This window comes from Pseudomonas gingeri (assembly GCF_013386165.1).
Classification (GTDB): domain Bacteria; phylum Pseudomonadota; class Gammaproteobacteria; order Pseudomonadales; family Pseudomonadaceae; genus Aquipseudomonas; species Aquipseudomonas gingeri_C.
On record NZ_JACAOS010000003.1, the window covers coordinates 1 to 230,686 of the forward strand.

At 61.6% G+C, this 230,686-nt stretch carries 184 protein-coding genes, 1 tRNA gene and 2 pseudogenes (1 of these 187 cut by a window edge); 82 read left to right on the top strand and 105 right to left on the bottom strand.

What is annotated here, in order from left to right; all coding sequences use genetic code 11:
• The coding region (locus HX866_RS04685) for a hypothetical protein (RefSeq protein WP_177138274.1) at nucleotides 1–302 on the top strand (302 nt) is incomplete at its 5' end.
• Nucleotides 303–410: 108 nt separating this feature from the next.
• Nucleotides 411–605 carry a hypothetical protein gene (locus HX866_RS04690; RefSeq protein WP_177091407.1) on the top strand — a complete coding sequence of 65 codons (195 nt, stop codon included), beginning with the start codon at nucleotides 411–413 and terminating at the stop codon, nucleotides 603–605.
• Between the two features lie 92 nt (nucleotides 606–697).
• Here the strand turns inward: HX866_RS04690 and HX866_RS34195 are convergent, their stop codons facing one another.
• Nucleotides 698–829, bottom strand: coding sequence for a hypothetical protein (locus HX866_RS34195; RefSeq protein ID WP_256344821.1), 132 nt, complete (start codon nucleotides 827–829; stop codon nucleotides 698–700).
• Between the two features lie 207 nt (nucleotides 830–1,036).
• Here HX866_RS34195 and HX866_RS04695 point away from each other — a divergent pair, with 207 nt between their 5' ends.
• Complete coding sequence (locus HX866_RS04695) at nucleotides 1,037–2,044, top strand: Ldh family oxidoreductase (RefSeq protein WP_177138275.1); 1,008 nt, start codon at nucleotides 1,037–1,039, stop codon at nucleotides 2,042–2,044.
• Between the two features lie 42 nt (nucleotides 2,045–2,086).
• Here HX866_RS04695 and HX866_RS04700 read toward each other — a convergent pair whose 3' ends face one another.
• From HX866_RS04700 to pdxR, 15 genes are all read right to left on the bottom strand, one after another.
• Nucleotides 2,087–3,667: an aldehyde dehydrogenase (NADP(+)) gene (locus HX866_RS04700; protein ID WP_177138276.1), complete on the bottom strand. Its 1,581-nt coding sequence runs from the start codon at nucleotides 3,665–3,667 to the stop codon at nucleotides 2,087–2,089.
• A gap of 371 nt (nucleotides 3,668–4,038) precedes the next feature.
• On the bottom strand, nucleotides 4,039–4,956 hold the full coding sequence (locus tag HX866_RS04705; protein ID WP_177091413.1) for a dihydrodipicolinate synthase family protein: 918 nt from the start codon (nucleotides 4,954–4,956) through the stop codon (nucleotides 4,039–4,041).
• A 134-nt stretch (nucleotides 4,957–5,090) separates the two neighbouring features.
• A complete protein-coding gene (locus tag HX866_RS04710) occupies nucleotides 5,091–6,119 on the bottom strand; it encodes a trans-3-hydroxy-L-proline dehydratase (protein ID WP_177138278.1) in 1,029 nt (342 codons plus the stop codon).
• A gap of 151 nt (nucleotides 6,120–6,270) precedes the next feature.
• Nucleotides 6,271–6,993 carry an amino acid ABC transporter ATP-binding protein gene (locus tag HX866_RS04715; RefSeq protein ID WP_121132201.1) on the bottom strand — a complete coding sequence of 241 codons (723 nt, stop codon included), beginning with the start codon at nucleotides 6,991–6,993 and terminating at the stop codon, nucleotides 6,271–6,273.
• Complete coding sequence (locus HX866_RS04720) at nucleotides 6,986–7,636, bottom strand: amino acid ABC transporter permease (protein WP_177138279.1); 651 nt, start codon at nucleotides 7,634–7,636, stop codon at nucleotides 6,986–6,988. The genes HX866_RS04715 and HX866_RS04720 overlap by 8 nt, the downstream gene beginning before the upstream one ends.
• 10 nt (nucleotides 7,637–7,646) lie before the next feature.
• A complete protein-coding gene (locus HX866_RS04725) occupies nucleotides 7,647–8,312 on the bottom strand; it encodes an amino acid ABC transporter permease (protein WP_177138281.1) in 666 nt (221 codons plus the stop codon).
• Nucleotides 8,305–10,086 (bottom strand): cis-3-hydroxy-L-proline dehydratase, encoded by a 1,782-nt coding sequence (gene lhpI / locus HX866_RS04730; protein WP_177138283.1) that lies wholly within the window; start codon nucleotides 10,084–10,086, stop codon nucleotides 8,305–8,307. The genes HX866_RS04725 and lhpI overlap by 8 nt, the downstream gene beginning before the upstream one ends.
• A gap of 10 nt (nucleotides 10,087–10,096) precedes the next feature.
• Complete coding sequence (locus tag HX866_RS04735; protein WP_177100670.1) at nucleotides 10,097–10,915, bottom strand: ABC transporter substrate-binding protein; 819 nt, start codon at nucleotides 10,913–10,915, stop codon at nucleotides 10,097–10,099.
• A 241-nt stretch (nucleotides 10,916–11,156) separates the two neighbouring features.
• Entirely contained in the window at nucleotides 11,157–11,906 is a 750-nt protein-coding gene (locus HX866_RS04740) for an AraC family transcriptional regulator (protein ID WP_177139234.1), read from the bottom strand.
• 74 nt (nucleotides 11,907–11,980) lie between these two features.
• The gene (locus HX866_RS04745; RefSeq protein ID WP_177138285.1) at nucleotides 11,981–13,237 is read right to left on the bottom strand and encodes an NAD(P)/FAD-dependent oxidoreductase; all 1,257 of its coding nucleotides are present in this window, start codon (nucleotides 13,235–13,237) and stop codon (nucleotides 11,981–11,983) included.
• Nucleotides 13,234–13,470 carry a (2Fe-2S)-binding protein gene (locus HX866_RS04750; RefSeq protein ID WP_177124246.1) on the bottom strand — a complete coding sequence of 79 codons (237 nt, stop codon included), beginning with the start codon at nucleotides 13,468–13,470 and terminating at the stop codon, nucleotides 13,234–13,236. The genes HX866_RS04745 and HX866_RS04750 overlap by 4 nt, the downstream gene beginning before the upstream one ends.
• Nucleotides 13,463–14,578 (bottom strand): NAD(P)/FAD-dependent oxidoreductase, encoded by a 1,116-nt coding sequence (locus tag HX866_RS04755; protein ID WP_177124247.1) that lies wholly within the window; start codon nucleotides 14,576–14,578, stop codon nucleotides 13,463–13,465. Before HX866_RS04755 ends, HX866_RS04750 begins: the two co-directional genes overlap by 8 nt.
• Nucleotides 14,575–15,507 carry a 4-hydroxyproline epimerase gene (locus HX866_RS04760; protein WP_177124248.1) on the bottom strand — a complete coding sequence of 311 codons (933 nt, stop codon included), beginning with the start codon at nucleotides 15,505–15,507 and terminating at the stop codon, nucleotides 14,575–14,577. The genes HX866_RS04755 and HX866_RS04760 overlap by 4 nt, the downstream gene beginning before the upstream one ends.
• A 114-nt stretch (nucleotides 15,508–15,621) precedes the next feature.
• Complete coding sequence (locus tag HX866_RS04765; RefSeq protein ID WP_177124249.1) at nucleotides 15,622–16,293, bottom strand: GntR family transcriptional regulator; 672 nt, start codon at nucleotides 16,291–16,293, stop codon at nucleotides 15,622–15,624.
• Nucleotides 16,294–16,394: 101 nt separating this feature from the next.
• Nucleotides 16,395–17,882 carry a MocR-like pyridoxine biosynthesis transcription factor PdxR gene (pdxR, locus tag HX866_RS04770; protein WP_177138287.1) on the bottom strand — a complete coding sequence of 496 codons (1,488 nt, stop codon included), beginning with the start codon at nucleotides 17,880–17,882 and terminating at the stop codon, nucleotides 16,395–16,397.
• Nucleotides 17,883–17,959: 77 nt separating this feature from the next.
• Here pdxR and HX866_RS04775 point away from each other — a divergent pair, with 77 nt between their 5' ends.
• Complete coding sequence (locus HX866_RS04775; protein ID WP_177138289.1) at nucleotides 17,960–19,630, top strand: M24 family metallopeptidase; 1,671 nt, start codon at nucleotides 17,960–17,962, stop codon at nucleotides 19,628–19,630.
• A gap of 40 nt (nucleotides 19,631–19,670) precedes the next feature.
• Here HX866_RS04775 and HX866_RS04780 read toward each other — a convergent pair whose 3' ends face one another.
• The gene (locus tag HX866_RS04780) at nucleotides 19,671–20,306 is read right to left on the bottom strand and encodes a LysE family translocator (protein ID WP_177091440.1); all 636 of its coding nucleotides are present in this window, start codon (nucleotides 20,304–20,306) and stop codon (nucleotides 19,671–19,673) included.
• A 186-nt stretch (nucleotides 20,307–20,492) separates the two neighbouring features.
• Here HX866_RS04780 and HX866_RS04785 point away from each other — a divergent pair.
• Nucleotides 20,493–20,597: pseudogene (locus HX866_RS04785) on the top strand (RidA family protein); the annotation flags it as partial.
• On the opposite strand, the gene HX866_RS04790 reads toward HX866_RS04785, so the two are convergent.
• The 3 genes from HX866_RS04790 to HX866_RS04800 form a co-directional block, all read right to left on the bottom strand.
• Nucleotides 20,594–21,988 (bottom strand): PepSY-associated TM helix domain-containing protein, encoded by a 1,395-nt coding sequence (locus HX866_RS04790; RefSeq protein ID WP_177138290.1) that lies wholly within the window; start codon nucleotides 21,986–21,988, stop codon nucleotides 20,594–20,596. The pseudogene HX866_RS04785 and the gene HX866_RS04790 sit on opposite strands and share 4 nt — an antisense overlap.
• 33 nt (nucleotides 21,989–22,021) lie before the next feature.
• Nucleotides 22,022–24,439, bottom strand: coding sequence for a TonB-dependent receptor (locus tag HX866_RS04795; protein ID WP_177138291.1), 2,418 nt, complete (start codon nucleotides 24,437–24,439; stop codon nucleotides 22,022–22,024).
• A 105-nt stretch (nucleotides 24,440–24,544) separates the two neighbouring features.
• Entirely contained in the window at nucleotides 24,545–24,919 is a 375-nt protein-coding gene (locus tag HX866_RS04800) for a DUF2946 domain-containing protein (RefSeq protein ID WP_177091447.1), read from the bottom strand.
• Nucleotides 24,920–25,232: 313 nt separating this feature from the next.
• Here HX866_RS04800 and HX866_RS04805 point away from each other — a divergent pair, with 313 nt between their 5' ends.
• On the top strand, nucleotides 25,233–25,868 hold the full coding sequence (locus HX866_RS04805; RefSeq protein ID WP_177091448.1) for an HD-GYP domain-containing protein: 636 nt from the start codon (nucleotides 25,233–25,235) through the stop codon (nucleotides 25,866–25,868).
• Here the strand turns inward: HX866_RS04805 and HX866_RS04810 are convergent.
• From HX866_RS04810 to HX866_RS04855, 10 genes are all read right to left on the bottom strand, one after another.
• The gene (locus tag HX866_RS04810) at nucleotides 25,821–26,726 is read right to left on the bottom strand and encodes a hypothetical protein (protein ID WP_177091449.1); all 906 of its coding nucleotides are present in this window, start codon (nucleotides 26,724–26,726) and stop codon (nucleotides 25,821–25,823) included. The genes HX866_RS04805 and HX866_RS04810 overlap by 48 nt on opposite strands.
• On the bottom strand, nucleotides 26,719–27,297 hold the full coding sequence (locus tag HX866_RS04815; RefSeq protein WP_177091450.1) for a DUF6932 family protein: 579 nt from the start codon (nucleotides 27,295–27,297) through the stop codon (nucleotides 26,719–26,721). The genes HX866_RS04810 and HX866_RS04815 overlap by 8 nt, the downstream gene beginning before the upstream one ends.
• 221 nt (nucleotides 27,298–27,518) lie before the next feature.
• On the bottom strand, nucleotides 27,519–27,812 hold the full coding sequence (locus tag HX866_RS04820; protein ID WP_371319218.1) for a cyd operon YbgE family protein: 294 nt from the start codon (nucleotides 27,810–27,812) through the stop codon (nucleotides 27,519–27,521).
• Entirely contained in the window at nucleotides 27,802–27,918 is a 117-nt protein-coding gene (gene cydX, locus HX866_RS04825) for a cytochrome bd-I oxidase subunit CydX (protein ID WP_177100688.1), read from the bottom strand. The genes HX866_RS04820 and cydX overlap by 11 nt, the downstream gene beginning before the upstream one ends.
• A 12-nt stretch (nucleotides 27,919–27,930) precedes the next feature.
• On the bottom strand, nucleotides 27,931–29,073 hold the full coding sequence (gene cydB / locus HX866_RS04830; protein WP_177138292.1) for a cytochrome d ubiquinol oxidase subunit II: 1,143 nt from the start codon (nucleotides 29,071–29,073) through the stop codon (nucleotides 27,931–27,933).
• 11 nt (nucleotides 29,074–29,084) lie between these two features.
• A complete protein-coding gene (locus HX866_RS04835) occupies nucleotides 29,085–30,671 on the bottom strand; it encodes a cytochrome ubiquinol oxidase subunit I (protein WP_177138293.1) in 1,587 nt (528 codons plus the stop codon).
• Nucleotides 30,668–30,865 carry a hypothetical protein gene (locus HX866_RS04840; protein ID WP_177091454.1) on the bottom strand — a complete coding sequence of 66 codons (198 nt, stop codon included), beginning with the start codon at nucleotides 30,863–30,865 and terminating at the stop codon, nucleotides 30,668–30,670. Before HX866_RS04840 ends, HX866_RS04835 begins: the two co-directional genes overlap by 4 nt.
• A gap of 209 nt (nucleotides 30,866–31,074) precedes the next feature.
• Complete coding sequence (locus HX866_RS04845; RefSeq protein ID WP_177138294.1) at nucleotides 31,075–32,127, bottom strand: L-idonate 5-dehydrogenase; 1,053 nt, start codon at nucleotides 32,125–32,127, stop codon at nucleotides 31,075–31,077.
• A 15-nt stretch (nucleotides 32,128–32,142) separates the two neighbouring features.
• Nucleotides 32,143–32,916 (bottom strand): glucose 1-dehydrogenase, encoded by a 774-nt coding sequence (locus tag HX866_RS04850; protein ID WP_177138295.1) that lies wholly within the window; start codon nucleotides 32,914–32,916, stop codon nucleotides 32,143–32,145.
• A gap of 26 nt (nucleotides 32,917–32,942) precedes the next feature.
• Entirely contained in the window at nucleotides 32,943–34,295 is a 1,353-nt protein-coding gene (locus HX866_RS04855) for a GntP family permease (protein WP_177138297.1), read from the bottom strand.
• A 141-nt stretch (nucleotides 34,296–34,436) separates the two neighbouring features.
• Here HX866_RS04855 and HX866_RS04860 point away from each other — a divergent pair, with 141 nt between their 5' ends.
• A complete protein-coding gene (locus tag HX866_RS04860) occupies nucleotides 34,437–35,318 on the top strand; it encodes a LysR family transcriptional regulator (protein ID WP_177138299.1) in 882 nt (293 codons plus the stop codon).
• A 45-nt stretch (nucleotides 35,319–35,363) separates the two neighbouring features.
• Here the strand turns inward: HX866_RS04860 and HX866_RS04865 are convergent, their stop codons facing one another.
• Genes HX866_RS04865 through HX866_RS04875 form a run of 3 tightly spaced genes read right to left on the bottom strand, consistent with a single transcriptional unit; the run spans nucleotide 35,364 to nucleotide 37,816 of the window.
• Entirely contained in the window at nucleotides 35,364–36,434 is a 1,071-nt protein-coding gene (locus HX866_RS04865) for an FUSC family protein (protein ID WP_177138301.1), read from the bottom strand.
• A complete protein-coding gene (gene mdtN / locus HX866_RS04870) occupies nucleotides 36,431–37,498 on the bottom strand; it encodes a multidrug transporter subunit MdtN (protein WP_177138303.1) in 1,068 nt (355 codons plus the stop codon). Before mdtN ends, HX866_RS04865 begins: the two co-directional genes overlap by 4 nt.
• A 15-nt stretch (nucleotides 37,499–37,513) precedes the next feature.
• The gene (locus tag HX866_RS04875) at nucleotides 37,514–37,816 is read right to left on the bottom strand and encodes a YtcA family lipoprotein (protein WP_177091460.1); all 303 of its coding nucleotides are present in this window, start codon (nucleotides 37,814–37,816) and stop codon (nucleotides 37,514–37,516) included.
• A gap of 206 nt (nucleotides 37,817–38,022) precedes the next feature.
• On the opposite strand from HX866_RS04875, the gene HX866_RS04880 reads away from it, so the two are divergent.
• Both HX866_RS04880 and HX866_RS04885 read left to right on the top strand, forming a co-directional pair.
• Entirely contained in the window at nucleotides 38,023–39,033 is a 1,011-nt protein-coding gene (locus HX866_RS04880) for an AraC family transcriptional regulator (RefSeq protein ID WP_177138311.1), read from the top strand.
• Between the two features lie 197 nt (nucleotides 39,034–39,230).
• Nucleotides 39,231–39,581 (top strand): BON domain-containing protein, encoded by a 351-nt coding sequence (locus tag HX866_RS04885; RefSeq protein WP_177091462.1) that lies wholly within the window; start codon nucleotides 39,231–39,233, stop codon nucleotides 39,579–39,581.
• Between the two features lie 99 nt (nucleotides 39,582–39,680).
• On the opposite strand, the gene HX866_RS04890 is transcribed toward HX866_RS04885, so the two are convergent.
• The 19 genes from HX866_RS04890 to HX866_RS04980 all read right to left on the bottom strand — a co-directional run bounded on the left by HX866_RS04890 (nucleotide 39,681) and on the right by HX866_RS04980 (nucleotide 73,050).
• Complete coding sequence (locus tag HX866_RS04890) at nucleotides 39,681–40,070, bottom strand: hypothetical protein (RefSeq protein ID WP_177091463.1); 390 nt, start codon at nucleotides 40,068–40,070, stop codon at nucleotides 39,681–39,683.
• Nucleotides 40,071–40,168: 98 nt separating this feature from the next.
• Nucleotides 40,169–41,107, bottom strand: coding sequence for a helix-turn-helix domain-containing protein (locus HX866_RS04895; RefSeq protein ID WP_177138312.1), 939 nt, complete (start codon nucleotides 41,105–41,107; stop codon nucleotides 40,169–40,171).
• Nucleotides 41,104–42,123, bottom strand: a complete 1,020-nt coding sequence (locus HX866_RS04900) for a hypothetical protein (protein ID WP_177138314.1) — start codon at nucleotides 42,121–42,123, stop codon at nucleotides 41,104–41,106. The genes HX866_RS04895 and HX866_RS04900 overlap by 4 nt, the downstream gene beginning before the upstream one ends.
• On the bottom strand, nucleotides 42,120–43,109 hold the full coding sequence (locus tag HX866_RS04905) for a DUF2157 domain-containing protein (protein ID WP_177138316.1): 990 nt from the start codon (nucleotides 43,107–43,109) through the stop codon (nucleotides 42,120–42,122). The genes HX866_RS04900 and HX866_RS04905 overlap by 4 nt, the downstream gene beginning before the upstream one ends.
• Before the next feature lie 95 nt (nucleotides 43,110–43,204).
• Nucleotides 43,205–44,176: an oligopeptide/dipeptide ABC transporter ATP-binding protein gene (locus tag HX866_RS04910; RefSeq protein WP_177091468.1), complete on the bottom strand. Its 972-nt coding sequence runs from the start codon at nucleotides 44,174–44,176 to the stop codon at nucleotides 43,205–43,207.
• A complete protein-coding gene (locus HX866_RS04915; RefSeq protein WP_256344822.1) occupies nucleotides 44,176–45,165 on the bottom strand; it encodes an ABC transporter ATP-binding protein in 990 nt (329 codons plus the stop codon). Before HX866_RS04915 ends, HX866_RS04910 begins: the two co-directional genes overlap by 1 nt.
• Nucleotides 45,166–45,167: 2 nt before the next feature.
• Entirely contained in the window at nucleotides 45,168–46,049 is an 882-nt protein-coding gene (ddpC, locus tag HX866_RS04920) for a D,D-dipeptide ABC transporter permease (RefSeq protein ID WP_177091471.1), read from the bottom strand.
• 1 nt (nucleotide 46,050) lies between these two features.
• Nucleotides 46,051–47,067 (bottom strand): ABC transporter permease, encoded by a 1,017-nt coding sequence (locus HX866_RS04925; protein ID WP_177091473.1) that lies wholly within the window; start codon nucleotides 47,065–47,067, stop codon nucleotides 46,051–46,053.
• A 75-nt stretch (nucleotides 47,068–47,142) separates the two neighbouring features.
• Complete coding sequence (locus HX866_RS04930; protein ID WP_177138320.1) at nucleotides 47,143–48,711, bottom strand: ABC transporter substrate-binding protein; 1,569 nt, start codon at nucleotides 48,709–48,711, stop codon at nucleotides 47,143–47,145.
• 207 nt (nucleotides 48,712–48,918) lie between these two features.
• Entirely contained in the window at nucleotides 48,919–49,458 is a 540-nt protein-coding gene (ddpX, locus tag HX866_RS04935) for a D-alanyl-D-alanine dipeptidase (RefSeq protein ID WP_177138322.1), read from the bottom strand.
• Nucleotides 49,459–49,494: 36 nt separating this feature from the next.
• Entirely contained in the window at nucleotides 49,495–50,355 is an 861-nt protein-coding gene (locus HX866_RS04940) for a MurR/RpiR family transcriptional regulator (RefSeq protein WP_177091479.1), read from the bottom strand.
• Between the two features lie 162 nt (nucleotides 50,356–50,517).
• Entirely contained in the window at nucleotides 50,518–51,327 is an 810-nt protein-coding gene (locus tag HX866_RS04945) for an isocitrate lyase/PEP mutase family protein (RefSeq protein ID WP_177100721.1), read from the bottom strand.
• Nucleotides 51,328–51,472: 145 nt separating this feature from the next.
• On the bottom strand, nucleotides 51,473–51,958 hold the full coding sequence (locus HX866_RS04950) for an Lrp/AsnC family transcriptional regulator (RefSeq protein ID WP_177091483.1): 486 nt from the start codon (nucleotides 51,956–51,958) through the stop codon (nucleotides 51,473–51,475).
• Between the two features lie 317 nt (nucleotides 51,959–52,275).
• Nucleotides 52,276–53,559, bottom strand: a complete 1,284-nt coding sequence (locus HX866_RS04955; protein ID WP_177138324.1) for an MFS transporter — start codon at nucleotides 53,557–53,559, stop codon at nucleotides 52,276–52,278.
• Between the two features lie 153 nt (nucleotides 53,560–53,712).
• A complete protein-coding gene (locus HX866_RS04960; RefSeq protein ID WP_177091487.1) occupies nucleotides 53,713–53,919 on the bottom strand; it encodes an MbtH family protein in 207 nt (68 codons plus the stop codon).
• A 51-nt stretch (nucleotides 53,920–53,970) separates the two neighbouring features.
• The gene (locus HX866_RS04965) at nucleotides 53,971–56,322 is read right to left on the bottom strand and encodes a methyltransferase domain-containing protein (RefSeq protein WP_177138326.1); all 2,352 of its coding nucleotides are present in this window, start codon (nucleotides 56,320–56,322) and stop codon (nucleotides 53,971–53,973) included.
• 38 nt (nucleotides 56,323–56,360) lie between these two features.
• Complete coding sequence (locus HX866_RS04970; RefSeq protein WP_177138329.1) at nucleotides 56,361–66,602, bottom strand: non-ribosomal peptide synthetase; 10,242 nt, start codon at nucleotides 66,600–66,602, stop codon at nucleotides 56,361–56,363.
• A 165-nt stretch (nucleotides 66,603–66,767) separates the two neighbouring features.
• Entirely contained in the window at nucleotides 66,768–72,035 is a 5,268-nt protein-coding gene (locus HX866_RS04975; protein ID WP_177138331.1) for a non-ribosomal peptide synthetase, read from the bottom strand.
• Between the two features lie 64 nt (nucleotides 72,036–72,099).
• A complete protein-coding gene (locus HX866_RS04980; protein ID WP_177138333.1) occupies nucleotides 72,100–73,050 on the bottom strand; it encodes a fatty acid desaturase in 951 nt (316 codons plus the stop codon).
• A 311-nt stretch (nucleotides 73,051–73,361) separates the two neighbouring features.
• On the opposite strand from HX866_RS04980, the gene HX866_RS04985 reads away from it, so the two are divergent.
• The 7 genes from HX866_RS04985 to HX866_RS05015 all read left to right on the top strand — a co-directional run bounded on the left by HX866_RS04985 (nucleotide 73,362) and on the right by HX866_RS05015 (nucleotide 88,353).
• Nucleotides 73,362–74,924, top strand: coding sequence for an amidase (locus HX866_RS04985; protein WP_371319219.1), 1,563 nt, complete (start codon nucleotides 73,362–73,364; stop codon nucleotides 74,922–74,924).
• 606 nt (nucleotides 74,925–75,530) lie between these two features.
• Nucleotides 75,531–77,708 (top strand): type I secretion system permease/ATPase, encoded by a 2,178-nt coding sequence (locus tag HX866_RS04990; RefSeq protein ID WP_177138334.1) that lies wholly within the window; start codon nucleotides 75,531–75,533, stop codon nucleotides 77,706–77,708.
• The gene (locus HX866_RS04995; protein ID WP_177138336.1) at nucleotides 77,695–79,116 is read left to right on the top strand and encodes an HlyD family type I secretion periplasmic adaptor subunit; all 1,422 of its coding nucleotides are present in this window, start codon (nucleotides 77,695–77,697) and stop codon (nucleotides 79,114–79,116) included. Before HX866_RS04990 ends, HX866_RS04995 begins: the two co-directional genes overlap by 14 nt.
• A 276-nt stretch (nucleotides 79,117–79,392) precedes the next feature.
• Nucleotides 79,393–80,022, top strand: coding sequence for a hypothetical protein (locus HX866_RS05000; protein WP_177138338.1), 630 nt, complete (start codon nucleotides 79,393–79,395; stop codon nucleotides 80,020–80,022).
• 89 nt (nucleotides 80,023–80,111) lie between these two features.
• The gene (locus tag HX866_RS05005; RefSeq protein ID WP_177138339.1) at nucleotides 80,112–85,898 is read left to right on the top strand and encodes a matrixin family metalloprotease; all 5,787 of its coding nucleotides are present in this window, start codon (nucleotides 80,112–80,114) and stop codon (nucleotides 85,896–85,898) included.
• A 134-nt stretch (nucleotides 85,899–86,032) separates the two neighbouring features.
• Nucleotides 86,033–86,860, top strand: coding sequence for a sulfotransferase family protein (locus tag HX866_RS05010; RefSeq protein ID WP_177138341.1), 828 nt, complete (start codon nucleotides 86,033–86,035; stop codon nucleotides 86,858–86,860).
• Between the two features lie 167 nt (nucleotides 86,861–87,027).
• A complete protein-coding gene (locus HX866_RS05015; RefSeq protein WP_177138343.1) occupies nucleotides 87,028–88,353 on the top strand; it encodes a TolC family protein in 1,326 nt (441 codons plus the stop codon).
• Nucleotides 88,354–88,543: 190 nt separating this feature from the next.
• On the opposite strand, the gene HX866_RS05020 is transcribed toward HX866_RS05015, so the two are convergent.
• Nucleotides 88,544–88,939, bottom strand: coding sequence for a hypothetical protein (locus HX866_RS05020; protein WP_177138345.1), 396 nt, complete (start codon nucleotides 88,937–88,939; stop codon nucleotides 88,544–88,546).
• A 129-nt stretch (nucleotides 88,940–89,068) separates the two neighbouring features.
• Complete coding sequence (locus HX866_RS05025; protein WP_177138347.1) at nucleotides 89,069–90,034, bottom strand: Dyp-type peroxidase; 966 nt, start codon at nucleotides 90,032–90,034, stop codon at nucleotides 89,069–89,071.
• A 157-nt stretch (nucleotides 90,035–90,191) separates the two neighbouring features.
• Here HX866_RS05025 and HX866_RS05030 point away from each other — a divergent pair, with 157 nt between their 5' ends.
• Nucleotides 90,192–90,392: a DUF7740 domain-containing protein gene (locus HX866_RS05030; RefSeq protein WP_177091512.1), complete on the top strand. Its 201-nt coding sequence runs from the start codon at nucleotides 90,192–90,194 to the stop codon at nucleotides 90,390–90,392.
• 20 nt (nucleotides 90,393–90,412) lie between these two features.
• Here HX866_RS05030 and HX866_RS05035 read toward each other — a convergent pair whose 3' ends face one another.
• Nucleotides 90,413–91,333, bottom strand: a complete 921-nt coding sequence (locus HX866_RS05035) for a MurR/RpiR family transcriptional regulator (protein ID WP_177091514.1) — start codon at nucleotides 91,331–91,333, stop codon at nucleotides 90,413–90,415.
• Between the two features lie 279 nt (nucleotides 91,334–91,612).
• Here HX866_RS05035 and HX866_RS05040 point away from each other — a divergent pair, with 279 nt between their 5' ends.
• The 11 genes from HX866_RS05040 to HX866_RS05090 all read left to right on the top strand — a co-directional run bounded on the left by HX866_RS05040 (nucleotide 91,613) and on the right by HX866_RS05090 (nucleotide 105,435).
• Nucleotides 91,613–93,550 carry a bifunctional 5-dehydro-2-deoxygluconokinase/5-dehydro-2-deoxyphosphogluconate aldolase gene (locus HX866_RS05040; RefSeq protein WP_177138349.1) on the top strand — a complete coding sequence of 646 codons (1,938 nt, stop codon included), beginning with the start codon at nucleotides 91,613–91,615 and terminating at the stop codon, nucleotides 93,548–93,550.
• A 52-nt stretch (nucleotides 93,551–93,602) separates the two neighbouring features.
• Nucleotides 93,603–94,496, top strand: coding sequence for a myo-inosose-2 dehydratase (iolE, locus tag HX866_RS05045; RefSeq protein ID WP_177091518.1), 894 nt, complete (start codon nucleotides 93,603–93,605; stop codon nucleotides 94,494–94,496).
• Nucleotides 94,493–95,302 (top strand): 5-deoxy-glucuronate isomerase, encoded by an 810-nt coding sequence (iolB, locus tag HX866_RS05050; RefSeq protein WP_177091520.1) that lies wholly within the window; start codon nucleotides 94,493–94,495, stop codon nucleotides 95,300–95,302. Before iolE ends, iolB begins: the two co-directional genes overlap by 4 nt.
• A 40-nt stretch (nucleotides 95,303–95,342) precedes the next feature.
• Nucleotides 95,343–96,845 carry a CoA-acylating methylmalonate-semialdehyde dehydrogenase gene (locus tag HX866_RS05055; protein ID WP_177091522.1) on the top strand — a complete coding sequence of 501 codons (1,503 nt, stop codon included), beginning with the start codon at nucleotides 95,343–95,345 and terminating at the stop codon, nucleotides 96,843–96,845.
• Nucleotides 96,846–96,880: 35 nt separating this feature from the next.
• Nucleotides 96,881–97,711, top strand: a complete 831-nt coding sequence (locus tag HX866_RS05060) for a TIM barrel protein (protein WP_177091524.1) — start codon at nucleotides 96,881–96,883, stop codon at nucleotides 97,709–97,711.
• Complete coding sequence (gene iolD, locus HX866_RS05065) at nucleotides 97,708–99,639, top strand: 3D-(3,5/4)-trihydroxycyclohexane-1,2-dione acylhydrolase (decyclizing) (protein ID WP_177138351.1); 1,932 nt, start codon at nucleotides 97,708–97,710, stop codon at nucleotides 99,637–99,639. The genes HX866_RS05060 and iolD overlap by 4 nt, the downstream gene beginning before the upstream one ends.
• A 42-nt stretch (nucleotides 99,640–99,681) precedes the next feature.
• Complete coding sequence (locus HX866_RS05070) at nucleotides 99,682–100,692, top strand: Gfo/Idh/MocA family oxidoreductase (protein WP_177138353.1); 1,011 nt, start codon at nucleotides 99,682–99,684, stop codon at nucleotides 100,690–100,692.
• Nucleotides 100,693–100,747: 55 nt separating this feature from the next.
• Nucleotides 100,748–101,608 (top strand): sugar phosphate isomerase/epimerase family protein, encoded by an 861-nt coding sequence (locus HX866_RS05075; protein ID WP_177100753.1) that lies wholly within the window; start codon nucleotides 100,748–100,750, stop codon nucleotides 101,606–101,608.
• A 169-nt stretch (nucleotides 101,609–101,777) separates the two neighbouring features.
• Nucleotides 101,778–102,704, top strand: coding sequence for a sugar ABC transporter substrate-binding protein (locus HX866_RS05080; RefSeq protein WP_177091532.1), 927 nt, complete (start codon nucleotides 101,778–101,780; stop codon nucleotides 102,702–102,704).
• Nucleotides 102,705–102,774: 70 nt separating this feature from the next.
• Nucleotides 102,775–104,343 carry a sugar ABC transporter ATP-binding protein gene (locus HX866_RS05085; protein WP_177138355.1) on the top strand — a complete coding sequence of 523 codons (1,569 nt, stop codon included), beginning with the start codon at nucleotides 102,775–102,777 and terminating at the stop codon, nucleotides 104,341–104,343.
• A gap of 66 nt (nucleotides 104,344–104,409) precedes the next feature.
• Nucleotides 104,410–105,435 (top strand): ABC transporter permease, encoded by a 1,026-nt coding sequence (locus HX866_RS05090; RefSeq protein ID WP_177138357.1) that lies wholly within the window; start codon nucleotides 104,410–104,412, stop codon nucleotides 105,433–105,435.
• Nucleotides 105,436–105,509: 74 nt separating this feature from the next.
• On the opposite strand, the gene HX866_RS05095 is transcribed toward HX866_RS05090, so the two are convergent.
• Entirely contained in the window at nucleotides 105,510–106,532 is a 1,023-nt protein-coding gene (locus tag HX866_RS05095; protein ID WP_177091538.1) for a glycosyltransferase family 9 protein, read from the bottom strand.
• Nucleotides 106,533–106,768: 236 nt separating this feature from the next.
• On the opposite strand from HX866_RS05095, the gene HX866_RS35020 reads away from it, so the two are divergent.
• Complete coding sequence (locus HX866_RS35020; protein ID WP_177091540.1) at nucleotides 106,769–108,391, top strand: methyl-accepting chemotaxis protein; 1,623 nt, start codon at nucleotides 106,769–106,771, stop codon at nucleotides 108,389–108,391.
• 67 nt (nucleotides 108,392–108,458) lie between these two features.
• Here the strand turns inward: HX866_RS35020 and HX866_RS05105 are convergent, their stop codons facing one another.
• Nucleotides 108,459–109,268, bottom strand: a complete 810-nt coding sequence (locus tag HX866_RS05105) for a DUF1460 domain-containing protein (RefSeq protein WP_177091542.1) — start codon at nucleotides 109,266–109,268, stop codon at nucleotides 108,459–108,461.
• A gap of 228 nt (nucleotides 109,269–109,496) precedes the next feature.
• Between HX866_RS05105 and HX866_RS05110 the strand changes: the two genes are divergently transcribed.
• Entirely contained in the window at nucleotides 109,497–109,712 is a 216-nt protein-coding gene (locus HX866_RS05110; RefSeq protein ID WP_100941607.1) for a TOBE domain-containing protein, read from the top strand.
• A gap of 124 nt (nucleotides 109,713–109,836) precedes the next feature.
• On the opposite strand, the gene HX866_RS05115 is transcribed toward HX866_RS05110, so the two are convergent.
• Together HX866_RS05115 and HX866_RS05120 are read right to left on the bottom strand one after the other, a co-directional pair.
• Entirely contained in the window at nucleotides 109,837–111,195 is a 1,359-nt protein-coding gene (locus HX866_RS05115) for a sensor histidine kinase (RefSeq protein WP_177100759.1), read from the bottom strand.
• Entirely contained in the window at nucleotides 111,173–111,862 is a 690-nt protein-coding gene (locus HX866_RS05120) for a response regulator transcription factor (RefSeq protein WP_177091546.1), read from the bottom strand. Before HX866_RS05120 ends, HX866_RS05115 begins: the two co-directional genes overlap by 23 nt.
• A gap of 171 nt (nucleotides 111,863–112,033) precedes the next feature.
• Between HX866_RS05120 and HX866_RS05125 the strand changes: the two genes are divergently transcribed.
• The 5 genes from HX866_RS05125 (at nucleotide 112,034) to HX866_RS05145 (ending at nucleotide 118,987) form a co-directional block, all read left to right on the top strand.
• Nucleotides 112,034–112,726 carry a response regulator transcription factor gene (locus HX866_RS05125; protein ID WP_177100763.1) on the top strand — a complete coding sequence of 231 codons (693 nt, stop codon included), beginning with the start codon at nucleotides 112,034–112,036 and terminating at the stop codon, nucleotides 112,724–112,726.
• 122 nt (nucleotides 112,727–112,848) lie between these two features.
• Nucleotides 112,849–114,291, top strand: a complete 1,443-nt coding sequence (locus tag HX866_RS05130; RefSeq protein WP_177138359.1) for an efflux transporter outer membrane subunit — start codon at nucleotides 112,849–112,851, stop codon at nucleotides 114,289–114,291.
• Complete coding sequence (locus HX866_RS05135) at nucleotides 114,288–115,493, top strand: efflux RND transporter periplasmic adaptor subunit (RefSeq protein WP_177091552.1); 1,206 nt, start codon at nucleotides 114,288–114,290, stop codon at nucleotides 115,491–115,493. Before HX866_RS05130 ends, HX866_RS05135 begins: the two co-directional genes overlap by 4 nt.
• Nucleotides 115,490–118,609 carry an efflux RND transporter permease subunit gene (locus HX866_RS05140; RefSeq protein ID WP_177138360.1) on the top strand — a complete coding sequence of 1,040 codons (3,120 nt, stop codon included), beginning with the start codon at nucleotides 115,490–115,492 and terminating at the stop codon, nucleotides 118,607–118,609. The genes HX866_RS05135 and HX866_RS05140 overlap by 4 nt, the downstream gene beginning before the upstream one ends.
• A gap of 168 nt (nucleotides 118,610–118,777) precedes the next feature.
• Nucleotides 118,778–118,987 (top strand): hypothetical protein, encoded by a 210-nt coding sequence (locus tag HX866_RS05145; protein ID WP_177091556.1) that lies wholly within the window; start codon nucleotides 118,778–118,780, stop codon nucleotides 118,985–118,987.
• 236 nt (nucleotides 118,988–119,223) lie between these two features.
• On the opposite strand, the gene HX866_RS05150 is transcribed toward HX866_RS05145, so the two are convergent.
• The 4 genes from HX866_RS05150 to HX866_RS05165 all read right to left on the bottom strand — a co-directional run bounded on the left by HX866_RS05150 (nucleotide 119,224) and on the right by HX866_RS05165 (nucleotide 124,112).
• Nucleotides 119,224–120,381 carry a MalY/PatB family protein gene (locus HX866_RS05150; RefSeq protein ID WP_177100770.1) on the bottom strand — a complete coding sequence of 386 codons (1,158 nt, stop codon included), beginning with the start codon at nucleotides 120,379–120,381 and terminating at the stop codon, nucleotides 119,224–119,226.
• Nucleotides 120,382–120,477: 96 nt separating this feature from the next.
• Complete coding sequence (locus HX866_RS05155; RefSeq protein ID WP_177138362.1) at nucleotides 120,478–122,058, bottom strand: sensor domain-containing diguanylate cyclase; 1,581 nt, start codon at nucleotides 122,056–122,058, stop codon at nucleotides 120,478–120,480.
• Nucleotides 122,059–122,332: 274 nt separating this feature from the next.
• Nucleotides 122,333–123,958 (bottom strand): NADP-dependent glyceraldehyde-3-phosphate dehydrogenase, encoded by a 1,626-nt coding sequence (locus HX866_RS05160; protein WP_177091562.1) that lies wholly within the window; start codon nucleotides 123,956–123,958, stop codon nucleotides 122,333–122,335.
• Nucleotides 123,959–123,965: 7 nt separating this feature from the next.
• Nucleotides 123,966–124,112: a hypothetical protein gene (locus HX866_RS05165; RefSeq protein WP_177100773.1), complete on the bottom strand. Its 147-nt coding sequence runs from the start codon at nucleotides 124,110–124,112 to the stop codon at nucleotides 123,966–123,968.
• A 24-nt stretch (nucleotides 124,113–124,136) separates the two neighbouring features.
• Here HX866_RS05165 and HX866_RS05170 point away from each other — a divergent pair, with 24 nt between their 5' ends.
• Nucleotides 124,137–124,766, top strand: coding sequence for a LysE family translocator (locus HX866_RS05170; RefSeq protein ID WP_177138364.1), 630 nt, complete (start codon nucleotides 124,137–124,139; stop codon nucleotides 124,764–124,766).
• Here HX866_RS05170 and HX866_RS34055 read toward each other — a convergent pair.
• The 4 genes from HX866_RS34055 to HX866_RS05185 all read right to left on the bottom strand — a co-directional run bounded on the left by HX866_RS34055 (nucleotide 124,742) and on the right by HX866_RS05185 (nucleotide 130,356).
• Entirely contained in the window at nucleotides 124,742–125,035 is a 294-nt protein-coding gene (locus HX866_RS34055) for a hypothetical protein (protein WP_218179646.1), read from the bottom strand. The two genes, HX866_RS05170 and HX866_RS34055, sit on opposite strands and share 25 nt — an antisense overlap.
• Before the next feature lie 896 nt (nucleotides 125,036–125,931).
• Entirely contained in the window at nucleotides 125,932–127,821 is a 1,890-nt protein-coding gene (mrdA, locus tag HX866_RS05175; RefSeq protein WP_177138366.1) for a penicillin-binding protein 2, read from the bottom strand.
• A 369-nt stretch (nucleotides 127,822–128,190) separates the two neighbouring features.
• Complete coding sequence (locus HX866_RS05180) at nucleotides 128,191–128,664, bottom strand: hypothetical protein (RefSeq protein ID WP_177091568.1); 474 nt, start codon at nucleotides 128,662–128,664, stop codon at nucleotides 128,191–128,193.
• Between the two features lie 201 nt (nucleotides 128,665–128,865).
• Nucleotides 128,866–130,356, bottom strand: coding sequence for a trypsin-like serine peptidase (locus tag HX866_RS05185; protein ID WP_177138368.1), 1,491 nt, complete (start codon nucleotides 130,354–130,356; stop codon nucleotides 128,866–128,868).
• 288 nt (nucleotides 130,357–130,644) lie between these two features.
• On the opposite strand from HX866_RS05185, the gene HX866_RS05190 reads away from it, so the two are divergent.
• The 9 genes from HX866_RS05190 to HX866_RS05230 all read left to right on the top strand — a co-directional run bounded on the left by HX866_RS05190 (nucleotide 130,645) and on the right by HX866_RS05230 (nucleotide 142,257).
• On the top strand, nucleotides 130,645–131,769 hold the full coding sequence (locus HX866_RS05190) for an MFS transporter (RefSeq protein WP_177138370.1): 1,125 nt from the start codon (nucleotides 130,645–130,647) through the stop codon (nucleotides 131,767–131,769).
• Between the two features lie 370 nt (nucleotides 131,770–132,139).
• Entirely contained in the window at nucleotides 132,140–135,028 is a 2,889-nt protein-coding gene (locus tag HX866_RS05195) for an acyltransferase domain-containing protein (protein ID WP_177138372.1), read from the top strand.
• Between the two features lie 103 nt (nucleotides 135,029–135,131).
• Entirely contained in the window at nucleotides 135,132–136,037 is a 906-nt protein-coding gene (locus HX866_RS05200; protein ID WP_177138373.1) for a LysR family transcriptional regulator, read from the top strand.
• A 151-nt stretch (nucleotides 136,038–136,188) separates the two neighbouring features.
• The gene (locus HX866_RS05205; RefSeq protein ID WP_177138374.1) at nucleotides 136,189–137,730 is read left to right on the top strand and encodes an MFS transporter; all 1,542 of its coding nucleotides are present in this window, start codon (nucleotides 136,189–136,191) and stop codon (nucleotides 137,728–137,730) included.
• A 20-nt stretch (nucleotides 137,731–137,750) separates the two neighbouring features.
• Entirely contained in the window at nucleotides 137,751–138,812 is a 1,062-nt protein-coding gene (locus tag HX866_RS05210; protein ID WP_177138375.1) for an HlyD family secretion protein, read from the top strand.
• Nucleotides 138,809–140,254 carry an efflux transporter outer membrane subunit gene (locus HX866_RS05215; RefSeq protein WP_177138376.1) on the top strand — a complete coding sequence of 482 codons (1,446 nt, stop codon included), beginning with the start codon at nucleotides 138,809–138,811 and terminating at the stop codon, nucleotides 140,252–140,254. The genes HX866_RS05210 and HX866_RS05215 overlap by 4 nt, the downstream gene beginning before the upstream one ends.
• A 113-nt stretch (nucleotides 140,255–140,367) precedes the next feature.
• The gene (locus HX866_RS05220; RefSeq protein ID WP_177100799.1) at nucleotides 140,368–140,721 is read left to right on the top strand and encodes a gamma-glutamylcyclotransferase family protein; all 354 of its coding nucleotides are present in this window, start codon (nucleotides 140,368–140,370) and stop codon (nucleotides 140,719–140,721) included.
• 93 nt (nucleotides 140,722–140,814) lie between these two features.
• Complete coding sequence (locus HX866_RS05225) at nucleotides 140,815–141,561, top strand: SDR family oxidoreductase (protein ID WP_177138377.1); 747 nt, start codon at nucleotides 140,815–140,817, stop codon at nucleotides 141,559–141,561.
• Between the two features lie 120 nt (nucleotides 141,562–141,681).
• Nucleotides 141,682–142,257: a GNAT family N-acetyltransferase gene (locus tag HX866_RS05230; protein WP_177138378.1), complete on the top strand. Its 576-nt coding sequence runs from the start codon at nucleotides 141,682–141,684 to the stop codon at nucleotides 142,255–142,257.
• A 126-nt stretch (nucleotides 142,258–142,383) separates the two neighbouring features.
• Here the strand turns inward: HX866_RS05230 and mapR are convergent, their stop codons facing one another.
• From mapR to HX866_RS05250, 4 genes are all read right to left on the bottom strand, one after another.
• The gene (gene mapR, locus HX866_RS05235; RefSeq protein WP_177091588.1) at nucleotides 142,384–143,802 is read right to left on the bottom strand and encodes a GntR family transcriptional regulator MpaR; all 1,419 of its coding nucleotides are present in this window, start codon (nucleotides 143,800–143,802) and stop codon (nucleotides 142,384–142,386) included.
• Nucleotides 143,803–144,059: 257 nt separating this feature from the next.
• Nucleotides 144,060–145,472 carry a cytochrome c oxidase accessory protein CcoG gene (gene ccoG / locus HX866_RS05240; RefSeq protein WP_177138379.1) on the bottom strand — a complete coding sequence of 471 codons (1,413 nt, stop codon included), beginning with the start codon at nucleotides 145,470–145,472 and terminating at the stop codon, nucleotides 144,060–144,062.
• A 206-nt stretch (nucleotides 145,473–145,678) separates the two neighbouring features.
• The gene (locus HX866_RS05245; protein ID WP_177091592.1) at nucleotides 145,679–145,918 is read right to left on the bottom strand and encodes a DUF3203 family protein; all 240 of its coding nucleotides are present in this window, start codon (nucleotides 145,916–145,918) and stop codon (nucleotides 145,679–145,681) included.
• Between the two features lie 70 nt (nucleotides 145,919–145,988).
• On the bottom strand, nucleotides 145,989–146,147 hold the full coding sequence (locus HX866_RS05250; protein ID WP_177091593.1) for a hypothetical protein: 159 nt from the start codon (nucleotides 146,145–146,147) through the stop codon (nucleotides 145,989–145,991).
• Nucleotides 146,148–146,398: 251 nt separating this feature from the next.
• On the opposite strand from HX866_RS05250, the gene HX866_RS05255 reads away from it, so the two are divergent.
• From HX866_RS05255 to glgB, 3 genes are all read left to right on the top strand, one after another.
• Entirely contained in the window at nucleotides 146,399–148,396 is a 1,998-nt protein-coding gene (locus tag HX866_RS05255; RefSeq protein WP_177138380.1) for an alpha-1,4-glucan--maltose-1-phosphate maltosyltransferase, read from the top strand.
• Between the two features lie 66 nt (nucleotides 148,397–148,462).
• Entirely contained in the window at nucleotides 148,463–151,795 is a 3,333-nt protein-coding gene (gene treS / locus HX866_RS05260; RefSeq protein WP_177138381.1) for a maltose alpha-D-glucosyltransferase, read from the top strand.
• Entirely contained in the window at nucleotides 151,795–154,023 is a 2,229-nt protein-coding gene (glgB, locus tag HX866_RS05265) for a 1,4-alpha-glucan branching protein GlgB (protein WP_177138383.1), read from the top strand. The genes treS and glgB overlap by 1 nt, the downstream gene beginning before the upstream one ends.
• A gap of 37 nt (nucleotides 154,024–154,060) precedes the next feature.
• Here glgB and HX866_RS05270 read toward each other — a convergent pair whose 3' ends face one another.
• The 12 genes from HX866_RS05270 to HX866_RS05325 all read right to left on the bottom strand — a co-directional run bounded on the left by HX866_RS05270 (nucleotide 154,061) and on the right by HX866_RS05325 (nucleotide 172,247).
• Complete coding sequence (locus HX866_RS05270; protein ID WP_177091601.1) at nucleotides 154,061–155,104, bottom strand: autotransporter domain-containing protein; 1,044 nt, start codon at nucleotides 155,102–155,104, stop codon at nucleotides 154,061–154,063.
• A gap of 306 nt (nucleotides 155,105–155,410) precedes the next feature.
• Nucleotides 155,411–156,163, bottom strand: a complete 753-nt coding sequence (locus HX866_RS05275) for a PIG-L deacetylase family protein (RefSeq protein ID WP_177091603.1) — start codon at nucleotides 156,161–156,163, stop codon at nucleotides 155,411–155,413.
• Nucleotides 156,164–156,303: 140 nt separating this feature from the next.
• Nucleotides 156,304–158,463, bottom strand: a complete 2,160-nt coding sequence (gene glgX / locus HX866_RS05280; protein ID WP_177138385.1) for a glycogen debranching protein GlgX — start codon at nucleotides 158,461–158,463, stop codon at nucleotides 156,304–156,306.
• A gap of 181 nt (nucleotides 158,464–158,644) precedes the next feature.
• Nucleotides 158,645–158,926: a DUF2934 domain-containing protein gene (locus HX866_RS05285; protein ID WP_177138387.1), complete on the bottom strand. Its 282-nt coding sequence runs from the start codon at nucleotides 158,924–158,926 to the stop codon at nucleotides 158,645–158,647.
• A gap of 16 nt (nucleotides 158,927–158,942) precedes the next feature.
• Nucleotides 158,943–161,684, bottom strand: coding sequence for a malto-oligosyltrehalose synthase (locus HX866_RS05290; protein ID WP_177138388.1), 2,742 nt, complete (start codon nucleotides 161,682–161,684; stop codon nucleotides 158,943–158,945).
• The gene (gene malQ, locus HX866_RS05295; protein WP_177138389.1) at nucleotides 161,681–163,762 is read right to left on the bottom strand and encodes a 4-alpha-glucanotransferase; all 2,082 of its coding nucleotides are present in this window, start codon (nucleotides 163,760–163,762) and stop codon (nucleotides 161,681–161,683) included. Before malQ ends, HX866_RS05290 begins: the two co-directional genes overlap by 4 nt.
• A complete protein-coding gene (treZ, locus tag HX866_RS05300; RefSeq protein WP_177100825.1) occupies nucleotides 163,759–165,567 on the bottom strand; it encodes a malto-oligosyltrehalose trehalohydrolase in 1,809 nt (602 codons plus the stop codon). Before treZ ends, malQ begins: the two co-directional genes overlap by 4 nt.
• Before the next feature lie 14 nt (nucleotides 165,568–165,581).
• Nucleotides 165,582–167,147: a glycogen synthase GlgA gene (gene glgA, locus HX866_RS05305; RefSeq protein WP_177138390.1), complete on the bottom strand. Its 1,566-nt coding sequence runs from the start codon at nucleotides 167,145–167,147 to the stop codon at nucleotides 165,582–165,584.
• Nucleotides 167,148–167,582: 435 nt separating this feature from the next.
• Nucleotides 167,583–168,536 carry a D-2-hydroxyacid dehydrogenase family protein gene (locus tag HX866_RS05310; RefSeq protein WP_177138391.1) on the bottom strand — a complete coding sequence of 318 codons (954 nt, stop codon included), beginning with the start codon at nucleotides 168,534–168,536 and terminating at the stop codon, nucleotides 167,583–167,585.
• Between the two features lie 14 nt (nucleotides 168,537–168,550).
• Nucleotides 168,551–169,570: an alpha/beta fold hydrolase gene (locus HX866_RS05315; RefSeq protein WP_177091616.1), complete on the bottom strand. Its 1,020-nt coding sequence runs from the start codon at nucleotides 169,568–169,570 to the stop codon at nucleotides 168,551–168,553.
• Nucleotides 169,571–169,647: 77 nt separating this feature from the next.
• Complete coding sequence (locus HX866_RS05320) at nucleotides 169,648–170,112, bottom strand: SRPBCC family protein (protein WP_177091617.1); 465 nt, start codon at nucleotides 170,110–170,112, stop codon at nucleotides 169,648–169,650.
• A gap of 140 nt (nucleotides 170,113–170,252) precedes the next feature.
• Nucleotides 170,253–172,247 (bottom strand): methyl-accepting chemotaxis protein, encoded by a 1,995-nt coding sequence (locus tag HX866_RS05325; RefSeq protein ID WP_177091618.1) that lies wholly within the window; start codon nucleotides 172,245–172,247, stop codon nucleotides 170,253–170,255.
• 476 nt (nucleotides 172,248–172,723) lie between these two features.
• On the opposite strand from HX866_RS05325, the gene HX866_RS05330 reads away from it, so the two are divergent.
• The 6 genes from HX866_RS05330 (at nucleotide 172,724) to leuD (ending at nucleotide 177,541) form a co-directional block, all read left to right on the top strand.
• Nucleotides 172,724–173,407, top strand: coding sequence for a CsgG/HfaB family protein (locus HX866_RS05330; protein WP_177091619.1), 684 nt, complete (start codon nucleotides 172,724–172,726; stop codon nucleotides 173,405–173,407).
• 35 nt (nucleotides 173,408–173,442) lie between these two features.
• Nucleotides 173,443–173,814 (top strand): DUF4810 domain-containing protein, encoded by a 372-nt coding sequence (locus HX866_RS05335; RefSeq protein ID WP_177091620.1) that lies wholly within the window; start codon nucleotides 173,443–173,445, stop codon nucleotides 173,812–173,814.
• Entirely contained in the window at nucleotides 173,811–174,470 is a 660-nt protein-coding gene (locus tag HX866_RS05340; protein ID WP_177091621.1) for a DUF799 domain-containing protein, read from the top strand. The genes HX866_RS05335 and HX866_RS05340 overlap by 4 nt, the downstream gene beginning before the upstream one ends.
• Before the next feature lie 337 nt (nucleotides 174,471–174,807).
• Complete coding sequence (locus HX866_RS05345) at nucleotides 174,808–175,308, top strand: hypothetical protein (RefSeq protein WP_177091622.1); 501 nt, start codon at nucleotides 174,808–174,810, stop codon at nucleotides 175,306–175,308.
• A 200-nt stretch (nucleotides 175,309–175,508) separates the two neighbouring features.
• The gene (gene leuC / locus HX866_RS05350) at nucleotides 175,509–176,930 is read left to right on the top strand and encodes a 3-isopropylmalate dehydratase large subunit (protein WP_177138392.1); all 1,422 of its coding nucleotides are present in this window, start codon (nucleotides 175,509–175,511) and stop codon (nucleotides 176,928–176,930) included.
• Nucleotides 176,927–177,541: a 3-isopropylmalate dehydratase small subunit gene (gene leuD / locus HX866_RS05355; RefSeq protein WP_177138393.1), complete on the top strand. Its 615-nt coding sequence runs from the start codon at nucleotides 176,927–176,929 to the stop codon at nucleotides 177,539–177,541. Before leuC ends, leuD begins: the two co-directional genes overlap by 4 nt.
• A gap of 164 nt (nucleotides 177,542–177,705) precedes the next feature.
• Here leuD and HX866_RS05360 read toward each other — a convergent pair whose 3' ends face one another.
• From HX866_RS05360 to HX866_RS05375, 4 genes are all read right to left on the bottom strand, one after another.
• Entirely contained in the window at nucleotides 177,706–178,902 is a 1,197-nt protein-coding gene (locus tag HX866_RS05360; RefSeq protein WP_177092113.1) for a DUF2599 domain-containing protein, read from the bottom strand.
• A 176-nt stretch (nucleotides 178,903–179,078) separates the two neighbouring features.
• Nucleotides 179,079–179,993 carry a LysR substrate-binding domain-containing protein gene (locus HX866_RS05365; RefSeq protein WP_177138395.1) on the bottom strand — a complete coding sequence of 305 codons (915 nt, stop codon included), beginning with the start codon at nucleotides 179,991–179,993 and terminating at the stop codon, nucleotides 179,079–179,081.
• Between the two features lie 162 nt (nucleotides 179,994–180,155).
• Nucleotides 180,156–181,454 (bottom strand): dicarboxylate/amino acid:cation symporter, encoded by a 1,299-nt coding sequence (locus HX866_RS05370; protein WP_177100837.1) that lies wholly within the window; start codon nucleotides 181,452–181,454, stop codon nucleotides 180,156–180,158.
• 113 nt (nucleotides 181,455–181,567) lie between these two features.
• Nucleotides 181,568–182,443, bottom strand: coding sequence for an alpha/beta fold hydrolase (locus tag HX866_RS05375; RefSeq protein ID WP_177125314.1), 876 nt, complete (start codon nucleotides 182,441–182,443; stop codon nucleotides 181,568–181,570).
• A gap of 176 nt (nucleotides 182,444–182,619) precedes the next feature.
• Between HX866_RS05375 and HX866_RS05380 the strand changes: the two genes are divergently transcribed.
• From HX866_RS05380 to HX866_RS05410, 7 genes are all read left to right on the top strand, one after another.
• On the top strand, nucleotides 182,620–183,636 hold the full coding sequence (locus tag HX866_RS05380) for an AraC family transcriptional regulator (protein WP_177125313.1): 1,017 nt from the start codon (nucleotides 182,620–182,622) through the stop codon (nucleotides 183,634–183,636).
• Between the two features lie 260 nt (nucleotides 183,637–183,896).
• Nucleotides 183,897–185,543: an AMP-binding protein gene (locus tag HX866_RS05385; RefSeq protein WP_177138397.1), complete on the top strand. Its 1,647-nt coding sequence runs from the start codon at nucleotides 183,897–183,899 to the stop codon at nucleotides 185,541–185,543.
• A 157-nt stretch (nucleotides 185,544–185,700) separates the two neighbouring features.
• Nucleotides 185,701–186,468, top strand: a complete 768-nt coding sequence (locus HX866_RS05390; protein WP_177091630.1) for an SDR family NAD(P)-dependent oxidoreductase — start codon at nucleotides 185,701–185,703, stop codon at nucleotides 186,466–186,468.
• Nucleotides 186,469–186,479: 11 nt separating this feature from the next.
• Nucleotides 186,480–187,670 (top strand): acetyl-CoA C-acyltransferase, encoded by a 1,191-nt coding sequence (locus HX866_RS05395; protein WP_177100848.1) that lies wholly within the window; start codon nucleotides 186,480–186,482, stop codon nucleotides 187,668–187,670.
• 8 nt (nucleotides 187,671–187,678) lie between these two features.
• Nucleotides 187,679–188,806, top strand: coding sequence for an acyl-CoA dehydrogenase (locus HX866_RS05400; protein ID WP_177091632.1), 1,128 nt, complete (start codon nucleotides 187,679–187,681; stop codon nucleotides 188,804–188,806).
• A 15-nt stretch (nucleotides 188,807–188,821) separates the two neighbouring features.
• Nucleotides 188,822–189,595, top strand: a complete 774-nt coding sequence (locus HX866_RS05405) for an enoyl-CoA hydratase (RefSeq protein WP_177138399.1) — start codon at nucleotides 188,822–188,824, stop codon at nucleotides 189,593–189,595.
• Nucleotides 189,596–189,769: 174 nt separating this feature from the next.
• Complete coding sequence (locus tag HX866_RS05410) at nucleotides 189,770–190,954, top strand: transporter substrate-binding domain-containing protein (RefSeq protein ID WP_177138401.1); 1,185 nt, start codon at nucleotides 189,770–189,772, stop codon at nucleotides 190,952–190,954.
• A gap of 78 nt (nucleotides 190,955–191,032) precedes the next feature.
• On the opposite strand, the gene HX866_RS05415 is transcribed toward HX866_RS05410, so the two are convergent.
• Both HX866_RS05415 and HX866_RS05420 read right to left on the bottom strand, forming a co-directional pair.
• A complete protein-coding gene (locus tag HX866_RS05415) occupies nucleotides 191,033–192,184 on the bottom strand; it encodes an acyl-CoA dehydrogenase family protein (RefSeq protein ID WP_177138403.1) in 1,152 nt (383 codons plus the stop codon).
• Between the two features lie 3 nt (nucleotides 192,185–192,187).
• Nucleotides 192,188–193,294, bottom strand: coding sequence for an enoyl-CoA hydratase/isomerase family protein (locus HX866_RS05420; RefSeq protein ID WP_177138405.1), 1,107 nt, complete (start codon nucleotides 193,292–193,294; stop codon nucleotides 192,188–192,190).
• A 496-nt stretch (nucleotides 193,295–193,790) separates the two neighbouring features.
• Here HX866_RS05420 and HX866_RS05425 point away from each other — a divergent pair, with 496 nt between their 5' ends.
• The 10 genes from HX866_RS05425 (at nucleotide 193,791) to HX866_RS05470 (ending at nucleotide 203,196) form a co-directional block, all read left to right on the top strand.
• The gene (locus HX866_RS05425; protein ID WP_177091637.1) at nucleotides 193,791–194,570 is read left to right on the top strand and encodes a transporter substrate-binding domain-containing protein; all 780 of its coding nucleotides are present in this window, start codon (nucleotides 193,791–193,793) and stop codon (nucleotides 194,568–194,570) included.
• 76 nt (nucleotides 194,571–194,646) lie between these two features.
• Nucleotides 194,647–195,372 carry an ABC transporter permease gene (locus HX866_RS05430; protein WP_177092114.1) on the top strand — a complete coding sequence of 242 codons (726 nt, stop codon included), beginning with the start codon at nucleotides 194,647–194,649 and terminating at the stop codon, nucleotides 195,370–195,372.
• Nucleotides 195,369–196,079: an ABC transporter permease gene (locus tag HX866_RS05435; RefSeq protein ID WP_177091638.1), complete on the top strand. Its 711-nt coding sequence runs from the start codon at nucleotides 195,369–195,371 to the stop codon at nucleotides 196,077–196,079. Before HX866_RS05430 ends, HX866_RS05435 begins: the two co-directional genes overlap by 4 nt.
• A gap of 40 nt (nucleotides 196,080–196,119) precedes the next feature.
• A complete protein-coding gene (locus HX866_RS05440; RefSeq protein ID WP_177138412.1) occupies nucleotides 196,120–196,881 on the top strand; it encodes an ABC transporter ATP-binding protein in 762 nt (253 codons plus the stop codon).
• A gap of 12 nt (nucleotides 196,882–196,893) precedes the next feature.
• Nucleotides 196,894–197,373 carry an Lrp/AsnC family transcriptional regulator gene (locus HX866_RS05445; protein ID WP_177091640.1) on the top strand — a complete coding sequence of 160 codons (480 nt, stop codon included), beginning with the start codon at nucleotides 196,894–196,896 and terminating at the stop codon, nucleotides 197,371–197,373.
• A gap of 184 nt (nucleotides 197,374–197,557) precedes the next feature.
• A complete protein-coding gene (gene ctlX, locus HX866_RS05450) occupies nucleotides 197,558–198,496 on the top strand; it encodes a citrulline utilization hydrolase CtlX (RefSeq protein ID WP_177100858.1) in 939 nt (312 codons plus the stop codon).
• The gene (astA, locus tag HX866_RS05455) at nucleotides 198,493–199,527 is read left to right on the top strand and encodes an arginine N-succinyltransferase (RefSeq protein WP_177138413.1); all 1,035 of its coding nucleotides are present in this window, start codon (nucleotides 198,493–198,495) and stop codon (nucleotides 199,525–199,527) included. Before ctlX ends, astA begins: the two co-directional genes overlap by 4 nt.
• Nucleotides 199,528–199,718: 191 nt before the next feature.
• Complete coding sequence (locus HX866_RS05460; RefSeq protein ID WP_177138414.1) at nucleotides 199,719–201,002, top strand: hypothetical protein; 1,284 nt, start codon at nucleotides 199,719–199,721, stop codon at nucleotides 201,000–201,002.
• A gap of 74 nt (nucleotides 201,003–201,076) precedes the next feature.
• Nucleotides 201,077–201,583: a hypothetical protein gene (locus tag HX866_RS05465; RefSeq protein WP_177138415.1), complete on the top strand. Its 507-nt coding sequence runs from the start codon at nucleotides 201,077–201,079 to the stop codon at nucleotides 201,581–201,583.
• A 98-nt stretch (nucleotides 201,584–201,681) separates the two neighbouring features.
• A complete protein-coding gene (locus tag HX866_RS05470; protein WP_177138416.1) occupies nucleotides 201,682–203,196 on the top strand; it encodes a tyrosinase family protein in 1,515 nt (504 codons plus the stop codon).
• A gap of 114 nt (nucleotides 203,197–203,310) precedes the next feature.
• Here the strand turns inward: HX866_RS05470 and HX866_RS05475 are convergent, their stop codons facing one another.
• From HX866_RS05475 to HX866_RS05520, 10 genes are all read right to left on the bottom strand, one after another.
• Nucleotides 203,311–205,266 (bottom strand): acetoacetate--CoA ligase, encoded by a 1,956-nt coding sequence (locus HX866_RS05475; RefSeq protein ID WP_177138417.1) that lies wholly within the window; start codon nucleotides 205,264–205,266, stop codon nucleotides 203,311–203,313.
• A gap of 197 nt (nucleotides 205,267–205,463) precedes the next feature.
• A complete protein-coding gene (gene hbdH / locus HX866_RS05480) occupies nucleotides 205,464–206,234 on the bottom strand; it encodes a 3-hydroxybutyrate dehydrogenase (RefSeq protein ID WP_177138418.1) in 771 nt (256 codons plus the stop codon).
• A gap of 10 nt (nucleotides 206,235–206,244) precedes the next feature.
• Nucleotides 206,245–207,636, bottom strand: coding sequence for a GntP family permease (locus HX866_RS05485; RefSeq protein ID WP_177091648.1), 1,392 nt, complete (start codon nucleotides 207,634–207,636; stop codon nucleotides 206,245–206,247).
• A gap of 297 nt (nucleotides 207,637–207,933) precedes the next feature.
• The gene (locus HX866_RS05490; protein ID WP_177125304.1) at nucleotides 207,934–209,349 is read right to left on the bottom strand and encodes a sigma-54 interaction domain-containing protein; all 1,416 of its coding nucleotides are present in this window, start codon (nucleotides 209,347–209,349) and stop codon (nucleotides 207,934–207,936) included.
• A 35-nt stretch (nucleotides 209,350–209,384) separates the two neighbouring features.
• Nucleotides 209,385–210,965, bottom strand: a complete 1,581-nt coding sequence (locus HX866_RS05495) for an ABC transporter ATP-binding protein (protein ID WP_177091650.1) — start codon at nucleotides 210,963–210,965, stop codon at nucleotides 209,385–209,387.
• Nucleotides 210,966–210,979: 14 nt separating this feature from the next.
• Nucleotides 210,980–212,002 (bottom strand): ABC transporter permease, encoded by a 1,023-nt coding sequence (locus tag HX866_RS05500; protein ID WP_177091651.1) that lies wholly within the window; start codon nucleotides 212,000–212,002, stop codon nucleotides 210,980–210,982.
• Nucleotides 212,002–213,075 carry a microcin C ABC transporter permease YejB gene (locus HX866_RS05505; protein ID WP_177138419.1) on the bottom strand — a complete coding sequence of 358 codons (1,074 nt, stop codon included), beginning with the start codon at nucleotides 213,073–213,075 and terminating at the stop codon, nucleotides 212,002–212,004. Before HX866_RS05505 ends, HX866_RS05500 begins: the two co-directional genes overlap by 1 nt.
• On the bottom strand, nucleotides 213,075–214,940 hold the full coding sequence (locus tag HX866_RS05510; protein WP_177092115.1) for an extracellular solute-binding protein: 1,866 nt from the start codon (nucleotides 214,938–214,940) through the stop codon (nucleotides 213,075–213,077). Before HX866_RS05510 ends, HX866_RS05505 begins: the two co-directional genes overlap by 1 nt.
• 136 nt (nucleotides 214,941–215,076) lie before the next feature.
• The gene (locus HX866_RS05515; RefSeq protein ID WP_177091653.1) at nucleotides 215,077–215,358 is read right to left on the bottom strand and encodes a peptidylprolyl isomerase; all 282 of its coding nucleotides are present in this window, start codon (nucleotides 215,356–215,358) and stop codon (nucleotides 215,077–215,079) included.
• A gap of 113 nt (nucleotides 215,359–215,471) precedes the next feature.
• The gene (locus HX866_RS05520) at nucleotides 215,472–217,025 is read right to left on the bottom strand and encodes an MFS transporter (protein ID WP_177125302.1); all 1,554 of its coding nucleotides are present in this window, start codon (nucleotides 217,023–217,025) and stop codon (nucleotides 215,472–215,474) included.
• Nucleotides 217,026–217,183: 158 nt separating this feature from the next.
• On the opposite strand from HX866_RS05520, the gene HX866_RS05525 reads away from it, so the two are divergent.
• A complete protein-coding gene (locus HX866_RS05525; protein WP_177091655.1) occupies nucleotides 217,184–218,035 on the top strand; it encodes a LysR family transcriptional regulator in 852 nt (283 codons plus the stop codon).
• Nucleotides 218,036–218,085: 50 nt separating this feature from the next.
• On the opposite strand, the gene HX866_RS05530 is transcribed toward HX866_RS05525, so the two are convergent.
• Complete coding sequence (locus HX866_RS05530) at nucleotides 218,086–219,177, bottom strand: 3-deoxy-7-phosphoheptulonate synthase (protein ID WP_177125301.1); 1,092 nt, start codon at nucleotides 219,175–219,177, stop codon at nucleotides 218,086–218,088.
• Nucleotides 219,178–219,803: 626 nt separating this feature from the next.
• On the opposite strand from HX866_RS05530, the gene HX866_RS05535 reads away from it, so the two are divergent.
• Both HX866_RS05535 and HX866_RS05540 read left to right on the top strand, forming a co-directional pair.
• Nucleotides 219,804–220,562: a carbon-nitrogen hydrolase family protein gene (locus HX866_RS05535; protein WP_177138421.1), complete on the top strand. Its 759-nt coding sequence runs from the start codon at nucleotides 219,804–219,806 to the stop codon at nucleotides 220,560–220,562.
• Complete coding sequence (locus tag HX866_RS05540; RefSeq protein ID WP_177124234.1) at nucleotides 220,559–220,993, top strand: GNAT family N-acetyltransferase; 435 nt, start codon at nucleotides 220,559–220,561, stop codon at nucleotides 220,991–220,993. The genes HX866_RS05535 and HX866_RS05540 overlap by 4 nt, the downstream gene beginning before the upstream one ends.
• Nucleotides 220,994–221,082: 89 nt before the next feature.
• On the opposite strand, the gene HX866_RS05545 is transcribed toward HX866_RS05540, so the two are convergent.
• Nucleotides 221,083–221,304: a DNA-binding protein gene (locus HX866_RS05545; protein ID WP_177124233.1), complete on the bottom strand. Its 222-nt coding sequence runs from the start codon at nucleotides 221,302–221,304 to the stop codon at nucleotides 221,083–221,085.
• Between the two features lie 81 nt (nucleotides 221,305–221,385).
• Between HX866_RS05545 and HX866_RS05550 the strand changes: the two genes are divergently transcribed.
• From HX866_RS05550 to HX866_RS05570, 5 genes are all read left to right on the top strand, one after another.
• Nucleotides 221,386–221,751 carry a helix-turn-helix domain-containing protein gene (locus tag HX866_RS05550; RefSeq protein WP_177092116.1) on the top strand — a complete coding sequence of 122 codons (366 nt, stop codon included), beginning with the start codon at nucleotides 221,386–221,388 and terminating at the stop codon, nucleotides 221,749–221,751.
• Between the two features lie 151 nt (nucleotides 221,752–221,902).
• Nucleotides 221,903–222,541 carry a response regulator transcription factor GacA gene (gene gacA, locus HX866_RS05555; protein ID WP_177091660.1) on the top strand — a complete coding sequence of 213 codons (639 nt, stop codon included), beginning with the start codon at nucleotides 221,903–221,905 and terminating at the stop codon, nucleotides 222,539–222,541.
• Between the two features lie 2 nt (nucleotides 222,542–222,543).
• Nucleotides 222,544–224,367, top strand: coding sequence for an excinuclease ABC subunit UvrC (gene uvrC, locus HX866_RS05560; protein WP_177100886.1), 1,824 nt, complete (start codon nucleotides 222,544–222,546; stop codon nucleotides 224,365–224,367).
• 32 nt (nucleotides 224,368–224,399) lie between these two features.
• Entirely contained in the window at nucleotides 224,400–224,969 is a 570-nt protein-coding gene (pgsA, locus tag HX866_RS05565; protein WP_177091662.1) for a CDP-diacylglycerol--glycerol-3-phosphate 3-phosphatidyltransferase, read from the top strand.
• A 63-nt stretch (nucleotides 224,970–225,032) separates the two neighbouring features.
• Nucleotides 225,033–225,108 (top strand) — tRNA-Gly (locus HX866_RS05570).
• 269 nt (nucleotides 225,109–225,377) lie between these two features.
• On the opposite strand, the gene HX866_RS05575 is transcribed toward HX866_RS05570, so the two are convergent.
• Nucleotides 225,378–226,340 carry a LysR family transcriptional regulator gene (locus HX866_RS05575; protein WP_218179647.1) on the bottom strand — a complete coding sequence of 321 codons (963 nt, stop codon included), beginning with the start codon at nucleotides 226,338–226,340 and terminating at the stop codon, nucleotides 225,378–225,380.
• Nucleotides 226,341–226,392: 52 nt separating this feature from the next.
• Here HX866_RS05575 and HX866_RS05580 point away from each other — a divergent pair, with 52 nt between their 5' ends.
• A complete protein-coding gene (locus tag HX866_RS05580; RefSeq protein ID WP_177138423.1) occupies nucleotides 226,393–227,139 on the top strand; it encodes an SDR family NAD(P)-dependent oxidoreductase in 747 nt (248 codons plus the stop codon).
• A gap of 97 nt (nucleotides 227,140–227,236) precedes the next feature.
• Complete coding sequence (locus tag HX866_RS05585; protein WP_177138425.1) at nucleotides 227,237–227,908, top strand: glutathione S-transferase family protein; 672 nt, start codon at nucleotides 227,237–227,239, stop codon at nucleotides 227,906–227,908.
• Here the strand turns inward: HX866_RS05585 and HX866_RS05590 are convergent.
• Together HX866_RS05590 and HX866_RS05595 are read right to left on the bottom strand one after the other, a co-directional pair.
• Nucleotides 227,905–228,018 (bottom strand): annotated as a pseudogene (locus HX866_RS05590) (SDR family NAD(P)-dependent oxidoreductase); the annotation flags it as partial. The gene HX866_RS05585 and the pseudogene HX866_RS05590 sit on opposite strands and share 4 nt — an antisense overlap.
• An 89-nt stretch (nucleotides 228,019–228,107) precedes the next feature.
• On the bottom strand, nucleotides 228,108–228,986 hold the full coding sequence (locus tag HX866_RS05595) for a LysR family transcriptional regulator (protein WP_177138426.1): 879 nt from the start codon (nucleotides 228,984–228,986) through the stop codon (nucleotides 228,108–228,110).
• Nucleotides 228,987–229,346: 360 nt separating this feature from the next.
• Between HX866_RS05595 and HX866_RS05600 the strand changes: the two genes are divergently transcribed.
• Entirely contained in the window at nucleotides 229,347–229,973 is a 627-nt protein-coding gene (locus HX866_RS05600) for a glutathione S-transferase N-terminal domain-containing protein (protein WP_177138427.1), read from the top strand.
• 444 nt (nucleotides 229,974–230,417) lie between these two features.
• On the opposite strand, the gene HX866_RS05605 is transcribed toward HX866_RS05600, so the two are convergent.
• On the bottom strand, nucleotides 230,418–230,686 hold the 3' end of the coding sequence (locus tag HX866_RS05605; RefSeq protein WP_177138428.1) for an amino acid permease. 1,147 nt of this gene lie beyond the right edge of the window; the window shows 269 of its 1,416 coding nt (coding positions 1,148–1,416); its start codon lies off the right edge, out of view — the gene reads right to left on this strand; the stop codon is at nucleotides 230,418–230,420.

Genomic DNA, 230,686 nt, shown 5'->3' on the forward strand with positions numbered 1-230,686 from the left:
ATACCCTGGCGTTCACTTGCGCAAAACCCGTCATCCCCGAAGCCCCCTACAAACCCACGCTATTCGCGATCCAGCCCGGAGTAACCGCCCAGGACGCCCTGGTCTACGTTTCCAATCTGCTCGAAACCGCAGAACTCAATGGCGACGAAATCAGCCTGCACACCAACCCGGTCGAACGGGCGTTGTTCTGGGGCATGCTGCATTCGGTGGAGGTGGCGCGTGCGGTGGTGGATGCCTTGCTGGAGGGCGCGTCTCCCTCCCATCAGCTATCGTCAGCATTGGGCAACCCTGCAAAGGGTTGAGGTCGTCAGCCAATACAGCGGCCCCTGTCTCCAAGGCGTTGAGTATGGAATCTTGGGAACAACAGGAGTAAAAAATACCTTACCTGCCTCAACCCAGAGGATGTGCCAATGGTCATTACGGTCAAAGAACGCGATGAGGATCACATGTCCCACGACGCCCATAGCGCGAGCGTCAGGATGTGGGATGTCTACCAGGGCGATGTGTTGGTCGGCGTTTATCACAGTGAAGCGGATGCGTTGAAGTACAAGGCTTTGCTGGAGAGCGGTCGTTTGGACAGCCTCAAGCCGCCTCCAAAAGGCTGAGGCCAACACCTTGAACAAGCCCAGCCTGGTGCTGGGCTTTGTTTTTCGTGGCACAAAGGCGAGGGCGGCCGGACAAGGCCCGGCTCAACCGATTACACCCTGCTGTCGCCCTGGGTTTGCCGCGTGGCCTTTTCCTTCTTGTGGTTCTTCATGTCCTGCCTGATACCCCAGGCAATGACGACGATGCCAAAAATGGCCATCAACACTATTTGTTCGGTAGGCATAGCCTGCTCCTTGCAGAAAACGCTCATTGAACGGGCTGGCGCCGCGCCTGCCAAATCGAGGGGGTTACAGAATGTTTCGATGGCTGGGCAATATGGCCCCTGTCGAGCCGCCAGGGTGTGCCGAATTCGTCATCGTCTCGGCCTAAAGCGATCAAGCCGCGAGCCTTGCAATGGACCAGTCTGGACAGTCTGTTCAAGGAGCTGATTATGATCCGACTGTCCCTGGCTGAAGCTCGCGAGCTGGCCGAATCGATTCTGCTGCACAACGGTTTTAACCTCGCCCACGCCCAGGCGGTGACCGACACGGTGATTGCCGGCGAGCGCGATGGTTGCACCTCCCATGGTCTGTACCGGGTATTGGGCTGCGTGAATTCCCTGAGAAACGGTAAGGTGGCCGCCGACGCCGAGCCGCAGGTCATCGATCAGGCGCCGTCCATTGTGCGTGTCGATGCGGGGGGTGGTTTTTCCCAGTTGGCGTTCCAGGCAGGTCTGCCCTTGTTGCAGGAGAAAACCCGCGCCAATGGGATCGCGGCCCTGGCGATCAATCGTTGTGTGCATTTCTCCGCGCTGTGGGTCGAGATCGAGCAACTGACCGCCGCCGGCCTCGTCGCGTTGGCCTGCACGCCCAGCCATGCCTGGGTCGCGCCCGCCGGGGGGAATCAGCCGGTGTTCGGGACCAATCCCATCGCCTTCGGCTGGCCGCGCCCAGGTAACGACCCCTTTGTCTTCGACTTCGCCACCAGTGCCATTGCCCGTGGCGAGATAGAGCTGCATCGGCGGGCCGGCAAAGCCATTCCCGAAGGCTGGGGCGTGGACGCCCAAGGTCAGCCGAGTACCGATGCCAATGTGGTGCTTGATAGCGGCGCGATGTTGACGTTCGGTGGGCACAAGGGCTCGGCGTTGGCAGCCATGGTGGAGCTGATTGCCGGGCCGTTGATCGGTGACCTGACCAGTGCCGAATCCCTGGCCTACGACGCTGGCAGCAAGTCGTCGCCGTACCATGGCGAACTGCTTGTCGCCTTCGATCCGCAGCGTTTTCTCGGGGCGGCCACCGAGCAGCATCTGGCCCGTGCCGAAGCCGTGTTCGACAGCATTGAGGGGCAGGGCGCACGCTTGCCGTCGCAACGGCGTTATGAGGCGCGAGCGCGCAGTCTGGTGGAGGGTGTGCAGATTCCCGAGGCGCTGTACAACGACCTGAAAGCGTTGCTGGCCTGAGAGAGGAAGGGCGCCATCGGTCTGGCCGATGGCGCCCGTTTTTTACAGCGGAGCGCGCTGGCTGATGCCGTCGACCAAACGATTGATGCCCAGCGGGTTGGCGTTTTGCAAGGCTTCGGGCAACAAGGCATCCGGGCAATTCTGGTAGCACACCGGGCGCAGAAAGCGCTCGATGGCCAAGCTGCCGACCGAAGTGCCGCGTGCGTCGGAGGTGGCCGGGTAAGGGCCGCCATGGACCATGGCATCACCGACTTCGACACCGGTCGGATAGCCGTTGAACAAGACTCGCCCGACCTTTTGTTCCAGCAGGGGCAGCAGCTCGGCGTGGCTCTGTAGATCGGCGGCCTCGGCAATCAGCGTGGCCGTGAGTTGACCGTGCAAACCCCGGAGCGCTTGTTGCAGTTCGGCGTTGTCGGCCACTTCAACGACGACGGTGGTCGGGCCGAAGACTTCTTCCTGCAACAGCGGATCGCCGTTGAGCAACAGACGGACGTCGGCCTTGAACAGTTGCGGCTGTGCCTGGTGGCCTTGCTGGGGCTTGCCGGCCAGATGGCTGATGCCTGAATGGTCGAGTAGGGCCTGCACGCCGTTGGTGTAACTGCGCAGTGTGCCGGCATTGAGCATGGTCTGCGCCGGCTGTTCGTTCATCAAGACCGCGAGCAGTGCTGTGAATGCGGTGAAGCGGGGCGAACCGATACCGATCACCAGACCCGGATTGGTACAGAACTGACCGCAACCCTGGACCACTGAGGCCATCAGTTCACTGGCGATCTTTTCGCCGCGCAGTTGCAAGGCTTCGGGCAGGATCACCACCGGATTGATGCTGCTCATTTCGGCGAATACCGGAATCGGTTGTGGCCGTGCGGCGGCCATGTCGCAGAGCGCGCGTCCCCCGGTCAGCGAGCCGGTGAAACCGACGGCCTGGATCGATGGGTGCTTGACCAGCGCTTCACCGACACCCGCGCCGTAGATCATGTTGAACACGCCTTTGGGCATGTCGGTTTGCTCGGCGGCGCGGATGATCGCATTGGCCACCTGTTCGGCTGTTGCCATATGTCCACTGTGGGCCTTGAACACCACCGGGCAACCGGCGGCCAGGGCAGCCGCGGTATCGCCGCCGGCGGTGGAGAACGCCAGGGGGAAATTGCTCGCGCCGAACACCGCCACCGGGCCGACGCCGATTCGGTATTGACGCAGGTCGATCCTGGGGAGCGGTTGGCGCTCGGGCAAGGCGCGGTCGATCCGTGCGCCGTAGAAATCACCACGGCGCAGCACTTGCGCGAACAGGCGCATCTGGCCGCTGGTGCGTGCGCGTTCACCCTGGATTCGGCCGGTGGGTAGGGCCGTCTCCTGGGTGACCAGGGCGATGAAGTTGTCATCCAGGGCATCCAGTTGCGCAGCGATGGCCTCGAGAAACTCCGCACGCCGACTGGCCGGCAGTGTGCGAAACGCCGGGTAGGCCGACGCGGCAGCTTGGGCGGCGGCGTCTACTTCGTCGCTGGTCGCCTGGGTGAAAACGAAGGGCAGGGCGTCACCGGTGCTGGCGTCATGGCTGTGCAAGGTGATAGTGCCGGCGGCGCTGCGCGCACCGCCGATGTAGTTGTGGCCGATGATCTCGGACATGGAAAACTCCTGTCAGAAGAAAGGCATCCTGGTGCCAGTCGGTTAAGAGCGATCTCAAATCTGACCGCGACTTGTGGCGAGCGGGCTTGCCCGCGCTCGGCTGCGAAGCAGTCGTAAAATCGATCACCGTGTTCTACCTGATACACCGCAATCACTGGTTTTTAGGGCCGCTTCGCGGCCCAGCGCGGGCAAGCCCGCTCGCCACAAGACTGCGTTCGGCTGCGAAGCAGTCGTAAACCTGCGACTGCGTTCCGCCTGACACAATCGAGTCTCTGGTTTTAGGGCCGCTTCGCAGCCCAGCGAGGGCAAGCCCCCTCGCCACAAGTGTGCATCCCGCTGGCTTTGATTGAGTTCAAGCTAGAGGCGCAGTCTCAGAGACCCACGTCCGGCAAGTGCGGACGATTGGCCAGGGCCTTGGCCATGATCTGTTCGACAAACACCCGATCGGCTTCCGGCAAGGCCAGGCGTGGCGGACGGGTCAAAGCACTGCCGCGACCGGCAATGGCTTCGCACAGCTTGATGCATTGCACCAGGTCAGCACGGGCGTCGAGGTGCAGGATCGGCATCAGCCATTCGTAGATCGGCATGGCCTCGGCAAAACGCCCAGCCTTGGCCAGGCGGAAGATGGTTTCGCCTTCTTTCGGGAACACGTTGGACATCCCCGAAACCCAGCCTTCAGCCCCCACGGCGATGCTTTCCAGCACCACATCGTCCAAGCCCGCGAACAGCACAAAACGGTCGCCGACTTCATTGCGCACGTCGATGAACCGCCGGGTGTCGCCGGAGGAATCCTTGAAGCACACCACGTTGTCGCAGTCGGCCAGGGAAATCAGGATGTCCGGGGTTACGTCGTTTTTGTAGATCGGCGGGTTGTTGTAGACCATCAACGGCACATCGGCGTTTTTTGCCACGTAGCGGTAGTGCTCGGCGGTCTCGAAGGGCTTGGAGCCATAGACCAGCGCCGGCATCAGCATCACGCCGTCGACCCCGGCCTTGCGCACGGCGTTAGCCACCTTGGCTGCCTGCACGCTGGTGAACTCGGCGACGCCGCAGATCACCGGCACCCGGCCACGGGAGGCATCCACCGCGACTTCGGTCACGGCGATTTTCTCTTCAGCGCTCAGGGAGGTGTTTTCCCCCACCGAACCGCACACCACCAGGCCGGAAACGCCGTCGCGGATCACGTTGGAAATCACCTGGTGGGTCTTTTCCAGGTTGATGCTGAAGTCGTCGTTGAATTGAGTGGTGACCGCCGGGAAGACGCCGCTCCAGTTGATGCGTTTGCTCATGATGCTCTCCAGTGGTTTAGCGTATTTCGTATACGATATTTTAAGTGAAAAAATTAGACCAGTGTTTTTTCGCCGGGCGCCGTCAGGGCGCCCCCGGTTTGTTTCGATCAGCCGTCTAGCGCTGGCGTTGCGGTTCAGGCACCGGGCCAGGTGTCCGACAACCGGTAGCCTTGTGGCCAGGGATCGGCGGGGTCGAGCAGCAATTGATGGGTGCCGGTGATCCAGGCCCGGCCGGACAGGCACGGGTAGATCGCCGCACGCCCGGCCAGTTCAGTCATGGAGTCGATGCGGCAATGGAACTCCGAACCGATGATCGAGCGGCCGATAAAGCGCTCACCGACCTTCAGCACACCCTTGGTCTGCAACACCGCCATGCGCGCCGAGCAACCGGTGCCACAGGGCGAGCGGTCGATCTTGCCGGGTCGGATCACCACGGCGTTGGCGCCGGTGGCGACGCCGTTTTCGTAGACCACCGGGGCGGCGATCTGGCAGAAGGAGATATGCGCCCAGTCAGGGTTCAACGGGTGGACAAAACCCAATTGCCCGTTGGCGGCGCGGGTGATCTTCAGGCCGATCTCAACCATGTCCTTGGCTTCGTCGGGACGGATGGCAAACCCCAGGCGCTGGGCATCGACAATGGCGAAGCTGTCGCCGCCATAGGCGGTGTCGACCTGGATCGAACCCAGGCCTTCGACTTCGATCCAGGCGTCGAGGCGGTCGGCGAACGACGGCACGTTCTTGATTTCCACCCGCTGGACCTTGCCGTCCTTGCACTCGGCCACGGCTTCGATCAGCCCGCCGGGGGCCTCAAGCACCAGGCGGGTCTGGGGCTCGGTCATCGGCAGGATGCCGCTGTCGAGCAGCACGGTGGCCACGCACAACGAGTTGGACCCTGACATCGGCGGGGTATCCGCCGGCTCCATGATGATCCAGGCCATCTGCGCCCGTGGGTCCTTGGCCGGCACCAGCAGGTTGACGTGGCGGAACACGCCGCCACGGGGTTCGTTGAGGACGAAGTTGCGCAGGGTTTCATCCTCGGCGATCCAGCGCGACTGTTCCCACACCGTGGCGCCAGGCGGCGGGGCGACGCCGCCGACAATCACATCGCCGACCTCACCTTCGGCGTGGCAGCTGACCACGTGGACGATTTTCGAAGAACGCATTGCCTACTCCTCTTGTGATGGTTCACCGACCTTGTAGGCGCCGGCTTGCTGGCGAATCGTAAGAACACTGCGGTGGATCAGGCACACCGCGTTATCGTTCTTCGCCAGCAAGCCGGCTCCCACAGGACCGCGTTTGCTTTCAGTGTCGTGGTTATTTCACGGACTTGAGGAACGCCGCCGTTTCCGGCTGCACGGGATTGCCGATGACCTGGTCGGGCGCGCCGATCTCATGCACCAGGCCGTTACGAAAGAACGCTACGCGATCGGAAACGTCGCGGGCAAAGCGGATCTCATGGGTCACCAGGACCATGGTCATGCCGTCTTCGGCGAGCATGCGCATGGTGTCCAGCACCTCTCCCACCAGTTGCGGGTCGAGGGCCGAAGTGGCTTCGTCGAAGAGCATGTAGTCCGGCGACATGGCCAGGGCCCGGGCAATCGCCATGCGCTGCTGCTGGCCGCCGGAGAGCTTGCCGGGAAAGGCCTTGAGCTTGTCGCCCAGGCCCACGTGGGTCAGTTGCCGGACCGCCAGTTCCTCGGCGTCCTGCTGGCTTTTGCCGAGCACCTTGCGCGGCGCCAGCATCACGTTTTCCAGCACGGTCAGGTGCGGGAAGGCGTTCCACTGCTGGAACACGATGCCGATCTTCTGCCGCAGGCGGTTGAGGTCGGTGGCCTTGTCATGGACCTCGACGCCGTCGACGCGGATGTTGCCCTGGTGAATCGATTCCAGGCCGTTGATGCACATCAGCAGGGTCGATTTACCCGAGCCGGAGCCGCCGATGATCGACACCACCTCGCCCTTGTTCACGGTCAGGCTGACGCCCTTGATCACTTCGAGCTCGCCGAAGGATTTGTGTACGTTGTCGATCTCAATCATTTTCTTGCCACCTTCTTTCCAGACGAGCGCCAAGGCGGGCGACCACCAGGCTCATGACGTAATAGATGAGGCCCGCGATGCACAGCACCAGCAACGGTTCCTGAATGCGCGTGACGATGGTTTGCGAGGCGCGCAGCAGTTCGACGATGCCGATCCACATCACCAGCGCGGTGTCTTTCATCACACTGAGCACCAGGTTCAGCCAGCCGGGGAAGGCCACCCGCGTGGCCATCGGCAGGACGATCCAGCGCAGGTCCTGGAAAAAGCTCAGGCCCAGGGAACGACTGGCCCGACGCAGGGTGAGCGGCACCGACAATACGCCGCTGCGCACGATCTCGGTGAAGTACGCGGCGGCGTAGACCCCGAGCACGATGCAGCCGACGCTGAAGGCGCTGATGTTCAGGCCGACGATGCTTTTCAGCGAGTTGAACAGCACGAACTGGATCAGCAACGGCACGCTGCGAAACACGTCCAGCACCCAGGCCAGGGGCAGGCTGGCGCGCGGCCAGAGGGCGCGCAACACGCCGAACAGCAGCCCGGCAACAGAACCGATGAGGATCGACCAGGCGGTCAGTTGCAGCGTGATCCAGGCCCCGTTGAGCAGGAACAGCAGGTCATTCCAGGAGAAACTGGTGAAAAACATAGTCACCTCCTCAGTAGCGGAACAGTCGCCAGGCCATCAGCCGGGCTACCGCGACGATCGCCTTGGCAATCAGGTAATACAGCACCGCTGCAATGGCGAAGTACTCGAAGGTGCGGAACGTCTTGACGTTGTAGTCCTGGGTCACGCCGGTGAGGTCATTGTTCAGCCCGACAATCACCCCCAGCGACGTCATCAGCACCGCCCAGACCATCTGGTTGCTCAGCGGATAAAAGACGATGCGCAGCAGTTGCGGGACGATGATCAAGCGGTACGCCTGGAAGGCGCTCATGCCCAGGGAACGGGCGGCGCGCACTTGCGTATCGGGCACGGCCTTGAGGCCACCGCGAAAGTTTTCCGCGAGATAACCGGCGTTGTTGAAGGTGATCCCGGCGAGCAGGGCGAACCATGAGCTGACATGCAGATCCAGCGAGCCGAGGCCGAAGTAGAGGATGTAGATCTGGAACAGCGACGGGGTGTTGCGGGCAATCGACACCCAGCCGTTACCGATGCCACGCAGCAGCGGATTGCTGGTTTCGCGCATCACCGTCAGGGCCAGGGCGATCAGCACCCCGAAGATCATCGACAATGCCGCAGTCTCGAAGGTGACGACGGCGCCGGCGAGCATGTCCGGCAAGGCGCGCAGCGCGGCGTGCCATTGGAAGGTGTAGTCAAACATGCGCGGGATTCTCCAGCGGAGCGGCGGCCATTAACCAGTCGGGTAAACGCCCGCTGGCGCTGGCACAGCAGGCGGCGTCGACACATTCGGCGAGGCTGGCGAAGTGCACTTTGCGGCCCACCAGCCCGGGCGCGTAGTGGGCGTACTTGCCCGAGTTGGTCATCAAGGTGGTGGCGGCCGGCGGGATCACCGGCTCGCCGAGCATGCACCAGCAGGTGTCGGTCACCAGGGTCGCGCCGAAGGCTTCGATCACCGCGCCGTGCCCGGCGGCTCGCGCCTGTTCCAGCACCGCGCGGCCGCAGGTGATGGCGAGGACCACGTCGGGGTGTTTGTGCCGACCCCGGCAGAGACGGGCCAAGTGGGCAAATTCACTGAGGGAGAAATGCGGGTTGCCCAGGGACACCACATCCACCCGAGGGTCGCGGGCGCTGTTGAGTTCACGCCAGCTGAGCAGCAGGTCCTGCAGGCGGATTTTTTCCACCGGTAGTTCAACGTCCGGCGCCAGCACATAGGCCGGGTCGAGTGCCTCCGGGGTGACCCCGGCGATATGAAACAGTGGCGCCGCGGAGGTGGTGGCGAAGGCCGCGCCGAAGGCTTTCAGGTCGTCCAGGCTCGGTTGGCGTTGTTCCAGGCCGAGCACCAGGGGAATCCGACTGCCGGCCAGGGCGCCGATGTGATAGCCGAGCAGTGGGTAGAACGAGTCGTCCACCTCGCTCAGGGCGGGCAGCTCGATTTGCAGTTGGGCCTTGCGCTGGGCGTCCAGATGGCAACCAATCAACGGCGCGCGCCCGGTCAGGGCAATGCAGATATCCAGGTAGTCCGGGTACTTCAGGGTGCGGGCGCCGAGCACGCTGTTGGCGTAGACCACGGCATTGGATTCGGCCCAGACGATCTGTTCGCCGACCTTCGGCGCGCTGTCGAGCAAGTAGGGCGCACAGGTGAAACTGAGCTGCGCGCCCATGGCCATATAGGCATCGCCCAGGGCACTGGCCGGGACACCCAGGGCCGGGTCGATGCCCAACTCGCGCCAGCGACGCTGGTCGACCGAGATGGAGTTGAGGGTGGTCGGCACCCGTACCTTGGCGCCCCACTGCACCAACTGTTGAGCAAACTTCAGGCTCGCCGGTCCCGTGTAGATGCAGCCATCGATATGGGCTTGGGTCACATCCAGCAGGCTGCGGGCACCTTGTAATTGCGCCATGCGCAAGACGATCTGCATGGCGACCTGGGCGGCTTTGCCGTATTGGCCATCGAGCAGCGCCAGGTCATGTTCGGTCAGTTCAATCGCGGGGTGTTTTTCTTCGCCGGGCAACGGCGTGTCGGGTGCCGGCCCGATAGGGTCGGGTAACTGTTCAAACAGCGTCACAGTTTCGCCTTCGAGCCGCGCGAAGGCCTTGCCGCGCAAGGCGGCGAAGGCCTCCCGGCCGATGCACAGCACCGGCAGGGAACGCTCGAAAATGGTCTGTGCCACCAGCACGCCCAGGGTCAGGATTTCATCCGGCTCGGCCAGCACCAGTGCGGCGGGGGCATGGCCGTTGCTGATCAACTCCATCATCACGCTGCTGCCGGTACAGGACCCGCGACCGCTGGGCAACGCCAGCACGCGGCCGGCCAGGTGTTCGCCGCTGAGGGGGTGATGGCGGTCGATCACCTCGCCACTGAACGGGTCGACACCGCCCCAGAAACTCAGGCCAACATCGGCGAACAGCAAGGGACCTTGAGCGGCCCCTAAGACCAGGCTGCGTCCGGTCAGGGAAATGGGCGTGCTGGGCATTCAGCGTTCCTCAGTAGTAGACGTGGGGCACGGTCAGGTCGGCCGGCGGAATCTCGGTCCCGACCCATTTGACGAACAGCTCCTTGTAACGTCCGGTACGCACCTGCTGGTTGATGAACAGGTTGAGGTAGTTGATCAGGCCGTACTCGTTACGCTTGGCCCCCAGCGAGACGTAGTCGATGACGTACGGCGCATTGCCGGCGACCTTCAGGTTCTTGTATTTGCCTGATTTGAGCGTAGCGGCTGCCACGGTGTTGGTGACGACGGTGGCGTCGATATGGCCCTGGGCGACGGCGAGGATGGTGTCGTTCTGGGATTGGTAGGCGCGGAAGCTACCGGTGCCCCAGCTCTTCTGGTCTTTTTCCAGGGCGATGGCTTCATAGGTGCCGCTGGTGTTGCCGACCGGCTTGCCCTTGAGGTCTTCGTACTTGCTGATGCCGGTGTCGGTGCGGGTCAGCACCACCATCTGGAAGGCGAAGTAGGGCAGGGACAGGCCAACGGTCTTGGCCCGTTCGAGGGTGTCGGAGGTGGAGGCGACGATCACGTCGGCGCGGCCCGAAACCAGCGCCGGAATACGATCCGGGAAGGGTGTCTCGACGATCTCGGCATCGACCCCGAGGACCTTCGCCAGGTCGTTGCAGTAGTCGACATCGAAGCCCACCGGCTTGTTGCTTTCATCGCGCGAACCCATGGGCGGGAAGTCCAGGGTCACGGCGCAGCGCAGTTTGCCCGAGCCGATGATGTCGTCGAGTTTGTCGGCATGGGCGGTGGCGATAAAGGAGGTACTGAGAACAGCGCTGAGGGCTACGGCAAATGCGGGGTTTTTCATAGAGGCCTCGTGGTCGGTTGAGTGCTGTTGGCGATCGTATTGAGAATTTCGTATACGATATTTACTTTGCAATGAGCGTGCCCGTTTCTCGGCGACCACCCGAATCACTGATAAGCCATTGAGTTAGGGCGGTTGCCAGGTGGACGTGAGTGACAACGCGGGAAGGGCGGGTAGGGAATCGGTGTTACAGAAGGGAGCAGCCCCGCCCCGCACGCCCCTTAAAGGAACACTCGCGGCACGCTCAGCGACGGCTGTCGCGGTATTGGCTGGGGGCGAGGCTGGTCAGGGCGCGGAACTGCCGGCTGAAGGCGCTGTGGTCGGTGTAACCGCAGCGCAGGGCGATTTCGGTGATCGGCAGGTCGGTGTGCAGCAACAGTCGCGAGGACTCTTCAAGGCGGGCCTTGTGAATCATCTGTCGCGGGGTCAGTTGGAACACCCGCTTGCAGTGGCGCTCCAGTTGCGCCACGGAAAACCCGGCAATCGCCGTCAGTTCGGCGAGGCTGATGGGCCGGGCGAAGTGGTCGCGGATATGGGCGTCGACTGCGGCGAGTTTCGGGAAGGCCGGGTGGCTGGATTGCGGCAGTTGCAAATCGCGGGAGATCCCGGCGAGGCCGACGATATGACCTTGCAGGTCGCGCAACGCCAGTTTGTGGGTCAGGCACCAGATCGGCTGGTTGCCGTAATAGAGGTGCAGTTCGAGTTGGTCGGCCAGCTCGCGACCGCTCGACAGCACCCGGCGATCCTGGGCGGTGTACAGCGGGCCGAAGCGTTCCGGGAAGACCGTGTCGGCGGTGCGCCCGAGCAGTTCGGCGCTCTCCTTGAAGCCGCAGCGCCGGGCCAGGGTCTGGTTGACGAAGGCGTAACGGGCTTCGTTGTCCTTGATGAAAAATACCACGTCCGCGAGGGTATCGAGCAGCGGCGCAAGCGGCTGCAGACTGCTCAGCAGCGTGGGCAGGTCGCAGGGTTTGAAGTGACTGAGGGCGGCATACATGGTGCTGGGAGCCTGGAGGCGATCGTCCCGATCATAGAGACTCGGCGCCGGGGCCGGAAGCCCCGGGCCGAGATTCAGGCCGGTGGCGAGTCGTCGAGGCACAACAAGGTCTCGATCCGCGCGGGGCTGAAGGGCGGGCGCGGTGCCGACGGCTGCCAGCCGAACAGGTGCTGCACGGCACCGCCGCAGACCCGGCCCTGGCAGGCGCCCATGCCGCAACGACTGGCCAGTTTGGCGTCGCGCCAGTCGCTGTGGCTGGCCAGTGCACCGTAGGGCACATCTTCGCAGCGGCACACCAGGGTGTCGGGTTTGGCCAGCGACTTGAGCGGCGGGTTGAGGCGGAAGCTGTGGTTCAGGACCTTGGCAAAACCCTGCCAGCGCGCCCGCAGCGGCCACAATGCCTGGGCCTGTGGCCGTTCGCCGACCGCCGCGTGGCCGGCAATCGCGCCTTCGACCAGGGCCAGTTCACTGCCGCCGAAACCGGTGCATTCGCCCGCCGCGTAGTGATCGACGTGCTGGCTGGTCTGCCAGGCATCCACCGCCAGTGCCTGGCCATCGAGTGCATAGCCCAGGGCCTGGCCGAGTTGGGTGTTGGGAATCAGGCCGAAGCCACAGGCCAGGCGGTCGCACTCCAGCTCGAGGATTTTTCCCTGCTGTTGCAGGCGTACGCCTTCCAGCCGATTGCTGCCGAGGGCGGCGAGGACATGGCTGCCGGTTCGATAATGGTGGTCGAACAGGCTGAACGACTGCAGCAGTTTGTCCGGCCAGCGCGGCAGTTGCGCGGCGAAACCGGCAATGGCGCGGCGGCTCGCCTGCTCGGCGATGCGCAGCACCTGGGCGCCGTTGTGTCTGGCGGTGGCGGCGCTGGCCAGCAGCAAGGGGCCGCTGCCGGCGATCACCAGGCGTTCATCGCGCACGGGCAGCCCGCCCTTGATCAGCGCCTGGAGCCCGCCGACACCGGTCACACCGGGCAAGGTCCAGCCCGGGAAGGGCAGCAGCAATTCACGGGCGCCGGTACACAGGATCAGTTTGTCGTAACCGATGACCCAGCCACGCTCGTCATTTTCGACCAGCAGTTGCTTGGGACCGGCACAGGCGATGACCCGGGTGCTGGCATGGCGCTGGATATTGCTGCAGTTCTCCAACTGCTCACGCAGACGCCGGGCCTGGTTCGGCAGTTGGGCCTGGGGCCCGTCGCGCCAGATTTGCCCGCCCGGCAACGGGTTGTCGTCGAGGATCACGATGCGTGCGCCGCTGGCGGCGGCGGCGAGTGCCGCCGCCATGCCCGCGGGGCCGGCACCGATGATCAGCAGGTCGGCGTATTCGCTCATGCTTGAGTCTCCACGCGCATGCCGTCACGGCAGAGTGTCTGGCAGGCCAGGCGCCGCCGGCCATCGATGGTCACCCGGCATTCCTGGCAAATGCCCATGCCGCACAGGGGCGCGCGGCGCTGGCCGCTGACCGAGGTGCGGCTGCAACCGTCGCCACCGAGGGCCAACGCGGCGGCAACGCTGGTGCCTTCGGCGACCCTCAGGGCGTGGCCGTCCAGCAGCAACTCAAGCATAGGTCGGCTCCCCGAGGAAACGTTGTGGCAGATAAGGTTGCGCGGCCAGCGGTGGCGTTTCATCGAGCAGTTGCGCCACCAGCAGGTCGGCGGTGCCGGGGGCCGTGGTGACCCCCAGGCCTTCGTGGCCGACGGCGAGCCACAAGCCCTTGCGTTGCGGGTGTTGGCCCACCAGCGGCAAGCCATCGGGGCTGGCGGCGCGAAAGCCGGTCCAGGCACGAATGCCATTGAGTTGTGCCAGGCCGGGCATGTATTCGGTGGCGCGCCTGAGCATCTTGGCGAGCATCCAGCCTTCGACCTGCGGGTCCGTGGTGCCGAATTGGCGTGATGCACCGATAAACAGCTGCCCGGTCGGGCGCGGCTGGATATTGCACGCCGCCGACGGGCCGCTGGCATTGTGGGCGCTGGTGACATAACCGAGTTCCACCAGCGTGTGGGTGACCTTGCCGGGGTAGCGGTCGGTGATCAGCAAGTGGCCCTTTTTCGGCACGATCGGCAACTCCGGGCACAGCTCGCTGGCCTGGACGCCGTTGGCCAGGATCACCGCCTCGGCCTTCAGCCATTGACCGTCGTCGAGGCGCACGCGGTTGCCTTCGATTTCACTGACCCGCGCCTGGCGCTGGGTGATATTGGCGGTTTCGAGCATCCAGCGGGCGGTTGCCGGGGCATAGAGAATGCCGTCGTCATTGATCAGCAGGCCGCCCTCCAGACCCTCGCGCAATGCCGGTTCGCGCAGGCGCAAGGCACTGCTGCCGAGCAACTCGCAGGCGACGCCCCGGGCCTGCAAGTTCAGGTATTTGCTCTGGGCGACGGCCATTTCTTCGGCATTGGCCGCCAGCCAGAGGGTGCCGTTGCTGCGGTAGGCGCAGCCGTCGGGTAGTGTTGGCGCCGTTTCGCGCCAGCGTTGCAGGGAATATTGGCTGAGGGCCAGTTCGGCCGGGTTGTCGTCGAGGACCAGCAAATGCCCCATGCCCGCCGCCGTCGCCCCGGGCAGGCCGGCATCCAGCACCAGGACCTGCAAGCCGCGCCGGGCCAGCGCCTGGGCACAGGCGGCGCCGATGATACCGGCGCCGATCACGATCACATCGGCCACCCGGCCCGGGTTCATGGGCGAATGCCCCAGGCGAACGGGTCGTCCTGCTCGATGATCAGGCTGGTTTCGGCGCTGATAAAGGCCCGGCCACGAATGGTCGGCACGATGCGTTCGTCCTGGCGTTCGTAGGAACCTTCGAATTCGCTGCCGATCACGCTGGCCTGGCGCCAGATCTGCCCCGGCTGCAATTTGTCGTCGGCCGCCAGGCATGCCAGTTTGGCGCTGGTGCCGGTGCCGCAAGGGGAGCGGTCGTAGGCCTTGCCGGGGCACAGGACGAAGTTGCGGCTGTCGGCGTGCAGGTCATCGGCGAACAGCTCGATATGATCGATCAGGCCACCGTCCTCGCCACGAATCCCCTGGGCCTCGAGGGCTTGCTGGACGGCGAAGGTATAGGCGGTCAGCGCTTCGAGATTGTCGCCGGCGATGTCCAGGCCATGTTCGGCGATCAGGAAAAACCAGTTGCCGCCCCAGGCGATATCGCCAACGACCTCGCCGATACCCGGCACCTCCAGTGCCAGGGCTTTCTGGTAACGGTAGGACGGGACGTTGCGCACGCTGACCGAATGGTCTTCGTGCAAGGTCGCCTGCACCGTGCCCACGGGGGTCTCGATGCTGTGGGTGCCCGGGCCGATCTTGCCCAGGTGTGCCAGGGACGCCACCAGGCCGATGGTGCCGTGGCCGCACATGCCGAGGTAACCGGTGTTGTTGAAGAAAATCACCCCGGCACAGGCGCTCGGGTCCACTGGTTCACAGAGCAGGGCGCCGACCAGCACGTCGCTGCCCCGGGGTTCGAGCACGCAGGCCGCGCGCCACTGATCATGTTCCTGGGCCAGACGCTGGCGGCGCTCGGCCATGCTGCCGTGGCCCAGGTCAGGAAAACCGGCGATCACCAGGCGGGTGGGTTCGCCGCCGGTGTGGGAGTCGATCACGCTGATGCGTTTCATGGAGGGGCCACGTCCGTTCCGATAAGTGACGGACAGAGTGGCCCGGAGGAGGGGCTGTCGGCTTGAGGGTTTTAGCCTGTGCCGATGACGAAATCAGCACAGTGCACGACGCCGTCAGTGGCTGTGGGGCAGGTGTTCGAACAAGGTCTTGCAGACGCCGGCGATATGCTCGTCGAGCAGCTTCACCGCCAGATCAACATCCCCGGCGCGGCAGGCCGCGAGAATCTCCCGGTGTTCGTGGTCGGCGCGCTCCTTGCCGGCGGAAAGGCTCATTTGCATGCGCAGGTAGCGCTCGAGCTTGTCGTTGACCGAACGGATCAGGCTGACCAGGAACGGTCGTTGCGCCGGTTCGTAGAGGCAGGCGTGCAGTTCCCAGTTGAGTTCGGCCCAGCGGCCCACGTCATCTTCGCCGATGAACTCCTGGCAGATGCGTTCGGCCCGCTCGAAGGTCTCGTCGGTCATGTTCGGGATGGCCAGGCGCAGGACCTTGTCTTCCAGCAGCATGCGCACTTCGAACATCTGCGCCAACTCCGCATCCGAGACCCGCGTGACCATCGCCCCGCGATTGCGCAGGAACATCACCAGGCCTTCGGCTTCCAGGCGCTTGAGGGCTTCGCGCACGGGAATCTTGCTGACGTTGAACTGGCGGGCGATGTCGTCCTGACGAATCGGCTCATCCTCGGCGAAATGTCCGGCGACGATGGCGTCGCGCAGATGGCGGGTGATGATTTCCGAGGTCGAAGGCGAATTGCCAAGGTCGGGGGCGTTGAGTTTGGGTAGGGCCACGGTTCTGATCGTTCGAGAGAAAAGTTGTGTAGATGGTATACGAAATTTTCTTGCTGTTCCTGGCTGATGCTCCCGACGGTCCGGTCCATGGGCCGTGGTTGCTACCGGGTGAGGGCGCTCGCCGCCTGCGCCAGGCGGTGGGTGGCCTGACGGATTTCCTCCCGGTTGAGGGAGGCGAAGCCCAGGCGCAGCGCATTCTCCGGTTGATCCATGGGCGAGAACTGGCGGCTGTTACGCACCACCAGGTCGTACTCGAGGGTCTTTGCCACCAGTTGGCCGACGTTTATGTCGTCGCTGAAACGGACCCACAGGGCCAGGCCGCCTTCGGGTTCCTGAACACAAATACGCTCGCCAAAGGCCGCCACCAGGCAACTGTGCAAGGTTTCTCGTCGCCGCCGATATTCCTTCGAGACCCGGCGCAGATGTTTTTTCAGTTCGCCGTCATTGATCAGGTCCGCGAGCATCTGCTGCGAGACCGCGTCCCCCTGGCCCAGGGTCAGCGCGGCGTTTCGGTTCAGGGTCTCGATCACGTTGGCGGGCGCCACCACATAACTGCAGCGAAACGTCGAGCCCAGCGACTTGGACAGCGAGCCGACATAAATCACATGCCGCTGGCTGCTGTCGCTGGCGAGGGGCAGGTAGGGCCGGCCATCAAAGTGATACTCGTAGTCGTAGTCTTCCTCTATCACGCAGAAGTCATGCTGCTTGGCCAACGCCAGCAGTTGTTGTCGGCGCCCGGCGTGGAGGCTGACGGTGGTGGGAAACTGGTGGTGGGGCGTGAGGTAGATCATCCGCACCTTGTGCTGCCGGCACAGCGCGTCGATCTGGTCGACCCGGCAGCCTTCGCTGTCCAGGTCCACGGTCACCAACTGTGCGCCCAAACGGCGGAATATCTCCCACGCCGGCGGATAGCTGAGGCGCTCCACCAGCACCACATCGCCGGGCTCGAGCAATGCGCTGGCCGTCAGGTACAGCGACATCTGCACGCCCTGGGTCAGGCAGATATGCTCGGCCTCAACGGCCAGGCCGCGGTTGTTGCGCAGCATTTCGGCCAGGGCCCTGCGTAATTCATGGCTGGTACCGTCACAGCCGTGGCGCACGGTGTTGGAGACGAAACTCTTGCGCAGCGCGTTGCGATAGTAACGATGCAAGACCGCCTGGGGCAGCAAGCGGTGGTCGCAGGCACCGTTATCGAAGAACAGCGCGCCGGGGTGTGCTTGCAGTGCCGTTGTCTGCTGGCCCGGGGTGAAATACGGCACGACCGGTTGCGCCCGCAGTTCCAGCGCGAAAGAGGGCGGGGCGCTGCGGGCCTTGATCATGGGTGCCAGTTGCGCGTTGACGAAGGTGCCCCGTCGCGGTTCGCTGACCAGCCAGCCCTTGGTCATGGCTTCCTCATAGGCGAGGATCACCGTCTTGCGGTTGACGTCGAGCAACCGCGCCATCTCACGGGTTCCGGGCAGCAAGGTTCCGGGCGTGAGGCGCCCGTCGACAATGGCGGTGACCAGGCCTTCGACGATCTTGCGATAGGACGCCTGGGTCTCGCTGTCATCGAGCTTGAGCAGGGGCCGCCATTTGCGTAACTGGACCATCTGAATTATCCAAAACTGGAGGTTCTCATGGTCCTAGTCTACCGCAACAATTGGACCTCATTCACCCCGAGGTCTTTATGAACACACGCCATGTCATTGAATTGTCGCCCTCGGGCAAAACCTTCGAGGCCGGTGACGAGTTGCTGCTCGACGCCATGCTCGCCAGCGGCCTCTCGGTGCCGTTCTCCTGCCGTCGGGGGGCCTGTGGTTCGTGCAAGGTCAAGGTGGTGGCGGGGGAGTATCGCGACAAGCTTCTGGCACCCGGCGCTCCGGCACCGTCTTATCCCCTTGCGGCCGATGAAATGCTGTTGTGCCAGAGCCATGCCTGCGCCGATATGCGCCTGGAGATCCCCGGCTGGTCGCTGGACACCCCTTCGTTGGAAATCAGTGCACGGGTCCTGGGCAAACGCGCCCTGAGCGGGGATATCACCGAGTTGGTGCTGATGCCGGAAACTCAGGAGCCTCTTCAGGTCCGTGCCGGGCAGTACGTCAGGTTTCGCCTCGACGATGGCGACAGCCGCTGTTTCTCCATTGCCAATCTTCCTGCCGAGGATGACGGCCAGCTGGTCTTTCAGATTCGCCAGGTCCGTGGCGGACGTTTTTCCGAGCAGATCCTGGCGACCCTGGAGGTGGGGCACCGGCTGACGTTGGAAGGTCCATTGGGTGCGTGCACCTGGCAACACGATGACACGCGCCCCGTGGTGCTGTTCGCCACGGGCACCGGCTATGCCGGGGTCAAGCCGCTGCTGCTGAGCGCACTGGCCCGGGGCGCCGAGGTAAGCCTGTATTGGGGCGGCTCTCAGCCCGCCGATTTTTACGACCGCGCGTTCCTGGACCAGGCCAGCACCGAATACCCCGGTTTTTCCTGGTACCCGGTGCTGTCGGCGGAGGCCCGGGTGCAGCAGGTGGCTTTCCAGCAGGCACATGACTGGGCACAGGCTCAGGTCTATGCCTGCGGTAACAGCTCGATGATTCGCGATGTCCGCGAACACAGCCTTGCGGCGGGTGTGCCGGCCCATCGTTTTGTCGCGGAAGCTTTCGTGCCCAGCGGCCTGTCGATACCCGAGTCGGCGCCCAAGCCACTGGACCCGGTCTGGGAAAAAGTCGGCCCGCGTTATTCCCTGGACGGCATGTTGGCGGCCCGCGAGCAATCGGTGCGTGCCCTGGCGTCCATCGCCAGTCAGTTGCGAGTCGGGATGACCACCGCCGAGGCCCTCGAGATGGCTGGCCAGCAGTTGCAGGCCATGGGCGCGTCTCACACCTGGCATCCGACCTATATCCGTTTTGGCGACGACACCGTGCGTACGCCACGGGAGGGCATCGACCCCCTGCGCAAGCTACGCGCGACCGATATCGCCGTGGTCGATCTCGGCCCGGTCTGGGACGGTTATGAAGGGGACTATGGCGACACCTTCGTGTTCGGCGAGGACCCGCTGCACCAGGCCTGCGTCAAGGCCTTGCACGAGGTCTTCGATGAGACCCGCGAGGCGTGGTACCAGGGGCTGACCGGTCGTGAGCTGTATGACTTCGCCGAACGCAGCGCAGTCTCGAAAGGCTGGCGGCTGGAACGAAACCTGGCGGGCCATCGCATTGCCGATTTCCCCCACGCCTTGTTCGGCCAGGAGAAACTGGCGGAGCTGGAGATTGTCCCGAGCGAGATGGTCTGGGTCCTGGAAATCCAGCTGTGCCATCCCACCGAGGCCGTCGGTGGGTTCTTCGAGGATATCCTGATCGGCGAGGGGGGCTGATGGCTGTCGCTCTTTTGCGTTCAAGCGCAAACAGCCGGCTTTAGCTCTGCCCCTCGATGGCCATGCGCACGGCCAAGCCTGTGAGCACCGAGCTCATCAGCCAGCGTTGCACGATCTGCCACACCGGCCGGCTGGCGAGAAATGCCGCGATGGAGCCCGCCATGACGGCAATCACTGCGTTGACACTGATGCTGATGGCGATCTGGGTAAAGCCGAGTACGAGGGATTGCGCCAGTACGCTGCCGTGGCCGACGGGATCGATGAATTGGGGCAGCAGGGACAGATACATGACCGCGATTTTCGGATTCAACAGGTTGGTGACAAAGCCCATCGTGAACAGTTTGCGCGGGCTGTCCTTGGGCAGGTCGCGCACCTGGAACGGCGAGCGGCCGCCGGGCTTGACCGCCTGCCAGGCCAGGTAGAGCAGGTAGAGCGCGCCGCCGATACGCAGGACGTCATAGGCGTAGGGAACCGTCAGGAGCAGGGCGGTGATGCCCAATGCGGCGCAGAACATGTAGACGACGAAACCCAAGGCCACGCCGCCCAGGGAAATCAGCCCGGCCATGCGCCCCTGGCAGATCGAGCGCGAGATGAGATAGATCATGTTCGGCCCGGGCGTCAGCACCATGCCGAGTGAGATCAGGCCGTAGGCAAGCAGGTTGGACAGTTCGGGCATGGTGTAGCTCCTTGAGGCAGATGGGAGGCATCTGTATGCAGCACAGGATGATAGAGGGGTCGATGCGAGCCTGTTAGATACAGATTGACTGACAAAACGTCATACAGCGGTCCCCGTTTTGATTCGGCCCAATCGGTCACGATTGGGCTTTCTCATCCTCGGGAAAAGCGTTTGGCCTGATCCTTGACCGGCCCGGTGATCTCAGGGCTTGGCCAGCCGCAATGGTTGATGGAGATCGACGTGATTGCGGTGATCCCCGACAGCTGGCAAGCCCCCAGGCATAAGCCTTAGCCGACGGCCAGGCCGAGGAAGTGACGCAACGGCCTGATCCGTGACAGCAGGCAACGTTCCAGCAGCCAGAGCGCCAACATGGAGGCACCCAACAGTGGCAGGTACAGACCGAGCAACACCAGCACACCCAGCATGACCGCCGGATAACGGCTCTCGGCCAGGGCCGGCGGCGCGCCAAGGGCGCCTTGCGGACGCCGGCGCCACCAGAGCACCAGGGCGCTGAGGGACAGGGTCATCAGGCCGAGGGTGGTGAGCAGGCCGAGCAACTGGTTGGCCAGGCCGAACAGTTGACCTTCATGGACGGCCACTCCGTAGCCGACGATACGGTCCAGCAGCGCCCGCTGGTTGAAGTCGACACGCTTGAGCACCGTGCCGTTGGCCGGGTCGAGGGTCAGGTTGACTCGCTGCGGACGGTTCGCCGTGTCGGAGCGGGCGGTCCAGTTCGGCGCCCGGGCCGAGGGCGGCGAGATCAGCACCGGCGACGGCAGGTGCAACGCCTGGACCATCGGTGCCAGGCGTTCCAGCGCGCTGTAGTCCGGGGCGGCGGCGTTCATCGGCATCGACATCGGCATGTCGTGGTGCATGCCCGGCATATTTGCGTGTTCGTCGGCCATGGGCATGTTCATCGCCCGCCGCTGGGCCATTTCCGAGGCGCGGCCGGTGGTCCAGTCCTGTTCCACGGCGTGGCTCGCTGCCCACTGCCGCACTTCCTTGAGTGCGCCGCCCCAGACGGTCGCCCAGGGCAGGCCGCTGAGAATCAGCAGGACGGCGAACAGCGAGATCCAGAACCCGACCACGGCGTGCAGATCACGCCAGAACAACCGACCTTGCTGGTTCAACCGCGGATAGACGACCCCGGCCAGGCGACCGCCTTTCGGCCACCAGAGATAAAGCCCCGAGAGCAACATCACCAGGGTCCAGCCGGCGGCCAGTTCCACCAGCGCCGAACCCAGGGTGCCCATCAGCAACTCGCCGTGCAGGTGGAACAACAGGCGGGTGAAGCGCTCGTCGTCGGCGACCTGGTGCAGGACCTGGGTCGTCACCGGATCGATATAGACCCGCTGCAGCGCATCGCCTTTGCCCACCAGTATCTGGGCCGCCTCGGTCGGCCCGTCCGGCAGTTGATAGGCGTTGAGCACACTGCCCGGCACCTGCGCCAGGGCGGCCTGGACCTGCTCGCTGATCGGACGCCTCGGCGCCTCGGCCTGGACCTGGTTGTAGGGGCTGTCGAGCAGCGCGTCGATCTGCGGGTGGAACAGGTAGATCGAACCGCTCAGCGACAGGGCGAGGACAAAGGGAATGCAGAACAGGCCGGCATAGAAATGCCAGCGCCAGATCAGCCGGTAGAGCCCGGCGCGGCGGTTGGCCCGGGTGGTGGTGAAAGTGTTCATGGGGCGAGGCTCCCGCTGCGGTGAGTGGCCAGGTCAGTAGTCATAGTTGAGCCCCAGGAAGGCGGTGCGCTGCTGATAGGGGTGGGGGCTGACGAAGTACTTCTCGTTGCCGAGGTTGTCGATGCCGGCCGATGCGGTGAGGTGGGCGTCGATCTTGTAGCTGGCCTTGACGTCGAACACGCTGTAGCTGCTGATCCCGCCGTAGGTGTCACGGTTGCTGTCGGTGTTCAGCAGGGTGCTGTAGGCGCCGCTGGAGTAGCGGTAGCCGAGGGCGTAGGTCAGTTGCGCATTCTGGTGATAGACCGCCGAAATGCGGCTGCGCCAGCGCGGGATACGCGGGAACTCCTTGCCTTCGGCGGCCGGCGCCAGGCTGTCCTGCAGGATCGCGGACTCGGCATAGGTGATGCTGCCCGACAGATCCAGGCCCGACAGGCCGACGTCCTGGGCATCGAGCGCGGTTTCCACGCCACGAATGCGCGCCTGGTCGATGTTCTCGATCTGGGTCAGGTTGGGGCTGACCGTGGTGTCGGTCTGCGAGAACAGGGCGTTGCGGCGATTTTCCTGGAACAGCGAGACCCGCAGTTGCTCCTGGCTCCAGCTGTATTGCGTGGTCCAGTCGTAGGAGCGCACGTCCTCGGGCTTGAGGTTGGGGTTGTTCTGCACCAGTTGGTTGCCACTGGTGACTTGCTGGAACAGCTCGGTCACTGTCGGGTAACGCACTGCGCGGCCGTAGGAAAAGCGCGTTTGCAGATCCGGGGTGATGTCGAAGGCCAGCGCCGCCTTGGGCGAGAAGTTGTGGCGGCGCTGGTCGGGGTAGCTGACCTGGGCCGGGGTGGTCGAGGTGTTGAGGTTGAAGCCGTCGAAGGCTTCCCAGTATTCCTCTCGGCCACCGAGGGTCAGGGTCCAGCGCGGCGCCAGTTTCCAGACGTCCTGCAGGTACAGCGCCTGGGTGCGGGTCTCGCCGCCGGACGCCGCGCTCTTCGGTCCGCCGTTGCCGTTTTGCCAGTCGCTGACCTGGTAGGTGTCCTGCTTCAGCAGGTAGTCATCGATGTGATAACCAAACGTGACTTCATGGGTTTGTCCGAGCAACGGCTGCGGACGCCAGATGCCGCGCAGTTCTCCGGTCTGCCAACCGGTGCCGTCCTGCACCTGGCGGGTGCCGGCCGAGGTCTGGCCATAGTTGGACGCCGAGCGCGATTCTTCGTTGAGGTACTGGTAGTTGCTGTAGGCGGCATGCCAGTCGAACGGGCCTTTGGTATCGCTGCCCAGGGACAGGGCGTTGAGGATATGCAGTTCGTCGGTGCTGCCGGGGTTGAGGCCGGACACCGTGTAGGCCTTGCCGCCGATATTCACCGGGCCGTTGTAGAAGGTCTGGCCGGCGCTGTTCTTCAGGTAGCTGTCGACGCTGGTGTGGGACTCGTCTGACCACAGGCCCAGGGTGTAGATGGCGGTGACGTCCGGGTTGATGTCCCAGCCGAGCTTGAGCTTGCCCTGGTCCTGGACGCTGTGGTCGATGGCGTAGCCGCCGAACACCAGGCGTTGGTTGCCGTTCTGGTCGGTGTCCTGCTGCGCGCCGCTGACTTGGGTGGCCGAGCCCGCAGCGGTCCTGTTGGACAGGTTGGCGGTGGCGAAGCTCATCGGCTGGCCCTGGGCGTCGAGGTGGTCGTAGGAGACCCAGGCTGAAAACGGCCCGACGCGGTTGCCGCCGGCCAGGCTGACGTTGCCGCTGTTGTAGTTTTCGTGGGTGCCGTAGAGCTTGAAGTCCTGCTGCGCGCCGGTGATTGCCGCGTGGAATTCCGGGCGGGTCGGCATGCGGGTTTCCAGGGTCACCACGCCGCCCAGGGAGTTGCCCGGGTAGAGCGCGCTGAACGGGCCATACATGACGTCGACCCGGGAAATCTCGCTGGGCGACACCAGGCCCCAGCGCGGTGGGAAGCTGTAGCTGTTGCCCAGCAGGTTGGAGAGCAACAGGTCGTCGGCATAGACCAGCGACTGGGCGCTGGACACGGTCCCGGTGGTGCGGGTGGAGACGATGCCGTTGCGGTCGCCGATATAACGTTCGCGCACTTCGATGCTCGGCAGGTATTTCAGGGCTTCGGCCGAGGTCATCAGGTTGACGCTGTCGTTGATCTGCTCGGCCGTGCGGCTTTCCACCACTGCGGGTGCGCTGGCGACAGCATGGGGCAGTGGCTGTACCTGATCGTCGGCGGTCACCGTGACATTGCCGAGGACGACGGGGCCGGCAGCGCTTTTCTGTTCGGCGTTGCTGTTCGAGGCAAGGCTGTCGGCGTGTACCGGCAAGGCGGCGGGCAGCAGCACCAGGCTGCTGGCCAGGGCGGACAGCAGGGCGTGATTCAGGTTCGACAGACGCGGTGTCTGGGGGCTCGCCGGCAAAAGGACGGCAGGGCGCTTCAACGCGGCGAGGGCGCGTTGCTGGAAGGTGATGGGCATCGGTACAAGTCCGTGATTCAGGGCGACAAAACACGCGGAAAAACCACGGGCGCCAATGCGCTCGTGGTGTTCAGCGGGTGGTGTGTATTTTGGAAAACGCCTGGATCAGGCCTGGGGCGGCCCACGGGGGCAGAGGTTCAGCGGCCACTGATACGCCGGGGTGGCGGTCTTGCAGAAGATGGCGGTGGAGGTGGCTGGCACCAACGGTGGCAGTACGGCGATGGCCCAGGGCAGGGCCGGGCTGTCGTGAAACAGCGAGCAGTAGGCGCAGGCATCGAGCATGTCGTGCGTGCCGGCATGGCCGGACTCGCCCGATGGCTGATGGCTGCTGTCCATGGCGTGCATGGGGCACCAGGCGCCACCGGGTTGCTGCTCCAGGGCCTGGACGGTGCGGGAAATCGTCGGCACGAACAGCAGCAAACCCAGGGCCAGCATGGCCAGCCAGGTTCCGAATCGCCGCTGAGTTCGAGTGCGAGGCACGTAGGGTTCCCGGTCAAGGGCAGGAAGAGGGAGGTGATCTTGCCACGCCGCGTGCGGTCCGTAAAAGACCAGCGGCAATGTGCCGCAGTTCACGCTTTGAACTGAGTGATATCAAAGTGATATTGGGCTCGTCGCAATTGTGCTAGAAGATCAGCTTTCTGACGCCCGATTTCTGTCGCTTTGCATTTTTGACGAATGCCTACCCAGGTAGAAATGCTTCCATGAACCTCGATGCTCCTACAGCCGGCTCAATCCTCATCCCCATTCATCCAGGTCAGGTGGTACTCAACAAACCCTTGCCGAGTACGGTGACTTGCTGACGACGCTCGAGGCGGTCCTGGACGCGGTCACTCGCCAGCAGTCGGATGCCGAGCGTCAGGTGCTGGGGCTGGCGAGGGTCATCGACCGTCTCTGTGCCAGCGACGCCGATGCCTGCCTGGCGCTGATCTATATCTATTCCCAGCATCCTTCGGCCCATGAGCAGACGCTGTTTCACAGCATTCTCTGCAACCTGATCGCGCGTCAGATGAAGCTCGATCCGCCAAGGCTTATCGCCTTGATGGCCGCCTCGCTGACCGCGAACATTGCGGTGCTGCGCCATCAGGATCGCCTGAATAACACGCCGATGGTCCTGACCCCTGAGCAACGGGCGGTGATACGACGCCATCCGCATCTGAGTGCCCAGGCCATCCGTGACTGTGGCGTGAGCAATGCGCAGTGGATTCAGATCATCGAACAGCATCATGAACGTGGCGCGGGCGACGGTTATCCGCAGGGTCTGGCGGAAGCCCAGATTGTGACCGAGGCGCTGATCCTCTCATTGGCGGAACGCTACACGGCGATGATTACCAAGCGCGCCTATCGTGACCGTTTCAGCCCGGCGCAGCGTCGGGCTTGTGGTTCATTCAGACCAGGGGAAAGAATGGAGTATGTAGCGGGGTCTACTTGAGCCGATTCTCTTGGCGCTCAGTGTTATTTTGAAATTTTGATAAAGATGCTGATTAACCGCATTTGGATTCGGTATATCTCTGGGTATTCCACCGTAGATCACGACCCCGTCGCTAGTCCGAAACTCAAAAGCTCGTTTGTCTGGGAGCGCCCCTATGAATTCGCCATCGAAGGTCTCTACGGTTTCTTTGATATTGTCCACGCTAAGGCGATCCTTACTACGTCGGACCTGTTCTGTATCGACGAACTGAAATTTCCTGGTGCGTGTTGTAACAGAACAGGACGCTTCGAAGCTTGACAGCTTTCCAAGAAAATCAGAGACGCTTGCTATGGCGCGGTCCGCCAGTCTCGAAACGGGTTCGGACAGTTCCTCGTCGCTTTTTGTTGTCGCTTCTAGCAGCTCTGTCATAAGGTCGATTGCCTGAGAGACAGACGTCGTTCCCTCGATTTCCAGCTGCTTTTGCGCAGGCACCTCCTCCAACTCAAAACCAAAAGACCCCAATGCTGTGCCGGTAATGAGCAGTTGATTGTTTGATCTGTTCGGTATGGGACCTTTATCTGCAAGGGCCCCAGATAGCGATGCGGCAATCGTTGCAATGGCCTCACTGAAGGCTTGGGTCGCCGCTGTGCCGAACTCTGCAAGAACACCATGGGTTCCCCATACCGGTGCACCGCGATACGTTAGGGTCACCTTGGCTGGCTGATAGGCATTTTCGCCATGTTCTTCCAGATAGGCCTGCGTCTCTTCGATCCTTGATCGAATGGACATGGCGGAGAGCTTGCTTAGCCCTGTCTTGGACAATTGCTTTTGAAGGAAGTGTAGTTCTGCCGATCGATGCAGGTATTCATTCCTATTCATGAGCGAACTCCTGCTTTCGAGCCACGAGGGCATCTTGGGCTGCCTGATCGTGCTGAGGATCAAGGTCTACCCGCAAAAATCCTTTCCATTGCTTTGAGCGGCGGTGCGACCACATGCTGTACCAGTAAGATGTCATTCCAACCAGAATCTCTGGGGCATCGCATAAGGACTGTACATAAAAATCAACCTTGAATTGTTGCTTTACATAAGCTTTGTCGGCTCTGGTTGCACCCAGCAATCGAATATCGTCTGGCGTCAGGTCGTCGTAGAAGTCGTCGCCTTCCGACGTGAATGTCACCACGTCAATATCTCTCGGGGGGCGGCGATCAATCAGCTCTATGTTCTCCGTGAAGCTCCCATCCAACCATTGAAATCCGCTAGCCATGCCCATTCGGTGCAGCTCTGCGCGATGAGATAGGTATCCTTCCAAAATAGCACATCGGTCGAAGCTGGTCGCAAAATGCTGGACGAGTAGTGGAAGCTCAACCTCATACGGAGATCTATCGTGCCCCGCTGGATTCTGCTCATTAATGGGGGGAATTAACCCCTCCACATTCCAATCTGGAATCACTTCATGCCTCCTTGCTTAAGTGGTAAATCACTGATGAGCACTGATGAATCGAAGCCTAGCCGCGAGGTCAGGTGCAAACAAGCGCCCAGGAATTTCTAGGAAATTTCAGTCAATGAAAAGAGAGTTCTCTTGATGGCCCTGTAAGTGCGGGCTATCCAGGGGCGCCGTATTGCCAGGAGGAACCCTCTCAAAAGCGTGGCGCTTGCTTTCCCGCAGATCATTCAGGCCGTCCACCACAACCCGTAACCCAAGCCCATCAAGCCCCAGGCCAGCAACGGATGGAACAGCACCTGCCAGACCCTGGCCTGCAGGTCGAAACCCACGCCATGCACAAAGCCCGCGGCGACGCCCCACATGATCAGCATCAACAGGTTATGGCTGTAGCGGCCCTGGGCATCGAGCATCGAGGCGGGGTGGATCAGCAGGATCAAGCTCAAGGGCATGGCCAGCAGCAGGGACAGCGCCCGGCTGCCGCCCCAGCGCAGCCAGGTGGGGGAGAGGGCTTCAGTCCTCACCCGTCGGCTCCTTGTCCAGGCTATTGGACGCTTCAAGCCAGAGGGCGTTGATGATGCCGAAGCTGCAGGCCAGCAACACGCCGAGGATCCAGGCGAAATACCACATAGTGTCCGTTCCTCAGTAAAGGCTGTGGGTATGGGAGTCGATGTGTTGCGTCGTGACCTTGCCCCACATCTTGGCGTAGCACCAAAGCGTGTAGCAGAGGATCAGCGGCACGAAGATCGTGGCCGCGACCAGCATGATGCCCAGGGTCATGCGACTGGACACCGCGTCCCAGAGCGTCAGGCTTGAAGCGGGGTCGAGGCTCGACGGCATGATGAACGGGAACAGCGCAAAACCGGCGGTGCACAGGGTGCCGACGATCGCCAGGCTGCTGCCGAGAAAGGCCCAGCGGCCCTGCCGAGCGATTGCCGCGAGCAGCGCCATGACGCCGCCGCCGATCCCCAGCAACGGGGCAATCATGGTCAGGGGAGAGTGCCGATAGTTGGCCATCCAGCCCGGATTGTTGCCGGCCACGGTCTTGTCCAGCGGGTTGAGCGCGAGATTGGGGTCGAAGCTTGAGGTGATCGTCATGCCGTGGATGTTCCCCAGCCACAACCAGAGCCCGGCGCCGATAAAGGCCAGCAGGTAAACCAGCGCCATCAGTTGCGCCGCCGTGCGTGAGCGCCGGGCAATCGCGCCCTCGGTGCGCATCATCAGCCAGGTGCCGCCGTGCAGGCACAGCATGCTCAGGCTGACGACCCCGGCCAGCAGGCCGAAGGGGCCGAGCAGTTGCCAGAAGCTGCCGTGGTAGCTGGAGCGCAGGCTGTCGTCGAACTGGAAGGGCACTCCCAGCAGCAAATTGCCGAACGCCACGCCGAAGACCAGGGCCGGCACCGCGCCACCGACAAACAGGCCCCAGTCCCAGCTCTGCCGCCAGCGGGTGTTGCTCAGCTTGCTGCGGTAGTCAAAGCCTACCGGGCGCACGAACAGGGCGAACAGCACCAGCAGCAGCGCCCAGTAGAAACCCGAGAAAGCCGCCGCATAAGCCAGCGGCCAGGCGGCGAAGAGGGCGCCGCCGGCGGTGATCAGCCAGACCTGATTGCCGTCCCAGTGGGGCGCGATGGTGTTGATCACCACCCGCCGCTCCGTGTCGCTGCGGCCGACAAAGGGCATCAGCGCCGCGGCACCGAGGTCGAAGCCATCGGTCAGGGCGAAGCCGATCAGCAGCACGCCGACCAGCACCCACCAAATCAGTTTGAGGCTTTCATAGTCAAACATCGTCATGTTCCTCAGGCCAGGGCCGGCTGTGCGGCGTGAGCCGGGGTGCTGTCGCGTTCGAAATGGTAGCGGCCGGTGTGCAGGCTGCTCGGGCCGAGGCGGGCGAACTTGATCATCAGGTACATCTCGATGACCAGCAGCACGCTGTAGAACGCCACGAGCGCCAGCAGCGAACCCCAGATATCACTGGAGGAGACGCTGGAGGCCGACAAGTAGGTCGGCAACACTTCGCCCACCGACCACGGCTGGCGGCCGTGTTCGGCCACGAACCAGCCGGTTTGAGTGGCGACCCAGGGCAGTGGCAGGCTGAACAAGGCCCATTTCAGCAGCCAGGGTTTACGCGCTTCGTTCTTGCGGGCAGAGGCCCAGAACGCGCAGACGAACAGCGCCAGCATGAGGAAACCACTGAGCACCATCAGGCGGAAGGTCCAGAAAATCGAGGCCACGCTGGGAATCGAATCCAGGGCGGCTTGCTTGATCTGCGCCTCGTTGGCGTCGACCACCTGGTCGGTGTATTTCTTCAGCAGCAGGCCGTAGCCCAGATCCTTTTTCACCTGGTTGAACGCGGCGACGGTCGGTTCGCTCTTGTCGCCGGAGCGCAGTTGTTTCAGCAGGCCGTAGGCAACCATGCCGTTACGGATCCGCCCTTCATGCTCGGTCACCAGGTCCTTGATGCCGGTGACCGGCGTATCCAGCGAGCGGGTGGCGATGATGCCCATGACGTAGGGGATCTTCACCGCATAGTCGGTATGTTGTGTCGCCTGGTTGGGCAGTCCGAACAGGGTAAAGGCTGCGGGGGCCGCTTCGGTGTCCCATTCCGCTTCGATGGCGGCCAGCTTGGTTTTTTGCACGTCACCGATTTCATAACCGGATTCGTCGCCGAGAATGATCACCGACAGGATCGATGCCATGCCGAACGCGGAGGCAATGGCAAAGGAGCGTCGGGCAAATTCCTTGTCACGGCCCTTGAGCAGGTACCAGCTGGAAATGGCCAGCACGAAAATCGCCCCGGTCACATAGCCGCCGGCCACGGTGTGGACGAACTTGACCTGGGCCACCGGGTTGAACAGCAGTGCGCTGAAACTGGTCAGCTCCATGCGCATGGTGGTGAAGTTGAACTCCGCGCCGACCGGGTTCTGCATCCAGCCGTTGGCGATCAGAATCCACAACGCCGACATGTTCGAGCCAATCGCCACCAGCCAGGTCACGCCCAGGTGCTGCACGCGGGACAGGCGATCCCAGCCGAAGAAAAACAGGCCGATGAAGGTCGACTCGAGAAAGAACGCCATCAAGCCTTCAATGGCCAGCGGCGCGCCGAAGATGTCGCCCACGTAGTGGCTGTAGTAGGACCAGTTGGTGCCGAACTGGAACTCCATGGTCAGGCCGGTGGTGACGCCCAGGGCGAAGTTGATCCCGAAGAGCTTGCCCCAGAATTGGGTCATGTCCTTGTAGACCTGCTTGCCGGTCATGACATACACCGACTCCATGATGGCCAGCAGGAAGGTCATGCCCAATGTCAGGGGGACGAAGAGGAAGTGGTACAGCGCGGTCATGGCAAATTGCAGTCGAGATAAGTCGACGACTGATTCAGAGATCATTTCGGGATCTTCTCTGGAGGGACAAGTGAGGGGCCAAGCAAGTGCTGGCCAGCCTTTACACCGTCATCCATGACCTCGACCGGAGCGTTGAACCAGATGCTGCGGATCCCCATGAGCAGGACGAATTTGACCAGCAGGATCAGACCGATTTTTCTCGCAAAGGGGTTTTTCAGAAAATCGAAAGGGCCTGTCACATTCGCACCTCGTGAGGATGGCGAATTGTCACAACGTATTACGGTGTTGAATTTGATCCAGATCAATAAATGGGGAGTCAGGGGGCAGGGCGTGAATAGCGCCCTGCACCAGCAGGTGCCTGTGCATCAGTCGAGCCGTTCGGCGAAGATCAAGTCACCGATCAGCGGGATGGTGGTGCACTCGGCCATGAGGGATAGCGGAGAGGCGGCTATGGCTTGTCCACTACCCCGAAGTCCAGCAACACCTTCATGGCCTGGCTCTTGTCCGCCGCCAACTCGAACGCCTGGGCCGCCTCGTTGAATGGCACCGTGTGGGAAATCACCGGGCGCACATCGATGACCCGGCGATTCAGCAAGTCCACGGCCTGGGCGAATTCCGAGTGAAAACGAAAGGTGCCCCGCAGATCGATTTCCCGACTGACCAGCAGGTTCAGCGGCAATGACACATCGCCGCCCAGGCCGACGGTGACCAGTACGCCTCGCGGGGCGATGCATTCCAGGCCGTTGCGCAAGGCCTGGGCGCTGCCCGATACCTCGAACATCACATCAAAATAGCCTTTTTCCAGGGTGTAGCGCTGCAATGCACTGGCGTCTTCGGCCAGGTTGTGGGTGCGGCTGGCGCCCATTTTTTCGGCACACTGCAGGGGCCCGCTGGCCAGGTCCACGGCGACAATTTCCGCCGCACCGGCAGCCCGCAGGCTGCCGATCAGCAGATTGCCGATGGGCCCGCAGCCGGTCACCAGCACGCGTTTACCGAAGACTGCACCCGCCCGCTGGATCGCATGCAGGCCGACCGACAGCGGTTCCGCCATGGCGCCTTCGGCCAGGCTGACCTGATCGGCCAGCAAATGGGCTTGGCTGGTATCGATCACCAGGGTCTGCCGAAACGCCCCCTGGATATGTGGGAACGGCATGGCGCTGCCGTAAAAACGCATATTCAGGCAATGATTCGGCAGGCCCTGATGGCAGAGGCGGCAACCTCCGCAAGGGCGCGAAGGGGAAACCGAAATGCGTTGGCCGATTTTGAACGGTCCGCTGGCGTTGCCGACCGCGTCGATCACTGCGGAAACTTCATGGCCAAGCACCATGGGCTCGCGCAGGCGAACCGTGCCAAAGCCGCCGTGCTGGTAATAGTGCAGGTCCGAACCGCAGATCCCACCCCGGGCGACGCGTACCCGCAGTTGGTCGGGGGCGAGGTCTTCGAGCTGAGCTTGCGGTTCGACCCGCAGGTCCTTGGGGGCATGACAGACAATGGCGTGCATAAAAAATCTCCAGGACTACAGCGACGAGGTGATGCCACCGTCGACATACAGGATATGACCGTTGACGAAACTGGCGGCGTCGCTGGCGAGGAAAACGGCTGCGCCGGCCAGTTCGGCGACTTCACCCCAACGCCGGCTGGGGGTGCGCTGGACCAGCCAGTCGCTGAATTCGGGGTTGGCTACCAGATTGGCGTTGAGTTCTGTCTTGAAATAGCCAGGGCCGATGCCATTGACGGTCAACCCGTGGGGAGCCCAATCAATCGCCATGCCTTTGGTGAGCATCTTCAAGGCACCTTTGCTGGCGGCGTAGGGCGCGATTCCCGGACGACCGAGTTCGCTTTGTACCGAGCAGATGTTGATGATACGTCCGCGTTTGCGGGGAATCATGACACGGGCGACGGCCTGGCCGACCAGGAAAGCGCTGTCCAGGTTGGTGCTCATCAACTCGCGCCAATGGGCCTCGCTGTAATCCGCCAGCGGCCCGCGGCGTTGCATGCCGGCATTGTTGACCAGAATCTCCAGTGGGCCAAGACGTTCTTCGATGTCCGCCACGGCGGCCAGGATGGCGGCGCTGTCGGTGACGTCGAAGGCCTGGGTGTGAACCTTCAGGCCTTCTGCCGCCAGTAGCGCCGCGCTGTCGCGCAGGGTGGCGAGGTTGCGTCCGTTCAGGACCACCCTGGCGCCCGCCTGGGCCAGGCCGCGAGCGATGGCCAGGCCGATGCCGGCACTGGAGCCGGTGATCAGTGCCAGACGACCGTCGAGGCTAAAGCTGTCTAAAACCTGTTGCATGGGTGTGTCTCCTATTGCGTAAAACCTCACACCACCAATGACAGCAGCATGATGAGGGCCAGGGCGACGAAAGAAAGGAGGGTTTCCATCAGCGTCCACGTCTTGAAGGTTTCGACGACGCTCATGTTGAAGTACTGCTTGACCAGCCAGAAACCGGCGTCATTGACATGGGAAAGCACCAGCGAACCGGCGCCGGTAGCCAGCACCAGCAGTTCGCGATTGACGCCCGGTATCAGGTCGATCACCGGCGCGACAATGCCCGCGCCAGTGATGGTGGCCACCGTCGCCGAGCCGGTGGCCACGCGGATCACCGCCGCCACCAGCCAGGCCAGGAGAAGGGGCGAGATGTCGGCCCGCACGGCCAGGTGCCCGATCACATCGCCCACGCCGCCGGCCACCAGCATCTGTTTGAAACCACCCCCGGCCCCGACGATCAGCACGATGGCGGCAGTCGGCGCGAGGCTGGCGTCGAGCATCTTGCTCACTTGCTGGCGGGAGAAGCCTCGTGCGGCGCCGAAGGTGTAGAAGGCCAGGAGCAAGGCGGCCAGGAGAGCGCTGATGGGGTGGCCGATCAGGTCCATCCATACCCGGAAATGGCTGTCGGCCGCACACACCACGTCGGCGAAGCTCTTGAGCAACATCAACGCCACCGGCAGCAGAAGGGTGATCACGGTGATGCCGAAACCCGGCAGGTTGTCATCGGATGGCTCCTTGGTCAGCTGGGCCATCAACTCGGGTGACGGTGTGCCTGGCACGTAGCGCGAGATCAGGTTGCCAAACAACGGCCCGGCAATGACGGCGGTCGGCAGGCCGATCACCAGGCCGTAGAAGATCGTCTTGCCGATGTCTGCCCCGAAGACGCCGATGGCCAGCAGCGGCCCCGGGTGCGGCGGTACCAGGCCGTGGACCACCGACAGTCCGGCGAGCAGCGGCATGCCGATCTTGATCAGCGACAAACCCGTGCGGCGGGCTACGATCAACACCAGCGGGATCAGCAGCACAAAGCCGATCTCGAAGAACAGCGGGATGCCCACCAGGAACGCGGAAAACATCATTGCCCAATGCACCCGTCGTTGGCCGAAGGCGCGAATCAGGGTGCGGGCGATCTGGTCGGCGCCGCCGGAGTCGGCCATCAGTTTGCCGAGCATGGTGCCCAGGCCGAGGATGATCCCGACAAAACCGAGCACCCCGCCAAAGCCATCCTGGAATGCCTTCATGACCTGGCTCACCGGCATGCCGGAGGTCAGGCCCAGAAAGCCTGCGGCAAGGGTCAGGGCAACGAAGGGGTGGACCTTGAGGTGGGTGATCAATAATATCAATCCGATAATCGTGATCAGTGCATCAAGCAGCAAATAGGTATCGTTGGCCATGCTGAGCATGGAGCCTCCTTATTCTCGTTGTTATAGGCTAAGCCCTGTCATAGGCTGTGTGGCGGGCGTCACTTCACCTCAGGGTGCAATCAACGTCCAATTTTTATTTATGATCTGGTGATCAATGTTTTTGATGAGTCTGGGGTTTTGATGGAACTCAAACACCTGCGCGCCTTTGTTGTGCTCGCCCAGGAGCTGCATTTCGGCCGGGCGGCCTCGCAGTTGTCGATTGTGCAACCGGCGCTGAGCATGCAAATCAAATCACTGGAGAGTGAGCTGGGGGTGCGCTTGCTTGACCGCAACCGGCATTCGGTGACGCTGACCGAGGCCGGTCGGGTGTTTCTCCCCGAGGCCCAGGCGACCCTGCATCAGTGCGCCCGGGCAGCCGATGCCGCCCGCGCCACCAGCCGCGGGGAAATTGGCCGGGTGCGCCTGGGCTTTGTCTCGTCGGTCTTGCCGGAATTGCTGCCGGATCTGATTCGCGCGGTGCATCAGCGCTACCCACGCATCGAATTGGAACTCAAGGACATGTCTGCCCCGGACCAGGCCGCGGCGTTGAAAGGTGGTTTGCTGGACTTCGGTCTTATGCGCTTGCCTGCGGTCTATACGGGCATTCATACCCGTGCGGTGCTGCAAGAAAGCTTTTGCGTGGCCTTGCCCAAGGATCATCCCCTGGCGTCCCGGGACCTGATCCAGCCCAGTGACATCGCCAGGTTGCCCATCTATGTCCTGGCGCGCCGTTATGCCCCGGGCTTCTACGATGAGTGGGTGCAGGCGTTGGGGCGCTACGGGGTGACCCTTGAAATCGCCTCCGAGCTGGGTGAGTTCACCACGATGCTGGCGCTGGTTTCGGCAGGACTGGGGATTGGCATCCTGCCCTACCAGGCGGCACGGGCGCTGCCTGGCAATTGTGTGTCCAGGCCTCTGGACCTGGGGGAGTACCGCACTCGGATCGGAGTGGCCTGGATCGACCTGGACAGCGCGGTCAAGACCACGCTGTTCAATCTGATCGGCGAGTTGTTTGTTGTCTGACCGTCCTTGTCCGTCAGTAGCGCAGCTCAACCGGCTGCCTGGGCCTCAAGCCCCGGCGGGTTCCGGCCACAGCCCGACATGGATCAAGGCGGTGACGCTGACGCCCAGCAGGATGCCCACCAGGCGATCACGAATTTCGCTCAGCTCGGTCATTGGCGCAAAATCTGCCAGCAGCGCCAGGGCAAAGCCGAAGACGATCTGGATCCCGGCATAACTGCTGCGCGGCGAGCCGGCGCTGACCCACGCAGCCAGGCCCAACACCGGCAGGCTCATCAGCAACAGGCCGACGATGCTGTCGATCTGCGGCACCACCCAGACCATGCACACCAGCGCCAGGGCGCTGCCGACCAGGCAGCCGAGGATGCGCAGCAGGCCTTTGTGCAGGGTTTTTTCCAGACTCGGCATGGCCGTGATCAGGCAGGTGAGCATGGCCGTGTGGATGCCGGGCCAGTCGACCGCGGTGTACAGCAGGTAGCACAGCAGCGCGGCGAGCAGGGTCTTGAAGGCGAATTGCAGATAGACCGGGTTTTCGAAGGCATCGGCCACCAATAACGGTGGCTTGGGCGCCCGTGACGTTGCGTCGGGTGGCGGTGCCGGCAGCAGCAGGGTGTTGACCGCCACGGTCACCAGCGTCGGATAGACAATCGCCACCCAGGCCCAGAGGCAGGCACGGGTCAGGGCTTCAGGATCGTTATTGAGGTCCACCTGGCTCTGGATATAAATGGTCACCAGGGCCACCACGAAGAACAGCGGACCGAGCCTGCAGGTGCGCATGAAAAACACGCTGACGAAAAACACCAGGCTGGCGCCGGTTATGCGCAGCAGCGGATAGTCGAAGGTGAATTTCAGCAGCAGGATCGCCAGGCCCACGGCCAAGGTGGCACTGACGATAAACAGCGTGCCGAGCATCTTGGTCAGGGCCACGCTCGATTGGGTCACGAAGAACACCAGCACCAGGGAGATCGACAGCAACGGCACCTGCAAGCTCATGGCGAGCAGGATCACGAGGGTGCAGGAGAGCAGATGCCGAAGCACCGCGTTCACCCGGCCGGGGCGCTCGCTCAGTTCCTCCTTGAGGATGTCCAGCAGCGACTGTCCCCCGGTTTCTCCGCTCATGGGGTTGTGGCCGTCGGCGTTTGTGTCGCGTCGCTGGCGGTGTTGATGACGGCGACGGCCGACGCCCCGAGGCGAAACGGCTGCAGGTCCGTGCCATTGACCCGGATGCGTACCGGAAAGCGTTGCGAAACCCGGACCCAGTTGATGGACCGTGCAACCTTGGGCAAGCCGTTGACATCACTGCCGCCATCGTCCGGGAACACACCGAAGCCGATGGAGTCGACGTTGCCGCTGAAGGTCCGGCGGGTATCGCTCATCAGGTAGACGGTGGCGGCGTCGCCAGGGTGCATATTTTTCAGCTCGGTTTCGCGGAAGTTCGCCACCACATACCAATGCCCGGTATCGATCAGGCTGAACACCGACTGGCCCGCCGAGGCGAACTGGCCGGCGGTGGTCTTGAGGCCCACCACACGGCCGTCGAACGGCGCGCGAACAGTGCTGTACTCGACGTTCAGTGCCGCACGGGCGATCTGCGCTTCAATCACCGCCCGATGGGCGACCTGGGCGTCAACGCCGCTGACCGCAGTGCTGGCCTGGCGCGCTTGCAGTTGGCTGACATTGAGTTGCGACAAGGCGCTGCGCCTGGAGGTGCGGGACTGGTCGATGGCTTCGGCGGAGATATAACCATGTGACAACAGGGCTTCCTGGCGCCTGAGGGTGTCGCCGCTTTGCTTGGCCTGGGCCTGGACCCGCTCGATTTCGGCATGGGCGGCCTCGGCGTTCAAGCGTTGGGCGGCTATCTGCCGTTCGTTCAGGCCGATCTGCCGATCCAGTTCCACCAGCGACGCCTTGGCCTCGTCCAGCGCCGTCTGGTAGGGGCGCGGATCGATGCGCATCAGCACATCTCCCTGATGGACCTGCTGGTTTTCCCGCACCGGCAACTCGACGATACGTCCGCTGACCTGTGGGGTGACATTGACCGTATCGGCATAGGCGTAGGCGTCGTCGGTGCGCGGTTGCGCATCCAGCCGGGCGATGACCCAGAGCAACAGTCCCAGGGCCGCGATGCAGAGCGCGCCAATGAGCAGTCGACGAGGAGAGTGGGGTGAGGAGTGTGTTTGCATGGGGAAACGCCCGGGTTAGAAAAAGATCAGCCAGCTCAACAGCGAAAAAACCAGGGCCAGCAGTGGGTAGCTCAGCACCCATGGCTGCAGCCATGGGGTACGCTGTGTCCTGAGCAGCACGGCCCTGACCAGAAAGGTCAGCAGGACGCCGCCGATCGCGCAAAACAGCCAGTCCGGGAAGTAGGCGCCGATCACGCTGATCGACGGTGGTTGTGTACAGCCGGCCAGGGTCAGGCAGGCCAGTGCGCCTGCCAGCGCTTTTGCGCAGCAGGGCGAGCGTCTGTCTGTATAGCGGACGCAGGGAGGGCGGGTATTCATCACGGTCGAGGCTCGGTCAGATGGGCAAAATGGAGAGCGCCGCCGACGGCTGGTGCCCGGATCGAAGCGGGCGAGTGTTGCGCGGTCTTTCGTTGGCGATAGTTTAGAGAGGGCGCCAGGGGTGAACATGATCTGTTCGGCCATATTATTGATAGGGAGTGCACTGTGATCGACCTTGGGTTCCTTTCGGTGGAGTCGACGCGCGAGTGAATAATCAACAGCGCAGTATCAGCGGTGCGCTGATCATGGCGAGGGTCGGACTCGAGCGTGGACTGTCGAGCGTGGACTTTCTCGCAGGCTCGGGACTTGAGTCCGCTGACCTGGAAAGCCCGACCCGCATTATTTCTTTCGAGCAGGAATTTCGCCTGATCCGCAACCTGCTCAAGCACTGTGGGCGCGTCACCGGCCTGGGCCTGGAAGTGGGCTCGCGCTATCGCTTCACTTCATTGGCCGCACTGGGTTTTGCCTTGGTCAGCAGTTCCACGTTGCGCGATGCTTTTTCACTGATTCCGTATTACTCGGAGTTGAATGCCAGCCTGGTGCGCGTGGTGATCGAGGCCAAGGCGACGGACCTGCGGATCGAATGCGAGGAAAGCGATATCCCCCTGGATTTACGCCCGTTCATCGTCGAACGCTCCTTTGTCGCCGGGTTGAGGATTGCCGGCGATCTGCTCGGCCGCACGGCGATACCCCGGGCCATCGAGTTCAGCTTTGCCGAACCGGCCGATGTGGCGCTCTATCAGCAATTCACCGGCGTGCACCCGCGCTTCAATGCGCCGAAAAGCGCCCTGGTCTTCAGCCAGGTCGACGCCGATATCCTGCTGGCGTTGGCCGATCCCCTGGCGCTGCATATCGCCCATGATCAGTGTCGACGGGGGTTGCCGGTCGGGCCGAAGAGCGGCGGGTTGGCCGGGCGGGTGCGCGAGTTGCTGGCCGCGCAACCGGCCGCCATGCCGGCCATGGGGCCGCTGGCTGCAACCCTGTGCATGTCGGTGCGGACCTTGCGGCGCCGCTTGCAGGAGGAGGGCGCGACCTATCTCGGCTTGTGCGACGAAGTGCGCGAGGCCATGGCCGAACGTTTGCTGACGGGCTCGCGGCTGCAGATCGAGCAGATTGCCGAGGCCTTGGGGTATTCGGAGTCCGCCAGCTTTATCCATGCGTTCAAGCGCTGGACGGGCGAATCACCCCATGCGTTTCGCCAGGCCCGCGCCCGGTAGGCAGCCCAATCGGCTGGGTTGCCCAGCGGCCGATCAGACGGTCTGTCGCGATGATTCGGCGCCCGCTGGGCGCCTGCCGCCGTCTTTGCGGGGCGGCGCACTATAATTAATCCGTGTCAGTGTGGCGGTGGCGCGTACTCCATCACCGCGCCCAAGGAGTGAACAGTACGTCTGAAGGCTCGACAGAGGGTTCTGCCATGAAAAACCATTCCTTGCAGCATTACTCCCACGACCTGGGTATGGCCGTGCACGACACGTGGACCACCGCCCGGGTCAAATCCGCCCTGGCCATGGCGGACTCCGCGCAAAGCGTGCATATCCATGTGAAAACCCATGCCGGTACGGTGGCGTTGAGCGGTCGGGTGCTGACCCATCGCCAATGCGAACGGGTGATTGAGTTGGTTCGCGCGGTGCCTGGCGTGGTTGAAGTGGATGCCCATGGGCTGCTGACCCATGTGTTTATGCCCGCCAGCTCGATGCAGGCGCCCGATGCCGAAGAGGCCAACGAGTACCGGCCGCCGTTGCCGCGTCGCGAGGATGACCAATAGCGCCGTTGATGCATCCATGGCAGGGTCGGTGCTGGTCAGTTGATCCTGCTTCGCTGTTCCCAGTGTCAGCCCTGGCGTGACACCGGCTACGTTGCGGCTTCAGATCGCAGGGGCAGGCCTGTGTCGAACGCTGGACACGAGCGCCCAAGCGGTGAAGATCTCCACCACTGCCGCCGACAAGATGCCCGGCCCTGCGTGACCCGCCCACATTTCGCCCAGGCCCAGCGCCGCCAGCACAGCGCAGGTCAGGGCGAAGCCATCGGCTACCGCTGTTCGGGTGGCGGAGGGTGGGGCGCTGCGCAACCGCGCCAGCATCAGGGCGATGCCTAGAAATAGCGCGGCCGAGCGCCGCGCCAGCAAACCGGTTGATTCGCTGTAGCCGACACTCCAGCTTTGCAGCAGAAGCTCTGGGACCCACATCCAGATCAGGGTCAGCGCCAGGCACAATGCACCAACCCAGGTACAAACGGTATGAAATCGAAGTGTCATTTCAGGGGGCGGCCGATCCGCCTAGGAGTGGAGTAGATCCCGAAGATATCCGGGCAATCCGGCGCCGTATTGAATGTTTCGGACAAACTGGAGAGGCCCTAGGTCCAGATGCGATAGACCCAGAAGCTTTCATGATTCAGGTTGCGCTTCAATTCGTCCGGACTGAATCCGGTGAAGCGGCGCAGCTCCCGGCACAGGTGGGGTTGGTCGGAGAAGCCGTTGTCAGCCGCCAGTGTCGACCATGCTGGAGCCGCACCCAATGCACCTGGATTCGCCGCCAGTAGCACTTCTTCGAGCCGACCGATGCCACGCAGTTGCCGCAATGTCTGCCCGGTCCAGGTCTTGATTCGCCTGTCGACCTGTCGTTCGCTCTGGCCTCTGCCCTGCACGGTGGCGCGCAAGGCCACATCGCTGGACCAGGCGGCCAGGCGGTAGGCACGGGCCATTGCCGTCGAATAGGGGCGCGTGATCAGCGCCGAGGGCTCTTTTGCTGTGGCTGATTGGGCTGCCGCCCAGCGCGGCCCGAGAAAGGCCTCGATCAAGCGGATCCGCGCCCCATCGTCCGGGGCCGTCAGTACCGCGTGTGCCATGTCCTGCCAGTTTGAGTCGAACAGCGAGGCGAACGGGCTGTAACCGTTGATGTGCGGCATGACCTCCAGGCCGCTGAGCGCTCGCAGGGCATCGGGATAGATCAGCAGCGTGAAGAACTGGACCTCGCCGCTGTTGTGGCTGACCGAAGGGCGTGTGTGGGGGCCTGAAAACACCACGGGCAAGGACCTGTGGTCAGTGGGCTGGGTATCGTCTGGCGCTGGCACACGAGAGTCCTGACCGCGAATGAGCCAGACGATGACGCAGGTGGAGGTGGGCGGGAAGTGATTGCGCCGCTCCTCCGGGGTCAGGGCGGCGGCCTCTTCGGTGCTGCGCGAGAGATAGGCGCGGATGCAGCCAGCCAGGGCGGGTTGGGGGGCATACAAGGCGCTGTGAGTCGCGCCGGATACGCCGTGTATTTCTTTGACCAGCCGATGTTCGTCCGTCATCGGCTCAGGCGGCGTTTCTGCCGCTCGGACTCCAGCCAGATCACCAGCGCCAGCAGGCTGCCACCCGCTATCAGCAAACTCATCAGCCAACCCAGGGTCTCGGCGATCCGGGTGAAGAACAGCGTGTAGAACTGGATGATGAAAAAGGTCGAGCCATAGCCCACCAACATGCCGAAACGCAAACGAATACCCAGTGCCAGAAGCCCCAGGCTGACCAGCGCCCAGATCACGTTGTACATCACCAGTTCGCCGGCATCGGCCAAGTGCCAGGGACCATCAATCAGCTCATAGCTGCCAAACAGCGACAGCAGCCACAGGGCCATTTCGGCGACAAACAAGCCGCAGGAAATCCACACCTTGGCAAAGCCGCCATAACGCCCCAGCCAACCGGCCTCGGCGCGTAAGTGCAGCACGCCTGCGGCGATCAACGCGACCGCGGCACCGAGAAAACGTAGCGGGTAATTCATCCCGAACCAGTAGGCACCCCAACCGGATTCATAGCCGCTGCGACCCCCAAACCAGGCAAAGAACAGCACGCTGCAAAGGGTCAACAGCAAGACGTTGTTCAGGGCGTAACTGAGGACCAGCAGTATCAGCAGATCAACCAGCAGCAGCGCCGGCCAGTTGCCCGAGCCGTCCGAATAGATCATGCCCAGCACCACACTGGTGCCGATCAGGGCGAAGCCGCCGAGCAACTCAAGGGTGCCGCCGAACAGTTTCAGCTGTTTGCCGATCAGCCAGCGCCCGGCGATAAACAAGCCCAGGGTGACCAGCGTCAGGCTGACGGCCAGTTTCGGCAAGGTGAACGCCAGGTGTTCGCGCAGAAACAGCAGCAAGCCCGCCGCCAGGCTGATCGCGCCAAAGATCAGGAACCAGCGGCCCAGGGATCGCCAGTCCCAGCGCGTCAGCACATAACGCTCGCCTATGCGGGCGTGTTCGTCGAGGTCGATCTGGCCGTCTCGCAGCCATTGATCCAGGGCGTTGTGCACTTGCTGATTACGCTGATCCGGGTTCATTGTGAGGCTCCCTTGGCGCGCAGGGCCAGGCGTTCAAACGACCAGCCCAGTAACAGCCCGATGATCCCGCCTACCGCGAAAAACATGGCAACGCTTAAACGATCCCATGAGTACTCATAAAAACGGGTATACAGGTCGATGCCGAGGAACACCACGGCGAAACCGGTGAAACTCGGATGTTTGAAGCGCGCGCCGACCACCAGTTGTGCGATGGCCACCAGGGTAAACAGCAAGGTCCAGGTGCGTGTGTCGCTGCCCAAGTCGTCGAGGCTGAGAAACCAGAGGGAGCAATTGAGATAGAGCAGCCCGAAGATCACATACAGCCGGCCGAACCCGCAGAAACGGCGCAACTCACGCGCCTCGGCCAATTGGTGACATAAACCCAGTACCGCCGCCAGCGCGGCAATGACCGCCATCGAACGCGGGTCCTGGATATCGAAAAAATAGCCGCCGTGCCCGCCATACCGTCCCCAGGCTCCCAGCCCATGGAACGCACACAGCAGGCCGAGGAGAAGCGGCCAGCGCAGACGATAACGGTAGGCGGTGAAGACGCTCAGGACCGCCGTGACCAGCAGCGCCAGCGGCACATTGCCAAGCTCTCCCAGGTCATTGTCCGAAGAGCCCAGCAACAGGCTTGCGCCAATAAGCATCAGGCCGATGGTCAGGATCGCCACCCCGGTGACGGGCGTTCGTTGAGCCGGATCGCGGGCCATCCGCACGCCCACCCACCACAAGCCGACACCGGCGCAGAAGAACAGCATGGCCCCGACCATCACCGACTGGCTGAACAGGCTCAAGCCTCCCAGCACCGCCATGCCGATCAGCAGGACTGCGCCGATTCCCAGCCATTGCAGTACGCTGGACAACAGCTGGCCAGGCTGCTCGTAGGGTGTGCTCAGGCGCTTGCGGGTTTCGGCATCGATCAGGCCACGGTGATGCCAGTTGGCAATTTCGTGAACCAGCAGCTGCTTTGTTGTTTTTCTCATGGTGTCAGGGATCCGTGACGTGAAAATCCAATGGCCTGCAGAACATTAGTGTCATTCTCAGCACAGGACGTCACATTTTGAAAACCGAATCCGGGTCAACCTTGCACATGGCACCTGACCCGCTGCGGCTCCTCTCCCAGCAATGCTTGCGGTTTTTCACAGCCGGCGCTGCACACACTGCATCGCTCACGAAAGAAACAGCCCTGCGGAAGGCGGCGGTTGCCCGGCAATTCGGTCGGCGCCGCCACCTGTTCCGCCTGCAAGGGCACGCCGAGTCGCGGCACCGCTTCCAGCAGCAGACGGGTGTAAGGATGGCGTGGCTGTTCCAGCACCTGGGTGGCGCTGCCCAACTCGACGATCTGCCCCAGGTACATCACCGCGACCCGATCCGCCATGTGCCGCACGACCGAGACGTTGTGGGAAATCAGAATGTAGGTCAGGTTGCGGGCCCGTTGCAGTTGCGCCAGCAGATTGAGGATTTGCGCCTGCACCGAGATGTCCAGCGCCGAGGTCGGTTCGTCCAGGACAATGATGTCCGGGTCTGACGAGAGGGCGCGGGCAATGGCGATCCGTTGGCGCTGGCCGCCGGAAAACTGGTGGGGGAAACGGTCCAGGTATTCCGGGCGTATGCCGACCTGGGACGCGACCCTGGCGGCGATATCGCGCATGTGTGCACGCGGTGCATGACCCCGGGCGTATAACGGCTCGGTGATGATTTTCCAGATCGGCAGGCGTGGATCAAGTGAGGATTGCGGGTCCTGGAACACGATCTGTACGTTGCTGTTGCCCTTGCCGTCGGTACGAGCGGCCCAGTTCAGTTGGCCGCTGCTCGGCGCCACCAGGCCCATCAACAACTGGGCCAGGGTGCTTTTGCCGCAGCCCGACTCACCGACGATGCCCAGGGTTTCGCCGGCCCTGACCTGAAGGTCGATGCCATTCAGCGCGTGGGCGTAACCCCGTGGTCGGCCGAGCCAGTCGTTGCTTACGGGGAAACGTACACGCACATCGTCGAGCCGGAGAATCTCGGGGGCTCCTTCGGTAACGGCGTGAATCACGGCACTGTTCATCACGAAAGCTCCTTGACCGGTAACCAGCACGCGCTTTTACGGTGCTCATTGCCGTTGATGGGGTTGAGGCGCGGACGCTGGGCGCAGACCGGCATGCTATGCGGGCAGCGTTCCTCGAAGGTGCAGCCTGTGGGCAGGGAGGCCAGGTTCGGCACTTGTCCGGGGATGGTCATCAGCGGTTGCCCCGGCTCGACCATCTCGGGCAGACCGCTCAGCAACCCCTGGGTATAAGGGTGCTGCGGATTGCCCATCACTTCGGCGGTACGACCCTGCTCGACCACGGCCCCGGTGTACATCACATAAACCCGGTCGCAGAACTGCGACACCAGGGCCATGTCGTGGGTGATCAGCAAAATGGCGGTGCCTTTCTGCCGGGCCTTCTCCCTGAGCAGCAAGAGCACTTGGCGTTGCACGGTCACGTCGAGGGCGGTGGTCGGTTCATCGGCGATCAGCAGTTGCGGTTCGCAGGAGAACGCCAGCGCGATCATCACCCGTTGGCGCATGCCGCCGGACAGCTCGAACGGATAGCTTTCCAGCACTTGTTCGGGGCTGGCGATATGCATGTCCCGCAGCAGTGCGATGGCCTTGAGACGAGCTTGGGCCGCGCTGATCTTCTGGTGATGGATGATCACGTCGAGCATTTGCCGACCGATGCGCCGGGTCGGATTAAGGGCCGTCATCGGCTCCTGGAAAATCATCGCCGCATCGCGGCCACGGATTTGCAGCAGTTCCTTTTCAGAAGCCGCCAGCATGTCGCGATCCAGCATGCTCAGGCTGCCGGCGGTGATGCGATAACTGCGTTCGGGCAGCAGGCGCATGCTGAGCATCGCCGTGACCGACTTGCCCGAGCCGGACTCGCCGACCACGCCGACGATCTCGCCGGGATTGATGTGCAGCGAGACGCCGTTCAACGCCTTGACGTTGTTCTTGTAGGCCGGGAATTCCAGGCTCAGGTTATCGATGGCCAATACGGGAGTGGTGGTGGGCATGGTCATTTCCCCTGTTGCCGTGGGTCGAGCAGATCGCGCACGCCATCGCCCAGCAGGTTGAAGCCGGTGGCGGTGATCAGAATCGCCAGGCCGGGAAAGGTGGAATACCACCAGTTATCCAGGATGTAGTTGCGCCCGGTGGCAACCATCGCGCCCCATTCGGCGGTCGGCTGTTGCGCCCCCAGGCCGATAAAACCCAGTGCCGAAGCCATGAGAATGGCGCTGCCGATATCCAGGCTCAGTTGCACCAGCAGCGGCGGCATGGCGTTGCGCGCCACGTGCCAGTGCACCAGGTGCCAGCGACTGGCGCCGAAGGTCTGGGCGGCCTTGACGTAGCCCATCTGGCGGATGCTCAAGGCCTGGCCGCGGGCCAGCCGGACATAGGAGGGAATCCGCACCAGGGTGATCGCCAGCATGGCGTTGAACAGGCTGGCACCCAAGGCCGCGGCCAGGGCCATGATCAGCACCAGGGATGGCACCGACAGCATGATGTCCATCAGGCGCATGATCAGCGCGTCGAAACGTCCGCCGATTACCCCGGAAAAACAGCCGAGCAAACCACCGATCAAGCAAGACGCAAAGGCCACGAACAGGCCGACCCCCACCGACTGTTGGCTACCGAACAACACGCGGCTGTACAGGTCGCGGCCGACTTCATCGGTACCGAACCAATGCTCGGCGGACGGCGGCATCAGGCGCGCGGCGAGGTCCAGTGCGTTGGGGTCGTGGCTGGCCAGCCATGGGGCGAAGATCATGCACAGCAAGACGATAAAGGTGATCGCCAGGCCGGCCATGGTCAGCGGGCTGCGGCGGATCTGGTAGGCCAGGTAGGCGAGCTTTTCGCGCCAGCGGGGGCGTTGTGCGGTTGTCAGGGTCAAGGACATTTCAATTCACCTCGCCGATGCGTGGGTCGATCACGCGGTACAACAGATCGATGGCCATGTTCAGCAGCACATAGATGAACGAAACCAGAATCGCGAAGCCCATCACCGCCGGGAAGTCCAGGGACTGGATCGACTTGACCACATAGGCACCCATGCCGGGCCAGGCAAAGACGGTTTCGGTCAGGACGGCGCCGTACAGCAAGTCACCCAGGGTCAGCCCGAGTACGGTCACCGAAGGGATCAGGGCGTTGGGCAGGGCATGACGCAGCACGACGCTCCAGCGCGACAGGCCATAGGCGCGAGCGGTACGGATGTAGTCTTCGGCCAGTTGATCGAGCATGGCGGAGCGGATCTGTCGGGCGACCACGCCCAGGGTCACGAAGCCCAGGGTTGCGGCGGGAAGAATCAGGTGTTGCAGCACATCGAGAAACAGGCTGCTGTCGCCGGCAATCAGCGAATCGATCAGGTAAAAACCGGTAAAGGTCGGCGGTGGCGCGAGCCCTTCGGATAATCGGCCACCTCCGGGCAACCAGCCCAGTTGACCGTAGAACAGCACAATCGCGCCCAGCCCGAGCCAGAAGGCCGGGGTGGAAATGCCGGTGACCGCGAGCGTGCGGGCGATCTGGTCAACGGCCCGGTTGTGATAGACCGCCGACAGGACCCCCAGCGGCACGCCCACCAGGATCGCCAGGAGCAGCGCCACCAGAGCCAGCTCCAGGGTGGCCGGGAAGAATGCCTGCAGGTCTTCGAGCACCGGACGGTTGGTGCGGATCGAGGTGCCCAGGTCGCCATGCAGCAGGTCCAGCAGGTAACGGCCGTATTGTTGATACAACGGCAGGTCCAGTCCCAGTTGGTGACGGATGCCGGCCACCAGTGCATCGCTGGCACGATCGCCGGCGATCAGTCGGGCCGGATCGCCGGGAATCAGATGGGAAATTGCAAATGTAATCAGCGAAACACCGAACACGACCAATACCAGGCCGAACAGGCGCTTGCGCAACAGAGTCAGGAAGGCCATTTGGCACCTCAGTTACGGCAACGACGAGAATCAGACGCCGCGCCGACCCTGAATGGCCGACGCGGGGGAGCAGGTTTACTTGCTCATGCTGCCCAGGTTGAAGACCTGTTCGAGCATCGGGTTGAACACGTAGCCTTTGACCGAATCACGCATCGGCAAGGTGTAGCTCTTCTGATAGAGGTAGGCGTAGACGCTGTCCTTGAGCACCATTTTCTGTGCGCTCTGGTACAGCTCGACGCGCTTGGCGGTGTCGCTGGTGGCAGCGGCTTCGCGGATCAGCTTGTCGACTTCGGGGTTGCTGTAGAACGAGCGGTTGCCTTGCAGGCCCTGCATCTTGGAGTCGAACCAGAAGTTCATGAACATGTAGGGGTCGGCAAAGTCGGGGCTCCAGGCGCCCGAGGCAATGTCGTAATCGGCCTGGCCGACGCGCTCACGCAGGGTCGCGTTGGCGAGCTTTTCCATCTTGAGGTTGATTCCCAGTGGGGCCAGTGCGGCTTGCAGCGTCAGGCCGATCGGTTCCCAGTTGGGATCCTTGTCCGAGTACATGTAGCTGAGGGTGGTGATTTTCTGCGGGTCCTTGGCCAGGCTGTCCTTGGCGGCGGCGAGGTCCTGTTTCATCGGCGGCAACGAACTGTCGTAGGCCCACATGCCGTCCGGGATCGGCCCGTTCATCAATTTGGCCTTGTCCTTGAGGATGCCTTTGACGATGCCGTTGTAGTCGACGGCCTGGGTTATCGCCCGACGGGCATCGACGCTGGCCAGCGGACCTTTCTTGTTGTTCAGGTACAGGTAGGTCACCCGCAACGACGGGAATTCCCTGACCACCACGCCGGACTTCTTGGCGAGCGCGCCGAGCTGGTCTTCGGGCATGTCTTCGATGATGTCCAGGTCACCGTGTTCCAGTTGCAGACGACGCACGGAAGGCTCGGCGATGATCTTGACGACCACGCTTTTCAGCGCGGGCTTGGGGCCGGCGAAGTAGGTGTTCGGCTCCAGGGTCAAGGACTGGCCTTTCTGCCAGTTGCTCAGGCGGAAGGGACCGGAGCCCGCGGTGTGGCTGGACAGCCAGGCATTGACGTCGGCTGTCTTGGTCACCACGTCCGGGTTGATGATCGAGGCGCCGTTGTGGGCCAGGGTAAACAGGAACGGTGCAAACGGCGTTTTCAGGGTGAAACGGATGGTCTGCGGATCGACCACCGCCACGACCATGTCCTCGGGGAAGGCACCGGACGGCCCTTGCTTGAGGGTCATCAGGCGATCAAAGGAAAACTTCACCGCAGCGGCATCCACCGGGGCGCCGTCATCGAACTTGTTGCCCGGCTTGATCTTGAACTCCCAGACCAGGTTGTCCGGGGAAACGGTCCAGCTTTCGGCCAGGTCGCCCTGGACTTCGGTGCTGCTTTTATCGCCCTCGACCTTGTAACCCACCAGACGCTGGTACGACGGATAGGTAATGGTCCAGTCGTTATTGTCAAAGGTCACGGCGGGATCGAGGGTCTGCGGGTCGGCGGGTTTGCCGATCACCAGCGTGTCTTTGGGGATGGCCGCCGTTGCGGCCTGCCAAGCCCCCAGGCTCAAGGCGCTGCAGAGGACGCTCAGCAGCAGTTTGCCGGGCTTGCGGGTCACGGTGTTCGTTGGGTTCATGCCGGTTTCCTTGATCATTCGATGTATGGAAGTTCGTCAGGTTTTTTATAAAAGCTATAACCGGGCAGTTGCAGGTGAAGCATAAATAACGCTGTTTTATTGTTGTTTTCAGCCACACCCAAGGTGGCTGTGCTGTGTCGCTTGCGAGACTCTGTGGTTTCGTCAGTGCTGGCGTTGCGCTTCGATTGGGTTTTTCAGGGCCGTGGTTTACGCCTCCTCCAACAGTGGGTAATCGTCGGCATTCGGTAGTTCGTAATGCCACCATTCCGTATCGATCGCCTGGAACCCGGCGCCGAGCATGATCCCCAGCAACAGCAGGCGATTGCGTTGCACATTGGCGGGCAGGTCGGGGTAGAACTGATGGGAGCGTTCTTCCATGGCGTCGAAGGCGGTGCCCATATCCAGCGGCTCGCCATCAGCGTCCACCAGGGTCAGGTCCACGGCCACGCCACGGCTGTGGTGGGAACCCAGGTGCGGATCGCGCACGTAGTCGTTGTTGGGCAGCACCTCCCACAACAGATACTGGGCGTAGGGCGGGCGATAGGCGTCATAGATGCGCAGGGTCAATCCGGCCAGGCGCGCTCGTTGGCTGGCCTTGTTCAGGCAATCGGCGGCTTGGCGATGCAGCAGGCAACGGGCCGTCGGGTAGATCACCTTTCCAGCCAGGTTGTCTGCGCTGGCGTAGATCAGGTCGATTTGTACCTGGTAACGCTGGGCATCAATCTCTACAAGGGGGCTGTTGTTCACACAAACACTCCAGTTGGGATGTGCAGAGGCAGTGGGTCAGCCTTCGAATTGACCGAAGGCTTTTTGCAATTGACGGTTCTTGGCCAGGCGTTCATCGAGACCCTCGCCGTATTTTTCCGCGACGGCCGAAACCACCAGGTTCAACAGGCAGGCCAGCGGGGCAGGGGAGTCCCAGAACTGCCCGACATCGGTTTTCAGCTGCAGGAGATCCAGCGGATAGTCCCGGGCCCACGGGCATTGCAGGTCGGTGATCAGGGCCAGCGGCAGGTTGTTGTCCGTCGCTGCGTCGCAGAAAGTCTGGGTCACGCTGGAGTAAGCGCGGAAGTCGGCAATGATCGCGTAGGGATTGGCGAAGCCGGAATTCAGGGTTTCCGCGTAGATACCCGACAGGCCATCGACGTAGTAGACCTTGGGGCGAATGTATTCGAGGTGGCTGTGGAATGCGGTGAGAATCCCGCGGGTCGATTGAATCCCGAGAATGAACACGGCATCGGCTTCATGGATGCGTTGCACGATCCTGGCAAAGGCCTCGCTGCGTGCCAGGCCGTAGGCGTGCTGGATGGCTTCGATTTCGCGCGTCATGGAGCGGTCGAGGGCATCGTCCTGGTTGCTCTCGGCGCGAAAGGCGGCAATCCGGTCGGTGATCAGCCAGGAGCTCGGCGCTTCACCGCGCAGGCTTTTTTTCACCTCATCGAGATTACGGTAACCCAGGGAGCGTAAAAAGCGCCCCACGGAAATCCCGGTGGTGGAGGCTTGTTGCGCAATGCTGTCGGCCGACTCGAAGGGCAGCTGTTCCGGGTTGCCCAGCAGGTAGCTGGCAATGCGTTTGCCGGTGGGGGTCAGGCTGGAAAACTGTTGCTCCAGTCGCTGAAGAAAGCTGTTCTTTTCCGTGGACATAGCGGTAAGCCGGAGTTGTTATGTTTATGTCATTTATCTGTCTGTTGTTATAAACATAACATCGGCGTTCGAAGCAACACAACGTCTTTTTCAGACGATCTCACTGGGGGCCGTCAGGTTTTGTGTGCAGACGGGGTCGATGACCCCGTCCGGGAACCGCGATTACTCGGTTTTTGCCGCCATCAAGGCGTTCAGTTCGCCGTAGGTATGGGCTTTCAAGGCGTGGGTATCGAGTTGGCCGTTGTCCAGGAAGCTACGGACCAATGTGCCCATGGCGCCGTGCAGGAACTCGGCGATGCTCGATCCCGCGCTGAGGCGCCTGACGCCCAGGCGCTTCAGTTCATCGGGGGAGGCCAGGCCGTCCCGGGACAACAGGTTGACCGGCAGTGGGGTGGCCCGGCAGATCGCGGCAATTTCGTTCGAGTCGACCACGCCGGCGGCAAACAGCCCATCCGCCCCGGCGCCGGCATACAGTGCGGCGCGTTTCAGCAGTTCTTCAAGACGCTGCTCGGCGGGGAACAGGTTCTTCAGATAGACGTCGGTCCGTACGTTGATGAACAGCTTGACGCCCGTCTGATTGGCCACCTTTCTCGCCACATCGATCTTGCGCACGAGCAGTTCTGGAGAGCCCAGGCCGTCTTCGATATTGACCCCGACCGCTCCGGCGGCGATCACGGCGTTGATCACCTGGCCGACCTGTTCCAGGTCATCCGAGTAGCCGCCTTCGATATCCACCGTGAGCGGTACGCTAAGTACTCGTGCCATCGACTTGACGGTGGTGCTCAGCAGGTCGAGCGGCAACTGGTTGCCATCCTGATAACCGTGGGACCAGGCCATGGCGGCGCTGCTGGTGGCCACCGCCTTGCCGCCCAGGCGTTCGACGATGCGTGCACCGCCGGCATCGGCGACATTGGCCAATACCAGCAGTCCATTCTGATGCAGGCTGTGAAAAGCGTTATCCAGTGCGGTCATGACCATTCAACTCCTTTGAAAATGATGGTTTGAATAACAAGGGGCGGCGCCGTGGGGCCGGTTATTACAAGGTTGGATTGGCTAGGCAGTCGTTGCCAATGATGCACGATGTCCTGGCAAGGCAGGCCGGGAGGGGCGAGCTGTTTCAGGTATAGGCAGACAAGGGGATGATCTTTGAGTCATACACTTCGCGAAGTGTGATCGATGTTCTGATTTGCGTAATGCAGGGAATCTTGCGCAGCGTCTTTTCAATAAAGACTGTATATAAGGCAATACTTTTACATACTATCTTTACCAGGAAATCATAGTCGCCCGTCACGTTGTAAAGGGCCACGACCTCCGGGCACAAGGTGATTTTTTCTTCCAGCTTGCGGGTGACTTCTTCGGTGTGCGAGTCAACAGAAAGATGAACGAAGGCGGTGACTTCGAAGCCCAATGCTTCCTTGTTGAGCATGGCTTGATAGCCCTGGATGAAACCCTCTTCTTCAAGGCGTTTCAGACGGCGCCAACACGGTGTTTCACTCATGGAAAGCACTTCCGCAAGTTTCGATGTGGTGGTCAGACAATTAGCCTGCATGATACTCAAGATCTTTAAATCTATTGCATCAAGCGCCATAGAGTTCTTTTTCAAAAACAGAATCCTTTCTAGGTTGCATCGGCAAGTACAGCGTCCATCTTCATTACGATGCCATTGATTTTTAGGTGATGCAATTTTTTTTCAGGAGGGTGGGCAGGCGATGACCGAAAGGGGTCTTGTATGTCACTTGGAGGTTACAAAATGTCGCCCAAACAACCGTTGAAGTCATGGGGGACTAGAGGGGGAGAACGTTAACGCGAGTTATTGATACAAAGTGCTAATACTGGGGACACACAGGTGGCCCCAGGGGCTCGATTATTGACCCGGAGCGATGGGCCCGGTCCGGGCCTTTGTCAGGAGCATGGGCCCTCTCAGGCCTGTGCGCCATTGGTGCTCATCTCTCCGGCTGCGGGAGTCGCGCCCTGACGGCTCGCGGCTCGGGCGAGAAGCGGGGTGGCAATACCGGCCAGGGCAAAGACGATTGCCAGCCCGACCCATCCGGTGGAGCCGTTTTCCACGACGGCGATGGGCAATATCCCCGGGAAAATGACCGTCATCAGATTGGCCCCCAAGGCATAGACGCTCAAGTAGTAGGCGCGATTCTCGGCCGGCGACAGGTAATACGAAATGCCCCAGGCGCCCGCGCATTGCCAGAGCTCGCCGAACGTCATCACCACACAGGCGAACAACAGGATGCCGGCCACCAGGTAGGAAGGTTGCTCTGCCGTGGTGAAGGCCACCAGTGCACAGGAAAGTGCCAGCGTGATCCCCGCGTACAGGTGCTTGCGGGCCGCATAGAGCACCTCATTGCCGCGCCTGCTGAAAGCCAGTTGCAGGGTAATGGCCATGATGCCGTTGATCACCAGAATGATGCCGATCAAGGCCTTGGGGGCCTGGGTCTTGGTCAGCAACCACAGGGGAATGGCGATGGTCATGACCGCCTGATGCAACGACAGGATGCCATTGCACAGCGAGAGCGACAGGAAGTTCAGGTTCTTCAACGGATGGGCGGGCGCCGTCACGCGCTCGGTTTCTGCCGGTTCCTTGGGGGCGGAGTGAGGCAGCTTGGCGGTGATCAGCACGACGGCGGAAATCAGGAACGCCAGTGCGTTGGCGATCAGCAGGCCAATCACCGGGCCCGAGCCGCTGGTGAAACTGACCACGATGGAAAACACCCCGGCGGCAAGCATATAGGCGACGTTTCTGACGATCGCCACCTTGGACATTGTCTTCACATAGGCGTCGGCTTTGACCGCGGAACCCACCAGGGTCTGGATGATGGGCCAGACGGCTTGCTCGACGCAGCCGATAAAGCAGGCAATCAGCAGGAAGGTGTAGAACTCGTTGACGAAGGGATAGATTAAAAACCCCGCCATGCGCCAGAGCTGCAAAAAAGCCAGGACACGGGCGGCGCCGAGGCGATCCGCCAGGCGGCCGATGGGCACCGCACAGACCAGGCCGCACAGACCGGCCAAGGCCAGGCCGATGCCGACTTCGACGTTACTCAGGCCAACGACCTGGGTATAAAAAAAGGTGGCGCCGGCGAGAAAAAGCCCGCGGCCGGCGGCATCGACGAAGGCGATAAGCAGGAGCAGAAGGGAGGCTCGGTCGTCTGAAACGGGGGCCTTTTCAGAGACGTGGTTGCGCACGGACATCCGGCTATTCCTTTAGATAAAAACGTGTGCCCTTCCTCCAGATCCCGGCAGATGACGGGATCGGGGCAGGAGGGCAGACCACGGGATTGAACATTGCCTTGCCTGGCAGAGGGGCGTGATTGTCGATGACAACCCCTCTGCGCGGCAACCGACTCAAGCCTGCAGGCGTTGCTGCAGACTCAGGGGGCGCATGTCGGTCCAGACTTCCTTGATGTGTTCGAGGCACTCGGACTTGCTGCCGCGTTTTCCCGCCAGGCGCCATCCGCCCGGCAGCGGGCGGTCGGCGGCCCAGATGGAGTACTGTTCTTCAGCGTTGGCGACGACCAGATAAACGTCGTGGTCTTTTTCTTCAGTGGTCATGGTTGAACTGCCTTGGAATTGAAGGTGACGGGTTTTGATAAGGCCTGATCGTCAAACTTTTCTGATGATCAGCATGTACATCTGGCCGTGCAGGTTTGGAAATTTGGCTTTGAAGGCAAGGTCCATATCCAGCAGGTTCCGAATTCTGTCAGGGCCGTCCTGCTGCAGGTCGAGTTCATAGCCCAGGGATTCCGGGAGCAGGCCCACACCCCTGATTTCTTCGACGACGAAGCCTTGCGCGGTGGCAATCTTGCGGACGTCGGCGCGGCTGATCGCGTTCTGGCGCATCAACTCTTTCTGTTCGTGAGAGTAGATGGAGAGGTAGGTCAGGTGCGGGCATTCGATGTCCCAGGTCGAGATGACGCAGAACCCGCCGGGCACCAGGCAGCGATGAATTTCCGACATGACGGTGGGGAAGTCTTCCCGGGGGAAGTGTGCCGCCGTGCCCATCATGCAGGTGATGAGATCGAACTGGGTGCTCTCGAACGGCAATGCCCTGGCGTCGCCCTGATGGAAGTTCGGGTTGAGTGCGCCGTTGCTCTTCTGCCGGGCGTATTCCACCGCCATGGGTTCCAGGTCGACGCCAAAGGCCTGGATGCCTTGTTGGGCCAGCAAGGTCGGGTAGCGGCCGGTGGCTGCACCGATATCCAGGCTTTTGCTGAACGGGCCGTAATGCTTGATGCAATCGAGCATGTTGACCAGTTCCAGGGACTTCTTCGCTTCGTCTTCAGGAACCGAGCAGTCGTAGCGCATATACGCGGCGACGTCGTAGTCGAGCTTGGCATCGGCAACCTTGTCGACGCTGTCCAGGGCGAACTCGGAGATGACCGAGAGCAAGCGCTGGCGGTGTTCGGCCACCGAGGTCAGTTCCGTGGTCCGCGGGTGCGCGGCACTGTCTTCGGCCGCCAGGTCGAAACCCCGTTGCGAGACCGGGCTGAGCAGTTCGAGAATCAGGCTGCCATACCAGTCCTTGTCTTCGCCGCCGGATTGGGTCGTGAGCGACGCAAGCGGGTTGTTCAGGCTCTGCAGCCGGGCGCAGACATCGAGATAATTGGGGTTGAGGGTAAACACCACCTCGTAGTATTTCTGCGCTTCAGTGACGGAGCCTTGTTCCTCATGGATGCGGCCCAGGGTGTAGAGGGTTTTTTTCGCCTCTTCGGTAACGGTCAGCTCCCGTGCCCGACGGAACGCCGATTTGGCCGCAAAAGGCAGGCCCGCCTTGAGAAAGCTTTCGCCGGCGAGGGTGAAGCTTTTCAGTTTCATCCGTTCATCCTGGCCGGCCCAGGTGAAGTGCCGTGCGGCTTGATGCCACTCCTGGCGTTTCTGGTGGGCCTGGGCCAGGAGGAAATGGCTGGTGTAGTGCTTGGGGAAGAGCTGCACGTCTTCGCTGAGCAGTTTGATGGCGAGTTCTTCCAGGGTGTCCTTGCCCAGCTTCAGCGGTCCTTCATCCAGCCAGTTCACGGCATATTCGCTCAGGCCGGTCTGACCGAGGCTGGCGAGGATTTCGTTGACCGCGAAAAGCTGTTCCGCGACGCTGTCCAGGCGTTCGGCACCGGTCTGCAAGAGGCTGATGTGGTCGTTGTGGGCATCATGGGCATGGTTGGCGAGCAGTTTGACGGTGCCGTCGGTGCAGCCTGAAACAATGATCGAACCGTTTTCCGAAATGGCCAGCGCCCAGACCTCGCCATCCACTTGGCGGGACCAGAGGGGTTTCCCCAGGCGGTTGAACAGATGGATCTTGCCGTCCAGCGAGCCGACGGCTGCCGTACCACCCTGGGAGATCGCAACGCTGGCAGTGCGGGCATCTTGATCCAGCACGCCGAGCACCCGGTCCTGGGTCGCCAGGAAGGTGTCGGTAGGGCGCGAATCTTCCAGGTGCTGGTCCAGGGGCTGGCTGAGCTGGTAAGTATTGTCCGCCCGCGTGACGAGGTGGTGCGTCTGGTTTTTGCAGAGGATCGTCAGGCGGCTGCCATCCGCCGAGAGCGCAAGGCCGTAGACTGGCGATTCCAGCTCGGCGCTGAACAGTTCCTTGCCGTGGGCATCGAAGAGATAGGCGGTGCCGGTTCCATCCGACGTGCGCTGGGTGCCCACCGCGACTTGATGAGTGGCGCAGATCGCCGTGGCGGTGACTTCATCGGCAAACCGATGGGACCAGCGCAACTCGCAGTCACGGGACAGTACTGTCAGGTTGCGGTTTTTACAGGCGACGGCGAGCAAGGCGACGTCCGCCGTGGTCGAGAGGCTGACGACTGCGGAACCGAAGTTTCGGCTCCAGAGTTCGTTGTAGGGGGTTTCCAGAAAAAGCGGGCTCGGATGCGCGGCTTCGCTCAAGCCATGGGCCACGATTGCGGACGTTCTTTGCGCTCTTGCCGGGGTGTAGACATCAGTGTTGAAGTTGGTCATGGAATTTCCTTATCAAACCATCTTGTTTGTTCGGTTTTTTAATTGAAAAACTTGCAGATATAGGGCGTGCCGGCTTCCAGAATGCTGTAGTGATCGGCCTTCAGTGCCTGGGTGATAAACGACTGTTTGCACCAGGGCTGCCATTGCTCTTGGAGTTCGGTGCTTTCTTCCGTGTGCAGTAATGTCAGGTTGCTGTTGATCCCGGTTTCAGGAAGATAGGTATCCAGGGCCTGTTGGTTGGCCTGGAAGACCTTCAGTCGGCGCATGAGTTGGTTGTCGTCCATGCTCTCCGGGATCAGGCCGATCCGCCGTGCCGCGGCGATGGCCAGACGGTCCCGGTCTGGATGCTCGACCAGTTGGTTCATCTCGCTGGCCGAGAACGGCAGGTTGACCGCGAGCGAACGGGCCATGTCCACCAGGTAGGCACCCAGCGGCCAGGCCTGCGCCGCGGTCTGGCGGCCCGGTGCAGGTGCGTCGACCAGCAGCAGCCGGTGTACTGGCAGGTCACGCATTTCAAGTTGGCGGGCCATCTCAAAGGCAATCACCCCACCCATCGACCAGCCACCCAGCAAGTAGGGGCCCGTGGGCTGAACCTGGAGCATTTCCTCGATGTAGGTCGCGGCCAGTTCTTGCAGGGTTTCGATGGCCCGGCCCCCGTCGTCAAGGCCTTTGGCCTGGAAGGCATGCACGCTCAGGTCGTCGGGCAACAACTGTGAAAGCTTGATATAGGGCGAGACCACCCCGCCGACGGCATGCACCAGGAACAGATGTTTGTGGGTGCCTTCCTTGAGCCGGATACGGGTCGAGTTACGCTCGCCCATCCCCAGGCTGATTTTCTCGATGAAGGTACTCAGGTCCGCCGACTCGAAGACGTCGCGCACGGAGGCCGCGAGCCCCAGTTCCCGATTGACCTGGTCGATCATTTTCATCGCCAGCAGCGAGTGCCCGCCTTTGTGGAAGAAGTTGTCGTCCAGGCCGATCACCTCGAGCTTCAGCGTTCGCGCCCAGATGGCGGCCACGCTTTTTTCAAGCGGCGTGCCTGGGGTGCGTTGTTGAGCAGGGGCGGGCTGAGCGCTGGTGACAGGCTGCGGGAGCGCGCGTCGGTCGACCTTGCCGTTCGACGTCAATGGCAGTTGCTCAAGGAACTGGAATGAGAGATCCGCCATATGGCTGGGCAGCGTCAGGGCCAGAAACGCTCTCAGTTGGGCGACATCCGGTTGTGCACCGGCAACGCCGACCAGGTAAGCCGTGAGGGTCGGGTTGTCCGGTTCACTGGCGTGCACACTGACCACCGCCTGGCTGATCTGCGGATGGGCGCACAGCTGCATTTCAATCTCGCCCAGTTCGACCCGGAACCCGCGCAGCTTGATCTGTTGGTCGTTGCGGCCCAGGTATTCGATATCGCCGCTGGGGCGGTAACGGGCGGTATCACCGGTCATGTACATGCGGCTGCCCGGTGTTCCATGGGGATCGGGCAGGAAGCGCTCGGCGGTCAGGTCCGCACGCTTCAGGTAACCCCGGGATAGTTGCACGCCGGCCAGGTAGAGATGTCCGGTTACGCCGACAGGAACGGGCTGCAGCGCATCGTCAAGAATGTAGGTCCGGGTGTTCGCCACCGGCCGGCCTATCGGTACGGCATGGTGGGTGTCATCGGGTTGGCAATGCCAATGGGTGACGTCGATCGCGGCCTCGGTCGGGCCATACAGGTTGTGCAGTTGCGTCGCCGGGTAGCGTTTGAAGAAATCATTCTGCACCGAGGTGGAAAGCGCCTCGCCGCTGCTGAAGAGGCGACGCAGGGAGTGGCTATGGCTGGCCCGGGTGCAGGCCATGTAGACGCTGAGCATCGAGGGCACGAAGTGCGCGGTGGTCACGCCTTCGCGTTCGATAAGGGCTTCCAGATAGGCGGGGTCCTTGTGCCCTTCGGGCTTGGCCATCAGCAGGCGAGCGCCCACGGACAGTGGCCAGAAGAATTCCCAGACCGACACGTCGAACGAAAACGGGGTCTTTTGCAGCACCCGGTCCGTGGCGTCCAGCGGGTAGGTGTCCTGCATCCAGAGGATTCGGTTGATGATCGCCTGGTGGCTGTTCAATGAGCCTTTCGGTTTGCCCGTCGAGCCCGAGGTGTAGATGCAGTAGGCCAGGCAAGCCGGGTCTGACGAGCGCTGGGGGTTGGTTTTCGGCTGGCGAGCAAACAGCGCGGCGTCCGCGTCCAGGCACAGGTTGTTGCTCTGTTGAAGCACGCTCCGGTCGATCAGGCTGCGTTGCGTCAGGGTCATGACCGGCGCGGCATCTTCGAGCATGTAGGCGATACGCTCGTCGGGGTAGTGCGGATCGATCGGGACATAGGCGCCGCCGGCTTTCAGGATCGCCAGCAGGCCGATGGTCATCTCCAGGCTGCGCTCGATGCAGATCGCAATGAGGTCGTCCGGCCTGACGCCGTGTTGAATCAGGTGATGGGCCAGCTGGTTGGCTTTTTCGTTGAGTTGCCGATAGCTGAGGTGTTGCCCTTCAAAGGTGACGGCGATGGCATTCGGGGTTTGCTCGACCTGTTCCTCGAACAGGTGGTGAAGCGCCGCCACGGGACGGAACGTCACCTCGGTGGCATTCCACTGCTCGAGAATCCGGGTTTTTTCCGACGCGCACAGCAGGTCCAGGGTCGCGACCGGCTTCTCGGTGTCGAGGACGGCCGATTCCGCCAGGGTTTGAAACTGTGTGGCCATGCGTTCGAGGGTGTCGGCGTCGAAGAGGTCGCAGTTGTATTCCCAGCGCAACTGGTAGCCCTGGGCCGACGGTGTCAGCTCCAGGCTCAGGTCGAACTTGGCCGTCGTGGCGCCAATGTCGAAACCGCGAATATCCACGCCAGGCAGCTGCAACGCTTCGGGCGCGGTGTTCTGCAGGATGAACATCACCTGGAACAGCGGCGAGCGGCTCATGTCCCGGGGAACCGCCAGGGCCTCGACGACTTTCTCGAACGGCAGCTCCTGCTGGGCGTAGGCGCTGAGGGTGGTGTTCCGGACCTGTTCCAGCAACTGGCGGAAGGTCGGGTTGCCCTCAAGCCGCGTGCGCAGGGCCAGGGTGTTGACGAACAGGCCGATCAAGGGCTCGACTTCGGTGCGGGTCCGATTGGCGATGGGCGTGCCGACGACGATGTCGTGTTGGCCGCTGTGGCGGCTCAGCAGCAGGTTGAACAGGGCCAGCAGGGTCATGAACGGCGTCGCGCCCAGGCGCTGGCTCAAGTTGTCGATCTGTCGGGACAGGCTTGGGTCCAGCGTCCGGCTGATCACCTGACCGCGATAGGTCTGGATCGCCGGGCGTGGCCGGTCGGTTGGCAGTTCAAGGCTGCTGGGGGCCTGCGCCAGTTGGCGGCGCCAGTAATCGGCCTGGGCCTTGAATACACTCGGGGCCTGGGACGCTCGTTGCCAGAGGGCATAGTCGCTGTACTGGATTTCCAAGGGCGGCAGGGGCGATGGCTGGCCCGTCGAGAAGGCTTGGTAGAGAGCCATGACCTCACGGCTGAGTACCGCGATCGACCAGCCATCGGCAATGATGTGATGCAGGGTAAACAGCAGGACGTGCTGCTGTTCGGCTACCCGCAGCAGTGATACCCGCAGCAGTGGTCCGTCTTCCAGGGAGAACAGTTGCTGCGCGTCCCTGCGTGCCTGATCCCGGGCCAGCGAAAGCGGCTGCGGGGCATGACGCAGATCGGTATAGGTCAGGGTGTCGGCGGCCTGAGGCTGAACGAAGCACTGCACCTGGCCGTCTTCGCCCAGGGCAAAGGTCGTGCGCAGAGGCTCGTGGCGGCGGATCAGTTCGTCCAGGCAGTGCTGCAGCACCGCCACGTCCAGCGGGCCGTTCAGTTCCAGGGCCAGTGGAATGTTGTAGGCCGTACTTGAGTGATCAAGGCGGTCGAGGAAGAACAGGCGTTCCTGGGCGAAGGACGCGGCTTTCACACCCGTGCCGCTGTCGGCGGCGGCGATTGCCGGCAGGGCCGCTGCCGGGTTTCTGTTCAGGCGCGGCAGCAGTTGCTCGATCGTCGGTGCTTCAAACAGGGTGCGCAGCGCCAGGTCGACGTTCAGTTGCTTGCGAATGCGCGAGACCACCTGGGTGGCGAGCAGGGAATGCCCGCCGAGTTCGAAGAAGTCATCGGTGATACCGACCCGGGGCAGGTTCAGGACATTGGCCCAGATAGTGGCGAGTTGCTGTTCACTGTCGTTGCGGGGGGCGACGTAGTGGTCTTCGAGGGCGTCGGCCTGCGGCTGTGGCAAGGAGCGCTTGTCGACTTTGCCGCTGGGGGTCAGGGGCAGGGAGTCGAGGATGACGAAGGCGGTCGGGACCATATAGTCCGGCAGCGTCCGTTTCAGATCCTCCTTGATGTCCGCGATCACCAGGGCACAAGCGCCTTTGGCAACCAGGTAGCCCACCAGCTTTTTCAGCCCCGGACGATCTTCCCTGACCACTGCGGCCGCAGCGGCTACCGTATCGATGGCCATCAGTGCCTGTTCGACCTCGGCCAACTCGATACGGAATCCGCGAATCTTGACCTGGTGGTCCGAGCGCCCCAGGTACTCGATATTGCCGTCGGTGAGGTAGCGCGCGACGTCACCGGTTTTGTACATCCGCGCCCCCGGCGTGTGGCCGTGGGGGTTGGGAATGAAGCGCTCGGCGGTAATGTCGGGGCGTTCCCAGTAGCAGCGGGCCAGGTGAATGCCGGCAATGTAGAGGTCGCCTCGCACGCCGACGGGCACCGGTTCCAGGCTGGCGTCGAGAACGTACATCTGCGAGTTGAACAGCGGTTTGCCAATCGGCGGCAGGGCCGGCCATTGCGCGGCGTCGCCACTGAGCCGGTAGCCGGTGACGAAGTGCGATTCCGTCGGGCCGTACTGGTTGTGCAGCAAGGCCCCGGGCAATTTCTGGAACAGCTCGACGACTTCCTGGGTGACTTGCAGTTGCTCTCCGCCGCAGACGATTTCCTTCAGGCAGGCCAACTGATCGAGATCCCTGGCCGCATCGGCAATGCCTTGCAGGGCGACGAAGGGGATGAACAGGCGGGCGATGTCCTGTTGCTGGATGAGTTCCAGCAGCAACACGGGGTCCCGGCGGGTTTCTTCGCTGACCATGACCAATGTGCCGCCGCTGGCCCAGGTGGAGAAGAACTCGTCGAAACTGACGTCGAAACTCAACGGCGAGAACTGCAAGGTGTTGTCGCCCTGGCCCAGGCGCGATTCGGTGAGTTGCCACTGGACCAGGTTGGTCAGCATTTCGTGGGTCAGGGCCGCGCCCTTGGGTTGGCCCGTCGACCCCGAGGTGTAGATGACATAACACAGGTCCAGCAGGTTCTGCGGCTGGGCCGGGTTTGACGAGGCTTCATCCCAGGCACTTGCGCACTGGTCCATGCAGACAATGGTGTTGCTGCAGCCGTCGACACGGGGAAGCAGCTCGGTCAGGGTGACGATCAGGTCGGCCCGGGCATCCTGGGCCATGAAGCGCAGGCGTTCGGTCGGATAGCTCGGGTCCATCGGCACGCACACGGCGCCGGCCTTGAGAATACCGAGAATCGCCACTGGCACGTGCATCGAGCGCTCCAGGCAGATCCCCACCAGGGTGCCCGGCCGGACGCCCGAGCGCTGCAAGTAGTGGGCGAACTGGTTGGAGCGTGCTTCCAGTTGCAGGTAGGTCATCGACTCGGTGCCGAACACCACGGCGGGCAAGCTGGCGCATTGCTCGCTCATTTCGCTGAACAACTGATGCACCGTCAGTGGCCGATAGGCGCGATGCGTTGCGTTCCAGTCGTGGACGATCCGTTGCTTTTCCTGCGCGGTGATCATCGGCAACAGCTGGATCGCTTGTTGCGCATTGCCCATGGCCGAGCGGGCGAGTGTTTCGAAGTGGCTGGCCATGCGCTCGAGGGTGTCGGCGTCGAACAGGTCGCAGTTGTATTCCCAGCGCATCTGGTAGCCCTGGGCCGATGGGGTCAGCTCCAGGCTCAGATCGAACTTGGCGGTGCTCGACTCGACCGCAAAGCTGCCGATCTCCAGGCCTGGCAGGGCCAATGCCTCGAGTGGGGTGTTCTGCAGGATGAACAGCACCTGGAACAGTGGCGAACGACTCATGTCCCGGGGGATGGCCAGGGCCTCGACGACCTTCTCGAACGGCAGTTCCTGATGGGCGTAGGCGCTCAGGGTGGTGTCGCGAACCTGCTCCAGCAGTTCGCTGAAGCTCGGGTTGCCCTCCAGGCGGGTGCGCAAGGCCAGGGTGTTGACGAACAGGCCGATCAGCGGCTCGACTTCGGGACGGGTCCGATTGGCGATCGGGGTGCCGATCACGATGTCCTGTTGGCCGCTGTAGCGGTTCAGGAGGACGTTGAACAGCGCCAGCAGGGTCATGAACGGTGTGGCGCCGAGGGTTTGGCTCAACGCGTCGATCTGTTCGGACAACGCTTTGTCCAGCGACCGGTTGATGACCTGGCCTCGGTAGGTCTGGATGGCCGGGCGCGGCCGATCGGTCGGCAGCTCCAGGGTGGTCGGCGCCTGGGCCAGGTGCTCGAGCCAATAGCTGATCTGCGTGTCGAACTCGAAGGGGGCCTGCCATTGGCGCTGCCAGAAGGCATAGTCGCTGTACTGGATTTCCAGTGGCGGCAGAGGCGATGCGTGGCCCTGGGCGAAGGCCTGGTAGAGGGCCATGAGTTCACGGGCGAGCACGGCGATCGACCAGCCGTCAGCGATGATGTGATGCAGGGTCAGCAGCAGGACCTGTTGCTGCTCGGCGATGTGCAGCAGCGACGCCCGCAACAACGGCCCTTCTTCCAGGGAAAACAGCTGTTGTGCTTCAGCCTGGGCCCAGGTCCTGGCGGTCAACAGTGGCGTGGCGTGATGACGCAGATCGCTGTAGACCAGATGACCGAGCGCCTCGGGGTGAACCCGGGCCAGGGGTTTTCCGTCCTCGTCCAGGGCGAACGTGGTGCGCAGTGACTCGTGGCGCCGGATAAGTTCATCCAGGCTCTTGTGCAGCAGCGCCACTTCCAGCGGGCCGTTCAGCTCAAGGGCGAGCGGGATGTTGTAGGCCGCGCTGGCGGGCTCGAAGTGATTCAGGAAGTACAGGCGCTCCTGGGCAAACGACAGCGGTTGGGGTTTGTCCGGCAGCGAATACGGGACGATCGGCGGGGCCTGGCGAACCGTCTCCGAGCCGAGGCTGTCGATCAGTTGGGCAATGGTCGGTGCTTCGAACAGTGCCCGTACCGAGAGATCGACCTGCAGGGTCTTGCGCAGCCGGGAGACCACCTGGGTGGCAAGTATCGAGTGCCCACCCAGCTCAAAGAAGTTATCGGTAATGCCGATGTTTTCCAGTTTGAGCACTTGCTGCCAGATGTCGGCAATAGCCTTTTCCATGGCCGTGCCGGGAAGCACGGCTTGTTCGCCTTGTGGCGTTACGCTGGGCGCCGGCAAGCGCTTGCGATCGATCTTTCCGTTGGGGGTCAGGGGCAATTGTTCGAGGACCACGAAGTGGTTCGGGATCATATAGCCGGGCAGGGTCTGCGCCAGGTGTTGGCGCAGTTGTGCCGGATCGGCCGAGTAGCGCTCGCCGACCAGCAGGTAAGCCACGATCTGCTGCTCGCCGGGCTGGTCTTCCCGGACAATCACCAGCCCTTGGCGAACCTCGGGGTAGCTGACCAGTTGTGTTTCGATTTCGCCCAGTTCGATGCGGAACCCACGGACCTTGACCTGATGGTCGATGCGTCCGAGGAATTCGATCTCGCCGCCAGGCAGCCACCTGGCCAGGTCGCCGGTTTTATACAGGCGTTCTCCCGACGCCGATCCATAGGGATCGGGCACGAACTTCTGTGCGGTCAGGTCGGCACGGTTGAGGTAACCACGGGTGACGCCTTCGCCGCCGATATGCAGCTCGCCCGGACTGCCCGTGGCACACAAGTGGGAACCTTCATCGAGGATCCGAAGCACGGTATTGGCGATCGGGTGGCCAATGGAACTGGTATCGGCCGTCACACGGCTGATGGCCGACCAGATGGTGGTTTCGGTCGGCCCATACATGTTCCAGAGCGAGTCGGTGCGTTGCAGCAGTTGGTGCGCCAGCGCCGGTGCCAGGGCCTCGCCACCACAGAGCACCTTGAGTGCCAGGGTGCTGGGCCAACCGGCTTCAAGCATCAACCAATAGGTCGAGGGTGTGGCCTGGATGAGGGTGACATTCTGGTGGAGGGCCAGCTTGATCAACGCCTGGCCATCGGCTGCGGCTTCACGCTCGGCCAGGACCAGGCTGGCGCCGTTGATTAGCGGCAGGAAAAGCTCGAGGACGCTGATATCGAACGAGATGGAAGTCACCGCCAGCAGCCGGTCCTGGGCGCTGATGCCGGGTTGTGCGGTCATCGAGAGCAGGAAGTTGACGACTGCCCGATGAGGCACCTGGACACCCTTCGGCAAACCGGTGGAACCCGAGGTGTAAATCACGTAGGCGGTGTTCAGGGCGGCGACGGGATAGCGGACGGCGGAGGCGATAGTGTCGGGCTCAGCGTCATCGAGCAGGACAATGTGCAGCGCTTCGTCGCTGAACGCTTCGGCGTAGGGGCGTTCGCTGAGCAGTACCTGGGCGCGGGAATCCTGGAGCATATGCAGCAGCCGGGCATGGGGGTAGGCGGGGTCCATCGGCACATAGGTTGCGCCGGCCATCCAGGTTCCGAGCAACGCCGCGACCATGCCGATCGAGCGGTCGAGGCAGACCGCCACGCAGGTCTCGGGACCGGCGCCCAACGCCACCAACCGCGCCGCGATGCTCCGTGCCTGTTGCTCAAGCTGGCGGTAGCTGACCTGTTGCCCGGCGCAGAGAATCGCGGTGGCGTCAGGGGTCAGTTGTACCTGGGCGAGGAACAGGTCGTGCACGCATTGATCGGCGTTGAGCGGGGCCGCCAATGTCGGGGCGGGCATCAGTCGCGACAGCCGCTCTTCCTGGGGCAATAGCTCAAGTTCGCCGATACGGGTGCCGGCGTCGGCGACGATGGACTCCAGCAACACGCGGTAGTAGCCGCTCAGACGCTCGATGGTGTCCTGGTCATAGAGCGCGGTCCGGTATTCGAAGAAGCCTTCCAGCAGGCCCTGGCGGGTGTTCATTTCGAGCGACAGGTCGAACTTGGCAAAACGACTGTTCTGCGCCAGCGCACTGGCGGTCGTTCCGCTGAGCGTCAAGGCCTCGGCGACGTCCTGGCTGAAGAAGGAAAACAGGACCTGGAAGATCGGCGAGTGGTTGAGCTCCCGGGCCGGACGCAGCGCCTCCACCAGTCGTTCGAAAGGGATGTCCTGGTTCAGGTCTGAATCGAGCAGTGTCGCCTGGGCCTGTTGCAGGTAGTCGGCAAACGGCTGTTCTGCGCGCATCTGGCTGCGCAGTACCAGGGTGTTGACGAAGAAGCCGATCAGCGGCTGGATTTCCGCGCGATTGCGATTGGCGACCGGGTAACCGATGCTGATATCGGGCTGATTGCCCAGGCGGAACAGCAGCGTATTGAAAGCACAGATCAACGTCGTGAACAGGGTCGTGTGGTGACGTTGGCTGAGTTGCTGGAGTTGTGTGCCCAACTCGGCGGGAAGGCTGAAATGGACACGGTTGCCGCGGTAGTCGAGTCGCGGCGGGCGAGGGCGGTCGGTCGGCAGTTCGAGGACGCTCGGGGCATCCTTGAGCTGGGTTTCCCAGTAGTCCAGTTGTGGTTGCAGCACCTCGCCTTGCAACCATTCCCGTTGCCAGACGGCGTAGTCGGCGTAGTGCACCTCAAGTGCTTGCAAGGCCGGCGCGATGGCGTGCACTTCGGCGTTGTAGAGGCTGCTCAGCTCCTTCAGCAACACCGCCATGGACCAACCATCGGCCACGATATGGTGCAGGGTCAGCAGCAGAATGTGCTCGTCGCAGGCTACGTTGATTGCCGTGGCGCGAATCAGCGGCGCGTGGGTCAGATCGAAGGGTTTGGCCGCCTCTTCATCCATGAAGTGTTGCAGCGTGGTGTTCTGTTCGAGGAGTGCCGCCAGCTCGACCGTCTGGATCTGCAAGGGCGCCTTGCGGGCGATCACTTGTACGGGCAGGTCGTTATCCACGGAGAAAGTGGTGCGCAGCGCTTCATGTCGCTGGACGATGGCGTTGAGGCTGCGTTCCAGGACATCGAGCCGTAGCACGCCCTTGATCCGGCAGGCCGCCGGAATGTTGTACAGGCCCGTGCCGGGTTCATATTGCTCAAGGAACCACAGGCGTTGTTGAGCAAAGGAGGTGCTGAATTGATCGGCTGACATGACTCGAACTCTCTTCTGATTCCTTGTTCAGGGTTTTTCGGGTCTTGATCCGGCGCTTCGCGCGGCGACATGCATCAAGAACAATCGAACCTGAACCAGGGGCACTAGGGCATGCTTTTTAAGGGGTGGTGCCGACCGGTGATCGGCACTACGCGGGTCGGGCATTCACTCAACCGTCTGGTTTCGCGCCAGCCGCTTTATCGGGGGGAGCGAGGCCCGTGGCATTCGGCTCGCCTGGTCCACATACACCGCCATGGCCGCGATCGTTGGCGACTCGAACAACAATTTCAGCGGTGGGCTGACCGAAAAGATCTCCTGGGTCCTGGCGAGAATCTGGGTGGCCAGCAAGGAGTGCCCACCCAGTTCGAAGAAGCTGCTGTTGATGCCGATTCGCGGGACCTTCAGCGTCTCTTGCCAGAGGGCGACGAGGGTTTTTTCGGTGGCGGTGGTCGGCGCCAGGTAGTCCTCGGTCGGCGTAATGGCGTGGTGCACGTGGGGCGGCAACGCCTGCCGATCGATCTTGCCGTTGGCACTTAGCGGTAATGCCTCGAGGCCGACGAAAAAGCTCGGCAGCATGTAGTCGGGCAGCACTTTGCCGAGCTGTTGGCGCAGCTGCGCGTGATTGATTTTACCGGTATGGGAGGCAATGAAGGCCACCAGGCACAGGCCGCCAAAGGCATCGTCCCTTGGCACGACAACGGCTTCGCGCACCCCCGGGCACTGCAGCAAGGCGTTTTCGATCTCACCCAGCTCGATGCGGAAACCGCGGATCTTGATTTGATGATCGATGCGTCCCAGGTACTGGATATCGCCCGACGGCAGGTAACGGCCGCGATCCCCGGTGAGGTACATCCGCCGCCCGTTGCTGTCGTATGGGTCCGGGATAAAGCGTTCCGCGGTCAGGTCGGGCCGCCCGAGATAACCACGGGCAAGCTGGACACCGGCAATGTAGAGATCGCCGATGACCCCGACGGGGACGGGCTGCAGGGCCTCATCCAGAATGTACAGCCGCGTATTGGCCACCGGACGGCCGATGGGCACGAGGGGGTGACGGTAGCCAGGCTGGCATTCCCAGTAGGTGACGTCCACGGCCGCTTCGGTCGGACCGTACAGGTTGTGTAGCCGGGTCTGCGGAAAACGCTCGAGGAATTGATTGGCCACGGCGACCGGCAGGGCTTCACCACTGCTGAACACCTGGCGCAGCGAGTCGCTGGACGGCGCTGTCCCGGACTGGAGGAAGGCTTGCAGCATCGAAGGCACGAAGTGCGCGGTGGTCACCCCCTGCTGGCGGATGATGTCCTGCAGATAGGTCGGGTCCTTGTGCCCTTCGGGTTTGCAGATGACCAGTCGGGCACCCTGGAGCAGGGGCCAGAAGAACTCCCAGACCGACACGTCGAAGGAGAAGGGGGTCTTTTGCAATACGCGGTCATCGCTCGATAACCCGTACTGCTCTTGCATCCACTGCAAGCGGTTGACCACGGCTCCATGGGCGTTCATCACGCCTTTCGGACGGCCTGTGGAACCGGAGGTGTAAATGCAGTAGGCCAGGCAGTCGGTATCGCCGATATCCAGGTTGTGCGACGGATGCCGGGCGATCTCGGGCTGTTCGGTATCGAGCCAGAGGGTCGGCACCGCGTGTTCAGGCAGGCAGTGGCGCATGTTCTCCTGGGAGACCAGTACGTCAGGTTTCGAGTCTTCGAGCATGTACGCCAGGCGTTCGACCGGGTAGCTGGGATCCAGGGGGACGTAGGCGCCTCCCGCCTTGAGGATGGCCAGGAGCGCAATAACCATCTGCGGGCTGCGTTCGATGCACAGGGCAACCCGCGAGTCGGGTTTGACGCCATGGCCGTGCAGGTGACGGGCCAGTTGGTTGGCTTGGGCATTGAGTTGCGCGTAACTCAGTGGCTGCTCCTCGAAGACCAGCGCGATGGCCTCGGGAGTGCGCTCAACCTGTTGTTGGAACAGTCCGTGCAGCGTCTGCCCGGTGGGAAAATCCCGCTCGGTGTCGTTCCACTGGGTGGTCAGCTGTTGGCGCTCGGCGTCTTGCAGCAGGGGCAGGGTCCTGACCGGCAGCTGTGGCTGGGCCGTCGCCCCGTCGAGCAACATGAGGAAGTGATTCATCATCCGGTCAATGGTCGAGGCGGCGTACAGCGCCTTGTTGTACTCGAACGCAATGGCCAGGTTTGCCGTCGCCGCGTGCACTTCCACTTTCAACTCGAAAGCTGCGTGGTGGACGCTGTTCGGATGATGGCCGGCAAGGCTGATACCGCTGTTTGACGGTAATCCAGGACGCTGTTTGGGCTCGGCTATTTCATTGTGGAAATTCATCACGAGCTGGGCGTAAGGCGTGCCGCTGGTCTGCCTTGGCGGGGCCAGGTGCTTGAGGATCAACTCGAAAGGAATCTGCCGGTCATAGGTCGTCAGCAACTGCTGGGCCGTGGTTTTCAGCAGGTTGCTGAAAGCCTCGTCACCCTGGATATGGCTGTGCAACGGCACCACGTTGATGAAGTTGCCGACCAGACCTTCGGTCCCCTCCGGGCGGTTCGCTGACATCACGCCGATGCACAGGTCCTCCTGGCCGGTCATGCGCTGCAGGAGGACATTCATGGCCGTCACCATGACCATGAACAGCGTGGCGTCATGGGCGCGGGCGAATGTTTCGAGCTGCCTGGCCAGGGGCTGCGGCACCACCATTTTGCGCACGTCGCCTTCCTGGCCGGTGCTCGCATGGCGTGGAAAGTCGGTCTGCAGGTCCAGTGACGTCGGGGCGTTGGCCAGGTGTGCCTGCCAGAACGCCAGTTGCTCCTCAAGCCACGGGCCCGTGAGGTGCTGTTGCTCCCACCGGGTGTAATCGGCGTATTCGATGGGCAGTGCCGGCAGCGGGGAGGGGCGACCCTGTACCAGGGCGTCATAGAGGGCTGAAAAGTCGCGTTGCAGCACATTGCTCGACCAGCCATCGCAAATAATATGGTGCAGGGTCAGCAGCAGGACATGGCGCTGTGGGGCGCTTTGCAGCAAGCGGGCGCGAATCAGTGGCCCTTGTGCCAGGTTGAACGGCTGATAGGCCTCTTGCCGTATGGCCTGGGCGATTTCAATGGTTGCGTGGTCGCCCAGCGGGCTGAAGTCGACCCGGGTCACCGGGATTTCCAGGGTCGCCAGGATCGTCTGTTGAAGCACGCCGCCTTCGCTGTTGAAGCGGGTACGTAAAGGCGCGTGGCGCGCGACCATCAGGTTCAGGACCTGCTGGACAATCTCCACGTCCAGCGGCCCGTCGATGGTCAGTGCCAGGGGCAACGAATAGAACGGATTGTCCGGTTGGTACTGGTCGAGAAACCAGAAGCGTTGTTGCGCATAAGACAGTGGTAACGGGCCCTGGCTTGTCGAGCGGGCAATGGCCGGCAGGGCTTGGCCCGATGGGGCTTTCGCGTTGGCGATTTCACCTGCCAGGGTGCGCAGGGTCGGCGAGTGGAAGAGGCTGCTCAGCGCGAGTTCGACGTTGAAGCGCTTGCGCACCTCCATCATCATCTGCGTGGCCAGCAGTGAATGCCCGCCCAGCAGGAAAAAACTGTCGGTACTGGAAATGTCCTCTCGATCCAGCGTGGACTGCCAGATCGACAACAGCTGCGCCTCTATTTCCCCGTGGCGCGGATTGTCCTGGAGGTCCGGCTGATGCGTTTCGTCGTCCCGGCTCCAGGACCAGATGGTCTTCAACTCTGCGGCTTCGAACAGCTGCCGGCAGCGGGTGCGCTGGAGCTTGCCGCTGGAGGTCCTGGGGATCGCCCCGGTCTTGACCAGCAGCACGGCGGACAGGTCGAAGATTTCATGGCGATCGGCCAATTCGGCCCTCAGGCGGGGAAGCAGGCTGTCGGTGTCGACCTGTTGTCGCGACTCCAGCTCCTGCACGATCACCAGGTGACTGATCTCGCCGTCCTCGATGGAGAAGGCGGCACAGCCGTTGGCGCGAAATGCCGGGTCGAGGGCTTCGACCGTCATCTCGACATCCTGGGGGTAGATATTGCGGCCGCTGAAGATCATGACTTCCTTGAGCCGGCCGGTGATATAGAGGTCGCCGTCGCTGATGAAGCCCAGGTCGCCGGTACGGAACCAGCGGCTTTCCTCGCCCTCGGCCTGGGTATGGAACACGCGACTCTCTTCTTCCCGTTGCCAATAACTCATGGCAGTCGATGGTCCGCTTATCCAGACTTCACCCACCTGCTCCGCAGCGAGCCGCAGCGCTTGCTGCGGATGGAAAATTCCGACCTGATGATCGCCGGTGAACTCGGTGCCCGTGGCCACGATTTCTACCGCGTCAGCGGCATGCAGTTGCGGTTTGACCTGGCCACCCTCCAGCGCACTTTTGCTCAGGCTGCGGACACGAGGCAGCTGTCCGACAGGGGTCTGCATATTGGCGGTCACCAACAACACCGACTCCGCCATGCCGTAAGCCGGGACCATGGCGTGAGGCTGCAAGCCACAGCCGGAAAATGCCTCGACGAACGACTTCAGGGTGGCCGGGCGGATACGCTCCGCGCCATTGACGGCGATCTCCAGCGAGCTGAGGTCGAGGGATTGTTTCTGTTCTTCGGTGATGCGCTGCACGCAGAGCTGAAAGGCGAAATTGGGGCCGCCGGTGATCCGCGCGCGGTAGTCGGAGATCAATTTCAACCAGCGGTAAGGGCGCATGACAAACGCCGCCGGAGGGAATTGCACGCAATGGCTGGCCATGTAGACCGGCAGGATGATCGCGCCGATCAGGCCGAAATCGTGATGGGAGGGCAGCCAGGAGACAAAGACGTCCTGCTCGCGTATCCGGTAGGTCTGTTTCGACAGCTCGACATTCGCCAGCAGGTTGGCGTGGCTGACCATCACCCCTTTCGGTGCGCCGGTCGATCCCGAGGTGTACTGCAGGAACACGATATCGCTGGCAACGGTTGCCGGACAGTGCCACTGGGCGCTGGCATCCTCCAGGGTGTCGCTGGCCAGCCAGGTGAGATTGTTCAGCGGGTTGTCCGTCTCACTGGCCGCGGCCATGCGTTCGAGCCCGGTCAATACGCTATCGACCGTCAAGGCTACGGCCGGCTGAGAGTCCAATGCCAGCAGATGCAGTCGAGGCAATGTCTTGGCGTTGGCCGGTGACAGGGCCGGCACGGCAATGACCCCGGCATAGACACAGGCGTAGAAGGCGATGGTGTATTCCATGCACGGTGGGTACACCAGCAGCACCCGGTCACCGGGCTGGGTATGGCGTTGCAGGTGGGCCGCCAGGCTACGGGCTTTCTGATCCAGTTGAGCGAAGGTCAGGCTATCGCTGACCGACTCGCCGTCAGCCAGGTAAGTGAAGGCCAGGCGTCCAGCGCTTTCCGAGCGTTGCGCCGCTCTATACCGGACAACTTCCAGGAACGTATTAAAGTGTTGCGTGGTGGGCTTATTCATTTGACGGCTCTAAAGAATTCGCGGTGTTGTTGGCGGCAGCGGGTTCCTGCTGAACGGCAATGCTTCAGGACGAAGCATCGGCCGTACTTTCCTTGCTGAGCTGGACTGCGCGCTCTGGAAACATCAAGGGCGAATTGAAGTAGTGCGAATAAGGCACGGTGTGACGGTCGCTGGGTAACTCTTTGGTCAATGCTGGAAGTTTCAGCCAATGCAGGCCGGGTTTGTAGTGATGCTCCTGGTGATAACCCAGGTTGAAGGTCAGCAAGTTGTAGAGTGTTCCATAACAACTGACGGAGTCGCGTTTCGGGTCATAGGGGTCTGTTGCGCCCCAGTGTTGAAAATAGTTTTCCCCTTGTCTGAGGCTGTCGATGAGGTAAGTGACCGGGATGAAGTAAAAGAAGAAAAATTGCCAGTCAATCAGGCACAGGATCAGGCGGAACAGAAACCACGCGGCCAGGTCGTATTTCGCCGCCTTCAGCTTCGAGGGTTCCAGCAGTTTCTTTAACGCACGGGTCGCCAACTCCGGATCATCCGGTGAGGCCAGGGCCGCGACGCGTTCGATGGGCCAGTATTTAAGCAGCACCAACAAGGTGAAGTACTTCAGTCCCAGGGATTCGAAGATGAACAGGCCGAAGCTGATGAGCTGTTTGGTGAAGGGGCGCTTCAGGCCGAGGATTGCCAGAATGGACTTGTCATTCCATGACTGATGCGTGGCGTGGTGGATACCGTGGCCGATGTTATAGGGGGTTTTAGGCGCTTCGGTCATGGAGAAGCCCATGCGCACCAGCGTATTCATCCAGCGGATACGAAAGAACGGCGTGTGGTAATGATTGTGGTTGGCTCCGGCGTTCTGTAATGACAGGGCAAACAGGACCGGGATCATGCCGAGCAGGGCAAGCAACGACAGGCTTTGATAGTTATAGGCCAGTATGGAGTAAACACTGATCTGGAAAGGAATCACCAGGCAACATGCAATATCCCAGCGGGAATACCTGAATACTTTACTTTGAAGCATGTCCACTCCTTGTGTGACGTTCTTCTGCAGGATGACGCTCTCCCGGATAAACCAGGTTGAGGGAAGGCGGTATTTTGCGAAGGTGTGTTCCAGCCAGGTACCGTTGCAGCTTCGGTTTGCCGAGCCTTTGATTTTTATGGGTGCATCGATAAGAGGGGCGTGTCGATGACGAATTTTGTGGAACTATTATCTGTTTCTCCGTGAGAGGTTTTTTGCTTTTTTCGAGGTCTGCAGTGGCGTTTTAGAAGGTTTTTTTCTTTTTTGTGCGGTTAATCGGAGAAAAAATTCTCAGTGCTCACCGGGCCCTTTCTGTGCAGCGGTTCCGCGGTGTTGATCGCGGTGATGGCACTGCCGGGGCATTCGATTTCCAGGCTACGAATCGAAAGCGTTTTCCCTTAGTCTGCAGGCCGTTCAATGGAAGGGTTTTAATAATGGATTTTGACTCGCTGAGCATTCCCGGTATGGCCCAGGCCATTGCTTCGGGGAAAACAACCAGTCGACAACTTGTCGCGTTTTATCTGGGCCGAATTGCTGAAAACAATCAAAGGATCAATGCCATTGTCCAGCAGCCGGAGGTGGCTCAACTGCTCGAACAGGCGGATGAGGCCGATCGCCGGGTAGCGGCGAAGCTTGCGCTGGGGCCTTTGCATGGTGTGCCGATCACCATCAAGGATGTCTGTCATGTCGAGGGCTTCAAGATGTCCTGCGGCATGCCCGAGTGGCATGGGCCGGCCAGCGTGAGCGATGCCACGGTTGTTCAGCGCTTGCGTCAGGCCGGTGCGCTGATCCTGGGGATTACCAATGTGCCCGAGCTGTGCATGTCCTTTGAAACGGAAAACTTCCTGTATGGGCGCACGCGTAATCCCTTCGATCTTTCCAGGACGCCCGGGGGCAGTAGCGGAGGGGAAGCGGCGGCCATCGCCGCTGGTTGCAGCCCCGGCGGCCTGGGTTCGGATGCTGGCGGAAGCTTGCGCATACCGGCGCATTTCAACGGGATTTGCGGGCTCAAGCTGACCCAGGGGCGCGTGCCGTTGACCGGCCAGTATCCGGTGGAGCGCGCGGGGCTTATCCACATGACCTCGGCCTACGGTGTCATGGGCCGCTACGTCGATGACATCAAGACCCTGGGCTACCTGATCGCAGGGTCCGATGGTCATGATCCGGACACCGTCGATGTGCCGTTCGGGGATGATCTGGCTATCGGCCAGCTCAGGGTCGCGATGTTTCATGAACTGCCGGGCGTGGCGGTCAGGCCCTCTGTGCTCGACGCGATGCACAAGGTCGCGGGGTTGCTGGAACCGGTTGTCCGCAGTGTGAGCCAGGCTTGCCCGGAAGGCATGGAACTGGCCTGTGACAGCTTGTGGAATATTTTCCTGTCCGGCGGTGATGCGGGCAGGGCGTGGGACAAGTTCCTTCCCGGTCTGGGGCGCGATCAGCTGTCACCTTGCCTGGAGGGGCTGGTGCAAGCGAGCCGGGCGACGGAGTTGAGTGTCGATCAGTTCAAAGGTGACCTGGCTTATATCAATACCTTTCGCCGTGGTCTGAGCGGGTTCTTCAGGAAGCATGATGTATTGATCTGCCCTGTTTTCCCTGATGTGGCGTTTAAGCCGGGCGAGTCGCTAGATGGGCGCGCACGTTATTCCTACGTGTTTCCCTTCAGCCTTTCCGGTTCGCCGGCGGTGGTGTTGCCAGTGGGTTTTGATCCGGACCTTGGGTTACCGATCGGCATTCAGATTGTCGGGCCGCACTGGAAAGAGGAGCGTCTTCTGGCGCTGGCCAAGGTGCTTGAGAGCAGGCTGGCGGGGTGGCAGCGGGCGATTCCTGATGAGGAGCCTGCGGATCATGAGGATCACGCGTGCATGAGCCGAGCCTGATAGTTACTTGAGGCGCAGGCCTGTTCCGTTTGGAGCGGGTCTTCGCTTGTTCGGCTGACCCTTCCTGATGCGTACTGATACGGATTTGTGAGTGGGCGATGAGCAATGCTGAACGAATGCTGAACGGGTTTGAGGTTGCCGAATCCGGGTTGGGTAAAGCGAGAGGCGTTTCCTGCTTTTTGGGAGAGCTTTACAGGCATGTAAGGTAGAGGTGTTTGGCTTGATTGTGTCGGTATAGATACCAATTGATTCAATCCAGACAAGAGCTGCAGCCACTGAGGTGTATAGCTTGTTTAGCCAGCTGAGCCAGCTCAGTGCATCGATTTGTATTTTTTTATTTGTTTTTTGGTACAAATATAGACCCCGAAATTTTTGACTTCTAGTTAAGTTTTTCAAACGAAAACAATGCTTCTTCTTGGCGATGAGAGGTGCTAGTCTTTTGATGGCTTTTTGATATCCGTCTTAGTTGGTATCAAGTTGAAGTTCTTATTAAGTCTGGCTTATTGATCGCAGCGCTTTTTAATGTATTAACCTTCTCAAGGTTGGTTCGTCGTGCCTGTCATTGCACGGTGTACTTCCATCTTTCGTTAATGCCGTTGAGTTGACATGTCTGATCGTAACGCAAGGAGCAGCGTTTCGCCCGAAACGCGAGCACACACAGGAAGTGAAGACAGTGGCATTGCCTCACTCGTCGTCATCGCCCAACTTTCGGGTGTCGCCGTCAGCGCGGAACGCCTCAGGCATCTTTCAGGGCTGTCCCGGCCTATTGATGCACTGACGCTGGTGCGCCTGGCCCGGCAGGTCACGCTCAAGGCCCGCTCGACCACGAGCCAGATCAGTCGCTTGGCACAGACACCACTCCCCGCAATCGCCGAACTTCGCGACGGACGCTTTCTGGTCCTGGCCAAGTGCGCGAATGACAATGTCTTGCTGCACGATGAAGTGCAGCAACGGACCTTTCAAATCACCCTGGCTGAATTTGAACAAGTCTGGTCCGGTCGTTTGATTCTGGTCACTTCGCGTGCCGTTCTCGCCCAAGGCGGCGGCAAGTTTGATATGTCGTGGTTTATTCCTTCGATTGTCAAATACCGCAAGCAGTTTATGGAAGTGTTGGCCGGCTCGTTTTTCCTGCAGCTATTTGGCCTGGTCTCGCCCTTATTCATGCAGGTCGTGATTGATAAAGTGCTGGTGCACAAATCAATGTCGACTCTGGATGTGTTGGCGTTCGGCCTGATTACCATTTCAGTGTTCGAAGCCTTGTTGGGTGGGCTGCGCACCTACGTCTTCAGTCATACGACCAACCGGGTCGATGTCGAACTGGGCGCGCGTTTGTTCAACCATTTGCTGGGGTTGCCGCTGGCGTACTTCCAGGCCCGGCGAGTGGGCGACAGCGTGGCACGGGTCCGTGAGCTGGAAAATATCCGCAACTTCCTCACCGGTAACGCGTTGACGGTGGCCATGGATATGTTTTTCACCCTGGTGTTCTTCGCGGTGATGTTGACCTATTCGCCCTTGTTGACCTTGATCGTCTTTATCTCGCTGCCGTGCTACATCGCCTTGTCGGTTCTCGTCACACCGGTGCTTAAAGCCCGGCTCGATGAAAAATTCCGTCGTAGTTCGGAAAACCAGTCGTTCCTGGTGGAGTCCGTGACGGGCATCGAGACCATCAAGTCGATGGCGGTCGAGCCCTTGATGCAGCGGCGTTGGGAAGAACAGCTGGCGGCCTATGTTTCCAGCGCCTTCAAGGCCTCCAACCTTTCCAGCTCAGCCAATCAGGTGGCCTCCCTGATCAGCAAACTCACCACGGCGGCCTTGCTGTGGTTCGGCGCCCGGTTGGTGATTGGGGGCGATCTCTCGGTCGGCGAGTTGATTGCCTTCAATATGTTGTCAGGACGCGTGAGTGGCCCGGTCCTTCGCCTGGCGCAACTGTGGCAAGACTTCCAACAGGTGCGGCTGTCGATGGACCGCCTGGGCGATATCCTCGATAACCGAGCCGAATCCGGTGTTTCCGCCGGGCAAGCTTCGATGCCGCCGGTCAAGGGTGAAGTGGTGTTCGACCGGGTGGTGTTCCGTTACCGTGCCGACGGCCCCGAGATCCTGCGCGGTCTGTCGTTGACGGCCGAAGCGGGGAGTGTCATCGGCATTGTCGGTCCCTCCGGGTCCGGTAAAAGTACCCTGACCAAGCTCATCCAGCGCCTCTATTCGCCCGAGCGCGGGCGGGTGCTGATTGACGGTATGGATTTGTCGGTGCTCGATCCTGCTTCGCTACGGCGCCAAATCGGTGTGGTCCTGCAAGAGAACATGCTGTTCAAAGGCACGGTGCGCGACAACATCGCCTTTGCCTCACCTGGGATGCACTTTGATCAGGTGGTTGAAGCCGCGGAGTTGGCCGGCGCCCATGAGTTCATCCTGGAGCTGCCACAGGGTTACGACACGGAACTGGGGGAGCGCGGGAATGGTTTGTCGGGTGGTCAGCGGCAACGCATCGCCATTGCCCGGGCCCTGGTGACCAATCCGAAGATCCTGATTTTCGACGAGGCTACTTCGGCGCTGGATGCGGAGTCGGAGTCCATCATCCACGGCAACATGCACAAGATCTGCAAGGATCGCACGGTGTTCATCATTGCCCACCGCTTGTCCGCGGTCAGAATCGCCCAGCGGATTATCACGGTCGAGAAAGGCACCATCGTCGAAGAAGGCAGCCACGACGAACTGCTGCAGCAGGACGGGCGTTATGCCTCGCTGTGGCGTCATCAGACGGGGCATCTGCATGTCGCTGCTTGATCGCTGGTTCCCCCGACTGCGGCATTACCGCGACATTGCCCGCGCTGCGCTCGATGCTGAAAAAGCCCAGGGCAATCCGCTGCAACGGCAGCGCGACGAGGTTGAGTTCTTGCCGGCGGCGCTGGAGGTACTGGAAACCCCCGCGTCCCCGGTGGGGCGTGGCCTGATGTGGGCGTTGATGCTGTTGTTCGCGATTGCCTTGGTTTGGTCGACCATCGGCAAGCTCGATGTGGTCGCGGTGGCGGAGGGCAAGGTCGTCCCTAACGGCAAGAGCAAAACCATCCAGCCGCTGGAGGCCGGTATCGTCAAGGCGATCCTGGTGGATAACGGCCAGCATGTGACTCAAGGCCAGGCGTTGATTGAGCTGGACCCGACCGAGGTGACTGCGGATGTCGGCAAGTCGAGGACCGCGCGGGTCGACGCAATGCTGACGATCAACCGTGCCCAGGCCTTGCTGGATGCACAAACCGCCAATCGGGCACCCACCGTCAAAGCGGTTCCGGACGCTACGGAGGATCGGCAGCGGGATACCCAACGTTTCGCTGAAAGTGCGTTTTACGAACACCGCAGCAAAGTCACCAGCTTGCGTTCGGAGCTGCAGAAGCGCGTGCAGGAGCTGCAAACCACCCAGCACAAAATCAGCAGCCTGCAGCAGACCTTACCGATGACCCGCGCCGAAGAGGAGGACTACCAGACCTTGCTCCAGCAAAGCTATGTGCCGCGCCATGCCTACCTGGAAAAGGAGCAGGCACGGATTCAGCAAGAGCAGGAGCTGGCCGGGCAGCAGAGTTATGCCAAGGAATTGCAGGCCACGATTCAGGAGCAGCGCGACGATATCGACACCGCTATTGCGCAATTTCGTCGTGAACAACTCGACGCGCTCAATCAGGCGCAACAGCAGTTGGCCCAGGATCAGGGCGATGAAACCAAGTTCCAACAACGGCAGTGGCAAACCCATTTGACCGCACCGGTGGGCGGTACTGTGCAGGAACTGGCGGTGCATACGATTGGCGGGGTGGTCACTCCGGCGCAGGCGTTGTTGGTGATTGTGCCGGACGACGTCGGGCTGGAAATTGAAGCGCAGATTCTCAACCGGGATATCGGTTTTGTTCGGCCCGGGCAGGATGCGGAAATCAAGCTGGATGCGTTTCCGTATACCCACTACGGCACGATCGCGGGCAAGGTCATGTCGATTTCGCAGGATGCGGTTAAGGATGACAAGTTAGGGTTGGTTTATCCGGCAAGAATTCAGCTCGGCGCGCATGTGATTGTGGCGGATGGTAAGGATGTTCAGTTGGAGCCGGGCATGTCGAGTTCAGTGGAGATCAAGACTGAGCAGCGGCGGATTATTGAGTATTTGTTGACGCCGTTGTTGAAGTATCAGAGTGAGGCGTTGAGGGAGCGGTGAATTTTTAATGGCGGGGAATGCAGCTCCTAGTGTAGTGGTATGGGTTTGGTAAGTTTTAGGTTGGAGGTGTTTATAAGGGAGGAGTATGGTTGTGAAGTGTTATTTTTCAAGAATTTTCTTGTTGGTAGTTTTACAATCTGCGTTGTGAGGTTTGGGGGGGCTGCCTGTTCTATGCTGGACAAGATTTTGGTGAATTCGGAGTACTCGGAATAGCACTCGGAGGTCTTAGGTTCTCGAAGAATTTCCGTACACTACTGAAACTGGAGATATGTTTTCATGAAACTTAGCCTGCCCGAAGATTCCCCGCGTGAGAAGTGGTTTAATGCTACCCCAATATATGTTTTTTTTCCTATGCTTATCGTGATCTATGCATTCTCAAGATTTTACTTTCAACACTTCAATGAGACTCTGGCAGAGTATCTCACCCCTATAGTAAACGGGTTGGGATTTGTTGGTATAGAGATTGCCCCTATATTGCAAGGGCCGCTCGATACTACTTTTTATAAAAATCTAAGTGGGATATCTTTCATTGGGGCTTTTACGTATAACCTTGTGTCGATATTGTATATGGTTAAGCACAGAAGGACTGCGGGTTTAAGTTGTGTTGATGCCCATGCGCTATTGATGAAGCGAAAGCAGTGGGGAGCGAAAAAAACTTGGATAGTACTACATTTCTATATATATGTTGGCATAAGCGCTCTTGGGGGGTTCATGACACTAGGTCTCTTAAATAGCATATTCCATTGGCAGGTATTTTCGATTGGTCATGGTGATATATTGAAAACTTGCTTGGTGTCTGTGTATTTTTGCTTTTTAGGTATGACTCCGCTATATCTTTATTCCGTGGTCTTAAAGTATATAGCGTTTGATGTCTCTTGCATTTTAAAAAAACAGATAAATCAATAGCAAGGAAGTGAATTATGGCAGGCTCGGATTCTACCCCTAGTTGGTATCATGCTAGTGCTGCAGACTGGATTGGATTAGGTGCTGCGGTGATGGCCGCAATCATAACCAAAGGTGCATCTTTAGGGGAAACAGCGGCGTTAAGTCAAGATGCTAAAGCAGCAGAAAATGCCGGAAATTATTTTTTTGGAATAGTGGGCTCGGTACCAGGTGTGGTCGAAAACACTGCAACAGCAACATCGAAAGACAGCAAGGTATCCCCGGGTCAAGCGTTTACGCGTGAGGTGTTTGCGGGGTGGGCCGGCTATATAGCGACCGGAGCAACTGACGTCTTAGTCACAGGTCTTTTATCTGCTGCTGGTCTTACATTTGGGGCGCCGGTGATAGTAGGCGCTACAGCGATAGCTGCTGGTTATGCAGTTACTAAATATCTATCCAGCGAAATCGAAAAAAGTGATGCGATTGCAAATGCGGCTGAAAAAGCAGCGGCAGCGGCTGCAAGTAGCACTGCAGACTCTGATCCTATATCAAATAGGCAATACGCGTTGGATGACGGATCTCTCGTTACGGTTCAAACGGACGGGACGTTAAATATACAAACGGCGCTAGGTACATATCAATATGATGCTGGGGGAAACCCATTTTCTTACACTGATACTGCCGGGGTATCTCTTAGCTATGACAGTGTTACTGGCCAAATAACTGGGGTCAACACTGCTAGCCCACTGGAAGGGCTGCTGACAATTGGGCCCGATGGCATCCAGATTACAGATCAAAGTACGGGTGTCGATGTCGGGACGCTTTCCGTGGATAGCTCAGGGTCGTTTCAACTTTCCCAGACTGGGGTGGGGACGTTAACTGTGCCCAATACTCAGAGCAATCAAGATATAAGCTTTGCAAAAGATAATGGTGACGGGACAACGACAACTACCACGCTGGCAGCAGATGGTAATTCAGTTGCTACCACTGAGGTCGATGCTAATGGAAATGTTCTTCTTACATCCTTAACTGATATTTCAAATGGTACGAATCAATCCACTACAAGCTTTATGGATGCTGATGGCAACTTTTTAGGATCTCTGCAGACAACGAGTACAGTGGGCACGGATTCAACGACGACTGTGAGTTCCCAGTTGGACGCGAGCGGGCTTTTGATTGGGACTACGTCAACTATAACAAGTAATGATGGTAGCAGCGAGGTCAACAGCAAAGACAGTCAGGGTAATACGCTCTCTGAACAAATTATTGCGTCGGATGGTTCGGCAGTTGTCACAACATTTAATAGTTTGACAGACCCCAATCTGAATAGCACTGTTTCGAAAGATTCAAATGGCGACATTTTTGAGACCAGCACGACCGTTGCTGGCGATACCCCAGGCTCTTATGTAAGCACTACGCTTGACGCAAATGGCGCCTTGATTGAGAAGGAGACCCGGACGACTGATGACAGTGGCACCACTGACTCTCAGGCGTATTATGAGGGCGGCAGGCTCAGCTCTACGAGTGATATAGCAGCTGACGGCTCACGTATCGATACCCAATATGAAGACTCCAGTGATCCTAAAATCACCCAATCCAGTCATTTTGATGACAACGGTGATCTGGTCTCGCAATCATCGACGCAAAAAAATGAAAGCGATGGCAGCTACCTGACGACTTCGACCAATCCCAGCGGACAAACGCTATCGACGCTTGTAGAACAAGCGGACGGAAGCATGACTCAAACGATTTTTAATAATCCCAACGATGCAAATCTCAAAACTGTCATCGAGAACGATGCACAAGGCGATCTTGTCGGTGTTTCCACGACAACAGCGGGCACGGACAGTGATTACCTTACCGTTAGACAAAATGGCGATGGAGAAACCACGGGTACGGATAAGACAAACATCACTTATGATGACCAAGGTCAGAAAAACGAGCACATCCAAAGCTACGACGCCAATGGGGTGCCGACTGGCAGTAGTGATGAAGTGACGTCACCGAACGGTCACGTTAGCGACACCATAAATGGCACGGGTGTTGGCGCGGATCTGAACAACTCCACGATCACCCTCGCCCCCGATGCTCAGGCAAATCTCGTGGGCACCGGAAATGACGTCACGATTGATAATGGTGCAAGCCTGGTGTCCCAGGCATCTGACGGTACTTCGGGTTCTCAACAAGGCAATCAATTCACCTTGTCGAGCGGCGCCATTCTTATTGATTACGAAGGCAACAGCACGGTCGCGGACATCATCACGCAAACATTCGGTTCTACAGGTGCCAATGTTACGTTGGACGGCGGTGTTGCGACCACGGAACTCAGTGGTGCCACCATCACCACCAAAGATGGCACCACCCTGATGGTCGTGGGTGACAACAACTGCGTTGATGGCAACTGCACTGTTGCGATTGATGGGGACGGCAATCAATTCACGTTGCACGCTGGCGATATCGCCAGCATCAATGGTAACGACAATACAGCTAACGCCGTAGGGGACGGCGCACAGCTGAGTGTGGCTGGAGCGAATAATAGCGTTGATGCCACCAATGGCATCATTACTTTGGCCGACGGCACAAGTACAACCCTGACCGGTGATGACAATCAGCTCTCGGTGGGAAGTGATGTGGCCGCTACCATTGTGGGCACTGACAACACCGGTACCCTCAATGGTTCGGGCAGCACAATCACTGCCGGTGATGATTTTACGTTGAGCATGGCTGGCGCCAGTAACAATGACACTATCTCCGTAGGTGCCAACGGCACTGTCAGTATCGCCAGTGGTGATCAGGGTGAGGTGATCAACCTCATGAATGGCATCCTTAATTTGGGCTCGAATGTTGGTGTGACGAGTGATGGAGTTGGTGGGAACACGATCAGTGCAGGCGCAGACGACAGTCTAGTGGCGAATAATGACACGATCAGTTTTTCGGGTGGTGGAGACTCCATCAGTGGTGCAGGTGACACGATCTCAGCCAGTGATGACAGTCTATTGATTTCGAATGGCGGTGGTGGTGCGAGTGATGTTGTTATCGGAGACAGCAACACAATCTCCGCCGTTAGTAGCGCAATAACGCTAGATAGTATGAATGAGGTCGTATCTGGTAACGCTGATACGATAAACCTTTTGGCTGGTAGTTCCGCGACATTAACCAGTTACGGTGACTCGATTAGTTTGGAGGCGGGCGCCAGTCTGATCAGTGACGGATATGGTTACAATACAATCAATGCGGGTGTCGACGACACCGTAGTTATCGGTGCGACGGCTGGCTCTCAGTCATTTTTCACTGACACTTTAAATGCGATAGGTGATCAGAGCGTCACCTTGGACAGTGGCGTCGCAATCAATGTGGTGGGTGGCGGAGATACCATTACGGCAGGCGGTGGCGACAGCGTTACAGCCAGTGATGACACACTCAATTTGTCTGCGGGCGACTATGGCATTACTGGTGCGGGCGATACGATTTCAGCCAGTGGTGACAGCCTATATATCTCGAACGGTGGAGGTGGCGCGAGTGATGTCATTACGGGCGACAACAACTCGATTTCAGCTAACAGCAGCGCTATTACACTCAATGGCGCGGGCGAAACGGTAACAGGGGCCTTCGACACACTGGCGCTGACAGGGGCGGGAGAAAGCATCTCCGGTAATTATGACTCGGTCAGTTTTGGGGCCGATACCACCGCATCGATGACCAGCTACGGTGATTCCATTAGTCTGGGCGCGGGCTCAAGTTTGACGAGCGTCGGGGACGGCTTTAACACGATCTATGCCACCTCTGACGACGCAGTGACAATTGGTGGAACTGTCAATTCCGGCTACTACTTTACCGATAACTTGCACGTCACAGATGACCAGAATATCACCCTGGAAAGTGGTTCCTCAGTCGATGTAGTGGGCAGCGGAGATACCATTGCGGCGGGCGGTGGCGACAGCGTGACAGCCAGCGATGACACACTCAATTTGTCGGCGGGCGGCTATGGCATTACTGGTGCGGACGATACGATTTCAGCCAGTGGTGACAGCCTATATATCTCGAACGGTGGAGGCGGCGCGAGTGATGTCATTACGGGCGACAACGACTCGATTTCAGCTAACAGCAGCGCTATTACACTCAATGGCGCGGGCGAAACGGTAACAGGGGCCTTCGACACACTGGCGCTGACAGGAGCGGGAGAAAGTATCTCCGGTAATTATGATTCGGTCAGTTTCGGGGCCGATACCACCGCATCGATGACCAGCTACGGTGACTCCATCAGCCTGGGCGCGGGCTCAAGTTTGACGAGCGTCGGGGACGGCTTTAACACGATCTATGCCACCTCTGACGACGCAGTGACAATTGGTGGAACTGTCAATTCCGGCTACTACTTTACCGATAACTTGCACGTCACAGATGACCAGAACATCACTCTGGAAAGTGGCTCCTCAGTCGATGTGGTGGGCAGCGGAGATACCATTGCGGCAGGCGGTGGCGACAGCGTGACAGCCAGCAATGACACGCTCAATTTATCGGGCAGCGGGGATGCGATTGGCGGTGCCGGCGATACGATTGCAGCGAGCGGCGAAAGCCTGTCGATTTCGAACGGTGGAGGCGGCGCGAGTGATGTCATTATCGGCGATAACAACACTGTCTCTGCAAGCAACAGCGCGATTACATTCGGTGGCTCAGGCGAGAGCCTGTCTGGTAGCAATAATGCCATTTCCGTAACGGCTGGAAATAGCCTGACGGTCAGTGGCGCACAGAACGTCGTCAGTGGTTCATCGGATCAGATCACTTTATCAGGTGATGGCAGCAGTCTTGTCGTTCAAGGCAACAAAGACAACTTCGCAGTGACAGGCACTAACGACCGTATTATTGACGATCGCACCGATGGCACGTCGGTTCTCTATAACTGGAATAACAGCGGTTTCGAAACTGAAACGGTCTATTCCGGGTCCGATGATTCGGGTGACATCATTGGTGGTTACGGGTATTCGGGCACTGGTTCTGGCGTTGATGTACCTGGCGGATACGGCGGTGGTGACGGCGGCGGATATGGCTTTGCCGGTAGTCCTTCTGTCGTGTCATCAGCGTTGAGCCGCGACATAGGTTCCATCGCTCAATACGATCTGACTCACGGAAACCTTTCTGCCGCCGATGCTGCGCAGTCTGCATTGCATCAGGCCGTCGACACTGCAAACTCGACACCGACCGTAAGTGCTGGATCATCGGTACTTGAGAGCGCCAAATGGGATCAGCAGGTGATTACCTGGAGCCTTGCCGATACTCAAGGGGCTCAAGTTGCACCGTTCAGTGGCTTTATGGGGAGTGAAGACGAGTCGGTTGTGCAGGCTGCCTTTAATGCTTGGGGCGCCGCCGATCCCGGTCTGGTCTTCAAGGAAGTCAGCGATTCAGCGCAGTCAGATATTCGTGTGGGGTTTGGTGATTTCAACACCGCGACCACTGGTGTCGTTGGTTACACCAGTTTCCAGACTGATGACGGCCAGATGGAATCCGGTGTCGTTGTTCGAGTTGAGGATCCGACGCAGGATTCGCTGACTACAGGCCCCGACGGGCAACAAACCTACGCCGGTACTGATGCCACGCTTTCCCAAGTGCTGCAGCATGAGATTGGTCATGCGCTAGGTCTGGGAGACAACGCCGATCAAAACTCGGTGATGAACTACCAGCTCACGGCCAGCAATCGGACGTTGGACCGAACGGACCTGGCCGGTATCGGTTCGCTTTATGGTTCTGGACCGAGTACCGCGTCAGTCGGCAGCAGTGGCGTGAGCCAGTTGATTCAGGCCATGTCCACGTTCAATGCGGATGCCGGCGTCGCCGATACCACCTTGTTGCCACCCGCTTCGTTAAATAACAACGTGATATTGAGCGCTTCCGCACACGCAGCCTGATTTCGCGAACTCACGCCATTTCCATCAAAACGATAGATGCTCTTCGCTGCGAGTAGCAGCCAAGAGCATCGAGTATCAGTGCACGGCACTTGCGGTTTGTGATATTTGCGGTCGCTAGTGCCTAAGGAGACGCCTTGGCTACTCAGTTTCATGCCATATCAGGTTTACCGCGTTCGGGATCGACACTGTTGTCGGCGCTGTTACGCCAGAACCCGCGATTTTCAGCAGCGATGACCAGTCCGGTCGCTGCATTGGTCGGTTCGGTGCACGGGAAAATGTGCGGCGGCGAATTCGGTGGTTTTTTCGATGACAGCAAGCGCGCAACGATACTGCGCGCAGTCGTCGAGTCCTACTACGCCGATAAAATCGACACGTTGCCTGACAACCCCGTTGTATTCGATACCAACCGCACATGGACCGGGCGGGCGGCGTTGTGGGGGGCGATGTATCCCCAGTCACGCATTATCTGTTGTGTCCGCGACGTCGGCTGGATCATCGACAGCGTCGAGCGAATGCTCGCCAAGAATCCCTTGCAGCTATCACGCATGTTCAACTTCCAGCCGGGGGCTTCGGTCTATGCCCGGGCGGAAATCCTCATGAATTCGGATACCGGCCTGATTGGATTGGCCTGGAGCAATCTACGCGAAGCCTGGTTTGGCGAGCAGGCGAAGCGCTTGATCCTGGTGCCTTACGATCATCTGGTCAAAGAACCGCAACGTACCCTGAGCCGGCTTTATACCGAATTGGGTGAACCCTTGTTTGAGCACGATTTGCAAAACGTGGTGTATGACGAGCCGGATTATGACGCCCACCTGGGCATGCCCGGCTTGCATGCAGTGCGCAAGAATGTCGAGTTCCAGGCGCGCAAACTCTGCATCCCGCCGGATATTTTTGCTCGATATTCAACGACCGGCTTTTGGAACAATGCCGAACTCAACACGCATGGCGTGACGATTCTGTGAGTGTGATGGGTTCAGAAAACATGCTGAAAGTTCGTACAGCTCTGTCGTTCAATACGACTGTGTGCATCACTTTTCTTATGGGCACGGGCTCGGTGTTGGCCGCTGGATTCGGCCCCGCTGATCCGCTGCGTCAATTTGATAGCGTTCCTGCAACGGCGGCCAACCATATGTTCGATTCGTCGCCGGCAGTCGATGGCTGCGTGGACAATTCGCAGGTGGACCTGGCCTTGCTGGACATCGTCTCCAGTGCTTTGTGCCACAACCCGAAAACCAGGGAGGCCTGGGCGAACGTCAAGGTCCAAACCGCCCAGGTCGGTGTCGCCAAGGCAGCTTACCTGCCCACCTTGAACGGCACGTTGCAAGAGGCGAAAGACAGCTCGACCAGCCATGGCACCACGGCCAATCCCTTTGTCGTCCAGTCCGACAGTCGCTACCAGAACGCCGCGCTGACCTTGAATTGGGTGCTCTACGATTTCGGTGCCCGCTCGGCGAGTGTCGACTATGCCCAGAGCAAGCTGGCCTCTGCGTTGGCCGGGCAGGACAGCGCCCTGCAGACGGTCTTTGCCAGTACGGTCAAGGACTACTACGCCGCCTTCGTAGCCCAGAAAAACCGGCAGGCCACACAACATATCGAAGCCGATGCGAAACAGGTGCTGGATGCGGCCACGCTCCGGGTGCGCCATGGTGTGGCGGCGGTCAGTGATCAGTTGCAGGCCCAGACGTCTTATTTCCAGGCCACCTTCAACCGTAACAAAGCGGAGGGGGACTGGAAGACCGCATTGGGGCAGGTGGCTATCGATATGGGACGTCGCCCCAATCTGCCTTTACACCTGCTGGGAGAGGATGACGTGGCTCCGCCTGGCACAGCGTTCGAGCAGTCGGTCGACGAGTTGCTGCAAACAGCCCAGCAGCGCCATCCCTCTTTGATTGCTGCCCGTGCGGAACTGGCGGCGGCGCAGGCGAACGAGGACATGATCAGTGCGCAAGGACGGCCAACCATCAGCTTTGTCGGCAAGTACAGCTACGACAATCAACCGCAGAGCTCCGGTGTCGGCCAGCAGTTTTTGGGGGAGACGGTCCGCGACCGTTCGGTGGCGATTCAAGTCAGTATCCCGCTCTTCGAGGGTTTTACCCGGACTTATCAGGTCCGCGGTGCGCAGGCGCAAGTTGAAGGCAAGGAGGCCAGCCTGAACGATGCCGAGTTACAAGTGGCGTCCAGTGTCTGGTCGGACTATCAGACTTTGAAAGTCGGTACGCAGAACGTGCGGACCAGCCAGGAAATTCTCGACAGTGCCAAGCAGGCCTTCGAAGCGGCGCAGGCGCGTTATGCGAAGGGCGTGACGGGAATCCTCGAGGTCATCACCACCCAGACCGCCTTGGCCAACGCCGAACAGCAACAGATCAGCGCTCTGGCCGGGTGGCAGAACGCACGAATCCAACTCGCATCGAGCTTAGGTAGTCTGGATTTGAGGAGCCTGTACCCGACGTTATGAGGCTGCATGGTGTGTTTGCAAGTTGAACCCCGTGCTCGTCTTGAGGCATGAGTTAGAGAAGAAAGAAGACTGGAAAGGGGGCGGTGATGGCTGAGTCAGCAGCCCCTTTTTGTGCCCCTTTCATCAACAGGGCGCTGCTGGTCGAGCACCAGCAGCAGCTATTATGTGGGAGTGCTATGACATCGACGGTTTAAGTCAGAGGCGCGGGAGCTGGCGGCGGCGGTGTCGATTTCTTATGATGATCATCGGCATTGGACCAGCCTAAGCCTGTGCCAAAATCGACTTTCTGTTCGCTGAACGAATAACCGATATTCGCATCGCCAAAGTAGCCGTCGCCCTGGTAGGCCACGCCGATATTAGGTCGAATGGATTGATTGGAAAAGACGTAATCCACCCCGATGGCTCCTACGCCACGGTTCTCTTGATTATCCGAAAATGCCTTGATTCCGACGGCTGGCCCTTCCCCGAATATATAGCTGACTCCGATCCCGAAACCCACGTCGTGTGCTTCGGCGCCCATGGAAAAAGCCATCAAAGTCGCTAGAAACAATAGTTTTGGGGGGGAGGCGCGTAGTTTTCCTTTCATGATCTCTCCGTGAACTGCTTGGTTTGAGATGCCCTGCGTCGTGATTGTCGTGGCGCTTTTCAAACCATAGCAGAGAAAATTTCAGTCGGAGTTTGGTGGTGGCATGTGCTTATGGCGCGCAGTAGAAGCCTAAGGCTTGCGCTCCGCCAGCTCTTCCAGCAAGTCGGCCGAAGGCACGAAGAACAGCCCCCCCGTGACCGCCGTGCTGAAGTCGAGCAATCGATCATAGTTGCCCGCCGGCTTGCCGATAAACATGTTCTCGAGCATCTGCTCGACGGGGGCCGGCGAGCGCGCATAACCGATGAAGTAGGTGCCGAACTCGCCGGCGCCTGGTCGGCCGAAGGGCATGTTGTCCCGCAGGATCTTCACTTCCCGGCCGTCCTCGGTGAGGGTGGTCAGGGAACTGTGGGAGCAGCTCGGTTTGACCGAGTCAGCGAGTTCGATATCGGACAGCTTGGTGCGGCCGATAATGCGCTCCTGGGTCTCGACGCTCAGCTTGTTCCAGCCGGTCATGTCGTGCAGGTACTTTTGCACCAGCACATAACTGCCGTTGGTAAACGCCGGGTCTTCATCGCCGACCATGGTGAAGTCGACCGCCGCGTGGCCAACCGGGTTTTCGGTGCCATCGACAAAGCCGACCATGCTGCGCATGTCGAAGTAACGAAACCCCTGGACTTCATCGACCACCGTGATCGCGTCACCCAGCGGTGCGAGCAATTGCGTCGCCAATTCGAAACACAGGTCCATCTGGTCGGCCCGGATGTGCAGCAGGATATCGCCCGGTGTCGCCGGCGCTTGGCGGCCTTCCACACCCACTTCACGAAAGCCGTGCAGCGAGGCGGGGCGCGGGCCGCCGAACAGGTGGTCCCAGGCACCGGAACCAAAACCGCAGACACAGGACAGATTACCGGCAGGCACGCGCTTGCCGACGGAGCGCGTCAGCGCGGCGACATCTTCGCACCAGCCGCGCACGGTCTCGGCCGCTTCGCTACCGGGTGCCAAGGTGGCCACGATGAAAATCGCGCTGCTGGTGATCGGGCTATAGACCGCTTGCGGGTCAGGCTTGCGCTCGGTCGAGGGCGAAAGGGTTGTCATTCAGAACTCCACAGGCGGCGGATCAGATTTGAAAGACTGGAAAATAGCAGATTGCAACTCTGAAGCTACAATCGAGTGAAGAGAGCGCGCAGATGCAGTGGAGAAAACCCAGGCGCAGCCGATACACTGCTGTCCTGAATGTTCGAGTGCGTGTGCGATGACCCTCACCGACGCTGTTCTCATCCTCCTGCTGGCGGCCCGCATCCATGGCACGGACGAAGCCGTGCGCGCGTCGGCCAAGAGCTGTGTGAAGAAATTGCCCCGTGGCAAACGCGAGCTGATCTACAACGTGATCAACAGCCGCAGTCCCATGGACATGGTGGCGCTGATGGCCGATAACCTGCAGTTGGACGACTAGGCAGGCGGGTCGCCGCGGGCTCAGTCGTCGAAGCCGACCTTCTCGTGAATCCCGTCCACCTTCAATTCCAGTCGATAGGCCACGGCGATAAACAGCGCCTGGCACAGGCACAGGCTCGCACTCAACGAACGAAAGGCGAACGAGCTGCCCTCATTCACCAGCAGCGCCGTGCTGGCGCGCTTGACCAGCGGTGACAGGTTGCTGTCGGTGATGGTCAGGGTTTTCGCCTGGTGCAATTGGGCGATACGCAGGCACTGCTGGGTTTCCTTGGCGTACGGCGAGAAGCTGATGGCAATCACCAGGTCGTTGGCGCGCACGCTGCGCATCTGTTCGCGATAGCTGCCGCCCAGGCCCGACACCAGGTGAATACGCTTGTTGGTGTGCTGCAGGTTGTAGACCAGGTAGTCGGCCACCGCGAATGAGCGACGCACCCCCACCACATAGATGTTGTCGGCATTCACCACCAGGTCCACGGCGTCGTCGAACGCCTGGTCATCCAGTTCCAGACCCAGGCGCTCAATGCCCGAAAGCGTGGCATTGATGCATTCGCGCGCCAGGTCGCCGGCGCTGGCTTTCTGGGTCTTGTTGTCGATCAGGCTGCGAATCCGCTGCTGGTAGTTCTGCGCCGGCGTGGTCTTGTGGGTATAGGCCTGGCGAAACAACGCCTGCATTTCACTGAAACCGCTGAAACCGAAGCGCTGGGAAAAGCGCACGATGGCCGACGGATGCACTTCGCATTCCTGGGCGATATCGCTGATCCGGTCGACCATGATCCGGTCGCTCTGCTGGCTCATATAGGTGGCGATGCGCTTGAGCTGGCGCGGCAGGCTTTCATATTCCTCGGTGATCAGTTGCAGCAGACGCTCGGCATTGATCGGAGGGCTGGCGATATCGCCCTCGGGTGCGCTTTCGGTCATGGCGGGCTGATCGGTGGGGGACATGGGCAATCCTTCTGGTTGTGCTTGTGGCTGGGTCGCTGCACCTAGTCTACAGGGGCGACACCAATAAAATCTTGAGTGCGGAGTCAGGTGGCGCGATGCTGAAACGATCCACCCGCTAGATGCCATCACCTTCAAGTGTAATGGAAAATATATTCCATATAAAAAATAATAGAAAATATATTGAATGTCGTCAGCAGACGTTCTAGTCTGGCCTCACACCAAAAGTGTTCGTGGCTACCTCGCGGCGAACGCAGGCTGATAAAAATAACAGGAGCCAGCATGGGCCAGACTCGTTTTGCCAGTGGGCGTCAATTGGATCTGATCTGCCTCGGGCGCCTTGGCGTCGATCTCTACGCGCAGCAAGTCGGTGCGCGCCTGGAGGATGTCTCGAGCTTTGCCAAATACCTCGGCGGGTCCTCCGCCAACATTGCCTTCGGCACTGCCCGACTGGGGGTGAAATCGGCGATGTTGAGCCGGGTCGGGGACGATCATATGGGTCGCTTCCTGGTCGAGTCCCTGGCCAGCGAAGGTTGCGATACCCGCGGTATCAAGGTCGACCCGGAACGCCTTACCGCCATGGTGCTGCTCGGTCTCAAGGACCGCGAAACCTTCCCGCTGGTGTTCTACCGCGAGAACTGCGCCGACATGGCCCTGCGCGCCGAAGACATCTCTGAGGATTTCGTCGCCTCCAGCAAGGCCTTGTTGATCACCGGCACGCATTTCTCCACCGCCGGCGTCTACCAGGCCAGCATCCAGGCCCTGGATTACGCCGAAAAACATAACGTCCGTCGTGTGCTCGATATCGACTACCGCCCGGTGCTCTGGGGGCTGGCCGGCAAGGCCGACGGTGAAACCCGTTTTGTCGCCGACCAGCAGGTCAGCCAGCACGTGCAAAGTATCCTTCCACGCTTCGACCTGATCGTCGGCACTGAAGAAGAGTTCCTGATCGCCGGTGGCGGCGAGGACTTGCTTGGCGCGCTGCGCACCGTACGTTCGCTGACCGCCGCGACCCTGGTGGTCAAGCTCGGTGCCCAAGGTTGCACGGTGATTCACGGAGCGATTCCGGCGCGCCTCGAAGACGGCGCCATTTACCCGGGCGTACGGGTCGAAGTGCTCAACGTGCTGGGGGCCGGCGATGCCTTTATGTCAGGTTTCCTCTGCGGTTGGCTGGAGGAGGCCAGCGATGAGCGCTGCTGCCAGCTGGCCAATGCCTGCGGTGGTCTGGTGGTCTCCCGCCATGCCTGCGCCCCGGCGATGCCGACCCGCGCCGAACTCGATTACCTGTTCAACAGCCCGGTGCCGATCACCCGGCCCGACCAGGATATGAAGCTGCAACGCCTGCATCAGGTCAGCGTGCCGCGCAAAGCCTGGCGACAACTGTTCATCTTTGCCTTCGACCATCGCGGGCAACTGGTGGAACTGGCCCATAAAGGCGGTCGTGACCTCAACAGCATCGGTGAACTCAAGCTGCTGTTCATCAAGGCCGTGGAGCGGGTCGAGGCCGACCTGCGCAAACAGGGGATCGAGGCGGATGTCGGTCTGCTGGCCGATCAACGCTTTGGCCAGGACTCATTGAACGCCGCCACCGGCCGTGGCTGGTGGGTTGCGCGCCCGGTGGAGGTCCAGGGTTCCCGGCCGCTGGCCTTCGAGCAGGGCCGCTCCATCGGCAGTAACCTGATTGCCTGGCCGCAAGAGCAGATCATCAAGTGCCTGGTGCAATTCCACCCGGACGACGAGCCTCTGCTGCGTCTGGAACAGGAAGCGCAGATCAAGGCCTTGTACCTGGCGTCGCAAATCAGCGGTCATGAGTTGCTGCTGGAAATCATCCCGCCCAAGGATCACCCATCGACTTATCCCGATGTGCTGTACCGCGCCCTCAAGCGCCTCTACAACCTGGATATCTACCCGGCCTGGTGGAAGATCGAAGCGCAAAGCGCCGCTGAATGGGAGCAACTCGACGCCCTGATTCAAGAACGCGATCCGTATTGCCGAGGCGTGGTGCTGCTGGGCCTGAACGCACCGGCTGCGACCCTGGCGCACGGTTTCCAGCAGGCCAGTCAAAGCCGGACCTGCCGCGGCTTTGCTGTCGGCCGGACGATTTTCCAGGAACCCAGCCGGGCCTGGATGGCCGGTGAAATTGATGATGAGGCGTTGATCCGGCAGGTGCAGGCGACGTTTGTGGGTCTGATCGACGCGTGGCGTGCGGCGCGTAGCTGATGCCACAGGTGATCGGTTGAATATTTTAGAAAAAACAATAAAAGGTGCAGCCATGCCCGCTATCCGAATTGGCATCAACCCGATCTCCTGGAGTAACGACGACCTGCCGTCCCTGGGCGGCGAGACACCGCTGAGCACCGCCTTGAGCGAAGGCAAGGACATCGGCTACGAAGGTTTCGAACTCAACGGCAAGTTTCCCAAGGACGCCAAGGGGGTCGGCGATGTGCTGCGCCCCTACGACCTGGCCCTGGTCTCCGGCTGGTATTCCAGCCGCCTGGCCCGGCGTTCGGCGGCCGAGGAGATCGACGCCATCGCCAGTCATGTCGAGTTGCTTGCGCAGAACGGCGCCAAGGTGCTGGTCTACGGCGAAGTCGCCGATTCCATCCAGGGTCAGCGCATTGCGCTGGTGGAACGCCCGCGTTTTCACAGCGAACAGGCCTGGCAGGAATACGCCGACAAACTCACCGAGCTGGCGCGTTTTACCCTGTCGCAAGGGGTGCGCCTGGCTTATCACCACCATATGGGCGCCTACGTCGAATCGCCGGCCGACATCGATAAATTGATGGCGCTGACCGGCAGCGAAGTGGGGCTGCTGTTTGATTCGGGCCATTGCTACATGGGCGGTGGCGAGCCCCTCGAGGTGCTGCGCAAACATATCGGGCGCATCTGCCACGTGCATTTCAAGGACGTGCGCAAACCGGTGGTGCAACTGGCGCGCAACAATCTCTGGAGTTTCCCGGACTGTATCGTCAACGGCACCTTCACCGTGCCCGGTGATGGCGATATCGACTTTGCCGCGTTGCTGGATGTCTTGCTGGCCGCCGATTATCACGGCTGGCTGGTGGTCGAGGCCGAGCAGGACCCGGCCGTTGCGCCAAGCTACATCTACGCCAAGAAAGGCTTCGACACCTTGCGTGGGTTGCTCGATCAGAGGACCGGACAATGAGCCTGCTGGTCAAGAGTCACAGCAAGGGTCGGACCCTGGTCGAGTTGGCGCCCGGCACCCTGGAGTATGTCGGTTTCGCCGCCTATCGCCTGAGCCTCGGCGAAAACCTGCCAGTCAGCGCCGGTGACCAGGAACTGTGCCTGGTGCTGCTCGGCGGCCGGGTCAGCATCAAGGGCGAAGCCCCGGGGCAGGGCGCCTTCGACTGGGACAATATCGGCGATCGCCAATCGGTGTTCGAAGACAAATCGCCCTATGCCGTTTACCTGCCACCCGGCAGCCAGGCCCAGGTGGTGGCCTTGAGCGATGTGCAGATTGCTGTCTGTGCCGCGCCCGGTTCGACCGCGGCAGGCCACGGTCCACGGCTGATCACCCCGCAAAGCATGAAGCGCAGTGTGCGCGGCAAGGGCGCCAACACCCGGTATGTCTGCGACATCCTGCCGGACACCGAACCTGCACACTCGCTGCTGGTGGTGGAGGTGCGCACGCCCTCCGGGCATTCATCGAGCTATCCGCCGCACAAGCACGACACCGACGACCTGCCGCACCAGAGCTTTCTTGAGGAGACCTACTACCACCAGGTCAACCCGCCCCAGGGTTTCGTCTTTCAGCGGGTCTACACCGATGACCGCTCCATCGACCAGGCCATGGCCGTGGAAAACAGCGACCTGGTGGTGGTACCCAAGGGCTATCACCCGGTCAGCGTGCCCTACGGCTACGAGTCCTATTACCTGAACGTGATGGCCGGACCCAAGCGTGTCTGGCAGTTCCACAACGACCCACGGCACAGCTGGCTGCTGGATCTGTAGGTCCGCCGCGATTTCAATTTCTGGATGGAGAATAAAAACAATGAGTGAGGCTCCGGTTTTAGGCCACTACATCAACGGCCAGGTGCGCGACAGCGGTAGCGAGCGCTTCAGCAATGTCTTCAACCCGGCCACCGGCAGCGTGCAGGCGCGGGTCGGGCTGGCCAGCCAGCAGACCGTCGATGAGGCCGTCGCCAGTGCCTTGAAGGCCTTCCCGGCCTGGTCCGAGCAGTCGTCCCTGCGGCGTTCGCGGGTGATGTTCAAGTTCAAGGAGCTGCTGGATAAACACCACGATGAACTCGCCGAAATCATCTGCCGGGAACATGGCAAGGTGTTTTCCGATGCCAAGGGCGAAGTCACCCGTGGTATCGAGATCGTCGAATACGCCTGTGGCGCGCCGAACCTGCTGAAAACCGATTTCAGCGACAACATCGGCGGCGGCATCGATAACTGGAACCTGCGCCAGCCCCTGGGCGTCTGCGCCGGGGTCACTCCGTTCAACTTCCCGGTGATGGTGCCGCTGTGGATGATCCCGCTGGCGCTGGTCACCGGTAACTGCTTCATCCTCAAGCCCTCCGAGCGCGACCCGTCGGCCAGTCTGTTGATGGCCCGCCTGTTGAGCGAAGCCGGCCTGCCGGACGGCGTGTTCAACGTGGTGCAGGGCGACAAGCTGGCGGTCGATGCCTTGCTCCAGCACCCGGACATCGAGGCCATTTCCTTTGTCGGCTCGACACCGATTGCCGAGTACATCCACCAGCAGGCCACGGCGCGGGGCAAGCGGGTCCAAGCCCTGGGCGGGGCGAAGAACCATATGATCGTCATGCCCGACGCCGATCTGGACCAGGCCGCCGATGCCTTGATCGGCGCCGCCTACGGCTCGGCCGGCGAGCGCTGCATGGCGATCTCGATTGCCGTGGCGGTGGGCGAGGTCGGCGATGAGCTGATTGCCCGACTGCTGCCGCGCATCGATCAACTGAAGATCGGCAACGGCATGCAGGGCGACAGCGACATGGGTCCGCTGGTGACCGCTGAACACAAGGCCAAGGTCGAAGGTTTTATCGGCGAGGGCGTGGCCCAGGGCGCCCGGCTGATTGTCGACGGTCGTGGCTTCAAGGTGCCAGGTGCGGAAAACGGCTTTTTCGTCGGTGCCACCCTGTTCGATAACGTCACCCCCGAGATGAGCATCTACCAGCAGGAAATTTTCGGCCCGGTGCTGGGGATCGTGCGGGTGGCGGATTTTGCCAGCGCCGTGGCGCTGATCAACGCCCATGAGTTCGGTAACGGTGTGTCCTGTTTCACCAGCGATGGCGGGATTGCCCGGTCCTTTGCCCGCAGCATCAAGGTCGGCATGGTCGGTATCAACGTGCCGATCCCGGTGCCCATGGCCTGGCACTCGTTCGGCGGCTGGAAGCGTTCGTTGTTTGGCGACCACCACGCCTACGGTGATGAAGGCCTGCGTTTCTACAGTCGTTACAAGAGCGTTATGCAACGCTGGCCGGACAGCATTGCCAAAGGCCCTGAGTTCAGTATGCCCACCGCCAAATAGGCGATCTTCATCTTTGTCTGCGGAGAACAAGAATAATGAACCAGCCCCTGCGTTTCGCCCTGAACCGTATGGTTGCTCCACGTTTGTCACTGCCGCAATTCATTGAGCTGGCGGTGGCCCTGAAGGCCGATGCCATCGAGATCCGCAACGATCTCATGGGGGTCGAGATCGAAGACGGCACGCCGGCCGTGCGGGTCCGCGAGCTGTGTGCGGCCCAGGGCATCAAGGTGCTGTCGATCAACGCCCTGTACCCCTTTGATGTCTGGAATGCCGAGCGCCGCGCGCAAACCCTGGCGCTGGCGGCCTATGCCCGTGATTGCGGGGCCGAGGGCCTGGTGATGTGCCCGTTCAACGATCGTGACGATCCGCGTTCCGAAGCACAACGCAACGCCGGGTTGCGCACGGCCTTGAGCGAACTGGCGCCGATTCTGCGTGAATACGGGATTCTCGGTTTCATCGAACCGCTGGGATTCGAGGAATGCGCCCTGCGCCGCAAGCGCACGGCGGTGGACGCGATCAAGGCGATCGGCGGGCTGGATGTATTCCGTCTGGTGCACGACACCTTTCATCATCATCTGGCCGGCGAACAGGAATACTTCCCTGAACTGACGGGCCTGGTGCACATCTCCGGGGTCGAAGACGGCAAAGCGCCGTTGGCGACCATCCGTGACGGCCACCGGGTGCTGGTGGGCGAGGCCGATATCCTCGGCAATACGGCGCAGATCGAGACCTTGCTCGGCGGCGGCTACAGCGGCTACCTGTCGTTCGAACCCTTTGCCGAAAGCGTGCATGGGCGGGCGGACATCCAGCAGGCGCTGGGCGCGAGCATGGCCCATCTTCAACAGGCAATGGCGGTGCAAGCATGACCACGACACGACTGACCATGGCCCAGGCGCTGGTGAAGTTCCTCGACAACCAGTACGTCGAGGTCGATGGCGTGCAAAGCAAGTTCGTCGCCGGGGTCTTCACCATCTTCGGCCACGGCAACGTGCTCGGCCTCGGCCAGGCACTGGAGCAGGACAGCGGCGACCTGGTGGTCCACCAGGGTCGCAATGAGCAGGGCATGGCCCACGCCGCCATCGGTTTTGCCAAGCAGCACCTGCGGCGCAAAATCTACGCCTGCAGTTCATCGGTCGGGCCCGGTGCGGCGAATATGCTCACCGCCGCCGCGACGGCCACCGCCAACCGCATTCCCTTGCTGTTGCTGCCCGGCGATGTCTATGCCAGCCGCCAGCCGGACCCGGTGCTGCAACAGATCGAGCAGTTCCACGACCTGAGCATCAGCACCAACGATGCGTTCAAGGCCGTCAGCAAATACTGGGACCGCATCAACCGTCCGGAACAGTTGATGAGCGCGGCGATCCACGCCATGCGGGTGCTCACTGACCCTGCTGAAACCGGCGCGGTGACCCTGGCCTTGCCGCAGGATGTCCAGGCTGAAGCTTACGATTACCCCGATTACTTCCTGCAGAAACGTGTGCACCGTATCGACCGCCGCCCGGCCACCGAGGCCATGCTCGGCGACGCCGTGGCGCTGCTCAAGGGCAAGCGCAAGCCGCTGATCATCTGTGGCGGCGGGGTTCGCTACTCAGGGGCGAATGCGGCGTTGCAGGCGTTTGCCGAACGTTTCGACATTCCTTTTGCCGAAACCCAGGCCGGCAAGAGCGCCATCGTCTCCAGCCATCCGTTGAACGTCGGTGGCATCGGCGAAACCGGCTGCCTGGCGGCCAACCTGCTGGCCAAGGAAGCCGACCTGATCATCGGCATCGGCACCCGTTATTCGGACTTCACCACTGCCTCGAAATGGCTGTTCCAGCACCCCGAGGTGCAGTTCCTCAACCTCAATATCAGCCCCTGCGATGCCCTGAAGCTCGATGGTGTGCAGTTGCTGGCCGATGCCCGCTCCGGGTTGCAGGCATTGTCCGCAGAGCTGGGGGATTACCGCGCCAGTTGGGGCGAGCAAACACGCGAGGCCAAGGCACGCTTGGACGAGGAGGTCGACCGGGTCTACCAGGTCGAGTACCAGACCCAGGATTTTGTCCCGGAAATCAACGACCACATGGACCCGGCGGTGCTGCGCGAATTTATCGAGCTGACCGGTTCCTGCCTGACCCAGAGCCGGGTGCTCGGCGTGTTGAACGAAACCCTCGCCGAGGACGCGGTGATCGTCGCGGCGGCCGGCAGCTTGCCCGGTGACCTGCAACGCAGTTGGCGCAGCAAGGGCGTGAACACCTACCACGTCGAGTACGGCTATTCCTGCATGGGTTATGAGGTCAATGCCGCCCTCGGGGTGAAACTCGCGGAACCGGCGCGGGAGGTCTATGCGCTGGTCGGGGACGGCTCCTACATGATGCTGCACTCGGAGCTGGTCACCTCGATCCAGGAGCGGCGCAAGATCAACGTGGTCCTGCTCGACAACATGACCTTCGGCTGTATCAACAACCTGCAAATGGAACACGGTATGGACAGCTTCGGCACCGAGTTCCGGTTCCGTGATCCGGCCAGCGGCAAGCTCGATGGCAACTTTGTCCCGGTGGACTTTGCCATGAGCGCGGCGGCCTACGGTTGCAAGACCTACAAGGTCAACACCGTCGAGCAATTGCAGGCGGCCTTGGTCGATGCGCGGTTGCAGACGGTGTCGACGCTGATCGATATCAAAGTCCTGCCCAAGACCATGATTCACAAATACCTGTCCTGGTGGCGGGTCGGCGTGGCGCAAGTGTCCACCAGCGCGCGCACCGATGCCGTGGCCAAGACCCTCAATGAACGACTGGCCAAGGCGCGTCAGTACTGACCCCTTGCAACGAACAACAACTACGCCAACAGGAGTTTTCCCATGTCTTTAAAGCTAGGTGTCATCGGCACCGGTGCCATCGGTCAGGATCACATTCGTCGTTGCAGCAAGACCCTGCTCAACAGCCAGGTGGTGGCGGTCACCGACATCAACCTGCAACAGGCGGCCAAGGTGATCGCCGACCTGCAACTGACCGCCGAGGTCTACCCGGACGGTCATGCACTGATCAATGCGCCGGAAGTCGAGGCGATCCTGGTCACCTCCTGGGGCCCCAGCCACGAGGAGTTCGTGCTGGCGGCGATTGCGGCCGGCAAGCCAGTGTTCTGCGAGAAGCCGCTGGCGGTCACGGCCGAGGGTTGCCGCAAGATCGTCGCTGCCGAAGTGGCCCACGGCAAGCGCCTGGTGCAGGTCGGTTTCATGCGCCCCTACGATGAAGGTTATCGCGCCCTCAAGGCGGTGATCGACAGCGGCCAGATCGGCGAGCCGTTGATGCTGCATTGCGCCCACCGCAACCCGACCGTGGGTGAGAACTACAAGACCGACATGGCCATCACCGACACCTTGATCCATGAACTGGACGTGCTGCGCTGGCTATTGGCCGACGACTACGTGTCGGTGCAGGTGGTGTTCCCGCGCAAGACCAGCAAGGCCCTCGCGCACCTGAAGGACCCGCAGATCGTCCTGCTGGAAACCGCCCGGGGCACGCGTATCGACGTCGAGGTCTTCGTCAACTGCCAGTACGGCTATGACATCCAGTGCGAAGTGGTCGGTGAAACCGGCATCGCCAAGTTGCCGGAGCCTTCGCAGGTGCAACTGCGCAGCGGCGCCAAGTTGTCCAACGCGATCCTGATGGACTGGAAAGACCGCTTTATCGCCGCCTATGACGTCGAGTTGCAGGCCTTTATCGATGGCGTGCGTGCCGGCCAGGTCGGCGGCCCGTCGGCCTGGGATGGCCTGGCGGCGGCGGTGGCGGCGGATGCCTGCATCGAAGCCCAGGGCAGTGGGGCGATTGTCCGGATCGGGCTGCCGGAACGCCCGCACTTCTACGGCTGAGGAATCACTATTGGGTGTTCCCACCATGGAGGTGGGAGCGCGAGGAGAGGCCACCATGCGTATTGCGCTAGACCCTTACATGTACCGCAATTTGCCCCTGGGCAAGATGGTCGACAAGGTGGCCGAGCTCGGTTACCAGCATATCGAACTGTCGCCCCGGGAAGACTTCCTGCCGTTCTACAAGGCTGCACGCGTCGACAAGGCGCGGATCAAGGAGTTTCGCAAAGCCTTGAGCGACACCGGCGTGCAGCTTTCGTCGCTGTTACCGATGTACCACTGGGCCGCCGCCGACGAAGGTCTGCGGGTGGCGGCGGTGCGCAACTGGAAGCGGGCGATCCAGATCGCCGTGGAAATGGATTGCGAGCTGGTCAACACGGAGTTCACCGGACAGTCGGACAACCCGCTGGTCTGTGAAAACCAGTTCATGCGCTCGATGGATGAGTTGATGCCCGAGTTCGAACGCGAAGGCGTCAAGCTGGATATCCAGGCGCATCCCTATGACTTCTGCGAACGCAACAATGAGTCGGTCGACATCATTCGTGGCCTGGACCGCGACTGGATCAACTACCTCTATGCGGCACCGCACACCTTCTTCTATGACGACGGCAAAGGCGACATCGCCTCGATGCTCAAGTACGCCGGCTCCAAGCTCAGCCACTTGATCATTGCCGACACCTACAACCACAAAGCTTCTTCGAGCCTGCGTTATATCGTCAACCCGCCGGGGGTGACCGCCACCGTGCACCAGCACCTGGACATCGGCCAGGGCGAGGTCGACTGGGAGGCGTTTTTCGGTACGTTGCGCGAGATCAAGTTCGATGGCATCGCCACTGTGTCGGTGTTCGCCTGGGAGGATCGTCCGGACGAATCGAACCGGATGATGCTTGAGCGCGTCACCCGTGAGCTTTGCCAGTAAGGCCCAAAACGAAAAAAGAAAATAAATTTCTAAAACAGATTGATATGGAAATTATTTTCCAATAAAGTCGATTTCAGGTTGTCGAGTACCGACGATCGTTCGCCTGCCGGTCACTGAAAGAGTCACGTTTGATCCATAAAACCAACAAGAATGTGGAGAAAGACTTTTCATGAAAACCAAGATCCGTTTCACCTCCCTTGCCCTGTCTCTGATGCTTGCCAGCGGTGCCGCCTTCGCCGATATGAAGATCGGTGTGAGCATGTCGCAGTTCGATGACACCTGGCTGACCTACCTGCGTGAATCCATGGACCAGAAAGCCAAGTCCATGCCCGACGGTGTGAAACTGCAGTTCGAAGACGCCCGTGGCGACGTGGTCAAGCAACTCAGCCAGGTGGAAAGCTTCGTCAGCCAGAAAGTCGACGCGATCATCGTCAACCCGGTGGACACTGCCGCCACCAAGAAAATCACCGATGCGGCGGTCAAGGCCGGGATTCCCCTGGTCTACGTCAACCGCCGGCCGGATGACCTGAACCTGCCCAAGGGCGTGACCACCGTCGCCTCCAATGACCTGGAAGCCGGCCAGATGCAGATGCAGTACCTCGCCGACAAAATGAACGGCAAGGGCGACATCGTGATCCTCCTCGGCGATCTCGCCAACAACTCCACCACCAACCGCACCAAGGGCGTCAAGGAAGTCCTGGCCAAGTACCCGAACATCAAGATCGAGCAGGAGCAGACCGGTACCTGGTCGCGCGACAAAGGTATGACGCTGGTCAACGACTGGCTGACCCAGGGCCGCAAATTCGATGCCGTGGTCGCCAACAACGACGAAATGGCCATTGGTGCCGCGATGGCGCTGGAGCAGGCCGGGGTGAAAAAGGGTAGTGTGCTGATTGCCGGTGTCGACGGCACGCCTGATGGCCTGCGTGCGGTGAAAAAAGGCGATATGGCGGTCTCGGTGTTCCAGGATGCCAAGGGTCAGGCAGTCGGTTCCATCGACTCGGCGGTGAAGATGGCCAAGCACGAGCCGGTTGATCAGGCGGTGTGGGTGCCGTATCGCCTGATCACCCCGCAAAACGTTGCCGAGTTCAAATAGTCAGTCCGTTCAATAACAACAATAAACAAGCAAGGTCGCACTGCTCGCCTTGCTGATGGAGTACCTGATCATGTTCGCTTCAGCGACTGCTTCGAGCAACCCGCTGGTGGGTATCCAGCCCACTGCCCTACCTGTCGATGAGCCGTACCTGCTGGAGGTTGTCAACGTCAGCAAGGGTTTCCCCGGGGTCGTGGCGTTGTCCAATGTCCAACTGCGGGTCCGCCCGGGATCGGTGCTGGCCCTGATGGGCGAGAACGGTGCCGGCAAATCCACCCTGATGAAAATCGTCGCCGGTATCTACCAGCCGGATGCCGGCGAGCTGCGTCTGCGTGGCAAGCCGGTGGTCTTCGACACGCCGTTGGCGGCCTTGCAGTCCGGGATCGCGATGATCCACCAGGAACTCAACCTGATGCCGCACATGAGCGTCGCCGAGAACATCTGGATCGGCCGCGAGCAGCTCAACGGCTTCCACATGATCGATCACCGGGAAATGCACCGCTGCACGGCAAAACTGCTGGAGCGGCTGCGCATTGACCTCGACCCGGAGGAACAGGTCGGCAACCTGAGCATCGCCGAACGGCAGATGGTCGAGATCGCCAAGGCGGTGTCCTACGACTCCGACATCCTGATCATGGATGAGCCGACCTCGGCCATCACCGACAAGGAGGTCGCCCATCTGTTCTCGATCATTGCCGACCTCAAGTCCCAGGGGAAGGGGATCATCTACATCACCCACAAAATGAACGAAGTGTTTGCCATCGCCGACGAAGTGGCGGTGTTCCGTGACGGCGCCTACATCGGCCTGCAACGGGCTGACAGCATGGACGGCGACAGCCTGATCTCGATGATGGTCGGGCGCGAGCTGAGCCAGTTGTTCCCGGTGCGTGAAAAGCCCATCGGCGACCTGCTGCTGTCGGTGCGCGACCTGCGCCTGGACGGCATCTTCAAGGGCGTTTCATTCGACCTGCATGCCGGCGAGATCCTCGGCATCGCCGGCTTGATGGGCTCGGGAAGGACCAATGTCGCCGAAACGATTTTCGGCATCACCCCGAGCGATGGCGGGGAAATCCGCCTCGATGGCCAGCCGGTGCGGATCAGTGACCCGCACCTGGCCATCGAGAAGGGTTTTGCGCTGCTGACCGAAGACCGCAAGCTCAGTGGCCTGTTCCCGTGCCTCTCGGTCATGGAAAACATGGAGATGGCCGTGCTGCCGCACTACGTCGGCGGCAACGGTTTTATCCAGCAGAAGGCCTTGCGTGCCCTCTGTGAAGAGATGTGCAAGAAGCTGCGGGTGAAAACCCCGTCCCTGGAGCAGTGCATCGACACCTTGTCCGGTGGCAACCAGCAAAAGGCCTTGCTCGCCCGTTGGTTGATGACCAACCCGCGCATCCTGATTCTCGACGAGCCAACCCGTGGCATCGATGTCGGCGCCAAGGCCGAGATCTATCGGCTGATCGCCTACCTCGCCAGCGAGGGCATGGCGGTGATCATGATTTCCTCGGAGCTGCCGGAAGTGCTGGGCATGAGCGACCGGGTGATGGTCATGCACGAGGGCGACCTGATGGGCACCCTTGACCGCAATGAGGCGACCCAGGAGCGGGTCATGCAGTTGGCCTCCGGGATGACCGCGGTTCACTAGTTGTTCAACGAACAGAGGCCGGTGGCGGTGGTCCGCGCCGGTAACGCGATAGAAGGGTGAGTGGTTATGAACGTGATACTGGAAAACAAACCTGCAACGGTGGCGGTCAAGAAGAGTCGCCGGCGCCTTCCCACCGAATTGAGCATCTTCCTGGTGCTGATCGGCATCGGTCTGGTTTTTGAAGTGTTCGGCTGGATCGTGCGCGACCAGAGTTTCCTGATGAACTCCCAGCGGCTGGTGCTGATGATCCTGCAGGTGTCGATCATCGGCTTGCTGGCGATCGGCGTCACCCAGGTCATTATCACCACCGGTATCGACCTGTCGTCGGGCTCGGTGCTGGCGCTTTCGGCGATGATCGCCGCGAGCCTGGCGCAAACCTCGGACTTCGCCCGGGCGGTGTTTCCGTCGCTGACCGACCTGCCGGTGTGGATTCCGGTGATTGTCGGGCTCGGGGTGGGGCTGCTGGCGGGAGCGATCAATGGCAGCATCATTGCCCTGACCGGTATTCCGCCCTTCATTGCGACCCTGGGCATGATGGTTTCGGCCCGTGGCCTGGCGCGCTACTACACCGAAGGCCAGCCGGTGAGCATGCTTTCGGATTCCTATACGGCCATCGGCCACGGCGCGATGCCGGTGATCATTTTCCTGGTGGTGGCGGTGATCTTCCACATTGCCCTGCGCTACACCAAGTATGGCAAGTACACCTATGCCATCGGCGGCAACATGCAGGCGGCGCGCACCTCGGGGATCAACGTCAAGCGTCATCTGGTGATCGTCTATAGCATCGCCGGGCTCTTGTCGGGCTTGGCCGGGGTGGTCGCTTCGGCGCGGGCGGCCACCGGGCAGGCGGGCATGGGCATGTCCTACGAACTGGACGCGATTGCCGCTGCGGTGATCGGTGGTACCAGCCTGGCGGGTGGGGTAGGGCGTATTACCGGTACGGTGATTGGCGCGCTGATCCTCGGGGTCATGGCCAGCGGCTTCACCTTTGTCGGTGTCGACGCCTACATCCAGGACATCATCAAGGGCCTGATCATCGTGATCGCGGTGGTCATCGACCAATACCGCAACAAGCGCAAGCTCAAGCGCTGAGTTCGCTGTAAACCACAAGGGCCTTTTCAGGCCCTTGTTGTGTTCTGGGTGTCAGGTTTTTCTAGTCGCGAGCTTCAGACCCTTGCCGGGGTGATGGGCGCTGAATCCCGTTGGGTTACCGCAGCAGACGGATATTGCCTGATGGCCTGATAAACCTCATCCACCGAAATATTGTCCATTCCGTCTTTTTTGATAATGGTGTGATGGGCGTGCAGGGGATAAGGCCCGGTATGCGCCGGATCGGTTTTCCCGCAGAGCAAGACCATGGGCAGGTCCATCGCACAGGCGACGTGCATGGGGCCGGTATCGCCGGTCAGGAGCAAGTCACAACGTTTGAACACGGCCGCCAGTTGGCCGACATTGGTTTTGCCGATGAGATTCACAATGTGCGGGTGAGCCGTCAACGCGTCGGCGGCAAAGGCTTCACTGGGCGAGCCGGTGAGCACGATATAGGCCGATGGATGCTGTTGCACCAGGCGCTGTATCAGATGATCGAAACGCTTGAAAGACCAGCTGCGGGTATCTTTTGTCATCAAGGATGGGAACAGCCTGGACAGGAAGTTCCGGCCTTTTTTCGAAATCTGATGACAGCCCATGTGCAGGGCAAGAACGAAAGGCGCGGGGGCAGCGGGGATTTTTTTCAGCAGCTCATCGGCCTGTGACACATCCTCTGCGGTCACATTCAGTTCATAAGGCCCCAATGGATCTTGAACCGCCTGCGGCAGGTGTTGGAGCACAAAACGATAAAAGTCTTCCGAGTAATGAAACGCCCCGGCATAGCGCGGCAGCATCAAAACCTTTGGAATGTCTTTCAAGTAGGTGGCGGTATTCTTGATGTTCTGCAAAGGCAGGATCACGTCATACCCTGCGGCCAATTGCTCAATCGGCTGATCGCCTTCGCGATAGAGTGCATTGATGCACGAATTTCGCGACAGCAGTTCATGGGCCAGCTCTGACAAGGTAACGGCATCTATTTGAGCATTGGGTTTGGCCAGACGCAGTGCGCGGATACCAGGCGTAGCAAACAAGGTGTCGCCCAGGCGGTGCGGAGCAACCAATAGAATTTTTTCTGCGGCCTGTAGCGGACTGGTTGTCATGCAATGGATCCGATTCGGGTTTCGAGGGCGACGGTTCGCGGGGTGACAGACTATCGTAAAAGGGTGACGTTTTTCCAATTGACGGGTCTTCCCGTCGGTTTTCCCGGTTTTGAACGCCCAGCCACCATGGGGCGCTGAAGAAAACTGTGAGCAGGCCGATAGCTTTTGGCCAGGATCGCTTGCGATACTGCTGTGGCCCGCTGTCTTTCGTCCCCGTTCAATGCGAGATCCCGCCCATGTTGTTGAGAAATATTCGGATTGCACCCCGAGCGTTCATCGGTTTTGCCGCCATCGCCTTGCTCAGTGTGTTCCTGGGGCTGTTCGCGTTGAAGCAGATCCGCGATGTCCAGGCCCAGGCCGCCGATATCCAGAACAACTGGTTGCAGCGGGTGCGGGTGCTGGCGTCGGCGAATGCTTCGCTGGACCGTTATCGCCTGGGCTCCATGGCCCACATCCTTTCCTCCAGCGCGGCGGACATGAAGGTCTACGAGGACAAATCGGCCGGGCGCCTGCAGAGCGTGCATGAGCAGATGTCGATTTACGCGGGCTTGCTGACCAACGGCGACGACAAAGGCCGGCTGGACGCCTTCAACCGCAGCCTGGAGGCCTACTCGAAGAATCACCTCGAGTTGCTCAGGGTCTCGCGACTGGGGGACAAGGCTGCCGCCAATACCTACCTGTCGACTATCCGCGAATCCTACGAGCAGATGACCAAGAACCTCGACGACCTGATCGAGCGTGCGAACCAGGGCGCGGAGCAGGCCGGCAAACAGTCGGCCAGCACCTATGACGGCGCGGTGGCGGGCATCGGCCTGGTGATTCTGCTGGTGGGCGTCGGCACCGTGCTGGTGGCCTGGTTGCTGACCCGCAGTATTACCGTACCGATCATCGAGGCGGTGCAGGTTGCGGAAACCATCGCCAAGGGTGATCTGACGCAACCGATCAACCCGGCTGGGAATGACGAGGCCAGTCGTTTGCTCGCGGCCCTGGCGGTGATGCAGGGCAGCTTGCTCACCACCCTCAAGCAGATCACCCATTCGTCGACCCAACTGGCGTCGGCGGCCGAAGAGTTGAACGCGGTGACGGCCGAGGGCAGCCGCGACCTGCAACAGCAGCATGGTGAAATCGAACAGGCCGCCACCGCGGTGACCGAGATGACCAGCGCCATTGAAGAAGTGGCCCGCAATGCCTCGTCGACTTCGGACCTTTCCCAGGAGTCGCGGACCATTGCGCTGAAAGGGCAGCAGCGGATGATCGAAGCGGTGGCGGCGATTGCCGCGCTGACTCGTGGCGTCGAGGTCAGCTCCGAGCAGATCGGCGGTCTGGCGGCGCAGGCGCAGGGTATCGGCAAAGTGCTGGATGTGATTCGCACCATCGCCGAGCAGACCAACCTGCTGGCACTCAATGCCGCCATCGAAGCCGCGCGCGCCGGTGAAGCCGGTCGTGGTTTTGCGGTGGTTGCGGATGAAGTGCGGGCCCTGGCCCACCGCACTGCGCAGTCGACCCGGGAAATCGAAGAGATGATCGGCAGCATCCAGGCCGGCACCACCGGCGCCGTGAGCAGCATGCACAACAGCAGCAACATGACCCGCCAGACCCTCGAACTCGCCGAAGCGGCCAAGACCGCGCTGGCGGAAATCGTCGAGGCGAATGACGAGATCAATAACCGCAACCTGGTCATCACCACAGCCGCCGACGAGCAGGCCCATGTCGCCCGCTCGGTGGATCGCAACCTGCTGAATATCCGTGAGTTGTCGATCCAGTCTTCCGAAGGCTCGCACCAGACCACCGTCGCGTCGCAGTCCCTGGCCCACCTGGCCACCGAACTGAACACCCTGGTCAAGCACTTCCAGATCTAGCGACGCGAGCCGTACCTGGGGGCCTCGGTCCGAGCCCCCGGTTATACCGCTGCAAGGCTGACGCCTATCAGATCGCCCTGAGGACCACGATGCCCGGGGTCTTCTTGACGTAGTCCATGAACGGCGAATCCACCACTTTGTGGTTGGCTTCACGGGCGGAGGCGTTGCGCAGTACCGGACCCTTGTCGGTCATGATGAAGATGCCGGTGTGGGTCACATCCAGCCCTTCGGCCGGGGTGTAGATGCCGATGTAGTCACCGGTTTTCAGGCGGCTGACCACCGCGTCGTCGATCCACTCGCTGGGGATATAGGTGATGGCGCGCTCGACCGTGCCCACCGACGGGATCAGCGTAGCGCCTGTGCCGTCCCCTTGGGCGTTGAGGATCTTGGTGACGGTGGTGGCCCTGGGGCTGGCCTGGGTCGTCACGTCCCGGGCATTGAGCGGCTGGGTGTGGGCCCAGTCAGTGAAGAAGTGCTTGCGCTCGGCGTAGCTGACCTTGCCCTCTGCGTAGCGCGTGCGCACCAGGTTTTCGACGAAGCGCGGCAGGTTGTCGGATTTGCGCAGGGCCTCGACGTAATCCAGGTAGGTAAAGCAATCCAGGCCACGGAAGTCGATCACCAACTGTTCCGGGGCGGTCGCGGAGCCGACCAGCATGTGCGCCACATAGGGCGTGCCGAGGAAGTTGGCGGAGATGTTCTTGATCCGCTCGCCTTGCTCATGGCCGGCATGCTTGAGGACCCGGGTTTCGATGAACTCGATCTTGTGGCGTGTGTAGTCGTCCAGCTTGACCGGGTCGCCTGGGTACTGCCGGGTGGTGAAACCACTCAGCGCCAGCATCAGGGGCAAGCCCGATACCAACGCGATAACCTTCTTCATTGGCGCTCCGCAAGGGCGAGGGGGCCTTTATCGGCAACCGCGCTGGGTGATCGATTTTACATCACTGTCGCGATGACTCAATGAAACCTGACGGATCACTCCTTTATATATCTAAATCGAATAAAATCATGATTATTAATTCCTTTTATAAGTCGTGACGCTGGCGCATTTTAGCCTCCTGCACTTGCATTGGCAGGTGCACCTCCCACCACGAAAGGAAACAACCCCATGACGATCAAAGCGATCAACGTTCGTAACCAGTTCCGCGGCGTCATCAAGGAAATCCTCATTGGCGAGGTGCTGTCCGAGATTGATGTGCAAACCGCGTCGGGCATTGTCACCTCGGTGATTACCACCCGTTCGGTGCGCGACCTCGAGTTGGCGGTAGGCAGTGAAGTGATTGCCTTCGTCAAATCCACCGAAGTCTCGATCGCCAAGCTCTGACAAGGTGGACGACCGGAGCCACTCCCTTGTAGGAGCAGTCGGTCGACGCTCGATTGCTCGCGATGACGATGGTGAGGCGGGTATCGCTATCGCGAGCAAGCTCGCTCCTACAGGGTGGGGCAGTTCAGGTACTGGCGATCAACTCGATCCGGCAACCCGGCCGCGCATCCTGCACCTCAAGGCGCATGTCATGCAGTCGGGCCACCGCGGCCACCATGCTCAACCCCAGGCCATTGCCCGCCGTATGCCGGCTTGACTCGGAACGGTACAGTCGGCGGAACACCGCCTCGCGCTCGGCCTCGGGAATCCCCGGACCATTATCGACCACGCACAATCCGCGTCTGTCCGGGGCATCCAGCACCGCCACCTGCACCCGGCTGTGGTCGGGGGAAAACTTGATGGCGTTGTCCAGCAGATTGCAGGTGGCATCGAACAGCAACTGCGCATCGCCGAAGATCAGGCAGGGCGTCGGCGCGCTGAGCAGGGTCAACTCGATACCCCGCTCCTCGGCCAGCGGCTCGAAGAATTCGGCGGCGTCGTCGGCGATGCGGTTCAGGTCGACTTCGGCAAAGCTGCTGCGTCGGGCACTGGCCTCGATCTCGGAAATCCGCAGCAGCGCACGGAAGGTCGACAGCAAACCCTGGGCGTCCTCGATGGCGTTGTCGATGGCCGCCTGGTATTCCTCCTCGCGCAGGTGCCGGCGCTGGGCCCGCTCCAGGCCCGCGAGCAAGCGGGTGAGGGGCGTGCGCAAGTCGTGGGCGATGTCGTCGCAGACGCCCTTGACCTCGCTCATCAGCCGTTCCAGCTCGTCGAGCATCTGGTTGACCACCGTGGCGATACGATCGATATCGTCGCGGTTGCCACGGGTCGGCAGGCGTTCGTTGAGGTCGCCCTTGACGATGCGCTCGATGGACCGGGTCAGCACATCCAGCCGGCGTCTTGCCGCGTAGCCCAGGCCGACCGCCCCGAGCAACCCGACCACCAGCAGCAGCGAGCCGCCGGAGATCATTGCGTTGACCAGCAACTCGTCGAACTCGCTGAGGTCATGGATATCCTGGGCGACCATCAGGGTCTGGCCATTGTCCAGCCGATGCATGATGAAGCGGATCGGCCGACGGTTTTTTCCCGGCTGCTTCCAGGAGAATTCGGCGGGTTTGTCATAGCCCTTGAAGGCCGGCATGTACCTGACCGCCCCGGCAATCAGCTGGCCCTGGGCGTCGTAGAGACCATGGGGCAGGCGTCCCTCGATATCCAGTTCGGAATGCTTGCGCAGTTCCGCCAGGCGCAGGTCTTCGGGCTGCACACTGCGGTTGTCGATTTGCCGGTAGAGGGCCGTATCGACCTCGGCCATCAGGTAACCGGCAGTCTGCCAATAGAGGTAGCCGAACAGCGCGAGGAACGAACAACTGAACAGCGCCAGGGACATCAGCGCCGTGCGGAAGCTGATGGTACGGGGGATTTCACGCAGGTGAACGGAGAACATAGCCGGCCCCGCGAATGGTATGGATCATCGGTTCCTCGCCGTCGCCATCGACCTTGCGACGCAAGCGGCCCATGTGCACTTCGATGACATTGGTGCGTTCGTCATAGGCGTAGTTCCACACGGCTTCGAACAACATGGTCCGTGTCACCACCTGTTCGGCGTGCTGCACCAGGTATTCGAGCAGCGCGTATTCCCGTGGCAGCAATTCGACAGGACGCTCGCCACGCTTGACGCTGCGCCTGAGCAGGTCAAGCTCCAGGTTGCCGACGCGCAGGCGGTTGACCCGCTCCTCGCTGGGGGCGATTCGACGCCGGCTCAGGGCATCGAGGCGGGCGGTCAGTTCGATGAACTCGAAGGGCTTGGTCAGGTAGTCGTCGCCCCCGGCCCGCAGGCCGCGAACCCGCTCGTCCAAGGCGCTGAGGGCACTGAGGATCAGCACCGGCGTGGCGATGCCCGAGGCGCGCAGCGCGGTGAGCATGCCCAGGCCGTCGAGGGCACCGGGCAGCATGCGGTCGAGCACGATAACGTCGTAGTGGTCGCTGATGGCGCGCACCAGACCTTCGCGACCGTTATCGACGCGGGTGACGTCGAAACCGTGGTCTTGCAGGGCGGCTTCGATCTCCCTGGCAGTGGCGGGGTCGTCCTCGACGACCAGAACATGGGTCATGGGCACTTCGCAGAATGAGAGAGGGTGGTAGTCTTGCACAGCACCGCAGGCACTGGGCTTGCCAGCGAGTCGGGGTCGGTTTGTCGACCGGCATAGTGTGCCAAACCGGGTTTATCTGAAAGGTCGCGTCAATATGAAAAAAAGTTTAGCTGAGTCACCACGGAGCCGGTCTTGAGAATTCTGGTCATCGAGGATGACGCCCGGGCGGCCAGCTACCTGGTGCGCGGGCTCAATGAAAGCGGGCATGTCGCCGATACCGTCGACGATGGTCGCAGCGGCCTGAACATGGCCCTGGAAGGGATCTACGACGCTTTGATCGTCGACCGCAAGCTGCCAGGGCTGGACGGTATCGCGCTGGTCCAGGAACTGCGGCGCCAGGGCCTGCGTATTCCGGTGTTGATGCTCAGCGCCCTGGACTCCACCACCCAGCGGGTCGAAGGCTTGCGCGCCGGGTGTGACGACTACCTGGCCAAGCCCTATGCCTTCGTCGAGGTGCTCGCCCGGTTGGAGGCCTTGCAGCGTGGTCGTGATCCGGTGGTCGGGTTGTCACGCACCTTGCGGGTCGGCAACCTGCAACTGGACTGCGCCGCGCGCACCGCCACCCGGGGAGGGCAGGTCATCGCCCTGCAGCAACGCGAGTCGCTGATCCTGGAAAAGCTCATGCGTCACTGCGATGAGGTGGTGACCCGCGCCATGTTGCTGGAAAGCGCCTGGGACTATGATTTCGACCCTATCGACAACGTGATCGATAAACACATCTATCGGTTGCGCCGCAAACTCGATGCCGGCTTCAGCCAGTCGTTGATCCAGACGGTGCCGGGGGTGGGTTACCGCTTGATCCAGGACGGCGAAGATCCGGCGTAAGGTAAAGATGAATTTACCTAAACTAAAATTTAGCTTTGGAGGAACGGGACGCGGGCCTCTGCCTGATAGCTTCGGAATCTGATCGATGGCTCTGCCACACAGGTTCTGGAGATACCCCGTAGATGCTGCCCACGCCGAGATTCAAGGCTTTTCATCCACCCCATGCCCCAAGCCGATTGTTCCGCGCCTTGGCCCTTGCCGGCCTGACGCTGCTGGACGGTTGCTCGCTGGTGCCGGGCTACCAGCAGCCGGCCTTGCCGCTGGCTCCGCAGTGGTCGGCCAAGGCCCCGTCCGCCACTGCGGCCGACGCGGTGGGCGGTCCCTGGTGGCGTGAGTTCCACAGCAGCGAACTCGATGGCCTGATTGCCCGTGGCCTGAACGACAACTACAGCCTCAAGGCCGCCGTCAGCCGGGTCGATCAGGCCCGGGCCATCGCCCAGGTGGCCGGTGCCGGGCAATACCCCAACCTGTCCCTGGGCGGCAGTTATCAGCGCCAGAACAACTACGGCAGCACGAAAAAATCCAGCGTCTTCGCCGAGGCCACTTATGAAGTGGACTTCTGGGGCAAGCAGCGCGCCACGGCCGACTCGTCCCAGGCCCTGGCCAATGCCAGCCAGTTCGATGCCCAGACCCTGCGCATGACCCTCGGCGCGAGCATCGCCGACACCTATTTCCAGGTGCTCTCGCTGCAAGACCGTGTGCGCCTGGCCCAGTCCATCGCCGCCGACGCCAGCCAGGTCCTCGATCTGGTGCAGGTACAGGCGAGCCAGGGCGCGGTGTCGAGCCTGGAAGTCGAACAGCAGCGCAATGCCCAGCAAACCTTCCAGGCCGCGGTGCCACTGTTGCAACAGCAACTCGACGCGGCCAAGTATCAACTGGCAACGCTGGTGGGCGTGCCGCCCGAAGGCTTCGAGCTCCGGCAAACCGGGCTTGACGCGCTCCAGGTGCCACAACCCAAGGTCGGCCTGCCCGTCGGCCTGGTGCGCCAGCGCCCGGATATCCAGGCCGCCGAGGCTCGCCTGGTTTCAGCCAACTACGACGTCGGCGTGGCCCGCGCGGCCTTTCTGCCCAACCTGTCCCTGGACCTGCTGGGCGGTATCGACACTTTGGCCGGCGGGCATATCTGGAGCATCGTTGGTGGCCTGACCCAGCCGGTGTTCAACGGCGGCCAACTGACCGGGCAATTGCATGCCGACCAGGCCCATGTGCAGGAACTGACCGCCAGCTATCGCGCCTCGATCATCGAGGCCTTGCGCGATGTGGAAACCCAGCTCAGCGCCGCCCGGCAACTGGACCAGGCCTATGCCCTGGACCAGGCCGCCGTCGACTCGGCCCGCGAGGCCGCGCGCCTGGCCCAGGTCCGCTACCGGCTCGGCTCCACCGATTTCCAGACGCTGCTGGTGGTCGAGCGCACCCAGTACCAGGCCGAAGACAGCCTGTTGCAGGTGCGCCTCCAGCATTTACAGGCCTCTGTCGGCCTGTTCCGCGCCATTGGTGGCGATTTCAGCGTGCCGACCCTGGCCGCCGTCACACCTTCTTCTCTTTCTCAGGTCGTTCAGCCATGAAGCATGTACCCCAGGCGCCATCCCAACCCCGTCGTCTGCGCCTCGGCCTGCTGGTCGTGGCCATGCTCGGCGCTTCGCTGTTGATCAAGACCCAGTGGATCGATCGGGCCCAGGCTGCGCCGGTCGTACCTGTCGACAGCGCCATCCCGGTGGTGATGCAGGCGGCCGGGCAAAAGGACCTGCCGATCTGGATCGACGCCATCGGCAATGTCCAGCCCCTCAACACCGTCAATGTGCGGGTGCGGGTCGACGGCGAACTGCAGAAAGTCCTCTTCACCGAAGGCCAGATGGTCAACGCCGGGAGCCAGTTGGCGCAGATTGATCCGCGGGTCTACCAGGCCCAGATGGCCCAGGCCCAGGCGTTGGTCAGCAAGGACCAGGCGCAGCTGGCCAACCTGCGGGTCAACCTCGACCGGGCCAGCAAGCTGGCGGCGGCCAAGGCCGGGCCGACCCAGGACGTCGACACCTACCGGGCGCAGTTGGCGGCGCAGCAAGCCACGGTCCAGGCCGACCAGGCGGCGCTGGAGAATGCCCGCCTGCAGCTGGCCTTCACCCGGATCGATGCGCCATTCACCGGGCGTACCGGGCAACGTTTGCTGGACGTCGGTTCGATTGTCCACGGTGCCGACGCCACCGGTTTGGTGACCCTGACGCAGATGGACCCGATCTCGGTGGCCTTTGCGGTGTCCCAGGACGATCTGGCACGGATCCTCAAGGAAAACGCCGTGGCACCCTTGCAGGTGCTCGCCATGAGTCGCGACGGCCAGCAACAGTTGGCGAGCGGTTCCCTGAGCTTTATCGACAGCCAGGTGATCGCCGCCAGCGGCCAGATCCAGCTCAAGGCGCAGTTCCACAATGCCGGCCAACAACTCTGGCCCGGTCAACTGGTGGGCGCGCGTCTGCTGGTGAACACCCAGAAGGCCGCTACCGTGGTGCCGGCCAACGCCGTGCAGCAAGGGCAGAAGGGCGATTTCGTCTATGTGGTCAATGCCGAGCAACGGGTCGAGCCCCGGCAGGTCACGGCGGCGACGGTGGTCGACGGCCAACAGTGGATCAAGGACGGCCTGGCGCCGGGTGAAGTGGTGGTGGTCCAGGGCCAGTCGCGGATTGCGCCAGGGCTCAAGGTCAAGCCGGTGGGCCTGGAGTCGGGCGCGGCGGCCCCTGAACTGGCGTCGACCGGCAGCGCCGGAGGCAAGCCATGAGCCTGCTCGCCGGTCTGATCCAGCGCCGCACCGGCCTGTGCCTGCTGGCCCTGGGGGTGCTGCTGCTGGGCACTGTCGCCTATTTCCAACTGCCGGTGGCGCCGTTGCCGACGGTGGACTTTCCCACCATCCAGGTCACCGCCAAGCTCTCCGGGGCCAGCGCCGAAACCATGGCGACCTCGGTGGCGACGCCCCTGGAACGGGCCTTCGCCGCCGTGCCGCAAGTCACCTCGATGACCTCTTCGAGTTCCTCGGGCAAGACCCAGATCGTCCTGCAGTTCGACTTGTCGCGTAACATCGACGGCGCGGCCGAGGACGTGCAGACGGCGATCAACACCGCCAGCGCCACCTTGCCGAAAACCATGACCAGCACGCCGACCTTCAACAAGGTCAACCCGGCGGAGTTCACCGTGCTGTCACTGGCCCTGACCTCGCCGACACGACCCTTGCCGGAACTCGACCGCTACGCCGACAACTACCTGGCCCAGCGCCTGTCGCAGATGTCCGGCGTCGGCCTGGTGGATTTCCATGGCGAGCAGAAGCCGGCGGTGCGTATCCAGATCGATCCGGATGCCCTGGCGGCCCGCGGCCTGACCCTGGAAGAAGTGCGCAGCATCGTCGGTCTCAGCACCCTCGATCAGCCCAAGGGCAACCTCAACGGTCAGTACCGCTCGGTGACCCTCGATGCCTCCGACCAGTTGCTTGACCCCAAGGGTTATCGCGATCAGGTGGTGGCCTACAAGGCCGGGGTGCCGATCAAACTCGGCGACCTCGGCCGGGTCATCGATGGCGCCGAGGACACCCAGCAGGCCGCCGGTATCGACGGCCAGCCAACGGTGATCGTCGACATTCACAAGCAGCCGGGCTTCAACGTGCTGTCGACCATCGCCAACATCCGGGCCAGCCTGCCGACCCTGACCGCGTCCTTGCCACGGGACGTGCAGGTCCAGGTGGTCGGCGACCGCACCCAGACCATCACTGCCTCGGTCAACGACGTGCAGTTCACCTTGCTGCTGTCCATCGCCCTGGTGGTCGTGGTGATCTTCGTGTTCCTGCGCAAGGCCACCGCGACCCTGATCCCGACCCTGACCATCCCGCTGTCGCTGGTGGCGACCTTTGCGGTGATGTACCTGCTGGGTTACAGCCTGGACAACCTGTCGATCATGGGCCTGGCGATCGCCGTCGGCTTCGTCGTCGACGACGCCATCGTGGTCATGGAAAACATTGTCCGGCACCTGGAAATGGGCAAGTCGCGGATCCAGGCGGCGGTGGACGGTTTGCGCGAAGTGGGTTTCACCATCGTCTCGATGACCGTGTCGCTGATCGCGGTGTTCCTGCCGATCCTGTTGATGGGCGGTATCGTCGGGCGGCTGATGCGCGAGTTCGCGGTGACGGTCAGCGTGGCGATCCTGATGTCCGGGGTGGTCTCCCTGACCGTGACGCCGATGCTCTGCGCCTGGCTGCTCAAACCGGAACACGACTCGCGCCCGAGCCGTTTCGGTGATGCCTGCGAGGCGGTCTACAACCGGATTCACGAAAGCTACCGACGCAGCCTGGAATGGGTGCTCGATCACCAGCGCCTGACCCTGGCGGTCGCGGTGGCGACCTTCGTCGCCACGGCCATGCTCTACCTGTACATCCCCAAGGGCTTTTTCCCGCAGCAGGACACCGGCCTGATTCAGGGCGTCGCCGAAGCCGCCTCGGACATCTCGCCGCAAGCCATGCGTCAGCGGGTCGCGCTGCTGGCCGATATCGTCAGCGCCGACCCGGCGGTGGCCAAGGCGTATTACTGGATCGGCCCCAACCCGACGGTCAGCCAGGGCCGGGTAATGGTCAACCTCAAACCGTTCGACCAGCGCAGTGTCAGCGCCCAGCAGGTGATTGCGCGCTTGCAGCCGGCCCTGAACAAGGTCCAGGGCATCAAGCTGTTCCTGCAAGCCAACCAGGACATCCAGATCGGTGGTCGGACCAGCAAGACCCAGTACCAGTACACCTTGCAGGACCCGGACAGCCAGGAACTGGACCACTGGAGCGGACTGTTGCTCGACCGTCTCAAGCAGTTGCCGCAGTTGCGTAACGTGACCTCCGACCAGCAGCGCGCCGCACCCCAGGCGACCCTGGTGATCGACCGACCCTCGGCGGCGCGTCTGGGAGTCAATGTGCAGGCGATCGACGATGTGCTCTATGACGCCTTCGGCCAGCGCCAGATCGCGACCATGTTCACCCAACTGGACCAGAACCACGTCATTCTTGAACTCGATCCGCGCTGGCAGATGTCCATCGACACCCTCAAGCACCTGTACGTGCGTTCGACCAGCGGGGGCATGGTGCCGCTGGACATGCTGGCGAGTATTCGCAACGAACTGGCGCCGATCATCATCAACCATCAGGGCGTGTTCCCGGCCATTACCCTGTCGTTCGACCTGGCCCCCGGCCAGGCCCTGAGCGACGCGGTCAACGCCCTCGAGAAGGCGTCGCTGGCGGTGGGCCTGCCGGACACCGTGTCGGGGAGTTTCCAGGGCACGGCCCAGGCGTTCAAGGACTCGCTCAAGTCGCAGCCGTGGTTGATCCTGGCGGCGATCCTGACGGTCTACATCGTTCTCGGCGTGCTGTATGAAAACGCCATCCATCCGCTGACGATCATTTCCACCTTGCCGTCGGCCGGCTTTGGCGCCTTGCTGGCGTTGATCATCTGCGGGCAGGACCTGTCGGTACTGGGGATGATCGGCATCATCCTGCTGATCGGCATCGTCAAGAAGAACGCGATCATGATCGTCGACTTCACCCTGGAGGCCGAGCGTGCGGGCATGGCGCCGAGGGACGCGGTGCATGAGGCCTGCCTGCTGCGCTTGCGGCCGATCCTGATGACGTCGTTGGCGGCATTGCTCGGGGCTGTACCGTTGGCGTTCGGCCATGGCGCCGGTTCGGAATTGCGTCAGCCCCTGGGGATCGCCATTGTCGGCGGGCTGGCGGTGTCGCAGTTGCTGACGCTTTACACCACGCCGGTGGTCTACCTGTGGTTCGACCGGTTGCGCGGACAAAAAAAGACCCGCAACGAAGGCGAGTCGAATGGGATTGAAACGAGGAGTGAGCCAATCCTAGGCGTGCAGAAGTGAAATCCGCGTGAAAGCCCGGGCAGGAAAATAAAAAATTCGTGACCGGGCGGTCATTCGTCGGAACCTCGCACCAGAGCCTGCGCTTCGTGTCGGGTCGACTACGCTCAATGTTTTTGAGGCCTGTGGGTGTTGCCGGCAGGCATCGATTTTGTTGAGAAGGAGATGGCTATGAAGGAAGCGTACATTTACGACAACGGGGACGAGTTTCCCATCAACAATCGCCTGCGTTGCGGCCAGACGGCGTATGTCGCGGAGTTTGGCGGGGAGCCTCCGCTCGAAGCGTCTGCGGCGAAGGCGGTGAAGCCGGCGCCGACGCTGTTGGTCAAGCAGCCGTACTTTCCCAAGGCGGCGAAACCGCGTTTGAAAAAGCACGCTTGAGCCCCTGAAGCAACACGGTCCTTGTAGGAGCTGGCTTGCCGGCGATGAGGCCCTTGGGTCTGGCGCTGTCCTTGCTGACGCCATCGCCAGCAAGCCGGCTCCTACAGGACCGCGTCTCACCACAAAAGTATCGTGCTGCCCCGGTCCCCTGTAGGAGCGAGCTTGCTCGCGATGGGGCCCTTGAGCCCGCGAGCAATCGAGCGTCGACCGGCGCGCCTACAGATGACGTGGCGTGTTCAATCGCCCAACCGTCGACGCAGGCTCTGCTCCATCCGGCTGATGCCTTCCTCCAGCAACGCCCGCGGGCAACCAAAGTTCAAGCGCACGAACTGCTGCGCGTCATCGCCAAACTCGATCCCCGCGCTCAACCCCACCTTGGCCTCTTCGAGGAAAAACTGGTACGGGTCCGCCAACCCCAACGCGCTGCAATCCAGCCAGGCCAAATAGGTGCCTTGGGCCGGGTGCAGGACCACGCCCGGCAGCCGGGTTTGCACCGCGTGTTGCAGGTAGTCGCGGTTGGCCTGCAGGTACTCCACCAGACCCTTGAGCCACGCCTCGCACTCGGTGTAGGCGGTGCAGGTAGCCGTCAGCCCCAAGGCATTGACGCTGTCGACCATCCCTCCACGGGCAGCATTGAAATGCTCGCGCAGCGCCGGGTCCTGGACGATGGCATAGGCGGTCTTCAACCCGGCAATGTTATAGGCCTTGCTCGCCGACATCAGGGTGATGGTGCGCTGGGCGATCTCCGCGCTCAGGGAGGCGATCGGCACATGGCGACGGCCGTCGAAGCAAAGGTCGGCGTGGATTTCGTCACTGATGATCAGCGCGCCCTGTTCCAGGCAGATATCCGCCACCTGCTGCAATTCTTCCCGTGGAAAGACCTTGCCCAGCGGGTTGTGCGGGTTGCTCAACAACAGCGCTCCGCCACCTTGCAAGGCCGCGTGCAGGGCGGCGAACGGGGTGACATAGTCGCCCTGGGCATCACGCTCGAACGCCAGTTCGACTTTCGGCAGGTTCCAGTGGCCTGGCGCCAGACGCAGCGGGCGATAGTTCGGCGTCTGCACCACGACATTCTGGCCCGGCTGGACAAAGGCGCGCAGGGCCATGTTGAAGCCCGGTTCGACTCCCGGCAGGAACACCAGCTCCTGGGGCTGCACGCGCCAGGCGTACTTGGCCCAGAGGTCAGCGACGATGGCCTGGCGCAGGGCGTCCTGGGCCACGCTGTAACCCAGTTGCGGATGCTCCAGACGCTGGTGCAGGGCCTCGGTGATGGCGCTTGCGACCGGCAGATCCATATCGGCCACCCACATGGGCAGGACGTCGTCGGGGTAGCGGCTCCACTTGGTGCTGCCGGTGTTGCGACGGTCGATCAGGGTGTCGAAATTGAAGGTCATGCTGGCGGTAAATCTCGAAAGAAATCCCCGAAATCGTCGGGTGTTCGTGGTCTGGGACGGCGGTCCGATGCGTGTCGCCAGAGAGGGGGCGCCAGTCTAGCTGTTCGGCACATCCGGCGGGGTCGTTTCATCGCTGCGCACCACCCGGTTGCGCCCGCCATCCTTGGCTCGGTAGAGGGCCTGATCCGCCTCCTGGAGGACCTGGACCACGGTCTGCCCGCCCTGGGGCCAACTGGCGACACCCAGTGAGATGGTCACCGGAATGCCGTTCGGGCTTTCGGTATAGGCCATCGCCGTGCGCAAACGCTCGGCCACCAGCGCCGCCTGGGTGATTGGCGTGTTGGGCAGCAGCATCAGGAACTCTTCGCCACCCTGGCGGCAGAGCACGTCGCTTTCCCGGGAGTGCCGACGGATCTGCTGGGCCAGGTGTTGCAGCACCAGGTCGCCGGCGCTGTGGCCGTAGCTGTCGTTGACCTGCTTGAAGTGATCGATGTCCAGGGCGATCAGCGAGAACGGCTGACGGTGGCTTTCCCAGTCGTCGAGGATCAGTTGCAGGCCGCGCCGGTTGGTCAGGCTGGTCAGCGGGTCGGTGACGCTTTCCTGGTTGAGCCGGCCCAGTTGCTGGTGCAGCGACATCAGGGCCTTCTGCATGGTGTTCTTCAACTGGGCGGCCTCGTAATACCAGGCCCTGACCTTGCTCACCGACTGGGCGGCGGTGGAGGCGCCCCAATACTGGGTGGAGTTGGCCAACTGCCAGAGCGGTTTGCTGATCAGCGTCGAAATCCACCAGATGCCCAGCAGCGACAGCAGCAACAGCGGCACCGCGTAACCGGCGACTTCCAGCATCAGGCGTTGCAGGCCCTCCAGGGTGATGGCGGTGGGTCGCTGGCTGATCACGCCCCAGCCGATCCGCGGCACCGGTGCATAGCCGGTGAGCATGTCGACGCCCTTGGAGTTTTTCAGTCTCATGCTACCGGTCTCGCCGGCGATCACCGCGTCGATGGCCGCGTTGCCCTTGATCACATCGCCGACCCGTGCCGGGTCCTGGTGATAGATCAACTGACCCTGGGGGTCGACCACATAGAGGTAAGAGCCGTCACGGTAATACTGCTCGCCCAGCAGTGAGTGCAGGATGTTCGGTTCGTTGAGGTAGATACCGGCGCCCAGATAACCCAGGTAATTGCCGTCGCCGTCGAAGACCGGATGAGAGATCTGGATCATCAGGTGATTGTTGGCCCCGATGTAGGGGCTTGAAATATAGGGTTGGCGGGCCATGCTGGCCTGGCGAAAGCCTTCGCTTTTGGAAAAGCTGCCGGTCAGGTTCATCGAGGTTTGCGTCGAGGCGATGATCTTGCCATCCGCGCGGATGACGATCACCGAGTTGAAGCTGCTGGTCTGGCGACGCAGTCGGTGCGCCTCCTGCCACAGCTGGTCCGGCTGGTCCCAGATCGCCGGCAACAGCTCGGCGCTGAAGGCCAGCTGCTGCTGGGTCGACTTGAGGAAGTTGTTGGTGGTGTTGGCCAGCTTCACGGCATAGATCCGATTGGCTTCCAGGGTCTGTTCCATCAGGAAGTTGCGCTGAGTCTGGTAGCTGGCAAAGAAAAGGTTGCCGGGCGTCAGGGTGACGACGGAAAGCGACAGCAACAGGATCAATCGGCGGAGGTCGATGCGTGGCATGGATTTCTTATGAGAGTAATGGCGGGCCCGGGCAGCCTGAGGAGCAATGATAGATCAGAGTGCCCGGCAGCCCTAGCCCAGGCATGAAAAACCCGTGCCACTCGCCCCCTGTAGATACCGTCTTGCCCGCCAACGTGCAACTGCAACCGACGCGGTCCCTGTAGGCGCCGGCTTGCTGGCGATCCAGGCGACGCGGCCTGACAGGACACCGCGTCGCTACTATCGCCAGCAAGCCGGCTCCTACAGTCCGGACTGCGCCGCCACGCGGATGGCCTCAGAAGATGTAATCGGTGGTCAGGAACGTCGACTCGCGGTTACGGATGATCTCGCTGATCAGCGCCTTGTTGCTGTCCTGGAACTTGGTGGCCACCAGGGTGCGGATCGAGAATACCCGCAGCGCATCGTGCACCGAGAGTGTGCCTTCGGCCGAATTCTTGCGCCCGTTGAACGGGTAGGTGTCCGGGCCGCGCTGGCACTGGGCATTGATATTGATCCGCCCGACCTGGTTGGCGAAGGTGTCGACCAGATGGCCGACCTGGGCGGGGTCGGTGCCGAAAATACTCAACTGCTGGCCGAAGTCGGACTCGAGCACGTAGTCGATCACGGTTTCCAGATCACGGTAGGGCACGATGGGCACCACCGGGCCGAACTGCTCTTCCTGGTACACACGCATGCTGGCATTCACCGGGTACAGCACCGCCGGGTAGAAGAACGAGGCGCGGGTCTGGCCGCCGTTGGCGTTGATCACCGCCGCGCCCTTGCCCTGGGCATCGGCCACCAGGGCCTTGAGGTAGTCGATCTTGCCGGCTTCCGGCAGGGGCGTCAGCGACACGCCGTTGTCCCAGGGCATACCCGGCACCAGGCTTTGCACCTTGCGGTTGAATTTCTCGATAAAACCTTCGACCACGTCTTCATGAACGAAGAGGATCTTCAACGCCGTGCAGCGCTGACCGTTGAAGGACAACGAACCGGTGACGCACTCGTTGACCGCGTTGTCCAGGTCGACCTCGGGCAGCACGATGGCCGGATTTTTCGCATCCAGGCCCAGGGCGGCGCGTAGGCGGTGTGGCTTGGGATGGAGTTTCTTCAGGTCGCTGGCGGCCTTGTTGGTGCCGATAAAGGCGAAGATATCGATCTTGCCGCTGGCCATCAGCGCGCTGACGGTTTCTCGACCGCTGCCATAGATCACGTTGATCACCCCGGCCGGGAAGCTGTCGCGGAAGGCTTCCAGCAGTGGACGGATCAGCAGCACGCCCAGCTTGGCGGGCTTGAACACCACGGTGTTGCCCATGATCAGGGCCGGGATCAGGGTGGTGAAGGTTTCGTTCAGCGGGTAGTTATAGGGCCCCATGCACAGCGCCACGCCCATGGGGACGCGGCGGATCTGGCCGAGGGTGTCCTGCTCCAGTTCGAAGCGGCTGGAGCGGCGGTCGAGCTCCTTCAAGGCATTGATGGTGTCGACGATGTAGTCGCAGGTGCGGTCGAATTCCTTCTCGGAGTCCTTGAGGTTCTTGCCGATCTCCCACATCAGCAACTTGACCACGGCCTCGCGCTGCTCGCGCATGCGACGCAGGAAGGCTTCGACATGCTGGATGCGCTCGGCCACGCGCATTGTCGGCCATTCGCCCTGGCCACGGTCATAGGCGCGAACTGCCGCGTCGAGGGCGGTGAGGGCGGTCTCGGCATCCAGCAGCGGGGTGCTGCCGAGGATCACTTGCTCATCGCCGCCTGCGGTGGCGAGGTACACCGGACTGCGGACCTGGGCCAACGGGCCGTCCCAGGTGCGCAGTGTGCCGTTGACCAGGTATTCGCGTTGTTCCAGCTGGCCTTCGAAGCGATATTTTTCCGGGATGTCCGCGGCGGCGGGAAACAGTGAGTCGAGCAGCTTCTGGTCGGTCATGGGGCGATCACCCTGTCTGATGGAAAGGACGCTGAAACGCTTCAGTGCTTGAGCCTGTTTTATCACGAAACAGCTTAGTCGCGTCCAGCGCAAACGGCAGGCTGGCGTACCGGCGGTTGAAGCGCATCGGTGCTGGCCGCAGAATGACGCTCATTTTTCATTTTCAAGGCGACCTTTCATGACGCTGGCAACGTTGCTTTTGTTCCTGATCAGCTCGGCGGCCATCATCGCCATGCCTGGCCCGACGGTGCTGCTGGCTTTGCACAATGGTTCCAACCACGGCGTGCGAGCGGCGGCCTGGGGCATGGGCGGGGCGGTGTTGGCCGATGCGTTGCTGGTGACGGCGGTGGCCTGTGGCCTGGGGATTTTGTTGCAGGCCAGTGAGACGCTGTTCCAGGCGGTGAAGTGGCTGGGGGCGGCGTATCTGGTCTGGCTGGGCTGGAAAATGCTGCGTTCGACCGGGACGCTTGTTGAGTTGCCGGTTCCGCAGGGTTCGAATCGTTCCATCGGTTTGTTCATGCGCTGTTTCGTGGTGGCGCTGACCAACCCCAAGGCGCTGCTGTTCATGTCGGCGTTCCTGCCGCAATTTATCGACAGTACGCAACCGCAGTTGCCGCAATATGCGCTGCTGGCCGTGGTGATGACGTTGCTTAATGTCAGCATCATGCTGTTTTACGCGCTGTGCGGTGCACGCTTGTTGAGTCGCTTGCAGGGCGGGCACCTGCGGGCGTTCAACCGGGTGAGCGGAGGGCTGCTGATGACCTTGGGCGGGGTGTTGGCGTTTTATCGGCGCGGTACCGCGAGCTGATGCTGCTTCTGCTGCTTCAGGGGGGGCGCGGTATTGTCGAAGGCCGTCTCAGGGTTGAGACCATATTGTGTTAGGGTTTCGAACAGTTCTTTTTTTGAGATGTGGCGTGTATTGTTGTTTTTCATTACGCTTAATGCTGTGGTCAGCGAAGGGGTTGCTGTTTTTGAAACTCCATTTTCTGAGGTTGCCAAGTCTTTGAAATGGAAGTTTAGTATTTCGTAGTTGTGTATGCTTAGATGCGTTTTTTCACCCTCTGGCGCGTTGTTCAATGCAAAAGCTGTTTCGCTTTTCGCTGGGTAATTTTTGCCATGGCTTGTTGTTTGTCCTTCATTTGTGTTCTCTTCGTTCGTGAGTGCGTTACCGCCCGAATCGCCGCTTCAGCCGCTCCCGCCAACACGTCTGCCTTGGCCGCCAGATCCGCCACTGTTGGTTTGAGGGCTTCTGTCGAAGCCAGATTAATTTTTGTAGAGACTATCGATATTGTTCATGTTGTTCTCCATTGGAAATTAACAGTTGAACCACTTGATAGAGCAGTGGTGTCAATAGCTATAGTTCCTGAAGAGCAGGTATGGCAACTTAAAAGTTGTTCGTTTGTAGGAGTTGTCTTAGCCTGATTTTGGCTAGATAAATTAAGTTTTTTCACATCAGGTGAAGCAGAGCTTATTGATTGAGTTTTCTGTAGAAAATGTCATTCAATATAGATGGATTGCTTTAAAAAATTAGACGACGAACGGTACGCACCGGGAGCATATGCAGGGCAAAGTGATTTATTGATATGACTTTAAGAAATGCTATTGGCGCTGTGCGCAGGCCCGGTCATCGACGGTCGGAGGAAGGAAAGCACCGCTTCTGATGTGTCGAGCGGGCTTGCCGTAATGCCAGTCAGTTAAGAAAATTTGAAGCCGAGCGCGGTCCTGTGGCGAGCAGGCTTGCCCGCGCTGGGCTGCGAAGCGGCCCCAAAACCAGTGATCGTGATGTGTCAGGTAGAACACGATGATAGATTTTGCGACTGCTTCGTAGCCGAGCGCGGGCAAGCCCGCTCGCCACAAGTCTCGGCCAGGCTTGAGATGGTTCTTAACTGACTGGCATTGGGGCTTGCCACAGTTACGTGCTCGGCATAAATGGGCTTGAGTGACTGGTACCAGGGCTTGCCCGCTCGTCACAGTCAGACCTTCGGATCCTCATGGGGCAGCGGCCGCGCATACTCAGGCTTGAGCTTGCCATCCTTGTCCAGCAACCACGCATCGAGAATCTCCCGCACCACAGGCCCGGCGACCCGGCCACCGGCCTCGCCGTTCTCGATCATCACCGCAATCACGATCTGCGGGTCTTCCGCCGGGGCAAAGCCGACGAACAGGGCGTTGTCGCGATTACGCTCCGAGGTCTTCAGGCGGTCATAACGCTCACCCTGCTTGATCGCCACCACCTGTGCCGTGCCGCTCTTGCCGGCGATGCGGTACTGCGCACCCACCGCCGCCGCCCGGGCGATACCGCGCGGATCGTGCATCACCAACTGCATGGCGTAGTTGACCTGTCCCCACTGCCGGGGATCATGCAGTATGATATTGGGAATCGGATGCTCGTCCACCGGCGCGACCTGGCCGATGGTCCGGGCCAGGTGCGGACGATTCCACACGCCCTTGTTGGCGATCAGGGTCGTGGCCTGGGCCAGTTGCAACGGCGTGACCTGCATGTAGCCCTGGCCGATGCCGAGGATCACCGTCTCGCCGGGGAACCAGGCCTGACGCCGGGTCGTGCGTTTCCACTCGCGTGATGGCATCAGCCCCGGAGACTCCTCGAACATGTCCAGGGAAACCTTTTGCCCGACACCGAACTTGTTCAGGTAATCGTGCAAACGGTCGATGCCCAACTTGCTCGCCAGATCATAGAAGTAGGTGTCGTTGGAACGCATGATCGCCGCGTTCAGGTCAACCCAGCCGTCGCCGCTGTGGTTCCAGTTGCGGTATTTGTGGTCAACATTGGGCAACTGGAAGTAACCAGGGTCGAACACCCGGGTACTCGGGGAGATCACCCCGCTGTCCAGGCCGGCGATGGCCACTTCCGGTTTGATGGTCGAGCCGGGAGCGTAGAGCCCGCGCAGGGCGCGGTTGAACAGCGGACGGTCGAGGGAGTCGCGCAGGGCCGAATAGTCCTTGGCGCGGATACCGGTGACGAACAGGTTCGGATCGAAGCTCGGCTTGCTGACCATCGCCAGCACTTCACCGGTTTTCGGGTCGATGGCGATCACCGCGCCGCGACGGTCGCCCAGGGCCTTCTCGGCGGCTTCCTGCAGGCTGATGTCCAGGCTCAGGGTGATGTTCTTGCCCGGAATCGGGTCGGTGTGCTTGAGCACCCGCATTACCCGACCCTGGGCGTTGGTCTCGACTTCCTCGTAGCCGACATGACCATGCAGTTCGTCTTCATAGAAGCGCTCGATGCCGGTCTTGCCGATCGACTGGGTGCCACGGTATTCCACCGGGTCCAGTTGCTTGCTTTCCTTTTCGTTGATCCGCCCGACATAACCCACCGAATGGGCGAAATGATCCCCCAGGGGGTAGTGCCGGACGAACTGCGGCTCGACCTCGACCCCTGGCAGTTTGAACTCGTTCACTGCCAGCAGGGCGATCTGCTGTTCGGTCAGTTCATAGAGCAGGGTGACCGGTTCGAACGGGTGGCGCGACTGCTTGAGGATCTTGGTGAACATCGTCCGGTCTTCGTCCGGCAGATTGAGCACGCTCATCACCGTGTCCAGCACCTGGCCGACATCACCGGCGCGCTCGCGGGTCAGGGTCATGTTGAAGCTGGGCTGGTTGTCGGCAAGCACCTGGCCGTTGCGGTCGAAAATGATCCCGCGTTCCGGCGGGATTGGCAGGACGTGGACGCGGTTGTTTTCCGAGACGGTGGAGTTATAGGAAAACTCGGTGACCTGGAGGAAATACAGGCGGGCGACCAGACTGCCCGCGAGTCCCAGGACCAGGATGCCGCAGGCCAGCAAGCGCTTGTTCACCAGGCGCTTTTCGTTCTCGTGATCCTTGATATGAATGGGATCGGTCATGTGGAACCTGTGTTGTGCAAAGAAAATTGAATATGAACGGAGCTACTAAGAGAGAAAATATATAGGTGGCTATTTAAATCGGCGCACACGATACCAAGAAGCGCCCCCTTTCGGGGCTTTATTGACGGTTGGTCCGCCAAAAGGTTTGGGTGACAGGACGGGTCCGGTGAAGCCGATCTTCCGTCGGTTTGCCGGAAAGTGCCAGAGGAAGCGTTTGTTTGCCCAGCAGGGTTGGGCGATTGTAAGAGAGTCGATACATGCGAGATGGGAACGAGAAGGGCGGGCACTCCACTTCGGGAGTAAGTCGAGCCCGCTTTTGTTGGCAGGGGCCTTTTGATCAGCGGTGCTTACTGAGGTGCCCGTGCAGGCTTATTGATCATCTCTTGTCATCCTGAAATGCCCTTTTGGAGCCAGGCGTAACGCTCTATAGACACTTTCAAAACGGCCGTCGATCGTGCCTGTTTCCAAATCGAGAGAAAGTGTCGTTTCTCCCGCGTCGGCACTGACCGTCTGGACGCCATAAAAACCTTCCGGCGCCGGAATCGAATAGGTATGGCTCATGGATAGCAACTTATGATCACCCAACTTAAGCGTTATATTTTCGAAGGGGCCGCGTTGGTAGTCGATCATGATTTGGAAGTAGAAATAATTTTCTTGTTCGGGTGTTCCTGTCCCGCCGGAAAGCAGCCAGTATCTCTGGCCCGAGCCAGGAGGGAACTCGCCTAAGCCGAAGCTTGTTCTTTCTGCGTAAGTCTCGGGTCCGTTATCAATACGCCAGACGAATCGACCGGCGTGCTGGGGGGAATGTCCTTGTTTGGGGAGATAAAGAGTAGAAGGTTCCATGGCAATGTCCTCTTATAGGCAGAATCAAGAATAGGGTCGGTTATCCGACCCGAACAAGTTAGAACCGATAGCGGTTGGCCGTCTACTGTCAAATATGACAGGTTTAAAAAGCGCGTATTTTATACCCATTGGATATTAAAGCCGGACAAAGAGGGCAGTAATTTTCCGTTTGGCCGCAGGCAGACGCTGAGTGACGGTGAATCAGTTCTTCCAGTCGTCGGCGACTTTGAGCCAATGCTCCATGGGTCTTGATGATTCGCCACGGGCATTTTTGCTATAGACGCAAAGCTTGGCTTCTTCCTGCGTGCTGTTCCAACTCGCCAGAAGGACCCACGATTCACGAGCACGGCGGTACATTTCTTCATAGCCCTGAGGATCATCGCAATCCGTCTCTGAGGCCGGGCCTGTTTTCGAATAGATCTGCGCATAAGTGGGGGGTGAAAAGTAGGCGGATGCAAACAGGTTATAAACCACTGGCTCGGAGAAATTTTCGCGTTCGGTGGCAATATCGACTTCCAGCGGTTCATTGCCGTGGTCCCGCAAGTCGACCCTCATCGTTTGATTATTTTTCATGATGCCGTGGAAGGGCGGCTGTTCGGGCGTCTCAACACCGATGATGCATAACCAATGCCTACCGCTTTTGGTTCCGATCACCTTATCGATATAGGCATTGTCGGCACTGATAGCTTCACTGTAGTCATGGGGGCTTTCGCAAGGAGCGCTCAATGAGTGCTCGGTTTTGTAACGATAGAAAGGCGTGCTGATTGAAAATTTCAGATCCCAGGATGGAATGACGGCTTCCAAGCCCAGCTCTGGTTTGGCGGGCAGGAAATTTTGCCGGCGTTGCGGGACGATGGCATCAATATCGTAGACGGGAAATAAGCTGCAACGGGTAATTGAGGGATCAAACTGGCCGGATGTAAAACACCCTTGAAGGGGCTGAATGGCAGAGCCGTATACATCTGATTCTCCAATGGCACCATACAGGACGCCCACGACTTTACCCGTCTCGCGCTCCACGATTGGGCCACCGGACGCACCCCGTCCAATTCTGCGGCACTGAGCGTTGAGACTGTTGAGCAATATCCTCGATTCCCCGTCATTATTGATGTAACCATCCTTTGTGGGCGCCAGCGTGCAGAAGGACTGATGCAGAAAATCTTCCCCAGGGGCGCCGATTATTGCAATGGCGCTGCCAGGTTCCGGACGCGAACCGATACTGAGTGGCTGGATACCTGCGTCGATCAGTTCTGTCAGCGAAGCTTCCAGTTCGATCACGGCGAGGTCGATGCCACGCACGCTGCTCCAGTTGATTTTTTTCAGTGTGTAGGTTTTTATCTGGTCGATGGTATCGCCGAAATAATTGAACTCTATCCTGAAGTCCATGACTTTGTTTGCGATGATTTTGTCTGTGATGATTCTTTTTTGATTGCTACTGACGCAGTGCCCAGCGGTTACCAAGTAGGCGGGTTGCGCGGTTGCCTCATGGCGATAGCGGGTATCAATCAATGTGGCTGTGCAATTATCTGCCAGTCGGCCAACCCCACTCAAATGCCGGCTTTCCCCATTTTTGTTTTTGAGGGCCTGGCGAGAAGGAATAAAAATATCTTCTGTTTCAATTGCCTTGGCGTAAAGTGAAGGTGTCAGGAAGTTGATATATAAAGCAAGGGTGGTGATCAATAGTGCGCGCATTTTCTATTCCTTTAGATTTTGCGGTGTACTCGACATCATTTGAACGGTGATTGAGTGCCATCTGATCACATCGGTTTTTCAGGTGTGCAATACATAGTTGTAGGCACCCCATGAACGAAATCATCCAACTTGCCGGTACAGGGGGCGAGCAGGTTCAAGGAAAAGCGGCTTGGCTATCGAAAAGCCGGTTTGATCAGACAGAGAGCGGACGACAGAAAATATTGTCGATGATCGTTTCAATCCGGCATGCTTGCGGGCTTCTTCCCCCCAGCGGAGACCCGTCCCCCGATGCCTGCCGTGGCTGCTCACTCGACCGATTCCGCCTCCCGTCGTTCCGCTACCGTCCTGGCCCTTTGCCTGCCCAGCGACGTGCTGCTTTACCTGCTGCTACCCATGAACACCCAGGCCTTTGGCGTGACCTTGGCCCAGGCCGGGGTGTTGCTGGCGGCCAACCGCCTGGTGCGGATCTTCGGTTACAGCTATGTGCTGCGTTATTACGCCCGCCACGGTGACCGCTCGACCCTGATGCTGGCGGCCGGGGCCAGCGCGTTCTGCGCCCTGGGCAACTCGCTGATTTCCGGATTTGGCTGGTTGTTGCTGCTGCGCCTGGTCTGGGGCCTGGCCTTTGCCGCGATGAATCTGTCCACGCAGGTGCTGGCGACCCTGGAGCCGAGCGGGGCCGCACGGCGAGCCGGGCGTTCGCGGGGAGTGATTGCCATCGGCCCGATGATCGCACTGTCGGCGGGCGGCTGGTTGAGCCTGCATTTCGGGCCACGGCTGATTTTCCTGTTGCTGTGTGGCTCGGCACTGGTCGGACTATGGGTGGCGCGTGGCTTGCCGACAGTGGGGCATGAACTGGCGGCACCTTCCGGGCGACGTTTCAAACGGCCGGACAGTGTGGCGATATGGTCCTTTGTCGAGGGCGTGGCGCTGGACGGGCTGTTTATCTTTGGCCTGTCGTTACAGGCCTCGGCGGTCCTGGGCGGCAATGCGGTGATCATTGCCGGGTTATTGATGGCCCTGCGGTATGTCTCGGAAATGCTCCTCAGCCCCTTGGGTGGCCGGGCGGCGGACAGCTATGGCGTGGTGCGTATGCTGCTGTTGTTCTCGATCCTCAGCGGCCTGGCCCTGAGCGCTTTTGGCAGCCACTGGCTGATCCTCGGCGCCGGTTCGGTGCTGATTCTGCGGGCACTGCAACTGCCACTGGTGGTGACCCTGGTCGCCCAGCGCAACCCCGGCGCCGGGCGCGTCCAGGCCCTGGCCGCCAATTCGGTGTGGCGCGATATCGGTGCCGGTGTCGGCCCGTTGCTGGCGGGCGTGCTGTTGCCGGTGGCCTCGGCCAGTTGGGTCTATGCCCTGGCGGGACTGGCGATTGCCCTGAGTGCGTTGGGTTGTGCGGTCTGGCGGCGTTAGTCGTTATGAAGAAATAATCTCTTGAGGGTCAGGATGAAGTGACAAGCGGTTGAACCCGGGCCGACAACATAAATAGGAATAGTTGTTAGTCATGCCGTCTGTCGTTTCCCCATGAAAACATGGTTTTTTCTAAATCAAAGACTTGAGTTCGGGCGCCTTCTCGTTGCCTGAACTTGCCTGTTTTTGTTCGCAAGTCAACTGTCAAGACTGACAGTTGTTATTTCCCGCCCGGGGTTTTACGGTTTTTACCGTGAGTTGACAGGAGCTCGAGGGAGTAATGAGTGCTTGTTTGTTTGGGCCCTCGCCCCGTTGATTCTGTCGTGCGACGAGAGGCGAGGTCGGTATTGATTGATCCTTGGAGGGATTGGCCATGACCACTGTTGCCGCTGTTGAGTTTCATCACGACGATCTTGTTTTCATGTTTCCGGGACAGGGGGCCGACCCACGCGGCGGACTCTGCGCGCTCCATGGGGCCAGCCCGGAAATCGCTGATATCATCGACGGCGTCCTTGCACAGGTGGACGCTGCACTTGAACGTAACACCCGGCAGGCCAGGCCGATCAGGCGAGGGCAGGTTCGTGCCGTCCTGCTGGATGAGAAGCGGACGCTGGAGCTTCCCGCAGGTCTTCCACAAATGGCCGGTTATGCGGCATCCGCGGCCTTGCAGCGGGTATTCCTGGCCATGGGCATTCGCCCCAAGGCCATCGTCGCCCAGAGTCTGGGTGAGATTGCCGCAATGGTCTGTGCCGATGTATTCGATATCGGCCATGGTGTTGACGCGGTCTGCGCCTTGAACAATGCCTACCAGGAGCATGAGGGCCAGGGCGCCATGGTGCTGGTCGGTGCTTCAGCAGCAGACACCGAACGCTTGCTGCAGGCAGTGGGGCGCCCGGACCTGGTGTTGGCGTGCGTCAATACGGCGCGCCAGTGTGTGGTCAGCGGTCCCAACCCGGCCATTGAGGCACTGTTCGAGGCGGTAATGGCCGATGGCGAGCCCCGGTTGCACCGTCTGGCACTCCCTTATGCGTCACACCATCCGGCGCTGGCGCCGGTTGCCATGGGTTTCCTGGAGGAACTCCGAGCCCTGCCGCAACGGCCGTTGCGTGTGGCGATTCATTCCAGCGTTGGTCGCAGGGTCTACACCGACGCGGATGATCTTCAGCAGGCCATGGCCGATTGTGTGGTCAAACCGGCTGACCTGCCCCATGCCCTGCTGAGCGTGCCGCTGACGGAGCGCACCCTGTTCGTCGACATGGGGATTGGCGACAACCTGGCCCGATGCGTGGGCAGTACCTTGACCGGGGGACGCGCACTGGCGCCATTGATGAAAAGCCCGGCAGAGTTGGCGGCGCTTTTTGCTGGCCTCGTCCCGACCGGGGACCACGATGAACCGGCCTCGGCGCCCCTTGCGGGAGCGTTGGTCGAACATCTGAAAACCGCGCTTTTCGGTCCGGTCCCGGCGTCGTCACGTGAGTTGGCGGCTTCTGTATTAGCCGCTGATGCCTTCCGGCACCGGATAGGCGAAGACACCCTGGCGTTGCACCGAGGCAGCTATGAACGTTTGCGCCTGCTGCTGACGGCCTTGCCGAAAAACCTGTTCAGCGATCCCGGTCTGCTGTTGGCGCTGGCGGAGTGGACGGGGGTGGTGGATGTCTCGCTGTGCATTGCCTTCTCCATTCAATACGGGCTGTGCATCGGGACTATCAGGGAGTTCGAACAGGGCAATCCCCTGGCGGCCGAGATGCGCCTGGCACTGGAGTCCGGAGAAAAGGTCAGCGCCTACATGATCACCGAGATCGGTGGTGGCAATAGCCAGATAGCGACCCGCACCGAAGCGGTTTTCGACTCGGTCACCCGTGAGTTTGTCCTGCATACGCCCGACAGCGGCGCCTTGAAATTCACCAACGTGGGGATCGGCGACCAGGCCAAGATCGGCGTGGTGTGTGCACGCCTGCGGGTGGGCGACAAGGACTGTGGTGTGTTTCCCTTCATCCTGGACATCAGCGATCACACTGGACCTCGGCCCGGGGTGCGGATGTCCTTGCCGACGGAGATCGCGCTGGTGCCCTTCGACTATGGCCTGGCAGGCTTCGATCAGGTCCGGCTACCGTTTTCCGCCTGGTTGTCCGATCAGGCCAGGATCGACGAGCACGGGGTATTCAGTGATCCACTGGGCGATCATGACAAGCGCCTGGTCCGCACGCTGGTGGCGCCGGCCCATGTCTGGGTAATGGCTTCCGTTGCCCTGGCGGCCGTGACCCGGGCCAGTGTGGCACTGGCGCTGAGCCATTCGACGCGGCGTTCGACCATGGCCAGGATCGCCCCCGAAGCCAGCCTGTTGCGTTACAACACACAGCGCCGCTCGCTGTTCGGTTGTCTGGCCAGCGCCTATGCCGTGACGTGCCTGGTCAACGATTCGGCGCGGGTCTGGATTCGCCAACTCGATGAACGCAATGTTTCCGAGCATGCCGATACCCGTTTTCTGACGTGGGCCCCCTGGTCTTCGGCCAACCGCGCACTGGCGTTGACCAAGGCCCTGAGCGCCTGGACCGCGGAAGAGGTGAGTGCCGAGTGCCGGCTGCGGTGTGGCGTGGCGGGTGACCTCACCTTGAATCGCTTTCTCGAGTACCAGGGCTTGGGCCATGTCTTCAATGACGCCGGTGGCAATAACCTGCTGATTATCCTGGACACCGCCCGAGGACTGGTGGCCTCGCCCTTACCGGCACTGGTCAGCCCTGCGCGCACGGATGATCTGCTGGATCCGAAGGTCTGGCTGTACCTGTTCCAGGCTCGGGAACAGCGGCTAGTCGAAGCCCTGCGTGAGCAGGTCGAGGCGAACGGTGCCTTGTACAGTGACCCGATGGACGTCTGGAATCCCTTGTTGGTCCGTGCTCGCGAGGTGGGTGAGGCCCATGGGTTGCGGGTGATGATGGAACATACCGCCAGGGCCGTCGAGGCCATCGAACCGTCGCAGGCGAAAACCTTGCTCGGCAGGCTCAGCACGTTGTTTGCCCTTGGGCGGATCAGTCGTCATGCGGCCTGGTTCATGAGTGAAGGCCTGCTCGACGATACGGGCTATCGCGGCCTTGAGGCCCATCAGGATCAGCTCTGCAGCCAGTTGGCCGAACATACTGCGGTGTTGATTGACGCTTTTGGTTACCCGGGCAGTGCGACCCAGGCGCCCATCGCCGATCCACGGATGGACTACGCCAGTGCCCTGGCGGCGGCCTTGCGCTGGAATGTCGGTGCAGTCGGCTGAGGTGTCTGCGAGGTGGAGAAGAGGGCAGCGGTCAATCATCGATTGCGTGTGGCGCATTTATCCCTGCTGGCGATTGCCGGAAACGCTCGTTATGCTGGGCACCATGCAAATACACGATCTGAATCTGCTGGTGGCCCTCAATATCCTGCTCGAAGAGGGCTCGGTGACCGGCGCCGCGCGGCGGATGAACCTCAGCGCGCCGGCCATGAGCCGCACGCTGACGCGCATCCGCGAAGCCCTCAACGACCCGATCCTGGTGCGCTCCGGACGGGGCCTGGTCCCGACGCCCCGGGCCCTGGAGTTGCGCGAGCAGGTGCGTGGCGTGGTGGAGCTGGCCCACGGTGTGTTCACCCCCGGCCAGGAAACCGACTTGAGTTCACTGGAGCGCACCTTCAGCGTGCGGGCCAACGATATGTTCTTCGGCGCCTATGGCGGCCAGTTGCTCAAGCATTTGGCCCGGCATATGCCCAATGCCACCTTGCGCATGGTCCCCGAGGGCGACACCGACGACGATGCCTTCAACGAAGGGCGTATCGACCTGGCGGTTTGCGCCACCCGCAAGTTCGGCGCCGATATCAAGGTGCAGCGCTTGTTCAACAGCTCACTGGTCGGTATCGCCCGCGAGGGGCATCCGCTGTTCGACGAGGAGCTGGATGTCGAGCGTTTCGTGAAATACGACCATATCAGTGTTTCGCGCCGGGGCCGGGCGCGGGGGCCGATCGATACGCTGCTGGACGAGTTGAACCTGCAACGCCGGATATCGCTGGTGCTGCCAACTTTCCATTCGGCGATGTTCGCGGTGGCCGCTTCCGACCTGATCCTGCCCTCGATCCCGCGTCTCATGATCAGCAACCTCAGCGGCCTGGGCTTGCGCCTGCGCACCTTCGAGTTGCCGTTGCCGGTGGAAACCATCGTGATGGTCCAGGCCTGGCACCCGCGGCTGGACAATGATCATGCACACCGCTGGCTGCGTCGGAGCCTGAAGGACATGTGCAGCGCAGGGGATTAAGGATTGCGTCTGGCGCACTCCAGAGATAGCTATTTATCAATTTTTATAGCGGTTGACGCTGCATAGACTCGGGTTTCCTAGTGAAACCGGAGTTTCCCGCCATGTACTGGCTTTTTCCCTCTGTCTTCGTGCCTGCCCGGGATGCGGGCTCATGACCGCTCTGCAAAACAACCTGCCGCCTTTGCTGGCGGCCAAGGTGGCCCCTGTCGCGAACCCCTTCGGACTACGGATTGCGGTTGGCCTGGTGGGCGTGTTGCTTGCGGTACTGGCCTCGGGCTTCAACGAGAACGTGACCAAGGTCGCGATGGCGGATATTCGTGGCGCCATGGGCCTGAGCTACGACCAGGGCACCTGGCTGATCGCGGCTTACGCGGCCATGTCGGTCAGTGCCATGGCCTTCGCCCCCTGGTGTGCGGCAACCTTTTCCCTGCGTCGTTTCACCCTGTGCGCCATCGGCACCTTGCTGCTCCTGGCAGGGCTCTGTCCGTTCGCCGCGAACCCCGAGACCCTGATGCTGATGCGCATCGTCCAGGGCTTCGCCGGGGGGGCCTTGCCGCCGATGCTGATGTCCGTGGCCCTGCGTTTCCTGCCACCGGGGATCAAGCTCTATGGCCTGGGCGGTTATGCCCTGACCGCGACTTTCGGCCCTAGCTTCGGCACGCCGCTGGCGGCCTGGTGGGTCGAATACGCCGGCTGGCAGTGGGTGTTCTGGCAGGTGATCCCGCTGGGGCTGGTGGCCATGGCCTGCGTTGCCTGGGGCTTGCCGCAGGACCCGCTGCGCCTGGAGCGTTTCCGGCAGTTCGATTGGCGCGGGTTGTTGCTGGGGTTTCCGGGCCTGGTGATGCTGGTCCTCGGATTGGAGCAGGGCGAGCGCCTGGACTGGTTCGACTCGCCACTGATCAGCGTCCTGGTTGGCGGTGGCTTGCTGTTGCTGGTGCTGTTTTTTATCAACGAGTGGTCGCACCCGCTGCCGTTCTTCAAATTGCAGATGCTGCGCATCCGCAACCTGACCCACGCCCTGGTGACCCTCGGCGGCGTGTTGTTCGTGTTGTTGGCGGTGATCATGATTCCGTCCAGCTACCTGGCTCAGGTCCAGGGTTATCGCCCCTTGCAGACCGCCCCGGTGATGCTCTGGGTCGCGCTGCCGCAACTGCTGGCGCTGCCCCTGGTCGTGGCGCTGTGCAATAACCGGGTGGTCGACTGCCGCTGGGTCCTGGCCACCGGCCTCGGTTTGTTGGCCCTGGCTTGTGTGCTCGGTTCCCAGCTCACCACGGCCTGGAACCGCGAGAATTTCTACCTGCTGCAAGGGATCCAGATCTTCGCCCAACCCATGGCGGTGATCCCCTTGCTGATGCTTTCCACCGGCAGCATCACTCCGGTCGATGGTCCCTTTGCCTCGGCCTGGTTCAACACCGTCAAGGGCTTTTCCGCCGTGTTGGCGGGGAGTGTGCTGGAGACGCTGACGGTCCATCGCGAGCATTTGCATTCCAGCCACCTGGTGGATCGCCTGGGCAATACGCCCTGGGTTGCCGAGGGCGTGGACCTGGGACAACTGGCCCGGCGTCTCCACGAACAGTCCGTGGCGCTGACGGCTTGCGATCTCTACCTGTACATGGCTGGCCTGGCGCTGGCGTTGATCCTGCTGATTCCCATCCTGCCGACGCGCATCTATCCGCCGCGTGCGGCCTCCTGACCTCTTTCGGATACCTGGACATGACTTCTTCACTTTCACGTAAACCCTGGCTGATCCTGGCGGCGGTCCTGCTCGCCGCATTGCTCTACGGGGCCTGGCGCCTGCTGTTCAGCAGCGGTCCGGTCCAGAGCACCAACGATGCCTATATCAGTGCCGACTACACCCTGATCGCGCCGAAGGTCGCGGGGTTCATCGGCGAAATCCAGGTCCAGGACAACCAGTGGGTCCGCGCCGGACAAGTGCTGGTGCGCATCGATGCCCAGGACTACCAGGCCGATCTGGACGCCGCCAAGGCCAGTGTTTCCAGTGCCCGCGCGCAGCTGGCGAATGCCGTGGCGACCCTTGAGCGCCAACACGCGCTGATCGACCAGGTCAGGGCGGTGGTCGACGCCGATCAGGCCGAGGTGCAGTTTGCCGAGCATGAAGGGCAGCGTTACCAGCATCTGGCCGGGCAGGGCGCCGGGACCTTGCAGAATGCCCAGCAAGCCGAGACCCGCCGGCGGACCGCCGCGGCACGCCTGGCCGAACACCGCGCGGCGCTGGACGCAACGCGCAAACAGACCGACGTCCTGCTGGCCCAGCGCGACAGTGCACAGGCGTCGCTGCAACATGGTCAGGCGCTCCAGGCCCGTGCTGAACTGGACCTGGCGCACACCGTACTGGTGGCGCCGTTCGATGGCGTCGTCGGCCGCCGCAGTGTGCGCCTGGGTGCCTATGTCAAACCGGGCGATGCCTTGCTGGCGGTGGTGCCGGTCAACGACACCTATGTGATCGGCAATTTCCTCGAGAACCAGCTGACCCACGTCAGCCCGGGCCAGTCGGTGAGCATCAACGTCGACACCTTTGCCGGCACGACCCTGATGGGCACCGTCGACAGCATCGCCCCGGCGACGGGTGTGACCTTTGCCGCTCTTGCCCCGGAGAATGCCAGCGGCAACTTCACCAAGGTGGTGCAACGCATTCCGGTGAAGATCCTGCTGGATCGCGGGCAGCCGTTGGCCAAGCAACTGCGCCTGGGCATGTCGGTCGAGGCGCGGATCGATACCGATTCGGGCACCATGGATGAGGTGAGCGCGCGATGAACAGGCGTCTATTGTGGGTATGGATGGTGGCACTGGGACTGAATGGTTGCACCCTGGGGCCTGACTTTCAGCCACCGCAGGCGAAGCTCGGCAGCCAATGGTTGATCGCGCAGAGTCCGGCCGGGCACAGCCGACCACTCGCCGTGGCGCTGGAAGTCCGCTGGTGGGACAGCTTTGCCGATCCGCAATTGTCAGCGCTGGTGCGTCAGGTTCAGACGAGTAATCTCGATCTGCAACTGGCCGCCAGTCGTCTGGAGCAGAGTCGTGCGGCGCGCCTGAGCATTGCTGCCGATAGCCTGCCGTCGGTTGCCGCCAGCACCGACTACAGCCGTGCACGCAGCAGCCAGAACGGTTTGGCCGATCCGTCGAATCTCAACGGCAAGAGCGCCTATAACCTCTGGGATGCCGGCCTGGCGGTCAGTTGGGAGGCCGATCTGTGGGGACGGGTGAAACGTTCGGTGGAAGCGGCGGACGCCAACGTCCAGGTGGCCGAGGAAGATCGCCGGGGGGTATTGATCGCGGTCATGGCTGAAACCGCCCGTGACTACATTCAACTGCGCGCGGCCCAGAGTGAGCAGGCGGTGACCCGGCAGAACCTGGAGATTGCCCGCCACACGCAGGCGTTGACCGCTCTGCAACGCAGTGAGGGCGTTGCCAGTGAACTGGAAGTTTCGCAGGCGACGGCGCAGGTCGCGACCATCGAAGCGCAACTGCCGCTGTTGCAACAGCGTGAGGCCCAGTTGATCAATGCCCTCGGTCGCTTGATGGACCTTGAGCCCCGGGCGCTGGAAGCACGCTTGAGTGTCGCCGCGAGCATCCCGGCGCCGCCTGCCGAGGTGCCAGTCGGTCTGCCCAGCGAACTGGCCCGACGCCGTCCGGACATTCGCCGCGCGGAGGCGGATCTGCACGCCGCCACGGCGGCTATCGGCATGGCCCAGGCGGATTTCTATCCGCGCATCACTTTGTCCGGGAGCCTGGGTTTCCAGTCGCTGCAATTGTCCGACCTGGGTAGCTGGGGTTCGCGGGCTTTCGCCGTGGGGCCGAGTCTGAGCGTGCCGCTGTTCGAGGGCGGGCGTCTGCAAGGCCTGCTGCAACTGCGTGAAAGCCGCCAGCAGGAAGCCGCGCTGCGCTTCCAGAAAACCGTGCTGGACGCCTGGCATGAAGTGGACGATGCGATGACTGCCTATCAGGCCGGCCAGCGCCGTCGCGACAGTCTCCAGCAAGCGGTGGAGCAAAGCCGCCGGGCCCTGGTCAGCGTGGGTCAGCAATACGCCCAGGGTACGGTGGACTTTCTCAATGTGCTGACGGTGCAGGCTGCCTTGCTCACCAATGAAGAGGCGCTGGTCGACAGCACGGCGGCGGTGTCATTGTCCCTGGTCGGACTCTACAGCGCCCTTGGCGGTGGCTGGCAGCAGGTGCTGCCCGAGCAGGCGCAGCGCTAGGTGATCAGGGTCGATGACTTCTGAAGGATGGCGATAGGATCATCGGCTAAGCAGCTCGGCATCCGGGCCCGGAGCGTTTAGACTGTCTCACCTCTTTGACAGACGAGGCCTCCATGACCGATCTCACTGCAACACCGGTACTGCTGTTTTCCTACGGCACCCTGCAGGACAAGGCCGTGCAACTGTCCAACTTCGGCCGCGAACTGGCCGGCAACGCCGACCGCATGCTCGGCTACGAGCAGTCCTGGGTCGAGATCACCGATCCCCAGGTCCTTGCCACCAGCGGCAAGACCCACCATCCCATCGTGCGTCCCAGCAGCAACCCCGAGGACGGCGTCAGTGGCATGGTGTTTCGCATCAGTGCCGAGGAGCTGGCGGCCGCCGATGCCTATGAAGTGTCCGACTACAAACGCGTCTCGGTCCGACTGGCTTCCGGCCTGGATGCCTGGGTCTATGTGAGCGCTTAGTACAACCCTTGCGACCATCGGCGACTACACAAGAGTGGTCGCCGGCGGGTATGCTTTTGCGGCAAGGCTACAGGTTGAACGAGGGAACGGAATATGGACAAAGTCATCGTCATCACGGGCGGCAGCCGGGGTATCGGCGCCGCTACCGCTGTGCTCGCCGCGCAACAGGGTTATCGCATCTGTATCAACTACCTGGCGGATGAGGAAGCGGCCCTGCGGGTGCTGGAGCAGGTGCGCGGGCTCGGCGCCGTGGCCATTGCCGTGCGTGCCGATGTCAGTATCGAGGATGAGGTGATCCGCCTGTTCAGTCGGGTGGATACCGAACTGGGATCGGTCACCGCCCTGGTCAACAATGCCGGGACCGTCGGGCACAAGTCCCGGGTCGATGAGATGTCCGAGTTTCGTATTCTGCAAACCCTGAAGGTCAACACCCTGGCGCCGATCCTCTGCGCCAAGCACGCGGTGCGACGGATGTCGCCACGCCATGGCGGCCAGGGCGGCAATATCGTCAATGTGTCTTCGGCGGCGGCGCGTCTCGGTTCGCCCAACGAATACGTGGATTACGCGGCTTCCAAGGGTGCAGTGGACACCTTCACCCTGGGCTTGTCCAAGGAACTGGCGGGCGAGGGCATTCGGGTCAATGCCGTGCGCCCTGGTTATATCTATACCGAGTTCCATGCCCTCAGCGGTGATGCCGACCGGGTCAGCAAGCTGGAGTCGGCGATTCCCATGGGCCGTGGCGGTCGTGCCGAAGAAGTGGCCGAGGCGATTATCTGGCTGCTGTCGGACAAGGCTTCCTACGCCACCGGGACCTTTATCGATCTGGCGGGTGGACGTTAAGTCGGTTTCCGCCCCAGCCATGTCGCTGGGGTACAACGCCCGGTCGAGCACAGGCTTCAGACTGTAACGCCGGGGCCAGGGTTTTGCCTGGCCACCGATCGACTGTTACAGGACTCCCGAATGACCGTTATCTTTCGTCCGGCGCTACGCTCGGACGCCCGCGAGATTGCCCGCCTGTTCCAGATTTCTTCGGAAGGTGCGTCCGACTATATCTGGAGCCAGTTGGCTGAAGGCGCCGAGTCCCTGCTGGATGTCGGCGAGCGGCGTTATTCCCGCGAGGGCGTGGATTTCTCTTATGAGAATTGCTTGATGGCTGAGGCGGATGGCCAGGTCATTGGCATGTTGCACAGTTATCCGATGTTTGAAGATTTGGAGGCGACGCCGAGTACCGATCCGGTCCTGGCGCCGTATGCTGATCTGGAGATTCCGGACACGTTGTATATTTCCAGCCTGGCCTTGCATGAGGGCTGGCGTAACCAGGGCTTGGGTGCGGGTTTTCTAGAACATGCCCGTCAGCGCTGCCGGACGCTTGGGCTCAAGGGCTTGAGCCTGATCGACTATGCAATGAACAGCGGCGCTTGCCGTTTCTATCAGCGTCATGGTTTCACGATCGTTGGTGAATGCCAGATCGTGCCGCATCCGATGATCCGGGTGACCGGCGCGGCGTACCTGATGCACTGGCCCCTTATTCCCTAGGGGCGTACACATTCCCCCTTGTAGGAGCGAGCTTGCTCGCGATCCGCCGACAGGCGGACTCTCCGGCGTCTGGCAGGACGCCATCGCGAGCAAGCTCGCTCCTACAAGGTGTGTGTTTGCCTTGAATCACTGGTCCAGCAGTGACCGCACAATCCGCCCCAGGGTTTCCATGGCCTGCTCCGACACCTCGCTCCACGGGCTGCCGTAATTCAGGCGGATACAGTTGCGAAAGCGTTGGGTCGGCGAAAAGATCGGTCCCGGGGCGATGCTGATGCCCTGGGCCAGGGCGATCTGGAACAGCTTCAGCGAATCCATCTGCTCCGGCAGTTCCAGCCACAGGAAGTAACCGCCGCTCGGCTGGCTGACCCGGGTCTGCGCCGGGAAATAGCGGGCAATCGCCGCCAACATGGCGTTCTGTTGTTCTTCCAGGGCATAACGCAGCTTGCGCAAGTGCCGGTCGTAGCCGCCGTTTTGCAGGTAGTCGGCCAGGGCGGCCTGGGCCGGCATCGAGGCGCACAGCGAGGTCATCAGCTTCAGTCGCTCGACCTTCTGCGCGTAACGTCCCGCTGCCACCCAGCCGATACGGTAGCCCGGGGCCAGGCTCTTGGAGAAGGAGCCGCAGTGCATCACCAGGCCTTCGGTGTCGAAGGCCTTGGCCGGTTTCGGCGCCTGTTGGCCGTAATAGAGTTCGGCGTAGACATCGTCCTCGATCAGCGGCACCTGATGGCTGCGCAACAGTTCCACCAACTCCTGCTTCTTCGCTTCCGGCACGGTTGCGCCCAGGGGGTTCTGGAAACTGGTCATGCACCACACGGCCTTGATCGGATGGCGTTCCAGGGTTTGCGCCAGCACGCCGAGGTCAATGCCGTCGCGCGGATGCACCGGGATCTCCACCGCCTTGAGCTTGAGCCGTTCCAGCACTTGCAGGCAGGCATAAAAAGCCGGGGCCTCGATGGCCACCAGGTCGCCGGGTTCGGTGACGGCCTGCAGGCACAGGTTCAGCGCCTCGAGGGCGCCGCTGGTGATCAGCAGTTCCTCCATGGGCAGCATCAGCCCGCCGACCATATAACGCAGGGCGATCTGCCGACGCAGTTGCGGGTTACCCGGCGACAGGTCGGTGACCACCAGGCGCGGGTCCATCTCGCGGCTTGAGCTGGCCAGGGAACGGGACAGGCGTTGCAGGGGAAACAGCATCGGGCTCGGGAAGGCCGAGCCGAAGGGCACGGTGGTGGGGTCCTTGATGGAATCGAGCACCGAGAACACCAGCTCGCTGACATCCACCTCGGTGGACTCGTTGACCTGGCTGCTGATCGCCGGCTCCGAAAACGGGCTGGGGGTGTGGGCGTTGACGAAGTAGCCGGAGCGCGGCCGGGCGCGGATCAGGCCACGGCGTTCCAGCAGGTAATAGGCCTGGAACACGGTGGAGGGGCTGACCCCGTAAGTCTGGCTGGCATAACGTACCGACGGCACACGCTGACCGGGTCCGAGGACGCCGGTGCGGATCAGTTCAGCGATGTCGTCGGCGAATTTTTCGTAGCGTTTCATGGTGGTTCGGCTCATTCGATATAGGCACGCAACAGCGAATCGTCTTAAAGAGCGAAGAGCGCCTTTCTACAGTTGCCACACCTTTGTGGCGAGGGGGCTTGCCCCCGCTCGGCTGCGCAGCAGTCGTAAAACCGGACACCTCGCTGTGTCAGACACAATGAGTTCTCTGGTTTCAGGGGCGCTTCGCACCCCAGCGCGGGCAAGCCCGCTCGCCACATTGGAGTATTCGCTGTTCAGGTGCTCGGGATTCTAAGGCATCAACGGTTCCGCGGGGCGACAAAGCGGCTCTTCGCCACGCTGTAGACGCCAGGTTCGTCGCTGTCGATGACCTTGAAACTCAGCTCCTGTGAGCTGCTTTTCGGCTTGTCGGCAACCATCACCACCGACACCGGCAGGTCGGCGATTTCACCCGCCGCCAGGTTCAGTTCGGTCTTGCCCTGCAGCTGGAAACCGTCCGAGTCCAGCAACTCCAGGCGATAGCGCTGGGGCTGCTGGGTCTTGTTGATGACCTTGAGGCTGTAGATATTCTCGATCTGGCCCTGGCTGTTTTCCCGGAACAGCCCACGGTCCTTGCTCACGTCCAGCGAGACCATGGGCCGTTCCACCAGGGACACGGCCAGCGCGCCGATCATGATCAGCAGCACCGCGCTGTAGCCGATCAGCCGTGGTCGCAGCAGGTGGGTCTTGCCGCCTTGCAACTCATGCTCGGAGGTATAACTCACCAGTCCACGGGCATAACCCATCTTGTCCATGATCGAATCACAGGCGTCGATGCAGGCCGCGCAGCCGATGCATTCCATCTGCAAGCCGTCGCGGATATCGATGCCGGTAGGGCAGACCTGCACGCACATCTGGCAGTCGATGCAATCCCCCAGGCCGACACTGGCCGGCGCCACATCACGTTTACGCGGGCCACGGTGTTCACCCCGGGCGACGTCGTAGGAAATGGTCAGGGTGTCCTTGTCGAACATCACGCTCTGGAACCGCGCATAGGGGCACATGTGCATGCACACGGCTTCGCGCAGCCAGCCGGCGTTGATGTAGGTGGCCGCGGTGAAGAACAGCACCCAGAACAGGCTGACACCGCCGATCTGCAGGGTCATCAGTTCTTCGGCCAGGGGCCGGATCGGAGTGAAGTAACCGACAAAGGTCAGCCCGGTCAGCAGGCTGATACCCAGCCACAAAGTGTGCTTGGCAGCACGCCGGGCCAGTTTGTTCGGGCCCCAGGGCGCGGCTTGCAGCTTGATGCGCTGGTTGCGTTCGCCTTCGGTGACTTTCTCGCACCACATGAACAGCCAGGTCCACGAACTTTGCGGGCAGGTATAACCGCACCAGACCCGCCCGGCGAACACGGTGATGGCGAACAGGCCGAAGGCACAGATGATCAGCAGGGCCGAGAGCAGGATGAAATCCTGGGGCCAGAAGGTCGCGCCGAAAATATGGAAACGACTTTCGGCCAGGTCCCAGAGCACCGCCTGGCGACCGCCCCAGTTCAGCCACACCGTGCCGAAGAACAGCAGGAACAGAAAGCCCGCGCCACCCAGGCGCAGGTTACGGAACAGCCCGCTGAAGCTGCGGGTGTGGATCAGTTGGTCGGTGGACTTGGCCTTCATCCTTGGACGCACAGGCTCGAAGGTGTCAACACTCTGGACGGGGATTCTCTCGCTCATGGTTTGTCGCTCGTCAGCCTCCATCAGGCCTGGGCACTATGCCGAGCGAACTGTTTGCATAACAGACTCAGGTATTTGAATAAAAAGCGGATCAGATGAATGTCCACGTGGACCTGCGACAGCTTGTCCTACCCCGCACCACTCGCGGTCGACGTGCCCTGCGGCGCCAGGCGGAAAAGCCGGGCGCCGCTGCTGATACAGATCAATCAAATCACCGAATCACCGTCGCTCACCTTCACATGATGGCGGCCGTCGAGGGCGCCGGCGACGGTCAGGGCGTCGGCTTCCGCTTCGGTGATCCAGATGAACTGGCCGTTCAGTTCGGCGCGGGACATGCTTTTGCCGTCGTCGGTGCTCAGGCGCACGGCACTGGCCGGGCCATGGAGACGGATGTCGCCTTGCTCCAGGGCACAGGTCTGGTTCGAGGCTTCGATATGCACGGGCATGGTGCTCTCCTTGTGTTCGGGGCGAGCGCGGCTGAAGCGGCATTCGCGTCTATGCTTCAGGCGCGCCGCGTCAGGCAATCACTGGCGGCATGGTCGTCGGTGGATCGATCCTGGGCGGTGGTGTGCTGCCGGGCGGTTCCTGCTCGGGGATCGGTTGCGGCTCGATGGGGGGTAGGGTCGGTTTGTCGATATTGGGATCGGGCGTTTCTGCTGGAATCGGAATATTCATGAAGCTGGCCTCCTTTATGCGTGCTTCAGGTGGGACACCCTGTCAGGGATCGGGGCACCCGGTAAAACGGTGGACCCCGTTCAGGTGCTTTTGACTCCCGCTTTATGACGAGTGGAGGTTGCCGGCCAATCGGTCTGAACTTTTGTCCCGGCAGCGGGCTCCGAACTGAAATGACCTTTTTCAGGAAGAAGCCGGTTGCCATGCAGATTTCGCAGAGTAGAGCGTCCATGGGGCGTAAGGAGTGATGCTCGATGTCAGCCGATAAACCGTTGGACGAGGAGGGCACTGAAGTCCTGCCCTTGTCCCAGGCGTTGCTGCTGCCACGCATTGCCATTGAAGACGTGACGCCGACCGTCGATGGTGGGCAGTTCGCGGTCAAGGCGGTGGCGGGACAGGAACTGGTGGTGAGCGCCAAGGTGTTTGCCGACGGCCACGACAAGCTGGCCGTGCTGCTGGCCTGGAAAAACCTGGGCGACGCCGACTGGCAACGCACGGTCATGGCCGATAAAGGCAACAACGCCTGGCAGGGCCGCTTGCGGGTCGGCGACCAGGGGCGTTATGTCTACCGGATCGAAGCCTGGATCGATCAGTTCGCCAGCTTCTGCTACGAACTGGAGAAGAAGTTCGTCGCAGGTCAGCCTATCGAACTCGAATTGCAGGAAGGGCGGGCGCAGGTGCAGCACGCCATCGAACGCAGCCAGGACGACGTGGCGATGGGCCTGACGGCCCTGCACGAGGAGTTGCTGCACCTGTCGAGTGATGGCCAGGTCGAGCGCTTTCTCAAACCCTCCACGGCGGTGTTGATGCGCAAGGCCGACCACCATGCCTACCTGAGTCGCAGCTACGACTATCCCCTGGAGGTGGAGCGCAGCCTGGCGCAGTTCGCCAGTTGGTACGAATTGTTCCCGCGCTCGGTCACCGACCGGGTGGAGCGTCACGGCACGTTCAATGATGTGCACGGCCGCCTGCCGATGATCCGCGACATGGGTTTCGACGTGCTGTATTTCCCGCCCATCCATCCTATCGGTCGCAGCTACCGCAAAGGCCCGAACAATTCCCTGATGGCCGGCCCCGATGATCCGGGCAGTCCCTATGCGATCGGCAGCGAGGACGGCGGGCATGAGGCGATTCACCCGCAACTGGGCAGCCGCGAGGATTTTCGCCAGCTGGTCACTGCCGCGGCCGAACACGGCCTGGAAATCGCCCTGGATTTCGCCATCCAATGTTCCCAGGATCACCCCTGGTTGCAGCAGCATCCCGGCTGGTTCAACTGGCGGCCGGACGGCAGCATCAAATACGCGGAGAACCCGCCGAAAAAATACCAGGACATCGTCAACGTCGACTTCTATGCCGCCGAGGCGATTCCCAGTCTCTGGGTCGAGTTGCGCGATATCGTGCTGGGTTGGGTCGAGGAAGGGGTGAAGATCTTTCGGGTCGACAACCCTCACACCAAGCCGCTGCCGTTCTGGCAGTGGTTGATCGCCGATGTGCGCGGCACTCATCCCGAGGTGATGTTTCTCGCCGAGGCATTCACCACACCGGCGATGATGGCGCGCCTGGGTAAGGTCGGTTATTCCCAGAGCTACACCTATTTCACCTGGCGCAACACCAAGGCCGAGCTGGCCAGTTATTTCACCGAGCTGAACCAGTCGCCCTGGCGCGAGTGCTACCGGCCGAATTTCTTCGTGAATACACCGGATATCAACCCGGGCTTCCTCCACCACTCCGGGCGCGCCGGATTTCTGATTCGGGCGGTGTTGGCAACCATGGGTTCCGGGCTCTGGGGCATGTACTCGGGGTTCGAACTGTGCGAGTCGGCGGCGTTGCCGGGCAAGGAGGAGTACCTGGATTCGGAGAAATATGAGATCCGCCCACGGGACTTCAATGCACCGGGCAACATCATCGCCGAGATCGCCCAGTTCAATCGTATCCGTCGCCAGCACCCGGCCTTGCAGACGCATTTGGGGTTGCAGGTCTACAACGCCTGGAACGACAACATCCTGTATTTCGGCAAGCGCACGGCGGACCTCGGCAGCTTCATCCTGGTGGCGGTCAGCCTCGATCCCCACAACGCCCAGGAAGCGCATTTCGAATTGCCCTTGTGGGAATTCGGCCTGCCGGATGACGCCGCGACCCGTGGCGAGGATTTGATGAACGGCCATACCTGGACCTGGTATGGCAAGACCCAGTGGATGCGTATCGAGCCCTGGCATCAGCCATTCGGCATCTGGCGGATCACCAGGATCTGAGGAAGCACACCCTCGCCACAAGGTCTGGTGCCCGTCGTAGCGAACAGCAATTCCAAGGAGTTACCCATGGCGAAGAAAACCCGCCCAGCCCGTTTTATCGACGACCCGCTCTGGTACAAGGACGCGGTGATCTACCAGGTTCACGTCAAATCCTTCTTCGACTCGAACAACGACGGCATCGGCGACTTTCCCGGCCTGATCGCCAAGCTCGACTACATCGCCGACCTCGGCGTGAACACCATTTGGCTGCTGCCGTTCTACCCCTCGCCACGCCGCGACGATGGCTACGACATTGCCGAGTACCGTGGCGTACACAGTGACTACGGCACCATGGCCGATGCCAAGCGCTTTATCGCCGAAGCCCACAAGCGCGGCCTGCGGGTCATCGCCGAACTGGTGATCAACCACACCTCCGACCAGCACCCCTGGTTCCAGCGCGCGCGCCTGGCCAAGCCGGGCTCCAGCGCCCGGAACTTCTACGTCTGGTCCGATACCGATGACAAATACACCGACACCCGGATCATCTTCCTCGACACCGAAAAGTCCAACTGGACCTGGGACCCGGTGGCCGGCCAGTACTTCTGGCACCGCTTCTACGCCCATCAGCCAGACCTGAACTTCGACCACCCGCCGGTGCTGCAAGCGGTACTGGCGGTGATGCGCTACTGGCTCGACCTGGGCATCGACGGCCTGCGCCTGGACGCCATTCCCTACCTGATCGAGCGCGACGGCACCAATAACGAAAACCTGCCCGAGACCCACCAGGTGCTGAAGAAAATCCGCGCCGAAATCGACGCGCATTATCCCGACCGCATGCTCCTGGCCGAAGCCAACCAGTGGCCGGAAGACACCCAGCTGTACTTCGGCGATCAGAAAGGCGACGACGGCGACGAATGCCATATGGCCTTTCACTTCCCGCTGATGCCGCGCATGTACATGGCGCTGGCCCAGGAGGATCGCTTTCCGATCACCGATATCCTGCGTCAGACCCCGGAGATTCCCGCCAATTGCCAGTGGGCGATCTTCCTGCGCAACCACGATGAACTGACCCTGGAAATGGTCACCGACCGTGAGCGTGACTACCTCTGGAACTACTACGCCGCCGACCGTCGGGCGCGGATCAACCTCGGTATCCGCCGGCGCCTGGCGCCGTTGATGGAGCGCGACCGCCGCCGTATCGAACTGCTCAATAGCCTTCTGCTGTCGATGCCGGGCACGCCGACCTTGTACTACGGCGATGAAATCGGCATGGGCGACAATATCTACCTGGGCGACCGCGATGGCGTGCGTACTCCGATGCAATGGTCCATCGACCGCAACGGCGGCTTCTCCCGTGCCGACCCGGCCAGCCTGGTGCTGCCGCCGATCATGGACCCGCTCTACGGTTACCAGTCGGTGAACGTCGAGACCCAGCATGGCGACCCTCATTCGCTGCTGAACTGGACCCGGCGCCTGCTGGCGGTACGCAAGCAACAGAAAGCCTTCGGCCGCGGCAGCCTGAAAATGCTCTCGCCGAACAACCGCCGCATCCTCGCCTATACCCGCGAATACACCGGGCCCGACGGCAAGAGCGAAATCATCCTCTGCGTCGCCAACGTGTCCCGCACCGCCCAGGCGGCCGAACTGGAGCTGTCCGCGTTCGCCGGCAGGGTGCCGGTGGAGATGCTCGGCGGCAACGCGTTCCCGCCCATCGGCCAGCTCAACTTCCTGCTGACCCTGGCGCCTTACGGTTTCTACTGGTTCCTGCTCGCCACGGAAACGCAAATGCCCAGCTGGCATGTGGAACCGGCGCAGAGCCTGCCGGACTTCACCACCCTGGTGCTGAAGAAGCGCATGGAGGAACTGCTCGAAAGCCCTTCGCGCACGGCTCTGGAGCAGAGCATTCTGCGGGAGTGGCTGCCCAAGCGGCGCTGGTTTGCCGGCAAGGATACGGCGCTCGAACAGGTGCGCCTGGTCTATGGCGTGCGCTTCGGTGATCCGCAGCACCCGGTGCTGCTCGCTGAAGTCGAAGTCACGGCGGGCGGCCAGAGCAGCCGTTACCAACTGCCGTTCGGGTTTCTGGCCGAGGAGCAGACCAGCGCCGCCTTGCCGCAACAGCTGGCGATGGCCCGGGTCCGACGTGGTCGGCAGGTGGGCCTGATCACCGACGCATTCAGCCTGGAGCCGTTTATTCGCGCGGTGATCGAAGGCATGCGCGGCGACACGCTATTGGCCGGCGGCGAAGGCACGCTGCATTTTCACGGGACAAGCGAACTCAAGGCCCTGGAGCTACCCGCCGACATGGCGGTGCGTTACCTGTCCGCCGAGCAGTCCAACAGTTCGGTGGTGGTGGCCGAGCGGATCATGCTCAAGCTGATCCGTAAGGTCAGTGCTGGCGTGCACCCGGAACTGGAAATGAGCGCCTACCTGACGGCCGCCGGTTTCCAGCATATTTCACCGTTGCTGGGTTCATTGGTACACCGCGATGCCAAGGGCGAAGACAGCCTGCTGATGATTGCCCAGGGGATGCTCAACAACCAGGGCGATGCCTGGAGCTGGACCCAGAACAACCTGGAACGGGCGATCCGCGACGAGTTGGCCGGTGCCGTTTCGGACCACGAACAGCATTACAACGCCCTCGGCGAACTGGCAGATTTTGCCGGCTTGCTCGGTCAGCGCCTGGGCGAGATGCACCAGGTGCTGGCGGCGCCCACCAGCAATCCGGACTTCAGTGCCCAGGTGAGCACGGAGCAGGACGCCGAGCATTGGAGCAAGACCATCAGCCGGCAGATGGAACAGGCTTTGCTGCTGCTCAAACAGCATCAGCAGGCGCTGCCGGCGGAAGAACAGGCGCTGGTGGGGCGTCTGCTGGAGCAGAAAAAGGCCATTCTCGACTCTATCCAGACGCTTGCCGGCCAGGTGGTGGGCGGTCTGCGCCTGCGGGTCCATGGCGACTTGCACCTGGGCCAGGTGCTGGTGGTACAGGGCGATGCCTACCTGATCGACTTCGAAGGCGAGCCCGCCCGCTCGTTGCCGGAGCGGCGCGGCAAGCACAGTCCCTACAAGGATGTCAGCGGCGTGTTGCGCTCGTTCGATTACGCTGCGGCCATGGCCTGCAACAACGCGACGCTGCTCGACCCGTCGGGCGTCGGGCCGGCCAGCCGGCGCGTCACCCAGCGTTACCTGAAAGAAGCTCGCAAAGCCTTTATCCAGGCATATCGGCGCGCGACAGCTAGTCTTGTTCAGGCATGGCAGGACCCGGCCGGCGAAGAAGCCGCCCTGACCCTGTTCAGCCTGGAGAAGGCCGCGTATGAAATTGTCTATGAGGCGGAAAATCGCCCGACCTGGCTCGGCGTGCCGTTGCACGGTTTGAGTGGGTTGTTGAGTGAAGTGAAAACCTTGTCCGGTGGAGAGCAGTGATGAGTTTGAGCAAGGAACAAGGTGCATCCGTGAACCGTGCATTACCCGCGAAGAAGGACATCGAGGCCCTGGTGCGGGCCGAGCACCAGGATCCTTTTGCCATTCTCGGGCCCCATGACGACGGTGCCGGGGGGCAGTATATCCGCGCCTTCCTGCCCGGCGCCCTGGGCGTCCAGGCGTTGGCCCGCGACAGCGAGCAGGTCCTGGGCAATCTTGACAGTACCGAGGTGCCGGGGCTGTTTGTCGGTCACTTCCCGGGGCGCCAACCCTATCTGTTGCGTATCCAGTGGGCGGCGGGGGAGCAGATCAGCGAGGATCCCTACAGCTTCGGGCCGTTGCTCGGGGAGATGGATCTCTACCTGTTCGCCGAGGGTAATCACCGCGACCTGAGCGGCTGCCTGGGTGCCCAGGTGACCCAGGTCGAGGGTGTCGACGGTGTGCGTTTTGCGGTCTGGGCGCCGAATGCCCGGCGGGTCTCGGTGGTCGGCGACTTCAATATCTGGGACGGGCGTCGGCATCCAATGCGCCTGCGCCACCCCAGCGGTGTCTGGGAAATCTTTGTGCCGCGCCTGCATCCGGGTGAGGCCTACAAGTACGAGATCCTCGGCAAGGATGCGATCCTGCCGCTCAAGTCCGACCCCATGGCCCTGGCCACCCAACTGCCGCCGGACACCGCTTCGCGCGTCGCGCAGCCCTTGCGCATCGACTGGCAGGACCAGGCCTGGATGGAGTCACGCAGCCAACGGCATCGGCATGATGCGCCGCTGTCGATCTACGAACTGCATGCCGGTTCCTGGCAGTGCGAGATCGATGAAGTGGGCGAGGTGTCACGCCAGTACAGCTGGAGCGAACTGGCCGAAAGACTGATTCCCTATGTCCAGCAACTGGGTTTCACCCATATCGAACTGATGCCGATCATGGAGCACCCGTTCGGTGGTTCCTGGGGTTATCAGCCGCTGTCGCAGTTTGCACCGAGTGCGCGGTATGGCAGCCCGGACGATTTCGCCGCCTTTGTCGATGCCTGTCACCGGGCTGAAATCGGCGTGATCCTCGACTGGGTGCCGGCGCATTTTCCCACCGATACCCACGGCCTGGCGCAGTTCGACGGCACCGCCTTGTATGAGTACGGCAACCCGCTGGAGGGTTTCCATCAGGACTGGGACACCCTGATCTACAACCTCGGGCGTACCGAAGTGCACGGCTTCATGCTCGCCTCGGCGCTGCACTGGCTCAAGCATTTCCATGTCGATGGCCTGCGGGTGGATGCGGTGGCGTCGATGCTCTATCGCGACTATTCGCGCAAGGCCGGCGAGTGGGTGCCGAACCGTCATGGTGGTCGGGAAAACCTCGAGGCCATCGATTTCGTGCGTCATCTCAACGACGTGGTGGCCCTGGAAGCACCGGGTGCCCTGGTGATTGCCGAGGAGTCCACGGCCTGGCCGGGTGTCAGCCAAGGCACCGAGCAGGGTGGGCTCGGGTTCGCCTACAAATGGAACATGGGCTGGATGCACGATTCGCTGCACTACATCCAGCAGGACCCGGTGTACCGCGCCCACCATCACAACGAGCTGAGTTTCGGCCTGGTGTATGCCTGGTCCGAGCGTTTTATCCTGCCGATTTCCCACGACGAAGTGGTGCACGGCAAGCATTCGCTGATCGACAAGATGCCCGGCGACCGCTGGCAGAAGTTCGCCAATCTGCGGGCCTACCTGAGTTTCATGTGGGGGCATCCGGGCAAGAAGCTGCTGTTCATGGGCTGCGAATTCGGCCAGTGGCGCGAGTGGAATCATGATCAGCAACTGGATTGGTATCTGTTGCAGTATTCCGAGCACCTTGGGGTGCAGAAGCTGGTGAGCGACCTGAACCGCCTGTACCGCGAGGAGCCGGCGCTGTACGACCAGGACGATGCGCCCCAGGGGTTCCAGTGGTTGATCGGTGACGATGCCGCCAACAGCGTCTATGCCTGGTTGCGCTGGAGTCGGGAAGGGCGGCCGTTGCTGGTGGTGGCCAACTTCACGCCGGTGCCGCGCGAGGCCTATCGGGTCGGCGTGCCCTTTGCCGGGCAATGGAAGGAGGTGATCAACAGCGACGCGGCGATGTATGCCGGTTCCAACTATGGCAATGGTGGCGGGGTTTGCACCGAGGATCAGGCCAGCCATGGGCAGGCCGCTTCGCTGGTACTGAACCTGCCGCCGCTGGCGGTGTTGATGTTGCGGCCGGAGGGCTAGCGCCGGCCGTGGGCTTTCTTGACTGGCAGGCTGCCACCTACCAACGCATCCGCACCCCGACATTGCCGATGATGCCATTCAGGCCGGTGTCATCGGAGGTGCCGCTGTAGTCGGCGCTGACATACAGGCTGACCGTTGGCGACACCTTGGCCACCAGGCCCAGCCCCAGCTCTACGGTGGAACTGTTGCGACTGATGGCGATCTTGTCGACCGGCTCCAGGCTCACGGGGCTGCCGCTGCCGAACGTATGCCAGAAGTTGGTCCGCAAATAGGGCTCCAGCGGCAGGCCGCTCACTTCATAGCTACCGTTGAGGCGGGCACCAATCCGACCACTCCAGAGCGAAGGGTCGGAGACATTCGCCTGGCCGAGCATGTTCACGCTGCCTTGCTGGTTGATCACCTGGGCCTGGGGTTCGATGATCCAGTGCTGGCCCAGCCCGATCGGGAACCCGCCCTCCAGAGAAAAGGTCATTTGCCGCGATGCCAGGCCTTGCAGGGTGCCCTGGTCGGAGCGGGTATACACCGTGGTCTGGTTGTTCATGGCGGTCAGGTTGACGTGCCAGCCCTGTTGTCCGGTCAGGCTCCAGAAGGCCCCGAGATTATTCCCTTGGGGACTCAGGCCGTCCATGCGCGGATCGCGGGGCGCAGTGACAAACGCGTCAACCCGGTCCAGTGGGCCGCTGCTTCCGGTAAAGACCCCGGCGGTCAATGTCTGGTCGCCGCTGTGATTGCTGTAAAGGCCGGGAACAATCAGCAGGTCGCCAAAGGCGCCGGCAAACAGCGGATCGAGGTTACCGACCTCACCCTGGCCCAGGGTACGGTCGAGGAAGTGAAGCGTCGGATCGGGATCGCCGGTACTCGGGACGATGCCGGCGAAGCGCCAACCCGGTAATGGGCCACTGTTGCTCAGCACGGGGAATTGACCCAGTGGCAGGGGCAAGGGCGTGTCGCCCTGGTACGTGGGTTGGAGGTCTGCTTCGAAAGGCGCCGCTCGCAGCTCCACGGCGGAGCAGAGTAAAAGAGCGGTCGAAACTGTATAAACCGTCATCCTCAGGTTGGGGTGGGCCATGAACGTTTTCATCGGGTGTTCCTTGCGGTCGCATAAATACCTGCATTAGCGTCTCTCCTGCCCCCGAATGAGGGACGGCCGAAATCATCGAGGCAAACCCCGGCGACCCGCATTGGCGGGCATCCGATGGCTTGTCCCTTGGGTTTTGAAACCGGGGGTAGTCACTTGTAGCTAAGGAGAGCTGCAGGTCTGCGTCAAGAAAATAGCCAATAAATAGATCCGTTTGATCAGTATTTTCAAGTCATTGATCAATCGGCTATTTAGTCTATTCGGGCTAAGTCTGAGGGAGATCGATAAGAGCGGTGTTGCCGAGGCCTTTCAGATAAAAACCATCTCGAACGGTTGCCGCGTCTGTTCGAGCAGGGCGGGTACCATGACCGGCGGCAACCCCAGTTCCGGATCGCCTTGCAGATGGCTGTGATAGGCGTGCGCGGCATGCAGCTTGCGGGCAATACCCCAGGTGTCGAGGCGGATCTTGCGGGCTCGGTGCCAGGGGATCAGGCCTTCGTCGCGCAAGGGACGAAACCAGGTATGCAGCGGTATCTCCAGCAAGGTTGCGCCGCTGGCGACACAGGCCTGGGCAGCCGCCCGACCGACGGTGTCATGGTCGGCAATGCCGTCTTCGCGCCAGGTGGTCAGCACCACGTCGTCAGGGCGCAAATAGCGCCGCAGGAATTGGCTGAGTTGCTGCTCCTGCTGCTCCAGTGCGCCGTGGCGAAAGCCGCCGCGAATCCATTTCAACCGGTGCAGTTCCAGGCCCAGGCGGCGCAAGGCTTCAGCGCTTTCCTGGGGGCAAACCACACTCAGGCGGCTGGAAGGCCACAGGGTCGAGCCGGGGTAGAGGGCACTGCCATCGGTAATCGAAATCAACAGCAGCGGGTGTTCGAAGGTGGCGAGCAGTTGCAGCAGGCCACCGCAACAATGCACCTCGTCACCGGGATGGGGGGCGACCACCACCACCCGGGCGCCGGGCCGGATCAGGCGGTGCAGACCAATGGTCGGGACACGGGCCAACTGCCGTGAGTTCCAGATCAGCGGTGCAACTTCGTTGCGAGCAGCTTGGATTCTCATGATGTTTGTCACTTCCTTGTGTGGACTTGCACGCATTTTCCATCGGTCCTGATGTCTCCGGTGCCGCCTGGCGGCTCGGGAATGCGTGGGTGAGTATCGCCCATGTAGGCCGAAATGCGACTTTTATTGCTAAATAAACGTCAGCTTTCTTCGTCACGTTGTAACTCGAACATGACAAGCGAGCGCCCGGTGAGGGTGTATTCACTGTCGAAGGCGAAACGCTCCTGGCCCTTGACCTGCGGGTCGTTGGTGTCGAGCACGCAGCGCCAGTCGAGACCTTGTGGCACTTCGGGCAGGCTGAAATTGACACCGTCGTGGTGGGCATTGACGGCAATCAGCAGGGTCGCATCGGCGCCGGTGCGGGAAATGCCCGAGACCTGGGCGCGACCGTCGAGCAACATGCCCAGGCAGCGGCCGTGGCCGTCGTGCCAGTGCTCGGTGGTCATTTCCTGGCCGTCCGGGGTCAGCCACGTGACGTCCTTGACCCCCAGTTGCTCGTTGTAGTCGCCAACCAGAAAGCGTCCGCGGCGCAGGATCGGGTAGGCCAGGCGCAGCTTGACCAGGCGCTTGACGAACCTGAGCAGCGACCTGCCGTCGTCGTCCAGGTCCCAGTTGACCCAACCGATGTCGCTGTCTTGGCAATAGGCGTTGTTGTTGCCGTGCTGGGTGCGGGCGAACTCGTCGCCGGCGACGATCATCGGTGTGCCCTGGGCCAGCAGCAGGGTGGCGAAGAAGTTGCGCATCTGTCGCAGACGCAGGGCGTTGATCGTCGGGTTGTCGGTGGGGCCTTCGACGCCGTGATTCCAGGACAGGTTGTTGTTGCTGCCGTCCTGGTTGTTTTCGTCGTTGGCTTCGTTGTGCTTGTCGTTGTACGACACCAGGTCGTGCAGGGTGAAACCGTCATGGGCGGTGATGAAGTTGATCGAGGTGTAGGGACGTCGACCGCGTTGGTCGAACAGGTCGCCGGAGGCGGTCATGCGCCGGGCGAAGTCGGCGAGTTGGCCGTCGTCGCCTTTCCAGAACGCCCGCGCGGTGTCGCGGAAACGGTCGTTCCATTCGGCCCAGCCCGGCGGGAAACCGCCCACCTGGTAGCCGCCGGGGCCGCAGTCCCAGGGTTCGGCGATCAGTTTGACCTGGCTCAGCACCGGGTCCTGGCGACAGGCGACGAGGAAGCTGTGCCGTTCGTTGAAGCCGTCGTGATAGCGTCCGAGGATGGTCGCCAGGTCGAAGCGGAAACCGTCCACGTGCATTTCCGTGGCCCAGTAGCGTAGCGAATCGGTGACCATCTGCAGCACGCAGGGGTGGCTCAGGTCGAGGGTGTTGCCGGTGCCCGAGTCGTTGATATAGAAGCGCTTGTCGTCGGGCATCAGGCGGTAGTAGGACGCGTTGTCGATGCCGCGCATGGACAGCGTCGGGCCTTGCTCGTTGCCTTCGGCGGTGTGGTTGTAGACCACGTCGAGGATCACCTCCAGGCCGGCTTCGTGCAGGTGCGCGACCATCTCCTTGAATTCGGCGATCTTGCCGCTGGCCAGGTAGCGCGGGTCGGGGGCGAAGAAGGCGATGCTGTTGTAGCCCCAGTAGTTGGTCATGCCTTTGTGCAGCAGGTGCTGGTCGTTGACGAAGGCATGGATTGGCAGCAGCTCCACCGACGACACGCCGAGCTTGCGGATATGCTCCAGCACTTCGTCGACCATCAGTCCGGCGAAAGTCCCGCGCACCGCGTCCGGCACCGCCGGGTGACGCATGCTGATGCCGCGTACGTGGGTTTCATAGAGCAGGGTGCGTTCCCAGGGGACGTTGACGCGCTGGTCGTGACCCCAGGTGTGAGCCGGGTCGATCACCTTGCTCTTGGGGACGAAGGGCGCGCTGTCGCGTTCGTCGAAGCTGAGGTCGGCGTCGGAGTGGCCGATGGTATAGCCGAACAGGGCCTCGGACCATTTCAACTGGCCGACCAACTGCTTGGCGTAGGGGTCGATCAGCAGTTTGTTGGGGTTGAAGCGATGGCCGTTCTGCGGGTCGTAGGGGCCGTACACCCGGTAGCCGTAGATCAGTCCGGGATGGGCGTCGGGCAGGTAGCCGTGGAAGATTTCGTCGGTGTACTCGGGCAGTTCGATGCGTTCGAGTTCCACTTCACCGCTGTCGTCGAACACGCACAGTTCGACCTTGGTGGCGTGGGCGGAAAACAGCGCAAAGTTGACTCCCAGGCCATCCCAGGTGGCACCGAGCGGGAAGGGCAGGCCTTCGCGAATCCGCGAGGTCTGGGCTTCGGGCGTGGGATCGGGCTTTTTTGGCTTGGTCATGGGCGCTCCTGCGGGTGTGTTCTTGAAAGCACCACGACACCTGTAGATACCGCAAGCGCGGTCTATGTGGGAGCGCCGGTCGACGCTCGATTGCCAGCGATGGCGGCGGTGAGTCTTGCATCGCCATCGCTGGCAAGCCAGCTCCTACAAGGGCTGTGGTGTTCTCGGCATCGTGCAATGTTCAACTGGCTGACGGCTTGCGCGGCGCTCGCGGTTTCTTTTCAACAGCCGGTTTGGCAACGGTGGCCGGCTTCGCCGTGGCTTTCGGGACCGCTGTCGGCTTGGTGGCGACCTTGGGTTTGGCGGCGGGTTTGGCCGCTGTCGGTTTTTTCGGCGCCAGGGCCTCGGCTTCCGCCAGCTTGCGCGCCATTTCCCAATGCCGGGCCTCTTCGCCCTCGGGGCGACCCTCCGATTCCCAGATCTGATAAGCAAATTCGCGGATGCGTTTTTCGTCGGTACTCATCGCCATGCTCCTGAACTCAAGTTTGGATAAAGAGATTGACCGGGAAATCTCCGAGTGCCTCACCGACCATCAGCTCGTTATGGGGTGTGACTGCGCACATCGAAAAAAATCCCTTTAATTTATGGTTCGGTGCGGCGAACGGTAGTTTGACCCGCGTATCGCCCCAAACCGGTGCCGGTACCCACGGCAGTTGATCGTCGGCCAGCAACTCGGCCGCCAGCCTGGGTACGATCACAATGGCCCGCTGTGTTGGTGTGCTGCGCATAAAGGCCAGTACGTGTTCGGCCTGCTCGCCGAGCACTTCCAACGGTTGGTAATCGCCGCGACTGAAGACCCTCCCGTATTCGGCCCGCACCGCCAGCGTGCGGGCAATCAAGGCCTGTTTGAGCCGTCCGTTGCGCCAGTCCGTCAACAGGGCTGCCGGCGACGTAGAGGCTTGCAGCGCCTGTTGCCGGGCAGCGAAATCCACCGGCCGGCGATTGTCCGGGTCCACCAGGCTGAAGTCCCAGAACTCGTTGCCCTGGTACAGGTCCGGTACACCCGGTACGGTCATGCGCAGCAAACACTGGGCCAAACTGTTGAGTGCGCCGGCCGCAGCGATTTTTTTCACCGCGGCGACCAGGGTCTGGCGCAGCGGCAAGCCGATCGGTCGGGTCAGCAACGCATCGAGAAAGTCGTGGCATGCCTGCTCGTAGGTCTCGTTGGGCGCGCTCCAACTGCTGTGCAACTTGGCTTCGCGCAGCGCCTTGTTTTGCCATTGCCAGAGGCGTTCGGCGTACTCCAGCAGCCCGGCCGAATCGTCGCTCGACAGCGTCAGCGGCCAACTGCCCAGCAGGGCCTGGTAGAGGATCAGTTCGTCTGCCGCCGACGGCGCCTGGGCATCGTCCCGCAGCGCTTGGGCCTGCTCGCGAAAGCCTTGTAGCTGTTCGACGTACCAGGGGCCGTACTCGCTCAGCACCGCCAAGCGCGCGCGGCTGTCCTCGCCGCGTTTGTGATCATGGGTGGCGCTGGTCAGCAGGTTGTCCGGAAAATTTTCCAGGCGCTGTTGGTTCGCCGCGTGGAAGTTTTCCACGGGGGCGCTGAAGCGTTCCGTGGAAAAGCCCACGTCGTTGCGCGAGAGCAGCACCGCCGAACGATAGAACGCCGTGTCTTCGACCGCCTTGGCCGCCGTCGGCGAGGTCAGTTGCTGGAAGCGCACGCAGGCATGCTTGAGCCGTTTGCGCTGCCGGCCCGGCGCGCGCTGGCGCCAGGGCTGTCCGCCGAGCCACTGTTGCAGATAGTCGAGCACCGGCCAGTCAGCCTCGCCGAGGGTGGTGCGGGCGCCGGCCAGGGCCTGCTGGAAAAAACCTTCGTCCTCGGCCGGGCGGCCCAGGGCATTGATATAGGTGCGGTACACCGGGTAGTGCACGATCAGCGCCTGCAAGGCCCGGCGAATGGCGCCCAGGGTCAGGTCGCGGCTCATCAGGTCGTCCCGGGCCACTTGCAGCAGGGCCTGGGCCACGCTTTCGCAGTCGCCGGCCAGGGTGCTGGCGAGGATCTGCTGGCGTGCCAGGCGGGCCTCCTCGACGAACTCGGCGGGGCGCTCGCTCAAGCGGCTCCAGCGCTCGGCCAAGAGTGGCTCGCCACGGGGATCATGTTGCAGCAGCGACAGCTGATCCATGAATTCGTAGCCGGTGGTGCCGTCCACCCGCCAGTCGCGGTGCAGGCTTTCGCCCTGGCCGAGGATTTTTTCCACATGGATCGGCAGGTGCCTGCCGGGAACCAGGCGATCGACGCGCCGACGCAGCTTGCGGCAGTAACCGCGTGGGTCGGCGAGCCCGTCTATATGGTCGATGCGCAGGCCGTCCACCAGACCGTCTTCGATCAGCTGGAAGATTTTCCGGTGGGTGGCTTCGAATACCGCCGGGCGCTCGACCCGCAGGCCCCCCAGCTCGTTGACATCAAAGAAGCGCCGCCAATTGATATCGTCGGCGGCTGTGCGCCAACTGGCAAGGCGATAGTGCTGGCGCTCCAGCAGTCGGTGTAGGCGCTGGAAACCGTCGGGCTGGCGCGAGTCATAGCGAGCCAGGCCCTGGATGATGGCGCCATGGGTATCGCCGCGTTGCGCAAGCTCGGCGCGCAAGACCTGCGCCTGGGCATAGGCGTCGGGCAGACTGTTCAGGGCCTTGAAGTGGCCGGCCAGGGTTTCCAGTGAAGGGATGTCGGCGAGTATCTGCGCGTAATCCCGTGGGCAGATGGGAAACCGGTGCTGGTAATGCTCAATATGGAAGCCGCCGTTTTCAGTATCGAAGCACAGGGGCAGGCTGCCTTCCTGCAACGCCACGCCGTAGTCGCTGCCGAGGAATGGCATCAGCAATTGCCCTTCGAGCAACGGGTCGGGCGAGTGCCACTGGATATCGAAGAACTCGCCGTAGGGGCTCTGTCGCCCCCATTCCAGCAGGTCCAGCCACCAGGGGTTGTCAGCGCCGCCGACGGCCATGTGGTTGGAGACGATGTCGAGGATCAGGCCCATGTCGTGCTGGCGCAGGGTCTGCACCAGGCGCCGCAAGGCCGCTTCGCCGCCCAACTGCGGGTTGACCCGGGTCGGGTCGACCACGTCGTAGCCGTGCATTGAACCGTCGCGCGCGGTGAGCAGCGGCGAGGCGTAGACATGGCTGATACCCAGCTGCGCGAAGTAAGGCACCAGCGGCACGGCGTCATCCAGGCTGAAGCCCTGGTGAAATTGCAGGCGCAAGGTGGCGCGCAGCGCTGCACTCATCGGTCACGCTCGGCGGCCTGGAGTCGGGCACAGGCCAGCAGTTCGAGGCGGCGGGCGGCGTCCACATCGTCGAGCAACTGGCTGCTGTCGCCGGGCAGGCGCCGACGCCAGTTGGGGTGACTGTCGAGGGTGCCGGGCAGGTTGGCCTGTTCCTCGACACCCAGGGCGTCCTCCAGCGGCAGCAACACCAGGGGCGCCCGGGTATGGCCGAGGAAGCGCACGCTGGCATCGAGCACCTGATCGGTCTCGTGGGATTCATCGCGGAAATTCTGCGGGTCATTGCTCAAGGCACGGTGCAGGCCCTCGCGTTCGTGCTGGCGGGTTTCGCGCCAGTGATCGGCGGTCGTGTTGTCGATCAGCCCCAGCTGGATGTTCCAGTCGATATCCCGGGCATGCCACCAGCCATTGAGGGTCGGCAGGTCGTGGGTGCTGCTGGTGGCCAGGGCGTTGTCCGGCCAGTCGAGGATGGGGCGGAAATGATGGCCATATTCCTGCTCGAACAACAGCACACGCATGCCGAGGATCGCCCGGGCGGCGAGTTTTTCTCGCAGGCCCTCGGGCACTGTGCCGAGGTCTTCGCCGAGCACTATCGCCTGATGGCGCGCGGACTCCAGGGTCAGCAGGCGCAGCAGGTCATCCACCGGGTAATACAGGTACGCGCCGTCCTTTGGCAGTGAGCCCAGCGGAATCACCCAGAGCCGTTGCAGGCCCATCACATGGTCGATACGCAAGCCGCCGGCATGGGCGAAATTGGCCCGCAGCATTTCGATAAAAGCCCGGAAGCCATGGCGCTTCAGACCTTCCGGGGCGAAGGCCGAGATGCCCCAGCTTTGTCCGCTGCGATTGAGAATATCCGGTGGCGCGCCGACGGTGAGTTCGGCCAGCAGTTCGTCCTGCCGGCTCCAGGCCTGGCTGCCGCCGCCGTCGGCACCGACGGCGAGGTCGGCGATCAGGCCGATGCCCATGCCACTGTCCCGGGCGGCTTTTTGCGCGCGGCCCAGGCTACGGGCCACCAACCATTGACCGAAGGCGTAGAAACCGATCTCCTCGGCCTGTTCTTCGGCGAAGACGGCGAGGGCCGGGTTGTCGGGGTGGTGCCAGGCGGCGGGCCAGTGGCGCCAGTCGGTGCTTTCGCCGCGGGCGCTACAGGCGGCTTGCAGGGCTTCGAAGCGACAGTGATTTTCCAGGGCTTCGCCGCCGAGCTGGCGGAAGCGCGCGAAGTCCGTGGCGAGGGGGTGAGTGCCCAGGCGAAAGCCGTCGTACAGCGCCCGCAGCAGCCGTTGTTTGGCGCGGGCGGCGCGTGGCCAGTCGATCAGGGGCAGGGCTTCCAACTGCTGCAGTTCATCGGCCAGTCCCGCAGTGTCGATGGCCTGGCGCAGGGCCTGTTCGCCGAGAATCGCCTCCGGCGCCGCATAAAGACTGTTGAGGAACAGCCGGCTGGACGGCGAATAGGGGCTGTAGCGTTGCGGGTCGCAACTGAACATGGCGTGCAGCGGACTGATCGCCAGGGCCTCGGCGCCACGTTCGCCCGCGGCGCGAACCAGGCTTTCCAGGGCCAGGGTGTCGCCGAAGCCGCCATCGCCGGCGCGTTGCAGGGCATACAGCTGGACCGTCAGGCCCCAGGCGCGGGGTGTCGCGCTATCGGTGGCCGCCGCCACGCTGTGACACTGCGCCGGGGCCACGGCGAGGGTGAAGTGCTGGCCGGCGATATGCACCGTCTGGTAGCCCACCGGAATCTTGCCCGGTAGCACCGCGTCCTCGTCGAGGTGCAGATGCAGGACCGTGCCGTTTTCCAGATGCACTTCGCAGGCCGTGTCGGCGGCGAAATAACGGGCCAGGTCCAAGCCCTTGCCGATGTCGGCGGTCAACAGGGGGGGCAGGTGTTTTTGTTGCTGGGCGAGTTGCAGTTCCAGCAGGCTGTTCTCGATCTCCAGGTCGTTGTCGGCGGGATGGCCGAGTCCGGCGAGGACCTTGCGCAAGACCTCGGCTCGGACTTTCTGTGCTCGGCCATTGGCGTCGATCCAATCGACGGCCAGGCCAGCCCGGCTGGCGAGTATTTCCAGTTGCGCGTCGCTCATGGGTGCTCTCCGGTGGGTGACTGCATGACGTCCCCGGGGGTCAGGGTAACCAGCGCGCAGTAGGGGGCCAGATGACCTTCATCCAGTTGGCGACTGGTACCGGTGGTGCTTTCGAATAGTAATCGGGCCTGGGTGGGGGGGCTGTGGCCGACGGACTCGGCACTGAGGTTGAGGTCGATGCGCAGCACGCTGCCGTCGCCCATGCGCCAGCGTGCGCTGAGGGCGCCATCGGCCAGGACATCGGCGCCCAGGGCCTGGGCGCCGGAGAGCCTGGGGATGATTTCGCGGTGGCGCAGTTCCAGCAGTTGGTGGTAGAGGCGTACGTTCGCCTGGCGGTTGAAGTCGTCGCTGGCGTCGCTCAGGTCGGGGCGCGAGTCGTTGAAGCTGGCGACCGCGTTCGGGTCGGGAATGTGCGCCCGCCGCGCCGGGTCGGCAAAGGCCGGGAAATCGGCGAATTCGCCGCGACGGCCTTCGCGCACCGCATCGGCCAGTTCACCCTGGTGATCGGTGAAAAACAGAAAGGGTTCGCCGGCAGCGGTTTCCTCCCCCATGAATAGCAACGGTATCATCGGCGACAACAACAGCAGCACAGTGGCCGCCCGCAGGGCCGGTGCCGGGCAGAGTTGATTGAGGCGCTCGCCCAGGGCGCGGTTGCCGATCTGGTCGTGGTTCTGCAGGAACAGCACAAAAGCGCTGGGCGGCAGGTGCGCGCTGGGTTCGCCGCGGCTGTGGCCGTGGCGGTTGGGGTGGCCCTGGAACACGAAGCCCTGGCTCAGGCAACGGGCCAGTTTGGTGGTGGTTTCCCGGGCGTAGTCGGCGTAGTAGGCGTCGGTCTCGCCGGTCAGCAGGACGTGCAGGGCGTTGTGGCCGTCATCGTTCCATTGGGCGTCGTAGGCCTCCTCCAGCAGGCTGGACTGGTTGCGTTCGTTTTCCAGGGTCAGCCACACGTGTCGCGACAGGTCCATCTGCTGGCGAACCGCTTGCGCCAGTTCGTAGAGAAAGCCGCTGTCATTGATCGCATGCACGGCATCCAGGCGCAGGCCATCGAAGCGGTATTCCAGCAGCCACATCAGGGCATTGTCGACGAAATAGTCGCGGACTTCGCGGCGGCGAAAATCAATCGCCGCGCCCCACGGGGTCTGCTGGTCGTCGCGGAAGAAGTCGCGGGCGTATTGGCCGAGGTAGTTGCCGTCCGGGCCGAAGTGGTTGTAGACCACGTCCAGCAACACCATCAGGCCATGCCCATGGGCCGTGTCGATCAAGTGCTTGAGGTCTTCGGGCGAACCATAGGCGGCATGCGGCGCATAGGGCAGCACGCCGTCGTAGCCCCAATTGCGCTCGCCGGGGAATTGAGCGAGGGGCATCAGCTCAATGGCCGTGATCCCCAGTTCGGCCAGGCGCGCCAGTTGGCTTTCGACCTGGCGATAGCCGCCGAGGACACCGACGTGCAGTTCGTAGATCACCGCCTCGTGCCAGGGCCGCCCCTGCCAGTCCTTGTGCTGCCAGTGGTAGGCCAGGGAGTCGACCACCTGGCTCGGCCCGTGTACGTCCCCGACCTGGCGTCGCGAGGCCGGGTCGGGCACCAGTCGCTCGCCGTCGATCTGGAAGCGATAGTGGCTGTCGGCCGGACAGCGGGCCTCGAGGACAAACCAGCCGTCGTGTTGCGGCAGCATGGCCAGGGAACGGCCATCGCCCAGTTCGACGCTGACGTAATAGGCGTCCGGTGCCCACAGGGCAAAGCGGGTGTGCTCGGCGTCCAGCAGGGTCGCGCCATGAGGCCAGGTTTCCAGAGTCCGTAACGGCATCTATGAAGACCTCCTCAGTGCTGACCCGACCTGCTCCGGGATTTGTCGACCAGGTTCTGGTACAACTCGGCGTAGGGTTCCACGGCCTTGCACCAGTTGAACGGTGCGGCCATTGCCCGGCAACGCATGGCGTTGAGTAGCGGCGGATAGGCAAACACCTTGAACGCCCGGCGCAGTGCTTCGGCATAACTTTCCACGGTGGACTCGTCGAACAGAAAACCGGTGACCCCGTTCTCGATGGTGTCCGCCAGTCCGCCGGTGTTGCGTGCCACCGGCAGTGAACCGAAGCGCTGGGCATACATCTGGCTCAGGCCGCAGGGCTCATAACGCGAGGGCATCAGCAGGAAATCGCTGCCGGCGAACATGCGTCGGGCATCAGTTTCGTTGAAGCCGATACGCACCCCGATCCGGCCCGGAAAACGCAGGGCCAGTTGGCGCATGGCTTGTTCTTCTTCCGGCTCGCCACGGCCGATGATCGCGATCTGGCCGCCTTCATTGACGATCATTTCGCTGACCGCCTCGGTCAGGTCCAGGCCTTTCTGGTAGACCAGCCGCGAGACCACGGCAAAGAGTGGCCCGGTCGAGGGATCGAGACCGAACAGGGTTCGCACATGGGCGGCGTTGACCGCTTTGCCTTCCCAGTCGCCGGGGGTGAAGGGCTGGACCAGATGAGTGTCGGTCGCCGCATCCCAGCTTTCGTCGATGCCGTTGGGAATGCCGCTGAGCAAGCCCTGGTGGGTTTTGCTGGCGAGGAATCCGTCCAGGCCGCAGCCGAAGTGCGGCGTGGTGATTTCCTGGGCGTAGGTGGCACTCACCGTGGTGATATGACTGGAGTAGGCCATGCCGGCCTTGAGGAATGACAGCTTGCCGTAGAACTCCATGCCTTCCTGTTGCAGGGCGTGGGGCGGGATCCCCAGTTCCGGGCAGCAGGCGAGGCTGACCACGCCCTGATAGGCGAGGTTGTGAATGGTGAACAGGGTCGGGGTGCGCTGGCCGCGCCAATGCATATAGGCCGGGGCCAGACCGGCGGGCCAGTCGTGGGCGTGGACCAGGTCCGGGGTCCAGTGGATCTGCGCCAGGTTGGCGGCGATATCGGCAGCAGCCAGGCCCAGGCGGGCGAAGCGGATATGGTTGTCCGGCCAGTCGCGCCCGTTGTTGGCGCCATAGGGCGTGCCCTCGCGCTCGAAGAGTTCAGGGCAGATCAGCACATAGATCACCAGGCCGTCGGGCAGGTCCATGCGGCCTATCTTGCACGGCGGCAGCGCGGCATGGCCCCCCAGTTCGCCGATGATATGGATCGGGTTGTCGCTGTGCATCACCTGCGGGTACCCGGGAATCAGCACCCGTACGTCGTGCAGGTGGTGCATGGCCCGCGGCAGCGCGGCGGAGACGTCACCCAGGCCGCCGGTCTTGACCAGGTCGGCGAATTCGGAGGTGACGAACAGCACCTTTTTCTTGTTGGGATTGACAGCGGCTGCCGTCAACACAGGCTTTCCTCCCTCCAAGGGGACTGACACGGGGACCGCTTCGCTGGCCTGATTCAAATGCTCTTCCTGAGTTCCCAACGCAGCGCTGATCATGTGTCTCTCCCGTTTTATTTGATCTGGTTCATCCTTTCTTTCATACAGCGTGCCCAAACCGCTTCCTTTGGTCGGACACACTGGTTCCGGGCGACTGGGCGAAGAGTGCTCGTCGCGCGGAGGCAAGAAAGAGTGGGGAAGCCTCTGTCCGCAACACCCTCGAAAGAGAGGCCCTACCTTTAACCTGACCGACCGCAACATCAGAAGTTTCGACTTTTTTGCGACGAAATGACTGAGCGGTCAGCAGGCCCAAAAAACAGTGTAGGAGAGATGTCGCTGCCGTGAAGGGCGTTGTTTAGACCAATATTGGAAAAAATCAGAGCGCCTGACCTAAGGCTCAGGTGACAAGGTTGTCACCTGGAACGAGCGTCCTGGAGCGGCCGCACCCTGCTGGCGCAGGTTAGACGTCCGGGCGCTCAAGGATGGTGCGCGTGCTTAACTCAGCAGGCGGATCGGTTGCCCGGCCGTCCAGGCCTGGATGTCTTCGATCATCTGGCTGTAGAACAGCCGATAGTTGTTCTGGCTGACATAGCCGACATGGGGAGTTGCCAGGACATTGTCCAGGGTGCGGAACGGGTGGTTGGCCGGCAACGGTTCCTGTTCGAAGACGTCCAGGGCCGCACCGGCCAGCCGGCCTTGCTCCAGCGCGGCGATCAGCGCCGGTTCGTCGACGATCGGCCCGCGTGCGGTGTTGATCAGCAAGGCCGAAGGTTTCATCCAGGCCAGGGCCTCGGCGTCCACCAGGCCGCGGGAGCGCTCGCTGAGCACCAGGTGCACGGAGAGCAGGTCGGCCTGCTTGAACAGTTCGGCCTTGCTCACGTACTCCACGCCGGGTTCGGCCGCGCGTTCGGCGGTGAGGTTCTCGCTCCAGGCGATGACCCGCATGCCGAACGCCTTGCCGTAGCCGGCGATGCGCTGGCCGATGCTGCCCAGGCCGAGAATTCCCAGGGTCTTGCCATACAGATCGCCGCCCAGGCCTTGCTGCCAGTGCCCGGCGCGCAGGGAGTTGGCCTCCCTGAGCAGGTTGCGGTTGGCCGCCATGATCAGCGCCCAGGTCAGCTCCGGTGCCGCCTGTTTGTAGCTGTCGGTGCCGCAGACCTGGATCCCCAGGGTGTTGGCCGCCTTGATATCGAGGGCGGCGTTGCGCATGCCGCCGGTCACCAGCAGTTTCAGGCGTGGCAGTTGGCGCAGCAGGGCTTCGTTGAACGGGCTGCGCTCGCGCATCACGCAGATCACCTCGAACCCGCTCAGGCGCTCGACCATGGTCGCGGTGTCGGCCGGGTAGTCGTGGAGAAAACTCACCTGGCCCACGGTGCTCAAGGCACTCCAGTCCACGGCCTCGGCCGCCACGCCTTGCCAGTCATCGATTACCGCGATCTGTAGGGTCATTCACTGTTTCCTCGTTATTGTTTGCTGGCCAGCCACTCGAGCAGGGCCTTGTGGAAGCGGGCCGGTTCTTCCATTTGCGGCGCGTGACCCAGGCCTGGGAATTCCACCAGGGTCGAACGCGGGATCAGTTTCGCCACCTGTTTGCCGAGCACATCGTAGTGACCGATGCGCGCCTTGACGTCCGGCGGCGCGATATCGCTGCCGATGGCCGTGGTGTCGGCGGTACCGATCAGCAACAGGGTGGGCATCTTCAGGTCCTTGAACTCGTAATAGACCGGCTGGGTGAAGATCATGTCGTAGATCAGCGCCGAGTTCCAGGCGACCGCGACGTGACCGGGACCTTTGTTCAGGCCGGCGAGCATGTCGACCCAGCGGTCGAACTCGGGTTTCCAATGGCCGGCGTAATAAGTCGTGCGTTCATAGTTACGGATACTCTCGGCGCTGAGTTTCAGTTCGCGCTCGTTCCATTGGTCGACGCTGCGATAGGGCACGCCGAGGGCTTTCCAGTCTTCCAGGCCGATGGGGTTGACCAGCGCCAGGCGTTCGACCTGTTGCGGGTAGAGCAGGGCATAGCGGGTGGCGAGCATGCCGCCAGTGGAGTGACCGAGGATCAGGATTTTCTCGATGCCGAGTTTTTCCAGCAGGGCGTGGGTGTTGTTCGCCAGTTGCTGGAAGCTGTACTGGTAGTTATCCGGTTTGCTGGAGGTACAGAAACCGATCTGGTCCGGGGCGATCACGCGGTAGCCGGCGGCGCTCAGGGCCTTGATCGACGAGTCCCAGGTGGCGCCGCAGAAGTTCTTGCCATGCATCAGCACGATGTTCTTGCCGTTGGCCTTGCCGCTGGGTGGAACGTCCATGTAGCCCATCTGCAGGGACTTGCCCTGGGACTGGAAGGTGAAGTGCTGCACCGGATAAGGGTATTCGAAACCTTGCAGTTCCGGGCCGTAGGCCGGTCCTTCGGCCGCATGGGACAGGACAGGGAGGGACGCGGCCAGGAACAGGCCGCCGAGGACGAGGGCGCGGGCATTCGACATATAAGGATCTCCAGAAGAATCGACCCGATGCTGGTGACCCGCGATTAACCCTGGATTAACGGCTGCGCCCGTGAGTGTCAGGCGGTAGAGCGTTGCGGGGTTTCCATGAGGTGCTTGAGGTTGTCCATCGCCCGGGTCGAAAGCTCGACCATCCGTGCGTGCAAACCGCTCAGGTTCAGTTCGGTGATGTACTGCAAGGTGCGGGTAAATCGCGTGCCATGGCCGTCACGCAGCAGGCTGTAGTAAATGCAACCATCCACCACCGGGGAGGTGAACGCCATCTTGAACTCGCTCGGGGCATCGGCGATGACCACCCGATAGTTGATCTCGATCCGCAAACCCAGCAGGTCGACGACTTCGGTGAAACGGTGATCCTTGGGCAAGGGGCCGTGGATGCCGGTCTCGGCGCTGACGGAGGTGGGGTGCCATTCGTGCCAGCGATCGGGCTGGGTCACGTAGGCGTAGACCGTCTCGATATCGGCTTCTATATGGACTTCGTTGCTGAGTGTTTTGGCATAAGGCTGGAAAGAGGGCTGCTGCATGGGCTTTGCTCCGACTGCGATCCTTGTGAAAGGGCGGAAACAATGATGAGCATAGGTGATACAAAACATTTCGTGATGTACAACGTCGGCACAAGACCGGCGGTCGTGCCCCTCGCATCGGGGCACGACCGACAGCGTTTTTAGCGGACCTTGAAGCGGCCCATCAGCGCGCTGACACGGTTGTTGGCGTCCAGCAGGCTGCGGGTATTGTCGTCGGTGGCGTGGCCGGTCTGGACCAGTTCTTCGACCATATGGCGGATCTGCACCATGCTGCGGTTGATCTCCTCGGTCACCGCACTTTGCTGTTCGGCGGCCGTGGCGATCTGGGTGCTGAGGCTGTTGATATGGCTGACGGAACCGGCCATTTCATCGAGCCCGGCGTTGACCCGTGCCGTGGCGTCGGCTGCGGACTGACAGCTGGCCTGGGTGTTTTCCATGGCCGCTACCGACGAGCTGACACCTTGGGTGAGGCGCGTGAGCATCTCGTTGATTTCCGAGGTGCTGGCCTGGGTCCGGGCGGCGAGGGCGCGGACCTCGTCGGCCACCACCGCGAAGCCACGACCCTGCTCGCCGGCACGGGCGGCTTCGATGGCGGCGTTCAAGGCCAGCAGGTTGGTCTGCCCGGCAATGGCGCCGATCACCCCGAGAATCTCGGTGATGCGCTGGGCATCCTGCTGCATGCTCTCGACCTTGTGGGTAGCGCTGGACACTTCGTCGATCAGGGCAACCACGCTATTGGACGCCTCGCCCACCACCACCCGCGAACGGTCGGCGTGTTCGTTGGCGCGCTGGGTGAAGGCGGCGGTTTCGGCGGCGTTCTCCGCCACGGTGTCGGCGGTGGCGCTCATCTCGGTAATGGCGGTGACCGTCTGCTCGGTTTCCGAGGCATGGCGAGTGAGGATCTGGTTGGTATGGGCCGAGGTCTTTTGCAGCTTGTCCAGGCTTGAGGCCATGTCGCCGGTGGCCTGGGTGACTTCGCCGATCATGTTCTGCAGGTAGACGATGAAGTGGTTCACCGAGTGGCCGATGGCCCCCAGCTCATCTTCGGCGCGGATGGTGATGCGCCGGGTCAGATCGGCATCGCCGGCGGACAGTGCGTCGATATTGGTCTTGAGCGCGCGCATCCGGTTGATCAGTTTGCTGATGGCATACACCTGCAACAGCACCAGCAGAATGATCATCGGAATCTGCAACAGGGCCAGGGTATTGAGCACGTCATCCCGCTGGGCGGTGATCAACTGGGTCGGCAGGGCGGTGGCGAGGAACCAGGGGGTGCCTTCGATGGGGCGCATGAAGAAGGTGCTGGTCACGCCGTCGTTGTCGAATTCCACACGGTGGGACGCGGCATCACGGTTTTGCAGGGCGATCTTGACCTGCGCGGCGAAGGCCGAGCTGCTGGCCAGGTCATTGATGTTCTTGAGCACCACCGGACTGTTGATATGGGTGCTGTTGCTGATGATCTTGCCGTCGCCTTCGACGATCAGCATTTCACCGCCGATGTCCTTCTCCTTGCGCGCCACCAGGTCGTTGAAAAAGCCCAGGGTCACGTCGATGGTCGAGACGCCATAGGGCACGCCATCGCGCTGGATGGCCATGGCGCAGTTGGTGCGCGGCTCCTGGCTGGCGTCATCCTTGTAGGCGGCTGCCCAGGCGCACTGGCCACGGGGTGTGGCCATGCCGCCCTTGTACCAGGGCTGCTCGTAATAGTTGGGGGCTTCGGCGCTGTTCCAGAAGGTATTGACCTTCAACTGGCCGTTGGCATCGCGGTGCCAGAAGGTGCTGTGCTTGTTCCGCCCCGGCGTGCGCTGGCCGGGCAGGGGCCAGATGCCGCCACCGAAGACCTTCAGCTCGCCGTACTGATCCACCAGGCCAGGCAGGACCTTGTCGATGGTATCGCTGTCGAGCAGGGGAATGGTCTGGGTGATGCTGCGCTGCTGGGCCTGGACCTTGTTCAACTCGTTCTTGATCTGCTCGGCCACTTCGGCCACGCGGTTGAGCACGACCTGTTCCTCGGTCTTGCGCAACGTGGGTGCGACCAATTGACTGATCCCGACCACGGTCAGGACAAACAGCAGCAGGACGAACAGGACCAGAAACAGCGTGTAGCGGGCTTGGATCGTACGGAACATGGGCATGGGACCTGTCCTTGCAAAGCGGCTTTTATTGTTCGGTAGGCCTGATCTGGTCAGGGCTTCGTTCAGTTATCGGCTTGAGCTGAGGGAGCTTTAGGTACGATCGTGCAGGAAGTGCTGAAAATTCCGCTACAGCGGCCCGGGTTCAGCCTTCCGATTTCTTGACGCCATATTGTCACCACCTTATGATGCGGCCATTATTTTGATATCAAATGTTTCAAGGAATGAACATGTGTGTTTTCACCCTCGGGATGAGGCCCCTCGCGGCCATGCCGCGTCGTTACCCGAGTTTCTTCAGTTCTTCGAAATCTCCCCTTCCAAAACCCCGGAGCGCGTTCAGCCGTCTCCGGCGGTAACCCCTGGATGATCACAGGTCCGGCTTCGCCCACGGTGAAGGCCGCTGCCTTGCTGTCCGTCTGAAACATCCGTCCGCCCGTTTCCCAATGTCCCCAGGTCCGATTTCCCCAGGAGTGTGCTGTATGAAAAAAATCTCACAGGCCGTCATTTTCGGGATGGCAGCGATCACGCTGGCCTCCATCGGTGGTTGTGCCACCGAGAGTTCCCGAGCGTTGCCGGTGCAGCAGGTGGAAACCGCCAACCAGGCTTACACCGGTGTGCGCACACCGATTGCCGTCGGCAAGTTCGATAACCGTTCCAGCTATATGCGCGGGATATTTTCCGATGGTGTCGACCGTCTCGGCGGCCAGGCCAAGACCATCCTGATCACCCACTTGCAGCAGACCAACCGCTTCAGCGTGCTGGACCGCGATAACCTGGCGGAGATCCAGCAGGAAGCGAACATCAAGTCCCAGTCCCAGAAGCTCAAGGGCGCCGACTTTGTCGTGACCGGCGACGTCACCGAATTCGGTCGCAAGGAAACCGGCGATCACCAGTTGTTCGGCATTCTGGGGCGTGGCAAGACCCAGGTGGCCTACGCCAAGGTCAACCTGAATATCGTCAATATCGTGACTTCGGAAGTGGTGTATTCCAGCCAGGGCGCGGGTGAGTACGCGCTGTCGAACCGCGAAATCATCGGCTTCGGCGGTACCGCCAGCTACGACTCCACCCTCAATGGCAAGGTCCTGGACCTGGCTATGCGCGAAGCCGTGAACAAGATGGTCCAGGCGATCGACAGCGGTACCTGGAAACCGGGCCGGCCGTAAGCATTTCTATAGCAAGACAGGGAGTTTCACGCGTCATGGGTAAAGTGTTCGGTTTGTTACGTTACGTCGCAACAGTTGTTGCAGGTGGGGTGTTGTTGGTCGGTTGCGCTTCGCAGCCCAAGACGCTCTATCAATGGGAAGGCTACCAGCCTCAGGTGTATCAATACTTCAACGGCGAGGCCAAGGAGGCGCAGGTCGAAGCGCTGGAAGCCGATTTGCAGAAGATCAAAGCCACTGACCGCGCCGCGCCGCCGGGCTATCACGCCCATCTGGGCATGCTCTACGGCAGCCTGGGCAAGGACGACCAGATGGTGCAGCAGTTCCAGACCGAGAAAGCGCTGTTCCCTGAATCGACGGCTTACATGGACTTTCTGTTGAGCAACGCTCACAAGGGGATCAAGCAATGAATCCGCGTTTTCTGAGTGCTTTGGCTGCTCTGCTGCTGGTGAGCCTGCTGGGTGGTTGTGTCGCCCCCAAAACCGTGGATTATGCCGCGTTCAAGCAGGCCCGCCCACGGACGATCCTGGTGCTGCCGCCTCTGAACGAGTCGCCGGACATCAAGGCCACCTACAGCCTGTTGTCCCAGGTGACATACCCCCTGGCGGAAGCCGGTTACTACGTCCTGCCGGTAGCGTTAGTGGATGAAACTTTCCAGCAGAACGGCCTGAACACGCCCACCGACATCCACAACACTTCGCCAGCAAAGCTGAAGGAGATCTTCGGCGCGGATGCAGCCTTGTACATCACAGTGTCGCAATACGGCACGCAGTACCGGGTGATCAGCAGCGCGTCCATCGTGACGGCCAGTGCCAAGCTGGTGGACCTCAAGACCGGCACCGCACTCTGGACCGGCAGCGCCACGGCGTCCAGCGAGGAGGGGAATAACAACAGTGGTGGCGGTCTGATCGGCGCGCTGATCACCGCAGCGGTCAAGCAGATTATCAATAGTGCCAGCGACGCAAGCCATCCCATTGCCGGGATCACCAGTCAGCGGCTGTTGTCCGCAGGGCATCCGGCCGGCCTGTTGTATGGCCCGCGCTCGCCGAAGTACGGGACGGACTGAGGTCGAGAGTCATAGGGGGCGGACTGCAGCAATCTGCCCCCTTTTTATAATTTTGTCCCCCGGCAATCCGCTTCGCACACAGAACCTATAGCTGGCTGCTGAGCCCTCACCACCCCCCTCAGACGTCCGTTGGCCCTCCCAAGCCAACCCCACATTTCCAATACATCTTTTCGATGGGCGATCTGTAACAAAAATTGTATATTCACTGGTACAGTTTCGTTACATGACTATAGTCATCCCTTATTTCAGCCTTTGACAGGACATTGCTTATGCTCGCCTTGCGAGGATCTCAGCAGCACGGTGATACCCCCCGCGACCGTATGGCCGGAGGTCGGGCATGAGCAACGGTTCAGTAGTCGCCTGGGCCACGGCGCTCAGCACACGGGCCTTTGAACGTAAGGCCGCCGATACGAAGAACGCCAACCTGCAGGAAATCAAGAACAAGCAGGTGCTCAACAACATCCCGAGGGACCCCACCGCCCTCGACACCACGAAGATGCAGAAGGACAAGCTGCAGTCGCAGTTCCTGGGCTTCGACCCGAAATCGGTCACCCCGGATCAGTTGGCCAAGTACAGCACGATCCTCCAGGAAAATGGCCTGATCAGCGCCACCACCGCCGGCCTGCTGTCCTCCGCCGGGGCGAAAGGCAAGGCAGGTGAGAAATTCAACGCGCTGGACTATTTCGCCAGCCAGATCAGCACGCTGCAAAGCGGCAGTTCGAACGACCAGTTCTCCAACCATATGATCCCGGAATACAAGAAGGCGATTAACGTGCTGCTGAACCTGCAGCAGTTCGCCAGTTCCGGCGCCAGCATGTCGATCAATACCAAGGTCTGAAGCGCGGGTCGTACCGACGACCGCCTTCATCGGTCAGGCGCTTGTGCAAGGCAAGCGCCGATCAAACACGATCCATGTTCCCAGCCATCACCCTCCCGCCATTGATGGTCTGCTCTCGCTGCCTATGATGACTGTGACGTCTGTCGGCCTGCCGCCGTGATCCGACAGCCTCGCGTACTTTCATTCCTGCGAGCGCCACCATGACTCAAACAAGAACCCTCTACGACAAGCACATCGATTCCCATACGGTGTGTCGCCTCGATGACCAGGGCCATGTCCTGCTGTATATCGACCGTCAGGTCATCAACGAATACACCAGCCCGCAAGCCTTCAGTGGCCTGCGCGAAGCCAAGCGTGGAGTCTGGCGCGCCGAAACCGCCCTGGCCGTGGTCGACCATGTGAACCCCACCGCGCCCAAGCGCATCGCCGCCATGCCGGACGCCGGTGGTGCGCGGCAGGTTTCCTACCTGGCTGAGAACTGCGCTGACTTCGGTATTGAACTGTTCGACGTACTCGACAAGCGCCAGGGCATCGAACATGTGATCGCCCCGGAGCAGGGCTTTATCCTGCCGGGCATGGTGGTCGCCGCCGGTGACAGTCACACCACGACCTATGGTGCCCTCGGCGCGTTCGGCTTCGGCATCGGCACCTCGGAGATCGAGCATCTGCTGGCATCCCAGACTCTGGTCTACAAGCGCCTGAAAACGATGCGGGTGACGGTGAGCGGCGCGCTGGCGCCGGGGCTGACGTCCAAGGACGTGATCATGGCCCTGATCGGCAATATCGGCGCTTCCGGGGCGACCGGTTATGCCATCGAATTCCGTGGCTCGACCATCGATGCCCTGAGCGTCGAGGCCCGCATGACCATCTGCAATATGGCGGTGGAGGCGGGTGCGCGCGGTGCTTTCATGGCGCCGGACGAGAAAGTCTTCGCCTATCTCAAGGACAAACCCCGGGCGCCCAAGGGCGAACTGTGGGATCAGGCCGTGGCCCGTTGGCAGGCATTGCACACGGATGCCGGCGCGCGGTTCGACCGTGAAGTCGAGTTGGATGCCGGTGCGCTGGAGCCCATGGTCACCTGGGGCACCAGCCCGGACCAGGCCTCGCCCATCGGTGCGAACGTGCCAGACCCGCAAGACATCAGCGACCTGATCCTGCGCCAGGACATGCGCCGCGCCTTGAGCTACATGGGCCTGGAAGCCGGCATGCCGCTGAACGAGATTGTGATCAGCCATGCGTTTATCGGTTCCTGCACCAACGCCCGCATCGAGGATCTGCGCGACGCGGCCCGTGTGGTGCGCGGCCAGCATGTGGCCAAGCATGTGCGGGCGATGATCGTGCCGGGTTCCACCCAGGTGCGCGATCAGGCCGAGGCCGAAGGTTTGGCGGCGGTGTTTATCGACGCCGGATTTGAATGGCGGCAATCGGGTTGTTCGATGTGCCTGGCGATGAACGATGACGTGCTGGAGCCTGGCGATCGCTGCGCCTCCAGTACCAACCGCAATTTCGAAGGGCGCCAAGGGGCGGGGGCACGGACGCACTTGATGAGCCCGGCGATGGTCGCCGCAGCCGCCATTGCCGGACACCTGACCGATATTCGCCACCTGGAGACAAGGCCATGAGCATGCAGCCGTTTTCCCACGTCACCGGCAAGGCCGCGCCGATGCTGGCGGCCAATATCGATACCGATGTGATCATGCCCAAGCAGTTTCTCAAGGGGATTGATCGCAATGGGCTGGATCGGGGATTGTTCTTCGACCTGCGGGTGTTGCCTTCGGGTGAACCCAACCCTGAGTTCGTCCTGAACCAGCCGGCCTGGAGAGGCGCGAGCTTTATGGTGGTGGGGCCGAACTTCGGTTGTGGTTCCAGCCGTGAGCATGCGGTGTGGGGGTTGAAGCAGGTGGGGATTCGGGCGTTGATCGGCAGCAGTTTTGCCGGGATTTTCTACGACAACTGCCAGCGTAATGGGGTGTTGTTGATCACCCTGGATGAGGCCACGGCGCAGCGTCTGGGGCAGGTGGTGAGCCAGCCTGAGAGTGCCGAGATCGCCATTGATCTTGAAGCCCAGCAGATTCGTTTGCAGGATGGCAGCGTCATCGAGTTTCAGATTGACGGGTTGCGCAAGACGGCGTTGATGCTGGGGTTGGATGCCATCGGTAGCACCTTGCAGCGCAGTGAGGAAATCAAGGCGTTCGAGCGGGCGCACTTGCAGGCCAATCCCTGGTTGAGCTGAAACCGAAATGTGGTGAGCGGGCTTGCCCGCGCTGGGCTGCGAAGCGGCCCTTAAACCGCTGATTGCGGCGCATCAGGCAGACCGCGATCGCAGGGTTTACGACTGCTTCGCAGCCGAGCGCGGGCAAGCCCGCTCGCCACAGGAGGGCGTCTGTGCTTGCTGGATCAGGTGTTATTGCAACCCTTGGCAATGGAGTCCTCATTGGAGGTGTAAGGTCGCGACGGCTCCAGGTTCCACTGCGGTTTGTTGCGGGCAACGTTGAAGTGGCAGACCAGTTGGCGGCGCATGCTGCCGACCGTGCTGTCACGGTTGTCCGGGTTGTTTTTCCAGTTCGCGTCCAGGTAATGGTCCGACGCCAGTTCGTTGAAGAAGTTGTTGGTCTGGTTGTCCTGGATCTTCCGGCCGCAATCGGTCGGCGTCACTTCCAGTGTCATGATCTTTTTCCCGAACCCCGGATCATCGCGCTCCACCCAGGCGGCACTCTGCACATAACGGTCGCAGCCATTGCGCTCGGTCGTGGGGTAGATCACCTGTTTCTTGCTGTCATAGGCAAAGCTGGCGTCCTGTTGCGGCGTTTGCGGCAACTTCATGTTGATCACCGGCAGGTAGCGCTGAGTTGCCTGGTACCACTGGATCTGATTCAGCCGGGCACCTTCCAGGCCGCTGTCTTCGGCATAGAACAGGGCCAGGATCGACGGCGAGATCGGCGGTTTCTCTTCCCATTTGGCCAGGCGCAGTTCGTTCTGGGTGCCGAAGGATTCGGCCGCGATCTGGGCCATGGCGCGGATGCTCTGGTAGAACGCCGGGCCGGCCGCGCTATTGCGTTCATCACGCACGTCAAAGGAGCACTGGCGCGAATGGTCGCCGCCGTTCTGCCGGTAGTTGGCACCCCATTGTTCGGCGGTGGTCACACCGATCTCATTGCAGAATTTTTCCACGCTGCCCGGTGTGCGCCGAGAATCGGTGCAGCCGGCCTGCTGGCGATCGTCGGTGGCAGCATCGATGGGGAACGAGCACAACACGGCGTAATCCTGGTGATCCTTGGGGTTGCCGAAGATGGTGTCGAAGATAAAGCCGCTGGTGAGGCCGTAGGCCAGTTTGCGGAATTTCGAATCCTTGCGCAGGTAAGACGCCGAGACGCCGCCGCTGGCCTGGCTCTTCGGACTGATGCTGTAGAACTGATAGTCGGTGGACGGCCAGGTGGCCCGGAACAGTACCCCGGAGCAAAGGAACGCCGGCTTGGACGGGCCACCGCAATCCTGCCGTGTGTCGTTGTAGAGTTGGTTGAGGCGGGCGACGGTGTCGCTGCCTTGATCGGCATGGGCGCCGGAGTAAACAGACAGGCCAAGGACAACGGCCATGCAGGCGATGGGCGCTCTTGTACTTTTCATCATGCTGCGACTTCCCTGTGGTTTGAAACAGTGGCCGGTGTCGACCTGCCTCACTGGCAATGGCATGAGAATAGAAGGACTTACGCGCGGTGACGGATTTTTTTGAGCGGTCGTGACGGGGTTCATGGAGTGAACCCCGAGGGCGGCTAGATCGACAGTTGTCGAAAGTGTTCCTGCAGGAATTCCACGCAGACCCGCAGTTTTCCGGAGTAGGCCAGCCGCGTTGGGTACACCGCCCAGACATTCGCGCTCTGGGTGTAATCGTGCAGCACTCGCACCAGTCGACCCTGTTCCAGTAGCGGTTTGACGTCCCATAACGAACGCAGCAGGATGCCGCGTCCGTCCAGGGCCCATTGCAGGACAATCTCGCCACTGTTGGAGGACAACGGCCCACGCACCCGGACGCTGTCCTGGTTGCCGTCGCGCTCCAGGTTCCAGATGCCGAAGGCGTTGTCGCGCTCCTTGAGCACCAGGCAGTCGTGCTGCTCCAGATCGCCCAGTTGCTGCGGTGCGCCACGCCGTTCCAGATAGGCAGGGGCGGCGCAGAGCACCCGCCGGTTGCTCACCAGGCGGCGGCCGATGTGCTGGCCGGGGATGTCGTCGCCCACGCGGATTTCCAGGTCGAAGCCTTCGCTGACGATGTCCACCACGCGGTCGAACAGATCCAGGCGGATCTCCAGGTCTGGGTAACGTTCGGCCAGTAACGACAGCGCCGGGGCCACGTGATTGCGCCCGAAACCGAAGCTGCTGCACAGGTGCAGGCGGCCGCTGGGGCTGTCGTGGGCTTCGCAGAGTTCGTCGTTGAGTTGCTGGAAGTCTTCGAGAATACGCACGGCCCAGCGTTGCACCCGTTCACCGTCCTCGGTCAGGGCGATACGTCGGCTGGTGCGATGCAGCAGGCGGGTGGCGAGGGTGGTTTCGAGAATCTGGATACGCTTGCTGACATAGGCGGGCGACAGTCCCAGTTCATCGGCGGCCGCGGCAAAGCCGGCCTTGCGGATGACGGTCAGGAATACACGCAGGTCTTCAGGCAGGGGCACGGTGTCTTTCTTCTGGTTCATGGGCGAAGCAACGAACACTGGCGGCAGGAGCCGCCAGAATAGCATTGGATGGGTAAAGCCGATGATCGCCGAACTCGCCCCTGTAGGCGCCGGCTTGCTGGCGATTCAGGCGACGCGGTTTGCCAGGACACCGCGTCGATACCATCGCCAGCAAGCCGGCTCCTACAGGTCTGTGGTCGCCTGGGCTTCCAGCGCCTTGCGTCCGCGCTTGAGGGCAATCGGGGCCATCTTGCTGCGGTCCAGTTCACCTTCCCAGGCGGCCACCACCAGCGAAGCGACGGCGTTGCCGATGATATTGGTCAACGAACGGCACTCGGCCATGAATCGGTCGACGCCGAGGATCAGCACCATTGCCGCCACCGGTACGGTCGGCACCACCGCCAGACTTGCGGCCAGGGCGACGAACCCCGCACCGACCACGGCACCGGCGCCTTTGGAGGTGAGCATGGTCACCGCCAGCAAAGTCAGCTGTTGCTCCAGGGTCAGGTCGATATTGGTCGCCTGGGCCAGGAACAGCACCGCCAGGGTCATGTAGATATTGGTGCCGTCGAGGTTGAAGGTATAGCCGGTGGGCACCACGATGCCCACCACGCCCTTGGAGCAGCCGAGGCTTTCCAGCTTCTGGATGAGCTGGGGCAGGGCCGACTCCGACGAACTGGTGCCGAGCACGATCAGCAGTTCCGACTTGATGTAGCCGAGCAGGCGGAAGATGCTGAAGCCGGCATAACGGGCGATGCTGCCCAGGACGCAGGTCACGAAGATAAAGGCGGTCAGGTAGAAGGTGCCGACCAGCTTCATCAGCGGCAGCAGCGAGCCCAGGCCGTATTTGCCGATGGTGAAGGCCATCGCGCCGAATGCGCCGATCGGGGCCACGCGGGCAATCATGCCGACAATACGGAAGAACACTTCGCTGGCCTGGTGGATCACGCCAACCAGCGGACGGGCTTTTTCACCGACCATCACCAGGGCCAGGCCGAACAGGATCGAGACGAACAGCACCGGCAGGATTTCGCCCTGGGAGAAGGCGTCGAAGAAGGTGGTGGGGATCACATGCAGCAGGAAGCCGGTGATGCCTTCGCCATGCTGGGCCTGGCCGACGAAGTTGGCGATGGCCGAGGTATCGAGGGTTTTCACGTCGACATTGAAACCCGAGCCCGGGTGCAGGACATGGGCGGCCACGAGGCCGATCGCCAGGGCGAAGGTGGAGACGATTTCGAAGTACAGCAAGGCCTTGCCGCCAACCCGCCCGACCTGTTTCACGTCGTGCATGCTGGTGATGCCGGAGACCACGGTGCAGAAGATGATCGGGCCGATGATCATCTTGATCAGTTTGATGAAACCGTCGCCCAGGGGCTTGAGGTCGATACCGGTCTGCGGCCAGTGGTTGCCGATCAGCACCCCCAGCACGATGGCGATGACCACCTGGACATACAGGGTTCCCAGCAGTTTGCGGATTGTCATTGTTATTATCTCGTCACGGTCTTTTGGGGGAGAGGGCAAGCCGATCCCGTCATGGGCCGCTCGCGGTAGCCCATGGGGGGAAGGGGTGGATCAGGTCCTTTGAGTCAGGCTGTTCAGCGCAGGAAGGTGAGGACTTCGCCGAGCAGCTGTTCCGGGATTTCTTCGGCCAGGTAGTGACCGCCGGGCAAGGCCTTGCCCCGTACGTCGGTGGCGACCTGCTGCCATTCTTGCAGTGGATTGAAGCAGCGGCCGACAGTGCCTTCGGCGCCCCAGAGCGCCAGCAGCGGCATATTCAGCTGGCGTCCGGCTTCGATATCGGCGCGGTCGTGTTCCAGGTCGAGGGTGGCGCTGGCACGGTAGTCTTCGCAGATGCCCCGCGCGCTGCCGGGCAGGCTGATGCAGCGCAGGTATTCGGCGAAGGCTTCGTCGGTAAACGGCTTGAGGCCGGCGCTGCGGCTGCCCATCACGCTGCGCAGGTATTGTTCCGGGTTGGCTTCGATGAGCATTTCCGGCAATGGGGCCGGGCGGATCAGGAAGAACCAGTGCCAGTAGGCGCGGGCGAAGGCTTCGTCGGTCTGGGCGTACATCGACAGGGTCGGGGCGATGTCCAGCAGCACCATGCGTTGCACGGTCGAAGGATGGTCGAGTGCCAGGCGATGGGCGACACGGGCGCCGCGGTCGTGGGCCAGGACCGAGAATTGGCTGAAACCCAGGGAGTCCATCAAGGCCACGCCGTCGCGGCCCATCTCGCGTTTGGAGTAATTGAGGTGCTGCTCGTCGGCTTCGGGGCGGGCGCTGTCGCCATAGCCGCGCAGGTCGGCGGCGACCACGGTGAAGTGCTTGGCCAAATCGCCGGCGATCTTGTGCCAGATGACATGCGTCTGCGGGTGGCCGTGCAGCAGGAGCAGGCCCGGCCCGCTACCGCCGATGCGGTAGGCAATGTCCACACCGTTGACGTGGCGCTGGTCTTTCTGGAATCCGGCGAACATGGAATGACTCCTTATGATTGTTGTGCACATCCTAAGACCCACAGCGCACGGGGCAAGGCGCAAAGCGTGGTGCGCTTGTTCATGAAGTGTGTTGGGTCGCGTCAGACGCCGGGTTTTCGCACGGCACTGTTAAGATAGCCGTCACACGGATCAGTACAGGGCTTGAGTGACGGCCGATGTCGGAAAAAGACAGCATCTCCATCCATCTGGTGCACGAGGCACTGTTGCAGAGTTGCGCCCCCGGTGCGGACACCGTGCAGGTGCTGGACCAGGTCGGGATCGACCCGGCGCTGCTGGAACAGGCTGATGGCCGCGTACCGGCCAGTGATTACGCGCGGCTGTGGCGGCTGTTGGCGCGGCGCAACGATGACGAGTTCTTTGGCATGGACCCGCGCAAGCTGCGCGCCGGCAGTTTCGCCTACCTGTGTCGCGCGGGCATGGCGCAGCCAAGCGTGGCAGCTGGGCTGGATGCGGTATTGGGCTTTCTGTCGTTGATGTTCGAACGCCTGCCGGCGCAACTGGTGCACCGGCAAAGCCTGGCGGAAATCGTCCTGCTGGAGCCAGAAGGGCCGGAGCGCCGGCCGTTTACCTACTTCGCCTACTGGATGATCGTCCATGGCGTGGCCTGCTGGCTGGCCGGGCGGCGTATCCCGATCCTGGCCATCGAACTGCGCTGCGCCGAGCCGGATTACTGCGAGGACTATCGGGTGATGTTTTCCGAGAACCTGCGCTTTGACCGGCCACGCACCCGGATGATCTTTTCCGCCGACTGCCTGGACCTGCCGATCAAGCGCAGTGCCGAGGAGCTGCAACGCTTCCTGGCGCTGGCGCCGGCCAATATCCTGGTCAAGTACCGCGATGCCCAGAGCCTGGCCAGCCGTATCAAGCAGGACCTGCGGCAACTGCCCGCCGAAGCCTGGCCGGAAACCGAAGGCCTGGCCGTGCAATTGTGCATGTCGGCCTCGACCTTGCGGCGGCGGCTGGCGGAAGAAGGGCAGACCTACCAGGGCCTCAAGGACAGCGTGCGCAAGGAGTGGGCGATTGCCTGGTTGGCGGAGCCTGCGATCAGCTTCGCCGAGATCGCCACGCGGCTGGGCTTTGCCGACGCCAGTTCGTTCTACAAGGCCTTTCGCAAATGGTCCGGGTCCAACCCGGGGCATTACCGCAGCTTGATCCTCAACGAGGCGCACTGACCGAGATCCTGCCTACCCCAGAAACCCTGTAGGAGCCGGCTTGCTGGCGATGACGTCCGCAAGATCGATGCAAAACTTGCTGGCCTCATCGCCAGCAAGCCGGCTCCCACCCGTTCGTGCATCGCTGGCAACCCCCCATATTGGCCAAACCAGTCAATCAGGTTGAAAGCTTTGACCATTGTCCCAAGTCCCTGACAGCGCGACTATTTCCAGGATTTTTCTACGGTTCCCTCCAATAACAAGACCGAGAGATTCTGGACATGCGCGACTATCAGACCGCCACCGCGGATTTCGATTATCAGCAAGCGGCCCATGCGGGCCTGAAAGGGACTTTGACGGCGCTCAACGCCTGTATCGAATGCTGCGACCGGCATGCGTTGCCGGGGCGGATCGCGCTGTTCTGGGAGGGGCGCGATGGCAGTAGCGCGATCTACACCTTCAGCGAATTGCAGGACAAGGCGGGGCGCTTCGCCAACTTCCTGCTGGCCCAGGGCGTGCGCCGTGGCGACAAGGTCGCCGCGCTGTTGCCGCGTAATGTCGAACTCTTGATCACGCTGTTCGCCACCTGGCGTATCGGCGCCGTCTACCAGCCGTTGTTCACCGCTTTCGGGCCCAAGGCCATCGAGCATCGCCTGGGCAGTTCCGGGGCCAAGCTGGTGGTGACCGACGGGGCCAATCGCGCCAAACTCAGCGAAGTCGCCGACTGCCCGAGCATTGTCACGGTTGGCGGCCCCAAGGGGCAGGGCATCGTGCGCGGTGATTTCAGCTTCTGGGCCGAGCTGGACAACCATCCGGCCTACTGTGAGCCGCTGCTGCTGACGGGCGAAGATCCGTTCCTGCTGATGTTCACCTCGGGCACCACCGGTCCGGCGAAACCTCTGGAAGTGCCGCTCAAGGCGATCATCGCGTTCCAGAACTACAGCCGTGACGCGGTTGACCTGCGCCCCGAAGACGGGTTCTGGAATGTCGCCGATCCGGGTTGGGCCTACGGCCTCTACTTCGGCATCACCGGACCGCTGGGCATCGGCCACCCGATCACCTTCTACGATGGCCCGTTCACCGTGGAAAGCACCTGCCGGATCATCGAGAAATACGCCATCACCAACCTCACCGGCTCGCCCACTGCCTATCGGCTACTGATTGCCGCGGGCGACGCTTTCGCCAGCAAGGTCAAGGGCCGCCTGCGGGTGGTCAGCAGCGCCGGCGAGCCGCTGAACCCGGAGGTGATCCGCTGGTTCGCCGACAACCTGGGGGTGAGCATTCTCGACCACTACGGCCAGACCGAAATGGGCATGGTGCTGTGCAATCACCATGGCCTCGAACACCCGGTGCATGTCGGCTCGGCGGGGTTCGCTTCGCCCGGGCATCGCATCGTGGTGCTGGACGAACAGCAGCAGGAGTTGGCGGTCGGGCAGCCAGGCATTCTCGCGCTGGATCGCTCCCAGTCGCCGATGTTCTGGTTCAACGGCTACCAGGGTTTCGAAACCAAGGCTTTCATCGGCCGCTACTACCTCAGCGGCGATACCGTGGAGCTAAATCCGGACGGCAGCATCAGCTTTGTCGGGCGCAGCGATGATGTGATTACCACCTCGGGTTATCGGGTCGGACCGTTCGATGTCGAAAGCGCCCTGGTGGAGCATCCGGCCGTGGTGGAAGCCGCGGTGGTCGGCAAGCCTTGCCCGGAACGGACCGAAGTGGTGAAGGCCTTTGTGGTGCTCAGTGCGCGTTATCGGGCCGAGCCACAGTTGGCCGAGGAGTTGCGCCTCTATGTGCGCAAGCGCCTGGCGGCCCATGCCTACCCACGGGAAATCGAATTCGTCGACGAGTTGCCCAAGACGCCGAGCGGCAAGTTGCAACGTTTCATTTTGCGTAATCAGGAAATCGCCAAGGCCCAGGCCAGCACCTGAATACGCAATCCCCTGTGTAGGAGCCGGCTTGCTGGCGATCCAGGCGACGCGGTTTGACAGGACACCGCGTCGCTACCATCGCCAGCAAGCCGGCTCCCACACAGGGGGGGCGCGTCGGTCATCAGCGTTATTTACGGTTTTAACGAAGGACAGTGCAATGAACATTCAAGACAAGGCTTTCATGGTCAGCGGCGGGGCTTCCGGCCTCGGTGCGGCCACCGCTGAAATGCTGGTGGCCGCCGGCGCCAAGGTGATGCTGGTGGACCTCAATGCCGAGGCCGTCGCTGCCCAGGCGAAAAAGCTCGGGCCGCAAGCCCGTAGCGTGGTCGCCGACATTACCCAGGAAGCCCAGGCCCAGGCGGCGGTGCAGGCGGCGGTCGAGGCCTTTGGCGGGCTGCACGGCCTGGTCAACTGCGCCGGCATCGTGCGCGGCGAGAAGATCCTCGGCAAGAACGGCCCGCACCTGCTGGAAAGCTTCAGCCAGGTGATCAACGTCAACCTGATCGGCAGCTTCAACCTGCTGCGCCTGGCCGCCGCCGCCATCGCCGAGACCGAGGCGGATGCCGACGGCGAGCGCGGGGTGATCATCAATACGGCCTCCGCCGCCGCCTATGACGGGCAGGTCGGCCAGGCCGCCTATGCCGCGTCCAAGGGTGCCATCGTCAGCCTGACCCTGCCGGCGGCTCGCGAGCTGGCGCGGTTCGGGATTCGCGTCATGACCATTGCTCCCGGCATCTTCGAAACCCCGATGATGGCCGGCATGAGCCCTGAAGTCCGGGCCTCGCTTTCGGCCGGCGTGCCATTCCCGCCGCGCCTGGGCAAACCCACCGAATACGCCGCCCTGGTGCGGCATATCATTGAAAACAGCATGCTCAACGGCGAGGTGATCCGTCTCGACGGTGCCTTGCGCATGGCTGCGAAATAGGAGACTCGATCATGACCCACAACGATCCGATTGTTATCGTCAGTGCCGTGCGCACCCCCATGGGCGGCTTCCAGGGTGACCTGAAAAGCCTCAGTGCGCCGCAACTGGGCGCTGCCGCGATCCGTGCCGCCGTCGAGCGCGCGCAAGTGGCGCCGGACGCAGTCGAGCACGTGCTGTTCGGTTGCGTGCTGTCCGCCGGTCTCGGCCAGGCCCCGGCGCGCCAGGCCGCCCTCGGCGCCGGGCTGGACAAGTCGACCCGCTGCACCACCCTGAACAAGATGTGTGGTTCCGGCATGGAGGCGACCATCCTCGCCCACGACATGCTCGTGGCCGGCAGCGCCGAGGTGGTGGTGGCCGGCGGCATGGAAAGCATGTCCAACGCGCCGTACCTGCTGGACCGCGCCCGCAGCGGCTACCGCATGGGCCACGGCCAGGTGCTCGACCACATGTTCCTCGACGGTCTCGAAGATGCCTACGACAAGGGCCGCCTGATGGGCACCTTCGCCGAGGATTGCGCCGAAAGCCACGGTTTCAGCCGCGAAACCCAGGATGCCTTTGCCGTGGCCTCCCTGACCCGTGCGCAAGAAGCCATCAGTGAGGGGCGTTTCCGCGCGGAAATCGTGCCGTTGACGGTCACCGTGGGCAAGGAGCAACGGCTGATCAGCGATGACGAGCAGCCACCCAAGGCCCGGCTGGACAAGATCGCCAGCTTGAAACCGGCATTCCGCCCGGGCGGTACGGTCACGGCGGCGAACTCCAGTTCGATTTCCGACGGCGCGGCGGCACTGGTGCTGATGCGCCAGTCCGAAGCACAGAAGCGTGGCCTCCAACCCCTGGCGGTCATTCGCGGGCATGCGGCGTTCGCCGACACGCCGGGCCTGTTCCCGGTCGCTCCGGTGGGCGCGATCCAGAAATTGATGAAAAAAACCGGTTGGAGCCTGGACGAGGTCGATCGCTTTGAAATCAACGAAGCCTTCGCCGTGGTCACATTGGTGACCATGCAAAAGCTGGAGTTGCACCACGACAAGGTCAATGTGCACGGCGGCGCCTGTGCCCTGGGCCATCCGATCGGTGCCTCCGGTGCGCGGATTCTGGTGAGCCTGCTCTCGGCCCTGCGCCAGAAAGGTCTGAAGCGCGGTGTCGCCGCCATCTGCATCGGCGGCGGTGAAGCCACGGCCATGGCCGTCGAGTGCCTGTACTAGGAGTTGCCATGTTACCCAGCGATGAACAATTGCAAATCGGCGAAGCGGCCCGGGATTTTGCCCAGGAACGCCTGAAACCCTTCGCCGCCGAGTGGGACCGCGAGCACCGCTTTCCCAAAGAGGCCATCGGCGAAATGGCCGAACTGGGCTTTTTCGGCATGTTGGTTCCGGAACAGTGGGGCGGCTGCGACACCGGCTACCTGGCCTATGCCATGGCCCTGGAAGAAATCGCCGCTGGCGACGGTGCTTGCTCGACCATCATGAGCGTGCACAACTCGGTCGGCTGCGTGCCGATTCTCAAGTTCGGTAGTGAAGAGCAGAAAGCCCGTTTCCTTCCGCCATTGGCCAGCGGCGCGATGCTCGGTGCCTTTGCCCTGACCGAACCCCAGGCCGGCTCCGACGCCAGCGGCCTGAAGACCCGTGCCCGGCGTGAGGGCGACCACTACGTGCTCAACGGCTGCAAGCAGTTCATCACCTCCGGGCAGAACGCCGGGATAGTGATTGTCTTCGCCGTGACCGACCCTGCGGCGGGCAAGCGCGGTATCAGCGCCTTTATCGTGCCTACCGACTCGCCGGGCTACATCGTCGCCCGGGTCGAGGACAAGCTCGGCCAGCATGCGTCCGACACCTGCCAGATCCTCTTCGAGGAGGTGAAGGTGCCGGTCGCCAACCGCCTGGGCGAGGAGGGCGAGGGCTATCGCATCGCCTTGGCCAACCTGGAAGGCGGTCGGGTCGGCATCGCCGCGCAATCGGTGGGCATGGCCCGCGCCGCCTTCGAGGCCGCCCGGGACTATGCCCGCGAGCGGGAAAGCTTCGGCAAGCCGATTATCGAACATCAGGCCGTGGCGTTCCGTCTGGCGGACATGGCCACCCAGATCGCCGTGGCCCGGCAGATGGTGCACTACGCGGCGGCCCTGCGCGACAGTGGCAAACCGGCCCTGGTGGAGGCGTCCATGGCCAAGCTGTTCGCTTCGGAAATGGCCGAGCGGGTCTGCTCGCAAGCCTTGCAAACCCTGGGCGGCTATGGCTATTTGAGCGACTTCCCGTTGGAGCGGATCTACCGTGACGTGCGGGTCTGCCAGATTTACGAAGGCACCAGTGACATTCAGCGCATGGTCATTTCGCGCAACCTGTGATCAAGGAATCTATCGATGAGTTATGAAACCATTCTGCTGGACATCAAGGACCGTGTCGGCCTGATTACCCTGAACCGCCCCCAGGCGCTCAACGCCCTGAACGCGCAGATCGTCAGTGAACTGAACCAGGCACTGGATGCGCTGGAAGCCAATCCGAACATTGGCTGCATCGTCCTGACCGGCTCGAAAAAAGCCTTTGCGGCGGGGGCCGATATCAAGGAAATGGCCGAGCTGACCTACCCGCAGATCTACCTCGACGACCTGTTCAGCGACAGTGACCGGGTAGCCAACCGGCGCAAGCCGATTATCGCTGCGGTATCCGGTTTTGCCCTGGGCGGCGGCTGTGAGCTGGCGCTGATGTGCGACTTTATCCTGGCCGGCGACAACGCCAAATTCGGCCAGCCGGAAATCAACCTCGGCGTGTTGCCGGGCATGGGCGGTACCCAACGCCTGACCCGTGCGGTGGGCAAGGCCAAGGCCATGGAGATGTGCCTGACCGGACGTTTTATCGATGCCGTGGAAGCCGAGCGTTGCGGGATCGTGGCGCGGATCGTTCCGGCTGATGACCTGCTTGAGGAGGCGCTGAAGGTGGCGGCTCTGATTGCCAGCAAGTCCGTGCCGATCAGCATGATGGTCAAGGAAAGCGTCAACCGTGCGTTTGAAGTCAGCCTGTCGGAAGGCGTGCGTTTCGAGCGCCGGGTGTTCCATGCGGCGTTTGCGACCCAGGATCAGAAGGAAGGCATGGCGGCGTTTATCGCCAAGCGTGAGGCGCAGTTCAAGGATCAGTAAGGTGGGCAAGTCTCACCTCCACAGTGCCGGGGAGTGAGGCCAAAACAAGACCTATCCCACAGGCTTTGCGGATAGGTCCAATTGAGGCGCTACAGCCTTCAATAGAAAGATCACTTGTTTGCTCAAGGCGGGTGTCATCGACACCCTTGGACCTCTCTATTGAAGGACGTCGCAATGGATTTTTTTGCCAAATGGCTACCTGTTTTCTGCAGGGCGGGTGTTTGCGGTATCGCCTTGTTGAGCGCCTCTACCCTATGCGTGGCTACCGAAACCCCGAAGGCTGAAATCCGCTTCGGTGTCGAAGCCCTGGTCCCGCCGTTCGAAAGCCGCAATGCCCAAGGCGAGTTGGTCGGTTTGAATATCGAACTGGGCAATGCCCTCTGTGCCGAGCTCAAGCGCCGCTGTGTCTGGGTCGACCAGGATTATGCCGGGATGATTCCGGCGCTCGAAGCCGGCAAGTTCGATGCGATCATGCCCATGACCCCGACGCCCGAGCGCCGTGGGACAATCGATTTTACCGATCCGCTCTACACCTTGAGCAGCCGCCTGGTGGCGCGCAAGGGCAGTGGTTTGCTGCCGGATGCCACGTCGCTCAAGGGCAAGCAGGTCGGGGTGTTGAAGGGGACCAACCGCGAGGCTTACGCAAAAGCCCAATGGGGGCAGCAGGGTGTGGCTATTCGTAGTTATGCCTTGAACGATGAGCTGGTCCGCGGCTTGCTGGCGGGTGAAATCGATGCCACGTTGCAGGACACCCTGGAAATCGCTGAAATTTTTCTGAAAGTAGCCCAGGGCAAGGATTTCGAGTTTGCCGGGCCGGTGGTAATCGATGAGCGCCTGGGCAGTGCGATTGCCATGGGTGTGCGTCAGCCGGACCGGGAACTGCGTGACGCGCTGAACCGGGCGCTACAGTCACTCAAGGATTCGGGCCAGTATGCGGCGATTGTTTCCCGTTACTTGCCTGGGGTGTCTGTGGCCAGGGTACGCCCCGAGCTGCAATTTTTGGGTGAGCAACCCGGCCTGCCTTTTTCTGAGGTTGTTCGTGCCGGCCAGTGGTTGTACCTGTCGGGCGTGTTGGGCAGCGATGATGCCGACAAGCTGGTGCGCGGTGGTATCCGGGCGGAGATGGAGCAGGCCTTGAAGCGGATACGCGGGACGCTGGAGCGCAATGGCTCATCCATGGAAAACGTTGCAAGGTGCACGGTGATTCTCGCCGATATCAAGGATTTTGCCGCGATGAACGAGGTGTATATGCAGCACTTCAAGGCCGGCAGTCGACCGGCACGGACCACCTTTCAGGCCGGCAAGCTACTGATGGACGCGCGGGTGGAGGTGGAGTGCCAGGCGATGGTCAAGGCATAGAACCGTGCAACAAGGTATCGGTTGGATCACAGAGCGTGGTTCAACCGAAACCCTGGGGTGGGAGCGGAGCTTTTGATGTCAGACCAGATAATGCTTCAATTCCCGCGCAATCAGCATCCGCTGAATCTCGCTCGAGCCTTCATAGATCTGCGTGATCCGCGCATCCCGGTAATAGCGCTCCACCGGATAATCTTCCAGATACCCATAACCACCATGAATCTGCATGGCCGAGGAGCAGACCTTTTCGGCCATTTCCGAGGCGAACAGCTTGGCCTGTGAAGCCTCCGACAAGCACGGCTGCCCGGCACTGCGCAGGCGCGCCGCATGGAGGATCAGCAGGCGTGTGGCATTGATCCGGGTGTGCATGTCGGCCAGCAGGTTGGCGATGCTCTGGTGCTCGATGATCGGCTTGTCGAACTGCACCCGCTCACGGGCATAGGCCAGCGCCGCCTCGAACGCGGCCCGGGCGATACCCAGGGCCTGGGCGGCGATACCGATACGACCGCCTTCCAGGTTCGACAGGGCAATCGCCAAGCCCTTGCCGCGTTCGCCCAGCAGGTTGGCTTCCGGCACGCGGCATTGGTTGAGGGTCACCGCACAGGTGTCGGAGGCCCGGATGCCCATCTTGTGTTCGGTACGGTCGACAATAAAGCCCGGCGTATTGGTCGGCACCAGAAACGCCGAGAGGCCTTTCTTGCCCAGATCGGGATCGGTGACGGCAAAGACAATCGCCAGTTCGGCGCGCTTGCCGTTGCTGACGAACTGCTTGGCGCCATTGATGATCCATTCGCCATCCTTCAGTTCGGCGCGGGTCCGCAGGTTGTGGGCTTCGGAGCCAGCCTGGGGTTCGGTGAGGCAGAAGCAGCCGATGGCCTGGCCCGTGGCGAGCCGTTCCAGCCAGGTCTCTTTCTGGGCCTGGCTGCCGTAGTTGAGGACCGGCCCGCAGCCGACCGAGTTGTGAATGCTCATCAGCGCGCCGGTGGCGCCGTCACCGGCGGAAATCTCTTCCACGGCCAGGGCGTAGGCCACGTAGTCGACATAGGTGCCGCCCCATTCCTCGGGGACCACCATGCCCAGCAGACCCAGCTCACCCATCTTGGCGACCAGGCCGTCGTCGATCCAGCCGGCCTTTTCCCAGGCCTGGGCATGGGGCGCGATCTCGCCGCGGGCGAAATCCCGGGCCATGTCGCGGATCATCACTTGTTCTTCGCTCAGTTCGATATCGTGCATGGTTCAGTTCCCGCTCGCGTCGAAGCCATGGAAAAAGCTGGCGACATGCTCGGCATCGAGTTCGCGCAGGGTCGGTGGGTTCCAGCGGGGGTTCTTGTCCTTGTCGATCAACAGGGCACGCACGCCCTCCATCAGGTCGCCGCGCTCGAACCACTGGCGATCCAGGTGCAGTTCCAGGGCGAAGCAGTCTTCCAGCGACAGATGACGACCACGGCGGAGCATTTCCAGGGTCACGGCCATGGCCAGGGGCGAGCGGGTTTCCAACAAGTCGGCGGTTTCCCGGGCCCATTCATGGCTGTCTGCGACGGTCACTTCGCGCAGCTGTTCGACCATGCTGGGGACATCCGGCAAGGCGAAGAAGTGGTCGATGGCCGGGCGCAGTACGTCCAGCGGCGCATCCGGCAAGGTTTGCACGGCGAGTTTCGCCAGCAGGCCCTGGAGGTCCTTGAGGGGTGTTTCATGCCATTGCAGGTGGTCGAGGCGTTCGTCCAGCTGGGTCAGTTTGTTGCTGGTCAGGTACCAGTCGGCCAGGCCGCAGTAGAGCGCGTCGGCGGCGCGGATCTGCACGCCGGCGACCCCCAGGTAGATCCCCAGCTCGCCGGGAATGCGCGGCAGGAAGTGACTGCCGCCGACATCCGGGAAATAGCCGATGGCAACTTCCGGCATGGCCAGCCGGCTGCGTTCGGTGACCACCCGCAGGTCGGCGCCTTGCACCAGGCCCATGCCGCCGCCGAGGACAAAACCGTCCATCAGCGCCAACACCGGTTTGCGGTAATTGTGGATCGCCAGGTCGAGGGCGTATTCCTCGACGAAGAACTCTTCGTGCAGGCACCCACCGCTGGTGTAGCTGTCATGCAGCGAGCGGATATCGCCGCCGGCGCAGAAGGCCCGCTCACCGGCGCCGCGCAAGACCACCGCGTTCACTTCCGGATCATGGGCCCAGGCGTCGAGCTGCTGATGCAGGGCGCGGATCATGTCGAGGGTGAGGGCGTTGAGGCCGGCGGGGCGGTTGAGGGTCAGGTGACCGATATGGTTGCGCACGTCGGCCAGGACCTCGGCAGCCGTGGTGTCGAGGTCCTGGGTGGCGGAGGATGAAACCCTAGCAGTCATTACTAACTCCCTGCTTTTATTGTCTTTTTTGGTGTGTTCGGCGGGCGAACGATGCCCGATCGTAACAGTGCAAATTTGCCGTGTACAACCAGAATAATCGCAGGTCGAGTCTGCATTTTTGCCTGGACCGATTCCGTGCGTATACGCCGTCCCTAGACCTTAGCCGTGCCTGGGCTCCAACGCGAATAACGCCGAGCCTGCGCGGCACGTCGCGACAGGATCGGCTGTGACCGACTCGTCGCGGGCTTTTTCCGGCTGTTTCGGCGCGGTCTTACGACACCCGCACCGTGCCTCGAGTTGGCATTCTGGCCACCTTGCGGCGACGTTCGTCGAACGGCCGCAGGAGGAAGAGCCTCGATCCCTGCGGGTCCGGGCTCATCAATAACAACAAGAACGATAGCGCGGCATTGGCCGCCCCCTTTCTCTGCCCCTGTCGAAAAGTGTGTCGGGTCTTTGCCCGCACTCGATAACTCCAAATAATTCCGGGACTCTGAAGATGACTCATACATGGCTGACCTTACCTGTGCTGGCATTGGCACTGTGCTGTGGAGGCGCAAGCGCCAAGGAATGGAAAGAGCTGCGCTTTGGCACCAATCCGTCTTACCCGCCGTTTGAATCGAGCACCGCCGACGGTGGCGTGCAGGGCTTCGGCGTCGACCTGGGCAACGCCATCTGCGCGGAGCTGAAGCTCAAGTGCGTCTGGGTCAGCAATGATTTCGATGGTCTGATCCCGGCACTCAAGGCCGGCAAGTTCGACGCCATCGAGTCGTCGATGACCGTCACCGAGCCGCGCAAGAAGCAGATCGACTTCACCGATCGGCTCTACGCCGGTCCGACCGCCATCGTCACCCGCAAGGATTCGGGGCTGCAACCGACCGCCGAATCCCTGAAGGGCAAGACCATCGGCTATATGCAGGGGACCATCCAGGAAGCCTACGCCAAGGCGCGCCTGGGCCCGAACAGGGTGAAGATCCGCGCCTACCAGAACCAGGACCAGGTTTATGCCGATCTGGTCTACGGCCGTCTTGACGGCTCGATCCAGGACAAGCTGCAAGCCGAGATGAGCTTCCTCAAATCGCCCCAGGGCGCGGCCTTCCAGAACAGCGTGGGGATCAGCGATCCGATGATCCCGACGGACATTGCCATCGGTGTACGCCAAGGCAATGACGAGCTCAAGGGCATGCTCAACGGCGCGATCAAGGCGCTGCACGAGAAGGGCATCTACGCCCAACTGCAGAAGAAATACTTCGGCGACCTGGACCTCTACAACAACTGATCCCAGCGACCATGACCCCCGTACGGTTTCCGGCCGTGCGGTGTCGGGTCGTGGCGATGGAAGACGGGTGATCGATGTGACGACCTTTCTTGAACTCTTGGGCCTGGACGCTTCCGGCCTGCAAGGCTATGGCCCGCTATTGCTGCACGGGGTGTGGGTCACCGGCAAACTCTCGGCGCTGTCGCTGCTGGTGAGCATGGCCCTGGGCTTGCTCGGCGCCACGGCCAGGCTTTCGCCGCTGCGGCTGCTGAACCTGCCGGCGACCCTCTACACCACGCTGATTCGCGGGATTCCTGACCTGGTGCTGATGCTGCTGATTTTCTACAGCCTGCAAGGTTGGGTCAGCCACCTGACCGAGGCCATGGACTGGCCCTATATGGAAATCGATCCCTTTGTGGCGGGCGTCGTGACCCTGGGCTTCATCTATGGGGCGTATTTCACCGAGACCTTTCGCGGTGCGATCCTGAGCATTCCCCCAGGCCAGACCGAGGCTGCCAGTGCCTATGGGCTGACGGCCTGGCAGCGCTTTCGTCATGTGGTCTTCCCGCAGATGATGCGCTTCGCCTTGCCGAGCCTGGGCAATAACTGGCTGGTGTTGCTCAAGGCCACGGCGCTGGTGTCGATCATCGGCCTTGCCGACCTGGTCAAGGTCGCCCAGGACGCCGGTAAAAGCACCTTCAACATGATGTACTTTCTGGTGCTGGCGGCGCTGCTCTACCTGCTGATCACCAGCGCCTCGAACTACGTGCTGCGTTGCCTGGAGCGGCGTTTCAACCTGGGTGTGCGGGAGTCGGCGCGATGATCGAATTGTTCCGGGAATACTGGCAACCCTTCCTGTTCACGGATGGCGAGGGCCTGACGGGCCTGGCCATGACCCTCTGGTTGTTGTGCGCGAGCATCGCCATGGGATTTGTCCTGTCGCTGCCGCTGGCGTTGCTGCGGGTGTCGCGCAACCCGCTGTTGCGCTGGCCGGTGCAGCTCTTCACCTATGTTTTTCGCGGCACGCCGCTCTATATCCAGCTGTTGATCTGCTACAGCGGGATCTACGGCATGGCGGTGGTCCGTGAGCAGCCGTTGCTGGAAGCGTTTTTCCGCGATGCGATGAACTGCACCTTGCTGGCGTTCGTGCTCAACACCTGTGCCTACACCGTGGAGATTTTCGCCGGGGCGATTCGCAGCATTCCCTACGGTGAAATCGAGGCGGCCCATGCTTATGGCCTGAGCGGCTGGCGACTGTCGGTGCGCTTGATCCTGCCGTCGGCCTTGCGTCGGGCGCTACCGTATTACAGCAACGAAGTGATCCTGATGTTGCATGCCACATCAGTGGCTTTCACCGCGACCATTCCCGACATCCTCAAGGTCGCCCGGGATGCCAACTCCGCCACCTTCATGACCTTCCAGGCCTTCGGGATTGCCGGGTTGCTCTACCTGGGGCTGTCCTTCGGCCTGGTGGGCGTGTTCCGGCTGGCGGAACGGCGCTGGCTGAACTTCCTGGGCCCTGCGCACTGAATTTCCCATTTCTTCCAGGGGCTAGGCCCGGGAGTACCCCATGTACAAATTGAATATCGCAAACCTCTACAAGCGCTTCGGCGATAACGAAGTCCTCAAGGGCGTCTCGCTCCAGGCCCGCTCCGGCGATGTGGTGAGCATGATCGGCGCCAGCGGGTCGGGCAAAAGCACCATGCTGCGCTGCATCAATTTCCTCGAACGTGCCGACGAAGGCCGCATTGAGCTGGACGGCGAACTGATCGCCACCCACCCGGCGCCGGGCGGCATGAAGGTCACCAGCCCGGCGCAGTTGCAACGCCTGCGCACGCGCCTGGCCATGGTGTTCCAGCACTTCAACCTGTGGAGCCACCTGACGGTGCTGGAGAACATTGTCCTGGCGCCGTGCCGGGTGCTGGGCGTGGCGCGCAAGGACGCCGAGGAGCGGGCACGGGCCTATCTCGACAAGGTCGGCTTGCCCCAGCGGGTGGCCGGTCAGCATCCGGCATTTCTCTCCGGCGGCCAGCAGCAGCGGGTGGCGATCGCCCGGGCCCTGGCCATGGAGCCGCAGATCCTGTTGTTCGATGAACCGACCTCGGCGCTCGATCCGGAACTGGTGGGCGAGGTCTTGAAAGTGATTCAGGCGCTGGCCGAGGAAGGTCGTACAATGCTCATGGTTACGCACGAGATGGGTTTTGCCCGGCAGGTTTCCAGCCAGGTGTTGTTCCTCCATCAAGGCCGGGTCGAAGAGCAGGGCGATGCCCGGATGCTCGACGATCCGCAAAGCGAGCGTCTGCAACAGTTTCTTTCTGGCCGTTTGAAGTGAGGCAAGCCATTTATGGCGGATATTCGTGACCTGTCGATCGTCCTGGATCGCATCGACCAGGCAATTATCGAGGTGCTGCGCCACGATGGGCGTATCACCTACCAGAAGCTCTCCGAGCGTGTGCACCTGACCCCCCGGCCTTGCCTGGAACGGGTGCGCAAGTTGGAGCAGTTGGGTGTGATCCGCGGTTACGGGGCGATTATCGATGAGAAAAAACTCTCGTCGGGCTTGTCGCTGCTGGTGTTGGTGGCCTTGTCGAACCAGAGCGGGCGAGCCGCGCAGAAGGCCTTCGAGGCCAAGACCCGGGCCTGTCCCCAGGTGCTGGAGTGTCGCTTGATCAGTGGCGCGTTCGACTACAGCCTGCGCATGCGTTGTCGCGACATGGAGCATTACCGGGTCCTGACGGAAACCTGGCTGGAAGACCCGGAGTTGCATATCGACAAGTTGGTCAGCCATCCCGAACTGGCCATGGTCAAGACCTCGATGGAGTAACCGCGGTTGCCGGCGAAAGCCGGCCTCTACAAGGCCGATGTATGCGATATTCCGACCTCGCCGATTCTGCTGCACCAGGCAAATCCTTCAGCCGTTTCCAGCCTTCACCGCCTGCTTATCAACCGGGTTTTTCTGCGCCTCGAACAGACAATGAGCACCTCAACTCCTCATTGAATTCGTCTCCATGCAAACCACCCACACCGTTTTGATGGTTCGTCCGGCGAGCTTCGCCTTCAATCCCGACACTGCCGCCAACAACCGTTTTCAGCAGCAGGCCCTGGGCGGCGAAAATGTCCAGCAGCAGGCCCTCGAGGAGTTCGACCAGTATGTCGCGGCCTTGCGCGCCCATGACATCGAGGTCCTGGTGCACCACGATCGCGCCTTGCCGCACACCCCGGATTCGATCTTTCCCAACAACTGCTGGAGCAGCCACCCCGACGGCACCCTGGTGATCTATCCGATGCAGGGACACAACCGCCGCCTGGAGCGCAACAAGGGCGTGCTCGATTGGCTACGTGAGCAGCACCAGGTGCTGCAATGCCTGGACTTTTCCGGCCTGGAAGCCCAAGGCCGGTTTCTCGAAGGCACCGGCAGCATGGTGTTCGATCGAGAACAACGGGTCTGCTACGCCGGCTATTCCACCCGCACCCACGTCGCCGCCTTGCAGCCGGTGCTCGATCACCTCGGCTACGAGCTTTGCGGGTTCAATGCCGTGGACCGGGCCGGCGTGCCGATTTACCACACCAACGTGATGATGAGCGTCGGCCGGCGCCTGGCCGTGGCCTGCCTGCAAGCCATCAGCGACGCCTCCGAGCGCGACGGCCTGCGTCAGCGCCTGGAGTCCAGCGGCAAGGAAATCCTCGCCCTGGACTGGAATCAGTTGGAGTCTTTCGCCGGCAATATGCTGGAAGTGCACAACCGTCGGGGCGAGCCGCTGCTGGTCATGTCGCGCACGGCCTGGGCGGCGCTCGATGCCGGGCAGCGACGACAAGTCGAACGCCATGCCACGCCCTTGCCCGTGAACATCGACACCATCGAACGGATTGGCGGCGGCAGTGCCCGCTGCATGTTGGCCGAAGTGTTCCTGCCCAAACACCCCATCGCCGTGGAGTGCGCCCGATGATTGTGCGTCCTGCTCGCCTGTCCGACCTTCCGGCCCTGCTGTCCCTGGCACAAAGCGCCGGTGCCGGCCTGACCACGTTGCCCGCCGACCCGCAGCGCCTGCAACATCGCCTGGAATGGGCGCAAAAGACCTTTGCCGGTGTCGCCGAGCGGGGCGATGCCGACTACCTATTTGTCCTTGAGGCCGGCGAAGGCGACGTCGTGGGCATCTGTGCCCTGGCCGGCGCCGTCGGCCTGCGCGAGCCCTGGTACAACTACCGGGTCGGCTTGTTGGTCGCAGCGTCGAAAAACCTGTCGATCAACCGGCATCTGCCGACCCTGTTCCTGGGCAACGACATGACCGGTCATTCCGAGCTTTGCTCATTGTTTCTCGGCGCCAAGCATCGTGAGGGCCTGAACGGCCGGTTGTTGTCCAAGGCGCGCTTTCTGTTCCTCGCCGAATTCCGCGAATGTTTTGGCGACAAGGTGATCGCCGAGATGCGCGGCTACTCCGATGAGCAGGGCATCTCACCCTTTTGGGAAGGTCTGGGGCGACACTTCTTCAAGATGGATTTCGCCGATGCCGATTTCCTCACCGGCCAGGGCAACAAGACCTTTATCGCCGAACTGATGCCCAAGTTCCCACTGCCCACCTGCCTGTTGCCGAAAGCCGCGCAGGCGGTGATCGGCCGGGTCCATCCCAATACCGAGCCGGCGCTGGGCATGCTCAAGTCCGAAGGGTTCGGCTTCAAGGACTATGTCGACATCTTTGACGCTGGCCCGCTGATCGAGTGTGCCACCGATGAGATTCGCGCCGTGCGTGACAGCCAAGTGCTGTTGCTGAGCATCGGTACGCCCGGCGAGCAGGCCGAGCCTTACCTGATCCACAACCGCCAGTTTGCCGAGTGCCGGATTGCCGCCGCGCCGGCCCGGGTTGCCGCCGGAACCCTGGTGGTCGAGGCACGGACCGCCAAGGAGCTGGGGCTGGAGGCGGGGGCTTCGGTGCGCGCCGTGACGTTGTCGGCACGCCGCGCGCAACAGGCTGCCGCCTGAGCGATCTCTCGCCCTGAAAATGCTTCGAATGCCTGGAAGAATGGAAAAGGACCGTAAAGTCAGTGTTCTGGCTCGGAAAAACCGTAGAACTGTCATTTCTGACAGTTGTGGGATGCGGGGATGAGGGATTGAATACCCGGCAGCCCTGCCTGCCGGCATGGCAGGGCGTCAATCCCAGGGAGGACCGGTTCATGATGCTGGAGGAACTGCGAGGCTATCGACTTGGCCCGGCGGGCGAAGCGGATTCGACGTTTGGGCAGTCGGGTGCGGCCAGGTTGCAGTTCCCCGGTTGCCTGTCGAGCCAGGCCAATGACGTGGTGGCCTGTGCCGATGGCAAGGTCCTGGTGGCGCTGAAGGTGGGCTTTGCCGACGGCTGCCGTTTTGGTCTGGCGCGACTGCATGACGACGGTGCGCCGGATGCTTCCTTCGGTGACGGAGGTTTTGTCTGCGGCGGCTTCCAGGTCGGTGTCGAGGCCATGGCCAGCAGCGTGCAGTTGCTCGCCGACGGACGCATCCTGCTATTTGGCCTGCACTACCTGGACGAAGGGCATACCTTGCCGGGCGTGGCACGTTTTGATGCCAATGGACGCCTGGACCCGAGTTTTGGCGACCGGGGCGTCAAGGTGCTGCGCCTGCCCGGCGGCCTTGCCGAGGGCCCGCGGGACGGTTGGTTGCCACCGGGCTTGCCGGGCGTTGAGGCCTGCGCGGGAGCGGTGCAGGAGGACGGCAAGATCCTGCTGATCGCCAATCACACCTACACCTTCGCCGACTATGTCGGGCTGTTGATCCGCCTTCAGCCCGACGGCACCCTGGACCCGACGTTCAACGGGCGTGGCTTTGTGGTGGTGCGGCATTTGTTGATGAACTCCTGGCTGAGCTGCGTCCGGGTCCAGGCCGACGGCAAGATTCTGGTGGGCGGTTCGGTGAACTTCCCCCAGTTGGGCTTGATGGTGCGCTATGAGGCCGACGGGCGTCTTGATCATGGCTTTGGCGACCTGGGGTTTCTCTCGTTCGGCTTTGCCGGGTCCAGTTCCCAGGTGACGAAACTGGCCGCTGGTAACGATGGGCGACTGCTCTGTGTCGGCAACCGTTTCAGCCCCATGCGCGGGGCCTTGCAGGGGTTCAGTGTCCATGGCGGTACGGACTTCGGTTTTAATGATGCCGATGCGGTCCTGCTCGACCTCGACACCCCGGCCAGCCTTTGGGCCGATCTCCTGGTCCAGCCCGACGGTTCGATTCTGGTGGCGGGCTCGACGGTAATGGGCTTTGGCTCGGACTTTGTGCTGGCGCGTTATCTGGCCGACGGGCAACTGGATCTGGACTTCGCCGGCGGGCGCGGTTGGGTGCGCACAAGCCTGGGCCACAGTCTGGATACCGTCACCGCCCTGGCTGTGCAAAACGATGGTCGAATCCTGGTGGCCGGCCATTCACTGTTCGGCAGTTTCAGGGCGGTGGTGGTGCGTTATCGGGGATGACCGTTGGGCTGTAATGTCCCGCTGACGTCGGGCTGGTGCCATAGTGAAAAGGGGTCGGTGGCGGAGAACGAACCATGTGGCGATTCAGGGCACTGGCCGGAGTGCTGTTATTGCTGTCTTCCAACAGTTGGGCGGAAAACGTCCTCTATCGTGCGCAACAGCCTGTCGAGTTGGGCGCGGCGCGGACCGAGGTGGCGTTGCGTTCCAGTGACAGTGCGGGGAAGGGCGGCTTGTCCGCCTGGAAAGGGCCGCGGCCATTGGCGCTGGCGCTGTCTGGGATTTGGGCGCGCGAAGCCCCGGCTGCCGGTTACCAGCTTTACCTGAATCTGCCGCCGAGCGTGCAACCCGATGCCGCGGACCCGGGGTATCTCGGCGATGTGAGTTTCTATGGCGCCCCCGACCACTTCGATACCCGACGCCCCAAGGAGGTAGCTTTCCTGCTCGACGAAGCCCTTGAGCGCCTGCGCAAAGCTGGACGGTTGGCGGCTCAGCCGACCCTGACACTGATCCCGGTGGCCATCGGCGAGCAAGGCCGCCAGCCGAGGATCGAGGCGGTGTCGATCGTCGAGACACCGCACTGATGTAAAAGTTCCCACTTTCATTGAGGAATCTTCACTCACTGCTAATCTGACTTTGTTGTTGATTTAGGAAATCAATTCGTACGGTCAAGGAGTGAAGTATGACTATCAGTCGAAGGAAGTTGCTGCAAGCGGGTGCGTTGGGCGGTGGGATGGCGATGTTGCCGCTGGGCTTGATGCAGAAAGCCTGGGCAAGTTCGACCCAGGCGCTGGTGCGTTATAACGTGCTCTCCGCGGAAGGCGACAAGATGTTGAGGATCTACGCCGCCGCCGTGAAGAAAATGATGGCCAAGCCCACTACCGATCCGCTGTCCTGGACCTTTCAGTGGTATACCCACGCAATGCCCTCCAAGTATCCGAAGGCACAGACCATCACCGATGTCTTCGGCAGTGGCAGCAGCCCTCAGAAAGCGCTGGCCCAGTCCATGTGGTGGACCTGTGAGCCCCATTCCAGCGGCAACAACGACGCCTTCTTACCCTGGCACCGGATGTATGTCCTGTATTTCGAGCAGATCATTCGCGAGGTCTCAGGGGAGCCGAAATTTACCCTGCCGTTCTGGGATTACACCGGGCCGTACAGTGCCGCCGGCAACAATTACAGCGTGATGCCCAAGCAGTTCCTGCTCAAGGATGATCCGCTGTTTGGTGTGCTCTATCGCCCGGACCGCAATCCCAATTCGAATGCCGGCAAGCCGGTGGTCAACAATGGTTCGCCGCTCGACCTGTCTTGCATGAAATGGTCGGTCTACAGCGGGATATTCGGTTTCTGCAATAACATCGACAACAACCCGCACGGCAGTCTTCATGGTGACGTGGGCAACAGCCTGGGGATGGGCGCGGTGCCATGGGCGGCCTATGACCCGATTTTCTGGGTTCACCACGCCAATATCGATCGCATCTGGGCCGGTTGGAACCGCGCCGGTGGGAAAAATCCAAGCGACAGCAAATTCCTCAGTGAGTCCTGGGTGTTTGCCGACAAGGCCGGCAAGGCGGTGACCACCAAGGTCAGCCAGGTGCTCGATACGGCGACTTGCCCGTACCCCTACATCTATTCGGAGTATCCGCAACGACCCAAGACCAGCTTGCAGTTCGCCACGACGCAGAAGCAATTCCAGTTGCAGGCGCAAAGCCTGGTGGCCGCGCCGTCCGCCACGGCCAATGCCATCAGCCTGAGTGGCAAGGCGACGACGGTGGCCCTGGTGACCCATGCGCTGGGTGCCAGTACCAGCGCCACGCAACCGGCACCCCGGAGCTTTGCGCTGCAGTTGAAAGCTCAGCCGGCGATCCGCGAGTATGCCTTGTCGTTCGAGGCGATCGCGGCCAGCAGCGAGCCGGGCAACAGCTATGACGTGTATCTGGGCCTGCCGACAGGCGCCGCGCCGGATCCTGAGTACCGGGTGGGCTCCATCAGCATGTTCGGCGTGGGTAACCAGGCGATGCATGCTGGTCATCATGCCGGGTCGAAGGACGTTGCCTTCCTGGTCAGCGAGCAGATGCAGAAACTGCTCAAGATCGGCACGCTCAACGATGCGCCCGCGGTGACGCTGGTGCCGGTGGGCGATCCCAATCCGGGCTCGGCACCGACGATCGGCAATATCTCGCTGCAAACACTGTGAGCATTTCTGTAGGAGCGAGCTTGCTCGCGATGGTAGCCCAGGCACCGCGGGGTATCAGGTGCCCAGCGTTATCGTTGACGACCATCGCGAGCAAGCTCGCTCCTACAGAGGGCTTCAGTCACGTAACTGCGGTCTGTCCCTGAACTGTTCCAATGCCTCGGGATTGGCCAGGGCATCGGTGTTTTTTACCGCCTGCCCGTGCACCACGTTGCGCACTGCCAACTCCACGATCTTGCCGCTGAGGGTGCGCGGGATATCCGTGACCGCGAGGATCTTCGCCGGCACGTGCCGAGGGGTGGTATTGGCGCGGATCACCTGGCGAATCTGCTGTTCCAGGGCCTCATCCAGTTCGACGCCGTCGCGCAGACGGACGAACAGCACTACCCGCACATCGCTTTGCCATTGCTGACCGATGGCGATGCTCTCCAGCACCGCTTCGACCTTTTCCACCTGCCGATAGATTTCCGCGGTACCAATCCGCACGCCACCGGGGTTGAGCACGGCGTCGGAGCGACCGTGGATCACCATCCCGCCGTCGGCGAATTCCTCGGCATAGTCGCCCTGGGCCCAGACCCCGGGGAACTGGCTGAAATAGGCGGCCTTGAGCCTCTCGCCATAGGGGTCGTTCCACAACCCCACCGGTATCGCCGGGAAGTGCCGGGTGCAGACCAACTCGCCTTTGGCCTCGAGCACCGGCTGACCGTTGTCGTCCCAGACTTCCACGGCCATGCCCAGGCTCTTGCATGGCATCCGCCCGCGTACCACCGGCAATACCGGGTTGCCGCTGACGAAGCAGGAAACGATGTCGGTGCCGCCGGACATGGAGGACAGGCAAAGCTCTTCCTTGATCTGGCGGTAGACGTAATCGTAGCTGCGCAGTGACAGCGGTGAGCCGGTGCACAGCAGGGTTTTCAAGCTGTCCAGCCGATGGCTCTGGCGCGGACTGAGCCCGACGTCTTCCAGGGCCGCCAGGTACTTGGGGCTGGTGCCGAAGGCGTTGATGCCCTCGCCGTCGATCAGGTCCAGCAGACGTTGCGGGCCGGGGTGAAACGGCGAGCCGTCGTAGAGCACCAGCGTGGCGCCCACCGCCAGGCCCGAGACCAGCCAGTTCCACATCATCCAGCCGCAGGTGGTGTAGTAGAACAGGCAGTCATCGCGTCCCAGGTCGACATGCAAACCGTGCTCCTTGAGGTGCTGCAACAAGACCCCGCCGGTGCTGTGGACGATGCACTTGGGGACTCCGGTGGTGCCACTGGAATAAAGGATGTACAGCGGATGGGCGAACGGCACCGGGGTGAATTCGGGATCGCCGCCGGCCTGGTAGAAGTCGTTCCACAACGCCACTTTGGCTTGGCTGCGGAAGTCTTCGGCGCGAGTTTCGGGACGGGCGTAGGGGACGATCAGCAGTTGCTGCAAGTCTGGCAGGCGTTCGAGTATTTCGTTGAGCTTGGCGGTCTGGTCGATCAGTTTGCCGGCGTAGCGATAACCGGCGCAGGCGATCAGGACCTTGGGTTCGATCTGGCCAAAGCGGTCGATCACGCCCTGGGTCCCGAAGTCCGGCGAGGAGCAGGACCAGATGGCGCCGAGGCTGGTGGTGGCGAGCATGCCCACCAGGGTTTGCCAGGTGTTGGGCATACACGCCGCGACCCGGTCGCCAAGGCCGACGCCGGCGGCCCGCAGGCTTTTTTGCAGGCCCGCGACGTGGGCGGCGAGTTCGCCGTGGGTGAGGGTTTCCCGGCGTCCGTCTTCGCTGACGGCGACCACGGCCAGGTGCTCGTCGCGCCGGCGCAGCAGGTGTTCGGCGAAGTTCAGGGTGGCGCCCGGGAACCACTCGGCGCTGGGCATCTGCGGGCCTTCGTGCAGGACCGCGCTGGCCGGGCTGTGGAATTCGACGTCGAAGAAATCGACGATGGCCAGCCAGAAGTCCTCCCGCCGGTCGATGCTGAAGCGGTGCAGGGCGGGGTAGTCGCCCAGTTGCAGGTCGTGGCGATGATTGACGAAGCGCCGGAAGGCTTCGATCCGGGTCTTGCTGACACGCTCGGCGCCGGGGCGCCAGAGGACTTCGGCCATGGTCTTTCCCTTATGGTTCTGCTAACCGATCTTTGCTTGCACACACGCGTTGTGACGGTCCACACCTCCTGTAGGAGCGAGCTTGCTCGCGATGGTAGATCAGGCACCGCTGGGCATCAGATGCCCCGCGTTATCGTTGACGCCCATCGCGAGCAAGCTCGCTCCTACAGGGTTTTGTTGTCGGGTCAGGCAATCAACTATTGTGCCAACCAGCCGCCATCGATATTCCACGCCGCGCCGCGGACCTGGCTGCCGGCCTCGCTGCACAGGAACAGCACCAGTTCGCCCAGGTGCGCCGGGGTGACGAACTCCAGCGACGGTTGTTTCTCCGCCAGCAGATCGTGTTGCGCCTGTTGCGGATCGACCCCGCCGGCGGCACGGTCGTCGATCTGTTTCTGCACCAGAGGGGTGAGCACCCAACCCGGGCAGATGGCATTGCAGGTGACGTTGCTGGTGGCGGTTTCCAGACCCACCACCTTGGTCAGGCCGATCACCCCGTGCTTGGCCGCGACATAGGCCGACTTGCCCACGGAACCGACCTGGCCATGTACCGAAGCGATATTGACGATCCGCCCCCAGCCCCTGGCGCGCATCCCCGGCAGCGCCAGGCGCGTGCTGTGGAACACCGACGACAGGTTGATGGCGATAATCGCATCCCAACGCTCCACCGGGAACTCTTCCACCGTGGCGACATGCTGGATACCGGCGTTGTTGACGAGGATATCCACCCCGCCGAACTCGCGCTCGGCGTAGGCGAACATCTCGGCGATCTGCGCCGGGTCGCTGACATCGGCCGGATGATGGCCGACCCGACCGCCAAACTGCTGGACTTCGGCGATCACCGCGGCGGCGTCGCCGAAGCCATTGAGCAGCACATTGGCGCCGGCCCGCGCCAGGCCCAAAGCGATGCCCAGGCCGATGCCGCTGGTGGAGCCGGTGACCAGGGCGGTTTTACCTTTCAGACTCATTGTCGATTCCTCACACGATGCCGGTGGCATAGAAGGTGGCGATCACCACGAAGACCGCCAGGGTCTTGATCAGGGTAATGCAGAAAATATCCTTGTAGGCTTCTCGGTGGGTCAGTCCGGTGACGGCCAGCAGGGTAATCACCGCGCCGTTGTGGGGCAGGGTATCCATGCCGCCGCTGGCCATGGCCGCGACCCGGTGCAGGACTTCCAGCGGAATATTCGCGGCATGGGCGGCACTGATGAAACTGTCGGACATCGCCGCCAGGGCGATACTCATGCCGCCCGAAGCAGATCCGGTGATCCCCGCCAGCAGGGTGACGGTGACGGCTTCGTTGACCAGCGGATTGGGAATGCTCTTGAGCCAGTCGGCCAGCACCAGGAACCCCGGCAACGAGGCGATGACTGCGCCGAAGCCGTATTCCGAGGCGGTGTTCATCGCCGCCAGCAGGGCACCGCCCACCGCGCTCTTGCTGCCTTCGGCCAGCTTGCCGCGAAGGGTCCGGAAGCCAAAGATCAACACCACGACGATGCCCACCAGCAACGCGGCCTGTACTGCCCAGATGGCGGTGAGCTTGGCGATATCGGTCTGTACCGGCGTGGCCATGCCCGGCAGGCTGAGGGTGTGGGTCTTGCCGTACCAGAGCGGAATCCACCGGGTGAACAGCAGGTTCATGATACCCACCAGCAACAGCGGCGAGAGGGCGATCCAGGGGTTGGGCAGGCGGATGTCCTCGGCGGTTTCCGGTTCGTTGCGCAACTCCGTGCCGTAGCCTTCGCCGGCGCGCTGGGCTCGATTGCGTTGGCGTTGCAGGAACAGCATGCCGGCGCAGAACACGAAGAGCGTGCCTATCAGACCCAGCCAGGGCGCAGCCCAGGCGGTGGTGTTGAAGAAGGTGCTGGGAATGATGTTCTGGATCTGCGGTGTGCCAGGCAGGGCGTCCATGGTGAAGGAGAACGCGCCGAGGGCGATGGTTGCCGGCATCAGACGTTTGGGGATATTGCTCTGGCGAAACATCTCGGCGGCAAAGGGGTAGACCGCGAACACCACCACGAACAGCGAGACGCCGCCGTAGGTGAGCAGGGCGCAGACCAGCACGATCACCAGCATCGCCTGGCGGGTGCCGAACAGGCGGATGGCGGCGGCGACAATCGAGCGTGAGAAGCCGGAGAGCTCGATCAGCTTGCCGAACACGGCGCCGAGCAGGAAGACCGGGAAGTAGAGTTTGACGAAACCGACCATTTTTTCCATGAACACCCCGGTGAAGGCGGGGGCGACGGCGGAGGGGTCGGTGAGCAAGACGGCGCCGAGGGCGGCGATGGGGGCAAACAGGATAACGCTGTAGCCGCGGTAGGCAGCCAGCATCAGCAATGCCAGCGCCGCGAGGGCGATGATCACACTCATGGTGTGTCTCCAATTGTTATTTTTGTAGGTTAGGTCTGAATCTCCTGTGGCGTTTGCGAGTTTTGTGCCATGTATTTAAGTTGTTGAAATATATGGGTATTTTTATGGTTTTGTTGAGGTCGTGAGGTTTTTGTCTCTATAGTGAGACATGTAGTGGTCTTGAGGGGGTTATCGCGAGCAAGCTTGCTCCTACAGTACAGCGCCGTTCGCGAGAGAAAGTTCACCCAAACCCCTGTAGGAGCAAGCTTGCTCGCGATAAGAGTGCAGGGCACTCTCAATAATGAGATGAATATCTCACTATTGAGACTCGGCAATCCCCAACGCCACCATCTTCTTGTACAACGTCGACCGCCCCAGCCCCAACTGCTTCGCCGCCTCCACGACTTTCCCCCCACACCTCACCAGCGCGGCCTCGATCAACTGCCGATCAAACCGCTCCCGCGCGGCACTGAAGGTCTCATTCCCCACGGCGGCAGGCGCAAGAGCAGGCGAACGCAGCAGCGGCCTGAACGTCCCGATCGCCCCGCGGATATCCGCCGCACTCAACACCTGCGCATCGCTCAACAGCGCCGCCCGTTCCAGCACATTACGCAACTCACGGACATTCCCCGGCCAGGCGTGTCGGCCCAGCAACTCCAGGGCTTCGCCTGCCAACTCATGATGACTGCGCAACTCTTCGAGAATCGCTTCACTCAACGCCGGCAAATCTTCCAGGCGCTCGCGCAGCGGCGGCACCTGGATCGGCAGGACATTGAGCCGGTAATACAGGTCCGCGCGAAACTCACCCCGCTGGATGGCCGCCTCAAGGTCGGTGGATGTGGCGGCAATTACCCGGACATCGCTTCTCAGCACCTCATTGGAACCCACCGGCTCGAACTCCTTCTCCTGCAACACCCGCAACAGCTTGCTTTGCAGGGGCAGCGGCATATCGCCGATTTCATCGAGAAACAACGTACCGCCCTGGGCGATCTGCAGCTTGCCCGGACGGCCCTTGCGATCCGCACCGGTAAAGGCCCCTGGCGCGGTGCCAAAGAACTCGGCCTCGAGCAAGGTTTCCGGAATCGCCGCGCTGTTGATGCTGACAAACGCCTTGTGCGCCCGTGGCGAAGCACTGTGAATCGCCTGGGCGAGCAGTTCCTTGCCGGTGCCGGTTTCTCCCAGCAGCAGGACCGCTGAGTCGCTGCTGGCGCCACGCCGCGCGCGGCGCTTGACCTCCAGGCTGGCGGCGCTGGTGCCGATGAAATGAGCGAAGTTGTATTTGCTCTGCCGCGAGCGCAGCAGCGAACGGGTCGAGGCCAGTTCGGCTTGCATGCTCTGGTAGCGCTTGAGCACGGGCGACAGGCTATGCAGTTCGTCGAACAGGGCGAAGCCGATGGCGCCGATCACCGTCCCGGCGCCATCGTGGATCGGCAGGCGCATGACCACCAGGGGTTCCTTGGGCGTGTCCTGCAGATCCAGCAGGATCGGCTGGCCGGTGCGCACCACCTCGCGCAGCAGGCTGCTCGGGATCACGCTCTCACAGGCGCGGCCGATGGCTTCACTGGCGTCGGCCAGACCGAAGCGTCGGGCATAACGCTCGTTCATCCAGACGATGTTGGCGTCACGGTCGACGATCACCGTGCCTTCGCTGGATTGCTCGATGATTTCGAACAGCGAACGAATCGCCAGCAGGCGAACCTGCTGGTAGTCCTTGAGGCTTTCGGTGTCGCTCATGGCAGGTCGATCCATTACTGGCGGGCGGCGATCAATCAGGTCGGGGTCAGCAGAGTAGCGGCGAGCAATTCCCGCGTATAGGGATGCTGCGGCGCATCGAACACCGCGCACGTGGTCCCGCGTTCGACCACCTGGCCGTCCTTGATCACGATCAGGTCATGGGCCAGGGCACGCACCACCGACAGATCATGGCTGATGAACAGGTAGGTCAGGCCATGTTTTTCCTGGAGATCGCGGAGCAGGGCGACCACCTGTTTCTGCACCGTGCGGTCCAGCGCCGAGGTCGGTTCGTCCAGCAGGATCAGCGCCGGCTTGAGCACCAGGGCGCGGGCGATGGCGATGCGTTGGCGCTGGCCGCCGGAAAACTCATGGGGGTAGCGGTGGCGGCTTTGCGGGTCGAGGCCGACCTCTTCCAGCGCACGAATCACCAGGGCGTCGCACTCGGCCGGGGTGTTGGCGCAATGCACCTCCAGGCCTTCACTGATGATCTGGGCCACCGACATGCGCGGGCTGAGGCTGCCGAACGGGTCCTGGAAGACCACCTGCATCTGTTTGCGCCAGGGCCGCAGCTGTTTCTGGTTGAGGCCATCGAGGGCCGTACCCTGGAAACGGATGCTGCCCTTGGCGTCGAGCAGGCGCAGGATCGCCTGGCCCAGGGTGGACTTGCCGGAGCCGGACTCGCCGACGATGCCCAAGGTCTTGCCACGCTGCACACTGAGGCTGATACCGTCCACGGCCTGGAGGTATTCCTTGCGGCGCAACAGCCCGCCACCGACCTGGAAGCGCACGCGCATGTCCTCGGCCTGCAACACCACCTCGTTGTCGTCCATCGGCAATGGCTGGCCCGCCGGCTCGGCGTCCAGCAGCACCCGGCTGTAGGGATGCGCGGGATGGTTGAACAGGGTTTCACAGTCCGCCTGCTCGACAATCGCCCCGGCCTTCATCACGCAGACCCGCTGGGCAATGCTGCGGACCAGGTTGAGGTCGTGGCTGATCAGCAGCAGCGACATGCCCAGGCGCTGTTGCAGGGATTTGAGCAGCAGGAGGATCTTGCGTTGCACCGTCACATCGAGGGCCGTGGTCGGCTCGTCGGCGATCAGCAACTCCGGCTCGCAGGCCAGGGCCATGGCGATCATCACGCGCTGGCGCTGGCCGCCGGACAGTTGATGGGGGTAGGCCTTGAGGCGTTCCCGGGGTTTCTGGATGCCCACCAGTTCCAGCAGTTCGAGAATCCGTGCCTGGGCCGCTTTACCGCCCATGCCCTTGTGCAGCAGCAGGGTTTCGCCGATCTGCTTTTCGACGCTGTGCAGCGGATTGAGGGAGGTCATCGGCTCCTGGAAGATCATCGCGATGCGGTCGCCACGAATGCCGCGCAAGGTGCCGTCGTCGGCCCCCAGCAGTTCCTGGCCGCGATAACGCACGCTGCCGTCGGTCTGGCAGCCGCTGCGTGGCAGCAGTTGCAGGATCGAGTGGGCGGTCACCGACTTGCCCGAGCCGGACTCGCCCACCAGCGCCAGGCATTCGCCGGCGCGGATATCCAGGCACAGGTCGCGCACCGCCGGCTGGCCGTTGAAGGCGACGTTGAGGTGGCGGATTTCAATCAGGTTGTCGGTCATCTCGGGCGCCTGGTTCATGAGCGGGGGTCGAAGGCATCACGCAGTGCCTCGCCGATAAACACCAGCAGCGAGAGGATCAGCGCCAGGGTGAAGAAAGCGGTGAAGCCCAGCCACGGGGCTTGCAGGTTCTGTTTGCCCTGGCCGATCAACTCGCCCAGGGAGGCGCTGCCGGCGGGCATGCCGAAGCCGAGGAAGTCCAGCGCCGTCAAGGTCGAAATCGCCCCGGTGAGGATGAATGGCAGGTAGCTCAGGGTCGCGTTCATGGCATTGGGCAGGATGTGCCGCAGGATGATCTTGCGGTCGGTCAGGCCCAGGGCTCGGGCGGCCTTGACGTATTCCAGGTTGCGCCCCCGGAGGAATTCGGCACGCACCACGTCCACCAGGGCCAGCCAGGAAAACAGCGCCATGATGCCCAGCAACCACCAGAAATTCGGTTCGACGAAGCCGGACAGGATGATCAGCAGGTAGAGCACCGGCAGGCCGGACCAGACTTCCAGCAGGCGCTGGCCGAGCAGGTCGATCCAGCCGCCGTAATAACCTTGCAGGGCCCCGGCGGCAATGCCGATCAGGGCGCTGACGGCGGTCAGGGCGAGGGCGAAGAGAATCGACACCCGGGCGCCGAAGATCACCCGTGCGAGCACGTCCCGGGCCTGGTCGTCGGTGCCCAGCCAGTTCACCGTGGTGGGTGGGCTGGGGGCCGGCTTGTTGAGGTCATAGTTGGGCGTGTCGGCACTGAACGGGATCGGCGGGAACAGCATCCAGCCGCCATCCCTGGTGATCAATTGACGCACATAGTCGCTACGGTAGTCGGCCTGGAAGGGCAGTTGGCCGCCGAACTCCTGCTCGGTGTAGCGCTTGAACACCGGGAAGTACAGCGAGCCCTGGTAGTTGAGCACCAGTGGCTTGTCGTTGGCGATCAGCTCGCCCCCCAGGCTCAGGACGAACAGCGCGGCGAACAGCCATAGCGACCACCAGCCACGGCGGTTGGCCTTGAAACGGTCGAGCCGGCGCCGGCTCACGGGCGAGAGTCTGAACATCAGGCGTTCCTCGCGGCGAAGTCGATACGTGGGTCGACCAGGGTGTAGCAGAGGTCACCGACCAGTTTTATCAAGAGGCCGAACAGGGTGAAGATGAACAATGAGCCGAACACCACCGGATAGTCCCGCGACACCGCCGCTTCGTAGCTCATGCGGCCGAGGCCATCGAGGGAGAAAATCACCTCGATCAACAGCGAGCCGGCGAAGAACACACTGATAAACGCCTGGGGAATGCCCGAGACCACCAGCAGCATGGCGTTGCGGAACACATGGCCGTAGAGCACCCGTCGTTCGCTCAGGCCCTTGGCCCGGGCCGTGACCACGTACTGGCGGGTGACCTCATTGAGGAAGGAGTTCTTGGTCAGGATGGTCAGGGTGGCGAAACCGCCGATCACCAGCGAGGTGACCGGTAGCACCAGGTGCCAGAAGTAGTCGGCGATCTTGCCCAGGGTCGAGAGCTGGTCGAAGTTCTCCGAGACCAGCCCGCGCACCGGGAACCAGTTCAGCGAAGTGCCACCGGCGAACGCGACGATCAGCAGCATGGCGAAGAGGAACGCCGGCATGGCGTAGCCGATGACGATGGCGGTGCTGCTCCAGACATCGAAGCGGCTGCCGTGGCGGGTCGCCTTGCGGATGCCCAGGGGAATCGACACCAGGTAGGTGATCAGCGTGGCCCAGAGCCCGAGGGAAATAGTCACCGGCATTTTCTCCAGGATCAGGTCGGTGACCTGGGCGCCGCGAAAGAAGCTTTTGCCGAAATCCAGGCTGGCGTAGTGCTTGAGCATCAGCCAGAAGCGCTCGGGGGCCGGTTTGTCGAAGCCGTACTGGCGCTCGATGTCGGCGATCAGCTTGGGGTCCAGGCCGCGGCTGGCCCGCGAGGCGCTTTGCACCGCATCGCCACCACCGCCGAGGGCGCCGGCTCCCGCTCCCGCACCGCCAATCCCCTGCAAGCGGGCGATGGCCTGTTCCACCGGGCCGCCGGGCGCGGCCTGGACGATGACGAAATTGACCAGCAGGATCATCATCAGGGTCGGGATGATCAGCAGCAAGCGCCGCAGGGTGTACGCCAGCATCAGTGCTGTCCTCCGGAACTGCCGCGCTTGATCAGCTCGGCGGTCATCTGTTCGTTGGTCAGCGCGGTCGGGCTGACTTCCCACCAGGTTTCGACGGCGGGGTCATTGCTGGCCTGCTCCTTGGGGAAACCGAAGCGGTTCCACCAGACCGTCGAGGTGCCCGGCGGGTAATAGTTGGGAATCCAGTAGTAGTTCCATTGCAGCACCCGGTCCAGGGCGTGGGCGTAGCTGAGCATCTGTGCTTGGGTATCGGCCTTGACCAGGCCGTTGATCAGGGTGTCGACGGCGGGGTTCTTCAGGGCCATGAAGTTGCTCGAGCCGGGGTCGTTGGCCGCCGCGGAACCAAAGTAGTTGTACAGCTCGATACCCGGCGAGGTGCTGACCGGGTAGCCGCTGACGATCATGTCGTAGTCGCGGGCCTTGAGGCGGTTGACGTACTGCGAGGCGTCGATGCGACGGATGTCCATGCGGATGCCGATCTGCGCCAGGTTGCGTTTATACGGCAGCAGCAGTCGCTCCATGCCGTTCTGGGCATTGAGGAAGGTGAAGTTCAGCGGCTCGCCCTGGGCATTGACCAGGCGGTCGCCGTCGGGTTTCCAGCCGGCCTGTTCCAGCAGGGCCAGGGCTTTGAGCTGTTTGTCCCGCAGGTTGCCGCTGGCATCGGTTTTCGGCGCTTGGAAGACCTGGGTGAAGACTTCGTCGGGAATCTGCCCGCGCAGCGGTTCGAGAATCGCCAGTTCCGCCGGGTCGGGCAACTGCGTGGCGGCCAGGGCGGTGTTGGAGAAGAAGCTCTGCTGGCGGATGTACATGTTGCGCATCATCTGCCGGTTGCTCCACTCGAAGTCCCAGAGCATGGCCAGGGCTTCACGCACGCGGCGGTCCTGGAACATCGGCTTTTGCAGGTTGAACAGATAGCCCTGTGCCGATTGCGGCGCTTCCTGGGCCAGATGGGCCTTTTGCAGGCGGCCATCGCTGAGGGCCGGACTGTCATAGCCGATGGAGTAGCCGGTGGCGGAAAACTCGCGATTGTAGTCATAGGCGCCGCCGCGCAGGACCTGGCGGGCCACGTCGGTGTCGCCGAAGTATTCGAGGGTGAAACGGTCGAAATTATAGAGGCCGCGGCTGACCGGCAGGTCCTTGCCCCACCAGTCGGGATTGCGCTCGAAGGTGATGCTGCGTCCGGAGTCGATCTTGCTGACCTTGTACGGGCCGCTGCCCAGCGGCGCTTCGTAACCGCCGCCGTCGGCGAAGTCACGGGTTTTCCACCAATGTTCCGGGAGCACCGGCAGGCTGGCGATATCCAGCGGCAGCGAGCGGTTGTCGTTGTTCTTGAAGTCGAAGCGGACCTGGGTCGGTGACTCGACCTCGACGTCTTTCACCGCTTCGAACTGCAGGCGGTAGCTGAGGCTGCCCTGGGTCATCAGCAGGTTGTAGGTGTAGCGCACGTCTTCGGCGCTGATGGGGGTGCCGTCGGCGAAGCGGGCCTTGGGGTTCAGGTAGAACCGCAGGGACAGGCCGTCATCGCTGCGCTGCATTTTTTCCGCCACCAGGCCATAGACGGTGTAGGGCTCGTCCAGGGAGCGCACGGCCAGGGGCGAGTAGATCCAGCCGTCGACCTGGGTGACGCCGACGCCTTTGTCGACATAGGGCAGGATATGGTCGAACTGGCCGATCTCGATCGCCGAGCGGCGCAGGCTGCCGCCCTTGGGCGCGCGGGGGTTGGCGTAGTTGAAGTGGCTGAAGCCGGCAGGGTACTTGGCCGGTTCGCCGTAGACCGTCAGGGCGTGTTGCGCGGGGGCGGCGTAGGCCGGTTGGCCCGCAAACAGGGCCATGACGGTAAATGTGAGGGATAGAGCCAGTCGCATCATCAGCCTTAAAGCCGCTTTGAAATAACAGGGTTGTACGCTACACGGGCTCAATCGGCCAGCCAAGCCTGAATGTCTCCGAAACAAAACGGCCCACGAGAGCGTGGGCCGTTTTGAATCGTCAGACCGCGGACAATCAGTCCTGGCGGCTGGTGACTTCCAGCAGGTGGTAGCCGAACTGGGTCTTCACCGGGCCTTGCACGGTGTTGACCGGGGCGCTGAAGACCACGGTGTCGAATTCCTTGACCATCTGGCCAGGACCGAAGGAACCCAGGTTACCGCCGTCGCGGCTGGACGGGCAGGTGGAGTTCGCCTTGGCGATTTCGGCGAAATCGGCGCCGCCTTCGATCTGGGCCTTGAGTTCGTTGCACTTGTCTTCGCTGGCAACCAGGATGTGGCGGGCAGTGGCTTTGGCCATGGGGTGATGCTCCTTTCAAGAAAGTGTCGAGGTTACCGGATTCAGGCCGGATTTTCCCGGCAAAAGTTCCGCACGACGGCGAGCACCGGACCTGTGGCGAGCCGGCTTGCCCTTCAGGCTGACTGCTCCTGGCCGGGGCAACCCTCGGGCTGCGGCGCTTTTGTCGGGGAAAAGAGCAGAAAACTGAGGGTCGCCAGCAGCAGGACGCTGGTCGCGCCATAGATCATGACCCAGCCGAATCCGGCCGTCAGGGCGCTATGCAGGGCTTCGCTGGGGGCGTCCAGATGCGCCAGCAGCGTCGGGTTCTGTTTCAGTACCTGCATGTCGCCGGCGGCAATCTTCTCCGCGAACAGGCGCAACCCCGTGCCGTCGGCCACGCCCAGTGTGTCGCTCAGATAGCCCATGATGCCCTCCACCAGGATGAAACCCATCATCGCGATATTGAAGGCCAGGGAAATCATCCTGGCGCTGGTGTCCGCGCCCGAGGCCATGCCGGCCCGTTGCGCCGAAACCGAGGCGGTAATGGTATTGGTGGTCGTGGTGTTGGTCAGGCCCAACCCGATACCGGCAACCACGCAGCCCGGCAGGATCCACCCGCCCGGTTGCATGGAGACGCTGCCGATGCGCATCAATACAAAACCCAGGCCGATCACCGACAGGCCCAGCGGAACCACGATGCCGGGCTGCCAGCGCAGTGCCAGGCGCTCCGCCAAGGGCGGCACGAACAGCGTGGGCAGGGTGTAGGCCAGCAGGGCCAAGCCGGTTTGCAGGCCGTCGTATCCCAGGCCGACATGGAAATAGATCGGCAGGTAGATAATGAATGGCCAGAAGCTGAAGTTCATGCCCATCGAACCCAGTAATCCGCCGGAAAAGTTGCGCACGCGGAACACGGAAAAATCGATCATCGGTCGTTGGCTGCGGCGCTCGGCCATGACAAAGCCGGCGAAGCTGAGCAATGACAGGCCGATAATGCCCAACGCGGCCGGGCTGTCGAAGCCGAGCGCTGGGCCTTGGGTCACGAATAGCACCAGGCAGAACACCGCGACTGACAAGGTGACGATCCCGGCGATGTCCAGGCGGGTGGCCTGGGGATCGCGGGATTCCTCCACGCCGGCCTGACTCATCAGCCAGGTGACGGTGGCCAGCACGACATGCACCAGGAACACCCATTGCCAACTCGCCAGCGCCAGGATGGCCGCGCCGACGATGGGGCCAAAGCCGAGGCCGGCACCAAAGACGATCCCCCACCAGGCGAAGGCCTTGCCGCGCGCCTGTCCATCGCGGAATTGATTCGAGAGGATGGCGATCTGGCAGATCAGCATCATCGCGCCGCTCAAGCCCTGGAGAAAGCGCGCCACGATCAGCACGGCGGCGCTGTCGGTCAGGCCGCAGATCAGTGAGGTGAGGCCGAAAGCGATGATCCCCAGGTTGAAAACGCGTTTGCGGCCGTAACGGTCGGCGAGGGTGCCGACGGCCATCAGGATCGTGGTCATGGCGATGGTGTAGGCCGCCATCACCCATTGCAGTTGGCGGAAACTGGCGCCCATGACCTGCTCGAGGGTGGACAGGATCGGCGGTACGCTGGAAATCTCCAGCCCCAGCATCATCGCGGACAGGCAAACGGCGGCCAGGGCAAAGGTGCTCTGGCGGGTGGGAGAGGGCGTCATGAGTATCCTTCCAGAAGACGTGAAGGCTGCGCCATCGAGCGCTGCCTGAAACCATGCATCCACACGATGCGGCTGGCTGCAGGCGGATGTTAGGGCGGGCTCATCTATCCATCAATGATATGGTTGGCTATATCAGAGACAACAAAACAGGATGATTCATGGCCCGACCGTCCCTCGATGTGGAGTCCGTGCAGGCTTTCGTCGCCATCGGTGACTTCCAGAGTTTCACCAAGGCCGCTGAAGCCTTGGGCACGACCCAAGGCGCCATCAGTGTGAAACTCAAACGCCTGGAAGAGCGTCTGGGCTACAAGCTGATCGAACGCACGCCCCGGCTGGTGCGCCTTTCGGCGGCGGGGGCGATGTTCCTCAATCCGGCGCGGGAATTCATCGCCGCCCATGACCGCGCCATGGCGGCCTTGTCCAGTGAGTGCCGGCGCTTCCGACTGGGGATTGCCGAACATGTGGCCGGGCCGGAAATCCCGACACTGCTGGCGCGCCTGAACGAACGTGATCCGGCGCTGACCATCGAAGTGCGTCTGGAAAACTCCCGTAGCCTGCTGGACGCTTTTGACAACGGTGAACTCGATGCGGTGATCGTTCGCCAGGAAGATGACCGGCGTGACGGTGAAGACCTTGGGCCTGAGCATTTCGGCTGGTTTGCCGCGCCGTGCTTCCATCAGCAGCCGGGCAAGCCTCTGCGGCTGGCGGCCCTGGCGCCTTGCTGCGGCGTGCGCGACATCGCCACCCGGGCGTTGCTGAATGCCGGGATTCAGTGGAATGAAGTCTTTGTCGGTGGCGGCCATGCGGCCGTAGTCGCTGCGGTTTCGGCGGGGTTGGCGGTGGCGGCGTTTTCCTGCCGTCTGGCTCCGGCCGATACCGTCGAAGTCAGTCAGAGCCTGGGTTTGCCCGAACTGACGGCGTCACGGATCATGCTGCACACGACGCTCACGGATGGCCGCTCCCGGGATGCCTTGCGGGTGCTGGCAGCGGTGTATCGAGAGCATCGTTGAGCGGGTTCTTTAGCTGACCGTCCAGGGCGGATGGCCAGCCCCGTTGCCAGTCAGGCGCCGACGACCTTGGCGGTCGCTTGTGCCCGCAACTGTTCGGCGGCGTCTTGCAGCATCTGTTGCGTCGCCTCCCAGCCCAGGCAGCCGTCGGTGATCGAGACGCCGTAGCGCAGGTTCGGGCTCAGCGGCTGGCAGCCTTCGAACAGATGGCTCTCAAGCATCATCCCGACCAGCGAACGGTCGCCCTGCAAGCGCTGCTCCAGCACATCGGCGAACACCGCCGGCTGGCGCAGCGGGTCCTTGCCGCTGTTGGCGTGGCTGCAATCGACCATGATCCGTGCGGGAATCGACTGCTTGGCCAGGCCGGCCCGCACCTGGGCCACGCTGTGGGCGTCGTAGTTGGGACCGCGATGGCCGCCGCGCAGGACCAGGTGGGTATCCGGGTTACCCGAGGTCTGGATGATCGCCGGGTGGCCCTGGCTGTCGACGCCGAAATGCCGGTGGGCATGGGCCGCTGAACGCATGGCATCGGCTGCGATACCGACACCGCCGTCGGTGCCATTCTTGAACCCCACCGGTATCGGCAGGCCACTGGCCATTTCCCGGTGGATCTGCGACTCCGTGGTCCGCGCGCCGATAGCGACCCAGCTCAGCAGGTCATCGACATAACCCGCGGCCATGGGTTGCAGCAGCTCGGTGGCGATCGGCAGGCCCAGGCGCAGCATCTCGCGCATCAATTCGCGAGACAGCGCCAGGCCGCCAGCCATGTCGTCGCTGCCGTCCAGGTGCGGATCGTAGGCCAGGCCTTTCCAGCCCACGGTGGTGCGGGGTTTCTCGATGTAGGCGCGCATCACCAGCAGCATCTGGTCGCTGACCTTGCTTGCCAGCTCGGCCAGCTTGGTGGCGTATTCCAGGGCGGACTTGGGGTCGTGGATCGAGCAGGGGCCGACAATCACCAGCAGGCGTGGGTCTTCACCGTTGAGGATGGCGCGCACGGCGTGGCGGTGGCGCTCGACCTGTTCGTCCAGGCTGGCATTGAGGGGCAGGTGCTGCTTGAGTTGCAGTGTGCTGGGCAGGCGCTGGGTCAACGGCTCGTTGGCCGATGGCAGGACGGAGGACGGCAGTGCTGAGAGAGAAGAATTCATGTTCGGGCTTCCTGGGCTGGCGGCGGGTCTTCCCGCGCGCGGCCCTACTGGGGTGTTCGACAATCAGCCGGACTGGCTGTGAGCGTGTGCGTGCCACCTGTGCGTGACCGTTCGGAGGCGGCGTGCTGTCCCGAGCGGAGCTTGCTAAATCGCCAGGCGTAGCTGATGTCGTTGCGGTAATAGGTGCTGTGGTTCATGTCGGTATTCCTCGATTCAAATAGTCGGTTACAAAAAGTTCGGGCCCAGAAAAACAAAACCCCCGGTCGGGAAGCCGACCGGGGGTGAGAATTCTCTGGTAGGCGACCCCTGAAGTAGTGGGCGCCGGTTGGGTATCAGGCGCGCCAGTGGCTAAACCAATACCCAAAATAAAAGCTTACGCAGGTGCTGACCGCGCTCATCCGGGCAGCCGCAACCGAGCGCAGGGCGCTGGCGGTGTGGCGAAGCTGGGATTGAGTCAGGTGCATGATGCAACTCCGTGTGAATGTCGCCGAGCTTACTAGAGCCGTATCGCCCTGTTCAATCAGAAAATTCTATGGGGACTGGCGGGTGGGCTCTATCGCTTAAATGAGCCAGATGTTTATGACACACTCGACAGATATTTCCGATCTGATTGTCAGGACTGAATCATGAGCATGTTTACCCTTGCCGCTGCCCAGGCCGTCTCGATTGCCGGTGACCTGCAGGCCAATATCGATCGACATCTGGCGTTCATGCGCCAGGCCGCGGAGCAGGGCGTGGAGTTCCTGCTGTTCCCCGAATTGTCGTTGACCGGCTATGAACGCAGCCTGGCGGCCGGCTTGGCGATCATGCCGGACGATCCGGTACTGGCACCGCTGCGCGAGCTGGCCTGTGAGTTGAAGCTGGTGACCGTGGTGGGTATGCCGATACGCCTGTCGACGGGCGGCCCGGTGCTGATCGGCGCACTGACGTTCGGCGCCGACGGCTCCTTGCAGGTGTACAGCAAGCAGCATCTGCACGACGGTGAGGAGGTCGCGTTTACCCCTGGACACGGCGGCGAGCCCTTGACAATCACCAATGAGCGCATTGCTCTGGCGGTCTGTGCTGATTTTTCCCACGCCAGTCATCCGCTACGGGCTGCGCAATCCGAGGCTAACCTTTATGCCGCCAGTGTGTTGATCACTGAGAACGGTTATGGACCCGATACTGCCTTGTTGCAGGGTTATGCTCGGGACCACGGGATGGCGGTGTTGATGGCCAACCATGGCGGCGTGACGGGAGGCTGGCAGTCGGCGGGGCGTAGCGCGCTCTGGGCGGCGGGCGGGCAACGGGTAGTCGCGGCGGAGGGGGAAGGGGATGTGTTGGTGATCGGGCGTCGTGTCGCCGGTCAATGGTCTGGGGAGTTGATATCGGTGACGGGGCTGTGAGCGGGATCTGGCGTTTTCGCCCGGCCCTGAGCGCGGACTTGGGCTTCGCTCGCGAACTCACGCGCCAGAACATGATGGTTTACTACTGTGAGTACGATCTGCTCTGGCTGGACGAGGCTTTTGACCAGGCCTGGGCTGGACGGCAGAACGAACTGTTGTGTGATGGCGAGCAGGTGCTGGGTTTTGTCAGTTTCAGTCGCGATGCCCGGGCGTTGTACATCCGCGAGTTGCAACTGGTCGAGGCCGGGCGAGGCCAGGGCCTGGGCGGCTGGCTGATCGAGCACGCGCGGGAAATAGCCTTCAGGGAGGGGCGTCAGGAATTACGCCTGACGGTGTTCAAGAGCAACCCGGCCCAGCGGCTGTATCTGCGTCAGGGCTTGAGCGTCGTCGGTGAGGATGAGTGCTTTTTACGCATGAGTCTGACGACCTGAAAGCTGCTCATTGCAGTTGCTGACGATACTTAAGGAATAGTCCTACGCGTCGCTGAATGAGGCGCATACTGAGCCTGACAGTCCGGGAATTACTCCCCCGGCTTTTCGGTCTCGGATGGAATAATTCCGTCCTTCATGCCCAATAGGACCGCGACCTTATGGGCTTCTCCACGCCGTCCCTTTTTGCGCCCAGCGAGCACTTGATAGGTGGTTGCCGGGTCCACGCCATGCTCGCGCGCAAACTCCTGAACCGATTTTCCTTGGTGTTCCAGCCAAGCCTTGGCTTGTGCAGCGGTGCGGATACCGGGCATAGTTCAAAACCGTTCAAATGTGTTTAATGCTTGTTGAGTATATCACCCTGAAGGGTGTTTAAAATGGGATCTTACATCCAAATGAGTGGAATTGGTTCGCGATTGCGACAAGAGAGAGAGCGACTGGGTTTGTCGCAGAAGGCTTTTGGTGAAATCGGAGGCGTTGAGGCCAACGCACAGGGTAAATATGAAAGCGGTGACCGCGCACCGAAGGCCGACTATTTGTCCCGTGTGGCCGCACGGGGTGTCGATGTGCTTTATGTGCTGACAGGGCAAGCGACGCCGATACAGCTGGACAACCTCAGCCTGGTGGAAGAGAAAGTCCTGGGCAATTACCGGGTGCTGCAAAAGGAAGATCAGGACGCCATCCATCGACTGACCACCACCTTGGCTGAAACCGCCGTGCCTAATGGGGCAAACGGTCGGTCTGGCCCCAGTGACTCCTGAGTCACTTCATTTCTGATGAACTGCACTTGCCGTTCGGCAAGTGCTTATAGCGCATTGATACTCTTATGTGACGCTTGTAGCTAGGTCAGGTCCTCGGTTTTTTGCTAAGGTGGTCAATAACCTGATAAGACCAAATTCGTGAGGTGTCTGCTTGATTAGGGTGCTAGTAGTCGATGACCACGATCTTGTGCGTACAGGCATTACGCGTATGTTGGCGGATATCGACGGTCTGCAGGTCGTGGGACAGGCTGAATCGGGGGAGGAAGCGTTGCTCAAGACGCGGGAGCTCAAGCCCGATGTGGTCCTGATGGACGTCAAGATGCCTGGCATCGGCGGCCTCGAGGCCACGCGTAAATTGCTGCGCAGTCATCCGGACATCAAGGTGGTGGCGGTGACCGTCTGTGAAGAGGACCCATTCCCGACGCGCTTGTTGCAAGCCGGGGCGGCCGGTTACCTGACCAAAGGGGCAGGTTTGGCGGAAATGGTCCAGGCGATTCGCCTGGTGTTTTCCGGGCAACGCTACCTCAGTCCGCAGATCGCCCAGCAGTTGGCACTCAAGTCCTTTCAGCCGGCCAGTGACTCGCCGTTCGACGCCTTGTCCGAACGTGAAATCCAGATTGCGCTGATGATTGTCGGCTGCCAGAAAGTGCAGATCATCTCCGACAAGCTCTGCCTGTCGCCGAAAACCGTGAACACCTACCGCTATCGGATTTTCGAGAAGCTCTCGGTCAGCAGTGATGTTGAGTTGACGCTCCTGGCCGTTCGCCATGGCATGGTCGATGCCGGCTGACAATGACTGACCTGTTCGATTCCAGCGCCTTCCTGTCGACATGCAGTGCACGCCCAGGCGTCTACCGCATGTTCGACGGCAACGCGCGCCTGCTCTACGTGGGCAAAGCCAAGAACCTGAAGAAGCGCCTGGCCAGTTACTTCCGCAAGACCGGCCTCGCGCCGAAGACGGCGGCACTGGTGGGGCATATCGCCCAGGTGGAAACCACCATCACCGCCAACGAAACCGAGGCGCTGCTGCTGGAGCAGACGCTGATCAAGGAATGGCGGCCGCCTTACAACATCCTGCTGCGCGACGACAAATCCTACCCTTACGTGTTTCTCTCGGACGGCGACTACCCGCGGCTGAGCATTCACCGTGGGGCGAAGAAAGCCAAGGGCAAGTATTTCGGGCCTTACCCGAGTGCCGGGGCGATCCGTGAAAGCCTGAGCCTGCTGCAAAAGACCTTCCTGGTCCGCCAGTGCGAGGACAGCTACTACAAGAACCGCACCCGACCTTGCCTGCAATACCAGATCAAGCGCTGCAAGGCGCCTTGTGTCGGGTTGGTCGAGCCCCAGGTGTATGCCGAGGATGTGCGTCACTCGGTGATGTTCCTCGAGGGGCGTAGTAACGCCCTGACCGACGAGTTGAACGCCGGCATGGAGCAGGCCGCCAGTACTCTCGATTTCGAGCGGGCGGCGGAGCTGCGTGACCAGATCTCGCTGCTGCGTCGGGTCCAGGATCAGCAGAGCATGGAAGGTGGCACTGGCGATGTCGACGTGGTCGCGGCCTTCATCAACCCGGGCGGTGCCTGTGTGCATCTGATCAGCGTGCGCGGCGGGCGAGTGCTGGGCAGCAAGAATTTCTTCCCGCAGGTCGGTATCGAAGAGGACGTCTCCGAAGTCCTGATGGCGTTTCTCGGCCAGTACTTCATCGGCAGTCCCGAGCGCGACCTGCCGAGTGAACTGATCGTCAACGTGGTCCACGAAGACTTCCCGACCCTGATCGCGGCCATTGATGGATTGCGCGGGCGTGAATTGGCCATCAGTCATCGGGTGCGTGGTACCCGAGCCCGCTGGCAACAACTGGCAGTGACCAATGCCGAGCAGGCCTTGGGTGCGCGCCTGGCTGACCGTCAGCATATGGCCGCACGCTTCGAGGCCCTGGCCGAGGTGCTGAGCCTGGAAGAGCCGCCGCAGCGCCTGGAGTGTTACGACATCAGTCACTCCAGTGGTGAAGCGACGGTGGCCTCTTGCGTGGTGTTCGGCCCGGAAGGCCCCCTCAAGTCCGATTATCGCCGTTACAACATCGAAGGCGTCACCGCCGGCGACGACTACGCGGCGATGCACCAGGCGCTGACCCGACGCTTCAGCAAACTGAAGGAGGGCGAGGGCAAGCTGCCGGATATCCTGCTGGTGGACGGTGGCAAGGGGCAGTTGTCCATGGCCCGCGATGTGCTCAACGAGCTGGCGGTGCCGGACCTGATCCTGCTGGGTGTGGCCAAGGGCGCGACGCGCAAGGCTGGTTTCGAGACCTTGTACCTCAACGATGCGGCCCATGAATTTACCTTGAAAGGCGACTCGCCGGCCCTGCACCTGATCCAGCAGATCCGCGATGAAGCCCACCGTTTTGCGATTACCGGACACCGTGCGCGACGTGGAAAGACCCGGCGTACCTCGACCCTGGAAGGGGTGGCGGGGGTCGGGCCGAAGCGTCGTCGTGAACTATTGAAACATTTTGGTGGATTGCAGGAGCTGTCCCGTGCAAGCATCGACGAGATCGCCAAAGCACCTGGGATCAGTAAAAAGCTCGCTGAGTCGATTTATGCAAGCCTGCACAGCGAGTAGAATGCCTTTCAACCTCGTAGCCAGTTGTGCCGATGAATATCCCTAATCTGATCACCCTTCTACGCGTTGCACTCATACCGATCTTTATTTTGCTGTTTTACCTGCCGTACCAGTGGAGCTTTATGGCAGCCAGTTCAGTGTTTGCGTTTGCAGCCGCGACGGACTGGTTGGACGGTTACCTGGCACGTCGCCTGGAGCAGAGCACGCCGTTCGGCGCGTTTCTCGATCCGGTGGCCGACAAGCTGATGGTGGCCGTGGCGCTGGTCTTGCTGGTGCAGGAGCATGGCAACCTGTGGTTGACCTTGCCGGCGGCGGTGATTATCGGTCGTGAGATCGTGGTGTCGGCTCTGCGCGAGTGGATGGCCGAGATTGGCGCGCGTGCGCAAGTCGCCGTCTCCAACCTGGGCAAATGGAAAACCGCGGCGCAGATGCTGGCGCTGGTGATCCTGCTGGCCAACCCCTCGGACTTCAGTTTTTGGGTGCTGGTGGGTTATACCTTGCTGATGGCAGCGGCGGTGCTGACCTTGTGGTCGATGCTGCAGTATCTGCGGGCGGCCTGGCCGCACTTGAAGATCAATGCCGAAACCCCTGAAAAAAAATAAAACTATTTTGAATCAAGGGGTTGACGTGGTGTGTAGATTCTATAGAATGCACACCACCAAGACGCGGGAATAGCTCAGTTGGTAGAGCACGACCTTGCCAAGGTCGGGGTCGCGAGTTCGAGTCTCGTTTCCCGCTCCAAATATTGCGCTGCAGAGTTTCACTGAACTCTGTAAGTGATTGAAATAAGGACCTTCGGGTCCTTTTTTTCGTTCCGGCGGGAACCACTGAAATCCAGCACTATCCGGTACGTTTAAATCCAGGATTAAGTCCAGGATTCTGACACGCACTGAATCGGTTTGTTGCTGGAGCAGTTTGCGTAGCGAGATGAGCATCTAGCCCTGATTCTGTTCAGGAGTCGGGTGCAGATGTACGGATGGGTATGCACCCGCCGATGCTTAGCCGAGCACTCATCGGTCTACTGAAAGAGTGGACCCATCGAGCAATGCGGCATGGGCCGACAACCGATTGCGAATGAACTCGCTGAACAGCCGGATTCGCTTGGTTTTTCGGGTCTCGCCATGGGTGAGCAGCCAGAGCATTCCATACTTGTGCGTTGCACTGCCTGGCATGCGTACAAGTTCCGGATCGGAGTCACCCACGAAGCAAGGCAGCACAGCGACGCCCATTGACGCTCTTGCTGCAACCAGTAGGGACTGCATATCGCCGAAAGCAATGGGCACATCGGACATGTTGGCTGCGACACTCTTCGCCCAGCCCGGGACTGCGCCATCTTCTGACTTTAGCAGCCACCTGAGCGGCGAACCGGTCGGAGCGGCCTGAGCCAGCAGCGTTGGCGACATATAGATGCCGGTATGGATCTCATGCAGCTTCACACCAAATAGATAGTCCGGCGGCGCCGACCCCTCGTACACCAGCCGCAGAGCCACGTCGGCCTGCCGTCGGGACAAATTGACCGTCTCGTAAGAGGTCAGCAGCTCCAGAGCGATGCCGGGATACAAGGCGCAGAAATCGGCAATGTCAGGCATGAGCAGATTCGCAGCCAGATTGGGGGCTAGCGCAACGCGCAGTTTGCCGATTACGTTCTGGTCCTGTCCAAAAATCCGCGCCTCAAGTTGATTGGACGCGTGCTCCATCTGTTCGGCCAACTCCACGACTTCACTGCCTGAAGCTGTCAATCGGTACCCGCCGGGAAGCTTGTCGAAAAGCTGGGTGCCCAGCTTTTCCTCAAGCAATGCAATGCGCCGTAACACCGTGGCGTGATTGACGTGCAACGCCTCCGCCGCCGCACGGGCAGAGCCGTATCGCGTCGTCGCCAAAAAAAACCTGATTTCATCCCAATTTTTCATGGTGCAATTTTGCACCACCCTTGTGTGGCTTTCAATATTCCCAGAGTGGATGCGCAGATTCATTATTGCCATGTCAATTTACACGGTGCATTTACGCACAACCTAAGGAACTGATATGTCAAAGCTCATTGGAAAAACGGTAGTCATCACGGGGGGCAGTAGCGGCATTGGTCTCGCAACAGCCCAACGATTTGTCCAGGAAGGCGCCTACGTTTACATCGTCGGTCGCCGCCAGACGCAACTCGATATTGCAAAGGATCTGATCGGCAAAAATGTCACGACGATTCAAGGCGATGTTTCGAATCTCGACGACCTCGATCGGATGGTCGAAACGATTAAAGCGGATAGGGGCGTGGTCGATTCCATCGTTTTCAGTGCTGCTGTTGTGGAACAGGTGCCATTGGAAAAAATAACCCCTGAACACTTCGACAAGACATTTAACCTCAACGCGCGCGGGGCGCTATTCACCGTCCAGAAGTTGCTTCCGATGATGCCGCGGGGTGGTTCGATCGTTCTGGTCTCTTCGGGGATGCACTCCATGGGATTGGCGAACCACAGCACCTATGCTGCGACCAAGGCTGCACTGCGCTCGTTCGTCCGGACATGGGCAGCCGAACTCAATCCTCGTGGAATCCGCGCCAACACCCTGAGTCCCGGCGTCATCGATACCCCCATGCTGGACTCCCAAGGCACACCGGAAGAAGCAGCCATGCTTCGCCGCGCCTACGCAAGTGCAACACCGATGGGGCGCCTGGGGCGCGCAGAAGAGATGGCAAGTGCCGCCTTGTTCCTTGCCTCCGATGAGAGCTCCTTCATGACAGGCGCGGATCTGGTGGCCGACGGCGGCATCAGTCAACTCTAAGGATCGGCTCCGTCGGGCTGAGGCGCTCACGATCGGGCGTTGTCAGTACTGACGGGACCACCCCAATCACAGTTGCAAGGACAAGAGGCTCACCTCCATGAGCAAATCAGAGTCTTACGAGTTCTATTGGATCAGCGGCAGTCCGAACGCCTGGCGCACAATGCTCGTGCTTGAATACAAGGGCATTCCTTATGTGTCGCACCGGATCGACCCGAGCAAGGGTGAACACAAGACGGCGGAATTCCTCGTGCTCAATCCTCGAGGCAAGGTGCCCGTGCTGACGAATGGAGACGTTGCACTCCACGAGTCGATCGCCATCATGGCCTATTTGGAAAAGGCATACCCCGAGCGAGCCCTGTTCGGTTCCAACGCGGCCGAGACAGGGCTGATCTGGCAACGGATCTTCGAGATCGTCAACTACGTGCGCGACCCCATTGACGACGGTGTCATCAGGCCACTGTTTCGGGGCAAGGACAGCAAGTTGATCCAGGCGTCAGCGCTTGAAGTACATGGTGCGCTCAAGTGGCTGGATGGCATACTCCTGGTGTCACCGTATCTTGCGGGTGACACGCTCTCCGCAGCGGATTTCACTGTGCTTCCCAATGTCCAGATGCTGGCAAGAGTGGGAAATCGCGATGAGGCTCGTACCCTTGAACTTGGGTTCGAAGATTTGCGCACGACCTACCCATTCGTCTCCGCGTGGCTCACGCGACTCGAAGCACTGCCGGCCTATGAAAGATCGTTTCCGCCGCATTGGCGTGCTGCCTGACCCGTTACGATAACGGTGGCGCCCTCCGCAACGAAGCGGCGGGCCGTCGCCAAACCAATACCGCTATTACCACCGGTAACAAGCGCGACTTCTCCATTCAACTTACCGATGAAACCAAACTCCTTATCTGCGCCGGCCAACACGGTGTTTTTCTGATGTTGATGGATCAGGCCAAGTACCTGTCAGAGTTGACATTGCGTTACATGACCTCGATCAGGTAGTCGACAAAGGCACGAGCAGATGGTTTGGAGGCTCGGCCGCCTGTCAGCAAGGCATTAACCTCCACTGAGCCGATCTCCCAATCAGGTAGCAGGCGCACGAGTGCTCCGCTGGCCAGTTCCGCTCGGGCGCTGCAGGTGATGGTGGTGGCGATACCCAGACCTGCGAGGGCTGCCACGACCGCCGCTTCGTTGACACTCATCGTCAGGCGGTTTTTTACTTCCACGAGCACGTCTTCGCCATCCTTGCGGAACCTCCAACCGTCCAGCTCTCTGCCTGGCGGACCGAGGATGGTGATGTGGTCGGCCAAATCGGTAGGCTCCTGTGGGATGCCGACACGCTCGAGATAAGCGGGTGACGCGACGATGATCTGTGGAGAGCTGCCCAGCCTGCGAGCCACCATCGAGGTGTCGTCCAGGCGACCGACGCGAATGGCGACATCGATACCCTCGTTGATCATGTCTTGACGGCGATCGGTCAGCTCGAAGTCAATACGCAAATGTGGGTGCCGCGCCATGAAGTCGGGGAGGTTCGGAATGATTTCACGTGTGGCGAAGCTGACTGGGGCACCGACGCGCAACAATCCACGCAGTTCGCCAGTGCCACGGGCGGCATGATCAGCTTCTTCAAGGGCAGCCAAGATAGGCTCAATTCTGGCGAGGTAGTCGGTGCCGGCCTCGGTCAGTGTGATAGCGCGGGTATTACGCGAAAAAAGCGCGACACCCACGTCTTTCTCAAGTTGCGCGACGATACGCGAAACAGAGGGCTGAGACAGGCCAAGTTCACGCCCCGCAGCCGAAAAACTACCGCTCCGAGCGACACGGGTGAAGGTCTGTAGAGATTGAATTCTATCGGTCATGGAGTGCTCGATGGCAGGCGGATTGCGCCGTCTGCGTCCGCACTGATTTTCGTTTTGAGTTGAAGTATACGTGAGTCAAATAACCGTTATACGGGACGGCAGATTATAGCCTTACTGCTGCACCGTTTTATCGCTTGCTGCACCACGCCGCCGGCTTTCTATTGTGGCTGTTGCCGATGTTTGCCTGCAATCCGTCGACGGGGAATCCTATTTGTCCGGCGAATAGGTCTTAGTTGCGCGGACGATCTACTCGTGGAGCACAAAAGTCATCATGATCTCGTTGGAAGAACAACGCACGCGGTCGTCCTGAAGCATGCTCTGTACTTTATTCCTACAGGCCAAATACGAAGAAAACCAAACGTGAAAATCTATTCAACCCCCATGTCCAGCTCGCGTGCCGTGCAAATCGTTGCCAACGAAATCGGTGTCGATGTCGAACTCGTCAACGTCGACTTGAAGAGACAAATGTTCGGTGAAGGCAGCGATTATACGGCCATCAACCCGAATGCCTACCTGCCTGCGCTGCAACTGGACGATGGTTCCATTCTTCTGGAGACGCCGGTCATCCTGCAGTACCTGGCCGATCTGCGTCCCGAAGCCCATATCGCCCCAGGGGCAGGGACAATGGAACGCGTGCGTGCGGACGAACTCCTGTCGTTCATCGCCACGGAACTGCACCAGAAGTACTTCGTAGTCTTCCGCGAATATGTCTCGCCAGAGGCGCGTGAGCAGTTCGTGAAGCTACTTCTGCGTGCTTTCTCTTCGCTGGAGAGCCGCCTCGCGGACGGTCGGCTTTATATGGGGGGCGACGCATTCGCCACGCCTGACGCCTATCTGTGGGTCATGCTGACTTGGGCGCAATTGCTCGGCATCGACCTGTCTTCTCTGACTCGGTTGCAAGCCTACCGCGAGCGCATCGAGGCGCGCGAGTCGGTCAAACGGGCCATTGAAGACGAACAGCGCATGGCATCAATCCGAGCTGCGTAATGGGAACAGATGCTGTTAGTCAGCAGCAGCTTTTGGCCGATACTCGTCGGTTGTGAATTGACCGGTGGGGGAGGTTGGAGCGTTTCTTCGGTGAGGACTCATCTCATGTTGATCCTACGCTATTGACCGCCCTCAGTTTGATGATCGCTTGTCCGATTGGCTATGGGGACCGTGAGTCGGGGCTACATCAACGCAAGGATCCCAAGCATCAAGGAAAGCTGATGGGCCACATCGTGGGCATGGATCTCAAATACAAGCCGAGGATCTCGTGAAAAGCCGGAACGGCGCGCTGCACTGAACCCCCTCTTTCATCTGCAGCGTTGGCCGTCAGTGAAATGGGCTGACTGCCTCGGCACTCAAGTTCTTTAACAGCTGGCGTCTGACACAGGCCACGTCGCTGAGCAGCCTTTCACTGCATCGGCAGCGAAAGGCTCCAGGTGAATCTCAGCTGTACTGACTTGCCGAGTCAGAAGATGGCTTGCGCTTCTTTGCATGGGTCAGTTGGTAGGCAATCGCCAACCAGATGAACCACCCTGGCATGACCATCAACGCCAGCCGGGTGTCAGGTCGTAGCGACAAAAGGCACAGCACAAATCCTAGGAACGCCAGGGAAAACCAGGCCATCGGTACACCACCGGGCATCTTGTAGATCGATTGCGCATGCAGGTCGGGTCGGCTTTTGCGATAGGCAATGTAAGACGCCATGATGGTCG

What these genes read in the sequence shown, in the direction of transcription:
- HX866_RS04690 (WP_177091407.1), top strand. Translation starts at nt 411, where the DNA reads ATGGTCATTACGGTCAAAGAACGCGATGAGGATCACATGTCCCACGAC.
- HX866_RS34195 (WP_256344821.1), bottom strand. Translation starts at nt 829, where the DNA reads ATGCCTACCGAACAAATAGTGTTGATGGCCATTTTTGGCATCGTCGTC.
- HX866_RS04695 (WP_177138275.1), top strand. Translation starts at nt 1,037, where the DNA reads ATGATCCGACTGTCCCTGGCTGAAGCTCGCGAGCTGGCCGAATCGATT.
- HX866_RS04700 (WP_177138276.1), bottom strand. Translation starts at nt 3,667, where the DNA reads ATGTCCGAGATCATCGGCCACAACTACATCGGCGGTGCGCGCAGCGCC.
- HX866_RS04705 (WP_177091413.1), bottom strand. Translation starts at nt 4,956, where the DNA reads ATGAGCAAACGCATCAACTGGAGCGGCGTCTTCCCGGCGGTCACCACT.
- HX866_RS04710 (WP_177138278.1), bottom strand. Translation starts at nt 6,119, where the DNA reads ATGCGTTCTTCGAAAATCGTCCACGTGGTCAGCTGCCACGCCGAAGGT.
- HX866_RS04715 (WP_121132201.1), bottom strand. Translation starts at nt 6,993, where the DNA reads ATGATTGAGATCGACAACGTACACAAATCCTTCGGCGAGCTCGAAGTG.
- HX866_RS04720 (WP_177138279.1), bottom strand. Translation starts at nt 7,636, where the DNA reads ATGTTTTTCACCAGTTTCTCCTGGAATGACCTGCTGTTCCTGCTCAAC.
- HX866_RS04725 (WP_177138281.1), bottom strand. Translation starts at nt 8,312, where the DNA reads ATGTTTGACTACACCTTCCAATGGCACGCCGCGCTGCGCGCCTTGCCG.
- lhpI (WP_177138283.1), bottom strand. Translation starts at nt 10,086, where the DNA reads ATGCCCAGCACGCCCATTTCCCTGACCGGACGCAGCCTGGTCTTAGGG.
- HX866_RS04735 (WP_177100670.1), bottom strand. Translation starts at nt 10,915, where the DNA reads ATGAAAAACCCCGCATTTGCCGTAGCCCTCAGCGCTGTTCTCAGTACC.
- HX866_RS04740 (WP_177139234.1), bottom strand. Translation starts at nt 11,906, where the DNA reads ATGTATGCCGCCCTCAGTCACTTCAAACCCTGCGACCTGCCCACGCTG.
- HX866_RS04745 (WP_177138285.1), bottom strand. Translation starts at nt 13,237, where the DNA reads ATGAGCGAATACGCCGACCTGCTGATCATCGGTGCCGGCCCCGCGGGC.
- HX866_RS04750 (WP_177124246.1), bottom strand. Translation starts at nt 13,470, where the DNA reads ATGCTTGAGTTGCTGCTGGACGGCCACGCCCTGAGGGTCGCCGAAGGC.
- HX866_RS04755 (WP_177124247.1), bottom strand. Translation starts at nt 14,578, where the DNA reads ATGAACCCGGGCCGGGTGGCCGATGTGATCGTGATCGGCGCCGGTATC.
- HX866_RS04760 (WP_177124248.1), bottom strand. Translation starts at nt 15,507, where the DNA reads ATGAAACGCATCAGCGTGATCGACTCCCACACCGGCGGCGAACCCACC.
- pdxR (WP_177138287.1), bottom strand. Translation starts at nt 17,882, where the DNA reads ATGGTCCAGTTACGCAAATGGCGGCCCCTGCTCAAGCTCGATGACAGC.
- HX866_RS04775 (WP_177138289.1), top strand. Translation starts at nt 17,960, where the DNA reads ATGAACACACGCCATGTCATTGAATTGTCGCCCTCGGGCAAAACCTTC.
- HX866_RS04780 (WP_177091440.1), bottom strand. Translation starts at nt 20,306, where the DNA reads ATGCCCGAACTGTCCAACCTGCTTGCCTACGGCCTGATCTCACTCGGC.
- HX866_RS04790 (WP_177138290.1), bottom strand. Translation starts at nt 21,988, where the DNA reads ATGAACACTTTCACCACCACCCGGGCCAACCGCCGCGCCGGGCTCTAC.
- HX866_RS04795 (WP_177138291.1), bottom strand. Translation starts at nt 24,439, where the DNA reads ATGCCCATCACCTTCCAGCAACGCGCCCTCGCCGCGTTGAAGCGCCCT.
- HX866_RS04810 (WP_177091449.1), bottom strand. Translation starts at nt 26,726, where the DNA reads ATGAATAGGAATGAATACCTGCATCGATCGGCAGAACTACACTTCCTT.
- cydX (WP_177100688.1), bottom strand. Translation starts at nt 27,918, where the DNA reads ATGTGGTATTTCGCCTGGATCCTCGGCGTGTTGCTGGCCTGCAGCTTC.
- cydB (WP_177138292.1), bottom strand. Translation starts at nt 29,073, where the DNA reads ATGTTTGACTATGAAAGCCTCAAACTGATTTGGTGGGTGCTGGTCGGC.
- HX866_RS04835 (WP_177138293.1), bottom strand. Translation starts at nt 30,671, where the DNA reads ATGATCTCTGAATCAGTCGTCGACTTATCTCGACTGCAATTTGCCATG.
- HX866_RS04845 (WP_177138294.1), bottom strand. Translation starts at nt 32,127, where the DNA reads ATGCACGCCATTGTCTGTCATGCCCCCAAGGACCTGCGGGTCGAACCG.
- HX866_RS04850 (WP_177138295.1), bottom strand. Translation starts at nt 32,916, where the DNA reads ATGCAACAGGTTTTAGACAGCTTTAGCCTCGACGGTCGTCTGGCACTG.
- HX866_RS04855 (WP_177138297.1), bottom strand. Translation starts at nt 34,295, where the DNA reads ATGCTCAGCATGGCCAACGATACCTATTTGCTGCTTGATGCACTGATC.
- HX866_RS04860 (WP_177138299.1), top strand. Translation starts at nt 34,437, where the DNA reads ATGGAACTCAAACACCTGCGCGCCTTTGTTGTGCTCGCCCAGGAGCTG.
- HX866_RS04865 (WP_177138301.1), bottom strand. Translation starts at nt 36,434, where the DNA reads ATGAGCGGAGAAACCGGGGGACAGTCGCTGCTGGACATCCTCAAGGAG.
- mdtN (WP_177138303.1), bottom strand. Translation starts at nt 37,498, where the DNA reads ATGCAAACACACTCCTCACCCCACTCTCCTCGTCGACTGCTCATTGGC.
- HX866_RS04875 (WP_177091460.1), bottom strand. Translation starts at nt 37,816, where the DNA reads ATGAATACCCGCCCTCCCTGCGTCCGCTATACAGACAGACGCTCGCCC.
- HX866_RS04885 (WP_177091462.1), top strand. Translation starts at nt 39,231, where the DNA reads ATGAAAAACCATTCCTTGCAGCATTACTCCCACGACCTGGGTATGGCC.
- HX866_RS04890 (WP_177091463.1), bottom strand. Translation starts at nt 40,070, where the DNA reads ATGACACTTCGATTTCATACCGTTTGTACCTGGGTTGGTGCATTGTGC.
- HX866_RS04895 (WP_177138312.1), bottom strand. Translation starts at nt 41,107, where the DNA reads ATGACGGACGAACATCGGCTGGTCAAAGAAATACACGGCGTATCCGGC.
- HX866_RS04900 (WP_177138314.1), bottom strand. Translation starts at nt 42,123, where the DNA reads ATGAACCCGGATCAGCGTAATCAGCAAGTGCACAACGCCCTGGATCAA.
- HX866_RS04905 (WP_177138316.1), bottom strand. Translation starts at nt 43,109, where the DNA reads ATGAGAAAAACAACAAAGCAGCTGCTGGTTCACGAAATTGCCAACTGG.
- HX866_RS04910 (WP_177091468.1), bottom strand. Translation starts at nt 44,176, where the DNA reads ATGAACAGTGCCGTGATTCACGCCGTTACCGAAGGAGCCCCCGAGATT.
- HX866_RS04915 (WP_256344822.1), bottom strand. Translation starts at nt 45,165, where the DNA reads ATGCCCACCACCACTCCCGTATTGGCCATCGATAACCTGAGCCTGGAA.
- ddpC (WP_177091471.1), bottom strand. Translation starts at nt 46,049, where the DNA reads ATGTCCTTGACCCTGACAACCGCACAACGCCCCCGCTGGCGCGAAAAG.
- HX866_RS04925 (WP_177091473.1), bottom strand. Translation starts at nt 47,067, where the DNA reads ATGGCCTTCCTGACTCTGTTGCGCAAGCGCCTGTTCGGCCTGGTATTG.
- HX866_RS04930 (WP_177138320.1), bottom strand. Translation starts at nt 48,711, where the DNA reads ATGAACCCAACGAACACCGTGACCCGCAAGCCCGGCAAACTGCTGCTG.
- HX866_RS04940 (WP_177091479.1), bottom strand. Translation starts at nt 50,355, where the DNA reads ATGTCCACGGAAAAGAACAGCTTTCTTCAGCGACTGGAGCAACAGTTT.
- HX866_RS04945 (WP_177100721.1), bottom strand. Translation starts at nt 51,327, where the DNA reads ATGACCGCACTGGATAACGCTTTTCACAGCCTGCATCAGAATGGACTG.
- HX866_RS04955 (WP_177138324.1), bottom strand. Translation starts at nt 53,559, where the DNA reads ATGTCCGTGCGCAACCACGTCTCTGAAAAGGCCCCCGTTTCAGACGAC.
- HX866_RS04960 (WP_177091487.1), bottom strand. Translation starts at nt 53,919, where the DNA reads ATGACCACTGAAGAAAAAGACCACGACGTTTATCTGGTCGTCGCCAAC.
- HX866_RS04965 (WP_177138326.1), bottom strand. Translation starts at nt 56,322, where the DNA reads ATGACCAACTTCAACACTGATGTCTACACCCCGGCAAGAGCGCAAAGA.
- HX866_RS04970 (WP_177138329.1), bottom strand. Translation starts at nt 66,602, where the DNA reads ATGTCAGCCGATCAATTCAGCACCTCCTTTGCTCAACAACGCCTGTGG.
- HX866_RS04975 (WP_177138331.1), bottom strand. Translation starts at nt 72,035, where the DNA reads ATGAATAAGCCCACCACGCAACACTTTAATACGTTCCTGGAAGTTGTC.
- HX866_RS04980 (WP_177138333.1), bottom strand. Translation starts at nt 73,050, where the DNA reads ATGCTTCAAAGTAAAGTATTCAGGTATTCCCGCTGGGATATTGCATGT.
- HX866_RS04990 (WP_177138334.1), top strand. Translation starts at nt 75,531, where the DNA reads ATGTCTGATCGTAACGCAAGGAGCAGCGTTTCGCCCGAAACGCGAGCA.
- HX866_RS04995 (WP_177138336.1), top strand. Translation starts at nt 77,695, where the DNA reads ATGTCGCTGCTTGATCGCTGGTTCCCCCGACTGCGGCATTACCGCGAC.
- HX866_RS05000 (WP_177138338.1), top strand. Translation starts at nt 79,393, where the DNA reads ATGAAACTTAGCCTGCCCGAAGATTCCCCGCGTGAGAAGTGGTTTAAT.
- HX866_RS05005 (WP_177138339.1), top strand. Translation starts at nt 80,112, where the DNA reads ATGGCCGCAATCATAACCAAAGGTGCATCTTTAGGGGAAACAGCGGCG.
- HX866_RS05015 (WP_177138343.1), top strand. Translation starts at nt 87,028, where the DNA reads ATGTTCGATTCGTCGCCGGCAGTCGATGGCTGCGTGGACAATTCGCAG.
- HX866_RS05020 (WP_177138345.1), bottom strand. Translation starts at nt 88,939, where the DNA reads ATGAAAGGAAAACTACGCGCCTCCCCCCCAAAACTATTGTTTCTAGCG.
- HX866_RS05025 (WP_177138347.1), bottom strand. Translation starts at nt 90,034, where the DNA reads ATGACAACCCTTTCGCCCTCGACCGAGCGCAAGCCTGACCCGCAAGCG.
- HX866_RS05030 (WP_177091512.1), top strand. Translation starts at nt 90,192, where the DNA reads ATGACCCTCACCGACGCTGTTCTCATCCTCCTGCTGGCGGCCCGCATC.
- HX866_RS05035 (WP_177091514.1), bottom strand. Translation starts at nt 91,333, where the DNA reads ATGTCCCCCACCGATCAGCCCGCCATGACCGAAAGCGCACCCGAGGGC.
- HX866_RS05040 (WP_177138349.1), top strand. Translation starts at nt 91,613, where the DNA reads ATGGGCCAGACTCGTTTTGCCAGTGGGCGTCAATTGGATCTGATCTGC.
- iolE (WP_177091518.1), top strand. Translation starts at nt 93,603, where the DNA reads ATGCCCGCTATCCGAATTGGCATCAACCCGATCTCCTGGAGTAACGAC.
- iolB (WP_177091520.1), top strand. Translation starts at nt 94,493, where the DNA reads ATGAGCCTGCTGGTCAAGAGTCACAGCAAGGGTCGGACCCTGGTCGAG.
- HX866_RS05055 (WP_177091522.1), top strand. Translation starts at nt 95,343, where the DNA reads ATGAGTGAGGCTCCGGTTTTAGGCCACTACATCAACGGCCAGGTGCGC.
- HX866_RS05060 (WP_177091524.1), top strand. Translation starts at nt 96,881, where the DNA reads ATGAACCAGCCCCTGCGTTTCGCCCTGAACCGTATGGTTGCTCCACGT.
- iolD (WP_177138351.1), top strand. Translation starts at nt 97,708, where the DNA reads ATGACCACGACACGACTGACCATGGCCCAGGCGCTGGTGAAGTTCCTC.
- HX866_RS05070 (WP_177138353.1), top strand. Translation starts at nt 99,682, where the DNA reads ATGTCTTTAAAGCTAGGTGTCATCGGCACCGGTGCCATCGGTCAGGAT.
- HX866_RS05075 (WP_177100753.1), top strand. Translation starts at nt 100,748, where the DNA reads ATGCGTATTGCGCTAGACCCTTACATGTACCGCAATTTGCCCCTGGGC.
- HX866_RS05080 (WP_177091532.1), top strand. Translation starts at nt 101,778, where the DNA reads ATGAAAACCAAGATCCGTTTCACCTCCCTTGCCCTGTCTCTGATGCTT.
- HX866_RS05085 (WP_177138355.1), top strand. Translation starts at nt 102,775, where the DNA reads ATGTTCGCTTCAGCGACTGCTTCGAGCAACCCGCTGGTGGGTATCCAG.
- HX866_RS05090 (WP_177138357.1), top strand. Translation starts at nt 104,410, where the DNA reads ATGAACGTGATACTGGAAAACAAACCTGCAACGGTGGCGGTCAAGAAG.
- HX866_RS05095 (WP_177091538.1), bottom strand. Translation starts at nt 106,532, where the DNA reads ATGACAACCAGTCCGCTACAGGCCGCAGAAAAAATTCTATTGGTTGCT.
- HX866_RS35020 (WP_177091540.1), top strand. Translation starts at nt 106,769, where the DNA reads ATGTTGTTGAGAAATATTCGGATTGCACCCCGAGCGTTCATCGGTTTT.
- HX866_RS05105 (WP_177091542.1), bottom strand. Translation starts at nt 109,268, where the DNA reads ATGAAGAAGGTTATCGCGTTGGTATCGGGCTTGCCCCTGATGCTGGCG.
- HX866_RS05110 (WP_100941607.1), top strand. Translation starts at nt 109,497, where the DNA reads ATGACGATCAAAGCGATCAACGTTCGTAACCAGTTCCGCGGCGTCATC.
- HX866_RS05115 (WP_177100759.1), bottom strand. Translation starts at nt 111,195, where the DNA reads ATGTTCTCCGTTCACCTGCGTGAAATCCCCCGTACCATCAGCTTCCGC.
- HX866_RS05120 (WP_177091546.1), bottom strand. Translation starts at nt 111,862, where the DNA reads ATGACCCATGTTCTGGTCGTCGAGGACGACCCCGCCACTGCCAGGGAG.
- HX866_RS05130 (WP_177138359.1), top strand. Translation starts at nt 112,849, where the DNA reads ATGCTGCCCACGCCGAGATTCAAGGCTTTTCATCCACCCCATGCCCCA.
- HX866_RS05135 (WP_177091552.1), top strand. Translation starts at nt 114,288, where the DNA reads ATGAAGCATGTACCCCAGGCGCCATCCCAACCCCGTCGTCTGCGCCTC.
- HX866_RS05140 (WP_177138360.1), top strand. Translation starts at nt 115,490, where the DNA reads ATGAGCCTGCTCGCCGGTCTGATCCAGCGCCGCACCGGCCTGTGCCTG.
- HX866_RS05145 (WP_177091556.1), top strand. Translation starts at nt 118,778, where the DNA reads ATGAAGGAAGCGTACATTTACGACAACGGGGACGAGTTTCCCATCAAC.
- HX866_RS05150 (WP_177100770.1), bottom strand. Translation starts at nt 120,381, where the DNA reads ATGACCTTCAATTTCGACACCCTGATCGACCGTCGCAACACCGGCAGC.
- HX866_RS05155 (WP_177138362.1), bottom strand. Translation starts at nt 122,058, where the DNA reads ATGCCACGCATCGACCTCCGCCGATTGATCCTGTTGCTGTCGCTTTCC.
- HX866_RS05160 (WP_177091562.1), bottom strand. Translation starts at nt 123,958, where the DNA reads ATGACCGACCAGAAGCTGCTCGACTCACTGTTTCCCGCCGCCGCGGAC.
- HX866_RS05165 (WP_177100773.1), bottom strand. Translation starts at nt 124,112, where the DNA reads ATGAGCGTCATTCTGCGGCCAGCACCGATGCGCTTCAACCGCCGGTAC.
- HX866_RS05170 (WP_177138364.1), top strand. Translation starts at nt 124,137, where the DNA reads ATGACGCTGGCAACGTTGCTTTTGTTCCTGATCAGCTCGGCGGCCATC.
- mrdA (WP_177138366.1), bottom strand. Translation starts at nt 127,821, where the DNA reads ATGACCGATCCCATTCATATCAAGGATCACGAGAACGAAAAGCGCCTG.
- HX866_RS05180 (WP_177091568.1), bottom strand. Translation starts at nt 128,664, where the DNA reads ATGGAACCTTCTACTCTTTATCTCCCCAAACAAGGACATTCCCCCCAG.
- HX866_RS05185 (WP_177138368.1), bottom strand. Translation starts at nt 130,356, where the DNA reads ATGCGCGCACTATTGATCACCACCCTTGCTTTATATATCAACTTCCTG.
- HX866_RS05190 (WP_177138370.1), top strand. Translation starts at nt 130,645, where the DNA reads ATGCCTGCCGTGGCTGCTCACTCGACCGATTCCGCCTCCCGTCGTTCC.
- HX866_RS05195 (WP_177138372.1), top strand. Translation starts at nt 132,140, where the DNA reads ATGACCACTGTTGCCGCTGTTGAGTTTCATCACGACGATCTTGTTTTC.
- HX866_RS05200 (WP_177138373.1), top strand. Translation starts at nt 135,132, where the DNA reads ATGCAAATACACGATCTGAATCTGCTGGTGGCCCTCAATATCCTGCTC.
- HX866_RS05205 (WP_177138374.1), top strand. Translation starts at nt 136,189, where the DNA reads ATGACCGCTCTGCAAAACAACCTGCCGCCTTTGCTGGCGGCCAAGGTG.
- HX866_RS05210 (WP_177138375.1), top strand. Translation starts at nt 137,751, where the DNA reads ATGACTTCTTCACTTTCACGTAAACCCTGGCTGATCCTGGCGGCGGTC.
- HX866_RS05215 (WP_177138376.1), top strand. Translation starts at nt 138,809, where the DNA reads ATGAACAGGCGTCTATTGTGGGTATGGATGGTGGCACTGGGACTGAAT.
- HX866_RS05220 (WP_177100799.1), top strand. Translation starts at nt 140,368, where the DNA reads ATGACCGATCTCACTGCAACACCGGTACTGCTGTTTTCCTACGGCACC.
- HX866_RS05225 (WP_177138377.1), top strand. Translation starts at nt 140,815, where the DNA reads ATGGACAAAGTCATCGTCATCACGGGCGGCAGCCGGGGTATCGGCGCC.
- HX866_RS05230 (WP_177138378.1), top strand. Translation starts at nt 141,682, where the DNA reads ATGACCGTTATCTTTCGTCCGGCGCTACGCTCGGACGCCCGCGAGATT.
- mapR (WP_177091588.1), bottom strand. Translation starts at nt 143,802, where the DNA reads ATGAAACGCTACGAAAAATTCGCCGACGACATCGCTGAACTGATCCGC.
- ccoG (WP_177138379.1), bottom strand. Translation starts at nt 145,472, where the DNA reads ATGAGCGAGAGAATCCCCGTCCAGAGTGTTGACACCTTCGAGCCTGTG.
- HX866_RS05245 (WP_177091592.1), bottom strand. Translation starts at nt 145,918, where the DNA reads ATGCCCGTGCATATCGAAGCCTCGAACCAGACCTGTGCCCTGGAGCAA.
- HX866_RS05250 (WP_177091593.1), bottom strand. Translation starts at nt 146,147, where the DNA reads ATGAATATTCCGATTCCAGCAGAAACGCCCGATCCCAATATCGACAAA.
- HX866_RS05255 (WP_177138380.1), top strand. Translation starts at nt 146,399, where the DNA reads ATGTCAGCCGATAAACCGTTGGACGAGGAGGGCACTGAAGTCCTGCCC.
- treS (WP_177138381.1), top strand. Translation starts at nt 148,463, where the DNA reads ATGGCGAAGAAAACCCGCCCAGCCCGTTTTATCGACGACCCGCTCTGG.
- glgB (WP_177138383.1), top strand. Translation starts at nt 151,795, where the DNA reads ATGAGTTTGAGCAAGGAACAAGGTGCATCCGTGAACCGTGCATTACCC.
- HX866_RS05270 (WP_177091601.1), bottom strand. Translation starts at nt 155,104, where the DNA reads ATGAAAACGTTCATGGCCCACCCCAACCTGAGGATGACGGTTTATACA.
- HX866_RS05275 (WP_177091603.1), bottom strand. Translation starts at nt 156,163, where the DNA reads ATGAGAATCCAAGCTGCTCGCAACGAAGTTGCACCGCTGATCTGGAAC.
- glgX (WP_177138385.1), bottom strand. Translation starts at nt 158,463, where the DNA reads ATGACCAAGCCAAAAAAGCCCGATCCCACGCCCGAAGCCCAGACCTCG.
- HX866_RS05285 (WP_177138387.1), bottom strand. Translation starts at nt 158,926, where the DNA reads ATGAGTACCGACGAAAAACGCATCCGCGAATTTGCTTATCAGATCTGG.
- HX866_RS05290 (WP_177138388.1), bottom strand. Translation starts at nt 161,684, where the DNA reads ATGAGTGCAGCGCTGCGCGCCACCTTGCGCCTGCAATTTCACCAGGGC.
- malQ (WP_177138389.1), bottom strand. Translation starts at nt 163,762, where the DNA reads ATGAGCGACGCGCAACTGGAAATACTCGCCAGCCGGGCTGGCCTGGCC.
- treZ (WP_177100825.1), bottom strand. Translation starts at nt 165,567, where the DNA reads ATGCCGTTACGGACTCTGGAAACCTGGCCTCATGGCGCGACCCTGCTG.
- glgA (WP_177138390.1), bottom strand. Translation starts at nt 167,147, where the DNA reads ATGATCAGCGCTGCGTTGGGAACTCAGGAAGAGCATTTGAATCAGGCC.
- HX866_RS05310 (WP_177138391.1), bottom strand. Translation starts at nt 168,536, where the DNA reads ATGACCCTACAGATCGCGGTAATCGATGACTGGCAAGGCGTGGCGGCC.
- HX866_RS05315 (WP_177091616.1), bottom strand. Translation starts at nt 169,570, where the DNA reads ATGTCGAATGCCCGCGCCCTCGTCCTCGGCGGCCTGTTCCTGGCCGCG.
- HX866_RS05320 (WP_177091617.1), bottom strand. Translation starts at nt 170,112, where the DNA reads ATGCAGCAGCCCTCTTTCCAGCCTTATGCCAAAACACTCAGCAACGAA.
- HX866_RS05325 (WP_177091618.1), bottom strand. Translation starts at nt 172,247, where the DNA reads ATGCCCATGTTCCGTACGATCCAAGCCCGCTACACGCTGTTTCTGGTC.
- HX866_RS05330 (WP_177091619.1), top strand. Translation starts at nt 172,724, where the DNA reads ATGAAAAAAATCTCACAGGCCGTCATTTTCGGGATGGCAGCGATCACG.
- HX866_RS05335 (WP_177091620.1), top strand. Translation starts at nt 173,443, where the DNA reads ATGGGTAAAGTGTTCGGTTTGTTACGTTACGTCGCAACAGTTGTTGCA.
- HX866_RS05340 (WP_177091621.1), top strand. Translation starts at nt 173,811, where the DNA reads ATGAATCCGCGTTTTCTGAGTGCTTTGGCTGCTCTGCTGCTGGTGAGC.
- HX866_RS05345 (WP_177091622.1), top strand. Translation starts at nt 174,808, where the DNA reads ATGAGCAACGGTTCAGTAGTCGCCTGGGCCACGGCGCTCAGCACACGG.
- leuC (WP_177138392.1), top strand. Translation starts at nt 175,509, where the DNA reads ATGACTCAAACAAGAACCCTCTACGACAAGCACATCGATTCCCATACG.
- leuD (WP_177138393.1), top strand. Translation starts at nt 176,927, where the DNA reads ATGAGCATGCAGCCGTTTTCCCACGTCACCGGCAAGGCCGCGCCGATG.
- HX866_RS05360 (WP_177092113.1), bottom strand. Translation starts at nt 178,902, where the DNA reads ATGGCCGTTGTCCTTGGCCTGTCTGTTTACTCCGGCGCCCATGCCGAT.
- HX866_RS05365 (WP_177138395.1), bottom strand. Translation starts at nt 179,993, where the DNA reads ATGAACCAGAAGAAAGACACCGTGCCCCTGCCTGAAGACCTGCGTGTA.
- HX866_RS05370 (WP_177100837.1), bottom strand. Translation starts at nt 181,454, where the DNA reads ATGACAATCCGCAAACTGCTGGGAACCCTGTATGTCCAGGTGGTCATC.
- HX866_RS05375 (WP_177125314.1), bottom strand. Translation starts at nt 182,443, where the DNA reads ATGTTCGCCGGATTCCAGAAAGACCAGCGCCACGTCAACGGTGTGGAC.
- HX866_RS05380 (WP_177125313.1), top strand. Translation starts at nt 182,620, where the DNA reads ATGTCGGAAAAAGACAGCATCTCCATCCATCTGGTGCACGAGGCACTG.
- HX866_RS05385 (WP_177138397.1), top strand. Translation starts at nt 183,897, where the DNA reads ATGCGCGACTATCAGACCGCCACCGCGGATTTCGATTATCAGCAAGCG.
- HX866_RS05390 (WP_177091630.1), top strand. Translation starts at nt 185,701, where the DNA reads ATGAACATTCAAGACAAGGCTTTCATGGTCAGCGGCGGGGCTTCCGGC.
- HX866_RS05395 (WP_177100848.1), top strand. Translation starts at nt 186,480, where the DNA reads ATGACCCACAACGATCCGATTGTTATCGTCAGTGCCGTGCGCACCCCC.
- HX866_RS05400 (WP_177091632.1), top strand. Translation starts at nt 187,679, where the DNA reads ATGTTACCCAGCGATGAACAATTGCAAATCGGCGAAGCGGCCCGGGAT.
- HX866_RS05405 (WP_177138399.1), top strand. Translation starts at nt 188,822, where the DNA reads ATGAGTTATGAAACCATTCTGCTGGACATCAAGGACCGTGTCGGCCTG.
- HX866_RS05410 (WP_177138401.1), top strand. Translation starts at nt 189,770, where the DNA reads ATGGATTTTTTTGCCAAATGGCTACCTGTTTTCTGCAGGGCGGGTGTT.
- HX866_RS05415 (WP_177138403.1), bottom strand. Translation starts at nt 192,184, where the DNA reads ATGCACGATATCGAACTGAGCGAAGAACAAGTGATGATCCGCGACATG.
- HX866_RS05420 (WP_177138405.1), bottom strand. Translation starts at nt 193,294, where the DNA reads ATGACTGCTAGGGTTTCATCCTCCGCCACCCAGGACCTCGACACCACG.
- HX866_RS05425 (WP_177091637.1), top strand. Translation starts at nt 193,791, where the DNA reads ATGACTCATACATGGCTGACCTTACCTGTGCTGGCATTGGCACTGTGC.
- HX866_RS05435 (WP_177091638.1), top strand. Translation starts at nt 195,369, where the DNA reads ATGATCGAATTGTTCCGGGAATACTGGCAACCCTTCCTGTTCACGGAT.
- HX866_RS05440 (WP_177138412.1), top strand. Translation starts at nt 196,120, where the DNA reads ATGTACAAATTGAATATCGCAAACCTCTACAAGCGCTTCGGCGATAAC.
- HX866_RS05445 (WP_177091640.1), top strand. Translation starts at nt 196,894, where the DNA reads ATGGCGGATATTCGTGACCTGTCGATCGTCCTGGATCGCATCGACCAG.
- ctlX (WP_177100858.1), top strand. Translation starts at nt 197,558, where the DNA reads ATGCAAACCACCCACACCGTTTTGATGGTTCGTCCGGCGAGCTTCGCC.
- astA (WP_177138413.1), top strand. Translation starts at nt 198,493, where the DNA reads ATGATTGTGCGTCCTGCTCGCCTGTCCGACCTTCCGGCCCTGCTGTCC.
- HX866_RS05460 (WP_177138414.1), top strand. Translation starts at nt 199,719, where the DNA reads ATGATGCTGGAGGAACTGCGAGGCTATCGACTTGGCCCGGCGGGCGAA.
- HX866_RS05465 (WP_177138415.1), top strand. Translation starts at nt 201,077, where the DNA reads ATGTGGCGATTCAGGGCACTGGCCGGAGTGCTGTTATTGCTGTCTTCC.
- HX866_RS05470 (WP_177138416.1), top strand. Translation starts at nt 201,682, where the DNA reads ATGACTATCAGTCGAAGGAAGTTGCTGCAAGCGGGTGCGTTGGGCGGT.
- HX866_RS05475 (WP_177138417.1), bottom strand. Translation starts at nt 205,266, where the DNA reads ATGGCCGAAGTCCTCTGGCGCCCCGGCGCCGAGCGTGTCAGCAAGACC.
- hbdH (WP_177138418.1), bottom strand. Translation starts at nt 206,234, where the DNA reads ATGAGTCTGAAAGGTAAAACCGCCCTGGTCACCGGCTCCACCAGCGGC.
- HX866_RS05485 (WP_177091648.1), bottom strand. Translation starts at nt 207,636, where the DNA reads ATGAGTGTGATCATCGCCCTCGCGGCGCTGGCATTGCTGATGCTGGCT.
- HX866_RS05490 (WP_177125304.1), bottom strand. Translation starts at nt 209,349, where the DNA reads ATGAGCGACACCGAAAGCCTCAAGGACTACCAGCAGGTTCGCCTGCTG.
- HX866_RS05495 (WP_177091650.1), bottom strand. Translation starts at nt 210,965, where the DNA reads ATGACCGACAACCTGATTGAAATCCGCCACCTCAACGTCGCCTTCAAC.
- HX866_RS05500 (WP_177091651.1), bottom strand. Translation starts at nt 212,002, where the DNA reads ATGTTCAGACTCTCGCCCGTGAGCCGGCGCCGGCTCGACCGTTTCAAG.
- HX866_RS05505 (WP_177138419.1), bottom strand. Translation starts at nt 213,075, where the DNA reads ATGCTGGCGTACACCCTGCGGCGCTTGCTGCTGATCATCCCGACCCTG.
- HX866_RS05510 (WP_177092115.1), bottom strand. Translation starts at nt 214,940, where the DNA reads ATGCGACTGGCTCTATCCCTCACATTTACCGTCATGGCCCTGTTTGCG.
- HX866_RS05515 (WP_177091653.1), bottom strand. Translation starts at nt 215,358, where the DNA reads ATGGCCAAAGCCACTGCCCGCCACATCCTGGTTGCCAGCGAAGACAAG.
- HX866_RS05520 (WP_177125302.1), bottom strand. Translation starts at nt 217,025, where the DNA reads ATGACGCCCTCTCCCACCCGCCAGAGCACCTTTGCCCTGGCCGCCGTT.
- HX866_RS05525 (WP_177091655.1), top strand. Translation starts at nt 217,184, where the DNA reads ATGGCCCGACCGTCCCTCGATGTGGAGTCCGTGCAGGCTTTCGTCGCC.
- HX866_RS05530 (WP_177125301.1), bottom strand. Translation starts at nt 219,177, where the DNA reads ATGAATTCTTCTCTCTCAGCACTGCCGTCCTCCGTCCTGCCATCGGCC.
- HX866_RS05535 (WP_177138421.1), top strand. Translation starts at nt 219,804, where the DNA reads ATGAGCATGTTTACCCTTGCCGCTGCCCAGGCCGTCTCGATTGCCGGT.
- HX866_RS05545 (WP_177124233.1), bottom strand. Translation starts at nt 221,304, where the DNA reads ATGCCCGGTATCCGCACCGCTGCACAAGCCAAGGCTTGGCTGGAACAC.
- HX866_RS05550 (WP_177092116.1), top strand. Translation starts at nt 221,386, where the DNA reads ATGAGTGGAATTGGTTCGCGATTGCGACAAGAGAGAGAGCGACTGGGT.
- uvrC (WP_177100886.1), top strand. Translation starts at nt 222,544, where the DNA reads ATGACTGACCTGTTCGATTCCAGCGCCTTCCTGTCGACATGCAGTGCA.
- pgsA (WP_177091662.1), top strand. Translation starts at nt 224,400, where the DNA reads ATGAATATCCCTAATCTGATCACCCTTCTACGCGTTGCACTCATACCG.
- HX866_RS05575 (WP_218179647.1), bottom strand. Translation starts at nt 226,340, where the DNA reads ATGAATCTGCGCATCCACTCTGGGAATATTGAAAGCCACACAAGGGTG.
- HX866_RS05580 (WP_177138423.1), top strand. Translation starts at nt 226,393, where the DNA reads ATGTCAAAGCTCATTGGAAAAACGGTAGTCATCACGGGGGGCAGTAGC.
- HX866_RS05585 (WP_177138425.1), top strand. Translation starts at nt 227,237, where the DNA reads ATGAGCAAATCAGAGTCTTACGAGTTCTATTGGATCAGCGGCAGTCCG.
- HX866_RS05595 (WP_177138426.1), bottom strand. Translation starts at nt 228,986, where the DNA reads ATGACCGATAGAATTCAATCTCTACAGACCTTCACCCGTGTCGCTCGG.